This window comes from Pseudomonas sp. PvP089 (assembly GCF_017875165.1).
Classification (GTDB): Bacteria; Pseudomonadota; Gammaproteobacteria; order Pseudomonadales; family Pseudomonadaceae; genus Aquipseudomonas; species Aquipseudomonas fortuita.
The window spans coordinates 54,348-279,233 of record NZ_JAGGME010000002.1; the positions used below are offsets into that span (position 1 = coordinate 54,348).

The 224,886-nt window shown below is 57.0% G+C and carries 226 protein-coding genes and 10 pseudogenes (2 of these 236 running past the window's edge); 112 read left to right on the forward strand and 124 right to left on the reverse strand.

Going from position 1 to position 224,886, the window contains the following annotated elements:
• The 3 genes in view from J3A71_RS30030 to J3A71_RS30040 are tightly spaced (each overlapping or abutting the next) and all read left to right on the forward strand, a layout consistent with a single transcriptional unit that may run on beyond the window.
• Positions 1–229: the 3' portion of a GtrA family protein gene (locus J3A71_RS30030; protein ID WP_004576062.1), read on the forward strand. It extends 191 nt beyond the left edge of the window; only the last 229 of its 420 coding nucleotides appear in the window; its start codon lies off the left edge, out of view; its stop codon occupies positions 227–229.
• Positions 195–1,178, forward strand: coding sequence for a glycosyltransferase family 2 protein (locus tag J3A71_RS30035; protein ID WP_033726583.1), 984 nt, complete (start codon positions 195–197; stop codon positions 1,176–1,178). The genes J3A71_RS30030 and J3A71_RS30035 overlap by 35 nt, the downstream gene beginning before the upstream one ends.
• Positions 1,172–2,626, forward strand: coding sequence for a glycosyltransferase family 39 protein (locus J3A71_RS30040; RefSeq protein WP_004576064.1), 1,455 nt, complete (start codon positions 1,172–1,174; stop codon positions 2,624–2,626). The genes J3A71_RS30035 and J3A71_RS30040 overlap by 7 nt, the downstream gene beginning before the upstream one ends.
• An 82-nt stretch (positions 2,627–2,708) precedes the next feature.
• Here the strand turns inward: J3A71_RS30040 and J3A71_RS30045 are convergent, their stop codons facing one another.
• Positions 2,709–2,930, reverse strand: a complete 222-nt coding sequence (locus J3A71_RS30045) for a hypothetical protein (protein WP_003253450.1) — start codon at positions 2,928–2,930, stop codon at positions 2,709–2,711.
• Between the two features lie 266 nt (positions 2,931–3,196).
• Here J3A71_RS30045 and J3A71_RS30050 point away from each other — a divergent pair, with 266 nt between their 5' ends.
• Positions 3,197–3,784, forward strand: coding sequence for a hypothetical protein (locus J3A71_RS30050; protein ID WP_004576065.1), 588 nt, complete (start codon positions 3,197–3,199; stop codon positions 3,782–3,784).
• 58 nt (positions 3,785–3,842) lie between these two features.
• Here the strand turns inward: J3A71_RS30050 and J3A71_RS30055 are convergent, their stop codons facing one another.
• Both J3A71_RS30055 and J3A71_RS30060 read right to left on the reverse strand, forming a co-directional pair.
• On the reverse strand, positions 3,843–5,261 hold the full coding sequence (locus J3A71_RS30055) for a heavy metal sensor histidine kinase (RefSeq protein WP_004576066.1): 1,419 nt from the start codon (positions 5,259–5,261) through the stop codon (positions 3,843–3,845).
• Complete coding sequence (locus J3A71_RS30060; protein ID WP_016487025.1) at positions 5,258–5,932, reverse strand: heavy metal response regulator transcription factor; 675 nt, start codon at positions 5,930–5,932, stop codon at positions 5,258–5,260. The genes J3A71_RS30055 and J3A71_RS30060 overlap by 4 nt, the downstream gene beginning before the upstream one ends.
• A gap of 679 nt (positions 5,933–6,611) precedes the next feature.
• On the opposite strand from J3A71_RS30060, the gene J3A71_RS30065 reads away from it, so the two are divergent.
• Positions 6,612–6,938: a DUF2790 domain-containing protein gene (locus tag J3A71_RS30065; protein WP_004577661.1), complete on the forward strand. Its 327-nt coding sequence runs from the start codon at positions 6,612–6,614 to the stop codon at positions 6,936–6,938.
• A 32-nt stretch (positions 6,939–6,970) separates the two neighbouring features.
• On the opposite strand, the gene J3A71_RS30070 is transcribed toward J3A71_RS30065, so the two are convergent.
• From J3A71_RS30070 to J3A71_RS30080, 3 genes are all read right to left on the reverse strand, one after another.
• The gene (locus J3A71_RS30070; protein ID WP_004577662.1) at positions 6,971–7,321 is read right to left on the reverse strand and encodes a DUF3147 family protein; all 351 of its coding nucleotides are present in this window, start codon (positions 7,319–7,321) and stop codon (positions 6,971–6,973) included.
• 158 nt (positions 7,322–7,479) lie between these two features.
• A complete protein-coding gene (locus J3A71_RS30075; RefSeq protein WP_004577663.1) occupies positions 7,480–8,385 on the reverse strand; it encodes a cation diffusion facilitator family transporter in 906 nt (301 codons plus the stop codon).
• Positions 8,386–8,439: 54 nt separating this feature from the next.
• Complete coding sequence (locus J3A71_RS30080) at positions 8,440–8,778, reverse strand: zinc ribbon domain-containing protein (RefSeq protein WP_080635014.1); 339 nt, start codon at positions 8,776–8,778, stop codon at positions 8,440–8,442.
• 490 nt (positions 8,779–9,268) lie between these two features.
• Between J3A71_RS30080 and J3A71_RS30085 the strand changes: the two genes are divergently transcribed.
• The 3 genes and pseudogenes from J3A71_RS30085 (at position 9,269) to J3A71_RS31600 (ending at position 11,706) form a co-directional block, all read left to right on the forward strand.
• Positions 9,269–10,966: a phosphoethanolamine--lipid A transferase gene (locus J3A71_RS30085; protein WP_004577664.1), complete on the forward strand. Its 1,698-nt coding sequence runs from the start codon at positions 9,269–9,271 to the stop codon at positions 10,964–10,966.
• A 122-nt stretch (positions 10,967–11,088) separates the two neighbouring features.
• On the forward strand, positions 11,089–11,217 hold the full coding sequence (locus J3A71_RS31725; RefSeq protein ID WP_003253468.1) for a hypothetical protein: 129 nt from the start codon (positions 11,089–11,091) through the stop codon (positions 11,215–11,217).
• Positions 11,218–11,442: 225 nt separating this feature from the next.
• Positions 11,443–11,706: pseudogene (locus J3A71_RS31600) on the forward strand (hypothetical protein).
• 272 nt (positions 11,707–11,978) lie between these two features.
• Here the strand turns inward: J3A71_RS31600 and J3A71_RS30090 are convergent.
• Entirely contained in the window at positions 11,979–12,323 is a 345-nt protein-coding gene (locus J3A71_RS30090) for a cupin domain-containing protein (RefSeq protein ID WP_004577665.1), read from the reverse strand.
• 282 nt (positions 12,324–12,605) lie between these two features.
• Between J3A71_RS30090 and J3A71_RS30095 the strand changes: the two genes are divergently transcribed.
• Positions 12,606–13,091, forward strand: a complete 486-nt coding sequence (locus tag J3A71_RS30095) for an integrase repeat-containing protein (protein WP_172901776.1) — start codon at positions 12,606–12,608, stop codon at positions 13,089–13,091.
• Here J3A71_RS30095 and J3A71_RS30100 read toward each other — a convergent pair.
• Positions 13,088–14,238 (reverse strand): IS3 family transposase gene (locus J3A71_RS30100; protein WP_209953692.1). Its coding sequence is split into 2 segments (ribosomal slippage): positions 13,088–14,004 and positions 14,004–14,238, totalling 1,152 coding nucleotides; the frame shifts between segments, so codons are not numbered across the junction. The two genes, J3A71_RS30095 and J3A71_RS30100, sit on opposite strands and share 4 nt — an antisense overlap.
• Before the next feature lie 68 nt (positions 14,239–14,306).
• Here J3A71_RS30100 and J3A71_RS30105 point away from each other — a divergent pair.
• Both J3A71_RS30105 and J3A71_RS31605 read left to right on the forward strand, forming a co-directional pair.
• The gene (locus tag J3A71_RS30105; RefSeq protein WP_004577229.1) at positions 14,307–14,789 is read left to right on the forward strand and encodes a hypothetical protein; all 483 of its coding nucleotides are present in this window, start codon (positions 14,307–14,309) and stop codon (positions 14,787–14,789) included.
• A 699-nt stretch (positions 14,790–15,488) separates the two neighbouring features.
• Positions 15,489–16,085 (forward strand): HNH endonuclease signature motif containing protein, encoded by a 597-nt coding sequence (locus tag J3A71_RS31605; RefSeq protein WP_231995368.1) that lies wholly within the window; start codon positions 15,489–15,491, stop codon positions 16,083–16,085.
• Positions 16,086–16,426: 341 nt separating this feature from the next.
• Here J3A71_RS31605 and J3A71_RS30115 read toward each other — a convergent pair whose 3' ends face one another.
• Positions 16,427–16,852, reverse strand: a complete 426-nt coding sequence (locus tag J3A71_RS30115) for a hypothetical protein (protein ID WP_016487029.1) — start codon at positions 16,850–16,852, stop codon at positions 16,427–16,429.
• Positions 16,853–17,063: 211 nt separating this feature from the next.
• Here J3A71_RS30115 and J3A71_RS30120 point away from each other — a divergent pair, with 211 nt between their 5' ends.
• From J3A71_RS30120 to J3A71_RS30130, 3 genes are all read left to right on the forward strand, one after another.
• Positions 17,064–17,396, forward strand: a complete 333-nt coding sequence (locus tag J3A71_RS30120) for a transposase (RefSeq protein WP_009684096.1) — start codon at positions 17,064–17,066, stop codon at positions 17,394–17,396.
• Entirely contained in the window at positions 17,393–17,728 is a 336-nt protein-coding gene (tnpB, locus tag J3A71_RS31610) for an IS66 family insertion sequence element accessory protein TnpB (protein WP_009684097.1), read from the forward strand. Before J3A71_RS30120 ends, tnpB begins: the two co-directional genes overlap by 4 nt.
• A 61-nt stretch (positions 17,729–17,789) precedes the next feature.
• Positions 17,790–19,325: an IS66 family transposase gene (locus J3A71_RS30130; RefSeq protein WP_009684098.1), complete on the forward strand. Its 1,536-nt coding sequence runs from the start codon at positions 17,790–17,792 to the stop codon at positions 19,323–19,325.
• Positions 19,326–19,358: 33 nt separating this feature from the next.
• Here the strand turns inward: J3A71_RS30130 and J3A71_RS30135 are convergent, their stop codons facing one another.
• The 4 genes from J3A71_RS30135 to J3A71_RS30150 form a co-directional block, all read right to left on the reverse strand.
• Complete coding sequence (locus tag J3A71_RS30135) at positions 19,359–19,892, reverse strand: NUDIX domain-containing protein (protein ID WP_024947944.1); 534 nt, start codon at positions 19,890–19,892, stop codon at positions 19,359–19,361.
• 91 nt (positions 19,893–19,983) lie between these two features.
• Positions 19,984–20,835, reverse strand: coding sequence for a universal stress protein (locus J3A71_RS30140; protein WP_024947943.1), 852 nt, complete (start codon positions 20,833–20,835; stop codon positions 19,984–19,986).
• 11 nt (positions 20,836–20,846) lie between these two features.
• Positions 20,847–22,334 carry a SulP family inorganic anion transporter gene (locus J3A71_RS30145; RefSeq protein ID WP_053870531.1) on the reverse strand — a complete coding sequence of 496 codons (1,488 nt, stop codon included), beginning with the start codon at positions 22,332–22,334 and terminating at the stop codon, positions 20,847–20,849.
• A 549-nt stretch (positions 22,335–22,883) separates the two neighbouring features.
• Positions 22,884–23,213 carry a DUF6388 family protein gene (locus J3A71_RS30150; RefSeq protein WP_004577226.1) on the reverse strand — a complete coding sequence of 110 codons (330 nt, stop codon included), beginning with the start codon at positions 23,211–23,213 and terminating at the stop codon, positions 22,884–22,886.
• 278 nt (positions 23,214–23,491) lie between these two features.
• On the opposite strand from J3A71_RS30150, the gene J3A71_RS30155 reads away from it, so the two are divergent.
• The 4 genes from J3A71_RS30155 to J3A71_RS30170 all read left to right on the forward strand — a co-directional run bounded on the left by J3A71_RS30155 (position 23,492) and on the right by J3A71_RS30170 (position 25,854).
• Positions 23,492–23,722: a hypothetical protein gene (locus J3A71_RS30155; protein WP_004577225.1), complete on the forward strand. Its 231-nt coding sequence runs from the start codon at positions 23,492–23,494 to the stop codon at positions 23,720–23,722.
• Positions 23,723–23,812: 90 nt separating this feature from the next.
• Positions 23,813–24,085: a hypothetical protein gene (locus tag J3A71_RS30160; RefSeq protein WP_144063236.1), complete on the forward strand. Its 273-nt coding sequence runs from the start codon at positions 23,813–23,815 to the stop codon at positions 24,083–24,085.
• A 12-nt stretch (positions 24,086–24,097) separates the two neighbouring features.
• Complete coding sequence (locus tag J3A71_RS30165) at positions 24,098–25,078, forward strand: IS5-like element ISPa41 family transposase (RefSeq protein WP_014003920.1); 981 nt, start codon at positions 24,098–24,100, stop codon at positions 25,076–25,078.
• Between the two features lie 500 nt (positions 25,079–25,578).
• Positions 25,579–25,854: a hypothetical protein gene (locus J3A71_RS30170; protein WP_004577596.1), complete on the forward strand. Its 276-nt coding sequence runs from the start codon at positions 25,579–25,581 to the stop codon at positions 25,852–25,854.
• Positions 25,855–25,964: 110 nt separating this feature from the next.
• On the opposite strand, the gene J3A71_RS30175 is transcribed toward J3A71_RS30170, so the two are convergent.
• The gene (locus tag J3A71_RS30175; RefSeq protein ID WP_004577595.1) at positions 25,965–26,246 is read right to left on the reverse strand and encodes a hypothetical protein; all 282 of its coding nucleotides are present in this window, start codon (positions 26,244–26,246) and stop codon (positions 25,965–25,967) included.
• A gap of 296 nt (positions 26,247–26,542) precedes the next feature.
• Here J3A71_RS30175 and J3A71_RS30180 point away from each other — a divergent pair, with 296 nt between their 5' ends.
• On the forward strand, positions 26,543–26,827 hold the full coding sequence (locus J3A71_RS30180) for a hypothetical protein (RefSeq protein WP_004577594.1): 285 nt from the start codon (positions 26,543–26,545) through the stop codon (positions 26,825–26,827).
• A 194-nt stretch (positions 26,828–27,021) separates the two neighbouring features.
• Here the strand turns inward: J3A71_RS30180 and J3A71_RS30185 are convergent, their stop codons facing one another.
• The 3 genes from J3A71_RS30185 to J3A71_RS30195 all read right to left on the reverse strand — a co-directional run bounded on the left by J3A71_RS30185 (position 27,022) and on the right by J3A71_RS30195 (position 28,201).
• Entirely contained in the window at positions 27,022–27,204 is a 183-nt protein-coding gene (locus J3A71_RS30185) for a hypothetical protein (RefSeq protein WP_004577593.1), read from the reverse strand.
• 38 nt (positions 27,205–27,242) lie between these two features.
• The gene (locus J3A71_RS30190; protein ID WP_004577592.1) at positions 27,243–27,428 is read right to left on the reverse strand and encodes a hypothetical protein; all 186 of its coding nucleotides are present in this window, start codon (positions 27,426–27,428) and stop codon (positions 27,243–27,245) included.
• 128 nt (positions 27,429–27,556) lie between these two features.
• Positions 27,557–28,201 carry a hypothetical protein gene (locus J3A71_RS30195; protein WP_004577591.1) on the reverse strand — a complete coding sequence of 215 codons (645 nt, stop codon included), beginning with the start codon at positions 28,199–28,201 and terminating at the stop codon, positions 27,557–27,559.
• 140 nt (positions 28,202–28,341) lie between these two features.
• On the opposite strand from J3A71_RS30195, the gene J3A71_RS30200 reads away from it, so the two are divergent.
• The 3 genes from J3A71_RS30200 to J3A71_RS31615 all read left to right on the forward strand — a co-directional run bounded on the left by J3A71_RS30200 (position 28,342) and on the right by J3A71_RS31615 (position 29,921).
• Positions 28,342–28,614: a hypothetical protein gene (locus J3A71_RS30200; RefSeq protein ID WP_004577590.1), complete on the forward strand. Its 273-nt coding sequence runs from the start codon at positions 28,342–28,344 to the stop codon at positions 28,612–28,614.
• 261 nt (positions 28,615–28,875) lie between these two features.
• Positions 28,876–29,175: a hypothetical protein gene (locus tag J3A71_RS30205; protein ID WP_004577589.1), complete on the forward strand. Its 300-nt coding sequence runs from the start codon at positions 28,876–28,878 to the stop codon at positions 29,173–29,175.
• Positions 29,176–29,516: 341 nt separating this feature from the next.
• The gene (locus tag J3A71_RS31615; protein WP_004577588.1) at positions 29,517–29,921 is read left to right on the forward strand and encodes a hypothetical protein; all 405 of its coding nucleotides are present in this window, start codon (positions 29,517–29,519) and stop codon (positions 29,919–29,921) included.
• 924 nt (positions 29,922–30,845) lie between these two features.
• On the opposite strand, the gene istB (J3A71_RS30215) is transcribed toward J3A71_RS31615, so the two are convergent.
• Positions 30,846–31,601 (reverse strand): IS21-like element ISPpu7 family helper ATPase IstB, encoded by a 756-nt coding sequence (gene istB / locus J3A71_RS30215; RefSeq protein ID WP_019437637.1) that lies wholly within the window; start codon positions 31,599–31,601, stop codon positions 30,846–30,848.
• Between the two features lie 17 nt (positions 31,602–31,618).
• Complete coding sequence (gene istA, locus J3A71_RS30220) at positions 31,619–33,133, reverse strand: IS21-like element ISPpu7 family transposase (protein ID WP_019437638.1); 1,515 nt, start codon at positions 33,131–33,133, stop codon at positions 31,619–31,621.
• A 202-nt stretch (positions 33,134–33,335) separates the two neighbouring features.
• Here istA (J3A71_RS30220) and J3A71_RS30225 point away from each other — a divergent pair, with 202 nt between their 5' ends.
• From J3A71_RS30225 to J3A71_RS30260, 8 genes are all read left to right on the forward strand, one after another.
• On the forward strand, positions 33,336–34,013 hold the full coding sequence (locus J3A71_RS30225) for a SprT-like domain-containing protein (protein ID WP_209953695.1): 678 nt from the start codon (positions 33,336–33,338) through the stop codon (positions 34,011–34,013).
• A gap of 59 nt (positions 34,014–34,072) precedes the next feature.
• Entirely contained in the window at positions 34,073–34,573 is a 501-nt protein-coding gene (locus J3A71_RS30230) for a hypothetical protein (protein ID WP_004577585.1), read from the forward strand.
• Positions 34,574–34,686: 113 nt separating this feature from the next.
• Positions 34,687–35,193: a hypothetical protein gene (locus J3A71_RS30235; RefSeq protein ID WP_004577584.1), complete on the forward strand. Its 507-nt coding sequence runs from the start codon at positions 34,687–34,689 to the stop codon at positions 35,191–35,193.
• Positions 35,194–35,443: 250 nt separating this feature from the next.
• Positions 35,444–35,848 (forward strand): TraR/DksA family transcriptional regulator, encoded by a 405-nt coding sequence (locus J3A71_RS30240; RefSeq protein WP_004577583.1) that lies wholly within the window; start codon positions 35,444–35,446, stop codon positions 35,846–35,848.
• A gap of 50 nt (positions 35,849–35,898) precedes the next feature.
• Positions 35,899–36,219, forward strand: coding sequence for an Arc family DNA-binding protein (locus tag J3A71_RS30245; RefSeq protein WP_024717873.1), 321 nt, complete (start codon positions 35,899–35,901; stop codon positions 36,217–36,219).
• A 12-nt stretch (positions 36,220–36,231) separates the two neighbouring features.
• Positions 36,232–37,020, forward strand: a complete 789-nt coding sequence (locus J3A71_RS30250; RefSeq protein ID WP_004577581.1) for a hypothetical protein — start codon at positions 36,232–36,234, stop codon at positions 37,018–37,020.
• A 113-nt stretch (positions 37,021–37,133) separates the two neighbouring features.
• Positions 37,134–38,054: a recombination-associated protein RdgC gene (gene rdgC / locus J3A71_RS30255; RefSeq protein WP_004577580.1), complete on the forward strand. Its 921-nt coding sequence runs from the start codon at positions 37,134–37,136 to the stop codon at positions 38,052–38,054.
• 168 nt (positions 38,055–38,222) lie between these two features.
• Positions 38,223–39,698, forward strand: a complete 1,476-nt coding sequence (locus tag J3A71_RS30260) for a DNA cytosine methyltransferase (RefSeq protein WP_004577579.1) — start codon at positions 38,223–38,225, stop codon at positions 39,696–39,698.
• Between the two features lie 1,077 nt (positions 39,699–40,775).
• On the opposite strand, the gene J3A71_RS30265 is transcribed toward J3A71_RS30260, so the two are convergent.
• The 3 genes from J3A71_RS30265 to J3A71_RS30275 all read right to left on the reverse strand — a co-directional run bounded on the left by J3A71_RS30265 (position 40,776) and on the right by J3A71_RS30275 (position 42,896).
• On the reverse strand, positions 40,776–41,255 hold the full coding sequence (locus J3A71_RS30265; RefSeq protein ID WP_004577578.1) for a hypothetical protein: 480 nt from the start codon (positions 41,253–41,255) through the stop codon (positions 40,776–40,778).
• On the reverse strand, positions 41,236–41,880 hold the full coding sequence (locus tag J3A71_RS30270; protein WP_004577577.1) for a DUF6036 family nucleotidyltransferase: 645 nt from the start codon (positions 41,878–41,880) through the stop codon (positions 41,236–41,238). The genes J3A71_RS30265 and J3A71_RS30270 overlap by 20 nt, the downstream gene beginning before the upstream one ends.
• A 134-nt stretch (positions 41,881–42,014) precedes the next feature.
• Complete coding sequence (locus tag J3A71_RS30275; protein ID WP_004577576.1) at positions 42,015–42,896, reverse strand: DNA-binding protein; 882 nt, start codon at positions 42,894–42,896, stop codon at positions 42,015–42,017.
• Between the two features lie 181 nt (positions 42,897–43,077).
• Here J3A71_RS30275 and J3A71_RS30280 point away from each other — a divergent pair, with 181 nt between their 5' ends.
• A complete protein-coding gene (locus tag J3A71_RS30280) occupies positions 43,078–44,037 on the forward strand; it encodes a site-specific integrase (protein ID WP_004577575.1) in 960 nt (319 codons plus the stop codon).
• A 28-nt stretch (positions 44,038–44,065) separates the two neighbouring features.
• Here the strand turns inward: J3A71_RS30280 and J3A71_RS30285 are convergent, their stop codons facing one another.
• The gene (locus J3A71_RS30285; protein WP_016487034.1) at positions 44,066–44,353 is read right to left on the reverse strand and encodes a hypothetical protein; all 288 of its coding nucleotides are present in this window, start codon (positions 44,351–44,353) and stop codon (positions 44,066–44,068) included.
• Between the two features lie 315 nt (positions 44,354–44,668).
• Here J3A71_RS30285 and J3A71_RS30290 point away from each other — a divergent pair, with 315 nt between their 5' ends.
• Positions 44,669–45,283 carry a DUF6088 family protein gene (locus J3A71_RS30290; protein ID WP_004374692.1) on the forward strand — a complete coding sequence of 205 codons (615 nt, stop codon included), beginning with the start codon at positions 44,669–44,671 and terminating at the stop codon, positions 45,281–45,283.
• 36 nt (positions 45,284–45,319) lie between these two features.
• Here J3A71_RS30290 and J3A71_RS30295 read toward each other — a convergent pair whose 3' ends face one another.
• Together J3A71_RS30295 and J3A71_RS30300 are read right to left on the reverse strand one after the other, a co-directional pair.
• Positions 45,320–46,696: a heavy metal sensor histidine kinase gene (locus J3A71_RS30295; RefSeq protein WP_016487036.1), complete on the reverse strand. Its 1,377-nt coding sequence runs from the start codon at positions 46,694–46,696 to the stop codon at positions 45,320–45,322.
• 2 nt (positions 46,697–46,698) lie between these two features.
• Positions 46,699–47,376 carry a heavy metal response regulator transcription factor gene (locus J3A71_RS30300; protein ID WP_004577572.1) on the reverse strand — a complete coding sequence of 226 codons (678 nt, stop codon included), beginning with the start codon at positions 47,374–47,376 and terminating at the stop codon, positions 46,699–46,701.
• A 207-nt stretch (positions 47,377–47,583) separates the two neighbouring features.
• Here J3A71_RS30300 and J3A71_RS30305 point away from each other — a divergent pair, with 207 nt between their 5' ends.
• The 10 genes from J3A71_RS30305 to istB (J3A71_RS30350) all read left to right on the forward strand — a co-directional run bounded on the left by J3A71_RS30305 (position 47,584) and on the right by istB (J3A71_RS30350) (position 58,158).
• The gene (locus tag J3A71_RS30305; RefSeq protein ID WP_016487037.1) at positions 47,584–47,943 is read left to right on the forward strand and encodes a co-regulatory protein PtrA N-terminal domain-containing protein; all 360 of its coding nucleotides are present in this window, start codon (positions 47,584–47,586) and stop codon (positions 47,941–47,943) included.
• A gap of 167 nt (positions 47,944–48,110) precedes the next feature.
• Positions 48,111–48,668 (forward strand): plastocyanin/azurin family copper-binding protein, encoded by a 558-nt coding sequence (locus J3A71_RS30310; protein WP_004577570.1) that lies wholly within the window; start codon positions 48,111–48,113, stop codon positions 48,666–48,668.
• 147 nt (positions 48,669–48,815) lie between these two features.
• The gene (locus J3A71_RS30315; protein ID WP_004577569.1) at positions 48,816–49,349 is read left to right on the forward strand and encodes a cupredoxin family protein; all 534 of its coding nucleotides are present in this window, start codon (positions 48,816–48,818) and stop codon (positions 49,347–49,349) included.
• 79 nt (positions 49,350–49,428) lie between these two features.
• Positions 49,429–49,677 (forward strand): DUF2933 domain-containing protein, encoded by a 249-nt coding sequence (locus J3A71_RS30320; RefSeq protein WP_003246761.1) that lies wholly within the window; start codon positions 49,429–49,431, stop codon positions 49,675–49,677.
• A 5-nt stretch (positions 49,678–49,682) separates the two neighbouring features.
• The gene (locus J3A71_RS30325; protein ID WP_023662984.1) at positions 49,683–52,043 is read left to right on the forward strand and encodes a heavy metal translocating P-type ATPase; all 2,361 of its coding nucleotides are present in this window, start codon (positions 49,683–49,685) and stop codon (positions 52,041–52,043) included.
• Between the two features lie 173 nt (positions 52,044–52,216).
• Complete coding sequence (locus J3A71_RS30330) at positions 52,217–53,944, forward strand: ATP-binding protein (protein WP_004577567.1); 1,728 nt, start codon at positions 52,217–52,219, stop codon at positions 53,942–53,944.
• Positions 53,934–55,361, forward strand: a complete 1,428-nt coding sequence (locus tag J3A71_RS30335) for a UvrD-helicase domain-containing protein (RefSeq protein ID WP_004577566.1) — start codon at positions 53,934–53,936, stop codon at positions 55,359–55,361. Before J3A71_RS30330 ends, J3A71_RS30335 begins: the two co-directional genes overlap by 11 nt.
• Positions 55,362–55,459: 98 nt before the next feature.
• Positions 55,460–55,660: a heavy-metal-associated domain-containing protein gene (locus J3A71_RS30340; RefSeq protein WP_003139539.1), complete on the forward strand. Its 201-nt coding sequence runs from the start codon at positions 55,460–55,462 to the stop codon at positions 55,658–55,660.
• Positions 55,661–55,870: 210 nt separating this feature from the next.
• Entirely contained in the window at positions 55,871–57,385 is a 1,515-nt protein-coding gene (gene istA, locus J3A71_RS30345) for an IS21-like element ISPpu7 family transposase (RefSeq protein WP_019437638.1), read from the forward strand.
• A gap of 17 nt (positions 57,386–57,402) precedes the next feature.
• On the forward strand, positions 57,403–58,158 hold the full coding sequence (gene istB / locus J3A71_RS30350) for an IS21-like element ISPpu7 family helper ATPase IstB (protein WP_019437637.1): 756 nt from the start codon (positions 57,403–57,405) through the stop codon (positions 58,156–58,158).
• Between the two features lie 123 nt (positions 58,159–58,281).
• Here istB (J3A71_RS30350) and J3A71_RS30355 read toward each other — a convergent pair whose 3' ends face one another.
• The 5 genes from J3A71_RS30355 to J3A71_RS30375 all read right to left on the reverse strand — a co-directional run bounded on the left by J3A71_RS30355 (position 58,282) and on the right by J3A71_RS30375 (position 61,900).
• Complete coding sequence (locus J3A71_RS30355; protein WP_003139538.1) at positions 58,282–58,596, reverse strand: hypothetical protein; 315 nt, start codon at positions 58,594–58,596, stop codon at positions 58,282–58,284.
• A gap of 51 nt (positions 58,597–58,647) precedes the next feature.
• Positions 58,648–59,439: a DNA-binding domain-containing protein gene (locus J3A71_RS30360; protein ID WP_004577565.1), complete on the reverse strand. Its 792-nt coding sequence runs from the start codon at positions 59,437–59,439 to the stop codon at positions 58,648–58,650.
• A complete protein-coding gene (locus J3A71_RS30365) occupies positions 59,436–60,272 on the reverse strand; it encodes a DUF692 domain-containing protein (protein WP_003139536.1) in 837 nt (278 codons plus the stop codon). The genes J3A71_RS30360 and J3A71_RS30365 overlap by 4 nt, the downstream gene beginning before the upstream one ends.
• 44 nt (positions 60,273–60,316) lie before the next feature.
• Positions 60,317–60,577, reverse strand: coding sequence for a membrane protein (locus J3A71_RS30370; RefSeq protein ID WP_004577564.1), 261 nt, complete (start codon positions 60,575–60,577; stop codon positions 60,317–60,319).
• 342 nt (positions 60,578–60,919) lie between these two features.
• The gene (locus tag J3A71_RS30375) at positions 60,920–61,900 is read right to left on the reverse strand and encodes an IS5-like element ISPa41 family transposase (RefSeq protein ID WP_023662985.1); all 981 of its coding nucleotides are present in this window, start codon (positions 61,898–61,900) and stop codon (positions 60,920–60,922) included.
• Positions 61,901–62,039: 139 nt separating this feature from the next.
• Between J3A71_RS30375 and J3A71_RS30380 the strand changes: the two genes are divergently transcribed.
• The 6 genes from J3A71_RS30380 (at position 62,040) to J3A71_RS30405 (ending at position 66,962) form a co-directional block, all read left to right on the forward strand.
• Complete coding sequence (locus tag J3A71_RS30380) at positions 62,040–62,246, forward strand: co-regulatory protein PtrA N-terminal domain-containing protein (RefSeq protein ID WP_003139535.1); 207 nt, start codon at positions 62,040–62,042, stop codon at positions 62,244–62,246.
• A 193-nt stretch (positions 62,247–62,439) separates the two neighbouring features.
• Positions 62,440–64,272 carry a copper resistance system multicopper oxidase gene (locus J3A71_RS30385; RefSeq protein ID WP_004574334.1) on the forward strand — a complete coding sequence of 611 codons (1,833 nt, stop codon included), beginning with the start codon at positions 62,440–62,442 and terminating at the stop codon, positions 64,270–64,272.
• Positions 64,273–64,284: 12 nt separating this feature from the next.
• On the forward strand, positions 64,285–64,596 hold the full coding sequence (locus J3A71_RS30390) for a hypothetical protein (protein WP_003246749.1): 312 nt from the start codon (positions 64,285–64,287) through the stop codon (positions 64,594–64,596).
• Positions 64,586–65,677: a copper resistance protein B gene (locus J3A71_RS30395; protein ID WP_023662987.1), complete on the forward strand. Its 1,092-nt coding sequence runs from the start codon at positions 64,586–64,588 to the stop codon at positions 65,675–65,677. Before J3A71_RS30390 ends, J3A71_RS30395 begins: the two co-directional genes overlap by 11 nt.
• Positions 65,678–65,686: 9 nt before the next feature.
• Positions 65,687–66,529, forward strand: a complete 843-nt coding sequence (locus tag J3A71_RS30400) for a cytochrome c (RefSeq protein WP_023662988.1) — start codon at positions 65,687–65,689, stop codon at positions 66,527–66,529.
• Positions 66,519–66,962 carry a DUF411 domain-containing protein gene (locus J3A71_RS30405; protein WP_004574337.1) on the forward strand — a complete coding sequence of 148 codons (444 nt, stop codon included), beginning with the start codon at positions 66,519–66,521 and terminating at the stop codon, positions 66,960–66,962. The genes J3A71_RS30400 and J3A71_RS30405 overlap by 11 nt, the downstream gene beginning before the upstream one ends.
• Before the next feature lie 177 nt (positions 66,963–67,139).
• Here the strand turns inward: J3A71_RS30405 and J3A71_RS30410 are convergent.
• The 5 genes and pseudogenes from J3A71_RS30410 to J3A71_RS30430 form a co-directional block, all read right to left on the reverse strand.
• Positions 67,140–68,465: pseudogene (locus J3A71_RS30410) on the reverse strand (OprD family porin).
• A 157-nt stretch (positions 68,466–68,622) separates the two neighbouring features.
• Positions 68,623–68,955 (reverse strand): DUF2790 domain-containing protein, encoded by a 333-nt coding sequence (locus J3A71_RS30415; RefSeq protein WP_004574339.1) that lies wholly within the window; start codon positions 68,953–68,955, stop codon positions 68,623–68,625.
• A gap of 145 nt (positions 68,956–69,100) precedes the next feature.
• Entirely contained in the window at positions 69,101–72,250 is a 3,150-nt protein-coding gene (locus J3A71_RS30420) for an efflux RND transporter permease subunit (RefSeq protein WP_004374632.1), read from the reverse strand.
• Positions 72,247–73,707, reverse strand: a complete 1,461-nt coding sequence (locus J3A71_RS30425) for an efflux RND transporter periplasmic adaptor subunit (protein ID WP_004374629.1) — start codon at positions 73,705–73,707, stop codon at positions 72,247–72,249. The genes J3A71_RS30420 and J3A71_RS30425 overlap by 4 nt, the downstream gene beginning before the upstream one ends.
• The gene (locus J3A71_RS30430; RefSeq protein ID WP_004574340.1) at positions 73,704–74,966 is read right to left on the reverse strand and encodes a TolC family protein; all 1,263 of its coding nucleotides are present in this window, start codon (positions 74,964–74,966) and stop codon (positions 73,704–73,706) included. The genes J3A71_RS30425 and J3A71_RS30430 overlap by 4 nt, the downstream gene beginning before the upstream one ends.
• A 705-nt stretch (positions 74,967–75,671) precedes the next feature.
• On the opposite strand from J3A71_RS30430, the gene J3A71_RS30435 reads away from it, so the two are divergent.
• Positions 75,672–76,406, forward strand: a complete 735-nt coding sequence (locus J3A71_RS30435) for a helix-turn-helix domain-containing protein (protein ID WP_004574341.1) — start codon at positions 75,672–75,674, stop codon at positions 76,404–76,406.
• A gap of 73 nt (positions 76,407–76,479) precedes the next feature.
• Positions 76,480–77,334: a sterol desaturase family protein gene (locus J3A71_RS30440; RefSeq protein WP_004574342.1), complete on the forward strand. Its 855-nt coding sequence runs from the start codon at positions 76,480–76,482 to the stop codon at positions 77,332–77,334.
• 29 nt (positions 77,335–77,363) lie between these two features.
• On the opposite strand, the gene tnpC is transcribed toward J3A71_RS30440, so the two are convergent.
• The 3 genes and pseudogenes from tnpC to J3A71_RS30455 form a co-directional block, all read right to left on the reverse strand.
• Positions 77,364–77,726: a Tn3 family transposase post-transcriptional regulator TnpC gene (tnpC, locus tag J3A71_RS30445; protein WP_004374622.1), complete on the reverse strand. Its 363-nt coding sequence runs from the start codon at positions 77,724–77,726 to the stop codon at positions 77,364–77,366.
• Positions 77,726–79,084, reverse strand: a pseudogene (locus J3A71_RS30450) (transposase); the annotation flags it as partial. The gene tnpC and the pseudogene J3A71_RS30450, both read right to left, overlap by 1 nt.
• A complete protein-coding gene (locus tag J3A71_RS30455; RefSeq protein ID WP_004574516.1) occupies positions 79,032–79,958 on the reverse strand; it encodes a recombinase family protein in 927 nt (308 codons plus the stop codon). The pseudogene J3A71_RS30450 and the gene J3A71_RS30455, both read right to left, overlap by 53 nt.
• Positions 79,959–80,159: 201 nt before the next feature.
• Here J3A71_RS30455 and J3A71_RS30460 point away from each other — a divergent pair, with 201 nt between their 5' ends.
• Genes J3A71_RS30460 through J3A71_RS30470 form a run of 3 tightly spaced genes read left to right on the forward strand, consistent with a single transcriptional unit; the run spans position 80,160 to position 83,809 of the window.
• Positions 80,160–80,399, forward strand: coding sequence for a ribbon-helix-helix domain-containing protein (locus J3A71_RS30460; RefSeq protein WP_004574517.1), 240 nt, complete (start codon positions 80,160–80,162; stop codon positions 80,397–80,399).
• Positions 80,399–80,809, forward strand: coding sequence for a putative toxin-antitoxin system toxin component, PIN family (locus J3A71_RS30465; RefSeq protein WP_004574518.1), 411 nt, complete (start codon positions 80,399–80,401; stop codon positions 80,807–80,809). Before J3A71_RS30460 ends, J3A71_RS30465 begins: the two co-directional genes overlap by 1 nt.
• A gap of 3 nt (positions 80,810–80,812) precedes the next feature.
• A complete protein-coding gene (locus J3A71_RS30470) occupies positions 80,813–83,809 on the forward strand; it encodes a Tn3 family transposase (protein WP_004574519.1) in 2,997 nt (998 codons plus the stop codon).
• Between the two features lie 137 nt (positions 83,810–83,946).
• Here the strand turns inward: J3A71_RS30470 and J3A71_RS30475 are convergent.
• The 8 genes and pseudogenes from J3A71_RS30475 to merT all read right to left on the reverse strand — a co-directional run.
• Positions 83,947–84,159 (reverse strand): annotated as a pseudogene (locus tag J3A71_RS30475) (DUF3330 domain-containing protein); the annotation flags it as partial.
• A gap of 123 nt (positions 84,160–84,282) precedes the next feature.
• Positions 84,283–84,519 carry a broad-spectrum mercury transporter MerE gene (merE, locus tag J3A71_RS30480; RefSeq protein WP_004574521.1) on the reverse strand — a complete coding sequence of 79 codons (237 nt, stop codon included), beginning with the start codon at positions 84,517–84,519 and terminating at the stop codon, positions 84,283–84,285.
• The gene (merD, locus tag J3A71_RS30485) at positions 84,512–84,874 is read right to left on the reverse strand and encodes a mercuric resistance transcriptional repressor MerD (protein WP_004574522.1); all 363 of its coding nucleotides are present in this window, start codon (positions 84,872–84,874) and stop codon (positions 84,512–84,514) included. The genes merE and merD overlap by 8 nt, the downstream gene beginning before the upstream one ends.
• Positions 84,874–85,290: a hypothetical protein gene (locus J3A71_RS30490; RefSeq protein WP_004574523.1), complete on the reverse strand. Its 417-nt coding sequence runs from the start codon at positions 85,288–85,290 to the stop codon at positions 84,874–84,876. Before J3A71_RS30490 ends, merD begins: the two co-directional genes overlap by 1 nt.
• A 20-nt stretch (positions 85,291–85,310) precedes the next feature.
• Entirely contained in the window at positions 85,311–86,993 is a 1,683-nt protein-coding gene (gene merA, locus J3A71_RS30495; RefSeq protein WP_209953672.1) for a mercury(II) reductase, read from the reverse strand.
• A gap of 12 nt (positions 86,994–87,005) precedes the next feature.
• Positions 87,006–87,437, reverse strand: coding sequence for an organomercurial transporter MerC (gene merC / locus J3A71_RS30500; RefSeq protein WP_004574525.1), 432 nt, complete (start codon positions 87,435–87,437; stop codon positions 87,006–87,008).
• Positions 87,438–87,449: 12 nt separating this feature from the next.
• Positions 87,450–87,728, reverse strand: coding sequence for a mercury resistance system periplasmic binding protein MerP (merP, locus tag J3A71_RS30505; RefSeq protein WP_004574526.1), 279 nt, complete (start codon positions 87,726–87,728; stop codon positions 87,450–87,452).
• Between the two features lie 13 nt (positions 87,729–87,741).
• The gene (gene merT / locus J3A71_RS30510; RefSeq protein WP_004574527.1) at positions 87,742–88,092 is read right to left on the reverse strand and encodes a mercuric ion transporter MerT; all 351 of its coding nucleotides are present in this window, start codon (positions 88,090–88,092) and stop codon (positions 87,742–87,744) included.
• A 71-nt stretch (positions 88,093–88,163) separates the two neighbouring features.
• Here merT and merR point away from each other — a divergent pair, with 71 nt between their 5' ends.
• Positions 88,164–88,583, forward strand: coding sequence for an Hg(II)-responsive transcriptional regulator (gene merR, locus J3A71_RS30515; protein WP_004574528.1), 420 nt, complete (start codon positions 88,164–88,166; stop codon positions 88,581–88,583).
• 152 nt (positions 88,584–88,735) lie between these two features.
• Here merR and J3A71_RS30520 read toward each other — a convergent pair whose 3' ends face one another.
• The 16 genes and pseudogenes from J3A71_RS30520 to J3A71_RS30595 all read right to left on the reverse strand — a co-directional run bounded on the left by J3A71_RS30520 (position 88,736) and on the right by J3A71_RS30595 (position 103,229).
• Positions 88,736–88,954, reverse strand: a complete 219-nt coding sequence (locus J3A71_RS30520) for a co-regulatory protein PtrA N-terminal domain-containing protein (protein ID WP_004574529.1) — start codon at positions 88,952–88,954, stop codon at positions 88,736–88,738.
• 279 nt (positions 88,955–89,233) lie between these two features.
• A pseudogene (locus J3A71_RS30525) lies at positions 89,234–89,562 on the reverse strand (DUF4158 domain-containing protein); the annotation flags it as partial.
• A 3-nt stretch (positions 89,563–89,565) separates the two neighbouring features.
• Entirely contained in the window at positions 89,566–90,126 is a 561-nt protein-coding gene (locus J3A71_RS30530; RefSeq protein ID WP_009681541.1) for a recombinase family protein, read from the reverse strand.
• 294 nt (positions 90,127–90,420) lie between these two features.
• Positions 90,421–90,987 carry an OsmC family protein gene (locus J3A71_RS30535; protein WP_004574805.1) on the reverse strand — a complete coding sequence of 189 codons (567 nt, stop codon included), beginning with the start codon at positions 90,985–90,987 and terminating at the stop codon, positions 90,421–90,423.
• A gap of 14 nt (positions 90,988–91,001) precedes the next feature.
• On the reverse strand, positions 91,002–91,778 hold the full coding sequence (locus J3A71_RS30540; RefSeq protein WP_004574804.1) for an SDR family oxidoreductase: 777 nt from the start codon (positions 91,776–91,778) through the stop codon (positions 91,002–91,004).
• A 59-nt stretch (positions 91,779–91,837) separates the two neighbouring features.
• Positions 91,838–92,422, reverse strand: coding sequence for a TetR/AcrR family transcriptional regulator (locus J3A71_RS30545; RefSeq protein WP_004574803.1), 585 nt, complete (start codon positions 92,420–92,422; stop codon positions 91,838–91,840).
• Complete coding sequence (locus J3A71_RS30550; protein WP_004574802.1) at positions 92,419–93,099, reverse strand: cupin domain-containing protein; 681 nt, start codon at positions 93,097–93,099, stop codon at positions 92,419–92,421. Before J3A71_RS30550 ends, J3A71_RS30545 begins: the two co-directional genes overlap by 4 nt.
• A gap of 177 nt (positions 93,100–93,276) precedes the next feature.
• Positions 93,277–93,816: an enolase C-terminal domain-like protein gene (locus J3A71_RS30555; RefSeq protein ID WP_198528928.1), complete on the reverse strand. Its 540-nt coding sequence runs from the start codon at positions 93,814–93,816 to the stop codon at positions 93,277–93,279.
• 4 nt (positions 93,817–93,820) lie between these two features.
• Positions 93,821–94,033 (reverse strand): annotated as a pseudogene (locus J3A71_RS31620) (GntR family transcriptional regulator); the annotation flags it as partial.
• Positions 94,034–94,154: 121 nt separating this feature from the next.
• Positions 94,155–95,732 carry an aldehyde dehydrogenase (NADP(+)) gene (locus J3A71_RS30565; protein ID WP_049696799.1) on the reverse strand — a complete coding sequence of 526 codons (1,578 nt, stop codon included), beginning with the start codon at positions 95,730–95,732 and terminating at the stop codon, positions 94,155–94,157.
• A gap of 17 nt (positions 95,733–95,749) precedes the next feature.
• On the reverse strand, positions 95,750–96,772 hold the full coding sequence (locus J3A71_RS30570) for an Ldh family oxidoreductase (RefSeq protein ID WP_110676717.1): 1,023 nt from the start codon (positions 96,770–96,772) through the stop codon (positions 95,750–95,752).
• A 45-nt stretch (positions 96,773–96,817) separates the two neighbouring features.
• On the reverse strand, positions 96,818–98,500 hold the full coding sequence (locus J3A71_RS30575) for a choline dehydrogenase (protein ID WP_016715857.1): 1,683 nt from the start codon (positions 98,498–98,500) through the stop codon (positions 96,818–96,820).
• A gap of 13 nt (positions 98,501–98,513) precedes the next feature.
• Positions 98,514–100,013: an aldehyde dehydrogenase gene (locus J3A71_RS30580; protein WP_049696798.1), complete on the reverse strand. Its 1,500-nt coding sequence runs from the start codon at positions 100,011–100,013 to the stop codon at positions 98,514–98,516.
• A gap of 54 nt (positions 100,014–100,067) precedes the next feature.
• Entirely contained in the window at positions 100,068–101,549 is a 1,482-nt protein-coding gene (locus tag J3A71_RS30585) for an APC family permease (RefSeq protein WP_209953674.1), read from the reverse strand.
• A 158-nt stretch (positions 101,550–101,707) separates the two neighbouring features.
• Positions 101,708–101,941 (reverse strand): annotated as a pseudogene (locus tag J3A71_RS30590) (amino acid ABC transporter substrate-binding protein); the annotation flags it as partial.
• A gap of 388 nt (positions 101,942–102,329) precedes the next feature.
• On the reverse strand, positions 102,330–103,229 hold the full coding sequence (locus J3A71_RS30595) for a LysR family transcriptional regulator (protein WP_029380371.1): 900 nt from the start codon (positions 103,227–103,229) through the stop codon (positions 102,330–102,332).
• A gap of 133 nt (positions 103,230–103,362) precedes the next feature.
• Between J3A71_RS30595 and glyA the strand changes: the two genes are divergently transcribed.
• The 7 genes from glyA (at position 103,363) to pabB (ending at position 111,548) form a co-directional block, all read left to right on the forward strand.
• Positions 103,363–104,634 (forward strand): serine hydroxymethyltransferase, encoded by a 1,272-nt coding sequence (glyA, locus tag J3A71_RS30600; RefSeq protein ID WP_209953678.1) that lies wholly within the window; start codon positions 103,363–103,365, stop codon positions 104,632–104,634.
• 58 nt (positions 104,635–104,692) lie between these two features.
• Positions 104,693–106,018: a D-serine ammonia-lyase gene (locus J3A71_RS30605; protein WP_009683819.1), complete on the forward strand. Its 1,326-nt coding sequence runs from the start codon at positions 104,693–104,695 to the stop codon at positions 106,016–106,018.
• A 101-nt stretch (positions 106,019–106,119) separates the two neighbouring features.
• Positions 106,120–107,022 carry a bifunctional methylenetetrahydrofolate dehydrogenase/methenyltetrahydrofolate cyclohydrolase FolD gene (folD, locus tag J3A71_RS30610; protein ID WP_029380372.1) on the forward strand — a complete coding sequence of 301 codons (903 nt, stop codon included), beginning with the start codon at positions 106,120–106,122 and terminating at the stop codon, positions 107,020–107,022.
• Positions 107,023–107,033: 11 nt separating this feature from the next.
• On the forward strand, positions 107,034–107,930 hold the full coding sequence (gene purU / locus J3A71_RS30615; protein ID WP_009683817.1) for a formyltetrahydrofolate deformylase: 897 nt from the start codon (positions 107,034–107,036) through the stop codon (positions 107,928–107,930).
• A gap of 225 nt (positions 107,931–108,155) precedes the next feature.
• Entirely contained in the window at positions 108,156–109,502 is a 1,347-nt protein-coding gene (locus tag J3A71_RS30620; protein ID WP_016715860.1) for a gluconate:H+ symporter, read from the forward strand.
• A 95-nt stretch (positions 109,503–109,597) separates the two neighbouring features.
• Positions 109,598–110,161, forward strand: a complete 564-nt coding sequence (gene folK, locus J3A71_RS30625) for a 2-amino-4-hydroxy-6-hydroxymethyldihydropteridine diphosphokinase (RefSeq protein ID WP_009683814.1) — start codon at positions 109,598–109,600, stop codon at positions 110,159–110,161.
• A 43-nt stretch (positions 110,162–110,204) separates the two neighbouring features.
• Positions 110,205–111,548, forward strand: a complete 1,344-nt coding sequence (gene pabB, locus J3A71_RS30630; RefSeq protein WP_009683813.1) for an aminodeoxychorismate synthase component I — start codon at positions 110,205–110,207, stop codon at positions 111,546–111,548.
• 5 nt (positions 111,549–111,553) lie between these two features.
• Here pabB and J3A71_RS30635 read toward each other — a convergent pair whose 3' ends face one another.
• The 3 genes from J3A71_RS30635 to istA (J3A71_RS30645) all read right to left on the reverse strand — a co-directional run bounded on the left by J3A71_RS30635 (position 111,554) and on the right by istA (J3A71_RS30645) (position 114,908).
• The gene (locus J3A71_RS30635) at positions 111,554–112,237 is read right to left on the reverse strand and encodes a serine acetyltransferase (protein WP_009683812.1); all 684 of its coding nucleotides are present in this window, start codon (positions 112,235–112,237) and stop codon (positions 111,554–111,556) included.
• A 375-nt stretch (positions 112,238–112,612) separates the two neighbouring features.
• Positions 112,613–113,416, reverse strand: a complete 804-nt coding sequence (gene istB / locus J3A71_RS30640) for an IS21-like element ISPst3 family helper ATPase IstB (protein WP_009686136.1) — start codon at positions 113,414–113,416, stop codon at positions 112,613–112,615.
• The gene (gene istA / locus J3A71_RS30645) at positions 113,409–114,908 is read right to left on the reverse strand and encodes an IS21 family transposase (RefSeq protein WP_110676733.1); all 1,500 of its coding nucleotides are present in this window, start codon (positions 114,906–114,908) and stop codon (positions 113,409–113,411) included. The genes istB (J3A71_RS30640) and istA (J3A71_RS30645) overlap by 8 nt, the downstream gene beginning before the upstream one ends.
• 266 nt (positions 114,909–115,174) lie before the next feature.
• Here istA (J3A71_RS30645) and J3A71_RS30650 point away from each other — a divergent pair, with 266 nt between their 5' ends.
• On the forward strand, positions 115,175–115,834 hold the full coding sequence (locus tag J3A71_RS30650) for a hypothetical protein (protein WP_016486929.1): 660 nt from the start codon (positions 115,175–115,177) through the stop codon (positions 115,832–115,834).
• A gap of 96 nt (positions 115,835–115,930) precedes the next feature.
• Here the strand turns inward: J3A71_RS30650 and J3A71_RS30655 are convergent, their stop codons facing one another.
• A complete protein-coding gene (locus tag J3A71_RS30655; RefSeq protein WP_024717773.1) occupies positions 115,931–116,791 on the reverse strand; it encodes a hypothetical protein in 861 nt (286 codons plus the stop codon).
• A gap of 253 nt (positions 116,792–117,044) precedes the next feature.
• On the opposite strand from J3A71_RS30655, the gene J3A71_RS30660 reads away from it, so the two are divergent.
• Positions 117,045–118,103, forward strand: coding sequence for a tyrosine-type recombinase/integrase (locus tag J3A71_RS30660; RefSeq protein WP_016486931.1), 1,059 nt, complete (start codon positions 117,045–117,047; stop codon positions 118,101–118,103).
• A gap of 50 nt (positions 118,104–118,153) precedes the next feature.
• Here the strand turns inward: J3A71_RS30660 and J3A71_RS30665 are convergent, their stop codons facing one another.
• Positions 118,154–118,645, reverse strand: a complete 492-nt coding sequence (locus tag J3A71_RS30665; RefSeq protein ID WP_169739406.1) for a hypothetical protein — start codon at positions 118,643–118,645, stop codon at positions 118,154–118,156.
• A gap of 508 nt (positions 118,646–119,153) precedes the next feature.
• On the opposite strand from J3A71_RS30665, the gene J3A71_RS30670 reads away from it, so the two are divergent.
• The 3 genes from J3A71_RS30670 to J3A71_RS30680 all read left to right on the forward strand — a co-directional run bounded on the left by J3A71_RS30670 (position 119,154) and on the right by J3A71_RS30680 (position 120,856).
• A complete protein-coding gene (locus J3A71_RS30670; RefSeq protein WP_016486933.1) occupies positions 119,154–119,345 on the forward strand; it encodes a hypothetical protein in 192 nt (63 codons plus the stop codon).
• 414 nt (positions 119,346–119,759) lie between these two features.
• Positions 119,760–120,554, forward strand: a complete 795-nt coding sequence (locus J3A71_RS30675) for a hypothetical protein (RefSeq protein WP_033734847.1) — start codon at positions 119,760–119,762, stop codon at positions 120,552–120,554.
• Positions 120,551–120,856 carry a hypothetical protein gene (locus tag J3A71_RS30680; protein WP_016486936.1) on the forward strand — a complete coding sequence of 102 codons (306 nt, stop codon included), beginning with the start codon at positions 120,551–120,553 and terminating at the stop codon, positions 120,854–120,856. The genes J3A71_RS30675 and J3A71_RS30680 overlap by 4 nt, the downstream gene beginning before the upstream one ends.
• Before the next feature lie 101 nt (positions 120,857–120,957).
• Here J3A71_RS30680 and J3A71_RS30685 read toward each other — a convergent pair whose 3' ends face one another.
• Positions 120,958–121,689 carry a hypothetical protein gene (locus J3A71_RS30685; RefSeq protein ID WP_016486937.1) on the reverse strand — a complete coding sequence of 244 codons (732 nt, stop codon included), beginning with the start codon at positions 121,687–121,689 and terminating at the stop codon, positions 120,958–120,960.
• A gap of 204 nt (positions 121,690–121,893) precedes the next feature.
• On the opposite strand from J3A71_RS30685, the gene J3A71_RS30690 reads away from it, so the two are divergent.
• The 4 genes from J3A71_RS30690 (at position 121,894) to J3A71_RS30705 (ending at position 123,076) form a co-directional block, all read left to right on the forward strand.
• On the forward strand, positions 121,894–122,157 hold the full coding sequence (locus tag J3A71_RS30690) for a hypothetical protein (RefSeq protein WP_016486938.1): 264 nt from the start codon (positions 121,894–121,896) through the stop codon (positions 122,155–122,157).
• 11 nt (positions 122,158–122,168) lie between these two features.
• Positions 122,169–122,417, forward strand: coding sequence for a hypothetical protein (locus J3A71_RS30695; RefSeq protein WP_031325018.1), 249 nt, complete (start codon positions 122,169–122,171; stop codon positions 122,415–122,417).
• 136 nt (positions 122,418–122,553) lie between these two features.
• A complete protein-coding gene (locus tag J3A71_RS30700; RefSeq protein ID WP_016486940.1) occupies positions 122,554–122,778 on the forward strand; it encodes a hypothetical protein in 225 nt (74 codons plus the stop codon).
• A gap of 34 nt (positions 122,779–122,812) precedes the next feature.
• Entirely contained in the window at positions 122,813–123,076 is a 264-nt protein-coding gene (locus J3A71_RS30705; RefSeq protein WP_016486941.1) for a hypothetical protein, read from the forward strand.
• A 78-nt stretch (positions 123,077–123,154) separates the two neighbouring features.
• Here J3A71_RS30705 and J3A71_RS30710 read toward each other — a convergent pair whose 3' ends face one another.
• Positions 123,155–123,871 carry a hypothetical protein gene (locus J3A71_RS30710; protein ID WP_016486942.1) on the reverse strand — a complete coding sequence of 239 codons (717 nt, stop codon included), beginning with the start codon at positions 123,869–123,871 and terminating at the stop codon, positions 123,155–123,157.
• A gap of 109 nt (positions 123,872–123,980) precedes the next feature.
• On the opposite strand from J3A71_RS30710, the gene J3A71_RS30715 reads away from it, so the two are divergent.
• Genes J3A71_RS30715 through J3A71_RS30735 form a run of 5 tightly spaced genes read left to right on the forward strand, consistent with a single transcriptional unit; the run spans position 123,981 to position 127,662 of the window.
• Positions 123,981–124,778 carry a DsbC family protein gene (locus tag J3A71_RS30715; RefSeq protein WP_016486943.1) on the forward strand — a complete coding sequence of 266 codons (798 nt, stop codon included), beginning with the start codon at positions 123,981–123,983 and terminating at the stop codon, positions 124,776–124,778.
• A 35-nt stretch (positions 124,779–124,813) separates the two neighbouring features.
• Complete coding sequence (traW, locus tag J3A71_RS30720) at positions 124,814–125,512, forward strand: type-F conjugative transfer system protein TraW (RefSeq protein WP_016486944.1); 699 nt, start codon at positions 124,814–124,816, stop codon at positions 125,510–125,512.
• Positions 125,509–126,546 (forward strand): TraU family protein, encoded by a 1,038-nt coding sequence (locus J3A71_RS30725; protein ID WP_016486945.1) that lies wholly within the window; start codon positions 125,509–125,511, stop codon positions 126,544–126,546. Before traW ends, J3A71_RS30725 begins: the two co-directional genes overlap by 4 nt.
• A complete protein-coding gene (trbC, locus tag J3A71_RS30730; protein ID WP_233425966.1) occupies positions 126,494–127,225 on the forward strand; it encodes a type-F conjugative transfer system pilin assembly protein TrbC in 732 nt (243 codons plus the stop codon). The genes J3A71_RS30725 and trbC overlap by 53 nt, the downstream gene beginning before the upstream one ends.
• Positions 127,226–127,266: 41 nt before the next feature.
• A complete protein-coding gene (locus J3A71_RS30735; protein WP_016486947.1) occupies positions 127,267–127,662 on the forward strand; it encodes a hypothetical protein in 396 nt (131 codons plus the stop codon).
• A gap of 41 nt (positions 127,663–127,703) precedes the next feature.
• Here the strand turns inward: J3A71_RS30735 and J3A71_RS30740 are convergent, their stop codons facing one another.
• Positions 127,704–128,084: a hypothetical protein gene (locus J3A71_RS30740; RefSeq protein ID WP_016486948.1), complete on the reverse strand. Its 381-nt coding sequence runs from the start codon at positions 128,082–128,084 to the stop codon at positions 127,704–127,706.
• A 106-nt stretch (positions 128,085–128,190) separates the two neighbouring features.
• Between J3A71_RS30740 and J3A71_RS30745 the strand changes: the two genes are divergently transcribed.
• Positions 128,191–129,171 carry an IS5-like element ISPa41 family transposase gene (locus tag J3A71_RS30745; protein WP_023662985.1) on the forward strand — a complete coding sequence of 327 codons (981 nt, stop codon included), beginning with the start codon at positions 128,191–128,193 and terminating at the stop codon, positions 129,169–129,171.
• 89 nt (positions 129,172–129,260) lie between these two features.
• Complete coding sequence (locus tag J3A71_RS30750; protein WP_245353530.1) at positions 129,261–132,995, forward strand: conjugal transfer protein TraG N-terminal domain-containing protein; 3,735 nt, start codon at positions 129,261–129,263, stop codon at positions 132,993–132,995.
• Between the two features lie 444 nt (positions 132,996–133,439).
• On the opposite strand, the gene J3A71_RS30755 is transcribed toward J3A71_RS30750, so the two are convergent.
• The 3 genes from J3A71_RS30755 to J3A71_RS30765 form a co-directional block, all read right to left on the reverse strand.
• Positions 133,440–134,060 carry a thiol:disulfide interchange protein DsbA/DsbL gene (locus tag J3A71_RS30755; RefSeq protein WP_231995372.1) on the reverse strand — a complete coding sequence of 207 codons (621 nt, stop codon included), beginning with the start codon at positions 134,058–134,060 and terminating at the stop codon, positions 133,440–133,442.
• Entirely contained in the window at positions 133,966–135,600 is a 1,635-nt protein-coding gene (locus J3A71_RS30760) for a GspE/PulE family protein (protein WP_016486970.1), read from the reverse strand. The genes J3A71_RS30755 and J3A71_RS30760 overlap by 95 nt, the downstream gene beginning before the upstream one ends.
• A 288-nt stretch (positions 135,601–135,888) precedes the next feature.
• On the reverse strand, positions 135,889–136,320 hold the full coding sequence (locus J3A71_RS30765) for a lytic transglycosylase domain-containing protein (protein WP_016486971.1): 432 nt from the start codon (positions 136,318–136,320) through the stop codon (positions 135,889–135,891).
• Positions 136,321–136,368: 48 nt separating this feature from the next.
• On the opposite strand from J3A71_RS30765, the gene J3A71_RS30770 reads away from it, so the two are divergent.
• From J3A71_RS30770 to J3A71_RS30785, 4 genes are all read left to right on the forward strand, one after another.
• A complete protein-coding gene (locus J3A71_RS30770) occupies positions 136,369–137,328 on the forward strand; it encodes a tetratricopeptide repeat protein (RefSeq protein ID WP_016486972.1) in 960 nt (319 codons plus the stop codon).
• A gap of 659 nt (positions 137,329–137,987) precedes the next feature.
• Positions 137,988–138,404 carry a hypothetical protein gene (locus J3A71_RS30775; protein ID WP_016486975.1) on the forward strand — a complete coding sequence of 139 codons (417 nt, stop codon included), beginning with the start codon at positions 137,988–137,990 and terminating at the stop codon, positions 138,402–138,404.
• A complete protein-coding gene (locus J3A71_RS30780) occupies positions 138,401–139,555 on the forward strand; it encodes a hypothetical protein (protein ID WP_016486976.1) in 1,155 nt (384 codons plus the stop codon). Before J3A71_RS30775 ends, J3A71_RS30780 begins: the two co-directional genes overlap by 4 nt.
• A gap of 15 nt (positions 139,556–139,570) precedes the next feature.
• On the forward strand, positions 139,571–141,196 hold the full coding sequence (locus tag J3A71_RS30785; RefSeq protein ID WP_080641047.1) for a conjugal transfer protein TraN: 1,626 nt from the start codon (positions 139,571–139,573) through the stop codon (positions 141,194–141,196).
• A gap of 95 nt (positions 141,197–141,291) precedes the next feature.
• Here the strand turns inward: J3A71_RS30785 and J3A71_RS30790 are convergent.
• A protein-coding gene (locus J3A71_RS30790) for an IS3 family transposase (RefSeq protein ID WP_085983004.1) occupies positions 141,292–142,442 on the reverse strand; the annotation gives its coding sequence in 2 pieces (ribosomal slippage) (positions 141,292–142,208 and positions 142,208–142,442; 1,152 coding nt in all).
• A 248-nt stretch (positions 142,443–142,690) separates the two neighbouring features.
• Between J3A71_RS30790 and J3A71_RS30795 the strand changes: the two genes are divergently transcribed.
• From J3A71_RS30795 to J3A71_RS30820, 7 genes are all read left to right on the forward strand, one after another.
• A complete protein-coding gene (locus tag J3A71_RS30795; RefSeq protein ID WP_016486979.1) occupies positions 142,691–143,158 on the forward strand; it encodes a membrane protein in 468 nt (155 codons plus the stop codon).
• 267 nt (positions 143,159–143,425) lie between these two features.
• Complete coding sequence (locus J3A71_RS31625) at positions 143,426–144,688, forward strand: DEAD/DEAH box helicase (RefSeq protein ID WP_231995373.1); 1,263 nt, start codon at positions 143,426–143,428, stop codon at positions 144,686–144,688.
• Complete coding sequence (locus J3A71_RS31630) at positions 144,618–145,220, forward strand: helicase-related protein (protein ID WP_080641048.1); 603 nt, start codon at positions 144,618–144,620, stop codon at positions 145,218–145,220. The genes J3A71_RS31625 and J3A71_RS31630 overlap by 71 nt, the downstream gene beginning before the upstream one ends.
• A 101-nt stretch (positions 145,221–145,321) precedes the next feature.
• A complete protein-coding gene (locus J3A71_RS30805; RefSeq protein ID WP_169739403.1) occupies positions 145,322–145,876 on the forward strand; it encodes a hypothetical protein in 555 nt (184 codons plus the stop codon).
• Between the two features lie 80 nt (positions 145,877–145,956).
• On the forward strand, positions 145,957–147,684 hold the full coding sequence (locus tag J3A71_RS30810; protein WP_016486983.1) for a VWA domain-containing protein: 1,728 nt from the start codon (positions 145,957–145,959) through the stop codon (positions 147,682–147,684).
• Between the two features lie 124 nt (positions 147,685–147,808).
• Positions 147,809–148,873, forward strand: coding sequence for an AAA family ATPase (locus tag J3A71_RS30815; protein WP_016486984.1), 1,065 nt, complete (start codon positions 147,809–147,811; stop codon positions 148,871–148,873).
• Positions 148,874–148,988: 115 nt separating this feature from the next.
• Positions 148,989–150,110 (forward strand): DUF3150 domain-containing protein, encoded by a 1,122-nt coding sequence (locus J3A71_RS30820; RefSeq protein ID WP_016486985.1) that lies wholly within the window; start codon positions 148,989–148,991, stop codon positions 150,108–150,110.
• Between the two features lie 55 nt (positions 150,111–150,165).
• On the opposite strand, the gene J3A71_RS30825 is transcribed toward J3A71_RS30820, so the two are convergent.
• On the reverse strand, positions 150,166–150,867 hold the full coding sequence (locus tag J3A71_RS30825; protein ID WP_231995374.1) for an XRE family transcriptional regulator: 702 nt from the start codon (positions 150,865–150,867) through the stop codon (positions 150,166–150,168).
• A 286-nt stretch (positions 150,868–151,153) separates the two neighbouring features.
• Here J3A71_RS30825 and J3A71_RS30830 point away from each other — a divergent pair, with 286 nt between their 5' ends.
• The 3 genes from J3A71_RS30830 (at position 151,154) to J3A71_RS30840 (ending at position 157,306) form a co-directional block, all read left to right on the forward strand.
• Entirely contained in the window at positions 151,154–152,146 is a 993-nt protein-coding gene (locus J3A71_RS30830) for a hypothetical protein (protein WP_028699877.1), read from the forward strand.
• A gap of 136 nt (positions 152,147–152,282) precedes the next feature.
• Positions 152,283–154,817 carry a DNA topoisomerase gene (locus J3A71_RS30835; RefSeq protein ID WP_016486988.1) on the forward strand — a complete coding sequence of 845 codons (2,535 nt, stop codon included), beginning with the start codon at positions 152,283–152,285 and terminating at the stop codon, positions 154,815–154,817.
• Entirely contained in the window at positions 154,814–157,306 is a 2,493-nt protein-coding gene (locus J3A71_RS30840) for a hypothetical protein (protein WP_060546687.1), read from the forward strand. The genes J3A71_RS30835 and J3A71_RS30840 overlap by 4 nt, the downstream gene beginning before the upstream one ends.
• A gap of 49 nt (positions 157,307–157,355) precedes the next feature.
• On the opposite strand, the gene J3A71_RS30845 is transcribed toward J3A71_RS30840, so the two are convergent.
• Complete coding sequence (locus J3A71_RS30845) at positions 157,356–157,817, reverse strand: hypothetical protein (RefSeq protein WP_016486990.1); 462 nt, start codon at positions 157,815–157,817, stop codon at positions 157,356–157,358.
• A gap of 112 nt (positions 157,818–157,929) precedes the next feature.
• Positions 157,930–158,955 (reverse strand): DNA-binding protein, encoded by a 1,026-nt coding sequence (locus tag J3A71_RS30850; RefSeq protein WP_016486991.1) that lies wholly within the window; start codon positions 158,953–158,955, stop codon positions 157,930–157,932.
• Between the two features lie 969 nt (positions 158,956–159,924).
• Between J3A71_RS30850 and J3A71_RS30855 the strand changes: the two genes are divergently transcribed.
• The 7 genes from J3A71_RS30855 (at position 159,925) to J3A71_RS30885 (ending at position 172,028) form a co-directional block, all read left to right on the forward strand.
• Positions 159,925–160,596 carry a hypothetical protein gene (locus J3A71_RS30855; RefSeq protein ID WP_169739404.1) on the forward strand — a complete coding sequence of 224 codons (672 nt, stop codon included), beginning with the start codon at positions 159,925–159,927 and terminating at the stop codon, positions 160,594–160,596.
• On the forward strand, positions 160,593–161,744 hold the full coding sequence (locus J3A71_RS30860; RefSeq protein ID WP_004574781.1) for a tyrosine-type recombinase/integrase: 1,152 nt from the start codon (positions 160,593–160,595) through the stop codon (positions 161,742–161,744). Before J3A71_RS30855 ends, J3A71_RS30860 begins: the two co-directional genes overlap by 4 nt.
• A gap of 436 nt (positions 161,745–162,180) precedes the next feature.
• Positions 162,181–163,302, forward strand: a complete 1,122-nt coding sequence (locus tag J3A71_RS30865) for a ParA family protein (RefSeq protein WP_004574780.1) — start codon at positions 162,181–162,183, stop codon at positions 163,300–163,302.
• 110 nt (positions 163,303–163,412) lie between these two features.
• A complete protein-coding gene (locus J3A71_RS30870; RefSeq protein ID WP_169739405.1) occupies positions 163,413–164,336 on the forward strand; it encodes a ParB/RepB/Spo0J family partition protein in 924 nt (307 codons plus the stop codon).
• A gap of 2,305 nt (positions 164,337–166,641) precedes the next feature.
• Positions 166,642–167,109, forward strand: a complete 468-nt coding sequence (locus J3A71_RS30875) for a hypothetical protein (protein WP_004574778.1) — start codon at positions 166,642–166,644, stop codon at positions 167,107–167,109.
• Between the two features lie 863 nt (positions 167,110–167,972).
• Positions 167,973–168,950, forward strand: coding sequence for a group II intron reverse transcriptase/maturase (ltrA, locus tag J3A71_RS30880; protein ID WP_256250398.1), 978 nt, complete (start codon positions 167,973–167,975; stop codon positions 168,948–168,950).
• Positions 168,951–170,744: 1,794 nt separating this feature from the next.
• Positions 170,745–172,028: a RepB family plasmid replication initiator protein gene (locus J3A71_RS30885; protein ID WP_004577638.1), complete on the forward strand. Its 1,284-nt coding sequence runs from the start codon at positions 170,745–170,747 to the stop codon at positions 172,026–172,028.
• Positions 172,029–172,035: 7 nt separating this feature from the next.
• On the opposite strand, the gene J3A71_RS30890 is transcribed toward J3A71_RS30885, so the two are convergent.
• From J3A71_RS30890 to J3A71_RS30900, 3 genes are all read right to left on the reverse strand, one after another.
• On the reverse strand, positions 172,036–172,965 hold the full coding sequence (locus tag J3A71_RS30890) for a hypothetical protein (RefSeq protein ID WP_004577637.1): 930 nt from the start codon (positions 172,963–172,965) through the stop codon (positions 172,036–172,038).
• A 111-nt stretch (positions 172,966–173,076) separates the two neighbouring features.
• Entirely contained in the window at positions 173,077–173,733 is a 657-nt protein-coding gene (locus tag J3A71_RS30895) for a hypothetical protein (protein ID WP_004577636.1), read from the reverse strand.
• Positions 173,734–173,749: 16 nt separating this feature from the next.
• Positions 173,750–174,358 (reverse strand): HDOD domain-containing protein, encoded by a 609-nt coding sequence (locus J3A71_RS30900; protein WP_209953680.1) that lies wholly within the window; start codon positions 174,356–174,358, stop codon positions 173,750–173,752.
• 173 nt (positions 174,359–174,531) lie between these two features.
• Here J3A71_RS30900 and istA (J3A71_RS30905) point away from each other — a divergent pair, with 173 nt between their 5' ends.
• On the forward strand, positions 174,532–176,046 hold the full coding sequence (istA, locus tag J3A71_RS30905; protein WP_019437638.1) for an IS21-like element ISPpu7 family transposase: 1,515 nt from the start codon (positions 174,532–174,534) through the stop codon (positions 176,044–176,046).
• 17 nt (positions 176,047–176,063) lie between these two features.
• Positions 176,064–176,819, forward strand: coding sequence for an IS21-like element ISPpu7 family helper ATPase IstB (gene istB, locus J3A71_RS30910; protein WP_019437637.1), 756 nt, complete (start codon positions 176,064–176,066; stop codon positions 176,817–176,819).
• On the opposite strand, the gene J3A71_RS31635 is transcribed toward istB (J3A71_RS30910), so the two are convergent.
• Both J3A71_RS31635 and J3A71_RS30920 read right to left on the reverse strand, forming a co-directional pair.
• Positions 176,752–177,471, reverse strand: a complete 720-nt coding sequence (locus J3A71_RS31635) for a hypothetical protein (protein WP_245353529.1) — start codon at positions 177,469–177,471, stop codon at positions 176,752–176,754. The genes istB (J3A71_RS30910) and J3A71_RS31635 overlap by 68 nt on opposite strands.
• A gap of 51 nt (positions 177,472–177,522) precedes the next feature.
• Complete coding sequence (locus J3A71_RS30920) at positions 177,523–177,720, reverse strand: hypothetical protein (protein WP_004575510.1); 198 nt, start codon at positions 177,718–177,720, stop codon at positions 177,523–177,525.
• A gap of 589 nt (positions 177,721–178,309) precedes the next feature.
• On the opposite strand from J3A71_RS30920, the gene J3A71_RS30925 reads away from it, so the two are divergent.
• Complete coding sequence (locus tag J3A71_RS30925; protein WP_154670346.1) at positions 178,310–178,495, forward strand: AbrB/MazE/SpoVT family DNA-binding domain-containing protein; 186 nt, start codon at positions 178,310–178,312, stop codon at positions 178,493–178,495.
• 629 nt (positions 178,496–179,124) lie between these two features.
• On the opposite strand, the gene J3A71_RS30930 is transcribed toward J3A71_RS30925, so the two are convergent.
• Positions 179,125–179,526, reverse strand: coding sequence for an antitoxin Xre-like helix-turn-helix domain-containing protein (locus J3A71_RS30930; RefSeq protein ID WP_004575506.1), 402 nt, complete (start codon positions 179,524–179,526; stop codon positions 179,125–179,127).
• 104 nt (positions 179,527–179,630) lie between these two features.
• Positions 179,631–181,301, reverse strand: coding sequence for a TnsD family Tn7-like transposition protein (locus J3A71_RS30935; RefSeq protein ID WP_080634930.1), 1,671 nt, complete (start codon positions 181,299–181,301; stop codon positions 179,631–179,633).
• A 628-nt stretch (positions 181,302–181,929) separates the two neighbouring features.
• On the opposite strand from J3A71_RS30935, the gene J3A71_RS30940 reads away from it, so the two are divergent.
• Positions 181,930–182,262 (forward strand): DUF2790 domain-containing protein, encoded by a 333-nt coding sequence (locus tag J3A71_RS30940; protein WP_004575503.1) that lies wholly within the window; start codon positions 181,930–181,932, stop codon positions 182,260–182,262.
• On the opposite strand, the gene J3A71_RS30945 is transcribed toward J3A71_RS30940, so the two are convergent.
• A complete protein-coding gene (locus tag J3A71_RS30945; RefSeq protein WP_080634929.1) occupies positions 182,240–182,479 on the reverse strand; it encodes a co-regulatory protein PtrA N-terminal domain-containing protein in 240 nt (79 codons plus the stop codon). The genes J3A71_RS30940 and J3A71_RS30945 overlap by 23 nt on opposite strands.
• A 386-nt stretch (positions 182,480–182,865) precedes the next feature.
• Here J3A71_RS30945 and flgB point away from each other — a divergent pair, with 386 nt between their 5' ends.
• Entirely contained in the window at positions 182,866–183,279 is a 414-nt protein-coding gene (gene flgB, locus J3A71_RS30950) for a flagellar basal body rod protein FlgB (RefSeq protein WP_004575502.1), read from the forward strand.
• 30 nt (positions 183,280–183,309) lie between these two features.
• On the opposite strand, the gene J3A71_RS30955 is transcribed toward flgB, so the two are convergent.
• Together J3A71_RS30955 and J3A71_RS30960 are read right to left on the reverse strand one after the other, a co-directional pair.
• Complete coding sequence (locus tag J3A71_RS30955; RefSeq protein WP_004575501.1) at positions 183,310–183,510, reverse strand: heavy metal-associated domain-containing protein; 201 nt, start codon at positions 183,508–183,510, stop codon at positions 183,310–183,312.
• Positions 183,511–183,621: 111 nt separating this feature from the next.
• A pseudogene (locus J3A71_RS30960) lies at positions 183,622–184,872 on the reverse strand (heavy metal translocating P-type ATPase); the annotation flags it as partial.
• 59 nt (positions 184,873–184,931) lie between these two features.
• Here J3A71_RS30960 and J3A71_RS30965 point away from each other — a divergent pair.
• Positions 184,932–185,396, forward strand: a pseudogene (locus J3A71_RS30965) (IS5-like element ISPa41 family transposase); the annotation flags it as partial.
• A gap of 59 nt (positions 185,397–185,455) precedes the next feature.
• On the opposite strand, the gene J3A71_RS30970 reads toward J3A71_RS30965, so the two are convergent.
• From J3A71_RS30970 to J3A71_RS30980, 3 genes are read right to left on the reverse strand one after another with little or no spacing between them, the layout of a single operon-like run.
• Positions 185,456–186,745: an ISL3-like element ISPpu12 family transposase gene (locus J3A71_RS30970; RefSeq protein WP_004574636.1), complete on the reverse strand. Its 1,290-nt coding sequence runs from the start codon at positions 186,743–186,745 to the stop codon at positions 185,456–185,458.
• A 21-nt stretch (positions 186,746–186,766) separates the two neighbouring features.
• On the reverse strand, positions 186,767–187,279 hold the full coding sequence (gene lspA, locus J3A71_RS30975) for a signal peptidase II (protein ID WP_004574638.1): 513 nt from the start codon (positions 187,277–187,279) through the stop codon (positions 186,767–186,769).
• A gap of 3 nt (positions 187,280–187,282) precedes the next feature.
• Positions 187,283–188,179: a cation transporter gene (locus J3A71_RS30980; RefSeq protein WP_004574643.1), complete on the reverse strand. Its 897-nt coding sequence runs from the start codon at positions 188,177–188,179 to the stop codon at positions 187,283–187,285.
• A gap of 95 nt (positions 188,180–188,274) precedes the next feature.
• Here J3A71_RS30980 and cadR point away from each other — a divergent pair, with 95 nt between their 5' ends.
• Positions 188,275–188,682: a Cd(II)/Pb(II)-responsive transcriptional regulator gene (cadR, locus tag J3A71_RS30985; RefSeq protein ID WP_004364961.1), complete on the forward strand. Its 408-nt coding sequence runs from the start codon at positions 188,275–188,277 to the stop codon at positions 188,680–188,682.
• A 124-nt stretch (positions 188,683–188,806) separates the two neighbouring features.
• Here the strand turns inward: cadR and J3A71_RS30990 are convergent, their stop codons facing one another.
• The 10 genes from J3A71_RS30990 to J3A71_RS31035 all read right to left on the reverse strand — a co-directional run bounded on the left by J3A71_RS30990 (position 188,807) and on the right by J3A71_RS31035 (position 199,067).
• Entirely contained in the window at positions 188,807–190,693 is a 1,887-nt protein-coding gene (locus J3A71_RS30990) for a phosphoadenosine phosphosulfate reductase family protein (protein ID WP_209953682.1), read from the reverse strand.
• Positions 190,694–190,994: 301 nt separating this feature from the next.
• A complete protein-coding gene (locus J3A71_RS30995) occupies positions 190,995–191,879 on the reverse strand; it encodes a hypothetical protein (protein WP_016487012.1) in 885 nt (294 codons plus the stop codon).
• 142 nt (positions 191,880–192,021) lie between these two features.
• A complete protein-coding gene (locus J3A71_RS31000) occupies positions 192,022–192,549 on the reverse strand; it encodes a hypothetical protein (RefSeq protein WP_016487011.1) in 528 nt (175 codons plus the stop codon).
• 451 nt (positions 192,550–193,000) lie between these two features.
• Positions 193,001–193,255: a hypothetical protein gene (locus J3A71_RS31005; protein ID WP_016487010.1), complete on the reverse strand. Its 255-nt coding sequence runs from the start codon at positions 193,253–193,255 to the stop codon at positions 193,001–193,003.
• A 121-nt stretch (positions 193,256–193,376) separates the two neighbouring features.
• Positions 193,377–194,774, reverse strand: a complete 1,398-nt coding sequence (dnaB, locus tag J3A71_RS31010) for a replicative DNA helicase (protein ID WP_004575970.1) — start codon at positions 194,772–194,774, stop codon at positions 193,377–193,379.
• Between the two features lie 58 nt (positions 194,775–194,832).
• Complete coding sequence (gene dnaB / locus J3A71_RS31015) at positions 194,833–196,362, reverse strand: replicative DNA helicase (RefSeq protein ID WP_004575971.1); 1,530 nt, start codon at positions 196,360–196,362, stop codon at positions 194,833–194,835.
• A gap of 163 nt (positions 196,363–196,525) precedes the next feature.
• The gene (locus J3A71_RS31020; protein ID WP_004575972.1) at positions 196,526–196,780 is read right to left on the reverse strand and encodes a hypothetical protein; all 255 of its coding nucleotides are present in this window, start codon (positions 196,778–196,780) and stop codon (positions 196,526–196,528) included.
• A 228-nt stretch (positions 196,781–197,008) separates the two neighbouring features.
• Entirely contained in the window at positions 197,009–197,539 is a 531-nt protein-coding gene (locus tag J3A71_RS31025) for a GIY-YIG nuclease family protein (protein WP_004575973.1), read from the reverse strand.
• Positions 197,540–197,572: 33 nt separating this feature from the next.
• The gene (locus tag J3A71_RS31030; protein ID WP_004575974.1) at positions 197,573–197,956 is read right to left on the reverse strand and encodes a hypothetical protein; all 384 of its coding nucleotides are present in this window, start codon (positions 197,954–197,956) and stop codon (positions 197,573–197,575) included.
• Between the two features lie 811 nt (positions 197,957–198,767).
• Positions 198,768–199,067, reverse strand: coding sequence for a hypothetical protein (locus tag J3A71_RS31035; protein WP_177336439.1), 300 nt, complete (start codon positions 199,065–199,067; stop codon positions 198,768–198,770).
• 145 nt (positions 199,068–199,212) lie between these two features.
• Between J3A71_RS31035 and J3A71_RS31040 the strand changes: the two genes are divergently transcribed.
• Positions 199,213–199,614 carry a hypothetical protein gene (locus J3A71_RS31040; RefSeq protein WP_016487006.1) on the forward strand — a complete coding sequence of 134 codons (402 nt, stop codon included), beginning with the start codon at positions 199,213–199,215 and terminating at the stop codon, positions 199,612–199,614.
• 148 nt (positions 199,615–199,762) lie between these two features.
• Here the strand turns inward: J3A71_RS31040 and J3A71_RS31045 are convergent, their stop codons facing one another.
• Positions 199,763–200,530, reverse strand: coding sequence for a hypothetical protein (locus J3A71_RS31045; protein WP_016487005.1), 768 nt, complete (start codon positions 200,528–200,530; stop codon positions 199,763–199,765).
• Positions 200,531–200,889: 359 nt separating this feature from the next.
• Between J3A71_RS31045 and J3A71_RS31050 the strand changes: the two genes are divergently transcribed.
• Positions 200,890–202,269: a hypothetical protein gene (locus J3A71_RS31050; RefSeq protein WP_004575976.1), complete on the forward strand. Its 1,380-nt coding sequence runs from the start codon at positions 200,890–200,892 to the stop codon at positions 202,267–202,269.
• Between the two features lie 299 nt (positions 202,270–202,568).
• The gene (locus tag J3A71_RS31055) at positions 202,569–203,828 is read left to right on the forward strand and encodes a hypothetical protein (protein WP_004575977.1); all 1,260 of its coding nucleotides are present in this window, start codon (positions 202,569–202,571) and stop codon (positions 203,826–203,828) included.
• Positions 203,829–203,884: 56 nt separating this feature from the next.
• On the opposite strand, the gene J3A71_RS31060 is transcribed toward J3A71_RS31055, so the two are convergent.
• Positions 203,885–204,127 carry a hypothetical protein gene (locus J3A71_RS31060; protein ID WP_004575978.1) on the reverse strand — a complete coding sequence of 81 codons (243 nt, stop codon included), beginning with the start codon at positions 204,125–204,127 and terminating at the stop codon, positions 203,885–203,887.
• A gap of 346 nt (positions 204,128–204,473) precedes the next feature.
• Between J3A71_RS31060 and J3A71_RS31065 the strand changes: the two genes are divergently transcribed.
• On the forward strand, positions 204,474–204,860 hold the full coding sequence (locus J3A71_RS31065; RefSeq protein ID WP_231995378.1) for a hypothetical protein: 387 nt from the start codon (positions 204,474–204,476) through the stop codon (positions 204,858–204,860).
• Between the two features lie 84 nt (positions 204,861–204,944).
• Here J3A71_RS31065 and J3A71_RS31070 read toward each other — a convergent pair whose 3' ends face one another.
• The 7 genes from J3A71_RS31070 to J3A71_RS31640 all read right to left on the reverse strand — a co-directional run bounded on the left by J3A71_RS31070 (position 204,945) and on the right by J3A71_RS31640 (position 208,881).
• Positions 204,945–205,370 (reverse strand): hypothetical protein, encoded by a 426-nt coding sequence (locus J3A71_RS31070; RefSeq protein ID WP_004575979.1) that lies wholly within the window; start codon positions 205,368–205,370, stop codon positions 204,945–204,947.
• A 216-nt stretch (positions 205,371–205,586) separates the two neighbouring features.
• Positions 205,587–206,567 carry an IS5-like element ISPa16 family transposase gene (locus J3A71_RS31075; protein WP_012315195.1) on the reverse strand — a complete coding sequence of 327 codons (981 nt, stop codon included), beginning with the start codon at positions 206,565–206,567 and terminating at the stop codon, positions 205,587–205,589.
• Positions 206,568–206,632: 65 nt separating this feature from the next.
• Complete coding sequence (locus tag J3A71_RS31080; protein ID WP_138985814.1) at positions 206,633–206,890, reverse strand: hypothetical protein; 258 nt, start codon at positions 206,888–206,890, stop codon at positions 206,633–206,635.
• Between the two features lie 6 nt (positions 206,891–206,896).
• Positions 206,897–207,349 (reverse strand): hypothetical protein, encoded by a 453-nt coding sequence (locus J3A71_RS31085; protein WP_016487001.1) that lies wholly within the window; start codon positions 207,347–207,349, stop codon positions 206,897–206,899.
• An 18-nt stretch (positions 207,350–207,367) separates the two neighbouring features.
• Positions 207,368–207,883 carry a hypothetical protein gene (locus J3A71_RS31090; protein WP_004577598.1) on the reverse strand — a complete coding sequence of 172 codons (516 nt, stop codon included), beginning with the start codon at positions 207,881–207,883 and terminating at the stop codon, positions 207,368–207,370.
• 12 nt (positions 207,884–207,895) lie between these two features.
• Entirely contained in the window at positions 207,896–208,138 is a 243-nt protein-coding gene (locus tag J3A71_RS31095; protein ID WP_004577599.1) for a hypothetical protein, read from the reverse strand.
• 11 nt (positions 208,139–208,149) lie between these two features.
• Positions 208,150–208,881, reverse strand: coding sequence for a hypothetical protein (locus J3A71_RS31640; protein ID WP_004577600.1), 732 nt, complete (start codon positions 208,879–208,881; stop codon positions 208,150–208,152).
• Between the two features lie 1,087 nt (positions 208,882–209,968).
• Here J3A71_RS31640 and J3A71_RS31105 point away from each other — a divergent pair.
• The 3 genes from J3A71_RS31105 to J3A71_RS31115 are packed head-to-tail and all read left to right on the forward strand — an operon-like array spanning position 209,969 to position 212,134.
• Positions 209,969–210,763: a hypothetical protein gene (locus tag J3A71_RS31105; RefSeq protein ID WP_024717476.1), complete on the forward strand. Its 795-nt coding sequence runs from the start codon at positions 209,969–209,971 to the stop codon at positions 210,761–210,763.
• Between the two features lies 1 nt (position 210,764).
• Positions 210,765–211,466, forward strand: a complete 702-nt coding sequence (locus tag J3A71_RS31110; protein ID WP_004577602.1) for a hypothetical protein — start codon at positions 210,765–210,767, stop codon at positions 211,464–211,466.
• On the forward strand, positions 211,463–212,134 hold the full coding sequence (locus J3A71_RS31115) for a protein phosphatase 2C domain-containing protein (RefSeq protein WP_004577603.1): 672 nt from the start codon (positions 211,463–211,465) through the stop codon (positions 212,132–212,134). Before J3A71_RS31110 ends, J3A71_RS31115 begins: the two co-directional genes overlap by 4 nt.
• Positions 212,135–212,310: 176 nt before the next feature.
• Here the strand turns inward: J3A71_RS31115 and J3A71_RS31120 are convergent, their stop codons facing one another.
• The 15 genes and pseudogenes from J3A71_RS31120 to J3A71_RS31195 all read right to left on the reverse strand — a co-directional run.
• Complete coding sequence (locus J3A71_RS31120; RefSeq protein ID WP_004577604.1) at positions 212,311–213,159, reverse strand: hypothetical protein; 849 nt, start codon at positions 213,157–213,159, stop codon at positions 212,311–212,313.
• 479 nt (positions 213,160–213,638) lie between these two features.
• Complete coding sequence (locus J3A71_RS31125; RefSeq protein WP_231995376.1) at positions 213,639–214,460, reverse strand: hypothetical protein; 822 nt, start codon at positions 214,458–214,460, stop codon at positions 213,639–213,641.
• Between the two features lie 160 nt (positions 214,461–214,620).
• Positions 214,621–214,854: a hypothetical protein gene (locus tag J3A71_RS31130; RefSeq protein WP_004577606.1), complete on the reverse strand. Its 234-nt coding sequence runs from the start codon at positions 214,852–214,854 to the stop codon at positions 214,621–214,623.
• A 95-nt stretch (positions 214,855–214,949) separates the two neighbouring features.
• Entirely contained in the window at positions 214,950–215,594 is a 645-nt protein-coding gene (locus J3A71_RS31135) for a hypothetical protein (protein ID WP_004577607.1), read from the reverse strand.
• A 106-nt stretch (positions 215,595–215,700) separates the two neighbouring features.
• Positions 215,701–215,886 (reverse strand): hypothetical protein, encoded by a 186-nt coding sequence (locus tag J3A71_RS31140; protein ID WP_004577608.1) that lies wholly within the window; start codon positions 215,884–215,886, stop codon positions 215,701–215,703.
• Positions 215,887–215,897: 11 nt separating this feature from the next.
• A complete protein-coding gene (locus tag J3A71_RS31145) occupies positions 215,898–216,239 on the reverse strand; it encodes a hypothetical protein (RefSeq protein WP_004577609.1) in 342 nt (113 codons plus the stop codon).
• Between the two features lie 198 nt (positions 216,240–216,437).
• The gene (locus tag J3A71_RS31150) at positions 216,438–216,779 is read right to left on the reverse strand and encodes a hypothetical protein (protein ID WP_004577610.1); all 342 of its coding nucleotides are present in this window, start codon (positions 216,777–216,779) and stop codon (positions 216,438–216,440) included.
• A 174-nt stretch (positions 216,780–216,953) separates the two neighbouring features.
• Positions 216,954–218,516: pseudogene (locus J3A71_RS31155) on the reverse strand (DNA cytosine methyltransferase).
• Positions 218,517–218,769: 253 nt separating this feature from the next.
• A complete protein-coding gene (locus J3A71_RS31160; protein WP_004577611.1) occupies positions 218,770–219,087 on the reverse strand; it encodes a hypothetical protein in 318 nt (105 codons plus the stop codon).
• A 201-nt stretch (positions 219,088–219,288) separates the two neighbouring features.
• Positions 219,289–219,507: a hypothetical protein gene (locus J3A71_RS31165; protein ID WP_016486995.1), complete on the reverse strand. Its 219-nt coding sequence runs from the start codon at positions 219,505–219,507 to the stop codon at positions 219,289–219,291.
• Positions 219,508–219,761: 254 nt separating this feature from the next.
• Positions 219,762–220,652: a hypothetical protein gene (locus J3A71_RS31170; protein ID WP_169739407.1), complete on the reverse strand. Its 891-nt coding sequence runs from the start codon at positions 220,650–220,652 to the stop codon at positions 219,762–219,764.
• Positions 220,653–222,463: 1,811 nt separating this feature from the next.
• Positions 222,464–222,826, reverse strand: a complete 363-nt coding sequence (locus tag J3A71_RS31180) for a hypothetical protein (protein ID WP_004577615.1) — start codon at positions 222,824–222,826, stop codon at positions 222,464–222,466.
• Positions 222,827–222,915: 89 nt separating this feature from the next.
• The gene (locus tag J3A71_RS31645) at positions 222,916–223,320 is read right to left on the reverse strand and encodes a hypothetical protein (protein ID WP_231995375.1); all 405 of its coding nucleotides are present in this window, start codon (positions 223,318–223,320) and stop codon (positions 222,916–222,918) included.
• 82 nt (positions 223,321–223,402) lie between these two features.
• A complete protein-coding gene (locus J3A71_RS31190) occupies positions 223,403–224,383 on the reverse strand; it encodes an IS5-like element ISPa41 family transposase (protein ID WP_023662985.1) in 981 nt (326 codons plus the stop codon).
• Between the two features lie 154 nt (positions 224,384–224,537).
• Positions 224,538–224,886, reverse strand: the 3' portion of a protein-coding gene (locus J3A71_RS31195) for a hypothetical protein (RefSeq protein WP_004577617.1). It continues 257 nt past the right edge of the window; only the last 349 of its 606 coding nucleotides appear in the window; its start codon lies off the right edge, out of view; its stop codon occupies positions 224,538–224,540.

Below are 224,886 nucleotides of genomic sequence, written 5' to 3' on the forward strand. Positions count from 1 at the left end.
TTTTGTGGCAGATGGCTCTCGTAAGTTTCAGCCTGTCAGGTTTGCACTGGTCGCGTTAGCCACAAACTTCGGCAATGGCGTGGGTATGTGGTTCCTCATCAAGTCGAATCTGTCACCGCTTATCTCCCAAGTCCTAGTGACCTTAAGCCTCACTGCACTTGGATTCATTGCACATCGTTTTTGGACATTCAATCATGCAGACATTACATCGCTTTCCCGAGCGCCCTGATCCCTTGTTAACCATCGTGGTCCCTTGCTTCCAGGAAGAGGAAACCATCCCCGAGTTCCACCAGCGAATCACCCGCGTGGTTAAGCGCTTACCCGTCTCCTGCGAAATCCTCTATGTCGACGACGGCAGTAGTGACCGGACAGCCGACATTCTTCGCCACTATCAGGATGGGTCATCTGTACGTTGCCTGTCCCTGAGTCGCAACTTCGGTAAAGAGGCTGCACTGAGTGCCGGGATAGATCATGCCCGTGGCAGTGCGCTGATTTTCATTGATGTCGACCTGCAGGATCCACCAGAGCTCATCGCGGCCATGGTGGACTACTGGCAACGCGGCTACGACGTAGTGAACATGCAGCGCAACTTGAGAATCGGTGATTCGTGGTTCAAGCGCATGAGTGCCCGGGCTTACTACTGGGTCATGCAGCGCCTGGTGGAGAAGGTGGACATGCCGGCCGATGTCAGCGATTTCCGATTGATTGGGCCTGCGCCGCTGGCAGCACTGCGGGCGCTGGACGAACGCTCCAGGATTCTCAAAGGCATGATCGGCTGGGTAGGCTTTCGTACTATCGAACTGCCCTACAATCGCACTGTTCGCCATGCCGGGAGCACCAAGTGGAATGCATCTGGCCTGTTCAATCTGGCCATCGAGAGCATCGTCAGCTTCTCTCGCAAACCGCTGCGCATTTTCAGCCTCATCAGTTTCGGACTATTCGTCTCCAGCATCTGCTACATGCTCGCGTCGCTTGTGGCAGGCAGTTTCGACATCCATCACCTGATCGTCGGAATGGCTTCATTCATGTGCGTCGGTGTCGCCATGGTGGGAGAGTACCTGGGCGTGACACTCGCGGAAGTGAAGCGCCGGCCTCTTTATTTCCTGAAGCACAGCAACAAGGTAGATCCCGTGTCACTCCACCCTTCGATGGCTTCGATCGAGGGTAAGAAATGCTGAATCTGAAGAACGAGAGGACGCTGTGGTTGATCCTGGGTTCGATTTTGCTATTGCGCTTGGTGGGGCTGGGCATCTACCCGCTGATGGACACATCTGAGGCCCGCTACGCTGAAATGGCTCGCAAGATGGTCGAGTTGAATGACTGGATCACGCCCATGTTCGACTACGGGGTACCATTCTGGGGCAAGCCTCCGTTGTCCTTCTGGACTCAGGCCGCGAGCATGACGGTCTTCGGCGTTAACGAGTTCGCTGCGCGTTTCCCAGCGTGGCTACTACACCTGGCAAGCTGTTTCATCATCATCAAACTCGGTACGCAGCAGATTTCTCGTAACGCCGGCATCTGGGCTGCCATTATTTTTTCCAGCACCACACTTGGCCTGGTCTCCAGCGGTGTTGTGCTGACTGACCCTGTTTTGTCGTTCTCGATTCTGCTGGCCAGCTACGGTTTCTGGCGTTGGATGAAGTGCGCCAGCAAGGCGGATGCCTACCTGATGTTCGCAGGTCTCGGGCTGGGCTTGCTTGCCAAAGGGCCGCTGACCCTTGTGCTTATGGGGGCGCCGGCATTCGCCTGGTTCGTTATCTACAAGGAATGGGGACGGGTACTGAGGCTTCCCTGGATTAGCGGCCTTGTGCTCATGTTCGGTATATCCGTGCCGTGGTATGTCGCGGCCGAAATGAAAACGCCCGGCTTCATGGAGTACTTCTTCGTTGGTGAGCACTGGAGCCGCTACGTCGTCAGTAACTGGGCAGGGGACCTCTATGGTAGTGCTCATGCCAAGCCGTACGGCAGCATCTGGATCCAGCTCGGATTGTCGCTACTGCCATGGGCCTTGTTCCTACCACTGTTGATCCGCAAGCGTGGATCGATGCAGCGCTTCGAAGCCTACCTCTGGCTGTGGGCCTTGGCGACACCGGTCTTCTTCACATTTGCAGGCAACATTCTGTGGACCTACCTGCTACCCGCGCTGCCAGCGTGGGCCTTGCTGCTGTCTGCACGGGTCAGCGAAGTTGGCCCGAAGACCACCTGGGCTGCCGCTGCGAGCGCATTGGTGTTGCCAATCATCGGTGCGGGCATCATCTACGCCGGGGTACTAGAGGAGCGACCTCAGAATCAGCGAGATGTGGTTCAAGCCTGGCTCAATGTGCAGTCTGCTCATTCCGCTCCCCTGATCTATCCTGGCCGCCGCTCATACTCGTCGGAGTTTTACAGCAGCGGGAAGTCCGAGAACATCAAGGATCCTGCCAAGTGGCCGCAGGATGGCTCGTTCTATCTGTCCAGGCGCTTGCGAGACAGCAAGGATGGTCTGCCCGCTGATCTAGCTTGCACATCGATTACCGAAGCGAACGCCAGCCAGCTCCTGCTGTGCCATTGGAAGCGTACCGCACAAGGTGCCGAGGGTCTGGCCGGAGAAAGCAATGCGGAAACGCCTCGCAAGAACGAAGGCTAAATTCTAAGCACAAAAAAGCCAGGTTTTACCCTGGCTTTTTTGTCGATTACTTTCGTCATTTGAAGTCCTATTTAACCGCCGATTAATTGTCGGCTTGTTCCTTACCATCCTTGCTTTCTTTCTTTTGCTCTTGAGCGACTTGTTGTTTGTTCTGGTCCGAAGAGTCATCGCTCCATAGGCGAGCCTGTTCGGTTCGGAAGTTCTCGTTGAACTGTTTCGCTCGCTCGAAGCCGCCTTCAGCGTAAGCGGTACCCATGAGACCCAGCAGCAGGCTGCCAATAGCGATAGACTTGACAAATTTCATTGTGAACCTCGGTTCATACTAGGCCTACCTGATTAGCGGCCTTTGTTGGTTTGTAGTTTAGGAACGCGAAGCTAACGACAAGGTGAGTCAATAATTACAATTCCGTAATTTTGGCTGCAGATAGGATGCGTTAAATCGTCAAATCTGGAAGGATCATGTCTATCTCGGCACTGTCGAGGGCGACTTCGAATTTTGTCTTAAATTACAATTTTGATATCTAGCGCGTTAATTCAGCGCGGCGTTGTTGGCCGCCCTAGGAGATAGCCATGAATGACATAGAGCCCTGGGCAGTTGCTATCGGTGACTTTCGCCGCTGCACTGAAAAACTCACTGTCCAACTCGACGAGCTGACCTCGCAGACGCGCACCTCCAGCGCTGTTCTGGAGAGGTCGAACGAACTGGTGGAACAGGTGGACGCTGTCGGCCGGCAGATTCAGGAGGAGGTGCGAAAGGCGGAGAAGGCTTGGTCGAATGCGGAAGAAGTTGCCTTGCGCGCCGCTGCATCAGCATATTCAGCTGCATGCCGCGGAGTCGAAACCGCCATCCAGCCACTGATTTCGGAGCTTACAGCAGCGACAAAGGCCGCGGACGCCTCTATCCAGGAGCTCAAGCGTGCACCGGTGCTGGCCAAGCGTTATGTGATGGTGGTTGCCACGGCGTTCTTCATTCTGGCGCTGATCTGTGTCTACTCGACAATGCGCCTGATCGATGCCGCCGGCAGCGTAAGTGCTCAAGAGAAAGTGAATGCTCAGTACTTCTCCCACCTGTGGAAGAATGCCAATCCTGACGAGCAGAAGATCATCAAGTCGGTGATTCTGCGGTCGCCCATGGACCCTGTGGTCCTCCGGCACTGATGCATTGAGGCAAACAAAAAGGCCCGTCGATTGACGGGCCTAATCGTGTCTGCGCAATTTAAGCGGCGGTCATTGCCGGCTGCATTTGCTGGGCTGCGGGAAAGTGAAGGTGGAACCACGTGAAGTTTTCTTCGGTCACCTCCACGCTCGCCGACCCTTGGTGCAGGCTCATGATCGACTGCACAATGGCCAAGCCAAGACCGGTACCGCCTTCGCTCCGTGCTCGGCTCTTGTCCACACGGTAGAACCGCTCAAACAAGTGCGCATGGTGTTCCTTGGCAATACCGCGGCCGGGGTTGCCGACACTCAACGTCGTACCGCTCGCACTATGCTGCACCTTCACGTAGACCGTGCGGCCGCGAGGGCAGTAACGGATCGCGTTCGAGACCAGATTCGAGACGGCACGTTGAACCATCAGGCGGTTCCCGCGCACCACGTCATCACTGCCAGAGATCTGCAGCTGGATCTCGCCTTCTTCTGCCGAAATGCTGAAGAGATCGCACACTCGCTGAACCTCGTCCACCAAGGAAACGGGTTCGAACTCCACCATGGATGCTGGATGACTGACCTGGGCCAAGAACAGCATGTCGGAAACCATGCGGCTCATGCGGTCCAGCTCTTCTGTGCACGACTCTAGAACCTCCCGGTACTCGGAAAGCGATCGTTCTCTGGTCAAGGCAACCTGGGCCTTGCCCATTAGGTTGGAGAGCGGTGCCCGAAGTTCGTGAGCAAGGTCGTCAGCAAACTGCGAGAGCTGCTGAACCCCATCATCCAGGCGAGCCAGCATGATGTTGATACCGTCGGCGAGCTTCTTGAGTTCTGCAGGCATCCCATCAGTTGGAAGGCGATGGTCGAGGCTCTCGGTTGAGATCTTCGACGCGATCTTGAGGAACTTGGTCAGTGGCAGCAGGCCTCTGCGCACGGTCCACCAACCAATGGCCAGGATCAACGCGAGGATGACAGGGGACATCATTAGGCCCCAGGTTAACAACGCATCGAGTAGGGCTTCATTGGATGACTGATCAGCAGTCATGTAGACGCCGACCTCCGTACCATCGCCCAGAGTCATGGCCTGAGAAGCACTGAGCAGGGGGCGTCCGTTATAGTCGCTCCACTCATATTCCGTGGTCTGCGCCGCAGCCTGGAACCTATGAACCTCTCGATTGATCTGTTTGGAACCGATGGTGAGTAAAGGATCTTCACTCTCTGCGGACCTGTAGATGCTTACGTAGAGGTTGTTCTGGCCTGTGACCAAATCCACCAGCTTGTGCGAATCTGAACTGACATCGGCAATATCAGTGATTTCGGAAAGGCTGTGCGCCATTGCCTCCATTTTGACGCCGAGATCGATGCGAGCATTTCTATCCAGTGCTTGCCCAACCATCATGTAACCGAAGGTAGCGAACATCAGCAGCAGCGCTGCGCTCATCAATCCAACTTTTAGTCCCAGCTTTGCAGCCAGGCTGAATGGCCTCATGCGCGTTCCTCAAAAACGTACCCAACGCCACGAAGCGTGTGAATGAGCTTGGTTTCAAACGGGTCATCGATCTTCGAGCGCAAGCGCCGGATGGCTACATCGATGACATTGGTGTCGCAGTCGAAATTCATATCCCAGACCAACGAGATGATCTGAGAGCGAGTCAGCGCTTCGCCCGTTCGGCTCATGAGCAGGTGCAAAAGCGCAAATTCCTTGGTGGTGAGATCGATTCGTGTGCCACCGCGGAAAACGCGATGGCGGACGGAGTCGAGTTCTAGGTCGGCAATTTTCAGCGAGCTCTTCTCTACTAACTCATCACCACGGCGTTGCAGCGAACGGATGCGTGCAAGCAGCTCAGGGAATTCGAATGGCTTAACAAGGTAGTCATCCGCGCCGCCGTCCAAGCCCTTGAGCTTGTCATTGATGCGTCCGCGGGCGGTCAGCATGATGATGCGGACCCGGCTGCTCTTGCGGATGGTTTCCAGCAGATCCCAGCCGTCGATACCTGGGAGGTTCACGTCCAGCAGGACCAACGAATAGACATGAGTGTTGAACAAGTGCAGGGCATCTACACCGTTGTGCACGATATCTACGACATACCCGCTTTCGGATAGGCCCTGCTGAAGATATTCGGCAGTTTTAATTTCGTCTTCCACAACTAGAACGCGCATAACTTATCTCAAGGTGTGAGGAAGGAGTTGGCCTAATCCGCCATGGTTGCAGGCTGTTCGAAAGTTTGGCTGGGGTATGGCATGTGGTAGTCGCTACCTCTGTCCATACGCCGGGTCACCTGAGGACGCTTGAATCTTAACGCGAAGAAGCTGGCCGCGGCGAAATCCTACAAATTTGTAATGTAGCCGCAAGATTTCTGACAGTCATGCAGGCTCCACCCTTGAGCTTAGCGGATTCTGGGGCCTGCAACGGTGTACGACAGCTTCGCCTGACGGGTGGAATCGGCCAGGACAGGCAGCATTTCTGCCGCTAGCTGGCGGGACTGGTACTGGCCTTGGATCGAGTGCCATGCAGGCAGTCCCCATGGACGGCCCCAAACCCCTGCGCCTTTCTGTGAATTAGTTCACGCGAGGGCTCAGTATTCTCTCGAATAATTATCTTACAATCTATTACATGTCCAAATTGTAATTGCGCGATCATCTTGGTGTTAGCCTCCTTTGCTAGTTTAACGGCAGCGTAAGAGGCATTGCTGCTTTGGAAATTGTCTCATTTCAAAGCAGCTTGGCAAGAGCGACGGGCAGTTGTTCACGCCAGTGCATTCACCTGTAAACCATACGCTCCTTTGGTAGGTGAATTTTAGCGCCCCCCTACGGGCGCTTTTTTATTAAGGGACTTCTTATGAACACTACTGTATCAGCGATCGCCGTGTTTATGCTCTTTACATCACTAACAGCCAATGCCCAAAGCGGTATGGAGATCAATCAACGCATTGAGCGATCTGCTAGAGAGGCTACTGCGGATTATGCTCAGCGCGTAAAAAAGCCGATGCCTCAGCTTGAAGACTACGCCTATGGCATGGACCTTGACGTTAGTAAGTTGGTGTATGTATCGCCCAGCGTGCGGTACTGCGGTAACGTGAGAAGCATGATGACCTACGAAGACTCAAAGGGCGAACTACATATGGTTCGCTACCTGGTCAAAGGTGAGTGCATCAATAGTCGTTGAACGGCCCCTGAATTGCAGTCCTGGCTCGTGACTTATAACAGCTCAATGCCAAATCGACGGAGCAGCAGGGCAAAGCCCCCAAAGCTCACCATGGTGATGACGATACTGCTGATAAGCGTTGGCCAGAATCCCAGTTTGGGCAGCAGCACTGGAAAAGCGATGAACATCGGCAGGGTCGGCAGCACGTACCAGAAGGTGTACCAAGCATGATTGGAGATCTTCTCCATGCTCTGGTTCTCCAGGTAAAGCCAGACCAGCGTCAAGACCGTGACCAGCAGCAGGGCGGCGACCAGCCCGCCCAGCTTGTCACTGCGCTTTGCCAGCTCCGATACGAGAATCACTAATCCGGCAGTGAGTAGATACTTCGTGATGATCCAAGCCATCGCTGAACCTTCTGGAGGTTATGGTCGGGGGCAGGCGAAGCCATTCACCAACCCCTCTCGAAGTGCTCCTGCCGTTTACGCCATCCTTCACCGCATGTCTTCTACGACATCACCCTCAGCCAAGAGGGTGATGTGTTTGTTTGGTTTTTACCGATCGATCAGTGTGAGGGCGACGGAACGCTTTCGTGGAAAGCTGCCCGCTCGATCTGGATGGTGCAGTGATGGATTTCGAATGCATCGCTGACAGCATCCACGACGGCCGCCAGCACAGCATCCCCATCTGCAGAATCCCGTATCACTACGTGCGACGTCATCACGTTGCTGCCACTGCTGACGGCCCAGACGTGCAAGTCATGAACGTCCGTAACGCCATCTACGCCGAGGATGGTAGCCTCGATTGCCGTCACGTCGAGCCCCCTCGGCACACCCTCCATGAGGATTCCCAGGCTTTCGCGAAGCAACTGCCACGTCCGCGGCAGAACCCAGAGGCCGATTGCCACAGCGACAATCGTGTCGACCCAAGTCCAGCCGGTGAAGCGGATGATGAGTGCCGCGATGATTACGCCTAGCGAGCCGAGCATGTCGCTCCAAACTTCGAGGTAGGCTCCTTTGACGTTGAGGCTCTCGTTGCTCGCAGATGCCAGAAGGCGCATCGAAATTAGGTTGATGATCAGGCCGGCGATTGCGATCCACATCATCGCTCCGGTAGCGATCTCCGCCGGCATGAAGAAGCGCTGGTAGGCCTCATACAAGATGTACATCGCCACCAGGAAGAGCAGCACGGCGTTGAACGTCGAAGCCAGAATTTCCAGGCGCGCATAGCCGAAGGTTCTTTTCTGATCTGCCGGCCGCTTGGCTATCTGAAGTGCAATCAGTGAGATCGCCAAGGCGGCAGTATCTGTGAACATGTGAGATGCGTCCGACAGCAGCGCCAGGCTGCCGGTAATCCACGCGCCGATCACTTCTGCAATCATGAAGCTGCCAGTCAAGGCGAGCGCCATGATTAGCTTCTTCTGATGCCCCTCGCGTACTGCAGCGCTGCCATGGTCGTGATTTGAACCCACGTATTTCTCCTTGCGCAGGGTTGTGGTCTCGTTGGCCTTCCTGTCTAGCTAGCCTTAGAGCGTCGCTTGGCCACACTGACTGCAAAATCTTGCTCCTGCACTCAGCAGCGAGCCGCAGGCGGTGCAACCACTCGATAGCGGTGTTCCGCAGTTTAGACAAAAGCGTGCTGACGGATCGTTGGCCGTCCGGCACTGCCTGCAGCCCTGCAGATCTTTGATGGGGGCTGGAGTGGCAGGGCGCCCGCCGTCATACACCTGATTGCCGCCGTCGCAGCCCTGCTGCCGGCCATGGCGATCATATTGCTCGGCCCCATGTCCCCCGCTGTGGTGCTTGCCTCCACCGTGGTTTTCACGACCATGGTGCCCGCCCAGGATGTTTTTGAAAAAGCTCATGGTATTCGCCCCTCATTGATGGGTGACATATTAACGAGCAAAAGTTGAAAATAATGTTCTGCTCGCGAGAAAGACTTGTAAGTTGAATTGAAAGTTCAAAATTAGCCTACGACAAAACGAAACCGTTTTGTTCGTGAAATTAAATTTATCTAGCTGAGCGGCGCATTGTTTTTGGTGGGTGGTATTCCCCTAATTTTGATCATAGCGTGATCATTGACAATCAAAGCAGCAGTTATTGGATTTCTGTCAGCATTGTAATCCCGAGGTCATCGTGTCGTTATCAGGTCCCGGAAATAATGCGCTCAGCGAGATTCATTTCTCTTTTTATCCCTATGCCTCACACATACTAAGCGTCCCCAACGCGTAGGGGCCCAAGGCCTCTGGCGCTCCGCACATTGCGCAATCGCTCAGCATCTGTCGACGGCTTGCCTTGTAGCTCCCGCTAACTCCATAGCTACCGCCATGGATAAGCAGCTTCCAGAGTTTGATAATGACACCTTCCAAATCCATTGTTCACACCCTGTTAAGCAAATGGATCTTTGCTATTCGCAATGCGCGGCAGAAAGGCATCAGTACTAATTTGCTAATCGGCCTGGTGACTTTTTGGTTGCTGCTATTCGCGAACGCTGAGCTCTGGAACGTGCTCTGGACGCTGGTATTCAAAACCGATGAAGTGAACTGGCTGCTAGCTGCTAGCCTCCCAGTCATAGTATTCGCATGGGTGTTTACCGTTCTGAGCTTGCTGTCATGGGGGCGGCTGGCCAAACCCTTGCTGTGTCTGGTACTGATCAGCGCGTCTTTCGCGAGTTACTTCATGAATGCCTACGGCATCGTGGTCGATTACACAATGTTCACCAACGTTGTGGAGACCGACGTCGCTGAGGCAACCGAGCTGCTGAATTGGAAGCTCGGTCTTTGGGTCGCAATGGTTGGGGTGTTGCCCGTCTACCTGATTGCCCGGGTTCCCCTCCGGCGTAAGCCTTGGGCCAAAGCTTTGGTCAGCAGGTTCATTGCTCTGTCGCTCGCTCTGTTGACCTTATCTGGCATCGCGTTGAGTCAGTACCAGTCGTATGCCTCCTTGCTGCGCAACAATCGGGAGATCCGGCTGATTCTGGTACCTACCAACTTGTTTGCGGCTGGCCATGGGTACCTGAAGCGTCAGCTGGCCTCACCTAAAACGCTGACGGCCATTGGTACTGATGCGGTAGTTAATCGACAGGGTGCGGCTCGTAAACCCAGGCTGCTGGTACTGGCAGTAGGAGAGACCGCTCGCTCCGCCAACTTCTCCCTCAACGGCTACTCCCGTGAAACGAATCCGGAACTAGAAAAGCGAAATGTCATTAGCTTCACGAACGTGAGCTCCTGCGGTACCGCCACCGCGGTCTCGCTGCCATGCATGTTCCTGGACGTGGGTAAGGCCCAGTACAAAGATGGCTTGGCCAAGAGCCGAGAAGGGCTGCTCGACGTGCTTCAACGCGCTGGCATCAGTGTCATGTGGACTGACAACAACTCGGGGTGCAAAGGGGTCTGCGACAGGATTCCCAACCACAAGGCTGCCTCTCACGCGGATTCCCAACTGTGCACCAGCGAGGAGTGTAAGGACGGGGTGCTGCTCACGGAGATGCAAGACTTCATCAAGCGCCAGGAAGGCGATGCTGTCCTGGTGCTCCACTACAAAGGCAGTCACGGCCCGGCCTACTACAAGCGCTACCCCTCGCAATTCAAGAAATTCGCACCGGTGTGCGAGACCAACGAGCTCGACAAATGTAAGCAGGAGGAGGTGGTCAATGCCTACGACAACTCAATCCTCTACACCGATTATGTGACTGCAAATCTCATCGATATCCTGACGGCCAACACCAAGTTCGACACTGCGCTAATGTACGTTTCGGACCACGGCGAATCGCTGGGGGAGGGTGGGCTCTATCTGCACGGGCTGCCTTACGCGATGGCTCCTGACGAGCAAACAAAGGTGCCGTTGGTACTTTGGATGTCTGACTCGCTCGCGAAGAGCGAAAAGGTCAACGTGGGTTGTTTGAAAGCTCAAACCACGTCACCGCTGAGCCACGACAACCTGTTCCACACCGTGCTCGGCATGATGAACGTCCAGACGTCCTCGTATCGCTCAGCGCTGGATTTCACAGCCCCTTGCAAGCCCTTGGCCGGAGGCTCTTATTCAGGCCTTTAAATGTTCGATATGGCCCGGATCATCGGCCAGGCGGCTCTGCACAAGCCTGCTTTGACAGCTGAGAGAAGCTGGACTAATTACATAGCTGCATCCAACAACCCAAGCGGAAAAGGAAGTTTTGCATGAGCATCAAGCCAGGCCCTAAGCGCACCAATGAAGATGGCACTCCGGACAAAAGGCAGCGAGTCACCCCTGAGAAGCAGAAGGACCATCCGGACCTGAAACCTCACAAGCACAAAAAGGGGGAGTAAGAGAAAAGCAGCTCTCGGGAGCTGCTTTTTTGTTTAGGCTGCGTGCAAACCTTCCTGACTGTAGTCGTGAGTCTTCTGCTTTGCGTGATCGGTTGGGGTTGTTTTAAGTCACTACAAGGTGGTCACTTGTCGGGCGCGACTCACAAAAAGCTTAGATCGGCTTGATTACCGCCTCGCTTTGGCTAGCTTGGAATCCATCGCTATCCATCGATTGCAGGGGGCTGCATGCGTTTGCGCGGAGATGTTTATTGAAGCTGGGCAGATCCTACGCTTCATCACCGGACCCACGAAGAGATCCTGAATGACGGATTTTATCTCGACGTGCAGGTAAAGCTTTCGCGGAAAGCCGCAACGCAGCTGTTTATCGGTGTGTACGCGCCGTCGGGAACCGCGCTTTATGAGGAAGCGTTCGACACCCGGCCGAACGAATCAATGACGAGCGCGTTGGCCTGGGGAGTCGCCAGAGCGCGTGTCGTAGCTACGTTGTAAACCACTTTTTTTCACTGTAAGCCACTGTGGTTTACAGTGAAAAAAGTGGTTTACAGCAGGCCTCCTCAGGCTTGAGTCAGCTCCAGCAGATCGCCCAGCTCCTCCCGGGCCATCTTCACTCAACACTGAGCCAGTCGTGAGGTTGCACCGCACAAAGTCTTCCGCATCTATGTCCCGCTTGGCAGAATTCGAAGGCGTGATGTCTGTACCTCCTTCAAATCCGCGATCATGGTCATGCGCCGACGCGATGGCGCGGCACTGCCATTTGACATTTAAGAGAATACGAAATATTTGCGTACGGTCTCTACTACTTCCCAAGTTCCGGAAAAGCCAGGCTCTATAATAAATTTGTCGCCTGCTTTGAGGTGAATTGGCTGCTTACCATCGGGGGTAATCACGCAATAACCTTCTTGGAAGTCGCAGTACTCCCATTTGGTATAGGCCACGCGCCATTTACCGGGCGTGCATATCCATGTACCCATAATCTTCGACCCATCTTCCGAGGTGTACGAGTTCAGATTGACAGTGTGAGGCTCGCCCGACAGCCGTTCCCAGGTGCATGCGTCAAGAACTGGTAAAGGGGAGGTGTCGCGCAGTACAACGATTAGGTCTTTCATAGAATGTGTTCGTGTGGTGATGATGTTTTGTAGCATCACAAAGTATGTCAGAAGAGAGATGTCTGTACCCGACACTAATATGCCCGTTTGCGAATTTCTGTCTAGGCTAACTCCATATGAAGGTGAGCGTTAGTGTTTTTTATATCTGATTATCAGCTCAAATGGTCGATGTTTCTATCCGGCCATTCAAAAACGATCTGAGGGTGGCGGTGGAAGGTGGTGATGTATTGAACTACGCTATACATGCGTCGCTGCAATAAACTAAATTGCATGAGAATAAAAATGCCAGAAGAATCTTATTGTAGCTATGATGAAGCTCGCCAGATAATTGCCGCGCTTAATATATGCACTGCCGGTCAATATAGGAGTCGATACAAAGAGCATGCGGGATTACCATCAAATCCCCCAATTTTCTTTGCGGGAAAAGGATGGGATTGTTGGTATGTGTTTCTGAGCAAGGCAAAGCCAGACTTATACGAATCGTTGTCGCAAGCACAGATTGCAGCAAGGTTTCTAGGTATTTCAACTCAGCTAGAATACGTGGCTCGTTATAAGGAAGACTCACGTCTGCCTTCCGATCCCGTACGGTTTTACGATGAATGCAAATCTTGGAGGCATTTCTTCCAAGAGGATTATGAGAAAGCTTATCCAACCTATGAAGAAGCAAAAAGCGCAGCGAGAAGGCTAGGTGTACACACCGCGAAAGAATATAAAAACCGTTACTTAGCCGATAAAAAACTGAGGAGTGAATCGCCCCTGCTTTCCTAGACACTCTCCAAGCTCAGGAAATAGCGTTTCTCATACTCTACTGGAGACAGCTGCATAGCACTGCTGTGTCGACGCTTAGGGTTATAGAACATCTCGATGTAATCGAAAATATCACTTCGGGCTTCGTCACGCGTTGCGTAGATCTTTCGTCGGATTCGCTCCCGCTTCAAAAGCTGGAAAAAGCTCTCCGCTACGGCATTGTCGTGGCAGTTTCCCCGTCGGCTCATGCTGCTGATCACATTATTGGCCTTCAGGAAGCTTTGCCAATCTGAGCTACTGAACGGACTGCCTTGGTCTGAGTGAATCATCACTTGCTGCTGTGGCTTGCGTCGCCACACGGCCATCAGCATGGCGTCGATGGCCAGGTCGCTGCTCATTCTGGGCTTCATTGACCAACCAATGACTTGGCGGGAGAACAGATCCAGCACTACCGCCAGGTACAGCCACCCTTCATAGGTGCGGATGTAGGTGATATCGGTCACCCAGACTTTATTCGGCTCACTGACCTTGAACTGCCGGGCCAGATGGTTGGGGGATGCCACTGTTGGTTTTCCGCCATAAAACCCAGTACGACGGCGATAGCCCGTTTGCGAACGCAGCCCCTCTGCCTGCATCAAGCGACCGACTCGATTTCGCCCACAGATCTCTCCTAGCTCTCGCAGGTCATCGTGAATCTTGCGATAGCCATACACGCCGCCGCTTTCTAACCAGGCCTGCTTGATCAAGCCAAGCAGGCGCTGATCTTCTTTGGCTCGGGCAGATTGAGGTTCGGCCAACCAAGCGTAGTAGCCGCTGGGATGCACCTTGAGGGTTTGGCAAAGGCGCCGCACCGGGTAATGCGTCGAGTGCTTTTTGATGAAGGCGTACTTCAGTTGCACTCCTTGGCAAAGTACGCGGCGGCCTTTTTTAAGATGTCTCGCTCTTCAGTCACGCGCTTGAGTTCTGCGCGAAGCTTGCGCAGTTCGGCTTGCTGCTCATCGTCTTGCTGACGCTGCTCTTGGGGTTTGCTGTAGAGCTTGATCCAGGCGTAGAGGCTGTGAACAGACATGCCCAGGCGCTGGGCAACATCGGCGACAGGATTGCCTTTCTCGGTCACTTGCTTGACCGCTTCGATCTTGAATTCTTCGGGGTAACGCTGACGACTCATGGCACCTCCTATTTGGGCCTCATTATGAGGCTTGGAGGTGTCTACGAAACCAGGGGCGATTCACTTTGATGGTTGGAAGTGATCTTACCCGCGACCATCAAAATGCATCGAACTTCCTCAAGGAGATCTGGCCAGTCAAGGTGACGTTCCGTGAGAAGAAGTTCTTTGTATCTGCCGAGGATCCGTACAACTCCATAGTGCAGCTCGATATTGAGTTCATTAGACTGATCCGTAACCGGGCCGGCATGCCCACGGCTAGGCCCTGGAATGCCTATCACCCACACTGGACCTTCACTCCGGAAATCCAGGCTTGGGAAAATGAGATTGTCCGGATGGCTGGGTGCCTGGCTGAAATGCCTATTTTCGGCTTCATGAGCGAACGAGATTTCGATTTCTACCATCACGTGGAGGAGGGGAATCTGGTTTTCCATGATGAATCTACAGAGGCCCTTCACATTTTTGTTCAAATGCTTGAGCGTTTCGACGATTTCCTGACGCACTACAAGGGGCCCCAGCAGAGCGCCTATGGCTCATCGCACTACAGGTTCTAGCAAGGATGATTGAGCTGAGGAGGAATGACTCTAGGGCCTTCCTCCCTGCCCGTTCGTGTCCTCAGTGTGCATCTCCCGGTGGAGCAACGGCAAAAGTCTTGGGATCTGCCATAACCTTGGATGCGGGAGCTAACTTTGCCGATGATCGTGGTAGATGACAGAAATCTGCAGTGAGGAATCAACGCCAACCAGTGAGAGGTAAGCCCCGGTCTCCCGGGGCTTTTCCATTAGAAGGACCGAGCAGGCCGGTGAGCTATGAGCCAGACTGGACTGCGTCCATGCACTTGAGCAGCCATGATCAGTTGTGAGCTCGAAGGGAGAGTTCCGGTGTCCAAGTCATCACCCCGACAGTTTCGAGGCACTGACAGTCTCGCCGCGGAGCAGCGCTCACGCGATGCAGTCAGTCCATTCCTGGAGGCCTGCGGCTTCAGAGTAATTGCAGACCAGCGAATCCCCACTGGCTCAGCATCCCAGCAGCTTGTCACGTTCCTCAACAATGATGGTGAGGAGGTCAAAGCCCGGGTTCGCCTATGCTGGCGCCGAGATGGTCGCAACTTGAATGAGCAGAGATATTCAGCTGCTCAGCTGACGGCCCACCTTCGGCCTGGAGGCTGGGATGCCACATTGGAGCATGTGGTGGGGAGAGACCTAGCCCTTGGCGTCAGTCACAACCTCCTGTTTCAGCGTGAAGGTGAGGTCGTGGTCTATGCCGCCCTGATCCCTACAGATGCGTTGCACCAGATCTGGAATCGGCAGCGGGAGGTGAGCGATGAGCTCTTGCGCCTGGGGCTGAAAGGTCGCATCAGGAAGAACCATGCCCAAAACGGAACAAGCCCAACGCTGTGGCTTCAAGATGATCGGTTGCCAGATACCCACCAGGTAGCCGATGTATTGTGGGAATGGCCAGGGGTTGTTGATCTCGCGAAGCTCGCTGTGGCGGGTCAGTTACCGCCAGGCCTTGACGACACATTAGACGATTGCCCAATGCCGGATTATTCGGCTCTAGGGCGTGACCTTGGGGAGAGGGTGAGCACTATCCGGTCACACGTGAAGCGAGATCCTAAGGTGCGACTTGCGGTGCTGGAGCGGGCTCAGTACCGATGTGAAAGATGCGCCGAGAGTCGGACATTCCCCGGCTTCCTGGACGTGCACCACGTGCTGGGTGCGGACGTGTCGGATCGCTTCTACAACTGCGTGGCGCTATGCCCGAACTGCCATCGAGAAGCTCACTATGGCGAGAACCGAGATGAACTGAACGCGCAGCTTTTGGAGTACGCCCTTCAGTTCCGAGCGTGAGCTCACTCTGCCGATGGTCGTGACGCCATTCTAGGACCTCCAATATCAAGCAGGTCCAATCATGAGAGCAGCACCAGAAGCAATTTTTCGGCAGGTGGATGAGGAGCAAGTCGTGTTCTGGGTCGCAGTTGACGGGCGTTCCTATCGAGCGTGGGGTACGTTCAGGGGGCGGCATATCGACGCCCGGGAACGTTCCCGGTCTGCGGCGGTAGAGGGGTGGCTTCGAAAGGCTAATTTCGCTGCAGATAGGTGAGGGCTGGGCAGAGGGGCGCCGGGTGGACGTTATCCGGCGGCCTCATCCCCGATTGCGCACTCAGGGGCGCGACGTGGGGCGGCGCAGTTTAATCGGAGGTGGGTAGCCCAGCGTGCTCGATGAACCTTTCCAGCACCACTCGTTCGTCACTAGATGTGGGGGTGCCACCGTGTGACGCCTTGCCACGCAGATCGATTTCCCAGCCGGCGTACCAAGCGTCCTCTGGCCCCACATACACCGCCGGACTTCCGTCAGGGAACTGGTCTGCAGTTAGGTCAACGATCAGCGAATTCACCACGAGCCACATGTGAGGCTTGCCGTCTCGCATAGCGCTAACGGTTTCCGCTTCCGGGCCCCCAGGTATGCTGTTGAGGTAGTCGCCGAGCAGTTCGGATGTCACCGCGCAGCAGGCATGAGGAAAACCTGCCATGTGCCCCGGGAGAATGCCCAAGGCTTTCTGTTCCTCGATCGATGCGCGAAAGTCATGCGCGATCTTGTGTACGTCAATCACCATGTTGTGAACCATAGTCATGATAGGAGAGAGGTCGCCGCTTCTGAGGCGCCCACAAAAAAGCCCCGGAAAAATCCGAGGCTCTTCACTTTCCTAGCCGTAACGCCATGAGTAACCGTCCGGCCAACTCACCTTCCTGACCCCGACGCCAAAGGCGATGGTGTCCACCTAATTTAAGTGGACACCATTTCTAGCCTTTTAAGCGGGTCTTTCCATGCAGTCACAACGCCGTTCCTATTCAAAATCCTTCAAGGCCCAAGTTGTCCAAGAGTGCGCCCAGCCCGGCGCATCGATTGCCAGCGTCGCGCAGAAGCACAGCCTTAACGCGAACCTCGTACATAAATGGATTAGGGTACTCACGAACAAAACCATGGCGCTGCAACCTGCTTTCATTCCAGTGCCCTTGCCGCTAGCCGGAGGACATTCGCAGGCAGCTTCATCAAGTATCTGCATTGAAATCCAGCACCCGCGTGGCACCGTCAAAGTGAACTGGCCGACCGAAAGCGCTGTCGCCTGTGCCACCTTTCTGCGAGACCTGTTGGAATGATTCGGATCGATGCCATCTGGCTTGCCACCGAGCCTATGGACATGCGCGCCGGTACCGAGACCGCGCTGGCCAGGGTGATCGCGGTGTTCGGTGTGGCGAAGCCGCACTGCGCATACCTCTTCGCTAATCGCCGTGCCAACCGAATGAAAGTCTTGGTGCATGACGGTGTGGGCATTTGGCTGGCAGCGCGACGATTGAACCAAGGCAAGTTTCATTGGCCCGGCATCCGTCACGGATCGGAAGTCGAACTCGATAACGAGCAACTTCAAGCCTTGGTACTGGGTTTGCCGTGGCAGCGGGTCGGCGCAGGCAGCGCGATCACAGTGCTTTAGCCCCTGCCATTAGCCCATCGGTTTATCGCTGTTGACGACCTACTCTGACACAATCAGCGGCATGACTTCCTCGCCCAATCTCGACCAGATGACACCGGAACAGCTGCGCGGCTTGGCCGAACAGGCTATGCAGTTGCTGTCCCAGGTCGACTCCATGAGCCAGAAAATCCAACGCCTCGAAACGGTCAACGAGCAACTGGCTCATGAAATCGCCATCCTCAAGCGACACAAGTTCGCCAAGCGCAGCGAGCAACTGAGCCCCGACCAAGGCAGTCTGCTTGATGATCTGCTCGATACCGATATCGCAGCTATCGAAGCCGAGCTGAAGGCAGCCAATCCGCCGGCCGCACCGGCCGAGCCACGTCATAAGCCCAAGCGTGCACCACTGCCGCCGCAGTTTCCGCGAACCGTGATCCGTCACGAACCAGAGAATACTCAGTGCGTGTGCGGCTGCCAGCTTCAGCGAATCGGCGAAGACGTCAGCGAGAAGCTCGATTACACTCCGGGCGTGTTCACAGTTGAGCGGCATGTGCGTGGAAAATGGACGTGTCGTCAGTGTGAAACACTGATCCAGGCGCCTGTACCGGCCCAAGTGATCGACAAGGGCATCCCGACCGCAGGCCTGTTGGCCCACGTGATGGTGGCGAAGTTCGCCGACCATTTACCGCTGTACCGGCAGGAGAAGATTTTTGGTCGGGCCGGACTGCCCATCGCCCGTTCGACACTGGCGCAATGGATCGGACAGACCGGTGTGCAGCTCCAGCCTCTGGTCGATGCGCTGCGTGAGCATGTGTTGGCCCAGGGCGTGATCCACGCCGATGAGACCCCGGTTCAGATGCTCGCACCAGGCGAAAAGAAAACCCACCGCGCTTACGTGTGGGCCTATAGCACCACGCCTTTCTCGGCCCTAAAGGCCGTGGTCTACGACTTCAGCCCCAGCCGTGCCGGCGAACATGCGCGTAACTTCCTGGGCACGTGGAACGGTAAGCTGGTCTGCGATGACTTCGCCGGCTACAAGGCCAGCTTCGAGCTGGGCATCACCGAAATCGGCTGCATGGCCCATGCACGCCGCAAATTCTTCGACCTGCATGCAGCCAATAAAAGCCAGTTGGCGGAGCAGGCGCTTCACTCGATTGGCGGGTTGTATGAAGTCGAGCGACACGCCAAGGAAATGAGCGACGAAGCCCGCTGGCGATTACGTCAGGAAACAGCGGTGCCCATCGCTGAAAAACTGCATGAGTGGATGTTGGCCCAACGCGAACTTGTGCCCGAGGGTTCGGCCACGGCCAAGGCCCTGGATTACAGCCTTAAACGCTGGGTAGCGCTGACGCGCTACCTGGAAGATGGTGCTGTGCCCATCGACAATAACCAGATCGAGAATTTGATCCGGCCGTGGGCGCTTGGGCGCTCGAACTGGTTATTTGCCGGGTCGCTGCGCAGTGGAAAAAGGGCGGCGGCAATCATGAGCCTGATCCAGTCGGCGCGTATGAATGGGCACGATCCGTATGCCTATCTCAAGGATGTACTGATGCGGCTTCCGACACAGCGGGCGAGCGAAATCACGCAATTACTCCCGCAGCATTGGATGCTTGCCTGAGGCAGGCTAAGTGGACTTCGCCAAATAGTCAGCTCAAAGGCTGATTGGCATCAACAATTCGGAAGCGACTTTTCTCAGCATGTAGGTTTCGCGCAGAATTGATTGCCCCATCGAAGACTCGTGCCGCTGCATAACGGCTTCATTGTGCGTGATTGCTTCATGCAGGTTGATCCAGACAGGCCGCATACCATTAGCGATTTCGTGGCTTTCCATTCTCACGGGCTCTAGCTGGGGCGCTACTTCGCATTGATAAAAATGCGAGGTCATGTGCATCAGATCGTACTGTGGCTTCCAGTAGGACCGGTACTCCTCGATGTAACCGTAGTGCTGGAGCACCTGTATTTCACGGGCACCAGTCTCTTCCTCCAGCTCACGCTTCAGGCCTGTGACAATGTCCTCGTCAACATCAAGGCCGCCTCCAGGAAAGCTGAAGTCGTTATAGCGCTCGGTGAACAGCAACAGGATCTGCTCACCCCGCATCACGATGCCGCGTGCTGCATGTCGACGGAATACTCTGCCCTGCTTGGATTTCAGCTCGGGGTGAACAATTTCAGTTATGAGTTGCATGGGGCTCGTTACGGCAAGATCAGTTAGTCATCGTCCAGGGTGGCCACGGCATTTCCGCAGTTCTGGAAATACTGTGGCCAGTGGAACTGGCTCAGCGAAGCAGCAATACGGGTAAAGTGGATGTTCGCAGCATCGTCGTGGTCGTGCTACCTATCAGAAACTGCCTGATGCGTGAGTGCCCGTACGCCCCCATGACCAAGAGGTCAATGCCGTGCTCTGCCTGATACGCATGCAGTGTGGACTCTACTTCGCCTGGGCGGATCTCGGTATGCACCAGCGAGCCGGAAGAGGCAAGCGTGGTTCGTGCCTTCTCCAGCGCGTTCTGGTTGTCTTCAGAATCCGCTCCAACCATGACGATATGAATTGGCAGGCCTTCACACAGCGGGCTTGAAGCAAGCATCTGTACGGTCTTGTGGCATGTAGCACTGCCGTCAAATGCCACCATGACCGTTTCAGGTTTCCTGAAATGGCTGGTTGTAATCAGGATGGGGCGGTGGATAGTTCGGACTACCGCTTCAATCTGGCTGCCAAGACTTTGGGCACTGCGCGTGCTGTCCTCACCGACTCTTCCAATCACCAGTAACCGAATATCGTCTTGGAGATCGCTCAGGCTCTCGACGAGATGGCCATGGCGCTGCTTCATATCGGGTGACATGGCGCCAGAGTGGACTGTTCGCTCGCGAGCTTTTTCAAGCATGTGCTGCCCATGCTCCAAGGCCAGTTTTGCCCGCTGCGCATCCAGCGTGGCCAACTCTTCCAGTAGATGTTCTCTGCTACCGAGACCGATATTGCCGCTAAGATCAGCGGATGCAGGATACTTCTCCTTATCCAGCACATGAAGCAAGGTCAGGGGAGCGCTGAGTCGTTGCGAGGCCCATGCTGCGTAATCGCAGACCGCCAATGAGGATTGTGAGTTATCAATGCATGCCATTACGTGGGTCATTGTCGTTCTCCTTAGTGGCTCATGAGCTTGTCGATGGCGCCGGGCTTGTCATGCACGCCGAAGCGGTCAACGATTGTTGCGCTGGCTTCATTGAGACCGAGCACTTCAACCTCAGCTCCTTCGCGTCGGAACTTGATTACGACCTTATCCAGCGCTGCGACGGCGGTGATATCCCAGAAATGCGCCTGTGTGAGATCGATGGTGACCTTGTTGAGCGCCTCCTTGAAGTCAAAAACCTCAGTGAACTTGTCCGCAGAGCTAAAGAACACCTGGCCCACGACGCGGTAAGTCCGATGCGATTTCGTCTCTTCAAGAGTGCTCTTGATATCCAGGTAGTGCCCGACCTTGTTTGCGAAGAACAGGGAGGCCAGCAGCACACCTACCAGTACGCCGTAAGCCAGATTGTGAGTGGCCACGACGACCACGACGGTCGCCACCATGACGAGGTTGGTCGACAGCGGATGCTCTTTCAGATTACGCAAGGAATCCCAGCTAAAGGTGCCGATGGACACCATGATCATTACAGCCACGAGTGCGGCCATAGGGATTTTGGAGAGCCATTCGCCAAGAAATACCACCATCAGCAGCAGGAAAACGCCGGCACACAATGTCGAGAGACGGGTGCGGCCGCCAGATTTCACGTTGATGATCGACTGGCCGATCATGGCGCAACCTGCCATACCGCCAAGCATGCCGGCAGCGATGTTGGCCACACCCTGGCCTTTGCACTCGCGGTTTTTGTTGCTGGTGGTATCCGTCAGGTCGTCGACGATGGTCGCGGTCATCATCGACTCCAGTAGGCCTACAACTGCCAGCGCTGCGGAGTAAGGAAAGATGATCCGCAGGGTTTCAAAGTTCAGCGGCACTTCAGGCCACAGAAAAATCGGCAGCGTGTCCGGCAGTTGGCCCATGTCACCGACGGTGCGGATATCCAAACCGAGGTAAATGGCGATGGCAGTCAGCGTCAGAATGCACACCAACGGAGAGGGAATCAGCTTGCCGATTTTCGGTACATACGGGAACAGGTAGATGATTCCCAGGCCCGCAGCGGTCATGGCATAGACATGCCAGGTGACATTGGTCAGCTCAGGCAATTGCGCCATAAAAATCAGAATCGCCAATGCGTTTACGAAGCCGGTGACTACCGAACGTGAAACAAAGCGCATCAACGAGCCAAGCTTCAGGTAGCCGGCAAGGATTTGAAGTACGCCACATAGTAGAGTCGCGGCCAGCAGGTACTGGAGTCCATGCTCTTTTACCAGCGTAACCATCAGCAGTGCCATGGCGCCTGTCGCCGCCGAGATCATTCCGGGGCGCCCGCCGACAAAGGCGATGACAGCACAGATACAGAAGGAGGCGTAGAGACCGACTTTGGGATCTACCCCGGCGATGATGGAAAAGGCGATGGCTTCCGGGATCAGCGCGAGTGCGACCACCAGCCCCGCGAGCACGTCGGCACGGACGTTGGAAAACCACGTTTGTCTAAGTTTTTGCAGCATATAAATATCCAAGGCAAAGCATCGCGCACGCCAAGGGAGTGGCGAGCGAATCGATACAAATTCAAATTTTGAGGATTTTTTGCTGTGTGCTTAAGGTGTAAAACCAGGCGTACAGCAGTGAGCACCCGCGAGCGAGGCTAGCGGAAGCAGGTTGTTGCGAGGGGGCGTAGCGCTAAGGCGGCGTAGGCTGCCAGTAGATCGTTTGGAGTACAGTCATGCTGATGTTCCTGTAGCTCAAGGGGTATGCGGAGCCGAAGTATACAATGAAGCCATCGTCGATTGCGACCCGCTGGCAGGCTCTGCATGACCTACGTCAGATACAGGCTTATTCAATGGGTATACCTGCGGGCAAGGCTTTGTTTTCCACCCGTTCTTGTCCGAGCTGGTCTGTGTGCTGAGGGGTGAGTTGGCCAGACGGTTACCGCCATGAAAGGAGCAGCTGAGGTGAAACCACGAAGCGGCTGTTACGAACCGCAACCTGGAATCCCCCGCGCATCGAGCGCCAACTTACCTCACCAGAGAATCCGTTTCAACGAAATATCGTTTGGACTACTCAGTAATTCGGTTGAGGTCCTTGTACTCTTCCCAGGATGACCCAAGCACTTCCGCCATTTTGCGATGGCGCTCGATCCGCCATTCTTGAGCTTGCTGAGGAGATTGGGCGACCAGATGAATGACAAACTCATCCAGCTCAATGCCCCGCTTCTTGGCCGCCTCGGCGAATACCTGCAACCGTTGCTGGCTACGATATTCCTCTACCGTCATCCCACTGCCCTCAATCTCCTCTGCGCTGACCGCCTCAATCTCTCTCATTGCCTGCGGGTTCTCAGCAAAGAACTTGTCGCGAGCTGCGGTGTACCGGTCTTCGAGGGTCAGCATGCCTCTCTCCCTGTTTTGTGAGTTATGCGCTGCGAGCCAGCGGATGGCGCAGGTGCGTAATTGGAGCGTAAGTTTACCGTGAAATGGCGTCATGGGTGACGGCCGCCCGGTGTCACCGGGGGCTAAAAAAGAAAGGGTACCAGGCCTCATTCCGCCAACATGGATTGCCCGCTATTGGCTGTGGGAAATCCGTTGTGGCCAGTTACACTTCATACTGAACCACAACCTAACCAGGTCGAAGATAGGCGTGAGGTACGCGCCAACAACGGGAGAACGAGATGAGCGGAGACGAGCAGTACAGCCAGCTTGATCAGGATCTGGATGCTTTTGGCGATAAATGGTCAGTCGAGAACTCGATCATTTGGTGCCAAGAGTGTCAGTCCAGTCAGGCTGTAGATCAAGCAGCTGATGCATTCGTCCATAGGGCGGGATGTTTGAACGAGACGGAAAGCGCTCAGCATCCCTGGCATGAGCTCAAAGCCCTGCTGCGAGATCTGCCCCATCTTTGAAAACAAGACAGGTAGGCAACTTCGACCTCTGTGCCGGCCAGATGCTGGGGTCGAAGGCATCTAAAGTGATTTTGGTGTGTGAAGGATTTCATGAAAGCAATTGTCCTCGCAGCTATGGCTGCACTAGCGGTTAATGCCTCGGCGGCAGAGTCAATCGTCATTAGTACTGAGCTTACTCGCAATGGCGATATTGTTGATGCTTATAGCGTGACAACTCAAAGTGGTGTCCGAAAGGGTTACAGAAATATTGAGCACAAGAAGTACAGGGAGCTAATCAATCCGAATAAGGCGCGACTTGCTAATCTGGAGCTAGGGAATCTCCGAACAAGCCTTCAGTTATGCGAGAATCCCCGCAACACCTGATCCGAGCCGCCCATGAGCCAGATGAGCTTTTCCGACTTTGAGTACGCCGGCAAGCGCAAGCAAACCCGCCGAGAGCGCTTCCTCGCCGAAATGGATCAGGTGGTGCCCTGGGCAGGCCTGCTGGAGCTGATCGAACCGTTCTACCCCAAGGCCGGCGGCGGTAGAAAACCCTATCCTCTGGAAACCATGCTGCGCATCCATCTGTTGCAGAACTGGTTCTCCCTGAGCGACCCGGCCATGGAAGAAGCGCTCTACGAAATCACGCCCATGCGCCAGTTCGCACGCCTGACGCTGAGCGCGCCAATCCCCGAAGACACCACGATCATGAACTTCCGGCACTTGCTGGAGAAGCATCAGCTCGCACCGGCAATCCTTGCGGTCATCAATGGTTATCTGCAGGAAAAAGGCCTGTCGCTGCGCCAAGGCACCATCGTCGATGCCACCATTATTCATGCCCCCAGCTCGACCAAAAATAAAGAAGGCAAGCGTGATCCCGAGATGCACCAGACCAAGAAAGGCGGTCAGTATTTCTTCGGGATGAAGGCGCACATCGGTGCCGATGTCGAGTCCGGCCTGGTGCATCACGTCCATGGCACCGCTGCCAATGTGGCCGATGTCACGCAGGTGGCTGAACTGCTGCATGGCGAAGAAAACGCCGTGTATGCAGATGCCGGTTACACCGGTGTCGAAAGGCGCGAAGAGCATGAAAATCGGGGGGTGATCTGGCAGATTGCAGCGCGTCGCAGCACCTATTCCAAGCTGAACCAGCGCAGCGTACTGTACAAAGCCAAGCGCAAGATCGAGTTCTGCAAGGCTCAGACACGGGCCAAGGTCGAGCATCCGTTTCGCGTGATCAAGCGGCAGTTTGGTTACGTGAAAGTACGTTTTCGTGGGCTGATGAAAAACACGGCTCAGTTGACCACGCTGTTCGCCCTGGCAAACCTGTGGAGGGTTCGAAAACAGCTCATGGGTATGGGTGAGGTTCGCGTTTAACACGGAGAGCTGTAGGTGCCTGGAAAATTGCAACTTGCCGCGGCTGCACGACAAGTTGATCGGAGCATCCCTAGGCTCCACCGCTTATTTCACGCCTTATGTTGCTAGTGATGGAACTGTACGCTTAACAATGGACGTTAACTACGTGCACTTGGCGGATATGGGGACCGACAAAGCTGGTGGCCTTGTTGTTGACTATCCTCGGACTGATGGTTACAGGCTTTCTATAACTGATGTGATTCCTAGTGGTGGTAAAGCGCGAATATAAAGACAGCGATAATGGTGATGAATATATATACACCGTTTCAGTTAATAAACAATGAGTCCGTGCACTACCCGCACACATGCTAAGTAAGCTCCATCGTCTGGCTGCTGACCTCCCTGCTACAGGAAGCTCACTGACGAGGATGGGAGGCCGCCGTGTGGGTGGCGCTGAGCCAGGGATTGGCTGGAGCTCCAAGTCATCGCATACTGTTCGCATATCCAGTGTGGGAGGCAGCATGTTGTGGGATGACGAACCTTTGCCGGAGGTTCCTGCCGATATTCTAGCCCGGGTTGGTCAAGGCACCGACTCGGGTGATATCGGCGACTGCGAGCGTTCTGCACTGCAGCGGGTAATCGCTATCAACCAGCGGCTTTACCGCCGAGCCTGGGAGCTTGAGCGAAAGGTAGAGGAGCTGGAGGCACATGGGCAGGCCATGAGGGAGCAAATTGTGGGGCTGGTACAGCTTACGCGACGGCTGGGGTATGAGCCTTCGACCAAGCAGCCGCGTTAAGTAGCCTATCCCTGTTGTGAGCGTGGTCGCTCAACGCGCCATGCCTAGCGCACGCAAAAAAATACCCTGGCCAGAGGCTAGGGTATGGTGGAGCGTTTTCCTCAAAGTGCTCAGCTCAGCATGTCACTCTGGATGATGTAGATCTCAGGAAGATCATCCGCGTTTGGGGCGTCGTTCTGCAACACTTCACAGTCTCGAAGCTCCCTTTTGAAGGTCTCCTGAGCTATGGCCTCATCATCTGCCAGTACCAGATAGGCAGTGTCGTCGTCATCACCACAAACTCGACCTGTTATGAGCCAGGCATTCCGACCAGTTCCGATGAAGTGTTTTCGCTCAACCGCAACATGGGTTGTGCTGGTCAGATTTGGCGCTGGTGCTTGCTCAGTTGTCATGATGGATTCCTCATGGGTATGCATGGTCCTGAGTAATGCGTCACAGCAGTTGCTACGCCTTGCAGCCTGATCAAGTCATCATCAGCACTCGTACCGGCGGCGGTTTTAGGTATTGGCGCTAGCCGGCTATGGTCCGAATCTGGCCCGGCCCACTGGCTATCACCGAAATTGAGCTTGAGGTGGTTTCGAGGGCCGTGGCTGAAGTTCCGCTCGATCTGGTGTTTCCTTAATAGGCACAAGTGCCTAGAATGCGGCTAATAGGCACATGTGCCTATTCTCAACCGTTTGGAGGTAAGATGGACGACGAAGGGCGGGAAGCCAACCGGCAAGCGTTTCTGGCGCTGCTGAAAAAGTATGACGTTAAACAACGCGAGAGCGCGATGCTCATCAACGCCGTCACCAAGCGGCCCTGCTCCGATCGCGCTGTTCGATCCTGGCTCAACGATCCGACCAAGAAATCTTCCCGGCCTTGCCCAACCTGGGCGGTGAATGCGCTTCGAGACGGGATCGTGTACATGCAGCAGTTGATGGAGCGTCGAAAGCAGGCTGCAAAGCTCGACACTGAAGAGGCGCAGGCCTAGATAGGCACGTGTGCCTATTTTCATGCCAGTAGGCACATGTGCCTACCTTTGCTTGGCGGCCGTATAACGCCGCACAGTAAGCTTCCCTAAGCCCGAAGATTTGGGCGACCCGGCTCAGTCTGTAGGAAGCATAACGAAAAAAGCCCCCAGCAAGCCGGGGGCGGTGGTGCATGCTCAAACCTCATAGCTGAGGCTCAGTCATACGGGGTTTTCGCCGTGGGAGGCAGGCCACGCTCTGAGCGGAATTCCTTGGCCATTTCAGCACGACGCATGTCGGAGAGAATGTCGAACTCGCGCTCGTATTCCGGATTGACGCTGCCTGTAACTGCGTAGGCAGCTTCGACCTTCTGTGCTTGTGCTTCGATTGCGTTGGTCATGGTGTTCTTCCCATAGGTTAGATAGATGAGGTGAGGGATCAGTCTGCTTCAGGCAATCGTTCATTCAGTTCCTTGAGCGTCTGGTCATACTGCTCAACCAGGTCGCCGTATTCCTTCGACTCCCAGGGTTCAAGGCCGCCGGCGGATAGGACTTGCAAGCAATAGTCTTTCTGTCCTTGGACGGACCGGATCTGGTCCGCGATCAGGTGTTGATAGTGGTTCATGGTGACTCCACGGAGCTTGGTTGGCGGTGTACCTGGTGATGGCGCACATGAACTACGAAACTGGGTAATAAAAACCCCGGGCGAGCCCGGGGTGTGGTGGTGCGTTTGCCTAAGTGAGCCTGAGAGTGTTATGCGCCATCAGCGGCTTGGTCTCGATGGCGAAGCAGGCGTACCGCATAGGTGTCGCTGATTACGTCGTCAACTTCGGCCGCGAATCGGCTGGCGCCCGATTCAACAACTTCGGGCGACCAGTCAGGAGTGAATCGCGCAGTTGTTGTGCTCAGCACGTTATTGCCCTTGCTGTAGTACTGAGCGATCAGGCGTCTGGCACCTTCATCTCCGGCTTCGAGAAAGGCGATCGCCTCCTTGATGCCAACCGCAGTTCGGTACTCTTTTTTGGCCACTGCTGATGTGCAGTTAAAGCTCAGCCCATCAACGATCAGCCAGCCCATAGCACCCAACCGATCAGCGATGAGTGTTTTCAGTGCATCGGTTTCAACACCTGTAGCCCCAGTCGCGGCCGGCTCACTTGGTAGGTGTTTTGCGTCGATCCGCTTCGCCAGGTCCTCGGTCACGATGAAATGCGTGTCGCCAAGGGTACGCACAATTCCTCGCCCCCGAATTGGTGATGCCAGGCGATCGAGGAGGGGCCTGGTGTCGCGGATTTCTACGCCCTCTCCAGTTTCTGCGATGCGTACGACGCACGCCATTTCGACGACGGTTCGTGCCAGCTCTGGGGTTAAGCAGGTCGATACTTTCACGAGTGTTGCCATGGGTTTTCTCCTGAGGAATTAAACATCGTCCTCAGGGATGAATTACATGGTGGAACAAGGTCGCTGGCACCCATTACACGCGTGCGTGAACCATCCCCATGGGCAAGTTCAACCAGATTTCCCTTCTGAGGAGTGCCCCCATGAGCAGCACCAAAACAGTCCCTGTCGCCGATTACCGTCGCGCTTTCGATCGTCTTTTTCGTAAGGTGAATGACTACCATGCCTGCTGCAGCGCCGATGAGGTAACCAATTGGAAAGAGGTTGCCCAGCGAGTGCTGGCCGAGGTGTCGAACATCTCGTGCTCACGTGCAAAGCCCGATGATCTTGAAAACATGGCCAAAGCGATTGGGAAGATTCAGGGCTACCTGGCGGCCGCGGACGCGCGTATTGAGGCTTATATCCGCGAGGCGTGATTCTTTCCAGCGGCCATCGCATGGCCTGCACCGGGTCTGGCACCTAACGCTACACCACCCCGTACTGCTCAAGCAGTCCGGGGTTTTTTACGCCTACGCTCACGCTCAATTAGGCTGCCAGAACTGATTGAGGGCCTTATTGCAGCGGCGGTTCATTGTGCTGGCGCCGAGCCCGGGGCCGCTTGCCGCTTAGAACCGCTTATCAGGTGTTGTTGGCCATCTCCCAGGACACGGTCAACCTGATACTTGAGGAGCAATCCAATGCAAACCATGCCCGAGACTATCGCTTTGCTACGCAACAGAGCGCCAATTTCTGTAGGTGCCAGCCAGTTCAACGGAAAGCCAGTTTTCAAAGCCTACTCGAAGAGCGAGGACCGCTACTATGAGCTGAGGGGAGACGCTTCAACTGGCGATCACTACGCCGCATTGGTTGCTGAGTATGGCGACGTGATCAGCAAGCCCGCCGAAGATCATGATGTCGAGCAATGCATCCGCTGCTTCGCCGATCTTGAGGTTTTCCAGGTAGGTCTTTGCGACGATTGCCAGGCCTTAGCCCTTTGAACCGAAAACGCTAGACCCACCCGGCCATAGGCCGGGTTTTTTTTGTCTTGAGAATGGTGACGGGGAGCCTCAGGTTGATAAGTGTTGTCCTATAGTTTAAAAATGGAGTCTTCCATTGTGCTTGCGTGGATGAGGGGGGGCCAAAGAGTTGACCCGCGGTCGCAGCGATGTGCGCTGGTGCAGCCGCCTAGCTGATGAAGAACAATTCACCCTCGGTCGCTATGCGATTTGCCTTTGCGACTAGTGCAGCAGCACCTGCAGATTGGGATTTGTCCAAGGCCATCATAATTGACTGACTCTGCCAGCATGCCGTCTACCCATACATTTTCGGGTGCAAGAATTTGGACAACGAAGTTCAACTGCAACAACCGCTTTTGAGCCCGAACGATTTCAAGGCCGCGTACAAGGCAGGCGGCTGGAATGGTCGTATGCTCGCCATTCGCTGGAAAAAAACCGCTTTCTCGATCAGCAGGTTGGTCAACGACCTAGACCGTAGTCCGCACTGGGATGACGCGGTCCGCGGCTTGCCCGAAGTTCAGCTGCAACAACCGCTGTTGACCCCTGATGAATTCAAGGGTGCGTACAAGGCCCGCGGCTGGAATGGCCGCAAGCTTGCAATTCGCTGGAAAAAAACCGCTGTGTGGATCAGCAAAATTGCCAGCGATCCAGATCGTGACCTGCACTGGGATGATGCGGTCCGCGGCTTGCCAGTAATTGTGATTCCGAAGAAATCCAAGGCTAAGTAGGCGGGACCTTGCCAGGGGTCCCGCAGCGTTCTGGGGTGTTTGCGTTGTTCTCCTGGGAGCTACGTGGACTGAGACGTATGTAGCGTTGTTCCACATCTCCCTAGGTCATGCAACGCAAGCCTCAGGAGATTGCAAATGGGAACACTCAACTCGACCCCTACTGGTCCGGAAATGCCTCTCAATCTGTGGGCGGGAATTCAAGGGCAGAGGCTGCGCCGTGCTCAAGCACGGCATGAGCGAATGGTGGCGAAAGCGATCAAGGACAACGTTTCTAGCCGCCGTCTCAAACAATTGGTCATGCGCTATGACCGGATCCTTCTCGCTGCCGTAAAGCTCGTGCCTAGGTAGCCCTGAAGTATCACTCTCACCAGAAGCCTCAGCCATGCTGAGGTTTTTTTTTACCCGCAGCCCGCGCCGGCAGCCTGAGCAAAAGCCTTTCGCTAATGCATGGAGATGGCGGAGCGGGCTATCATTCTGGTTTGTTGGTTTACGATACATAACGCGTACGTGTAATATTTTCTGTCTCTACCCAGGATCCCGGCCATGCCTACACCTTTCTCTGCTAACGACACCCAGCTGAGCTTTCAGGTGCTGCGAGTGGCTGAAATCTGATGCGCCCTGTCGACGAGTTGAAGGCTGTTAGGAGTCGAGTCACCGAGTGCCTTGGGCTTGCGTCTTCACACTTCGGTCGTGTGTTTCCTGAAATACCTGTGAGATTTGATCTCACGGGTAAAACGGGGGGGCATGTACCGATACAGGATCGACAGGCACACTGGAAAGCTAAAGGACCAGGAATTTCGGTTCAACCGACTGCTGGCGTGCGGATTCCACGCCATTCGGACACTCAGCCCACGCTGATCCGGACACCTGTTCCACGCTCATTCGGACAGGCAGTCGGAGCGCAGCGACGCAGGGGTGGCATTGTTAGTCCGGGTTGGCTGGCGTCGTCAATTTCTGCGTCCGTTTGCGCATTGATTCACCCTTCAGATTGATCCGATAAGCGTTGTGCACCAGGCGGTCGAGGATGGCATCGGCCAGGGTCGGATCGCCGATCAGTTCGTGCCAGTTGTCCACCGGCATCTGGCTGGTGACGATGGTCGAGCGCTGGCCGTAACGGTCGTCCAGTAGCTCCAGCATGTCGCGCCGTTGCTCGCCGGTGAACGGGGCCAGGCCCCAGTCGTCGAGGATCAGCAGGTCGGTCTTGGCGTAGCTGCTCATCAGCTTGGCGAAGCGGCCGTCGCCATGGGCCAGACCCAGTTCTTCCAGCAAACGTGGCAGGCGCAGGTAGCGCACGCTGTAGCCCTCCCGGCAGGCCTGGTGGGCCAGGGCGCAGGCCAGCCAGGTTTTACCGACACCGGTGGGGCCGCCGATGATCAGGTTGAGGCCGTCGCGCAGCCACTGACCACTGCTCAGTTGCAGGATCAGCGCCTTATCCAGTCCGCGCGGGCTGCGGTAGTCGATGTCTTCGAGGCAGGCGTTGTGCTTGAGCCGGGCCTGGCGCAGGCGGCTGCTCAGGCGCTTGTCATCGCGTTCGGTCAGCTCGCGGTCGACCAGCAGGCCGAGGCGTTCTTCGAAGCTCAGGCTGTCGATGTCCGGGGTTTTCAGTTGTTCATTCAGCGCCTTGAGCATGCCGTGCAGGCGCAGGGTTTGCAGCTTGTCCAGGGTCGGATGGGGCAGCATGGTGGGATTCCTTGGGGTCAGTGGTAGTAGGCGGATCCGCGCAGGTTGGCGTGGTCGTCCGGTAGTAGCGGCAGGTTGGTTTGAGCTAGCGGCAGGTTTTCCAGCCCCTGGCGCAGGATCGATTCGAGGCTCTTGTAGCTGCACGTGCCGAGGCTGATGGCGCGACGGCAGGCCAACTCCAGACGCGCCTCACCGTGGGTTTTACCCAGGCGCAGGATGCCCAGGCAGGCCCGGTAGCCCTGCTGCGGATGGATGCGCCGTTCGAGGATGTGCCGGATCACGCCGGCGGTGTTCGGCCCGGTCTGCTCGGCCCAGCGGATCAGCCGTTGCGGCGTCCACTCGGCATGCTCGCGATGGCTCTTGGGCATGTGCTCGGCCTGCGTGCTGTGCCTGCCCTTGTGCATTGAGCGCAGGTGGCTGGCCACTCGCTGGTTGGCGTGGAAAAACTCGACGGTGCGCGCCGTCAGGCGCACCTCCAGCTGCTTCTTCACCAGTTGATACGGCACCGAGTAGTAATGCCCATCGACCTCGACGTGGTAGTCGATGTGCACCCGCGCCTTCTTCCACTCGGCGTAGACGTAGGGTTGCTCCGGCAGGGGGCGCAGCGCCGGACGATCCAGGCTGTCGAAGGCCGACTGCCGGGAGCCCGGCAGCTTCTTGAACGGGCGTTGGTTGAGCCGCTCCAGCAGCCCGGCGATGGCCGTGTTGAGTTCATCCAGGGAGAAGAACTGCCGATTCCTCAGTGCGGCGAGGATCCAACGCTCGACCACCTGCACGCCGACTTCGGCCTTGGCCTTGTCGCGCGGTTTGCGTGCCCGCGCCGGCACCACCGCCACGCCATAGTGCTCGGCCAGATCGCGGTAGCTCGGGTTGATGTCCGGCTCGTAGCGGTGACTCTTGCTCACCGCGCTGCGCAGGTTGTCCGGCACCACGATCTCCGGCACGCCGCCGAGGAAGGCGAAGCAGCGGGCATGGGAGCCTAGCCAGTCCGGCAGCTGCTGCGACCAGGTGGCTTCGGCGAAGGTGTAGCTGGACGCGCCGAGCACCGCGACGAACACCTGCGCCTGGCGGATCTCGCCGCTGTGGCGATCGATAACCGGCACCGTCTGGCCGGCATAGTCGACGAACAGCTTCTCGCCGACGCGGTGCTCCTGACGCATCACCACGTCCAACTTGCCCTGCCAGGCTCGGTAGTGCTCACAGAACCAGCTGTACTGAAAGCCCTGAGGCTGGCTCAGGCGGTACTCCTGCCAGAGCAGCGCCAGGGTCACCCCGGGGCGGCGCAGTTCGGCATGCACCCATGCCCAATCGGGTAAAGGCCGCTTCTCACTGGCAACCGCCGGGGCCGGCGGGAACAGTTGCTGCTCCAACTCGGCATCGGACAACGAACAGGGCCAGGTGAGGCCGCTGGCGGCAAAACGGCAGAGGTAATCACCGGCACTGCTGTGGCCAATGCCCAGGCTGCGGGCGATCTTGCGCACGGACAGGCCGCAGTCGAACTTGAGGCGTAACACCTCTCGGATTTTACGCATGGATAAACGCTCCACAACGACCTCTCTGCTTCGAAAAAGAGATCGATGGTAGTGAATAAATCCTGCGTGGCTGCCTGCCAGAAAAGTGTCCGGATGACCGTGGAGTCGGTGTCCGGATGCTCGTGGAATGAGTGTCCGGATCAGCGTGGAATCACTGTCCGGATGCGCGTGGAATGGGTGTCCGAGTCAGCGTGGAATCCGCATGCTGGCGAAAGAAAATCTACATGAATACCTGGATCAAATTTGCGCTCACGAGGTTGCGCATTACATCACGCGCAATGTTTGGGGAACCAAGCCCTCGCCCCATGGCGCAGAGTGGCAGGGCGTAATGCGAGACGTGTTCAAGCTTGACCCCGACAGGTGTCACAGCATGGACACGTCGAAGTCAGTCAAAAAGGGTTTTGTCTACAGGTGCGGGTGTAAGGGCAATGACCACATGCTCAGTACCAAAACGCACAATCGGGTGGCGCGTAAGATAGCCATACTCCGCTGCAAAACGTGTGGTGAGCTCCTGGAGTTCGTACAGCAGGCAGAGAAAGTGCCTGCGCCGATCATCTCGAAACTCTTCATCAGCACCTCAGGTCCGACGATCGACAGCGATCAAGCGGACCGAATAGTCAAACTCATCATTGACCACCAGGTGAAGCAGGTCGTCCTTGACTGCTTGATCACGGGTGAGCGGCATCGTGAGCTATTGAGCAAGAAGCTGAAGGTCCCGTCGAGCTCGGTGCTCAGGCATTTGAGCCCAGACACCCTGCCAGGTGGAGTGACCCACGCCATTGTCTTCAGCGATGGCAAAGATGAGCGTCAAGTACGCGTAGCCAGGGCTTTCGAGCAACGAGGGGTGAAAGTGCGAATGGTGCGAGCGGGTGTTGGCTGACGTCATCCGCCTTCGAGACCCTCCAATTACCACCCAGTGAATTTGCGTAGAGCCCCAACATGCAACAAGTCGAGCAAACCAATCAACGCCCCGCAGTCGCGGAGACTTTCCGCTTGAAAGCATTCCGAGTGGTCACCGGCGAACTGTTCGCTGCGGCCACCGCGCAGCATGCGCTCGACATGGCCAAGTCAGAGCTCTCTCGACCCCAGCTCAGCCTGAAGGATGTCGTCGCGGTGAGTCACAGCGATCGGGTGGTAGCGGAAGTGAATGGAGCCGAGCTCGCAACTGGCGCTTCAGTGCTCCTCGCACGAGCAACCGCTCCGGGCTTGCTGGGACGTTGCCGAACTGACCATACCTACCAGACGGTGTTTGTCGAGGCGCTGAGCGGACCAAGCTTGGAGTGGGCCGTGCGCGAGGCGAGCTTCAAGGCTTTTGGATTCATGATGAGCGCTGAGCCTGGGTGCCCTGAAGATACCCTGCGGAATGCAGTGCGGCGATGGCTTGGGGATGTCGTAAGTGTCCCTGCAGATCTTCATATCCTGGACACACAAGCGGCCTGAGTTGTTTGCCCGCCGGCGCCGGGCATCCCATTGGGTGAGAGGGCCGCGAGGTCGTACATACCCGTGTGCGCCATAACCACCCACAAACCTAACGCACATGAGGTGCCGCGATCATGACCAATCCAACCCACGCTGTAGCAGTCTCCACTGAAGGCCGTGTGCCTGCTGATTGGACGGCTCCTGATTTCTATCAGCCGCTGGACCTTCTGCGCGCCAAGCTGGCGTTCCAGTTCGGCGATTTCGCTCATCTCATGCTCAGTGGGTATGAGAAAGCGAAGAAAGCCTACCTTGACCGCGACTTCTCGCAAGTACAGTTCCCACGAGCTGGCGAAGAGGCGATGGTCGAGCTTGAGGTTCGAGCTCAGACCATGCTGTGGGTCGTTGAGATGGCTGGCCTGACAGGCAAGGCTGCAGACTACGCAGCCAATCGCTATCACGAGGACACCGCATTTTTGCTGGTCTACTCGGTGCCAAACGAAGATTCGCTTCAGACGTTCCGTTGTGGTGGTGGTAGCCCGGGCGCCGCCCTTGCTCAATTCGCGCAGCAGAATCCAGACCGGGTTCATCTCGTACAACAGATCTACGTAGATAAACGGAGCCTTCAGCCGGCAGCTGCATAACGATTCACCCAAACCCCACCGCTCAGCGCTGGGGTTTTTTCTTGCCCAGCGGAAAGCCAGGGCGGTCGAGATGAATATTTTTCTGTCGCATGCATAACACGTATGTGTAATTTATGTGTTGTGCGTTTCAGATACTGGACGTAATATCGATGCGTGTGAAAATGACAGCATGGTGCCATCAACCTGTCGTATCGATACCCGAGACGCTGGCGCGAGGCACATTGCCCCAACTAATCACGAGGCCCAACTGATGACCCCTGAGGAACTGTTGCAACAGCCCGAAGACCAGTACATGAACCCTGACCAGGTAGCGTTCTTCAAAAGCCTGTTGGTGGGTGAAAGTGCTACCGCAATGGGGCGCATCGATCAGCTGCGAGTCGACCTGACGGGTTTGGAAAAAGCCCCAGACGAAGTTGACGCAGCGCTGATCGAGCAAGAGCGTCAATCAATTCTGGGCAGCATCGAGCGCGAGAACCAAAGTCTGCGCGACATCAAACTGGCGATGTCGGCAATTGCCGACGGCAGTTACGGCTATTGCATTGATACCGGTGAGCCAATCGGCTTGCGACGCCTGCTCTCTAATCCCCGGTCTCTTCTCACGGTGGAAGCCAAGGAGAGCCGCGAGAACAAGTCCCGGCACCTTCGCGCCGCATAATCACATTTCACCTGAAGCACCGACAGCCGGTCATTCCTGAGGTTATCCCCATGCCTAAGTCCCAGCCTCGCACTAACTCCCGCACAGCTGACAAGTTTGTTGTCCGCCTGCCGGATGGCATGCGAGAGAAGATCGCAGAAATTTCGAAAGAAAATCACCGCAGCATGAACTCTGAAATCATCGACCGCCTGGCTTTGAGCATTGAGCGGGATGAGCAGGGTGATCTGACGGTTCGTGCACTGGCTCAGGTTACCCGGCGCTGTGAGGAGCTGGAGCAAGAGCTGGCGGAACTCAAGGCAGCTCAGGCCAACGAAACCTCGAAGCCTGCTCTGCAGCAGGCACCAAGACTGTCGATCGCAAGCGCCCAGTGAGAGACGGACACCATGGGGAATTTGCTTGATGTAGGCCCCGGCGCTACCAGCGCCGGCACTGCTGACATTGCAGCTGTGCTCTTGAAGGCCGCCCAGCGGTATTTCTACTTGCGTGGTCCAGCCCTGCGGACTGGGAAAGCCAATGCCCCAATGGTGCGTATCGGCATCGACGCTCTTCTGGGCGGTGAGTCTCTCGATATGGCGCTCGACCAAGCAATGATCGAGGCGCATGTAACGGGGCTCAGTGTTCCGTCGGGAGCCATCGGCCATGTCGGCAGTCACCAGTTCTCCGCCGCTGAAGCGGTGTTTCTGCGAAAGCTGCTCACAGCGCCACAACCATCACAGGCTGCTCAGCTCTTGAAGTACGCGACGGCCGTGGGGGTGCGTGACACGGCCAATCTCTTCGCCAACTACATCGCGTACATGAACTCGCCAATGCCCTGGCTCCAACAGGTGGGTACTGAAGGGCTACTCACGCCCTGCAGTGGGTCGCCTACGTGCCCGGTGGAGATCGTGCATGAAGACCGGCCGCAGGATTCTGAAGGCCGTGCACGCCGGATTTGGTCTCAAGTGGCCCCCGAAAGTGCAGGCCGTTACTGGAACTGGAGCGGTAAGGACGGAATTGAGGCCTCCCTGCTGGCGGTCACCTGGTCGTCGGACGTAGGCAAGTTCTGCGTAGAGGTGGCGCCCGGCACATCGCGGCCAGTCAGCTGTGAGGAGTGGGGAGGATGGTGGGCAGAGCTCGATCGGCCAAACCCCCGCGAAGAGATCGCTTGCCTTCGCTACACGGCAGCCAGCTGATCGGCATAGCACCTAGCAGTATCCCGAAGCACGTAGAAGCTTCAACCTCAAGCATCCAAGACAGTGCTCATGAGGGCACTGTCATCACCCAAATCACCTAACAAGGCATGACCATGTGGTTTAAGAACCTGACTGTTTATCGTCTGACTCAAGATATTGAATTTGCGGCGGAGGCGCTGCAGTCCGCCCTGGCGTCGAAGCCCGCCCGTGCGTGCGGTTCGCAAGAGCTGGTCACCTTCGGCTTTGTCGCGCCTCTGGGCAAGGGAGAGGAGGCTCCGCTCGTTCACCAGAGCGGTAATTTCTTCCTGATCAGTGCTCGGAAGGAAGAGCGCATCCTGCCAGCAAGCGTGGTGAATGATGCTGTGAAGGAAAAGGTCGAGGAGATCGAGAAAGAGCAGCAGCGCAAGGTGTATAAGAAAGAGCGCGACCAGATCAAGGACGAGACAATCCAGGCCATGTTGCCGAAGGCGTTTATCCGCCGCGGCGTGATCACGGCAGCCATCGCGCCAAAGCTCGGGCTGATTATCGTCAATAACGCGAGTGCCAAACGAGCCGAGGATCTGCTCTCCACGCTTCGTGAAGTGCTCGGTTCGCTGCCGGTGCGGCCAGTGACGGTCAAGATTGCTCCGACTGCAACCCTCACTGACTGGCTCAAGAACGAGCAAGCGGGCGAGGGCTTCCACGTCCTGGACGAATGTGAACTGCAGGACACCAGTGACGAGGGTGGGTCGGTGCGCTGCAAGCGACAGGATCTCACCAGTGGCGAGATCAAGAATCATCTTGCAACCGGCAAGCTTGTGACCAAGCTGGCGCTGGCCTGGCAGGACAAATTGTCGTTCATGTTGGACGACAAGCTGGTTATCCGGCGCCTCAAATTCGAGGACCTGCTCCAGACCCAGGCTGAGCAGGATGGGGGCGATGACGCCTTAGCGCAGGCAGATGCGACGTTCGCGCTGATGATGATGACCTTGGCCGAGTTTCTCCCGGCGCTTTACCAGGTGCTGGGTGGCGAGGATGTGCCAGCGTCGATCTGAGCCATGCAGGGTACCCAAGCCTCCGCGTTGACGGGGGCTTTTTGTTGCCCGAGAAAAATATCGGTCTCTGTTACGCATTCCAGGAAGTACAGACAACCAGTTTGTCATTTCCCCCAATCGGGCTCAGTCCCCGCCTGGGGAGCTGTGTCGACTACTTGGAGCACCACAATGACCACCATCATCAACGCAAAAATCGGCGAATCGAAGGGTGTTTCACGTGTCTTTATGGAAGGCCGTCACCTCCTGACAGCCGGTATTCAGATTGGCAAGAAGTACTCGATTAAGTCAGACAAGATTGCACGACGTCTCGAACTAATTGAGGTTCCAACTGGCTTTTCCGGGAAGTGCATCAGCGTATCTAAGCGTGAGCGTAATGGGGTTGTACATCCAGTAATCGACTTGCGCTCTGAGCAAATCCGTGAAGTCTTTGAAGATGACCATAAGGTCCGAGTTGCGATTCGTCGTGGCCGGATTGTGATTACTGCTTTGCAGATTCAGACAAAGATCCGCGAGCGCCTCAAGCGCATGAAGGAAAAGTTGGAGCGAGGACAAAAGCTTGCTGTATGCAGCCTCTTCCACGGCGGCGGGGTCCTAGACGCCGCAGTGCACTCTGGCCTAATGCAATCCGGTGTAGGCTCATTCGTTCAGGTCGGTGTTGAGTTGGAGAGCGAGTATCTCGACTGCTCAATGCGAAACAATAATGAGATTTGGACAGAAGAGTCGATTGCTATAAACTCAGACGTACGAGACGTGTACCTCAGTGAACATACCCCGCAATGTGAGCTTTTGACAGGGGGAATACCTTGTGTTGGGGCATCACGTAGCGGAAAGGTGAAGAATAAGCTCGATTTTGCAGAGGATCATGCTGATGCAGGTGCGCTTTTCGTGGATTATCTCAACTGGCTCCGTCATGTCAACCCCTGTGTTGCGCTGATTGAAAATGTTGGGGAGTACGCAAATACAGCTTCCATGGCAGCTATCCGAAGCGTGTTTATTCACCTCGGATACAAAGTGCATGAAGCTGTTCTTGATGGATGGGACTACGGGACGCTGGAGCACCGGAAACGCCTGGTTGTGGTGGCAATAACGCATGGTTTAGGGGACTCTTTCTCGTTTGAAAATCTGAAGGTGAACAAGGTCAGAGAGACATGCATCAATGCGATACTCGATGATATACCTCTCGACGATGAATCTTGGAAATCCTATGAATACTTAGCAACTAAGGAGAAAAGAGACAAGTCTGAAGGCAAGGGATTCTCCAGGCAGTTGCTAACTGGAAATGAATCAGGTTGTGGCACGTTAGGGACGGGCTACAAAAAAGGAAGAAGTACCGAACCGTTCATATTGCATCCTGAAAAAACAGGCCTCAGCAGGCTCTTCACTAAAGCCGAACACGAAAGGCTCAAAGGGATTCCTGCAGGTTTAACTGATGGAGTTTCTGAAACTATTGGTCATGAAATTTGCGGCCAGAGTGTCTGCTTTCCAAAGTTTGTTTCTGTGGGTGAGGAGATAGGGCGGGCGCTCATGGCATCCCGCAATAATGTGGTTAACTTTCCGATTCGTTCTGCCCATCCTGAGATGGATGAGGTGACGGGCTCAGAGTCTGATAAATTCCAAACTGGCACATTGGCCTTGTTGATCTGACGGGTGGTCTTCCGTCCGAACGCTGCACCTGCCCGGTTCGCTTATGCGAATCGGGTTTTCTTTTGGCTGGCGAAATTGTTTCTCTCGCTTGAAGGTTCTCTCCCTATTTGCTATATGTAGGTCATTAGATACTTTCTCATGAGAGGGGCGAGCACATGAAAGCAACGACTTTCACTTCGGAATTCCTGAGTGCTGCCAAACAGGCGCCTCGGATTTACTTTGCGCCTGTGATTGGCGCCTACAAAGCCATCAAGGCAGAAATTGCGAAGGCTTCAGGCAGCAAAGGCGCTCCCAGCGCCAAGCACTAAGGCTTACAGAAACCCGCCGATCGAGCGGGTTTTTTTGTGCCTGGAATTTACTGGTTTCTGTGAAGCATCCCCATGGAGCAAGTCAACTTTCAGGGGGCCATCATGCTTCTCGCAATCAACGATCCAGCTGTGCAATCCGCTTTGATAAATGCTTTCGCTGCTGTAACCAGCACTGTCCTGGCTGCGGCGTCAGCTGCAGGGGTCATGCCGAGATAAAGGAAAATTAGGACATACGCGCTGCAACTGATTGTATTTAAATATTTTTCTAGCGTCGCTGAGCTGCTCAGGGTGGGCTTTATAGGCTTTTATAGTCAATTATAGAAACGGCTCTGAACGCCTGATTGAGGTTATGCCGAGGCAAGGGGGAAATTCACTCATTTGTCCTGTAACTCATTGTTATTAATGAGTTTATTTCGACAAGAGGGCGTGCCGAGATAAGGCAAAAATTAGGGCATTCGCTCTGTAACTTGCCGCACTTAAACGAACAGATTGGAAATCCTGCTCAAGCGAAGGCGCGCTTAGCGTAATGGCTTCAGCCAGATACCGCTGAGGATCAGTTCGGCCTGCTGCGAATTAAGTAGGCCGATCTGGAGTTGGCAAAGGTACTGGGGTGTCGGTATCAAGGCTCTGAGCCCAAGTCTCGACCAATGCGTGATCGATCACCAAACCCTCGCTCACGTCGGCCAATGCCTCGCGTGTTAGATCAGCGAGTCGTTGGTCGTGATTTATTGAATTGGCCATTCCCCGTCCATTTTGCCGTGCTCTGCTGCTAGCTGACGGGCGTTGGCTCTGAATAGCCCGTCTTCACGCCCTGGGTGGCCGCGTAATGGCGGGTTTGGAAAGCCAGGACATCCTGCATCTGCTTGCTGACGTCCTCTTCAAGCCCCCATTCATAGGCCAGCTTGTCGAGTTGGTAGCGAGAGACAAGCTGGGTCGCACGCGGTGAGCGCTCTGCTGGTTTCAGGTTTGACCAACTGCTGACAAAGCCTTTTAGGCGCGCGGCTTTGTCCGTTGATACACAGGGAAAGCGACGCAGCAGGTCGACGAGATAGAGGGCACGCAGCTTCTGTTCAGGCTGGCGCAGCTTGCCTGCCACTTCACGCTGCAGTACTGGCACGAGGTCGCGCTCTTCGTACCACAACTGCTTGGCGAGCTCCACAAGAGCATCGGACGCAACTTGGCTAAGACGCTGCTGGGTGACAGTCTCCAGAAGCGTGCCAAAGCTTTGTTTACGATCCAGACGTGGCATCTCGCCCATCCTCCAGGTACTTCGCTGTGACCAGTTTCAGGCAGCCTAGCATTGCACTTCGGTTGCCCACGGCATAATCGATTGCCTCTGTTGCTAGTGTAACAAACTGGCCGACATCGACACGGCCACATTCGATGAGCTGTTCGATATCAGATTGATCGTTTTCCGTAAAGCGGCCGAGCTTGGAGATGGCCAGATCCACGCCGGCGGCAACGAAGATATGTAGCGGCTGCTCACCCTCGAAACCCTCCATGGGGATGGCGCGCTCGCGGTAATCCTCGTGCAGTGGCCCGAGGGCATTGGTGTAGTTCTGGTCCAGGTACACCTGCAAGTCGCGGCCGTCGCCGTCCTCATATCCCTCTGGCGGTGTGTAGACGGCCATGATCTCGTCCTTACGCAGCACACGGGCCGCCTCGATCTCCGCATCGATGTCCGCACTACCACGCGCATGGGTGAGCAGGTGCACCGCGCAGCCGCCGAAGACGAAGACCTTGAGTGAGCCTGGCGGATTGCCATCCAGTAGCGGCAAGGCCCGGGCGAACAGATTACCAATGGCCTGGCCCAGCGGCGTAGTCAGCCGGACAGGTTCCGCAGCCCCCTCATCGGCAGTCTCAAGTAGTGTCATCTCCACCTCCGCTCAGTGCATAGGCTCAGTGTGCCGGTTCATGTGCTACGTGCGCCATCGCTGTTCACAAGCGGCACCCCGAGTAGCTTTAGCTGTGTAGTGGCTTCGACCAAGCGCTCCTGCAGGCCCTGCGTCTACTGCACCTGAAGCGCGGATGCTTCGCTCAGCCGGGACACCTCCTCCTGCAATGTGCGACAACGCTGTTCAAGGGCTTCATTCGAGCGTTCGGAGCCGGCCAGCGTGCTCTGCAGAGCCTCCAGGGCCTGAGTTTTCTGCGCCACTAGCTGTTGCTGTGCATGTCGCTCTTTTTGCAACTGCCGCGCCTCGGTGAGCAAGCGTGCATTGTCGCGGTTCAGTTGCGTCAGTTCGTCCTGCTTGATTATCAAGGTCTGCTGCAGTTGCCGCAGTTCTAGTTGCAATTGTTGTATCTGCGACTCGTGTCGGCGTTGTTCCTGCTCACGCTGTTCCTTGCTGGCCTGCCGGTAGTGCTCCAGGGTGTCGCGCGCATGTCGGTGTTTTTCCTCCAGCGAGTGGATCTGTGCGTCGCGATCCTTGTGCCGCTCCTCCAGGTCGCGATTAGCCTGCTGTAGGCGGGCGTTCTCGATCTCGGCCTGCTGCAACTCGTGATGAGTGGTCTGAAGTCGTTCCGCGTCGAGCGCGGTCTGGCCTTCCAGTTGTTGGATGCGGTTTTCGGCCTGTCGAAACCGATGCTGGTAATCGAGCCGTTCGCGGGCCAGTTGTTCGCGCTCCTGGGCCACGGCGGCCTGCGCCTCCTCCTCTAGCTGATCTGCCAGTTGGCTGACCAGATTGGCCAACTGTTCGCTGAGCGGGATCAAGGCCGCATCCCGGCCGCGCTCGGCGTCTTCAAGCTCTTTCAGGTAGCGGTGAATGGTGGTCTTTGAACCGGTATTGCCCAGCTCGATGCGCACCGCATCAATACTGGGGTGGATATCGCGGGCGAGTAGAGAATTCCGGGCTTTCTGCACGATTGCTTTGTTGATGCCACCGCGGGCCATAAGTGGAACTCCTGACGATTTCGTTCTGTGGTATGTACTATGTAAATACATAGCATATTATCAAGAACTTCGTTTTTTTCCGCTCGTATTCTAGAATTGGATAATCATGAATTATCCAAGGTGATGCGGTGTTTTTGTCGTTTGGCAGTCGCTCACCGGTACACCAAGGGGATGCGCTCAGATGAGCCAGGAGATCGAGCGGTACCTGCAGGCCGGCACTCGTGCCAACACCCGGCGGAGCTATCAGCAGGCGCTTGAGCACTTCGAGGTGACGTGGGGTGGCTTTCTGCCGGCGACTAGCGATACAGTCGTGCGCTATCTGGTCGATCACGCCGCCACCCTGTCCAGCAATACCTTGAAGTTGCGCCTCGCGGCGTTGGCGCAGTGGCATGTCAGCCAAGGCTTCCCGGATCCGACCAAGACTCCGCTGGTCCGCCAGATCCTCAAGGGCATTCGTACTTTGCACCCACGCCAAGAGAAGCAGGCCGAACCTTTGCAGCTGCGCCAGTTCGAACAGTGCGTGTTGTGGCTGGAACAAGCTTTGGAGCAGGCCCGCGCGGAAGACGACTTGCCACGGCTACTGCGCTGTTGCCGCGATCGCGCTCTGATACTGATCGGCTTCTGGCGGGCCTTTCGCAGTGATGAGCTATGTCGCCTACAGGTCGAGCACATCCAGGTGCGGACCGGGGAGGGCATGCAACTGTTCCTGCCCTGGAGCAAAGGTGATCGGGACAACCAAGGCCAGACCTTCAACGCGCCGGCGCTGGCCAGGCTGTGCCCAGTACAAGCCTACGTCGACTGGATCAGTCTTGCGGGTATCGCACGCGGGCCGGTATTCCGTGGAATTGATCGCTGGGGGCACTTAGGTGAGCAGGGCTTGCACCCAAATAGCGTTGTCCCACTCATGCGCGCCGTACTGCAGGCAGCAGGGCTGCCTTCGGAGCTGTACAGTAGCCACTCGCTGCGCCGCGGGTTTGCCACCTGGGCCACCCGCAGCGGCTGGGATATCAAAGCGCTGATGCAGTACGTAGGCTGGAGCGATGGGCAATCCGCATTGCGCTATGTCGAGAGCACAGGAGTGTTCCCTGGGCAACTGAGTGCGCTACAACACATCTCAAACTGGCCCGAGGGACTGCCATAAGACCGCCTTCCGCGGCCCCGATCTGCACCTAGCTGCGCACTGGGAACACCAGCTCGTCATGTGCGGTGCAAATGAGTCGATGATCCAGCACATGGAAAATTGCAGGGTTCTTGGCATCCTGGGCACCCACAAAGAAGAGGTAACTGCGGGATGCCTGCTTGTCTTTTTTGGCTTTTATGTTCTCTTGCCGGGCTATTTCCAGCTCATTTTTCAGTCGCCCGCGGGCAGCTGCTGACCACTCGCTCCAAAGGACGACCACCTGGTAAGGCGTTAGTTTTTTCTCTTCCCATTCGCCCGCGTTGAGTGAAATGGTCAAGTGTTCATGCTACAAAGACGCGCTGAGGGAACGCTGGTCGAGGCAGTCCAGGTTGTACTGCCTGCGAGGCTGAATGGATCCAATGACTGGACGATGGAGAAGCTGACCGAGCTGATAAGGGTCTATGACCGGGACGAACGAGTCTTGGGCTACGACTTCCAAACGGCATCAGGCCAGACCTACTCGCACAGAGATTGCCTGTACTCACAGGACGGAGCCAAGCACCAGGTCTATTGTTCGATGATGTGTCCCGCATGAGATGGTCGCCACCTCTGGTGGTTCTTGGCAGGGCCACTCACGAGGTTTGACAGGACAATGAAGGCTCTTCCCGAGAAAATCCTGGACATCATTCAACAGCTTCCAGAAGGTGAGGTTCTGACACCTAGCAGATTCCTGCATCATGGTTCTCGCCATGCTGTGCAGCGAGGACTCTCTCGCCTGGTCGAAGGTGGAAAGCTGTTTCGCGTTGCTCGGGGCATTTATGTTGCCGCAGTCGAAACTCGGTTCGGCGTGCGCCCGCCGGCACCGGAGAAGGTTGTCCACTCGCTGGCTAATGCGCTGGGTGAAGTGCTGGTCGACCACGGGGCTCGTGCCGCGAATAAATTAGGGCTGAGCACACAGGTTCCAGTTCGCTATGTCTTTCTAACCGACGGACGCTCTAGGGAGCTTCAGGTAGGCAAGACCACCGTGTCGATTCGGTATGCGCCTCGATGGTTGATGGCTCTAGGCGCTACTGGAGCGGGGGAAGCCATTCGAGCATTGGATTGGATTGGCGAGGCAAGCGTGGGGTATGCCGTTTTCAAACTTCATAAACTACTACCCGAGAGCGAATGGGGTGATCTGGTGTCAGCTCACCGCTCGTTACCTATCTGGATGGCGAATGCAATCTGCGCTCAGTCGAGTTGCACCCACCCTGTCAAGTTGGGCTAGCGGTTTAGCTGTAGCCTACTTACCGCCAGATCGGCATCATCTGGAATGGGGCAATTCGATGTGAAAGCCCGTGAGGCCGGCGGCTGAGGTGCACCAGATGCGGCCTTTGTGAGCCTCAATGATGGATCGGGTGATGGCAAGTCCGAGCCCGGCGTTGCTCGGGCTTCCCTCCCGCCGAGCGGGGTCGACCCGGTAAAAGCGGTCGAAGAGCTTCTCTAAATGCTCTGAGCTAATTGTGTCCCCTGGGTTCTCGATGCTGAAGGTTGTGGAGTCCGCTGTCTCGCGGATCAAAACCGAAATTGTATGTCCCACCGGCGTGTAGCGCAGTGCATTGGACAGCAAGTTGGAAAGTGCACGATCAAGCATCAGCCGATCTCCCAGCACTTGGCCTGTGCCTGTGAGCGATAGTTCAATGCCATGTTCTTCGGCCAGAAGGTGGTAGTAGTCAAACAGCTTGAAGACTACGTCAGCCAGTTCGATCCTGGCCTGCTCGGGGATGATCAGGCCATTATCAGCCTTGGCCAAGAAAAGCATGTCATCAATCATCCGAGACATGCGCTTCAAGTCCTCCAGGTTGGAGTAGAGATTCTCTTCATAGGCATTGATATCGCGTTTCTTGCTCAGCACGACCTCGGTGTGGGTCATCAGGTTGCTAACGGGCGTGCGTAGCTCGTGGGCAATGTCGGCCGAAAAATTGGAGAGCCTAACGAAGGCATCCTCTAGCCGAGCCAACATCGCATTGAAGGATAGAACCAGTTGCTGAAGTTCCCGCGGCACTGGTTCGAGAGGGATTCGTTCCTGTAACGAGCGAGCGGACATCCCGGAGGCCACATGAGTGACTTGCCGCAGAGGCCTAAGGCCGCTGCGAGCAACCACCCAGCCGAGCGCGGCACTGAACAGGGCACTGATGACCAATCCAATCCAGAACCATCGTTGCAGCGTGTCGAAAAAGTGTGTGTGATTGGTGACGTCAAGAATCAGCAAAGCTGTGAGCGGCTCAGCCTGATCGGCTACCGAGATTTGCGCCGTCATGCCGCGGTACATGTGTTGGCCGTTCTGCCACTCCCACATGCTCTGCTCATTTTCACGTCTGAAACGCTCTGGTACTTCGACTGCTCTGGGGTCGGAGAACAGTACAGAACCGTCACTGGCCAGGATAGTGGCCGCCAGATCCTGATGGGCTCCCAGCAAGGCTCGCAACTGCGGTAATTCTTCCGAAAGGCTCGCTTCACCGCGAGCATTGTTGAGGATATGTTTGGCGGATTCGAGTTTCTCCACCAGGGCCTGCCGATCCAGCATCTTGAAGTGGTGCTGGCTGAGCATATTGAAACTCAGCCCTGCTACCGTCAGGACTGCAATTACCGCGGACATGAACATCAGGCTCATGCGTGCTGTCAGCGAAAGGTGCTTCATATTCACTCCGGCGCATCCATCATGTATCCCATGCCGCGGGCGGTATGAATCAGCTTGAGATCGAAATCGTCATCGATTTTTGCGCGTAGCCGGCGTACCGCAACCTCAATGACATTGGTGTCGCTGTCGAAATTCATGTCCCAAACCTGAGAGGCAATCAGCGACTTCGGGAGCACCTCGCCGCGCCGGCGCAGTAGCAGTTCCAGCAGTGAAAACTCCTTCGCGGTCAGGTCAATTCTTTTCCCGCCACGGATCGCACGCCGCTTCATCAGATCGACTTCCAGATCGGCAATTTTCATCGTTGTTTGCGTGGGTGAGCCATTGCCTCTACGCAGCAGCGTTCTGACCCTGGCCAGAAGTTCTGAAAAAGCAAATGGCTTGATTAGGTAGTCGTCCGCACCTAGCTCCAACCCTTTAACGCGGTCCTCCACACCATCGCGTGCCGTCAAGAACAATACGGGAACGTCTTTTCCTGCGGCGCGCACCATGCGCAGCACTTCCCACCCGTCCAGCCCAGGCATCATCACATCCAGGATCAGGAGGTCATAGGACTCACTCAGCGCGTGCTGTAGAGCATCTGTACCGGTCATAACCCGATCGACATTGAAGCCCGCTTCACTCAGGCCTTGCTGCAGGTATGCACCGGTTTTGGGTTCATCTTCAGCTACCAGTAGTTTCATGCGAGCAGACTCCAAAAATCGGGTGGCCTGAGTTTGCAGGCAAACCGCGGCCCCAACCAGAAGCTTACGAAAATGTAATTCTGACTTCAGGTCTCTGACAGGGTGGCTTGTCTAGGGTGCTAGCATGAGCATTAGGTTGTGCTCTCGGCCCTCGACAGACCAAAAGCAGAGGTGCCGGCCATAGTTTGCACTGATGGAGACTGCCCTATGAAATCGCTGAAACCTTTGCTTCTGGTTGGTTCGCTACTGCTGTCTTCTATGGCTTGGGCCGAAGGGGGCAGCGACCGTGTATTCGAGCGCATCCAGCAGATGCGCGACAAAGCAGAAGCCGTGCTGATCCAGGCGGAGAAGGCCCCGGTCGGCGAGCGGCATGTGCACATGAAGGAGCATATGAACATGCTCGAAGAGATCATGAGCCAGCTGCACAACGAACATCCCGCGCCAGACATGTCAGCCGAAGAGCATCTAGCCTGGATGGAAAAGCATGACAAGCTGGTAGACGACGTGCTGGGTCAAATGATTCGAGAGCACAAGCTGATGATGGCCGACAAGGAATGCCATCAGTAAAGATTTCCCCCATCTTCCAGGCCTTTCGTGATTGCTCCTTTGGCCTAGCGGCGCCTTTATGGCGCCGTGCTTTTTCCCAGCTGACGCAATTGTAGTTTTGGGGTCAGCGGCCTGGCAGCAAGCGGGGAATAGCATGAGATTTCCAGCATCCATCGCGAGGTCTCACCATGAAACGCATACCCCTTAAGCTGCTGATCAGCACTCTGTTCATCAGCACCACTTTTCCGGCATTTGCCGAGGCCGGCGGCAGTAGCAATGGCATTGGGCAGCAGGCCCAGGCGACGCCAGCGACTCGTACCATCTTGGTAAAGATGGACGACATCAACTACAGCCAGAAAACGATCGATGTGAAGCCAGGTGAAACCGTGCGCTTCGTTCTGAAGAACGAGGGCGCGTTGATGCACGAGTTCAACATCGGGCAGGCAGCGTCCCAGCTGGAGCACCAGCGCAAGATGGCGTCCTTGTTCAAGGACGGCACACTGACCCCGACCGGCATGGCCGAGCGCATTGTCTGGCATGAGCGTTATGGCACGGGAGACTCCAACCCTCCAGGCTATCCGAAAGTCATCAAAGCCAAGCATGACGACCCGAACGCGGTTCTCGTCGAGCCCGGCACAACCAAAGAGTTCGTGTGGACCTTCCCTAAGGCGGGCAGTTTGAGCTTCGCCTGTACATTGCCTGGGCATTACCAGGCGGGGATGGTCGGTGAGTTTGCTCTGCGTTAGTCCGGCACCGGTGCTACCCGTTGGCCGCGAGCTGGGTAGCACCGATTTGACGAACCTTACTGCGATGTAGTTTTCACGTCAGCGTACCGCCAGCTGCACCTCATTAGCATCGGGACTCATCCCTCCTCAACACCTCAGAGGCACACCATGAAACTCAGACCCGCTTTCATAATCACCACCCTTGGCTTGCTGCTCAGTGCTGCCAATGCGCTGGCCAGCCCGGGCCACAAGAAAGACAGTATTGGGCAACCGGGAGACGGTCAGGCAGTAGATCGCACCATCGAAGTCCGGATGGGGGACATCTTCTTCGAACCCAAAGCAATGGAGATCAAAGCAGGCGAGACAGTTCGCTTCGTCCTGAAAAATGACGGTGCACTGCTACACGAATTCAATCTTGGCAAAGCGGCATCCCATGCCGCGCACCAGAAAGAGATGGCCGCGATGTTTCAGAACGGCACGCTGTCCCCTACAGGTGTGCATGACATGAGCAATATGGGCCATGCCATGGGCGGCATGAAGATGGTCGGTATGGAACACGATGACCCCAACAGTGTTCTTGTCGGACCTGGAGCAAGCGAAGAGTTGATCTGGACCTTCTCCGCCGCCACCGAACTGGAGTTCGCCTGCAATATTCCAGGACATTATCAGTCGGGAATGGTCGGTAAGGTGACCGTACGCTGACGTTTATTGATACTCGCCAACTCCGTCCAGTCTGAGACACCTATACTGATCCGGCCGCCATTGAAACGAGGCTATTGTCGTGGACCATACCCATCACACCAGTACCACTGAGCCGCCTTTTTGGAAGAGCAAGATTGGCATTGCGCTGATCATGCTGGCCGTAATCGGCATCTTCTATGTAGCGCGTGAGCATTACGGTCATCTTTCGCAGGCCCTGCCGTACCTCATCCTGCTGCTATGCCCGCTGATGCATCTGTTTGGCCACAATCACGGCGGGCACTCCCACTCCAGCAGCACCGCTGTTTCCAAGGACGAAGAAAGGACATAGATCGCATGCAAAAGACCTCCTGCCATCATGACCAGGATCATTCACATAACTCGCACGCCCACTCCGAGAGCCAGCGCGACCCGGTGTGTGGCATGGAGGTGAAATCTGATAGCCCATACCGCGAGAGCGTTGAAGGGAAGACCTATCGCTTCTGCAGTGCCAAATGCCTGCAGAAGTTTCAAATTGATCCCCACTCGTACATGGGCCACTCGTCTCATGAAGCACATCAGCATACGAGTCACCCTACGATATCGGCACCAGAAGGAGCCGCATATACCTGTCCGATGCATCCAGAGATTCGCCAACCGACCCCTGGCAACTGCCCGATCTGTGGCATGACGCTGGAGCCTGTCATCCCGGAGCTGGAAGAGGAGGAAAACCCGGAGCTGAAGGACTTCTCTCGGCGATTCTGGTGGACCCTACCGCTGACCGTCATCGTGACCGTGCTGGCGATGGCTGGCCATTCCTTGCAACTGTTTCATGGCACGACCCAGAACTGGGTCGAGCTGGCTCTGGCGACGCCCGTGACGCTATGGGGTGGCTGGGTGTTCTTCGCCCGCGGCATTGACTCCATCCGGCACCGCAGCCCCAACATGTGGACGCTGATCGGATTGGGAACTGCAGCTGCCTACCTCTACAGCGTGGCCGCTACCTTGGTTCCGCAGTCGTTTCCGGCGGCCTTTGTCCAGGACGGACGTATCGGCGTCTATTTTGAAGCAGCCGCGGTGATTATCTCACTCACGCTGTTGGGCCAAATGCTCGAACTAAAGGCCCGCTCGCAGACGTCCGCAGCTATCAAATCGCTGCTGGGACTGGCACCAAAGACAGCGCGGCGCATCATGCCCGATGGAGTAGAAGAGGACATTCCTCTAACCCATGTCCATCAGGGCGATCATCTGCGTGTCCGGCCAGGCGAGAAGGTTCCTGTAGATGGCACTGTGCTGGAGGGTGAGAGCGCAGTCGACGAATCGATGCTTACTGGAGAACCGTTACCCGTGACCAAACGGGCAGGGGATGCCCTTATCGGTGCCACCCTAAACACCCACGGCAGCCTAGTTATGGAGGCGCAGAAAGTCGGTGCCGAAACCATGCTGTCGCAGATCGTGCTGATGGTGGCCAAGGCCCAGCGCTCTAAGGCACCCATGCAGCGTATGGCCGATGCCGTTGCGGGGTATTTCGTGGTCGGGGTGATCCTGATCGCGATTCTGACCTTCTTCGGCTGGGGGCTGTTCGGGCCGGAATCTGGCTGGGTATTTGGCCTGATCAATGCGGTGGCGGTGCTGATCATTGCGTGTCCCTGCGCCCTGGGTCTGGCAACCCCGATGTCCGTCATGGTTGCGACTGGCAAGGCCGCTAGCAGCGGTGTGTTGTTCCGCGATGCCAGCGCCATCGAAAATCTATGCAAGATCGACACGCTCATCGTCGACAAGACCGGAACCCTGACTGAGGGGTGCCCCGTATTCCATAGTGCGGAAGGGACAGGCGGTTACGACTCCAATGAAGTGCTGCGCCTGGCTGCCAGTCTCGACCAGGGTAGTGAGCACCCGCTGGCTCATGCCATCGTCGATCATGCGCGGGGTCAAGGCATTGCACTGGTCAAGCCGGACACTTTCGAGTCGGGCTCGGGTATTGGCGTGCGCGGTCAGGTCGATGGCCATCAGCTGCAGCTCGGCAACACCGCACTGATGGACGAGGCGGGCGTCGATATTACCCCGCTGCGCAATCGCGCCGAGCAACTGCGTCTGGAAGGCATCAGCATCATCTATTTGGCCGTTGATGGTCGCCTGGCGGGACTCCTGGCCGTTTCCGATCCGATCAAGCCTACTTCTCAACAGGCTGTCTCCAAGCTTCAAAGCGAAGACGTAAAGGTCATCATGGCCACTGGTGATGGCCTCACCACAGCAAGAGCCGTGGCGAAGCAGCTCGGAATCGAGGAAGTGCATGGTGAGGTCAAACCGCAGGATAAGGAGAAACTGGTCGCCGATTTGCAGGGCTATGGCCGTCGTGTCGCCATGGCGGGTGACGGCATCAACGATGCGCCCGCCCTGGCCAGGTCTGACGTAGGTATCGCCATGGGCACCGGTACCGATGTGGCGATGAACAGCGCCCAAGTGACGCTGGTCAAGGGAGATCTGATGGGCATCCTGCGAGCGCGCACCCTGTCAGTGGCAACCGTGAAAAACATGAGGCAGAACCTCGCCTTTGCGTTCCTCTACAACGCGATGGGAATCCCGCTAGCAGCGGGGCTGCTGTACCCGCTGACGGGGCATCTTCTGTCGCCCTTGATTGCTGCGCTGGCGATGAGTGTCAGCTCGGCGTCGGTGGTCTTCAATGCTCTGAGGTTGAAATCAACGGACATCGGATAGGCTTCCATACCACCGACCAGGTGATTATTCAGAAGCGCATCTGACCGGAAAATGCCGTACGGTAGTTTCCGGTCCGACCTATCTGTCGCAACACATAGTGACGAGGTGACGTTCGATGGACTGTTGCCGCTGCGGGTAGGAGACTGGTCGTCGTTAACCCATGAGGACTCTCGGTGGCCCGCATTCGCAGACTGATTATCAGCAACTTCCGATCTATCCAGGCGCTCGACTGGGTGCCGGCCCCAGGAATTAACTGCCTCATAGGTCCTGGCGATAGTGGAAAGTCCAGCATTCTAGATGCGATTGACCTTTGCGTCGGTGCCCGCCGGGGCGGCACGTTCGGCGACATGGACTTCTTCGCTCTGAACGTCGAAACACCCATCACCATCAGTGTGACGCTTGGCGATTTGCAGGTATCGCTGATGGATATCGATGTTTACGGCGAGTTCTTGCGTGGATTCAATCCAGGAACGGGAGAAGTCGAAGACGAACCGCGAGCGGGGCTGGAGACCGTTATCACCTTGCTTCTGCAAGTTGGTGCCGATTTGGAACCTACCTGGACACTTTTTTCTGAGCGTGCGGAGCAGCAGCAACTCGAACGCACTCTTCCCTGGAAGGAACGAGCGGCACTAGCACCCGCCCGTATCGGCAGCTTTGCGAGTTCGAACTTGTCGTGGAGTCGTGGCTCAGTGCTCAATCGACTTACTGACGAGCGTGCAGAGCTAGGTGCCGAACTTGCGCGCGCCGCGAGGCAAGCAAGAGCGAACTTTGGCAATCAAGCCGTCGGACATCTAACTCAGACGCTTGAGGTGGTGCAACGCACGGCTCAGCATCTTGGGGTTTCGGTTGGAGCGATGCCACAAGCACTCCTTGACGCACATTCTGTGTCGATTGGCGAGGGTGCGATCGCGCTGCACAGCGACACAGGCATTCCCCTTCGCTCCCTTGGCACGGGCTCGTCGCGATTGCTAGTGGCAGGGTTGCAAAGAGCTGCAGCTAGCGCCGCGCCAATTGCTCTTGTCGATGAGGTGGAATATGGGCTTGAACCTCATCGGCTCATGCGATTCCTGGACTCCCTGGGCGCAAAGGACGCTGCCGCTCCGCTGCAGGTCTTCATGACGACTCACTCACCGGTCGCGCTGCGCGAATTGTCCGGCAGCCAGTTATTCGTTGTTCGGTCTGGGCCTCAACGCCACAGCGTTATGGCGGCAGGGGAGGCCAACGAAGTACAAAGTACCCTTCGGAAGGACCCAGAGGCATTCCTCGCCAAATCCATTATCGTTTGCGAGGGTGCCAGCGAGGTTGGCTTCGCGCGTGGCCTTGACCAATGGTGGGGCAGCCTTGGCGCTACCTCATTCCTGGCTCATGGTGGCGCTTATGTGGACGCCGGCGGGGGAAGTCCCGATAACAGTCTTATCCGCGGAACGGCACTTCAGAACCTAGGCTATCGCGTGATGGTTTTTGTAGACGCCGACAAACCTTCGACCGCAGGGCTACCTGAAGCATTCTTGGCCGCAGGCGGACAAATTCTGACATGGCGACCAGGTCTCACTCTGGAGGACGAGATCTTCCGCCATCTCAGTGACCAAGCACTCGATGCACTTCTGGCGAAAGCCGAAACAATAGTGGGTGCAGAGCTGATGAATGCGCACATCCAGACGAAGTCCCAAGGACGTATGACACTACATGACATCAAAGCTGAAAGACTTATTCAGGGCTACTTGCCCGCGACGCGAGAGCTTTTGGGAGCTGCATCTCGTATCCGCAACAGCGGGTGGTTCAAGTCGTTGACAACCTATCAGGAGGTTGCAAGGGACATCGTCGGCCCGTCTCTACAGAACGCCGACCAGGGCTTCATGGCAGTCACGAATCAGCTCTGGACGTTTACAAGTGCCCCTTGAGATCGATCTTTTCGCTATCGAGCGTGGCTCCATAACAGCCCCCGCAGGTTGTGGAAAAACGCAATTGATTGCCGAGACGCTCATCGCGCATAGGCAGAGCAAACCCATACTCGTACTAACGCACACGAACGCAGGCGTTGCGGCCTTACGGGCACGCCTGAGACGAGCCGGCGTTCCTAACTCCGCATATCGAGTCTCCACCATTGATGGATTCTCGATGCGCCTCATCGCTAAGTTCCCAGCGCGAAGCGGCCATAACCCACAGATCTTACAGCTCCACCAGCCCAACACCGACTACCCTGCAATTCGGCACGCCGCCATGCTGTTACTGCAGGCAGGCCACCTTGCTCAGCCTCTCCGTGCCACTTACGCGCGCTTGCTTGTCGACGAATACCAGGACTGCAACGTCGTCCAGCACGCCATCGTGTCAGGTTTGGCCCGGGTGCTACCGACCTGCGTGCTCGGTGACCCAATGCAAGCCATCTTCGACTTTCGTGGCAATCGACTGGTGCATTGGGCGAATGAGGTGCAGCCCCTGTTCCCCGCGGCAGGAGAGCTGAGGATACCCTGGCGCTGGCGGCTGGCCGGAGCTGAGAACCTTGGGCAGTGGCTACTCGCCATACGGCAGCAACTTCAAGTTGGCCAGCCGGTGGATCTGCGCACGGCTCCGGCAGAAGTGCGCTGGGTGCAGCTCAACGCCGGGACCGAAGTCCAGCAGCGGCTGGTGGCCGCTAGAACCGAGTCACCCAACGCTCGGGGCAGCGTCCTCATCATCGGGGACTCCATCAACGTGCAAGGTCGCCATCAGCTCACGAGCCAGACACCCGGCGCCATGGCCGTCGAAGCCGTCGACCTAAGGGACCTCGTCAACTTCGCCAGGAACTTTAACCTGCAGGGTGCCAATGCTCTGGCACAACTTGCGGAATTTGCTTCAAGCGTGATGACGGGGGTAGGTGCAGCAAACCTGCGAACGCGTGTGGAGTCTCTGCGCACAGGACGTGCCCGAACGCCACCGACCCCAGCCGAGGCCGAGGCCGTCGCATTCGTCGGGGAGCCAACACCGCAGCGAGCACTCCTTGTGCTCAACGCCCTCGCCGAACAGCCGGGGGCACGGGTGTACCGACCGGAAGTTCTGCACTGCTGCCGGTCCGCTATGCAAGCTGTGGCGGGAGGTACAGCCGACTTTCTGAGTGCAGCCATTCAAGCGCGAGAACGCAATCGACACCTTGCCCGCCCCATCGCAAGACGCTCGGTAGGCAGCACATTACTTCTCAAGGGGCTCGAGGCGGATGTCTCGGTTGTTCTGCATCCTGAACTTATGACCGCTCAGAATCTGTATGTCGCCCTTACGAGGGGCGCAAGGCACGTAGTGGTGTGTTCATCGAACCCCATCCTGATGCCTGTGAACAACGGCTGAGCCTTACTGTTGCGTTTGCGCACTTGACCTTGCCATCGTGTCAAGGTCGATGCTGTCTGTGCGGTAACTTGAGCCGCGGACGAAATGAGGTGAGAGAGATGTTCAGCCTGAATGTTTCGGGTATGGGTTGTGGCAGTTGTGTCAGCAAAATCACGAAGGCCATCCAGACGCTGGATCAGGACGCACGCGTAGAGGTGGATCGGGCAGCCGGCAAGGTCACTGTAGAGAGCACAGAAAGTGCCGAATCGATCCGCGAGCTGATCCAGGAGCTTGGTTATGCGGCCCAGGTCAGCGCTTGAGCGCTGGTGCGGATTCCACGCTGACTCGGACACCCATTCCACGCGCATCCGGACAGTGATTCCACGCTGATCCGGACACTCATTCCACGAGCATCCGGACACCGACTCCACGGTCATCCGGACACTTTTCTGGCAGGCAGCCACGCAGGATTTATTCACTACCATCGATCTCTTTTTCGAAGCAGAGAGGTCGTTGTGGAGCGTTTATCCATGCGTAAAATCCGAGAGGTGTTACGCCTCAAGTTCGACTGCGGCCTGTCCGTGCGCAAGATCGCCCGCAGCCTGGGCATTGGCCACAGCAGTGCCGGTGATTACCTCTGCCGTTTTGCCGCCAGCGGCCTCACCTGGCCCTGTTCGTTGTCCGATGCCGAGTTGGAGCAGCAACTGTTCCCGCCGGCCCCGGCGGTTGCCAGTGAGAAGCGGCCTTTACCCGATTGGGCATGGGTGCATGCCGAACTGCGCCGCCCCGGGGTGACCCTGGCGCTGCTCTGGCAGGAGTACCGCCTGAGCCAGCCTCAGGGCTTTCAGTACAGCTGGTTCTGTGAGCACTACCGAGCCTGGCAGGGCAAGTTGGACGTGGTGATGCGTCAGGAGCACCGCGTCGGCGAGAAGCTGTTCGTCGACTATGCCGGCCAGACGGTGCCGGTTATCGATCGCCACAGCGGCGAGATCCGCCAGGCGCAGGTGTTCGTCGCGGTGCTCGGCGCGTCCAGCTACACCTTCGCCGAAGCCACCTGGTCGCAGCAGCTGCCGGACTGGCTAGGCTCCCATGCCCGCTGCTTCGCCTTCCTCGGCGGCGTGCCGGAGATCGTGGTGCCGGACAACCTGCGCAGCGCGGTGAGCAAGAGTCACCGCTACGAGCCGGACATCAACCCGAGCTACCGCGATCTGGCCGAGCACTATGGCGTGGCGGTGGTGCCGGCGCGGGCACGCAAACCGCGCGACAAGGCCAAGGCCGAAGTCGGCGTGCAGGTGGTCGAGCGTTGGATCCTCGCCGCACTGAGGAATCGGCAGTTCTTCTCCCTGGATGAACTCAACACGGCCATCGCCGGGCTGCTGGAGCGGCTCAACCAACGCCCGTTCAAGAAGCTGCCGGGCTCCCGGCAGTCGGCCTTCGACAGCCTGGATCGTCCGGCGCTGCGCCCCCTGCCGGAGCAACCCTACGTCTACGCCGAGTGGAAGAAGGCGCGGGTGCACATCGACTACCACGTCGAGGTCGATGGGCATTACTACTCGGTGCCGTATCAACTGGTGAAGAAGCAGCTGGAGGTGCGCCTGACGGCGCGCACCGTCGAGTTTTTCCACGCCAACCAGCGAGTGGCCAGCCACCTGCGCTCAATGCACAAGGGCAGGCACAGCACGCAGGCCGAGCACATGCCCAAGAGCCATCGCGAGCATGCCGAGTGGACGCCGCAACGGCTGATCCGCTGGGCCGAGCAGACCGGGCCGAACACCGCCGGCGTGATCCGGCACATCCTCGAACGGCGCATCCATCCGCAGCAGGGCTACCGGGCCTGCCTGGGCATCCTGCGCCTGGGTAAAACCCACGGTGAGGCGCGTCTGGAGTTGGCCTGCCGTCGCGCCATCAGCCTCGGCACGTGCAGCTACAAGAGCCTCGAATCGATCCTGCGCCAGGGGCTGGAAAACCTGCCGCTAGCTCAAACCAACCTGCCGCTACTACCGGACGACCACGCCAACCTGCGCGGATCCGCCTACTACCACTGACCCCAAGGAATCCCACCATGCTGCCCCATCCGACCCTGGACAAGCTGCAAACCCTGCGCCTGCACGGCATGCTCAAGGCGCTGAATGAACAACTGAAAACCCCGGACATCGACAGCCTGAGCTTCGAAGAACGCCTCGGCCTGCTGGTCGACCGCGAGCTGACCGAACGCGATGACAAGCGCCTGAGCAGCCGCCTGCGCCAGGCCCGGCTCAAGCACAACGCCTGCCTCGAAGACATCGACTACCGCAGCCCGCGCGGACTGGATAAGGCGCTGATCCTGCAACTGAGCAGTGGTCAGTGGCTGCGCGACGGCCTCAACCTGATCATCGGCGGCCCCACCGGTGTCGGTAAAACCTGGCTGGCCTGCGCCCTGGCCCACCAGGCCTGCCGGGAGGGCTACAGCGTGCGCTACCTGCGCCTGCCACGTTTGCTGGAAGAACTGGGTCTGGCCCATGGCGACGGCCGCTTCGCCAAGCTGATGAGCAGCTACGCCAAGACCGACCTGCTGATCCTCGACGACTGGGGCCTGGCCCCGTTCACCGGCGAGCAACGGCGCGACATGCTGGAGCTACTGGACGACCGTTACGGCCAGCGCTCGACCATCGTCACCAGCCAGATGCCGGTGGACAACTGGCACGAACTGATCGGCGATCCGACCCTGGCCGATGCCATCCTCGACCGCCTGGTGCACAACGCTTATCGGATCAATCTGAAGGGTGAATCAATGCGCAAACGGACGCAGAAATTGACGACGCCAGCCAACCCGGACTAACAATGCCACCCCTGCGTCGCTGCGCTCCGACTGCCTGTCCGAATGAGCGTGGAACAGGTGTCCGGATCAGCGTGGGCTGAGTGTCCGAATGGCGTGGAATCCGCACGCTGGCCTGCCGACCGACTAAATCTCCAGTTCTGAGAGCTCTTTCAGCCCGTGAATACTGGTGACCTCGTTAGTAATACCTTCATCCCCATCTCGGCCGCGAAGCCAGTTTGAGTGATCGCCTGGCTCGCGCATTTCCAGCGTGTCATAGGAGTAGCGCTTTCGCTTGAACAGGCTTTTCAATGCGGCGAACTCGTGGCTTTTCTCGTCTTCTATTCCGACGACTTTTCCTACAAGCGCCTCCCAATGACCGACGCCGTCGGCCAGCATCGCCTGGTAAGTCTCTGGGTCCAGCAAGGCTTGCTGTTTGAAATGAATGATGCGGTGTGTCATAGACGCGCTCGGGAGTGGCCAAAGAGAAGCCGCTAGCCTATAGGTTCCGGGTCATTCGTGAATAGTTGCCCTGAGCTTTAGCAAACCTTCGTTGACCCACAATTTCAACCAAGTTGCGGCCTGCAGGGGGGCTTGCTCTCCATGTGTTGCGCTCAATGACTCGCAGAGTTCGGCGAACGATCCACCCTCGACGAAAAACCGCAATGCTGACGCCTCTTCTGGCTCCAGGCTTCGGTAATGGCATACGAGGTTATGACGCCAGACCAGACAGTCTCGATTCCCGGCTGGTTGGGTGGCAACGGGAAGCAGATCCCCAGACTTGGCAGCCTTCCACAGCGCCAGGGTGTTGTACTGCAATCGCAGCCATCTGGCAGATGGAGTCAGGGAAACCCTGAATGAAACCCAGTCTTCAGCCGAAAACTCACTGATGGCCTGCAGTGAAAGCGCTTCGACATCCTGAGCATCGAAAGCCAGTGTAAAAGCCCACTCCAGCTCCGCGAGTTCGCGCATCGGTGAAAGTTGAGGTTCCGCAATGTAGCTGCGAATGAACTCGGGCAGCTTTTCACCCAGCCAGCGAATGCTGAAATGCCGCGGTGGCCAGGCGGCGATATAGGCCAGTGCGAGTTGCTCGAACGACTGTTCTCCCAGCCATTGCTGCAGCGCCGGGAAATCCTCGCGCAGCACCGCCAGCAGGCGCGAGCGATAGGCGTTATGGTAGATCCGCAGGCCTTCGAGGGCACTCAGCGCAGTGCAACCCCGGACTTGCTCCAAAAGCTCGTTGGAGGGCAGGGCACCATCTGTCAGGTAAGTTTCAAATGCAGTCTGTAAGGCGCTTAGGCTCAAAGGGTTGCCCTCGATATCACGCCATTGGCGATAGCTCGGGCATGCTCCAACTCGGATAACAGATCCTCGAACGGTGGAAAATGATCATCCCGCTCGATCAACGTCGACGTTGGACCCAAGTAGCTCAAAGTCTTGCTGTAGAGCGCCCAAACCGGGTCAGCGATGGGCTGGTCGTGGGTGTCGATGAGGTATTGCCCGTAATCGCTATGCCCGGCCAGGTGAATTTGACGAATCCGCTCGTGCGGCAATTCCAAGATGAACTGCCATGGGTCGAAATCCTGATTTCGTGCGCTGACGTAGACGTTGTTCACGTCAAGGAGCAATTCGCAACCGGTCAGGAAACTCAGTTCCGAGAGAAACTGCGATTCGCTCATGCTGGACGTCTTCCACTGCACGTAAGAAGAAACGTTCTCCAGCACAATGGGACGTTCCAGAACATCCTGCACTAGACGCACCCGCGCGGCGACATGCAGCAGGCTTTCTTGGGTAAACGGCAGCGGCAGCAGGTCGTGGAGTTGATGGGCGTTGCCGCGACTCCAGCACAAGTGGTCGGAAACCCACTGGGGCTGTACCCGGTCCGCCAGTTGCTTGAGCTGTCGTAGGTAGCCCATGTCCAGGTTATGCGAACCGCCGATCGACAGCGATACTCCGTGCATCACCAACGGGTATTGCTCGCCAATCGCATCGAGAAAGTAGAGGGCCTTGCCACCGCCCACCAGGTAATTCTCGGAAATGATCTCAAACCAGTCGACCGCAGGTCGCTGTTCAAGAATCTGCTGGTAATACTCACTGCGAAGGCCAAGACCGAAACCCAGTGTTTTGCGCTTACTCATTCAAGACTCCAGCAGGGGAGTGGCAGGCACTCCCCGCAACGGCATTATTCGCTGGTCTTGCCACCGGCCTCATCGCACTTGGCCTGAGTCATCAGCTTGAAACCCTGGCCTTTACATTCTCCCTGGCCTTTGCAGGCATTTTTGGCGGTCATGCAGTCGTTCTGGCCCTTGCAACCGTTGACGCCGAAGCACTTCACTTCAGCTGCTTTGGTGTCCTGGGCGGCCTGGACAGGCAGGGTAGCAAACAGGCTGGCGGCCACGAGAGCCAGAGCGGCACCGGTAGCGACGTTGGATTTATTCGACATAGTGACAATCTCTCTTAATTGTTGGTGGTCTTATCCGCGGGTGCGAATGACCCTGAGTAGCTTAGGCATCGCTGCCGAGCATGCCCTCTCAAGAAATTCGCAAGGCTTTATGAGGGCATGAAAGACAGTACCGAGCCTTCTGGATGGGCTACAAGAAAGAAATAGCAACCTGACAGAACTGTAATGTTCGGCTCAGGTTGCTGACAGGCCCTCTTAGGGATGCTCCGATCAACTTGTCGTGCAGCCGCGGCAAGTTGCAATTTTCCAGGCACCTACAGCGTCATTGGACGAAAAGTGACCGAAAAATCATGTACGGAGAGCTTTTTCGACCGGTTCTCCGTGTTAAACGCGAACCTCACCCATACCCATGAGCTGTTTTCGAACCCTCCACAGGTTTGCCAGGGCGAACAGCGTGGTCAACTGAGCCGTGTTTTTCATCAGCCCACGAAAACGTACTTTCACGTAACCAAACTGCCGCTTGATCACGCGAAACGGATGCTCGACCTTGGCCCGTGTCTGAGCCTTGCAGAACTCGATCTTGCGCTTGGCTTTGTACAGTACGCTGCGCTGGTTCAGCTTGGAATAGGTGCTGCGACGCGCTGCAATCTGCCAGATCACCCCCCGATTTTCATGCTCTTCGCGCCTTTCGACACCGGTGTAACCGGCATCTGCATACACGGCGTTTTCTTCGCCATGCAGCAGTTCAGCCACCTGCGTGACATCGGCCACATTGGCAGCGGTGCCATGGACGTGATGCACCAGGCCGGACTCGACATCGGCACCGATGTGCGCCTTCATCCCGAAGAAATACTGACCGCCTTTCTTGGTCTGGTGCATCTCGGGATCACGCTTGCCTTCTTTATTTTTGGTCGAGCTGGGGGCATGAATAATGGTGGCATCGACGATGGTGCCTTGGCGCAGCGACAGGCCTTTTTCCTGCAGATAACCATTGATGACCGCAAGGATTGCCGGTGCGAGCTGATGCTTCTCCAGCAAGTGCCGGAAGTTCATGATCGTGGTGTCTTCGGGGATTGGCGCGCTCAGCGTCAGGAGTGCGAACTGGCGCATGGGCGTGATTTCGTAGAGCGCTTCTTCCATGGCCGGGTCGCTCAGGGAGAACCAGTTCTGCAACAGATGGATGCGCAGCATGGTTTCCAGAGGATAGGGTTTGCTACCGCCGCCGGCCTTGGGGTAGAACGGTTCGATCAGCTCCAGCAGGCCTGCCCAGGGCACCACCTGATCCATTTCGGCGAGGAAGCGCTCTCGGCGGGTTTGCTTGCGCTTGCCGGCGTACTCAAAGTCGGAAAAGCTCATCTGGCTCATGGGCGGCTCGGATCAGGTGTTGCGGGGATTCTCGCATAACTGAAGGCTTGTTCGGAGATTCCTTAGTTAACGTGACATCGAGCCTAAAGCTCGGCCTCTGCAGTTGCAGGGACCACTTAACTTACGAGGAATACCCAAAATGAAATCGATCAAAGCTCTGCTTGTAGTTACTGCTCTGAGCATCTCCAGCTTGGCAATGGCTGAAGGTGGTGCTGACCGAACCTTCGCGCGCATGGAGCAGGCACGCCAGACGTCTCTGGAGGCCTACCGGGTGGCCCAGCAGCAGAAAGTTGAGGCTCCTGTAGCCAGCAGTCCAACCGAGCAAGCAGAGCACACCAACTGCTGAAGTCATCTACCTTACAGAAATGTAATCACCCGGATGGTTGGGATATGGCAGTTTCATACTGCTCATCGTCGGTAAGGCTTGTGCAATGCACCGACGTGGAAAGTTGAGGGGTAAATACCCGACATTGAAGCAGCCATGAACCCGAGACCGGGCACACCATCACCGGCTCATTTGACGGATTGGACAAAACGGCATGCAAAGCAAAACCACAAGGCGCACCTTCGTCAAAGGCCTGGCAGCCACCGGTATTATCGGCGGACTTGGCCTGTGGCGCACGCCGGTCTGGGCGGTGAACAGCCCCGGCCAGCCCAACGTACTGACTGGTAACGAATTCGACCTATTCATCGGTGAAACCCCGGTGAACATCACCGGCGCAGCGCGCACGGCCATGACCATCAACGGCTCGCTCCCTGGGCCGATTCTTCGTTGGCGCGAAGGCGATACCGTCACATTGCGCGTGCGCAACCGCCTCAAGGAGGACACCTCCATCCATTGGCACGGCATCATCCTGCCGGCGAACATGGATGGCGTTCCTGGCCTGAGCTTCCATGGCATCGCCCCTGATGGCATGTATGAGTACAAGTTCAAGGTCAACCAGAACGGCACCTACTGGTATCACAGCCATTCTGGGCTCCAGGAGCAGGTCGGCGTATACGGTGCGCTGGTCATCGATGCCAAGGAGCCCGAGCCCTTCAGTTACGACCGTGATTACGTCGTGTTGCTGAGCGACTGGACGGATGAAAATCCAACGCGGGTACTGGCCAAGCTCAAGAAACAGTCGGACTACTACAACCAGCACAAACGCACCGTTGGTGACTTCATCGATGACGTAAGCGAGATGGGTTGGTCCGCCGCCGTAGCCGACCGTAAGATGTGGGCCGAAATGAAGATGAGCCCGACTGATCTCGCCGACGTCAGTGGCTACACCTACACCTACCTGATGAACGGCCAGGCACCTGATGGCAACTGGACCGGCATATTCAAACCGGGCGAGAAGATTCGTCTGCGTTTTATCAATGCCTCGGCCATGACGTACTTCGATGTGCGTATCCCCGGCCTGAAGATGACGGTAGTCGCGGCCGATGGCCAGCACGTCAAACCAGTCAGCGTCGATGAGTTCCGTGTCGCCGTAGCCGAGACCTACGACGTGATAGTCGAGCCCGATAGCGAGCAAGCCTACACCGTCTTTGCTCAATCCATGGATCGCACTGGCTATGCGCGCGGCACCCTTGCGGTACAGGAAGGGTTGAGTGCACCGGTACCAAGCCCTGACCCGCGCCCACTGATTGCCATGGGTGACATGGGCATGGACCACGGCAGCATGGGCGGCATGGATCATGGGAGCATGGCCGGGATGGATCAGGGCAATATGGCGGGAATGGATCATGGCAGCATGCAGGGTGGCATGGCTGGTATGGATCACAGCCAGATGGCCGGAATGGATCATTCAAACATGGCTGGCATGGCTGGCATGGCTGGCATGGCTGGCATGGCTGGCAACATGCAGGCACACCCGGCCTCAGAGACCAACAATCCTTTGGTCGACATGCAGACCATGACGCCGACGCACAAGCTGGACGACCCAGGTATCGGCCTGCGTGATAACGGCCGGCGCGTCCTGACTTACTCTGACCTGCGCAGCACCTTCCCTGATCCGGACGGGCGTGAGCCAAGTCGCACCATCGAGCTGCACCTCACCGGGCATATGGAGAAATTCTCCTGGTCCTTCGATGGAATCAAGTTCTCTGACGCCGAGCCTCTGCGCCTCAAGTACGGCGAGCGTGTTCGCATCACGCTGGTCAACGACACCATGATGACTCACCCGATCCATCTTCATGGCATGTGGAGTGATCTGGAGGATGCGAACGGCAATTTCCTGGTGCGTAAACACACCATCGACATGCCGCCAGGTTCCAAGCGCAGCTATCGGGTGACCGCCGATGCGTTGGGGCGTTGGGCCTATCACTGCCACCTGTTGCTCCACATGGAAATGGGCATGTTCCGTGAAGTCCGTGTGGATGAGTAAAGGAGATTTCTGATGAGTACTTTTATGAAGCGTAATGCCCTGTTTGGCAGCGCAGCGATGTTCAGTCTTTTGGCTGTTCTGCACGCGCCGACGTCATTGGCAGGTGAGGGGCACAGCGAGCACGAACAACATGCTGCCGAGTCGGCTGCGCCCGACGCCAGTGACAAGCCTGCAGATCAATCGAAAGGCAAGGCCGCTGGCCATCAGATGGATCATGGCGCCATGGATCATGAGGGTATGAACCATGACGATATGGGGCACGAGAAGATGATGGATAAGCATGGCGGCACCGAAGCCGAAGCAGGTTCGAACCATGACCACTAGGTTTTCACGCCCGTCCCTCATAGCGCTGGCCGTGTCGCTGAGTGCACTCAGCGGCGGCGTTACCCAGGCTGCGGAAGAAATGGATCATTCGGCAATGGGGCACGGCTCCATGTCGATGGACCACAGCCAGATGGGCCACGGTTCCGCCAAAGCGCCGATGGTGGGCATGGATCACAGCAAGATGGATCATGGTGCCATGCAGAGCGAATCGGGCAGCATGGACCATAGCCAGATGGGCCACAGCCAGAGCCAAGAGAAGGCCCCAGCCATGGACCACAGCAAGATGGGACACGGCACCATGCAGGGACAGATGGAGGGCATGGATCATTCGAAGATGAACCATGGCTCCGCTGAAGCCCCGAGAACTACCAGTCGTACGCCGATTCCCGTTCTGACGGATGCTGATCGCCAAGCGGCTTTCCCGCCACTGCCTGGCCACAAGGTGCATGACAGCGCCATCAACAGCTTTTTCCTGCTCGATCAGCTCGAATACCAAGACGCAGATGAGGGCAGCACCCTGGCCTGGGATGCGTCGGGTTGGGTAGGCGGTGATATCAACCGGGTCTGGTTCCGCTCCGAAGGCGAGCGTACCAACGGCGTTACCGAGGACGCTGAATTACAGCTGCTGTACGGCCGCTCGATCGGCCCTTGGTGGGATGTCGTCGCGGGCGTTCGCCAGGACTTTAAACCGGAGTCGCCGCAGACTTGGGCTGCCTTCGGTATCCAGGGCATGGCGCTTTACGCCTTTGAGGCCGAAGCCACGGCCTTCGTCGGCGAGAATGGCCAAACTGCTGCCCGACTGGAGGGCGAGTACGACATTCTGCTGACCAACCGGCTGATTCTCCAGCCAACTGCCGAAATGAACTTCTACGGCAAGAACGATCCTGAGCGAGGTGTGGGGTCTGGGTTGGCAAATACCGAGCTCGGCTTGCGTCTGCGTTACGAGATTGTCAGACAGTTTGCTCCCTATGTCGGGGTTTCCTGGAGCCGCTCCTATGGCAACACGGCAGACATGGTGCGCGACGAGGGCGGTGATGTAGACGAGGCGCGTTTTGTCGCCGGTATCCGGATGTGGTTTTGAGAACCTGACATGAAAAGAACAATTAAAACTTTGGTGGCGGCCGGCGTGGTCGGTAGCACAGCTGTCCTGGCCGGCGCCTACTTTGGCGTGGTCAACGTGGGGGCCGATGATCCCCATTTTCCTGCAGTGCATGCGTTTCTCACGATGGCCCGCGACCGCTCTATCGAAGTCCGTTCGCAGGACATCGAGGTTCCCAACCTGGATGATCAAGCTCTTATTCGCGCCGGTGCGGGCAACTACAACTCCATGTGTATCGGCTGTCATTTGGCGCCAGGTGTGGCGGAGACCGAGCTAAGCCAATCGCTTTACCCTGCGCCTCCCAACCTCGCCAAGATCGGTGTCGATGGCAATCCGTCAGCAGCGTTCTGGGTGATCAAGCATGGCATCAAGGCAACGGGTATGCCTGCGTGGGGCAAGAGCATGGGCGATGAGTACATCTGGGGCATGGTTGCCTTCATTGACCAATTGCCGACGATGGATGCCAAGCAATACCAAGCACTCGTCGCATCCAGTGGCGGCCATCAGCATGGTGGTGGGGAAACGCAAATGCACAATCATGAAGGTCAGCACGGCGACAACAAGCCTGGCCATCATGGCAATAGCGGCGGTGGCGAAGACCATCATGGAACAGGTGATGCCGGAGAGCCTGGCCATCACGATGCCGCGGCTACTGATAGCGAGGGTGGCTCCGCACCTGAGGCAGGTCACCATTCGGACATGAGTGGCGATGATCACCATGCCGGGGATGAGGCCGCCCCAAGCGGCGGAGACCATCATTCCGAGCAAACTCCGAATGCCTCGCCCAAGACCCACACCCACGCCGATGGCAAAGAGCACGTGCATGAAAGCTAAATATCTGGCCTTGCTGGCCGCTCTCTCCGTCACAACTGGAGTTCAAGCCGCTGATGCCCTGACGATTGATGTCCATCGTGATGCTAATTGCGGATGTTGCAAGAAGTGGATCTCACACCTCGAAGCGAATGGCTTCAAAGTCGTCGACCATGTCGAAAGCAACATGTCGGCAGTGAAGCAAAGTCTGGGCGTTGCGCCGCGGTTGGCGTCTTGTCACACCGCGGTGATTGACGGCAAGTTCGTCGAAGGTCATGTGCCGGCGGCTCAGGTCATCGAGCTCACCAAGCGCGATGATCTCGTGGGCATCGCTGTTCCCGGGATGCCGGCGGGCTCCCCCGGTATGGAAGTCGATGGCGTACAGCATGCCTACCAGGTCATTGGCTTGACCAAGGCGGGGTCTGATCAGGTCGTTGCAGAATATCCCGCTCAGTAGTACTGCCTGCCAGCACGGCCGCTTGTGTGTAGTGGCCGACTCTTTTTCATACGCCATTTAACCTAAGTAAAAAAGGCGCCCGAGGGCGCCAAGGGCTGTCTCCAAACCAAAGGAGCACTACGAGGGGACAGCAGGACCAAGGCGCGAGCGGGCAATCAACCCGCCCGCTTGCCAGGGTTAGAGAACTTCCAGCGGGTACTCGACAATCAGGCGGACTTCATCCAGATCCGACTCGTAATCGGTCGCGCGAGTGGTCATTTGGCGAACACGGAAAGACATATCCTTCAGTGATCCAGTCTGCACAACGTACTTGGCCTCGATGTCCCGCTCCCAGCGCTTCTGGTTGGTCAACGGATCGCCGTTGTCATCACGGCGCATATAGACTTCGTTGGCCTTGCTGTAGTCGGCATCCCAGCCCTGGGCATATCGAGTCATGAAGCTCAACCCAGGCACACCGAAAGACTCCATATCCAGGTCGTAGCGCACTTGCCATGACTTCTCCTTCGGCGAGTTGAAGTCGCTGTACTGGATGGAGTTGTCGAGGTAGATGGAGTCCGATTGGCGCAAGTAATCGAAGTCATCATCGCCATTGTTGCGCTGGAGACCCACCAGTACTGTGTGAGCGCCGAATTGGATGCCGACCTTGCCGCTCCAGATGTTGTTATCGAAGCTCCCGAGGAGCTGCTTCCCTTCATCGACCGCCTTGTAGTAGTTCAGCCCGCCGATCAAGGCGACATCGTCCGCAAGCGGGTAGCTCAGCGTGGTGCCCGCGTAATATTGATTCCAGGCATCCTTGAGGCGGCTGGTGTAGAGACTAAAGCCGACGTTGTCATTAAGCGTGTAATCACCACCGAAATAGGCGATCCATGGCGAGTCCACTTCGCCTGCGTAGAAGGTAGCGAAGCCGTCGCGCATGCTGCTGGTATTGGGTTGGCTCATCGAGTGGAGGCGACCGCCTTGAAGCGACAGTCCTTCCACGCTGCTGTTGAGCACGGTGATACCTCGGAAACTCTCCGGTAAAAGCCGCGCATCACCGTATTGGACGACAGGGCTGACAGGAAAGACGTCGCCTACCTTGATCTCGGTATCCATGAACCGAGTTTTCACCGCGCCCCCCAGTTTTGAGTAGTTGTCCTCAGCCTGCCCGAGGCTGTTGTAAGGCATCACGTCGACTGAGCCGCCTGCTCCAGAACGGCCGTCGCCGGTGTCAAGCTTGAGCCCTAGCATGGCAAAGGCATCGACACCAAAGCCTATGGTGCCCTCGGTGAAACCAGACTCGAATCTGCCTATCACGCCATGCGCCCACTCTTCCGAATAGCCATTACCCGAGCTGCTGGACTGGCCTTTACGGAAATCGCGGTTGAAGTAGAGATTTCGATTGAGAATGGTCAGGCTGCTGCCTTCGATAAATCCCTAGCCTTTCTCGCCGGCGGCCATCGCAGCTTGCCCGGTACTGACGCTCAGAGTGAGCAGAGAAAGTCCTAACAGGGTTCTGTTATTCATAAATGCTCCTGATGTTATTGGCAGTTGTCATTGTGTGGTCGCATATATGTGCCAAGCGCGCCGGGCATAGCCAGGCACGCCTTGGTCATATTTCCACATGCCAAATAACGTCAGGGTGACTTGGAAATTACATTTCAGTCAGCGCGATGTCATTTATCTAGTTTTGATTACGGCAACCTGTCCCGGCTGCCCGGTATTCAAGAATATTCAGATCGCCATTGGAGTCCTCGTAGGTCATCTGGGCCGGCATCACACCGCAGCTAGAGTCCGTCGGGGTAGTGGCCACGACCCTGGCGATATCGAGTTTCATGCCGTAGCGGTAATGAATAACTTCAGGCGGATTCTTTCCGTTAGCGGCAGCATACTCTTGCATGGCCTGCTCATTGGCCTGAATCATCCGACCATAAACACGATCAGCGCCGCCTTCTGCCAGAGTGGCAGAGGAAACAACCATAGCGGCAAGGGCTGCAATAACTTTGAGGCTTTTCATGTTTAATCACTCCTTCAAAGTGGTGATTAAAATATATCCGCTCAACCTGTCATAAAAATGAAGTCAAAGTTACATCGCCGTAATGCTTCCTGCCGCGTTACCCGGGCGAGTCAGCTTGGCGCGTGGCTTGCCCGGGTTTGTAAAGCTATAGCTCCTGCGGTGCGCGAACCTTCTGTGTACGCTGCCTTCGCATCAGCCAGTACGCGGCCGGCAAAACCAACATGGACATCAGCGGCGCGGTAATCATGCCGCCGACCATGGGCGCGGCGATGCGCTTCATCACTTCAGATCCGGCACCTCCGCCCCAGAGGATTGGCAACAGGCCGGCGATGATCACGGCCACCGTCATCACCTTGGGCCGCACGCGCAGCACTGCGCCTTCACGAATTGCCTCCAGTAGTGCCGGGTCACCGCTGCGCCCGGCATCCATACGTGCATGCCAGGCATTCTTCAGGTACAGCAGCATGATCACCCCAAATTCCGCCGAGACGCCGGCCAAGGCGATAAAGCCGACCCCAGTGGCAACCGACAGGTTGAAGCCGAACCAGTAGAGCAGCCAGATGCCGCCCGATAGGGCGAAGGGCAGGGTTGCCATGATCAGTAGGGCCTCACCGAAGCGGCTGAAGGTCAGGTAAAGCAGCACGAAGATGATCAACAAGGTCGCCGGTACCACCCAGGCCAGCCGTGCATTGGCGCGCTCCAGGAACTCGAACTGACCGGAGTAGGAGACGGTCATGCCAGCATCGAGTTGTACCTGCTCAGCTACGCGTTGCTGCAACTCGCGCACGGTCGATGCCAGGTCGCGCCCACGGACATCGACATAGACCCAACCGGACAGACGCCCGTTCTCGCTGCGCAGCATTGGCGGCCCTTCGGTCAGACTAACCTGGGCGACGGTGCCCAAGGTGATCTGCTGGCCGGCTTGCGTGAGGATCGGCATACGCCGTAGTGCCTGCGGACTGTCTCGCCACTCCTTGGGATAGCGCAGGTTGATCGGGAAGCGGGCCAGTCCTTCAACCGTCTCACCAATATTGCTGCCGCCGATGGCGCCCGATACCACCGCCTGCACATCGGCGATGCTCAGGCCATAGCGCGCCGCGGCCAGTCGATCGATCTGGATGTCCACGTAACGGCCGCCAGTAAGGCGTTCTGCCAAGGCCGAACTCACCCCAGGCACCTCTTTGGCCACGGCCTCGATATCGCGCGTTATGCGCTCGATGTCGACCAAGGAGGTTCCGGACACTTTCACCCCAATGGGGCTCTTGATCCCCGTCGCCAGCATGTCGATGCGGTTGCGGATGGGCGGCACCCAGATATTGGACAGCCCCGGAACTTTTACCGCGCGATCCAGTTCCTCGATCAGCTTTTCGGGTGTCATCCCCGCGCGCCATTGATCGCGTGGTTTGAACTGCACCGTGGTCTCGAACATTTCCAGCGGTGCTGGATCGGTGGCGGTCTCTGCTCGCCCGGCCTTGCCGAATACCCGTGCCACTTCGGGCACCGTGAGGATCATCCGGTTGGTTTGCTGCAGCAGCTGGGTGGCCTTGCTGGCCGGCAAGCCGGGCAGGGCTGATGGCATGTACAACAGGTCGCCCTCGTCCATCGGCGGTAGAAACTCTCCTCCGAGTCTGCTGAGGGGCCAGAGACTGGACAAAAACACTAGCAAGGCCAGCGCTAGGGTCACCTTAGGCCAAGCCAGCACCCACTCCAGCACCGGCCGGTATGCACCGATCAGCCAACGATTCAAGGGGTTCTGTTGTTCGCTGGGGATATGCCCACGAATCCAATAGCCCATCAGCACCGGTACCAAGGTGATCGAGAGGCCAGCAGCGGCAGCCATGGCATAGGTCTTGGTGAATGCCAGCGGGCCAAACAGGCGACCCTCCTGGGCCTCCAGGGTGAAGACCGGGAGGAAAGACAGGGTGATGATCAAAAGGCTGAAGAACAGCGCCGGCCCGACCTCGGCCGCAGCTTCGCCGATCACCCGCCAGTGCGCCTCGCCCTGAAGCGGTTCACCGGGGTGTCGAGCCTTCCAGGCCTCGATGTGCTTGTGCGCGTTCTCGATCATCACCACGGCGGCATCGACCATGGCGCCGATGGCGATTGCGATCCCGCCGAGCGACATGATGTTGGCATTGACGCCCTGGTAGCGCATGACGATGAAGGCCATCAGGATGCCCAGGGGCAGGGTGATGATCGCGACCAGCGACGAGCGCAGGTGCCAGAGGAAGATCAGGCAAACCAGGGCAACCACCGCGAACTCTTCCAGCAGCTTGTAGCTGAGGTTATCGATGGCGCGGTCGATCAATTGCGAACGGTCATAGGTGGTGACCACCTCGACGCCGGCCGGCAAGCTGCCCTTCAGGCTGTCCAGCTTGGTCTTCACCGCGGCGATGGTATCGCGGGCATTCTTTCCGGAGCGCAAGATGACCACGCCACCTACAACTTCACCCTGGCCATCCAGCTCGGCAATGCCACGACGCATCTCTGGCCCCAGCTGAATGGTGGCCACCTGACCCAGCAGCACCGGAACTCCGCTGGCCGAAGCCCGCAGCGGCACATTGCGGAAATCCGCCAGGCTCTCTAGATAGCCTGAAGCCCGGACCATGTACTCGCGCTCTGCCAGCTCCAGGATGGCGCCGCCGGTTTCCTGATTGGCGCTCTTCAGCGCCGCTTCGACCTCCTGCTGAGTTACCCCATAAGCCACCAGCTTCTGGGGATCGAGCAGCACTTGGTATTGCTTGACCATGCCGCCGAGGGTGGCCACTTCGGCTACGTTGGGCAGGCCCTTGAGTTCGTACTTAAGGAACCAGTCCTGCAGTGCCCGCAGCTGGGCAAGATCATGCTGGCCGCTGCGGTCGACCAAGGCGTACTGGTAGATCCAGCCCACGCCGGTGGCATCCGGCCCAAGGGTGGTGGTAACACCCTCGGGCAGGCGTTCCTGCGCCTGGTTGAGGTACTCCAGCACCCGCGAGCGTGCCCAGTAGAGGTCGGTATCGTCCTCGAACAGCACATAAACGAAGGAGTCGCCGAAGAACGAGTAGCCGCGCACTGTCTTCGCCCCCGGCACCGAGAGCATGGTGGTGGCCAGCGGGTAGGTCACCTGGTTCTCGACAATCTGCGGTGCCTGCCCGGGGAAGCTTGTGCGGATGATGACCTGGGTGTCGGACAGATCCGGCAGTGCATCCAACGGCGTGTTGCGCAGCGACCAGATGCCCAGGGCGGTGATGAACAGGGTCGCCAGCAGCACCAGAAAGCGATTGCCGATAGACCAGTGGATCAGGCGTGCGATCATGGCTGGTCTCCTTCCTTGCTGAGCTGCTCGATCATCAGGCCGGAGTTTTTCTGGCGGGCGCCGATACGTACGTGATCTCCTGGCTTAAGTCCCACAGCTACTTCTGAGCTGACCAATGGAAAAGCCATGGTCATACCTGGCATATTCAGGCTCTCGAAGGGCCCGTGCTCCAGGGTGACTGACTCCGCGTCCAGAGCACGAATCACACCATGGGCCTCATGTAGTTCCTTCTTATTGTCCTGCTCGGCATGGCTGGCCATGACACCCTGTAGGCTGGCCTCCGAATCGATGAGGAACTGGCCGGAGGTAACGACCGCCTGACCCTCCTCAAGACCGGACAACACCTCCAGACGCCCATCAGCCTCGCGGCCCAAGGTTATTTCCAGGGGGCGGTAGCGCCCATCGCCTTCTACCAGCATCACCAACGCACGCTTCCCGGTGCGAATCACGGCTTCACTCGGCACAAGAAGCGTGGATTGTTCGACGGCACTGTTCAGGCGTACGGCGGCGAACATGCCGGGGCGCAACTTACCGGCAGGGTTGGGTAGCTCGCTGCGTACCGTGAGCGTGCGTGTTTGCGGATCGGCACTCGGCAGCAAGGCTATGACGCGGCCCAGCAGCGGTCGATCAGGAAAGGCCGTCAGGTTGGCGCGGATCTCGTCCCCGACCTGGATACTTCCGGCCATGGCCTCGGGTATCGCCGCATCGAGCCAGACACTGGATAGCCCGTTAATCAACGCCAGATCCTGCCCGGCTTCGACGGTCATCCCGGCGCGTACCTGCAAGGCTTGGAGCTCGCCGCTGATAGGTGTGGTGAGGGTTTGCACCGCCCGTGGTCTGCCGCTGCGGCGGACCTGCTCGATCAACGTTTGAGGCATGCCAAGCAGGCGCAGGCGCTCTTGGGCCGCACTTATCAAGCGAGTGTCAGCGGTACGCAGTACCGCCAGGAACTCCAACTGCGCGGCGGACCATTCGGGAATCAGCAGGTCGACCAGGGGGGCTCCGGCAGGCAGCACATCGCCCGGGGCGCGACCGTAAACCCGCTCGACGAATCCGCCGGCGCGGGCCTGGAGGTTCGCCACTTCTCGCTGGTTATAGGCCAGGGAACCCACCGCCTCGATATCCGAGGGCAGTACACCTCGGATCACCATCGAGGTTCGCATTCCGAGGTTCTGCACGGCTTGAGCGGGGATGCTCAGAACAGACGGATCCTGCTCGGATCCTGCGTATTTAGGGACAAGTTCCATATCCATGAAAGGTGACTTGCCCGGCTTATCGAAGCGCTGCTCAGGCTGCATCGGGTCGTACCAATAGAGCACCTTGCGCTCGTCCGTCGGTGCGGAGCTAGGCAGGATCTCGTGTTTGGCTTGCCGCTGGGCCAGCCAGTAGCCACCGCCCGCCGCGCCAATGCCCACGGCCAGCAAGGCGACCGCAAAACCAAATGCCGATATCTTCATTTCAGTCCCTCCACATAGGCGTAGTACAGGCTTGCGGAGAGCTGGCTCAGCTTGCGCTGCTGTTCAATCTGCCGTAGCTGAGCCTCGATCAGGTCGCGCTGGGCGGTGAGGACGGATGTCAGCTGGCTGTTGCCGGCCTGGTAAGCGGCAAGTTCGAGATCGGCACGTTTGCTTGCAAGCGGGATCAAGGTTTTTTCGGTGCGTGACAAGGTCCTGCGCAGTTGCTCAAGCTCGGCAATACCGCCTTCCAGCTCAGCCTGATGGGCGCGCAGTAATGCTTCCTGCTCGGCTTCCATCTGCGACACGCTTTGTTGTCTGGCGTTGATCTTGGGCCCCTGACGTGTGCCTACGAACAACGGCAGGTCGAAGGTAAATTGCACCATCACCATATCGCCGAATTGGTTGTCGCGATTGTTGTAGGCAAACTCAACACCCCAGTCGGGGGTCTTCTCGGCGATGGCCTCGTTCAGCTCGGCGCTAGCCTCGCCGACTCGGGCGGAGGCAGCGCGCAACTCAGGGTGTGAGGCAATGCGTTGCTGCAGGTGCGGTACCACCAGGTTCAGATTGGGAACACCTCCTTGCAAAGGCTGGTCAGCCTCGTTGCCTATCCAGCGGCGCAGCTTGGCACGAGCTACTGCCACATCGCGATTCAGTTCATCTCGCCGATCTTGTAACGCCAAAGCTTCCTGGTCGGCCTGCAACAGCTCGCCAGGCTGAGCACTACCGCCGGCAATCAGCGATTGCACGGTCGAGCGGAGCATCTCGATCTGACGGTCCAGTTGATCGAAGAGGCCAACACTGCGTTCGGCGTAGTACACGTCCAGCCAGCTCACTGCTGTCTGGCGCTTGATCTCCAACTGCATGGCACGCTGCTCGGCCTCGGCTCGGACAACTGAAGCCTCGGCCACCTGGCGCCGAGCCTGACGCTTGTCACTGTTGGGGACTTCCTGCATGAGCCCAATGCGGCGCATGGTCATGGAGTCACGATTAAGTGTGTAACGGTCAGGGCCTTCGATCGGCAGGTTGTCGATGCCTAGAATCAGCTTGGGATCGGGCAGGGCGTCTGCGGGCCCTACAGCCTGTTGTGCCGAAGCCACCTGCGCCTGGCGCGCGAGGTTCTCAGGGGCACTCTGCTCGGCCAGAGCTTGGGCTCGTTCGAAGGTTAGGGGCTGCGCCTGCGCGGCAAGCCAGGGAGCTGCCCAGAATGCGGCAGCCAACACACCGAGATAGCCACGGCGTGGAAAAAGGAAAGCGGACATGCTTTCGCCTCCAATGCGATTGATCGAGGTCGCAGCTACGAAACGTGGCCGCGACGATGCGCCTGACTGTAAGGCGCGGGATGATCACTGCATTAGACGAAACGAGGAGGGCGCCAGAGTCCTGCTGGCTCTCGCTTAATCACCGACTGTGTCAGCAATATTTCGGAGCGTGAGGGAAGAGGGGATATGCTCTTGATCACATTGGTCTGGAGAAGTCCTCCGGTCTTGCATTCCTGGCCGGATTTGCAGGGAGACTTATTGGCCACCCCATCAGACGTGTCCATTTGCTCGCAGCACGGAGCATCGGCCGTTGCATGGCCCTGATGATCGGCGCTCTGCATCGGGCAAGGTTGTGCCGGCATGCTGAAAGCCATACCGCCGAAGGTCGGCAGCACGAGGCTAGCAATCATTACCAGGATCAATCCAATCCGACGCACAGCAATTCACCAAGCGGGGCTATAGGGCGACTATAGCAGATTGCCTCGAGGCATGAGCGCTCCTTTTGACGATAACAGCACTTCGTTGATTTGGATCAAATAGAGTGTCTAATCTCAAAGGGGGAGCTGATTTTGTAGCGGGTGAGATTTCAATCGAGCAAGCGATAGAGTTCAGGCCAAAGAGGATTCTATAATCACTCTATAATTAGCTATAAAGCTCATTAGTGCACAAAATGCAGCTGGATGTGGAACCCTGAGGTGCCGCTGAATGAACGCAACGCAGGGTATCGGCTGGCATGGCAGAGCCTGGATTTCACCCGGGCTGGGCATTTTTCTGGGGCAGGCGGGTAGCCAAGATTGGCATGGCCACATGGCGCATCAAATTACCGTCAGCTTGAACGGCCGCTTGACGGTGAAGTGTACATCCTCGTCGGTGACGGCAAGGGCCATCTGCATCAGGGCAGGGGTGGCCCATCAGATCGAAGCTGACGAAGTGTTGTCGATCTACCTCGACGCGCTGTCCGATGAGGCGCGAGCACTTCCCGATAACATCGGGGAGGGCATCACTCCGATTCAGATGGGCGATACAGCATCGCTGCGAAAATTGCTGAGCAGCTCCGATCCGTCAGCCCAGCAAATTCGGGAAATGGTGCGCCTTGCTCTCAACCTTACGACTCCGCCGGCCTCCGATCCGCGACTGCAATCGGTCCTCGCTGCGTTAAAAGAGCCGATTAGTGGCAGGCAGGCGTTGGCAAAGCGCGTTCATCTGTCGCCTACCCGATTCTCACATTGGTTCGTCGAACAGACCGGCCTGCCGCTGCGCAGCTACCGGAAATGGAATCGCCTGGTCATAGCGCTCCAGCATATCGCCAGCGGCGCCAACCTGACTGCGGCCGCCCACGCTGCCGGATTCGCCGATGCGGCCCACTTTTCCCGCACCTTCCGCGAACTGTTTGGCCTCGACCCGTCGTCTGCCTTGGGTCATGTCAGTCTGAAAGGCTGAATTCAGCTTTTTCGTTCAAGCGCCAGCACAGGTAATTGGCACAAAGTGGAGTCATCTTAGGGAGGGCTTCACGATGGGCAATTCACTCAGGTTCATGATCCGCTGGCTCAGCTACCCAGCAATCTTTGGCGGGGCCGCAGCCTGGATGATCTGGTTGCTCTACACGGGTATTCCGTATTGGCCCAGCACGCCGATCATTGCCGCCCTAGGGATTCTGCTGGTGGCGTTGCTGGAACGCGTGCAGCCTTTCCGGGGCGACTGGTTGGAGGACCACCAGGATACCCTTACCGATATCATCCATATGGTCGTGAACCTGTCTGTGATCCAGTTTACGGCGACCGTGCTGGCCCGGCTGGGCGATTGGGTGTCCGCAGAGTTCCGTGTCTTCCCAACAGATTTACCGCTGTGGGCTCAGCTAGTCATTGTCGCCGCCGTGCTGGACCTTAGTTTGTACGCCATGCACCGCTTCAGCCATCAGGTTCCATGGCTGTGGCGTTTGCATGAGCCACATCACAGCGCTGAGCGGCTCTACTGGATGAACGGCGAGCGCCGGCACCCGTTGCATGCCGCTATCATGGCAGGGCCTGGGCTGCTCGTGCTCTTTTCGATGGGCACTCCTTCTGCACTCGTGGCCACCTGGTTCGGCATCCTGACGGTACATTTGGCCTTTCAACACTCAAATCTGGACTACTCGTTGGGCTGGCTACGGCGCGTCATCGGTGTTGCAGAAACACACCGCTGGCATCACAACCGCGACTTCGAGGATGCTCAGGTCAATTTCGGTGAGTTCTTGCTGGTGTGGGATCAGTTGCTTGGAACCTTCTATGACAGCGCAAGCAAGCCCGGCAGCGCCGAAGTAGGACTGCGTGACCGGAACTATCCGACAGGCTATGTGGGTCAACTTGTTGAGCCGTTCAGAAGCCAGTAGCTTGCTCGGTGTTGCTGGCGACTAGTTGGTTAATGAGGATCGGCCGGCATGAGTTCAATCAAAGGCCTCAGTTGAGCTCTGACGCTGGCCAGCCAATTGCCCAGTTCCACCAGATCCTCATCAAGCGACTCGGCTTCCTCCCAGATACTGCCGCCTTCCGTCACAGACACCGATAGTGCCGCACCATCGAGCACCGTTTTCGCCATGGCATGTACCCGCAGGAGGCCATCCCTGAGGCCGCCGATGTTGTTCATATCCTTAAGCAGCAGATCCAGCCCATCGACTAGACACAGCAACTGGGTGGTGTCGTAGACGTCATGCAAACGCTCCAGCGCCTCGGCATCTACCTCGCCGTAGGGCGTGACGCGAAATGACGCAGGAGGAATGTTCATCAGGTCATCTCCTCGGTTTCCGCAGTACCGAGCTTGCCAGTGCGGATGGACCCGGCTGCCTGCTGGAACACCGAGTCTTTGATCCAGGGCTCCGGCGGCCGGTTGAGCTTGAGGTTGAACTCGCCGAAACGCTTGACGTTGCTGGTCAGGTAGGGGCTGAGGAAGGACACATCCTCATCGGAGAACTGCCAGCCCTCGCGAGCCAATTTCTGCAGGATCCGCATCATGTCCACAGTGTTCTGCAGGATCACCGACGAGGCCACCATGTCGTTGTAGCGCAGTCGCTTCTGTTGCTCGTCCGGATCGTTCTCGGCGATCACGTCGCCGCCGAAGGACAACCACTTGGAGAATCCGTTGTAGGACTCGATCTTGTTGGTGTTCGCGGTAACCTCCTGGCGCAACTCGCGACTGCCGATCCAGTTGAGCAGGAAGATCGTACGGATCACGCTGCCCAGTGCCTGTGCCGCGTGGTAGAGCTTGTTACGCCGGCTGTAGGAACCGAGTTTTCGCAGCAACATAGGCGAGGAGATTTTGCCCGCCTGGATCGATAGCGCGACCTGCATCAAATCCTGCCAATGGGTTTCAATCAGGTGCCAGTCGGCGGTGTCGGTGAACAGGCGGTTGATATGCTTATACGCAGCGCCGCGATCCGGCCGGCACATCACCAGGTCGCGCCAATTGCGGATGCGTGGCATGAGGTTGATGCCAAGCAGATGAGTGAAGGCGAACACCGTGGCCGACTGGCCCTGGGTATCGGAATACACCGTATCAGCTTCGACGCTGAGATCGGCCTTGAGCAGCCCCTCGATTACATAAATTGCCTCCCAGATGCCCGGGGGGATGAAGTGCTGGAATACAGCGATGTAGTTGTTGGCCACATGCCGATAGGCCACGGCTCCCATCTTGCGGTAGCGGAAGTGGTAGCCGGCCAGCAGGTTGTCGTCATAGAAGTCGAACTGGGTGCCGTCCGCAGCCACCGCCTTGCCATCGCCCCAGAGTTTGGGCAGATCGAGCTGCAGGTAGAGTTCCACCAGCTCGCGGTTAGCCTTGTCCAGTTTCTCCAGCGAGAGGTGACGGCGATTGGTATAGGAAAGCATGTGCGGGGTGACATTACCGGCCAGATGCCGCGCGGCCTGGCTGGGGCCGAGGTTGCAACCCATGGCGAAGATCGTCATCAGGTAGCGCTCGGCAGGTTCTTTGAGCTTTGGCTCGTTGCCGGACATCGGCCCGAAATGTCGAGTGAACTGAATCCAGTGCTCGATGTTGGGGTTTGGGGAGCAATGGAACAGAAAGTGCACTTAAGCCCTACCAGCGCCGTTCAGAGCCTTCTTCCCAGGCATCGGCTTCGATAAAGCAGTTGCGCATGTCGGCTTCCTGGCTGATCTCGGTCAGCAAGTCATGCACGGTCTTGTCCAGCTCATCGTCGCTCCGATACGGAATGGCCAGTTCGTAGTTGCCCGACTCCAGCCGTTTCATACTGTAGGGCTCCAAGCAGTAGCGCTCGATATTTTCCTTGGCCCGTTTCCGGCCGCGAACGAACTTGCTGTTGTTCACCACCGCCAGGCGCAGCGTGACGGTGGCCACCTGCTCGGCGGCGGGCTCTGCCGGCGACGCGACATTGCGTTGCTGACCTCGCGGCTGGGCGCTCTTCTGGTGTGCGCCGATCTCAACACCACGATGGCGCAGGTAGCTGTACAGCGTGCTCTTGGAGATGTGTAACTTCTCGCCGATGGCGCTGACGCTCAGGCGGCCCTCGCGGTACAGCGTCTCGGCCGCCATGGAGGTGGCCTCGGCCTTGGCTGGGAGGCCCTTGGGACGGCCACCGATCCGGCCCCGCGCCCGCGCGGCCGACAAACCCGCCTGAGTCCGCTCGCGGATCAGCTCGCGCTCGAACTCGGCCAGCGAGGCAAACAGGTTGAACACCAAGCGACCTTGGGCGTGGGTGGTGTCGATTGGGTCATTCAGGCTCTGCAAGCCGACCTTGCGCTCTGCCAGCTCGCCGACCAGCTCGACCAGGTGTTTGAGGGAGCGCCCGAGGCGATCCAGCTTCCAGATCACCACGGTGTCGCCCGCTCGAACATGGGCTAGCAACTTGTCCAACTCCGGCCGGGCGCTTTTCGCGCCGCTGGCGATGTCTTGATAGATGCGTTCGCACCCGGCCTGTTTCAGGGCATCGACCTGGAGGTCGGCGTTCTGATCCCGAGTGCTCACCCGCGCATAACCGATCTTCATCAAAAGTACCGTTTACTCGACTACGTTAGTAATAGTTGAACTTTGATTAAGCGTACCAGTTATTTGAACCGTAGCGCAGGTAGGTTAACCAGCCGATTCCTGTCCACTTAAAGTTCGGCAAAACGAAGGTTTTTTTGAACCATTGCATAGCCCTTTGTGATTGGCGTATAAACACACAAACACCTACTAGCGGGGAACGCCATGAATACGATTCGCTGGAATGTCGCCGTCTCGGCCGACACCGACCAGTCGCTTCGGATGTTTCTGGCCAGCCAGGGCGGTGGCCGGAAAGGCGACCTGTCGCGCTTCATTGAAGAGGCGGTGCGGGCCCACATCCTGGAACTGACGGCCGAACAGGCCAAGGCCGCTAATGCCCATCTGAGCGAGGCAGAGCTGACCGAAGCGGTTGACGAAGCGCTCGACTGGGCACGTAAGCGCTGATGCGGGTCGTGTTGGATACCAACATCCTGTTCAGCGCACTGATCTCGCCGCATGGCGCGCCCGATGCGATCTACCGTGCCTGGCGGGCGGCGCGTTTCGAGGTAGTGACCTCGCGGATGCAGCTCGATGAAATCCGCCGAGCCAGCCGCTACCCCAAGCTCCAGGCCATCCTTCAGCCCGCCAAAGTGGGAGCCATGATCAATAACCTGCAACGGGCTGTGGTACTGGAGCGTCTGACCATCGAGGTCGAAGCCGATGATCCGGATGACTCGTTTCTGCTGGCCATGGCCCTGGCAGGCGATGCGGACTACCTGGTGACCGGTGATCGCCGCGCCGGCCTGCTGCAACGCGGGCACATCGAACGCACGCGGATTGTCACGCCCGCCGTGTTCTGCGCCGAGGTGCTGTGATCGATGCCGGTCGGTTTTCTGACCCAGGAGCAACGCGACGGTTTTGGCCGCTATGTCGATGCCCCCAGTCGTGAGGAGCTGGAACGCTACTTCCACCTGAGCGACGACGACCACAAAATCCTCCTACCGCTGCGCGGCGAGCACAACCGCCTTGGCTACGCCACCCAACTGACCAGCATCCGCTACCTGGGCACTTTTCCCGACGACTTTTCAGCCGTCCCCCAAGAGGTGCTGCAAGCGCTCAGTCGCCAGTTAGGCATTACCGATCCAACTTGTATCCTGGCCTATGCCGAAACCCGCCAACGTCAACGTCATGCCGCCGAGATTCAGGAGCGTTACGGCTATCGGGTGTTTGCTGATTCCAGCGTCGGCTTTCGACTTGCCCGCTGGCTGTATGCGCTCTGTTGGACAGGGACAGATCGTCCTGGCGAGTTGTTCAATCGGGCGACGACCTGGTTGCTGACGCACAAGGTTTTACTGCCCGGCGTCACCGTTCTGGAACGGTTCATCGCCCAACTGCGCAGCCGGGTCGAAGAACGCCTCTGGCTAACCCTTGGCCGCAGTGTGAGCGAGGCGCAACGGCAGCAGCTACAGGACTTGCTGCTGGTCGCCGAAGGCAACCGCAGTTCCCGGCTGGATCAACTGCGCTCCGGCCCGGTGATGGTCAGTGGCCCCGCACTGATTCGGGCGCTGCGCCGGCTTGATGACGTGCGCGGCATCGGCATCGCCTTGCCAGCGGCGGCGCACATCCCGCCCAGCCGTATCGCGGCCCTGGCTCGCTTCGCCAACACCGCCAAGGTCACGGCGATCAACCGGCTGCCGGCGTCGCGGCGGATGGCGACACTGGTGGCGTTCGCCCTGTGCCTGGAGGCCACCGCGCACGACGACGCCCTGGAGGTCCTGGAAGCGCTGTTACGCGACCTGTTCAGCAACGCGGAGAAGGCCGACAAGAAAGCCCGCATGCGCAGCCTGAAAGACCTGGATCGCTCGGCGGCGACGCTCGCCGCCGCGTGCAAGGTCGTGCTGGACAGCTCAATCAGCGATGACAACGTGCGCGCCCGGCTGTTCAACGACCTGCCGAGGGCCTCGCTGGAGAAAGCCCTGGAAGATGTCAATGCGCTGATCCGCCCGGTTGACGATGTGTATTTTCTCGCCCTGGAGGCGCGCTACCGCAGTGTGCGCCGTTTCCTGCCCGACCTGCTCAAGCACATCCGCTTCGGCTTCAGCCCGGCCGGCAAAGGCGTGGTCGCCGGCCTGGATTGGTTGCAGCTGAACCTGCCCCGCCGGAAACCGGAGGATGACGCGCCGCAGGAGATCGTGGCCAAGGCTTGGCAGAAGCACATTACCCGCGAGGATGGCTCCCTCGACATGGGCGCCTATGTGTTCTGCACGCTCGATGCGCTGCGCACGGCCCTGCGCCGGCGCGACGTGTTCGTCTCGCCCAGTTGGCGCTATGCCGACCCGCGTCTCGGCCTGCTCGACGGTGCCGAATGGCTGGCGGCGCGGCCGATCATCTGCCGCTCGCTGGGCCTGACCATTGACGCCGGCACCACCTTGGATGCGCTGAGCGCCGAGTTGGATGCGACCTGGCAGGCGGTCGCGGCCCGCCTACCCGACAACCCCGCGATCCAGCTGAGCGAGAACGCCGAGGGCAAGACCGAGCTCTCGCTCGGCACACTGGACAAGCTGGAGGAGCCGAACTCGCTGCTGCAACTGCGAGCAGCCGTGGCTGATCTGATGCCGCGTGTCGATCTGCCGGAAATCCTCTTGGAAATCGCCGCTCGCACCGGCTTCGCCGAGGCCTTCACCCATGTGTCCGAGCGCAATGCGCGGGCCGACAACCTGGTCACCAGCCTCTGCGCGGTGCTGCTGGGTGGGGCCTGCAACACCGGCCTGGAGCCGCTGATCCGCACCGACAATCAGGCGCTACGCCGCGACCGGCTGTCCTGGGTCAGCCAGAACTATATCCGTGACGACACGCTGTCAGTGGCAAACGCCATTCTGGTGGGGGCGCAGAGCCAACTGGAGCTGGCCCAGGTCTGGGGCGGCGGCGAGGTCGCCTCCGCCGATGGCATGCGCTTCGTGGTACCGGTGCGCACCGTGCATGCTGGCCCCAACCCGAAGTATTTCGGCACCGGCCGGGGCGTCACCTGGTACAACTTGATTTCCGATCAGTTCTCCGGCCTCAACGCCATCACCGTGCCCGGCACCCTGCGCGACAGCCTGGTGCTGCTGGCCGTGGTGCTGGAACAGCAGACCGAGTTGCAGCCGACGCAGATCATGACCGACACCGGGGCCTACAGCGATGTGGTGTTTGGGCTGTTCCGCCTGCTCGGCTACCACTTCAGCCCGCGCCTGGCCGACGTCGGCGGTACCCGTTTCTGGCGCACGCGCCCGGAGGCGGATTACGGCAAACTCAACGGCCTGGCCCGGCAGTCGGTCAAGCTCGATCTGATCGCCGAGCACTGGGACGACCTGCTACGCCTGGCCGGCTCGCTCAAGCTCGGCCGAGTGCCGGCCACCGGCATCATGCGCACCCTGCAAACAGGGGATCGTCCCACCCGCCTGGCCCAGGCGCTGGCTGAGTTCGGTCGCATCGAGAAGACCTTGCACACCCTGACCTACATCGACGACGAGTCCAAGCGCCGCGCCACCCTGACCCAGCTGAACCGGGGCGAAGGCCGCCACAGCCTGGCCCGCGCCGTGTTCCACGGCAAACGCGGCGAGCTGCGCCAGCGCTACCGCGAAGGCCAGGAGGACCAGCTCGGCGCCCTCGGCCTGGTGGTGAACATCATCGTGCTGTGGAACACCCTCTACATGACGGCGGCCGTAGAACGGCTCAGGCAGCACGGCTACCCGGTGCTGGAGGAGGATGTCGCGCGGCTCTCGCCACTGATCCACGAGCACATCAACATGCTGGGCCGTTACTCCTTCGCGGTGCCGGAAGAGGTTACCCGCGGCGAACTGCGGCCGCTGCGCAATCCGGACGACGACCAGTAGGTGTAACGGCCTGGGTTCGAAATCGGCCGGGCACCGCACTCGATGCCACTTCCAGCTCAGACGGATTGCGACTGACGGAGTCCTCGGGCTCACGCTTTCTGCGACCAGCAAGAGCCACTTTTCCGGTGCAGCGCGAATTAGCCGTCCTGACGGGTACTGACCTTTTGTGTGCAGGGGTGATCAGGCTCGGATGCCGCCCTCTTATCTGCTCGCGACATGAAACGCTGATAGCACTCCAGGCCACAGAAGTGCACGACATACTCGGAACCTTCCGGCGTCAGTGCGGCGTCAAGGGGAATGTCCTTGCAGCATTCGCAGCAGCTGATGGTGGAGGTGTTGTTTGTGTTCATGATGGGGGTTCCTCCATCGTCCAAGAAAACCTAGCAACGCTTTCCCCCCGTGACTGAGCGCCGATCGACCTGCAGCCTCCCTGCCCAACTCGGCAGTGGTGGTCGCGCCGTGCTCCGAGCGGGTCACGGTCGCTTCCGAAAGGCCTGCAATGCCGCTCGCAGGAAGAGGATGAAGAAAACCGCCAGCACGAGCGTCGCGAGGCTCCACTGCTCGCTGACGAACGCGCCGGCCGCTGTCCCCGAAAGCAGCAATGCCAGCACCGGCAGATGGCAAGGGCAGGTGAGCGCGGCGAGCACGCCCCAGGTGTAAGCACGCCAGCGGAAGACCTTGCTTGACTCAACGTGATCGGCGTTACGCATAGGCAGAACCTTCGCCGGCGCAATGAGTCAGCCCGGCCAGCTGGGTTGCCACTGCGGCTAAGGCCGCCTGCCGTGCCGTGACTAGCCGGAGCAGGCACTCGACGCAGCCGATCAAGTCGGCGCCATCGTCCGCATCGAGCGCCCGGCAGAGCCGTGCCAATTCGTCGAGCCCGATACCAGACTCGAAGGCGGCGCGCACGAAGCGCAGACGCGCCAGGGACCGCTCATCGAAAATGCCGTAACCGCTCTCCGTGCGCCGCGCGGGGTGCAGCAAGCCACGCAGCACATAGTCGCGCACCACATGCACGCTGACGCCCGCGTCCTCGGCCAGTCTGGATATGGTGTAGGCATTCATCACCGACACTCCCGGTCTTCCCCGCAAACTAGGGCGCTCAGATATTTCCTTCCGGCTAGGCGTTCAGGTAGCCAGATGAGCAATGGCGTAACCCCTAGTGCCAGGAGCAACCACAGCCGGGAGTGATACTCGCCGTTTGGGGCAAACCCATAAGCCAGCAGCGCACCCAGCGCGAGCATCAGGAAATACGGCCCGGTGATGTAGCAGTGAAGGCGGCGACAGCGCGCGGCGTTGACCAGGCAGGCGCCGCCCATCACGAGTAGCGCGGCGCTCGCTGCCAGGAACAACGCAGGGCGTCGATCCGCCAGAACAAGCGCTATGGTCGCCACGACGGCAGGCAGCCCCCATAAGCTGATTACCTGCCAGGTCTTGCGCAGGCTGTCGCGACTGCCGAGATCGCTTGCCGTGTCGTTCATGCTTCAACCTCGCGCGCTCATTACCCGGCGCAGCAGGACAGCTGCTTGACGTCCTTGGCGAAGGTTTGCGCCGCGAGCTTCAGCCCCTCGACCATCGTCAGGTAGGGGAACAACTGGTCGGCCAGTTCCTGCACCGTCATCCGCGCCCGGATGGCGATGGCGGCGGTCTGGATCAGTTCGCCCGCCTCCGGGGCCACCGCCTGCACGCCGATGAGCCGTCCGCTACCTTCCTCGATGACCAGCTTGATGAAACCCCGCGTGTCGAAGTTGGCCAGTGCGCGTGGCACGTTATCCAGGGTCAAGGTGCGGCTGTCGGTCTCGATGTCGGCGTGGTGCGCCTCCGCTTCGCTGTAGCCCACGGTGGCCACCTGCGGATCGGTGAACACCACGGCCGGCATGGCGTCGAGATTGAGCTTCGCCTCGCCGCCGGTCATGTTGAGCGCCGCACGGGTGCCTGCGGCCGCCGCCACGTAGACGAACTGCGGCTGGTCGGTACAGTCGCCGGCCGCATAGATATCCGGGGCACTGGTGCGCATGCCCGAGTCGATCTGGATGGCACCGCGTTCGTCCAGCTTCACGCCGGCGCCTTGCAGATTCATGCCTTGGGTGTTGGGCGTGCGGCCGGTGGCGACGAGTAGTCGGTCGGCATGCAGCTCGCCATGATTGGTGCTCAGGATGAACTCGCCGTCGACGTGGGACACCTGGCTGGCTTGCGTGTGTTCCAGCACTTCGATGCCCTCCATACGGAAGGCTGCCGTCAGCGCTTCACCGATGGCCGGATCTTCGCGGAAGAACAACGTGCTGCGTGCCAGGACCGTGACCTTGCTGCCCAGCCGGGCAAAGGCCTGCGCCAGTTCCACCGCCACCACCGAGGAGCCGATCACGGCGAGCCGCTTAGGAATGGTGTCGCTCGCCAGCGCCTCGTCCGAGGTCCAGTACGGGGTGTCCTTGAGTCCGGGAATCGGTAGAACGGCCGGGCTCGCGCCGGTGGCGATCAGGCAGCGGTCGAAGGCGACGATGCGCTCGCCGCCCTCGGCCAGTTCCACGCTGAGCGTGCGGCCGTCCTGGAAACGGGCGGTGCCGCGTACCAGGGTGATCGCCGGCGTGCTCTCCAGAATGCCTTCGTACTTGGCGTGGCGCAGTTCGTCGACACGACCCTGTTGCTGGGCGAGCAACCGCTCGCGCAGGACGGTCAGGCTCGTGGTGGACAGTCCGGCGTCGAACGGGCTCTCGCGCCGCAGATGGGCCACATGCGCGGCGCGAATCATGATCTTGGAGGGCACGCAGCCAACGTTGACGCAGGTGCCGCCGATGATGCCGCGCTCGATCAGGGTGACGCGCGCACCGCCTTCCACCGCCTTGAGCGCGGCCGCCATGGCGGCGCCACCGCTGCCGATGACCGCCACGTGGAGCCTGTCGCCATCTTTCCCGGCGCCAATGCTGCCGCTCAACCAGCCCCGCGCCTTGTCGAGCAGGCCTGAGCGGGTAGGTGCCGTGGCGTCTTCGAACGCCGCTCGATACCCCAGGGCCTCGACGGCGGCCTGCATCTGTTCACGGCTTACGCCCTCGTCGACCTTCAGTTCGGCCTTCCCGCTGGCGTAGGAAACATCCGCCCGATGCACGCCGGGGATCTTCTCCAAGGCCTCTTTCACATGCTCGACACAGGAGGCGCAGGTCATGCCGACGATTTGTAGTTTGGTCATAGTGTTATTCCTTCATTTTGGCGGAGTCGGACAGGACGTCGGGGAGCAACGGCGGTGGGCGGGCGACACGAGATCCCAGATGGACACCCCAAACATGAGGGCCAGGCCGATATAGAGCAGCCAGCCGCTCCGCCAGCCGTGAGCCAGCATCAAATACACCGCTATCAGCACCAGGGCCGGGCCGATCAGGCCAGGCGCAGCGCGTCGCCACTGCCGGTGACTGAACCCGCCGAGGGCATTGACGAGCAGGGCCAGCCCGGCAAATAACGGCAGCAGCGTGGTGATGAACAGGCCTTCCCACTGGCTCAGAAAGCCCAGACCGATCGCGGCCCCCAGACCGGCAAGGGCGGGGAAACACGAGGCACAGCCTATGGCAGAAATCAGCACGCCAACGGACCCGGCTTTGTCACCGATCCGCGTGAACAAATTGAAAGGGTTTGCCATCGGAATGCCCGCCTACTGCTTGACGCTGGACGGGTAGCCGGCGTCCTCGGTCGCCTTAGTCAGCGCCTGGACATTGGTCTTGGCATCATCGAAGGTGACGATGGCCTCGCGGTTCTCATAGCTCACCTCGGCCTTGGTCACGCCCTCGACCTTGGTCAGCGCCTTCTTCACCGTGATCGGGCAAGCGGCGCAGGTCATGCCCGGCACCGCCAGAGTGACGGTCTGCGTGGCCGCCCAGGCAGGTGCGGCGACTAGGGTGGCGAGGGCGAAGGATGCAAGCAGTTTTTTCATGGCGGACTCCTGATCAGTAGAACAAGGGAAGGATGTAGGGGAAGCCGAGCGCGACCAGCACCAAGGCCGTTACCAGCCCGAACAGCAGCTTGTAGGTGGTGCGTACCTGGGGCACGGCGCAGACCTCACCCGGTTTGCAGACTTGAGCCGGGCGGAAAATGCGTCGCCAGGCGAAGAACAGCGCGACTAACGCCGCACCGATGAAGAGCGGGCGGTAAGGTTCCAGCACGGTCAGGTTGCCGATCCAGGCCCCGCTGAATCCCAGTGCGATCAGAACCAGCGGCCCAAGACAGCAAGTCGAGGCGAGAATCGCCGCAAGCCCCCCGGCGACAAGAGGGGCGCGCCCGTTTGATGGTTCAGACATGCATTTCTCCTTTCGAGCATGTGAGCGATGGTTTAAGGTTACTTCCGTAGTCAAGTACGGAGTCAAGCAGTATGGAAAACACTGTGGAAAGCCTGACCATCGGCGCCTTCGCCAAGGCGGCCGGGGTCAACGTGGAAACCATCCGGTTCTATCAACGCAAGGGGCTGTTGCCCGAACCGGACAAGCCCTACGGCAGCATTCGCCGCTACGGCGAGGCGGACGTGGCCCGGGTGAAATTCGTCAAATCCGCGCAACGACTGGGCTTCAGCCTCGATGAGGTGGCCGGGCTGTTGCGATTGGATGACGGCGCTCACTGCGACGAAGCGCGCGTGCTCGCCGAGCAGAAGCTCGAGGATGTGCGGGGAAAACTCGCGGATCTGCGGCGGATCGAGTCGGTGTTGGCGCGGCTGGTTCACGATTGTTGTGCGAGCCACGGGACGGTTTCCTGTCCGCTGATCGTTTCGCTGCAGGGGGAAAAGGAACTGCGCTGACTCCGCGCGTTAACCGAGGATTTCCCGATGCGTGAGGCACCTCCGGGGTCGGCTTGCGCTTGGCAAAACAGCGGCGCTCATTGAGCGCCGCTGAATGGCCAAAGGAGCACTTGCATAGGCCACAGGTTAGTACTGCATCAGCAGCTCATGTTCTACTTTGCAGGCGGACAGCCGGGCTGCGCCTCGACCCGGCCAGCCGCCGTGGCCCCCAGTTGCTCAATCTTCTTGGCGGTTTCCGCCACCAAGGCCGCCTCAGCCTTGTCGCGCATAGCGGCGATTCGCTCGATTGAACGGTCGCTCCCGCTCTCGGCCCATACGGTGGATGACAGCAGAGTCGCACCAACTATCAGCAGTAGTCTTAGGTATTTCATAACAGCCTCCTCTCGGGTTTTCTACCCACGAGCCGACTCTATCTCCGTAGTTAAGTACGGAATCAAGGAGAGATGGAGATGAAGGTCCTGGATTATGGCGCTGAGAGGAAATGGCAGGGCTTAAGTGCACTTTCTGTTCCGTTGCTCCCCAAACCCCAGCATCAGCGAGGCGGTGACGGTGCCCTGCTTGATCGAGCTGGCCTAGCGCAGGATGTCATCCCAGTGGGCGCGGACGTGCTTAATGTTCAGGGTGCCGCCGATCAGCGGGCGCAGCGTCGGGTAGGTGCGCAGTTCCTGGGCGTGCTCGCGGCGAGTCACGTCTCGCTCGCCGTACTTCGGCCAACTCGCCGGGTCGGCCTGAACTTGCTTGGCCACCCATAAGATGACCGGCTCGGGCGGCTCGCTGTCGGTGCCCAACGCATAGCCGGGGTAGCGCAGCAGGCTGAGCTGCACCGCGAAGCCAAGGCGGTTGGCGTCGCGCGTCGCTGGCGGATCAGCGACAGGTCGGAGTCGTTGAAGGTGTAGTAGCGGATCAGGTCATCCTGGCTTTCCGGTAGCGCAAGCAAGGTGTCGCGCTCGGTGGCCGAGAGGATCGAGCGACGCGGCATAAATCAGTCGTCCGTGCGGAGGTACTGGTAGAGGGTTTCACGGCTGATGCCGAACTCGCGGGCGAGCTGCGCCTTCGGCTCGCCGGCAGCGGCCCGCTTCCGCAACGTGATGGCTTGCTCGTCGGAGAGAGCTTTCTTGCGGCCACGGTACGCGCCGCGCTGCTTGGCCAGGGCGATGCCCTCGCGCTGCCGCTCGCGGATCAGGGCGCGCTCGAACTCGGCGAAGGCCCCCATCACCGACAGCATCAGGTTGGCCATCGGCGAGTCCTCGCCGGTGAAGACCAGCCCCTCCTTCAAGAACTCGATCCGCACGCCACGCTGGGTCAGCTTCTGCACCAGGCGGCGCAGGTCATCGAGGTTGCGGGCCAGGCGATCCATGCTGTGCACTACCACGGTGTCCCCTTCGCGGACGAAGCTCAGCAGCGCTTCGAGCTGGGGGCGCTGGGTGTCCTTGCCCGAGGCCTTGTCGGTGAACACCTTGCTCACCTCGGTCTGCTCCAGCTGGCGTTCCGGGTTCTGGTCGAAGCTGCTGACCCGGACGTAACCGATGCGTTGTCCCTGCAAGATGCCTCCATGGGCTGGATGGGCGGCAGGGCTTACGTTGGTTTTTGGTTCCATTGCACCCGAAGCCTTGAATTTATCAGGCTGAAATCTAAGACCTTGGCAAGCATGTGTCAAAGAATGTGAAAGCGGACTCTATTCTGACGGCGCGGCACGGGCATGCCTGACATCCGGTTAGGGTATACCTCAAATTGACACTGCGTATTCCAGAGAACGTGATGACGGAAGGTTGAACCTTCCGTCATAGCGCATCTGGTTTGGCCTCCCGTCAGCCAACCACGGGAAACACTGACTCGATCATTGGAGAATGGTCAGCTTGGCCTTGAGATCAATGGCTCTCGCGAAGTTGTGGTAATTCGGCGATGTTCGCTGCACCTGCGCGTGCAATGCTTTCAGCGCCGCCGAATCCGCCGACGACTCCATTTCGACCTCATACTCGACCTGGTCGTACCCTGGATTGATCCCAGGATCGATTCCAAGAAAACCTCTCAGATCGAGGCTTCCCTTCGTGCGGATAGTCAGCGATTGCAACTCGATGTTCATTGCCGCCGCATTTGCCGCGTAGGTTGCAGTCATGCATGCGTTCAACGCAGCCAGGATCAATTCTTGTGGATTAGCGGCCGTGTCGGTACCGAGCAATTCTGCCGGTTCGTCCGCGTCGATGACAAAGCCGCGCGCCAAGGCCGTGTCACCTAGTACGAGCGGCATGGTTCGCGCACGCGTCCGGGTGCCACCCTCCCAGGTTGTCACGACGCCGAACGTCGCGATGCCTGCGGCGGGCTTTGCTGCGACCTGATCTGCAAACTCACGCAATGCGCCGACGTTGATCCCGTTGCCGGGAGTTCCTTTAATGTTTGTGTTCATTTCTCGTTCCCCCATTATGTGTTACGCCCGGCCATCACGCCGCCGTCAACGTCCCAGATTGCGCCCGTCACCCATGCTGCCTTGTCCGACAACAGGAAGAGGATGACCTCGGCGACGTCTTGTGGCGTCCCAACCCTGCCGATTGGGTGGAAGCTGTTGAATCCCTGTAAGGCGCCATGAACCTCGGCCTTGGGTATGAATCCCTCGTAAATCGGCGTTTCGACAACCGCCGGAGAAACGGCATTGACCCTGATTTGTTTGGATGCCAGCTCCATCGCAAGGTGCTGGGTCAGCGAATGCAAACCTGCTTTTGCCATCGAATACGCGGACGACGGCGTAGCCGCAATCGCCTGCTTGCCCCACATCGAGCCGATGTTCACAATGGCGCCGGGACGCTCGCTGGCCACGAGATTGGCCACGACTTTTTGTGTGATGAAGAAGAACGCTTTATTCAACGTCAAATATTGTTCGTAATCACTTTCCGTGTGCTCAAGAAACGCCTTCGGGAAGAACACCCCAGCCGCGTTGACCAGAAGATTGATGTCCTTGTGGTGTTCATCGATGGTATGCAGGAGTCGCTTCACATCTTCGGCTCGCGAGAGATCGGCAGTCAGGGCGGTCACGGTGCCCAACGACGACAGCGCCTTGCGGGCCTCTTCGGCCTTGTCTTCACGGTGACCGACGATGACGACGCTTCCGCCTTGCTCAAGAACCATGCGGGCAGTTTGCAGTCCCATCCCGCTAGTGCCGCCGATGACCAACAACTTCTTGCCATTAAATTCAGTACTCATAATAATCTCCTTAACTACCAACTAAATGGTAGGGTTGTGTTGCAAAAAAAGTGCCGACCTCAGGTCAACACGGTGGAAAGAAAAGTGTTTCCAACTTCGGCCGGTCCGCGTGACGACCGCATGCCACGGCCCACCATCATCGAGCCTTCCAACGCGCACAAGAATGCCTCTGCGAGAGCCTCTGGGGTGGAATTCGAGGTGATCAGCGCGGCACGCTGACCATCGGCAACGACAAGAGTCAACCAGTCGAGATTGACTTTAAAGAATCGCTCGACCTCGCTCACAACGGCGTCCGGCAGCGAGTCCGACTCGGCACCCAACATGCCGCAGACACAAAGGCGCCGGTCCTTGGCGAAGGTGCGTTCGAAAAGTGCCGCATACGCAGTTAGCCTGTCAGGCGCTTTCGCATGCTGCCCTTCGATGCTCAGCAACTCCTCACGAAACCGGTGCGTGTAGCGCTGTGCGACCACGGCCACGAGTTCACCCTTCTTGGGAAAGTGGTGGTGGATACTTGGTTTTTTGATGCCTACCAACTGGGCCACGTCGTCGTATGAGAAGCCGTTGTAGCCGTGCTGCTGTACCAACCCTTCAGCGGCATCGACCACCCGCTCGGCGGTCGGCGAGATTTCGGAGAAATGCTTCATGCAAGCGCCTCATTTGATTCGGCGACTGGCAGGTGGCCTGTCTTGACCAGGATGGTGCAGCCTGTATTGCTGAAGGGACGGTGAGCACTCAAATGCGGACTGCGCATCCATGTGCCGGTAGGGTAGCTTCCGAACTCATCCTCAAAGACGCCTTCCAACACATAGATTTCTTCACCGCCGTAGTGACGATGCGAATTGAATCGTGTCCCCGGGGCCCAGCGCACCAAAGCCGTATGTTGTGTGTCGAACTCAGAAAGTGGCATCACCGACAGACCCGGCACGAGGCCTGGAAACCAGGGGCCGTTACGGGTGTCGACCACGGTGCGTTGGCTGTCGGCTAGATCAAGATGGCGCAGCTTGACGAACAACGTGCAACCCGTCGCGGAGCTCGGTGCATGCGAAGAACCTGGTGGATTCTTGATGTAAGTCCCAGGCCCGAAGGTCCCGGATTCGTCGCTGAATTCGCCGTCCAGGACCAGAATCTCCTCGCCCAAGTCGTGCTTATGATTTTCAAAAGCGGAGCCCGGCGCGTATCGCACGATCGAGGTGGCACGCGCCACTTCGTCGCCATCACGCTCCAGTAACTGGCGTTGAATCCCGGTCGCTGGCGAATCGACCCACTGTAAGCTTGAAGGCTCGACGACAACACGCTGCGAAAGATCTGAATTGAGTTTCATGGCTTTATTTCATCTACCGACTACTTGGTAGGTAAGTTATAAGATCCCGATTTGTTTGTCAAATAGCTTTCGCCATTTTCTTTCATCCATTGAAAAAACAATGAATTGGTTACAAGAACTCGCGAAGCTTAGCGTACGATTTTTTCCGAATTCTCTATCGTCCCCAACAAGAACCGTTTATTCGACGCTGAACAGCGGCGCCCCCAGCCGGCCGACATCCACTTCGATGCCCAGCCCCGGCCCCGTCGGCGCGCTGCCGAAGCCGCCCTGCGAACGCGGCTGGTAGTGGGCCAGGTGGCCGTCGGTCCAGTCGTTGAAGAACGGTGTCATCAGCAGGCTTTCAGGGCGGGTGGTGGCTGCTACGTGGCTGGTGGCAGCGGTGATGATGTCGCCGCCCCACATGTCCTCCACCGACACCGCCATGTTCAGATCCTGCAGCAGGTCGCGGGCGCGCACCAGGTTGGTCAGGCCGCCGAGCTTGCCGAACTTGATGTTCACCGACACCGCGTTGGCCTCGTACTTGGCGCGGAACACTTCGTCGGCGCTGACGATGGATTCGTCCAGCACCAGCGGCAGGCTCGAGCCGCGGGCAGCGAGGATGCAGTCAATGGTGCTGCGGCACGGCTGCTCGACATACACCGGCAAGCCGGCCATGCCCTGGATCGCCAGCTTGGCGCTGGCCAGCGACCAGCCGCCGTTGGAGTCGGCGACGATCACCGTCGCGGTTGCGGTGGAATTCCACCAGCCCTTCCGACTCCAGGCGCTTGAGCGCCTCGCGCACCGGGATCTTGCTGACGTTGAACGACTTGGCCAGTTCGTCTTGGCGGATCGGTTCGTCTTCCGGCAACTCGCCCTTGATAATCGCGTCCCGCAGGTGCTTCAGGATGATCTCCGAGCTGGAAGGGGCAATGCCCAGGTTGGGGACGTTTTTCAAGAAAAGAGACACGGTGGTTTTTCTCCAGGGCGGACTTCGAATATTTTATACGAAATTTTTCAGCCCGCACCATAGCCCGATCCGCGCCTGCCCCGGTAGCCCGGAGCAGGTACAGGATATGTCAGGCCGCCGCCGTGCTCGCCCGGCCATTGACCAGGCGCGTGATGCCCAGCGGGTTGTCGCGCTTGAGAGCATCGGGCAGCGCGCTGTCCGGGAAGTTCTGGTAGCACACCGGGCGCAGCCAGCGCTCGATCGCCAGGCTGCCGACCGAAGTGCCGCGCGCATCCGAAGTGGCCGGGTAAGGCCCGCCGTGAACCATGCCGTCGGCCACCTCGACCCCGGTCGGGTAGCCGTTGACCAGCAGGCGCCCGGCCTTGTCCTCCAGCAGCGGGATCAGTTCGGCGAAGGCCTCCAGGTCTTCGTCATCGCCGATCAGGGTCACCGTCAGCTGACCTTGCATGGCCTCCAGGCCACGCAGCAGTGCGGCCTTGTCATCGAGGGCAATCAGCACCGATGCCGGGCCGAACACCTCTTCCTGAAGCACTTCATCGCCTTCAAGCAGCAGGCGCTGATCGGCGCCGAACAGGCGGGCCGGCGCCTGCCCGTCGGCCGCGCCCTCCGCCAGCAGGCGAATTCCGTCAGTGTCCTGCAGATGCTGCGAACCGCACTGGTAGCTGCGTAGGGTGCCGGCATTGAGCATGGTCTGCGCCGGCTTGCCTTGCAGGGCGCTGCCGAGCACCTCGCCGAAGGCGCTGAAGGCCGGCGAGCGCAGGCCGAGCACCAGCCCCGGATTGGTACAGAACTGGCCGCAGCCGAGCACGATCGAGTCCGCCAGTTGCCCGGCGATGACCACGCCACGCCGCTCGGCGGCACGGGGCAGGACGATCACCGGGTTGATGCTGGACATCTCGGCGAACACCGGGATCGGCTCCTTGCGCGCGGCGGCCATGTCGCACAGGGCACGGCCGCCCTTGAGCGAGCCGGTAAAGCCCACGGCCTTGATCCGCGGGTGCTTGACCAATTGCTCGCCGACCCCGCTCCCGTAGATCATGCTGAACACCCCCGCCGGCAGGCCGCAGCGCTCGACCGCCCGGGTGATGGCGCCAGCCACCAGTTCCGAGGTCGCCATATGCCCGCTATGGGCCTTGAACACCACCGGGCAACCGGCGGCGAAGGCCGAGGCGGTATCACCGCCCGCAGTGGAAAAGGCCAGGGGGAAGTTGCTCGCGCCAAACACCGCCACCGGGCCAATGCCGATCTTGTATTGGCGCAAATCCGGCCGCGGCAGCGGCAGGCGCTCCGGCAATGCGCTGTCGATCCGCGCGCCGAGGAAATCACCACGGCGCAGCACTTCGGCGAACAGGCGCAACTGGCCCGTGGTGCGCTTCTGCTCACCCTGGATCCGGGCACTCGGCAGTGCGGTTTCGCGGCAGACGATGGCCACGAAATCCTCACCCAGGGCATCGATCTCGGCGGCCACGGCGTCGAGGAAATCGGCTCGCTGCCCGGGGCTGGTGCTGCGGAATCGAGCCGCCGCCGCAGCGGCGGCATCGCACGCCTGGTCCACTTCCTCCGCGCTGGCTTGCCAGAAGGTCCAGGGCAGTGCCTCGCCGGTGCTGGCATCGACACTGCGATGGGGGGTGGTGCCGTTGGCGCAACGCGCACCGGCGATGAAGTTCTTGCCTGATATAGCCGTCATCACATGTTCTCCAGGCGCTACCGATGCAGTAGCGCGTTCAGTTCGTCCAGCAGTTCATCGTTGATCTCGACGCCCTGCGCCAGGCTGCGCCGACGCGCCTCGTAGCGCCGGGCGGAAGGCAGGCGGGCACCCTGCTGCTCGATGCTGTCGAACAGGGTTTCCGCGCTGTGCAGGTAATGCTCGTAGCGCTCGCCAAGAAAGCGCCTGGGGTCGAAGGCCAGGATCAGCTCGCCATGGAACGGCGAGGCTCCCGCACCAGCGTCGTGGGCCAGCGACTGGGCGCTGGTCAGGTCGCCGATCAGCGGCCCCGCCAGCAGTTCGATCATCGCCGCCAGGGCCGAGCCCTTGTGCCCGCCGAAGGTGAGCATGGCGCCCTGCAGCACGGCCTCGGCCGACGTGGTCGGCTCGCCGTCGGCAGATACGCCCCAGCCCAGCGGCACCGGTTTGCCGGCACGCCGGTGCAACTCGATATCGCCACGGGCAATGGCGCTGGTGGCCATGTCGAAGACAAACGGATCCTTGCCCGGGCGCGGCCAGCCGAAGGCGATCGGATTGGTCCCGAACACCGGCCCGCGCCCGCCCGCCGGAGCGACCCAGGCATGGCTCGGGTTGCAGGCCAGGGTCACCAGGCCGAGGTCGGTCAGGGTCTCGATCTCGACCCACAGCGCCGAGAAGTGCACGCAGCGGTTGATCACCAGGGCCGCCACGCCGTTGTCCACCGCCTTGCGCCGCAGCAGCGGTACACCGCGGTCGAAAGCCAGCTGGGAAAAGCCACCGGCGGCATCCACCCGCACACTGCCCGGCGCATGGTCATGCACCTGCGGCTCGGCGCGCGGGTCGACCTTGCCGGCCTTCAGCGTGGCGATGCACACCAGCAGGCGGTAGACGCCGTGGGAAGCGCACTCATCCCGTTGTCCGCAGACCATGGTCCGCGCCACGGCAAGCGCCTGTTCGCGACTGAAACCGTGCAGTTCGAGCACCGCGCGGGCGAGGCTGTCCACCTCGCTCAAAGCAAGACGCGCCAAAAGTCGTTTCTCCATCAGGATGTCCGGCGGCGAACGGGTCGCCGCCGGACCGGGGCAGGGTCAGTGGGGCATGCCGGCAGGCAGTCCGGGTTTGTCCAGGGCCGGCGCCAGCGCTTCGCGCCAGGCCGACACTTCCATCGGCGCAGCGACCTGGCCGAGGATGTGGTCGGACAGTTTTTCCGCCAGCATGATGGTCGGGGCGTTGGTGTTGCCGGTGGTCAGCGCCGGGAACACCGAGGCGTCGACGATGCGCAGCCGGTCGATGCCATGGACGCGGCCGTCATGGTCGACCACCGCCATCTCGTCCACCCCCATGCGGCAGGTGGAACAGGCGTGGAAAGTGGTGCCGGCGTTGTCGCGGATCCAGGCTTCCAGCTCGGCATCGCTCTGCAGGTGCTTGCCGGGGCTGAGCTCCTCGCCGCGCAGTTCGTCCCAGGAGCGCTGGGCGATCATTTCCCGGGTCTTGCGCAGGCCTTCGCGCAGTTGCTCCAGGTCGCCCGGCGCGGTGAGGAAGTTCAGGCGGATCAGCGGATCGGCCTTGGGATCCTTCGAGGCCAGGGTGACGCTGCCACGACTGGCCGGGCGCATGACGCTGGTGAAGTACTGGAAGCCCGGGGTGATGCGCGCCTTGCCGCGGTAGAACTCGCCCACCATGGGGAGAAATTCGTGCTCCAGGTTGGCGTACTCGACCTGGTCGTTGCCACGGAAGAACGCCCCCACCTCGAAGTAGTTGGACGCCCCCAGGCCACTGCGCGCGGCCATCCAGCGCGCCCCGACGAACAGCCGCCCGAGCGGCGACAGCGCGCGGGTCGGCGACACACCCTGCTTGGGCGTCGAATACTGGATCGCCACGGCCACGTGGTCCTGCAGGTTCTTGCCGACCCCGGGCAAGTGGTGGCGCAGCTCGATGCCGAGGGCCTTGAGCTCGTCCTGATCACCGATGCCGGCGAGCAGCAGCAACTGCGGCGAACCGAAGGCACCGGCACTGAGGATCACTTCCTTGGCGGCATGGCTGATCTGCTCGACGCCATCGATCTCGTACTTCACCCCGACCGCGGCCTTGCCGGAGAACACCAGGCCGGTGACGAAGGCGCGGCTTTTCACCACCAGGTTGTCGCGCCCGGCGGCCGAGTCCAGGTAGCCACGCGCGGTGCTCCAGCGCTCGCCCTTGTAGGTCGAGGCCTGGGCCACGTTGACTCCTTCCTGGCGCTCGCCGTTCTGGTCCGGGTTCAGGCGCAGGCCGTAGTCCTGGCCGGCGCCGAGGAAGGCCTGGTACAGCGGGTTGTCGGCCTTGCAGCGGTGCACGTGTAGCGGCCCGGAACCACCACGGAAGTTGTCCGTGCCACCGTCGAAGGTCTCCATCTTCTTGAAGTACGGCAGGCAGTGGCTGTACGACCAGTCGGGCAGCGCGGCCGCCGCCCAGCCGTCGAAGTCCAGCGGGTTGCCGCGGACGAAGACCATGCCGTTGATCGACGACGAACCGCCAAGCACCCGGCCACGGTGCTGGTCGCTGCGGTTGCCGTTCAGGCCCGGCTCGGGCTCGCTCTTGAAGCCCCAGTTGAAACGCTTGCTTTCCAGGGGCAGGCCCAGGGCGGCGGGCATCTTCAGGATCACGCTATCGTGGCGCGGCCCGGCCTCCAGCAGCAGGACCCGGGTGGTGCGTTCGGCGCTGAGGCGGTTGGCCACCACGCACCCCGCCGACCCGGCACCGACCACGATGTAATCGAACTCGTTCTTGCTCATTTGCCGCGCCTCATTATTTCAGTTGGATCCAGATCGTCTTCACTTCGGAATACTGGTCATGGGCCAGGAACGACTTTTCGCGACCGCCGAAGCCGGACTGCTTGAAGCCACCGAACGGCACCGACTGGTCGCCTTCGGAGAAGCAGTTGACCGACACGGTGCCGGCACGGATGGCGCGGGACACCTTGTGCGCGGTGTGCAGGTTGTTGGTGTAGAGCGATGCGGCCAGGCCATAGGGGGTGTCGTTGGCAATGGCGATGGCCTCCTCGACGCTGGAGAAGGTGATCACCGAAAGCACCGGGCCGAAGATCTCTTCGCGGGCGATGGTCATCTGGTTGCTGACGTCGTCGAAGATGGTCGGCTCGATGTAGTAGCCGCCGGTCTCCTGGCGAATGCGCTGACCGCCGAGGATGATCCGCCCACCCTCCTCCACGCCCGCCTTGATGTAGCCGAGGATGTTGTTCATGTGCTTCTCGTCGATCAGCGCACCGATGCGCGTGCCTTCGACCAGCGGATCGCCGACGGTCCAGGTCTTGAAGTGCTCGACCAGCGCTTCCAGCAGCCGGCCCTTGACCTTCTCATGGACCAGCAGGCGCGAACCGGCGCTGCAGTTTTCGCCCTGGCTGAAGAGAATGCCGATGGCCAGTTGCTCGACGATCGGCTGCAGGTCATCGACATCGTCCATGACGATGGCCGGGCTCTTGCCGCCCAGTTCGAGGATGACCTTCTTCAGGTTGGACTCGGCGGCGTACTTGAGGAAGTAGCGGCCGACTTCGGTGGAGCCGGTGAAGCTCAGGCAATCCACGTCCGGGTGGCGACCGAGGGCCTGGCCGACGGTCTCGCCGAAACCGGTGACGATGTTGAATACGCCGGCCGGGATCCCGGCCTCGGCCACCAGTTCGGCGAAGCGCAGGGCGCTGAGGGTGGTCTGCTCGGCGGGCTTGACGATCAGCGAGTTGCCGCCGGCCAGGGCCGGGGCGGTTTTCATCGCCAGGATGACCAGCGGGAAGTTCCACGGGATCACCGCGCCGACCACGCCGACCGGCTCACGCACCACCAGCGAAACCAGGTCGCCGGGCGTCGGCGAGCTCTGGTCGTAGAGCTTGTCGATGGCCTCGGCGTGCCAGCGCAGGGTCTCGATGGCGTCCGGCAGGTCAGCGGCCAGGGCGTCGTCTACCGGCTTGCCGTTGTCCAGGCTTTCGATCAGGGCCAGCTCTTGGGCGTGCTGCTCGACCAGGTCGGCCAGGCGCAACAGCGCACGCTTGCGCTCCTTCGGCGCCAGGCCGGCCCAGCGCCGGTCCTCGAACGCCGCCTTGGCGGCCGCTACCGCCACCTCGACATCCGCCGCGTCGCACTCGGCGATGCGGGTGAGGACTTCACCGTTGGCCGGGTTGACGGTAGTGAAGGTCTTTCCGTCCAGGGCATCGACGAAGCGTCCATCGATAAAGGCCCTGGTCTGGAAGCGCTGGGCCTTGGCCCGCTCGGCGAAGTTGGGGCGAAGAGTGTTGGTCATGCTGTTTCCTCATTGCTGGATAGGTGACTGCCGCACGGGCATGGCTGGACCGGGTTACTCGCAGAGCACCGACTTGATCCGTTCGTACTTGGCTGGATGGCATCGCTTGACGTAGAAGCCGTAGGCCCAGCCGGCGGCGAACACGATGAACACAAGCGCCGCCAGCAGGTTAGCCCAGGTGCCGCTGAGGCCCAGGAGCAGCTCCACGCTGCTGAGCGCGTAGTAAAGGAAGACGCACAGGCCGGCGACGGCGATCAGCGGGGCCAGGAAGGCATTCCAGAAGCGCTGGTCGCAGCGGGTGCGGCGGAAGAACACGAAGATGGCGATGCTAGCGATGGTCTGCGCCAGGACGAGGCCGATCGCGCCCATGCCGGTCATGCTGGCGTACAGCACGTTGTACGGGTCCAGGCCCATCACCGCGAAGAAGCCGACGCAGATCACGGCACTGACGGTCTGCACGATCGAGGCGACGTAGGGGGTCTGCGCCTTGCGTCCGGTGTAGCCGAGCGGCGACCAGACCAGATGCTGGCGGCCCAGGGAGTACAGGTAGCGGGCGATGTTGTTGTGGATGGTCACCATGGCCGCGAAGATCGCCGTGACGATGAAGATATTGAAGAAGCTGGTGGCCCAGCCGCCCAGGACCATGTCGCTGACCCGGAACACCAGTTTGCCCGACTCCTTGGTGGCGATCTCCACGGCGTGATCGGTGCCCAGGGTGCAGATGATCAGCCAGGTGACGCCGCTGTAGATGGCGGCCATGAAGAACACCGAAAAGTAGGTGGCGCGGGGAATGGTGCGTTTCGGGTCGCGGGCTTCCTCGCTGTAGATCGCGCTGCCCTCGATGCCGCTGAAGGTGACGCAGGCGAACATCAGGGCCACGCCCAGGCCGGGGCTGAGCAACGCCGACGGTGCGAAGGGCGCCAGGCTGAACGAGGTTTCGGCTGGGCTGTTCAGCAGCATGCCGCCGGCCAGGACGAACAGCAGCAGGCATTCGAAGCTCATCAGGAAGCCCAGCACCCGCGCGCCGGAATGCACGCCACTGACGCCGAGGTACAGGCAGGCGGCCGCCGCCACCGCTGCGCACAGCCACCAGGGCACGGCCACGCCGGTGGCCTGGAGGATCAGCTCGGCCGCATAGAAGCCAAAGCCGCCATAGAGGCCGACCTGGATCGCCGTATAGGAAAAGATGGTCAGGGCCGCCGTGCCCAGGCCGGTCAACTGGCCCATGCCCAGGGTCACGTAGGCATAGAGCGCACCGGCATTGCTGACATGCCGGGCCATGGCCACGTAGCCCACGGCGAACAGCATCAGGATCGACGCAGCAAGAATGAAGGCCGCCGGCGAACCGACGCCGCTGCCGATGCTGAGCATGATCGGCACGACGGCGACCACGCTGGTCATCGGCGAGGCCGCCGCGATGATGAAGCAGGCGATGGACGTAACGCCGAGGGTGTTGCGTTTCAGACCGTGGTTGCTACCGCCGCCGAGCGCTGGGGCATCGGCGGAGCGCACCTCGGGTTGCTGGGTATGATTCATCGTTTCAGCTTCCTGTAGTTATTTTTGGCAGCTAAACAAAGGGGAAGGCCCATTATTTTATATTGTATACGATTGTTTCCAATCTGCACCCTGCGCCGTTTCCGGATTGCTCCGGTACGCGCCGTGAAATCCGTTTTCCTTCTCGCCGGTCAAGCGGGAAAGACGGCTGCAGCAACAGCCCTGCAAACATCTACATCGAATCCGTGAAAATTACCCTTGGGGTCGGTATAAGAGAAGCCTGGCAGGCCATCACTGATACCACATTGAACAAATCCCTTCTTCTTGACATTGTCGAGCGTCGTACCGGCCATGGCACCCATTGACATCATCGAACTCAGCGTCAGTGCTGCGACTGTCAGGCCAACTTTGAAGATCTTGTTTTCATTTTTCATGTTATTGCTCTCATGGATTGCAGCAGAGACATTCCGCCCAAGCGATGACGCTCTAGCAGGTACTCAACCAACTCTCAGAGGCAGAAAACATCAGACAGGCCACTACGGCCCAGAGAAACAATCAGAAGATTTTTTAAGTGGCATAGGCTGCCCTCTTTTTATTTTTAAAAAGCCCCGTTTCCGGGGCGAAATATGAAGCACCGTCAGACCTACCGAATTACTGAATGTCAGGATCAGCAATTGAGTGTGCCCAACCGAGAGTCTCCTCCCGGTTGAGATCAACCTAGCGCCTATAGAAAAAGAGAAAAAGCGAATAATTTTACAATATTACGTAAGCTAAGCTTACGAATGCGGCTACACGCCACTATGATGTTGATTTTTAGGGGGGTCACCGAATCTCAGCCGCGTGTTGCTCTAGGCATTGTACGAACACCTGAAGCGCCGGGCTCCTCTTCTCACCCTTGCGAAATGCAATGGATATGCGGCGCCGAATCTCTGGTTCCAGTCGACAAATTCGTGTGCCCTGTAAATCTTTACGAGCCCTAAGTCCAGGGAGTATGGCAATCGCGCACCCCTCGCTAACTAACGCTCTGGTAACCTCGAATCCCTTGCAACGCGCGATGATGTTGGGCGTGTACCCTGATTTCTGGCAAGCATCGGTCAACATCCTGGTGTAAGTGGAGGAGGCTGTATCCATCACCCAGTTTTCATGCTCAAGATCCTGCCACGTGACAGTCTCCATCACTGCTAAGCGATGATCAGGCGACATCATCACGTTGAACACGTCTTCGATGAGTGGTGTGATTTCGATACTGGGGTCAAGCAGGCCGGGTGGTACGTTCAAGTCATCGATCAGCGCAATATCTGTCTGCCAACTGCGCAGAGCATTCATCCCTTCCTCAGGCTCCATTTCCTCAAACAGCACCTCCAGGCGAGGATGAGTGGCATGGAGTGTTTGAATTGTCTTGGGCATCAACGCTGCTGCAACTGAGGGAAATGCAGCAATCCTCAGGTCTCCAGCCACGACCTTTTTCAACTCGGCCATATCGGCCCTAGCGGATTCGAGCTCTTCAAAGATCCTATTGGCTCGCTCAACGAGCTTTCTGCCAGCGATGGTCAGATCTACGCCTCTCCCGCGCCGTTCTACCAGATCGATCCCCACCTCCTGCTCCAACAGCGAAATCTGCTGGGAGACAGCGGATGGCGATACGTGCATCGCTTCAGCAACGGCTGCCATGGTCTTACGTACCGCAAGCTCTCTCAAGGCACGCAACTTACTGATATCCATCAAGTTTCCCCTAAAAAGCGACATCTCAGAAAATCATTAAGTATTGCTTACGTATTATTGAAATATTATTCGCTTTTTTTGATCTGGGACAGGGTATAGGTTTGAAAAAAACCCCAACAAAGGTAACGCCGTAATGACCCACTCCTACTTCAACGACAATCTTGCTGAGCGCGACCCGCTGATCTTCAAAGCTCTCCAAGACGAGAAAAAACGTCAGCAAGGCCAGATCGAACTGATCGCCTCTGAGAACTCGGTGAGCTTCGCCTCTCTGGAGGCCATCGGTTCGGTCATCACCAACAAGACCGTTGAAGGCTACCCAGGCAAGCGTTTCCACGGCGGCGCTGATTTCGCCGACGTTGTCGAGCAAGCTGCCATTGACCGCGCAAAAGAACTTTTCGGCTGCGGCTTCGTGAACGTGCAACCACACTCCGGCACCCAGGCCAACCAAGCTGTGTTCTTTGCACTTCTGCAACCAGGCGACACAGTATTGAGCCTGGATCTGGCTTCGGGTGGGCACCTGAGCCACGGCGCAAAGCCGAACCAGTCGGGCCGTTGGTTCAGCATCGTTTCGTATGGCGTAGATCGCGAAACTGGCCGAATCGACTACGACAGCGTCGAAGCTCTGGCCTTGGAGCACAAGCCGAAGCTCATCATCTCGGGTGGCTCGTCTTACCCACGTGAAATCGACTTCCCGCGTATGCGAGAGATTGCCGATAAGGTTGGCGCAACTTACCTGGTGGACATGGCCCACTTTGCCGGACTTGTCGCTGCTGGAGTGCACCCTTCGCCGATTCCACACGCAGACATCGTGACCTGCACCACCACCAAGACCCTCCGTGGTGCTCGCGGCGGCTTGGTCATGACCAACCGCGAAGACCTCTTCAAGAAGCTTCAACCGGCTGTTTTCCCAGGCGTACAAGGCAGCGCACACCTGGCAACCATCGCCGGTAAAGCAGTGTGCCTCGGTGAAGCTCTGACCGATGAATTCAAGACCTATGGTGCAAACGTCAAAGCGAACGCTCGCCTGCTTGCAGAAGTTCTGCAGAAGCGTGGTGTACGCATCGTCAGTGGCGGCACTGATACTCATGTTGTTCTGGTAGATGTTTCGTCCAAGGATCTGACCGGTCAGCAGTCGCAGGACGCGTTGTCGGAAATCAACATCACCTCGAACAAAAACCCGATTCCGTTCGACAGCGCCAAGCCATCAGAGTGGAAAGGCCTGCGCCTGGGTTCGTCAGCGGGTACTACTCGAGGTTTTGGTGCCAAAGAGTTCGAAGTCATCGGCAACCTGATCGCAGATATCTTCGATGCACAAGTTGCTGACGAAACTACCCGTGCCGCCGTCATCGCGAAGAGCCGCGCAGTAGTTGCCAAACTGGTTGCCGACTTCCCAATCTATGCCTAAGGGGTACATGGCGGATGCCTAGACCATCCGCCTCACTCCACGCTGTAGGAAAATAAAAATGAGCGTTCAACTTCCCAATGATCCAGCGCGTGACGATGTCCTGGCTGGCCGACCTGCGCTTTGGCTAAACCCGAACCTGAAAGCCAACGGCATTGCTGACCAATCGCTGCCGATCCGGGCTGCTCAAGTTAAAGAGGCCGAAGAAAACTGGCAGCTGCTGGCGCCAGTGCTGGAGACGTGCTTCCCCGAACTCAAGGCATCGAAGGGCCGGATCCAGTCCAAGCTGATCGAAGCCGAAGATCTGCGTGGTGCTCTCGGGTATGGCACTTCGGAATACGGTCGTGTCTTCGTCAAGGCAGACGGGGACTTGCCCGTCGCGGGTTCGATCAAAGCACGTGGTGGCGTTTATGAAGTCTTTATGCACGCCAAGAAGATGGCTGAAAAGCGCGGCATCCTGACTCCTGGTGGCGATATTACCGTCCTGGTGGGAGAGCAGGCCCGCGCTCTTTTTGCCCAGCACACCATTGCCGTGGGCAGCACAGGTAATCTGGGGCTGAGCGTTGGTATTGCCGCTCGCGCTCTGGGCTTCCGAGCAGTGGTGCACATGTCGTCGGACGCCAAACAATGGAAAGTTGATCGGCTCACACGCCTGGGCGTGGAGGTCGTGCAGCACAAGGCCGACTATACCACTGCAGTCGAACACGCTCGCATTGATGCAGAGGGCGATCCAAGCATCTACTTCGTGGATGATGAGCGCTCGGAAATGCTGTTCTTCGGTTACAGCGCTGCTGCCAGCGAGCTGGCAGTGCAGCTCAAAGAGCAGGGGGTCACCATCGATGAAGACCATCCATTGTTCATCTACCTGCCATGCGGTATTGGCGGTGCACCCGGTGGCGCGGCATACGGACTGAAAGCTATTTTCGGCGATGCCGCTCACGCTTTCTTTGTTGAGCCGGTTCAGTCTCCATGTGCCATGGTTCACATGATGAGCGGTTCTAAAGAGCTGATTTCGGTGTATGACGTTGGCCTGACTAACCGAACTGAAGCAGACGGTATGGCGGTTGCCCGTATGTCGGAGTTCGTAGCGGATGTCATGAAGCCAATGCTGTCCGGCGTTTTCACTGTCGACGACGACGACTTGTTCCGCTGGCTCTGGAAGGCGCAAACCACTCAAGCAATTCGCCTTGAGCCATCAGCTACTGCAGGCTTTGCCGGCCCAGAGTTCATCGTGAACAGCAATCAAGGTCGTGCTTATCAAGAAGCTCACGGACTGAGCAATAAACTCGCTCAGGCAACACACGTCATTTGGACAACTGGTGGCGCTTTCGTTCCTGAAGAGCAATTCAAGGAATTCATGGCGCGCGGAGCTTTACTGGTCAAATAAGACCAGAGCTCTAAAGGGGGTGGCAAACAACACCCCCACTCCTCAAATTTGCGCCAATGAAAACCAATCACGCCAGTCAATGACGTTGAGGTGTTAGTTTCATGAACAATCAATTCTTGGCCGACCGTATCGACGGGAAAGGCTTTGCAGCCAATCTCGTGGACAAACTTACGGAAGAAGTAACCGAGATTAAAGAGCAAACAGGACTCATTCCTGGCCTGGCTGTTGTACTTGTTGGCGAGGATCCAGCAAGTGGCGTTTATGTAAGTGCCAAACACCGCCAGACATTGGCCATCGGTATGCAGTCGTTCGTTCATAGGCTGCCCGCTGATACAACCCAAGCTGAGCTAATGGGTCTCTTGGACGAGCTGAATGCCGCTCCGGAAGTTAATGGCATTCTCGTGCAACTACCTCTTCCTGCACACCTTGATACCAACGCGGTTATCAATGCCATTGATGCAGACAAAGATGTGGATGGTTTTCACATCCTGAACGCTGGCCGTTTGGCCACAGGCCAAGACGCCTTGGTTCCCTGCACCCCGCTGGGCTGCTTGATGATGCTGAAAGACCGTTTGGGCAGCTTGGCCGGAATGAATGCTGTAGTTGTCGGCAAATCAAACATTGTTGGTAAGCCAATGGCCCAGCTGCTGATGGCCGAGAACTGCACCGTGACCGTCGCGCACTCCAAAACGCGAGATGTCCCTGCGTTGTGCCGAACTGCCGACATTTTGGTGGTAGCGGTAGGGCGGCCTGAGATGGTGAAAGGCGATTGGATCAAGCCAGGCGCTGTCGTTATCGACGTAGGTATCAACCGCATTGAACGTGATGGCCGGTCGCGCATCGTCGGCGATGTTGCATATGACGAAGCAGGGCATGCATCGGCGATTACACCAGTACCAGGCGGTGTTGGCCCGATGACCATTGCGTGCCTGCTGGCCAACACTGTGACCGCGTTCAAGCGTCAGCACAAAATCGTAACCAAAAAAGAAGCTGTTGCTGTTTAAGGTGATCCCAAATGACCAAGACTAAAAATAATTATGTACTGCGAGTAACTTGCCCTTCGATCCGTGGCGTCACAGCTGACATCACCAGCTTCTTGTCTTCTCGCGGCTGCAACATCCGCGACAGCGCACAGTTCGACGATGAGAGCACCAACCACTACTTCATGCGTATTACCTTCCGTTCGGAAGAAGGCCAGTCGCTTGAAGATCTGAGAAAAGAGTTCCAACCCCTTGTTGATAAATACAAGATGGAGTTCGAATTCTTCGATGAGCGCGCCAAGCGCAAAGTCATTCTGATGGTTTCCCGTTTCGGCCATTGCCTGAACGACCTGCTGTATCGCTGGGGCATCGGCGCCCTGCCAATCGATATTGTCGGTGTGATCTCCAACCACCTGGATTTCCAAAAGGTGGTCGAAGGGCATGGTATTCCCTACCACCATATTAAGGTGACCAAGGAGAACAAGGCTGAAGCTGAAGCAGCACAGATGCGCATCGTCCGCGAGGCGGGTGCAGAGCTGATCGTACTCGCCCGTTACATGCAGATTCTGTCTGACGAAATGTGCCAGCAGATGTCGGGGCGGATCATCAACATCCATCACTCGTTCCTCCCGTCGTTCAAAGGCGGCAGCCCCTACAAGCAAGCCTTCGAGCGAGGCGTGAAGTTGATCGGTGCAACCTCTCACTTCGTCACCGCCGACCTGGATGAAGGCCCCATCATCGAGCAAGACATTGTTCGAATCACCCATGCGCAAAGCCCAGAAGACTATGTCTCCTTGGGTCGAGACGTAGAAAGCCAGGTGCTGGCACGGGCCATTCATGCCTACGTGCACGGGCGTGTGTTCATGAACGAGAACAAGACGATTGTGTTCCCGCCGTCGCCTGATTCGTACTCCTCTGAGTCTATCGGTTGAGATGAGCGCGTCCCGCGCTCGTTTCGCCATAGTACCTAAGTGTTTGATCAAAAATTGGTGTAGGTGACTTGTACCCTCTTGGACGTCAACCCAAGGGGGTATTCCTACTCGTAAAAATTGAAATTGCAAGTTGAAGTAAGCCATGCCTAATCAATAAAGCTTCGGCACTTTACCTATCTCATTTATAGCTGCCCAAATAAAGAAAACAAGGTGCGAGGCATAGAAATGCAAGATACAACTTGGCTGTTAGGAGTTCTGTTTTCCTCCATTGCACTGATCATCTTCTTGATCATGAAAGTACGACTTCACGCTTTCTTGGCGTTGATAATCGCGTGCTTTGTCGTCGGCTTCGGCTCCGGCATGCCGGCAACTCAAATCGTCAAATCACTGGAGTCGGGAATAGGCGGAACCCTTGGGTTCCTGATCGCCATCATCGGGCTCGGCGGCATCTTGGGCAAAATGCTTGAGGAGTCAGGCGGGGCCGAGCGGCTGGCCAAGACTCTTCTCGACAACTTGGGATCAACACGGGCCCACTGGGTCATGGCTATCGTCGGCGCTATCGCTGGCATTCCTGTGTTCTTCGAGGTTGGATTCGTACTTCTCATACCTTTGGTGTATGTGGTGGCCCGCGAAACCAAGATCAACTTGATGTTTCTTGGGATCCCACTGGCCATCTCTCTGATGACCATCCACTGCATCCTCCCCCCCCACCCGGCTGCCATGGCCATCACTGGTATGCTACATGCCGATGTAGGTACCGTGATTCTTTACGGCCTTATGGTCGGCATTCCGACCATGATCATTGCCGGGCCCATCTGGGTGAGTCTGTTCTGCGGAAAAGCAGCGAGCGAAAAGCAGCAAAGCTTCTTGGAGTCGCACGGAAAGCACTTGCCTGCTGAACGGGCACTCCCAGGCATCGGCATTACGCTGATGACCATCGCCTTGCCACTGATCCTGATGGTCTTCAAAACCGCTGCTGCTGGCCTACCGGCTGACTCTCTGGTACAGCATGTCGCGCAGTTTGTGGGCAACCCACTGACCGCCCTGATGATCTCCGTCGCCTTTGCCTACTGGTCTCTTGGCTTGCGCCAAGGCCGCACCATGCAGCAACTGCTAGAGATTACCCAACGCGGTTTCCCAGCGCTTGCAAACATCATCTTCGTGATCGGCGCCGGCGGGGCTTTCAACGCCGTCCTTATCGAGAGCGGCGTTGGTAAAGCGATTTCGAACATGCTGGCCGGCACTGATATCAACCTGATCATCCTGGCATGGTTCATCGCATGGCTGATGCACTTCGCCGTGGGCTCGGCAACTGTGGCCATGGTAAGCGCTGCGAGCATGATCAACCCAATGCTGGCCGCTGACCCTCACCTGAAACCGGAAATCTTGGTCGTCGCTATTGGCGCCGGCTCCATAGGCTGGGCACACGTCACCGACTCGGCATTCTGGGTCGTGAAGGAGTATTTGAATGTCTCGCTGTCGGAGGCACTCAAGAAGTTTACCGGAGGAACCGTTGTTGCCTCCCTCGTTGCACTCCTGGCCACCCTGATACTGAATTACTTCCTAGGTTGACTTTAGCCATTTGCCATTGACGGCCTCCTTTCCCAACCTATTTGACGCCAAGCGGAATGGACGTCAAATAGGTAAGCACCTGGTGAATTGAAACTATGCCAACACATTATGTTTATCTCGGCCTTGGCAGCAATGTAGAGCGGGAAATCCACATTGATATGGCCCTGTCGATGCTTGAAGAACACATCGACCCTCTGCGCCGTTCGCCTATCTATGAAAGCGCCTCGATAGACCCTCGACAATCCCCGTTTTACAACCTGGTCGTAGGGGGCAGTACCGACCTCAGCCTGGCCGAACTCAACGCGTGGATCAAAGACATCGAACTCCTTCATGGGCGAACCAGCAGCACTCAACGCTTCATTCCCCTTGATATCGATATCTTGCTGTTTGATGACCTCGCGGGCCTCCATGAGGGGATAGAGCTCCCCAGAGCAGAAATTCTCGACCGGGCGTTCGTGCTCTATCCGTTGCAGCAACTGGCCCCACACCTCAAGCACCCAGGCCTCGGCATTTCATTCGCCGAGTTGTGGCGTCAGTTGCAGCCAGGGCCTCAGCTGTCATCTGTACGTTATCCCTTCGGTGTCAGCTCGTTTGCTCTTACAGTGCAAGCCGGGAGATTTCCGCTACCGGGTGATCCCTGCCAGCTCGCAGCGATATAGCCCGATCAACGATCCACACGTCTTGAACTCGCTGGAGCCTTGTATGCAGCCTTTTCACGTGCATCCTCTCCCTTACTTGGCAGACCCCACCGTCTTTTTCGCAGTTATCCGTAATGCCCCTGGGGCTGTTCTCTTTGACTCTGGTCGCCCAACGTCCCAACGAGGCCGCTACGATCTGATGAGCGCCTGGCCGATCAGAAGCTTTCAACCGTATGAAGGTGAGTCTTCAGCAGCATTCGCAGAGCGTTTACGGGCTGCGCTCAAGAGCCTCGGGCATAGGCGCCCAGATGAAGAGTTGCCATTCACGGGCGGCCTCATGGGGTATCTCAGCTATGACTTTGGCCGAGCAGTGATTGGTCTCAAGCCGTCGGAGAGGGTGCAGATCCCAACTGCCCTTATCGGTCTATACACCTGGGCCCTAGTATCAGACCATCAAACGCGCCAATCACGACTGATCTTCAATCCGGCTGTAAATAACCAGGAACGCAAAAGCATCATTTCGCTGTTTCAATCGGGCACGACAAGGAAAACAGACGAGCCTTTCACATTGGGCGCCAAGTTTACTCCGACCGTTACCTACAACGCTTACGAAAATGCCATCTCCAGCATCCATGACTACATCGCAGCGGGTGACTGCTACCAAGTGAATTTCACACAGAAGTTCTTTACCAGCTATTCGGGCAATCCATGGCGCGCCTATGAAATCCTCCGAAACCATTGCGCAACCCCTTTCGGTGGCTACATCAACCTGGGTCAGCATGACGCCATAATGAGTTTTTCACCCGAGCGCTTCATTCAGAGCATCAATGGGCGGGTTGAAACTCGACCTATCAAGGGCACGATGCCTAGGGGCCGGACAAGCGCTGAAGACCAACACTACGCAGAAAAACTGGCAGCCAGCGAAAAAGATAGGTCTGAAAACCTGATGATCGTTGACCTGCTTCGTAACGACATCGGGAAGAACTGCAGATCCGGCTCAGTCAGCGTCCCTGAGCTGTTCAGCATCGAGTCATACCCAAACGTTCATCACCTGGTCAGCACTATCCAGGGCGAGCTAGCCGAGGGCAGAGATCCGATAAACCTGCTGTTCGATGCGTTCCCCGGTGGATCGATCACGGGTGCACCGAAGAAGCGCGCCATGCAAATCATCGATGAGCTGGAAGCGACTGAGCGCAGCATCTACTGCGGCTCTATGTTCTATCTCGACACAGCCGGCCATATGGACAGCTCGATCACCATCCGGACACTGCTCGCCAACAGTGGGACGATCAGTTGCTGGGGTGGTGGAGGGATAGTGGCCGAGTCGACCGCCCAGGGTGAGTATCTAGAGTCCGTGACGAAGATCCGAAACCTCCTGAAGTGCCTGGAGAGCTACTTTCTACCGTAATCAACCTAGTTCACGACATCAGCAACAGATTCAGTGAACAGGGTGCACTCCGGCAACGTGACGCCCTTCTTGACGATCACGCCTCCACACAACACTGACTGAGCGTGAACAGTGACGCCCCGCTTCAACACCGGGCTTTTGCATGCCCCTACAGGGCTGCGAAGGACGCTAACCGCATTCCAAAGCGTGACATCGTCTTCGATCACCACACCGTCATCAATCACCAAGCCTTGGCCATGGCGGACAACTACACCTTTGCCGATCTCCGCGCCAGGATGAATATCGATTCCCCACACCTGAGCAGCCCAGTTCTTCAACATCATGGCGTTGTGGTGTTCGAGATTGAGCCAGAGCATATGACTGATGCGATAGAGCTGCAGAGCCTGGAAGCCTGCACAGGAGGACAGCGCGACATAGTGATCGACACAGGACGGATCATCTTTTACGAAACGCTCGAGATCAGCTGCAGACTGCACAGCGATTGCCGGCTCAGAGCGGAGCAGCGCCGTCAGCCAGGCCTGCAGCTTGTCTCCGCCCAGGTGCCTCAAGCTGAACCCGAGATTGGCGCCCAGAGCTGCCTCGAAGCAGTCATGTTCGAGAACGCGGTACTCCACATTCCATCGCATAACGGGGTTCCAGCCCGCAAACTGCTCAGCTTGTTGCCTGAGCGAACGCCATACCTTGCTCATGTGGCCTCATGAATTTCAGAATCAAGGAGATGATGAGTTAATGTGGCACGTAGTTCCACAACAGTATAGCTTAAGGTTCCTTAAGCATTAGGTAAGAATAGCTTACCAAAAGGAGGAACCTACCCAAGCCTTACGCTGATGAGTAATTTTGAAGCATTAAGGATGTGAGGTGCCGCAGCGCTGTTGGCGCTGATGGAAAATTGACCCACCCTGCCGATTGAAATTTGACCCAGGGCGGATTGCTGATTTTGTTACCAGCAACTGTGGATAAGTCTACCAGCGCAGCTGCTGTTGCCCCCACTCCTTCGCTAGCCCAGTTCAGTTGTTTAAGACCTGCCACACGCAGCCATGTAGCAGGCCGTCGTCGCCATGAAATCAGAACGGCTCATCGTCCTCCGGTTCTTGGCCGCCCTTACGCTTTCGCTCCCGTGATTTGATCTTGGCCTGGGCCGCCAAGCTACTGTGTTGCAGGCGATAGGACTCGTTACCGGTTTCGACGATGTGGCAGTGGTGGGTCAGCCGATCCAGCAGGGCGGTGGTCATCTTGGCGTCGCCGAACACGCTCGACCATTCGGCGAAGCTCAGGTTGGTGGTGATCACCACGCTGGTGTGTTCGTACAGCTTGGACAGCAGGTGAAACAGCAACGCACCGCCAGCCTGGCTGAACGGCAGATAACCCAGTTCGTCGAGGATGACCAGATCCATGCGCAGCAGTGCCTGGGCGATCCGCCCGGCTTTGCCGTCGTGTTTTTCGCGCTCCAGCAGATTGACCAGATCGACCGTGGAGTAGAAGCGCACGCGCTTACCGTGCCGGGTGATGCCGGACACGGCCAGCGCGGTGGCTAGGTGGGTTTTACCGGTACCTGGCCCACCGATCAGCACCACGTTCTGCGCGGTGTCGGTAAAGCTCAGATTGGCCAGCTCGCTGATCAAGCGAGCGTCGGCGCTGGAGGCGCTGAAGTCGAAGCCGGCCAGATCGCGGTGCATCGGCAGCTTGGCCATGTTCATCTGGTGGCTCACCGAGCGCATGGCGCGATCTGTGTGCTCTTGTTTCAGCAGGTGTTCGAGCAGCCACTTGGACGAGGCTGTGTTCGACTCACCCTGTGCAGTTAACTCCGCCCAGGCCGTGGCCATGCCGTGCAGGCGCAGCTCCTTGAGTTCCGCCATCAAATCACGCATGACCGACCTCCTCGGCCTGGCCACGCAGGCGGTCGTAGCGCGCCGTGTTAGCGACGGGGGCTTCCTTGAGCGACAAGTGGGTTTCGACGCTGGGTGGTGGTTCGGATGCTGTCAGCCGTGCCACGACATTGAGGATGTGTTCGGCGCTCAGGCTGCCGCTCTCCAGTGCCAGCTCAACGGCTACCAGCACGGCATCGAGTCCGGCGACCGGTACGGCAGCCAGGACTTGCGCCATGATCCGGTCACCGCCGGCATGACGCCCCAGACCGTGCTTAAGCTGACGCAGCGGCGCTGGCAGATCAGCAAAGGGCGCTCCGTTGCGCAGCGCACCGGGCTTGCGTTCGATCAGCGGGAGGTAGTGCTGCCAGTCATAGCTGACCTGGTCGCGATCCAGCAAGCGGACATGGCTGGCAATCAGCGCATCATCGGCCACCACCTCGATTCGCGTCGGATACAAACGGCTGCTGACCCACTTACCCGCGTACTCACATGGCACCGAGTAGCGGTTGCGCCCGACGCTGACCAGGCAGGTGCTGGAGACCCTCGCAGGCCGCTCGACGTAACCGTCGAATGGCGCTGGCACAGGCATCAGTTCAGCGCGCTCCAACTCCAGCACTTCGGCCACACTCAGCCCGCTGTATTGAGGGTGCGTCAGCTCGTTCCAAAGCGCGCGGCAGCGCTGGCCCAGCCAGGCATTGAGTTCCTCGAAGGAGTGAAAATGACAGTCCTGGGCGTCTAGCCAGATGCGCCTACGGCTGTCTTGCACGTTCTTTTCAACGATGCCCTTTTCCCAACCAGCGGCGACGTTGCAGAAGTCCGGATCGAACAGGTAATGCGCGCACATCACCGCAAAGCGCGCATTCACCGTCCGGCCTTTGCCCTTATTGACCTTGTCGACGGCCGTCTTCATGTTGTCGTAGATGCCCCGGCGCGGCACGCCGCCCAAGGAGCCGAACGAGCGTGTATGGGCGTCAAATAACATCTCATGGCCCTGGCTCGGATACGCCACAAGCCAGAACGCACGGCTGGCACACAGCTTCAGATGTGCCACCTGCATACGCCGGTAAATGCCGCCGACCAGCAAGCCTTCCTCGCTCCAGTCAAACTGAAACGCCTCGCCAAGAGCAAAGGTCAGCGGCACAAAGGCCTGCGACGCCTTGCCCTGTCCCCCTCGCCAGGCACGGATAAACGCGGTGAGCTGGCTGTAGCCACCGTCATAACCTTCGGCTTTGATTTGCGCCAACAGCGCCTTGGCACTGCGCCGCTGTTGCTTGGGCCGCAGCGAATCGGCTTTTAGCGCCTGCTCCAGCGTGGCGTGAAAAGGGCTGAGTTTGTTGAAGATCGCGCGGCGTTGGTAGACCGGCGGCTTGGCCTCAGGTGCTCTGACCCACTTGCGAATCGTGTTGCGCGCCAACCCGGTGCGCTTGGCTATCTCATGCAGCGACAGCTTGTCGCGGAAATACATCCGGCGGATTTTGCCCATCATTTCCATACTGATCACCCTGTGTTCTCCTGCTCAAAAATTGAGCAGAAGCAGTTGAGCACCTGGGTCAGTTTTCAGTCGGCAGAACAGTCTCTACTGGGTCAGTTTTCGGTCAGCGGCAACAGGCTTATCAAGGCGGCATGGGTAACCCTGCGGCAAACGCCATTGTGGTCCGGGTTGGGGAAGCCCAGGCCCATTACCCTCAATGCGCCTGCCTCAGGTTTACTGCCCTGTGTTGCACATCTCCGGTCATACAGCCAACAGGAGATTCCCCCATGCAACATTTCCAAAAAGCAGCAGTTGACCGCACCGATCGGCAAGCGATGATCAGCTTCTTGGCTGGCCACTATCGCTACGACACCATGAACCACTGGAATCGCTCCACAAGCTACGCTCACTGCGTGAAGATCCATGCCCTTGGCCTGGATCCAGAGCAGACTGAGAAGGCCTTTGAGCTACTCTGCGTCGATTACTGGGACGATCTGCAGTTGGTGATCGAGGACTTTGTCGCCGAAATGGACGGTGAGTTCACAATCGGCAGCAACGGTCGATCGAGTGGTTACCTTGTGCTCGCAAAAAGCAGCTGGGAATACACGGGTTATCAGTCTTACTGCCGAAGCTGCTCTCAGCGTAACTACCAAGCCTGCACCGAGGGTGATAATCGCTGTGGCCGCTGTGGCGCTGAAGGAGAATCCGGTCGGCGCAACTTCCAGCATCCACCTAAAACCCTTCGTGTAACTGGCCAAGCGATTGACCAGGACGAGGATTTCCAGGAATGGTCCCTGGACCAGCTTGCGAGCCGTGTTGAGGTTGTCGAGGCATTTGATCGTGCCTGTGACGACATTCGAGCGACCTTCATCAGCCTGCTGAGCCTGAACGTCGTCGAAGAGACCGTGCTTATCCCGCAGAAACGCTATGTGTTGCAATCGGCATAGCCCCACTCAACGCTCCACCCACCGCTGGCCTACGGGCTGGCGGTTTTCTTTTTCCCAAAGAAAAGCCCCGACACGTGGTCGGGGCAGGGTGGAGCGTTAAGCCCCCTTGGCAGCAGCCTCAGGGTCTGCGATCAGTCGCAGCAAGTCGTCAATCGGCAACGGGCACAGCTCCCGCATGTCGTCGTTAGTGTTCTCCAGTCGCCGGCGTAGCCCCTGGAGCAGCTCATGGAGCTGTTTTTTCTCCAGCAGGTTGACCGCCAAGACCAGGACTCGCCACACAAGCTCAGATTCGTCGTCAAGGTTATCTGTGCGTTTCCGGAGATCCGAGAAGTAATCCAGGATCTCACCGCTATCAAGGTTGTCGTATAGGTTATCCGGGCTCCAAGTGACCTCGGTACCGTAATCGGCCGCGAGTGCAGCTGTTACTTGATTACGCAGTTGCGGCATCAAGTCCCAGTCCCACCCCCCCTGTATGATCGCATTGAGGATAACGTCCTGGAGATGGGAGAGCGTTTCCAGCATCTGCGGGAACAACAACCGCCGCACCGAACTTGCACCTTCCCAGACAGCGACCTGCAGCGCATTGCGCATGGGCGTGCCTTCCGACTTTTGTCGGCTGAGGCCTTCGACCAGCACATCGCGCAACAAGCGGTCGAGCTCGCTGGACGTAGCGGCCGCGGGCTTGAGCGTTGTCATTGCCAGCATCTGCAGTTTCACAGGCCGACCGTAGTTATCGGAGCAGTTGAACGTATCACCGTCCCATTGACCGGCCGCGATTACGGCTGGCGACAACAGGGTCTCGCAGTTCTGTCCCCACAGCAGGCGAACCTGAGTGATGCTTGAATCAGTTTCTTCAATCTCCGCAGTGGAAAGCGTGGTGAGCCCAGGCAGCATCAGCTGCACGTGGGAGGCAGTTTTCAGCAAATCAATGAAGCCGGAGAGCAGCGCGTTGGTCATGGTGGATCCCTGAAAGTAGTTGAACTTGCCATCAGGGATGTGAAACACACACGAATACCCCCTCCCTTGTTCTGTGCGCTTTAAGCCGCCCGTCAATCTCTGCCCGCGCTCCCGGCGCCAGCGCTTGACCCCATTCTGACAGTGAAAAAACCAGACGAGTACAAATGTTCTCCACTACACTCCACGGACATGCAATTAACAGTCAAAGCAGGCCGACCTAGCTCCCGTCCATCCTGTACCAGCGGAGTCGCCCATGAGCGCTACTGAAGACCTCTTCAAACCTGACAATCCTTCTTGGAATGAACGGCCCAAGGAGACATTTGACCACTGGATCAGCCAGCAGGCGGGCAGGGGCACCTCTGCCCGCATCCGAGTGTCATCCGCGGAGGTGTACCGAGCGCAATGGGGCCGATTCGTCGACTGGATTGAGCAAAAAAGCATCAAATTAGACGAAGTGGATGCAAGCGATGTTTCAGACTTCCTCGATAGCCTAACCCCGGAGATCGAGAAGAACGAAAAGCGAGTGAACAATAGGCCACAACGCGACCGGTACCGTAAGCTCATCCAGCGCGTATTGGCCGACCTCTTCAAGGAAAGGGAAGCGCCAGGCTTCCTGAACCCCGCGGCGCAGGCATTGAGGGCTGAAGGGGTCAAATGGAAGGATGTTGACGGCAACCTCCCTACGAGCTTTCTGCGGCCCCAGGAGGCTGAGTTGCTTGCCAAGCACCTGGTGGCGCCGTTGACGGCGCAAAACGATCGGGGCCGCTGGCGCGAGGCGCGGGACCGGGCCATGGTGGGCCTATGTGTAGGGGCTGGTCTCAAGGTGCAGGACATTGTTGGCCTGACTGTTAATTGCATCACCCCACAGGCCGCCCCGTGGATCACCCTTTCCTATGCGGATTCGAAGTTTGAACACCGGACCAAGCCATTCGACTATGCCGCCCGGGCCCTGGCCACCTGGCTGCACATCCGCCTGCAGGCCGGTACCGAAGGTGACCTGGTGTTTCCCAGCGACATCACGCCAGTGATCAAGAACGGTCGGACAATCACCGCGATCAACCCGTCGACGGTGAACCGCATCACCGAGGCCGTGATCGTCGAGTCCGGGGTGAAGGCCATTCGCGATCCTGAGCATCGAGCGAGCCCGCAGACCCTGCGTAATACCTTTGCGGCTGAGCTGTTCGAAAGAGGGGAAACGCCGGCCCTGGTGGCGGAGTGGATGGGCTTTGCACAGCCCGTGTCGGCCGAGAGGCTTTATGAGTCCTGGAAGCTGTGGCGGCAGACCACCAAAGGCACAGAACAGGGGGAGTAAGTGGGGCTAGGCAGAGGCGTGATCACCTCCGCCCAAAGGGCAGCAGACGCTTACGCGGACTGAGGGGCCTCGGCCTCCACGTCGCACACGCTGAGGCACACGTGGCCAACGGCTGACGCATTCAAGGCGATGCGGACTTCGCGGCAAATATCCTCATGGTAGGCATCCCGCACTTCACGGAAGGCCGAGACCAATGCGACGAGGCCGATCAGGGGAGCAAGCACGTACCGCGCCAGCTCAATGATTCTGGTCAGCGCCGCGGTGATGTCGGCAGGGCTAGCAGTCTGCAATGCTGCGAGGGTACTGGTGAATGCTTCGGGCTCCAACAAGACCGCAAGCAGCACCACGCCCATAACGGCCGCTGGCAGGGCTGCAACAGCTCCCCGCAGAGTTCGAGTCAAAGCGCTCATCACAACGATCAGGGCTTTGACGTACGTCCGAGGATCTCGCCGCACGCGGTTTCGCATCTCTTGGTACTTCTCCATCGAGAGAGAACCCACCCCGACACCGTTGACCTCCGCCCTGACTTGCTTCTCGCTCATGCTCATATCCTGTGCTCCTAAAGGGGACTAATGGTCGGCCGCATGACCAACCCGCACAGGATATCATTTACAATACAAGCGACGTATGTGTTCGCGTTATAACACTCAGGCCCGGCGGGAGAGACGCGCCCGATACACGAACGCCAGAAACCACAAGGCCCACTACGAAGTAGCGGGCCTTGTGGTCGCAAGTTCAACCTTTCGGTTGATTTTCCCAGCCTTTCAGGAGATTGGGTCGGTTGAGGCTTGATCGCCTACATGAGGCCTATTAAACACAGAACATCGCGCCATTGCAACACGAAACTATAAATTTCTCCGGCGCAGCGTTCAGTGGGTAGCAAGCCCGACATTTCGGGAGATTCCCACCACAATGCTCACCGGATACGCACCCATCATGGCCCGCAGGATACTGACAGTATCGGAATAGACAAACTCAAACCGAGCATTCAAAATCATTCGACGTATAGATACGCGTTATTGGGTGAGTCAGTATGACCTGACCTCACCGATGGCCATCAATCGTTGTTTCTCCAGCAAGGGTCAAATCATGAAGCTGTTTTACTCCGATCAGATCTCCGAGCCTCAGGGTGGGCACCCGTACACGGCACTCGCGGCATTCATTGCCGGTTATCACCTCATCAGCACCGTGTTGGGTATGTTGGTCGGCGGCCCCGCCGGCGCAGCTCTAATGAGCGACTGAGGAACCGCAGCCTTCTTCCTCGCATTTTTCTGTACCAGAGGGTTCCGAATCCGGATAGGCAAGTTAAAAACAATCCTGGTGCTGCTGGTGGCCATTGCAGCTCTGGTGTTGGCTGAGTGGTTTACCCAACAGATATGGCCGCCTGCGCCGGAGCAAGCCAAAAGTTGGGCTGGTGTTGCGTGTAGCGTAGCCATGCTCGCACTGGCCAAGGCGCTTCAAGTCTTGGTGTGCCGGTACATCTGGCCAGGCTTCCGAGCAACGCTCGCTGATTGAGCTCACCAGGCTCTCATAACCACCGAATTCGCAATCCGGACCTTGCAGGTGGCCAACACCTGCATCCATCCAAGAGGGACAATGATGGCCACCATACTCTCCCAGCAACAGCAGCAGCGTCGGGAGCATGCCGAGCTCAGCATGCAGCCCATCAGCCGGGAAAAGCCTCCAACCATCAGCAAAGAGTCGACGCTCTGCGAGGTGTTCATCAAAGAGTTCAACCAGATCCCGGGGTGGACGTGTTACCCCGAAGCGGCGGGATTCGATGTGCTGGTGGTGCACGACGATGGCCGACAAATTGGCGTCGAGGCGAAGCTTTCGCTGAATGCCAAAGTCGCCGACCAGATACTGCCCAATCACGGGGACGACTTTTGGGAAAGCCCGGGCCCAGATCATCGCCTGGTCATCGTCAGCAAAATTACCGATGCCAGTGCCGGCATAGCCAAAATGCTCCGTCGGCTTGGTGTCAAAGTACTCTGCCCTTATGAATCATGGACAGCGCAAGGCTATGTGCACACGTTCGGACTTGATCATCGGCTCTTCTACGCAGAACGCAGTGCTGTCTCTGATGAACGCATGTTCGACTGGTCGCCTGCAGAGCGCTGCCGAGTACCCTCCATTGTTACAAACCTGCCAGCAGGGGTTCCATCACCTTTGCGGCTCACGCCCTGGAAAGAGTCGGCACTGAAAGTAGTGGTCCTCATGCGCAAGCAAGGGTTCATTACCGCCAAACAAATCGCGTCATTCGGCATTGGCGTCAGCGCGTGGACCCAGCCGTCAGGTAGTAAGAGACCGTGGCTCGCTAAAGGCGAGGTCCGCGGTCAGTGGGTTGAAACCGAGCATATGCCGGCCTTCGACAAACAGCATCCTGATATGTACGCCAAGACGCTTACCGAATTCGAAGCCGAGGCAGGGCAGAGCAAGGTGTCACCATGACCAGTTCAACATATTCGCGTGCGCGAAAGACGGCCGGCGAAGTCGGATTTTGGGCAGTGCTAGTCTGCAGCATCTTCGTGTACCCGACAGAGCTCAATGAGCTGCTGGGTATTTCGTCCCTGCTGGCGCCTGGTGAACTCTTGAATGGGCCCAACGACTGGACACTGTTGGTGCGAGCTAGCCTTGGTCTCGTGGTTGGCGTGGCAGTAACAATCATAGTGTGGAAGCTGCTGGCGGTACTGCTCCCAATGACGGTACAGCATCAGCCTGCTGAAGACGGCGGCTCCGGTCAAGGTGAGTGAAATGGCGCTCCTGCACTCATAGACGCTGATGGAGCAGCCCATAATCTGATTCGTAAATCTGTCGAGCCGTTTGCCAATGATCAGCGCCAGGCATTAGCAAGCTATGACCGCACTTTGCTCAATACATCCTCGATCCAGCCTGGCTCACCATATGCCGGCCGGGCGAACGGCTTCCAGTTTTCAGCCTCCTCGATCGCGACAGCCAAGCCCGCAGCGGAGATTTTGAAGCTGAGTTTTCGCCTATCAGCTACCAGAAGCCCCTTGTTCGCTAGTCCACGGGCGATGCCAAGCACGACCAGGGGAGGGGGATAGTAGCTTCGCCCGATCCATGGTTCGAACGGATCGAGGTACTCAGTGGGCTGCTGTTGTCCCTGGTGCAGAATGCGCAGGCCAGTAAGCGACATCGGCTTGCTGGCCGCGTCAATTTTAGGCTTCTGCATTGGCAGGCCTTTGAGCACCCTGGCTACCCTCCTGCCGTCAGTTGTGAGCCTGACAAATAGAGAGAGCAAGTCGCCCATGCCTATCGGCCGGTGATCTGTGCTCAACAATCCTCGGTTTTCTAGGGAGTGCCACGTTGAGCCGGCGCCATGACCGACCAGCTTCATTTCAGCGAGTGCGTATCGTAACGGGCCATCGTACGTCATCTTTCGAACCCGTCCGTCAGGACCATACTCCAGCCACCGCCATTGACTTGCCGGGGCGGAGCCTGGCCCGGAGTTCACTTCCTCGGCTCGCTGGTCTTCGTCATACGCCACAATGAGGTAGGCACGCTGGCGCTCGTTGAGTGATTCAGCGATCTCGGATATTCGGGTGATCAGCTTTTCTTTAGCCATGGTCCTGTTTCGATTCTTGGCACCTACTTAACTTAAGCACTGACGCTTGCCTTTGCCCCGCGGGCCGATCGCCGGCCTAGTCGAGATCACGGTCTCCACCGCTCTCACCCGCTGCCACTCATACCTCCCTCCACTTTATTGCTCGATGCTCAACATCTCCATGGACCAGGTCATCGCAAGACCTGCTTTATCCAGGAGATCAGCATGTCCCAGAAAATCCAAGCCACTCAAACTGCAGTTCTGATCGGTGACCGTGAGCAAGGTACGATGCTCGCCGCACTTCGCCACTACCAGGAGTTTCTCCGGAGTGGTGCGTCTGCAGTTCCCGGCCTGCTTGATATCGCAAGCAACGCCGGTCAGCTCCCCCCCCTGTCAACCCAAGAGATCGAAGTGCTGTGCGAGAAGGTTAATTTCGGGTCGACCGTCAAGGAGCTCGAATCGTTCGTCGCCAACGCAAAAGCTAAGTGACGGGTGGCGGCATGCATCCCATCATCGAAGCCTCGCGATTGATGAAAGGCGCCCAGATCACCCGCAAAGCAGCAGTTCATGCCAATGGGGGCACCATCTTCCTCTGGGAGCTATCAACCGGAGACACGCTGGAAACCATTCGTTCGACGCATGGCTTCTGTTCAACCGCGTTGAAGGCCATCCCCTTTATCGAACGCGTCAATTACTACAGCGCCATGCGCGGCACCAAGGTAACGGGTAGCTACCAGCTACACGCTTAAAAACGCTCCATCCAACCCGGCCAAGCGCCGGGTTTTTTCTTGTGGATTTACGCGGGCATGAAACGCATCTCCCTAGGCAAGTTCAACGCCTGATGGCGGCACGGTGCCCCGGCACCTCACATGTATGGAGCAGGCGATGGCCACTCTCACCGCAGTTCAAGCACGCAACAAGATTCAGGATCACCTGTTGAAGGGGGCGGGTATCTACGCCTACCACCCGCAGCTGGGTGAGCGCTACTTCAAAGCCCGTGTGTGTGACGGGAAGTTAGAGGTTTTCAACGGCTACAGCTGGTTCGAGGTGCCTCGCGGTACGAAGTTCAACAACGGCAATGGTTCGGCGGGTGACTTGTTCACTTATTGATCTGCCAGCAAAAAACGCCTTTCAGGAGATACACATGAGCACCCGCACCCCTGTCGCAAAACTGGGCAAGACCATCAACGCCGCTTCAGTCGAATTCAAGGTAGGCCGCACCGTTTACCAGGTTGACGTACCTGCCGGCACCAAATGCTGTTACCTCGCAGGGGGGAGCAATGGTGGTCGCTGGGTCGTAGATGATCTGTCGTTCCTCAACCCCAACTCGACGCTGTATCACGATGCCGAGCACTACGGCATTCCAGTTCCGGCAGACAACGTAACGGAGGCACCTCGGCGCACGTAGTCGGCCGAGTTCTTGCGACTCACCAGCACAGCTTAACTGCTACACCGACACCCTCGAACCAATGGTTCGAGGGTTTTTTTATGCCGCCGACTGGGTCCGGGAACCGGGTGCAGGATGTAGCAGTCCACCCGTCGAGGGCGTTTCGCTTTCGAGGCCCCCTCCAGAGGCGAGTTCTGGCGCTAGAGGCAGCTGGCAATCACCACACACCAGGTTGTACTGGTCACCACCAAGGACAGATTTTTTGCAGCCCGCGCACGTGTATTTCGTTCGTGCCCAGGCTTGTTTTCTCGCACCTCGGCGCCCGCCGCCCGGACCGACCGCTGCAGCGAGTGTGATGTCCAGACCTTGATCGAGCAGCTCACGAATGAGGAGACTCATTCCCCCGTTCTCAACCAGGTAGTGCGACACCTTTTGCCCGGTCATTCGACCACCCGGCAGACCGGTACTGGACGGTTGCAGGCCGATTTCAACCATCTTATCGGCCCAGACCTGGTCGTGATATGCCCGCCGCGGGGGCTGCCCGGCATGCTGGCGATACTGATGACAGGCTTGATGCGCCAGCGATTCGATCATCTTGCTGCTCGATAGGTGCGCCCCAATAGCGATCAGGTCGAGGGCCGGACAGAGCTCACCACTCGGAAGAGCGCCAGGCCGATAGTGGCCATCGGATCCTAGCCGTGTCGAAAATCTGATTTCACAGCCAGGCAATGCCCCAGAAAAGAAGCGCTCGTTGATGACGCGATAGGCCTGGTGCAGTTGCTGCAACGGGTGAGATGGCGGCTGCACGGTTTCCATAACTCTCATTTAATACTGGCTGCGTATAGTCACGCGTTGTCGGTATTGTTAGTATATGTTCACACGTACACATAATCTATCTGCATCATTTCCAATTCTGAGGTTGACGATGAAAAAGCTCGCTGTTGCTATCGCTCTCGCCAGTTGCTCGCTGGCTGCATTCGCCCAGGCCCCTGCGCCCGCAGCAGAGGCGGCTCAGGCCCCTGCAGCAGCCGCTCCAGCAGCCGTTGCAGCGCCAGCAGCTGCCGCTGACATCGAGATCATGACCGTGATCAACACGCTCAAGAGCAAATACCCCTCCACCAACTTCACCAACGTGGAGCGAGCGCCGATCGACGGCATCTACGAGATCACCATGGGCAAGAACATTGCCTACACCGATTCCTCCGGTCGCTACCTGATGTTCGGCAGCATCTACGACATGCAGACCCGCAAGGACCTGACGGCGCCCAAGCGTGCTGCCGCCGAAAAAATCGACGTCTCGAAGTTTCCGCTGGCCGATGCGTTCACCCGCGTGAAGGGCGATGGCTCCCGGAAGCTCTACCTGTTCTCCGACCCGGATTGCCCGTACTGCAAGAAGCTGGAAACCGAGGTCCTCAGCAAGTTGGACAACGTGACCATTTACACCTTCATGTATCCGCTGGAGTCGCTGCACCCGCAGGCTCGTGCCAAAGCTGAGTCGGTCTGGTGCCTGCCTGAAGCTGGCCGTGCTGCTGCATGGGAAGCGTTGGCGCAAGGGACCCAGCCGCCAGCGAAGAATTGCGACAACCCAATCGAGCGCAACATCGCGCTGGCCGAAAGCATCGGCTTCCAGGGCACCCCTGCGATGGTGAGCGAAGACGGGCGGAAAATGCCGGGCCTGGTATCGGCCGAACGTCTGGAAGCCTGGCTCAACGGCGGCTCCTGATCCCCTCCGACAGTCTTCTCCACGTGGCCATTTCGATGGCCACGTTGGTTTTTGATCTCCCGATCATCAAGAGCCCCGGGCTGGGCATTCTCATTGGAGTTGTGATGAAGCTACGCCGCTTATGCGTATCCGCTTTCTTTACCGCCCTCTACCTCGCGTCATCCACCCTTCATGCCGAAGAGCTCGGCAAGTACGGAAACACCTGGGAGATCCAGGAGCAGGATGCAATCGACATGATCCAAGGTCGGTTGAGAGCGATGGACAAGAAAGGCGAACTCGACAAGTTCTGGAACGACTACCGCGACAAGCAGTTGGCCGGAGCCGAAAACCCCAAGCCATTACCCGGCATTGGCCCCGTCGTTGAGCCACAGATCAGGATGTACGACCCGACCTACACGTACCCTGAAACCGTCAAAGACCATTTGGGCAACATCCTGGTGCCGGCGGGCACTCGCATCAATCCGCTGGACCACATCACCCTGAGCAAAGCGATCATCTTCATCGACGCCCGCGATCCCAAGCAGCTGCAGTACGCCAAGAAGCGAACCGACGAGCACCCCCGGGACAAAGTTGTACTGGTCGCAGGTTCGTTCCTGAAGCTCGATCGGGAGTGGGGGCGCCCGGTCTACTTCGACCAGATGGGCATTCTCACGAAGAAATTCGGGATCGAGCGCGTTCCCGCGGTCCTGACCCAAAAGGGTAGGGAACTCCAGATCGAGGAGTTGAAGCTATGAAAAAACTGCTTATGGCCCTGGGCTTTGTCGCAACGACCCTGCTCAGTACGGTCAGCTCTGCTGAAGAAGGCGTGTGCACCGGTAAATTCCCGAACCTGATCTCGGACGTCTGCTGGTCCTGCATGTTCCCGATCAAGCTTTTCGGTTCGACGGAGCTCATCTCCGATGGCCAGGAAGACTTCGACAGTGGCAACAAAAGCGCATTCTGCACGTGCGACAACCCGCCCAAGGTCGGCATTCCCACCTCGTTCTGGGAGTTCGACATGATGACCGACGTTACCACGGTACCGGGATGCTTCCCCTTGCTTGGTGGGGTGAAGGTCAACGTAGGCGTGAACGCAGATGCCTTCGGCTACATCTCTGACGATCAGAGCAGCGGCATCGGCAGCACCCGCGACTCGTTCATGCAGGTCAACTTCTATATCAACCCGGCCATGTATGTGATGGGCGCCATCCTGGATGACACGTGCATGGACAACCGCGGTATCGACGTGCCCTGGATGTCGTTCGCGGACCCCACCCACAACGATGACGAGCTCGCCGGCATCCTGACCCCCTACGCGTTCCCCTTCGGGAGCATGCTGGCGATCGGGGCCATGTCCGCCGATGCCGTTGCAGCGTCTGCAGGCTTCCCGCTGTCGACGATCTTCTGGGCCGCCGGCTCGTACGGCCACATGTACCCGTTGACCGGCCGTAACGAGGCCCACCTGAGCATGGAGCAAACCGCCAGGCTGCAAACCACGCGCATCCTCGCAAAACTGCACGCTGCTGGCACCCAGTGGGCAGCAATGGGGGGTGACGCCATGTGCGGCTACTACCCGCAGATCATCATGGACAAGCGGCAGTACAAGCTGACTCGCCTCTACCCCAAGCCTGAGACCGCAAAAATCGCAGGCAAGTGCTGCTCTCCTATCGGGCGGTCGACCATTTTGACCGAATCGAACACTGAGTTCCCTCTCCCAGGATACAAGGACTTTGGCTATGGCATTTTCCGTAAACGCGACTGCTGCGGCGGCGCTACTCTTAGCAACTAGCTTCTTCGCCGGGCCTGCCGTGTCCCAGCAGCTGGAAATGCCTTCCAACGAAGCTATCCAGAAGATCATGCAGGAGCAGGCGGCATCTCGTAGTGCCGCTCTGAACGGGAAGATTGACCCAGTGAAGGCGGGCACGTTCAAGGCCACTGTACCGGTCATCGACGCGCCACCTCCCACCAAAACCGAGTCGCTCGACGACGTCATTGCGCGATTCAACGCTGCCAAGGACGGGAACAAGGGTGGCCATGGCGCGAACGACTTCATCATCTTCGTGTCGTTCTCGATGCCCAAGGACAAGCTTGAGCGACTGGCGCAACAAGCCCGCGAAACCGGTGCCGTCATGGTCGTGAGAGGGTTCAAGAACGGCTCCCAGATGCAGACCAAACAGGCTGCGCTGGAAGTGAATAAGGCCGGCGTGCCGTGGGAGATCAACCCCAATCTGTTCAAGGCCTTCAAAGTCGAATCGGTACCTACGTTCGTTGTGGCTTCTGCAGAAGCAGAGTCCGTTCTGGACGATGGCTGCTCACCAGATGCCACCTTCACGTCGATCACCGGCGACATCAGCGCCATGCTGGCCCTGGATACCATCCGCCTCCGTGCGCAGCCTGAGATCGCGAAGCTTGCCGAGGCCAGGTTGCAGAAGATCTACAAACAACAAGCCCCTGGCACCGTCCACTGACATGATCGAGCCCGGCATCGCGCCGGGCTTCGGGAGAAACTATGAAAACCGAACTGACCACCATTGCTTGGGAGCCAGGCTTCAAACTCAACCTGAGCTCCTGGGCTGATTTGGAGATTGCGAAGCGTCGGGGAGAAGGCCTGGGCGAACTATCAGCTTGCGCGTTGAATTCCTGCATCTACTTCCAGGGGCGCTATGTCATGACCCGGGACCTGGTCGAGCACATCGAAAAGGGCATCACCTGGAACGCACAGGTTTATGAGGCGTGGAACTATGGCCGGTGCGAAGAAATTCACAGAATCTGCCGAGGGCTTTCACCGTCAGACGCCGACGCTCTGCTGCATGCCAGCGGGTATGCGGACGTCAGCCTGGATGAGCTCAGAGACGCCTCGGACGAAGCAGTCCAAGAGGCGTGGGACGCGCTGTACGGCGAGTAATAAAAAACCCGGCCTCAGGTGAGGCCGGGTGCTGTAAAACGTTAATCAGCTTGAGCCAAGCGCCCAGAACCGAATGCCACACGGCGGGCCACTGCATCCCATTCCTGCACAGTAACCAGCATGCTGGTGCGAGCCTTCTCGTGACCGTTTACCGTCTGGCGATAGTGCAAACGCACATGGCCAGGCGTGACGCTGGGATACCCTTCGAGCTCGAACACGTTACGGAAGCCGTCTACATCGATGTTGCTGGTGGTGTAGATCTGCGAAAAGAACATCCTGAAATAACCGGCCTTAGCCAGCATCACAGCAATCTCAACGATCAGTTTCAAGCGATTGCAGCACGCGCTGATGAACAGAGCGAGCTCAAGCGACAGAGCTTGAACTTTGCGTTTGCAAACATCGGTATCGATAATCAGTTTCATGGTCATTCTCCCGGGGTGAGTGGCTAAGCCTTGCGTTCGCCTAGGGAATCTCCGAACAAGCCTTCAGTTATGCGAGAATCCCCGCAACACCTGATCCGAGCCGCCCATGAGCCAGATGAGCTTTTCCGACTTTGAGTACGCCGGCAAGCGCAAGCAAACCCGCCGAGAGCGCTTCCTCGCCGAAATGGATCAGGTGGTGCCCTGGGCAGGCCTGCTGGAGCTGATCGAACCGTTCTACCCCAAGGCCGGCGGCGGTAGCAAACCCTATCCTCTGGAAACCATGCTGCGCATCCATCTGTTGCAGAACTGGTTCTCCCTGAGCGACCCGGCCATGGAAGAAGCGCTCTACGAAATCACGCCCATGCGCCAGTTCGCACTCCTGACGCTGAGCGCGCCAATCCCCGAAGACACCACGATCATGAACTTCCGGCACTTGCTGGAGAAGCATCAGCTCGCACCGGCAATCCTTGCGGTCATCAATGGTTATCTGCAGGAAAAAGGCCTGTCGCTGCGCCAAGGCACCATCGTCGATGCCACCATTATTCATGCCCCCAGCTCGACCAAAAATAAAGAAGGCAAGCGTGATCCCGAGATGCACCAGACCAAGAAAGGCGGTCAGTATTTCTTCGGGATGAAGGCGCACATCGGTGCCGATGTCGAGTCCGGCCTGGTGCATCACGTCCATGGCACCGCTGCCAATGTGGCCGATGTCACGCAGGTGGCTGAACTGCTGCATGGCGAAGAAAACGCCGTGTATGCAGATGCCGGTTACACCGGTGTCGAAAGGCGCGAAGAGCATGAAAATCGGGGGGTGATCTGGCAGATTGCAGCGCGTCGCAGCACCTATTCCAAGCTGAACCAGCGCAGCGTACTGTACAAAGCCAAGCGCAAGATCGAGTTCTGCAAGGCTCAGACACGGGCCAAGGTCGAGCATCCGTTTCGCGTGATCAAGCGGCAGTTTGGTTACGTGAAAGTACGTTTTCGTGGGCTGATGAAAAACACGGCTCAGTTGACCACGCTGTTCGCCCTGGCAAACCTGTGGAGGGTTCGAAAACAGCTCATGGGTATGGGTGAGGTTCGCGTTTAACACGGAGAACCGGTCGAAAAAGCTCTCCGTACATGATTTTTCGGTCACTTTTCGTCCAATGACGCTGTAGGTGCCTGGAAAATTGCAACTTGCCGCGGCTGCACGACAAGTTGATCGGAGCATCCCTAAACAGCGTAGCGATGGTATTCAACGCCAAAGGCTTCATGACTGGCGTATACTTGGTAGGCGGCTTCATTGCATTAATCTCTGGGATTATGTTCGTAATCCAGAAGGGTGCCTCGGAACAGTTCATACCGGCAAACGGTCCTGTTGGGGGGCTCTTTGGTTTTGCCATGATGGTTGCTTGCTGCACCATCACAGCCGATGTGAAAATTGAAGACATTTACACTGGAACGGTTAACAAAGTTGACAATGTTCCGCTAGTAATAGCGGCACCAGCCAGCCTATTCACAACAACCATGTATGGCCTATTTGAGAAGATCAACACGGCTTATCAAAGCACTTCCGGAAGTTATATGGCTGTTACTCAAAACGGCTTTGTGACCCCGTTGAAATTGCTGCTCACGTTGCGTAAAGGTGTGGAAAATGTGGATCCGTATCTTGTGGCCAGTCTGAAACAATATGTGATTGACTGCGTTCCAGGATCGACGACTTTCAGCATCGAGAACTTTCAACAGTCCACGAATATTGTTTCTTACGTGCTAGACAACTCCCGAGGCTCGGGTCTAACCACCTACTGGGATAATGTGAACATTGGTGGCAAAGCGCTTTCTTGCCCGGAAGCGCAAACAATACTATCAGCAAAGGTTGACGCGTTCCCATCTTCGGCAAACGCGAAGAAAATGATCAATGCTGGCATGAAGGATAAGAGCCCGTCTGGCAGCAAGTACACACCTGACGATGTAATGGCCGCGATTACCAACCTAGTGCCTTCGCTCTGGTCATCAGCCCAAAGCGCTGATGATTTCATGGTGAACGCACTGTTCTTCAACTCTATCGTGGGCACATATAACTGCCTGGACAGTATTTCCGATCAAAACAGTTTCAACCTCTGTATGACTTCCTTGACTCAGCAAGACGAGCAGTTCCGTTCTGATGCTGCGGCATCTGGCAGTTTCTTTGCCAAAATTATGATGCCAACAATGGTTTTTCTTCAGATCCTTTTCTTCGGCTTCGCCCCCATCGTAATTATTTACAGCCTGTTCAAAGGGGCTGGGTCATTGATGATGTATGTGAAGTTTCTCGGTTTCGGTATCTGGACCACGTCCTGGCTGCCATTTTCCGCAGTGATTCAGATGTACATCCAGAACGATGTCGCTGAAAAGCTGAATGAATTCACAGAGCAAGGGCTGGTACCAAGTAACTTGAAGGCCGTCTATTACGACGTCCTTGCAACTAGGCTTGGCATAGCTTCGGACATGCTGGCTGCGACACCGCTAATCTCAGCAGCAATGCTAGGCCTGACGGCCTATGGCATGGTGAGCCTGGCCAGTCGCTGGTCCGGCCGAGACCACAATGACGAAAAACTGCAATCTCCTGATATTCTGAAGAACGGCGCCCACGTCGATGTTGCAAGCCGTAACCAATACCAGTCTGAGCACTCGGGCAGCGTCAAAAACGGCCTCGGTGCGACTGGAGCTTATTGGAATACTGCAGGCGTGAAGAACGAGCTCAGCACCGCCTTGCAAAGTGCTTTCGGCTCGGATCATTCAAAACGAAGCGAAAGTTCTTCAGCTGTCGAAGCCTCGCTCCGCCAGATGTCTTCGTATAAATCGGGTGACAGCTGGACCGACCAGCGTATGCAGTCACTTGATCGAGCCCATACAAACATTACCCAGCAGGCACTGAAGACTGGCGATAGCATTGCTGATTCGCTGGGCTTCACAGGCCAGCAGAAGGATGCATTCAGACAAGAATTTGCAGCCAATGTTGGCTTTAGTGGTCTCTTTGGAGGTGTAAAAGCTGGTATCGCAAACGCAACCGGCAAGGAAATGACAAAAGACCAGGCAACCAAGGTCGCCTCACAATTTGGTGCCGAGATCTCCAAGAACGAAAGCGACATGTCCGGTTGGAAGGCTTCAGTGGCTGACGCGTTTTCTCACAGCACTGGTAGAGAAGCTGCTACAGAGAATGCTCTTGGCCGGCGTCTGAGCTCAACCACAGCGGATACCCAGTCCTCGTTCAATAGATTCCAGCAAGCAACCTCTGCTGTAGCTGGAGTTTCGGCAAACGCCTTAATCAGCGAGGAGACAACGGGAGGTAATCTCAGCCGTTCCCCCCAGGGTCTGCAAGCACTGAATAGTGCCATCGCAGGCTTGTCTGACTCGCAGCGAGCAGCGTTCAACCAGAAGTTCCCAGAACTGGAAACCCGTTATAACCAACAATCCGTAGGTATGGTTGGGGCGCGGGAAGCAGCTCAGATGTGGGCTCTCAAAGCAATCGGTGCCGACACTGAATTTGCCAATGTCGTATCTGCTATGACCGGAAATGTTGTTGGTGGGCCTGCCGAAGGAAATGCTGCCAAATTCGCAGGTGTAGGCGGCAGAGCTAATCAAGTCGCTGATAACCCTGGAGGCCCGATATCCGGGGCAAATATCGGCACCCCTTCTTTGAATGTTGCCGGGGTGAATCCTAACCAGGTTGGTCCAACGGGAGCCCCTCAACCTCAGGAACTCAAAGAGGCAGCATCTGGCATGGACCCTTATCGCTCCTATGAGGACCGAGAAACGTTTATCGGCTCGCAGCTCCCAAGCAGCTACTCAAAAGGGCAGGAACAAATTCGGGCTGCCAAAACCGCTGCCCAGAATGCAGATACCACAATTGCACCAGAACAGATCCGCGACACTATGTCGATAGACCCCATCAAGAACACACTGGTGGGCGCTGGCCAGGCAGAGCAACAGTGGGAGCAAGAGAACCCTAAAACGGCGATGGCCGTGACGGCTGCTACGATGTTTGTTCCCGGCGCAGGGTGGGGAGGCGCAGTCTTCAAAGGCGCGCAAGCGGGAAGGGCTGCTATGGCAGCGCGTGGGGCCGCAACTGCTCTCAAGACCGCTGAGGCTGGTACCGAGGTTGCGCAGGCAGCACGCGTTGTCAACGCCGCAGGCCACGAAGTACCCGCTTTGCTCCGTGGCCAAGGTCAAGCTTCGCGTGTTGTGCACGCCGAACATGTAGCAGAGGCGGCAAAAACCGCAAAAGACGCCACGGCGGCTGCGAGCACGGCGGGTCGTGAATTTGCCGGCGCTACTAAGCTTGCTGGAAACGTATCAGTGGTTCCGGGCATGATGATTGCCGCCGACAAAATGGCTGATAGCTACAACGCTGATGTCGCCTCCAACGGCAAGCCCGAACGTTATGAGCCTGGTTCAAGCGTGCGCTCAGCGCTTCAGAGCGAAGCCGCTCCGGCACAGAGTGGTCAGCCTCTTGTAGCTCCAATGCCGGCGCCAGCTGATGCTCTCGCACCCTTAGGTGGTCATGCAGGCAACTTGATGGCTGCTCCCGGCGAGAATGCGCAAGCCCCAGCGCTAGGTCAGCCCCTTGTCACACCGATGAACACGAACGCTGAAGCTGGTGACCTGATGACAGGGTCTGGAGGGGGGTTAATGACCGCCGGTGGTCAATCGGCGACTAGCGCCGGTCTTTCAGCAGGGGAGCCACAACCAGCAGTCTCAGAAAATGGGCAAGGTAGCCCATATGGCGAGGGCATGATGGGGGCAGCGGATGCGTACCAATCCCCGTTCTCCGGAGGGGAGAAACCAGCGCCAGCTACGCGAGTGATGACCTTGCAGAACACTGTTGTGGGCCCGGATGACAAGGGTGACGGGGACACCACGCCGCCTACAACCAGAGGAGGCAGTCACTAACCATAGGTACCTGAATAGAGCCCGACATAGTCGGGCTTTTTCGTAGTGCGTCAGGCATGGCGCGTTGCGCGCAAGCGTAACCCGCTTGGCTGCGGTGGCCGAGGTCCATGGCGAAATTCCGGAGCGCCGCATATGAATCAGGCGCTGCCGAAGAAACTATGGGATCAACCTGAACAGCCGTGTTCCGAACCGTACGCACAGTGGTGTGAGAGGACGAAGGGAGCGTACCTGCCTCCTACTCAATCTCCATGACGGCCGCCCCAAGCATCTCCTTCGGCTCAACCTGGCATCTCGGTTAATCTTTGACGAGGGCCGCAGGGTGCCTGGAGCGGATAGCATGGAGGTCTAACCAGGCCCGCAGCTTGCTCTACAAAAGCAAAACCCCCGACGGTACGGGGGTTAGGCGTATTCACAAGCTTTATCGGACAGACCAAACAACCAGTATTAACGCTCTTGCATCACCTTAGAGATCATACCGTTGGCCAGGTTCATATAGAGTGCACTATCGCCTGAGACATCGTCAGGCGTGATCACATATTTACCGCTGATCACCATGGACGGTGTGGCGTCGACGCCATACGTGAGGAGCTTGGCAAATGCTCTCTCCAGCCTTTGTTGCGTGACGTTATGCCAGGCCTCATTGAAACCCTGGACGTTTGCCATCGCTACCGCTCTCGACCACGTGCCGGGGTCCTCCATTGTCATGCCGTTTTGCTGGATCAGCGTATAGGCCGCTGACATGAATGCAGCAACTCGGTTCGGATCTGCATCCTGGACAGCGAAGAATGCACGAGCAGCCAAGTAATTCCCTTTGTCGGGAACCGCCACAGGAATGAATTCAGCTGACCAGCCGGGCGGCAGCGTTTTGGCCCAGCGTGAGAAGGTCTGGTCGTATGAAGCGCAGACTGGGCACGCAAACGAGAAGAACACAACTACTTTGTGACTGTCTTCAGCCTGAGCCGAAACCTCCCTATACGGCAGCGATGGCTGCAACTCCTGCGCTATTGAGAGAACTGGTGTGGCCAGTACGGCTGCCATAGCCATCTGCACTATAAACTTCTTCATATAACCGTTCCTTGCTGATCAGGTTCTGCTCGATGAGCATGTCGAAAATCGATTCTTGATTACGCTCGGTACGCCACAGTTCAACAGTTTCCTTCAGTGCCCTGAAGTTAATTTCTCGGGCGGCGGCCAGGTCGTTCAAAAACTCGACAGCACCCTCGGTGAAGCCAAGCGCATATACCACGTCATCTTGGGAGACTAACTTCAGATCGATGAGGGCTTGCCCGAATTTTTTCACCTTTCCTTCAATAGTGCAGCGGAGTTGCAGCTCGGCTGCCTGATTCGCTTGTGTAAAGGTGATTTTGCCTTGCGCAATCAGAACATCGCCGATGCGTCTGACTGTCGGCTTAACTGAGTCGTCTTTAATCAGGGTCCGTATCCGTGCCATAGTGGTTACGCCATCAGTCACCATCCGCACTGCAGATTGGCCTAACGTGTCGAATTGGTTTTGTCGCGCAGCAGCATTAAGAACTGTCATCTCGCTACCGCCACTGACTATGGCGGCGCGTACTTGCTTATCCGATCTAATAAGTTCAATGATTGGACATTTACCAGAGAATGCATCTTTCGATGTCGCAAGTGGTACGTCTCCAGTCACTGCTGGTAGCCCATTTTTCTTCAACCACATACGCTCAACATCATTTATGGGCGTCCACTCATGCTCTATATCTGCCCGCAGAGTAGGGACCAGTCTTTGCGCAATCACGCCAATTAGAACGGAAGCGAGTGTCTGGGCGTCGACACCCAGATCAATGATCCGCGGGACAGCTTGAGCGGCACTGTTGGAGTGCAAGGTGGCGAATACCAGGTGGCCGGTGTTCGCAGCCTGAATGGCAATTTGCGCGGTTTCCTGGTCACGAATCTCACCGATCAGAATGACGTCTGGATCCTGACGCAACAGGGCCCGAAGACCCAAGGCGAAACTGAGCTGGGGTGTAACGTTGATTTGGACAAAACCCTTGACCACGTACTCAACAGGATGCTCGATCGTACAGATGTTGAGCGTTCCATCATTGATTGCGTTGAGTGCAGCGTAGAGGGTGGTGGTTTTTCCTGAGCCGGTTGGACCTGTGACGAGGATCAACCCTTGAGGCTCGTTGATCATCTCGCGGAAAGCATGCTCAACCAGCATTGGCATCCTGATGCGTTCTAGGTCCATAGACGCGTTTTCTTGATCGAGCAACCGGCATACGATTTTTTGCCCGTTGTGGCTTGGAACCAAGCTCACTCGAACTTCTAGCTCAATACCCGGATATCTCAACCCGATGCGCCCGTCGATGGGAATCTGATGCTGAGAGAGGTCCATGGTGGCTCGCGATCGAATTTTCGTATCGATCATTTTGCCCATCACCGGCTCTACGGTATCAAAGTGCCTGAGCTTACCGTCTTCACGCAATTGGATATGCACTTGCCCTTGAACCCACTGAAAATGAATATCCGGAATTCTATTCTGAGCAGCCTTCAGGAATAAATCATTCAAGTACGTGGCCGCAGGCTTATCCGATTGCGAGTTGAAAATAAAGAGATCTGGTTCTTTTGCCACAGTCAGCTCCTATTTAGCCTGGCCGCTAGAGCAAGTGAGTTCTGGGCCATAGAACAAACGCGAGATGAAATTTTGCACGGATTTATCGGCTGCAATGCTCCAAAGCAGCAAATCAATCCGTGAGTCAGTACTGAGATAGTTTGTGCCAGCCCAACGAACCGCATCAAAAACTACTCGTATCGGTAAAGCCCCTCGATCTACTCGCTCACAGGGCTCTTCAGGCGATACCGTGTACAGTATCCACCCGAATAACAGGACAGCAAAACAACTGCTGAATATCTGTTTCATTTATAGACCACCATAGTTGCTCATGACTTTCTGAATATATATTCGCTGACTTTTCTCGTTGGGACTGTTGTATGCGCCAACAGCTTTCCAGACGTGGCCGTGAGAGGCGATGTTGCTTGCTAGGATCCACGCCCCAACATTTGCACTGACACAGCGATCTAAAAGCTCTTTCTCACCGATGCCGTATTTCGACAGCGCAGGGAGCCAAGATGAGTTGATCTGCATCAGCCCAATGTCCCAGCTGCCATCGCTGTTCTTAGGGCTCACTGCGTCAGCTTTACCCGGGCGATTTTCGGTGACCTGGATGGCGCGGAGCAGCTTCTCGCTGACCCTATAGCGGGCAGCAGCGTCGGCGAAGCAGTCCGCGTGAGCAGCCGAGGACATCTCGGTCAGCACACCTGCCAGAAGCAAAAGGAGGGATAGTTTTTTCATGCGCTTAAGAATACATTACGCGTATCAATAAACAAGGTGTATCAGAACATGGCTTTATCGAATCGACTGCCGGCCTTGTTGGCGCTGCCCCTAGCGCTCGCCAGCGTCACCTGTGCAGCTGACAGCTCCGTAAACACTTCCGCCGCTGCGTACTTCAGTAGCCAAGCCGCTGGGGACTCCGGCCTTCCAGATATCTCCTCTGCCATGAAGGGGCTGCTCTCTAGCGCCCGAGAGGGAGGCGACGTGCTTCGGACGTGGGCAGCCTACAAGGCCGGAGATAAGGCCGCACTGCCGAAGCTTTTTGAACTCGCCCAGGGCGGGAATAGCCGAGCACAGAACGTGGTGGGCTATCTGCTGGATCACGGCGAAGGCGTCAAGAAGGACAGCGCTGCCGCTGCCGCATATTTCTCAGCCGCCAGCACTGACTACCCCCTTGCTAGGTACAATCTGGCCGTCCTTACCTTACTTGGCCGTGGTGTTGCGAAGGATGAGGCCAAGGCGATGGAGATGTTCGAGTCTTCTGTGAAGGACGCATCCGTCGACCTCGCCGCTGTACGCCTGTCACTCTACTACCTCAACAAAGGCGACCGTGACAGGGCCTGGACATGGGCAAACGAAGGCGCCAATCGCGGTAACGTGACTGCCTACTACCTCCTTGGGCGCATGCTCTACGAGCGGGGAGAGTATCAGGAAGCGTACAACTGGCTGACGAAGGCGGCGCAAGCCAGCGAGCCCAACGCACCGGCTATCCTCTCGGCCATGTACAAAAATGGCCATAGCATGAATCAGAACAAGAAGATGGCTGCTTCCTGGTGGATGATCTACGTCGGCCTTAACAAGGGAAAACCGGGGATGAATTCGGGTGGCATATCGTCCTTCGGGCTCAGCTCAAAAGAGCAGAACGACGCGACCAGCTTCGCAACCAACTGGCTTGCGACGCATAAGCACATGAAGCGCCCTGACTACGACGCCACACTGCTCCAGGCCAACAGGAACGACAAATCTTGACTCCAGACGTACAGCGCCGCGGCTAGCAAAGCCAAGCCAAGAATGGGCCACGAGATGAGGGCCAATCGCCAGTCTGTCCTCGATGGCCAGCAGTGCAGGATTATCGGCCCTGCCAGAATCCAACAGCTCAGATCCACCAAAGTCAGTCCCCCCGAATGATTCGAGGTTCGCCAAAAGGCGAGCGCATAAAGGCCTGGCAAGGCAAATAGGGGCGCAAGAGCAGTTATCCAGGCATTCGCCCAGGTCAGGCGCTCGAACTCTACTGACCCTAGGATAATTTGATTCCCTTCGCGGCGGGGTATGAGCGACATTCCGACTGGCTTCGCCTTCGTGAAATACCCCACCAGGAGGTGGGCTATTTCATGGGACAGAACCCCAGCGCTCCTAAGTAGAGACGTTGCTAGCCACCGGGGTGGCAACGCTCTGACGACAACTGCCATTGCGAGCATCGGCACCACGTAACCACGAGGGCTTGCGAACGCAAACTCCATCGTGGCGCGATAGAACTCATCCACCGTGTCGACCTCGCACAATTGTCCTTCAGCATTGGTTACCGGGCGGCGATCGGCACGGCCTCATACAAATCTATCAGATTGCTTTCGATGCCTGAACTGACTTACAGTTACGTGTAAAATACTGTCAGTATCTGGAAAGCAAAAATGCGATTCAAGACCAACCTTTTGGCCCTGTGCACCTCCCTCATCGTCCTTGGCGCAGCATCCTTCACAGCGCACGCCGACACCTCGAAAGAAATTCTGATCGAAGCCGTGAAAACCGGCCACGCATCCGCCGAATTAACCGGGGACCAAGCTGACGTCTGGAAAGCCAAAACCCACTCACGCGAACCAGTCATGGTGGAGGCCAAGGTCGTTGAGCAACTCCAGCAGCCCGGCTGCGCCCGCGTAGCAATCCAGTTCACGCAGCAAGAGGTACCCAAGGTCAACGGCGGCTCCGGCCCACTCGAAGTTGGCTGGGGGATGAACGTCTGTGAAGACGGCTCCCCACCGGCAGACCCAAGCCTGTTCACTCAAGACCCGCACTCGCCAACCAAGGTTAACAAGGTTCAATCCCAATGAAATTCAGCACGCAAAGCTTACTGACCTTGGCCGCGGCTCTGGTGCTATCTAGCACTGCTGGGGCTGACCCACACTCTGAGGGAACGGAGCTTGGCAAGTCTAACCTCAGTAAACTGTCCTCCAATGTGACTTCCTCCAATGCCAAGGCGATGCCGTTCTATACGGACACTCCGTCGCAATCCTCTCAGTTTGGTAGTACCTCTCTCTTCAACGTCGGAACCGCACGGATCAATAGTTGCAAAACAGAACCCGATGGCACCGACCAGATAGCGAACCAAGAGTGTGATGCTGTCAACTTCCTGGCCAAGAATCCATATGAGCGTGTCAAAGTCGATGTGGACGAGAATGATCCGATCATCAGTGGTATTGGAGAGATCATCAACAACGCTAAGCCTGGTGACATTACCGAGAATTGCGGAACAAAAACAACAACAACACCTGATATCTACTCCACTGAGGTTTGCAACATCTACAATCTAAGTGAAGAGAAGTACTGCTCCATGGGCCAGGTAGTTGATGTTGACGCCAAAGCCAACTTTCAGTGCAATGTAACGCACAACGCCGTGGAACGAGTCGCTTGCGACAAGTACTTAACCATGGTTTGCGAACCCCCAATTGTTGGCTGTGACAACGGCGGAATTGTTCCAGGTTCTACTCAAGCAGACATGTATACGTCATGGACCTTGGCAAATTCAAATGGCACATACGCCCTGCAATTTGGTTCGATTGGTGATAACTACTGGAAAGCTGGAATGTATGATCGATCCCTTGAGTTCAAAGTCAAGGATCCAAATCAACTTTCAGAATTCGTCCTCGCCTCAATATCGTTCGACGACTACATAATAATTAAGTTAAATGGAAATTTTATCTACAGCGGCCCGGTTGGTGGGACTAGTTTGGAAATTGTCAATGGGAAGGTGGATGTTGGCGATGGCGTACTTAGAAGACTTGACCTTGAGCGCAACAACACTGTCAAACCCAATATAAACCTAGTCCCCTACCTAGTATCAGGAACAAACAGACTAGAAACAAGAACCGCCGTCGGCGGAACAGGCGAAACATATATAACAATCAACGCCAGGATGCTCTGCAATGGACCGTGCACCGAAACATGGACAGATCAATGCAGTGCGCTAAACGCTCGCCTCTAAACCTGGGATGTAGACATGAGCTGTATAAAAAAATCACACGAAGGCGAAGTAATCAGTTTTAGTTTTATTTTACTGATTATTCTAATGGCGTTTCCGTTCAGTGGTTCTGCACTTGCTGGTGACTGTCGAATCACAGGACAGACATGTGTAGAGGGTCCTGAAACGAGAAACATAGCCGGCAATATGATTTACAAGGCGTGCTGGAGGTACAGATCTACTTATGAGTGTATCAAGCCAGACTCGGTAGACTACTGTGCGGCCATATCAAAAGTTGCGGGTTGTTATCAGACATCCACGTCCTGCATCTCAACCGCATGGAACGGAACCTGTTTGGTGGAGCAGCGCACCTACCGCTGCGACAACCCGGCAACAACGAAACCGTCGAACACAGTCCAACTGGACAACACCTATACCATCGTTCGCGATGAACTGGACACCAGCCAATGTAACCCACTGGCTACCAACCCACTGTGCTACATCGCTTCGCACACGTGTATTGAAGGCCCGGAAACCCGCGTAATAAACGGATTACCAGTCTATAAGGCATGCTGGAAATACCAGGACGACTACTCTTGTATCAATCCGGAAAAAGAAAGCGATTGTCAGCAATACGAGGATAAAGGCTGCTCAAAAATCGACGAAACCTGTATCGAGAGCACTGATCCAATTGGCTGCGTCATGGCCCAGGTCACATATAGCTGCATTACAAAAAAAGGTGAGACAACTACAACCGAGGACTGCAGCACGAAGGTTTCCTGCTATGAGGGTGTTTGCTGGGATACAAGTTACCCTTCGGATACTGATTTCGCCAAAGCTGTTGCAGCCAAAGAGGCCGCACGTGAAGCCGGCGTTTATGGTTCAGATGGTGAGCTGTTCGGAGGGGAAGATGAGTCATGCCGTAAGGGGTATGGTGGCATCAAAAACTGCTGTGGAAAAAGTGGTGGAGCTGAAACTAATTTTTCAATTATGGGCCAGGTAGCCACCACAGTAGGGGGTGGCTTAGCGAGCTATGGCTCGAAGTACATGTATGACTTTGCATACAATAACGTCGAGTGGGTGAAGCAAGGTGCCTCTGCGCTGGGAGCCGCGGCTCCCTCCGCTCCAACCCTTAGCTTCAGTGTCTACGGGCTGAGCTATGCAGTGGGTGGTGCAGCAGCTGTTCCCGCAACGGGACTATTAGGCGGGCCTGTTTATGCTCTGGGAAATGGTTTTTACTTCGACCCATACAGCTTTGCGATTGCGGTTGCAATTCAAGTGGTGATGGAGCTCAAGTCGTGCGAGCCTGAAGAGCAGCAACTGGGGATGCACCGCGGTGCAAATCTCTGCCACTTCGTCGGCAGCTACTGCTCCAAGAAAGTGTTTGGTGCCTGCCTGGAGACAACTGAAGCCTACTGCTGCTACAACTCGATCTTGGCGAAGATCATCAACGAGCAGGGCAAGCCGCAGATCGGGAAGGGCTGGGGAACGCCCGAGAGTCCTAGTTGTGGAGGATTTACGGTTGAAGAGTTCCAGCAAATCGACTTCTCAGCGCTCGACCTGTCTGAGTTTGTAGATGACATCATGAATGCGACCGTTCTTCCAGAGGTAGAAGACATTCAGAGTGACATCTCGCAGAAAGCCAGCGAGAACACATACAACTAAATCAAACCTACTGTGCGGCCCCGCGGATAAGCGGGGCTTTTTTTTGCGGATTTTCTAGCCCGCCCCGCGCAAATATGTGAATCGCCCCTGCTTTCCTAGACACTCTCCAAGCTCAGGAAATAGCGTTTCTCATACTCTACTGGAGACAGCTGCATAGCACTGCTGTGTCGACGCTTAGGGTTATAGAACATCTCGATGTAATCGAAAATATCACTTCGGGCTTCGTCACGCGTTGCGTAGATCTTTCGTCGGATTCGCTCCCGCTTCAAAAGCTGGAAAAAGCTCTCCGCTACGGCATTGTCGTGGCAGTTTCCCCGTCGGCTCATGCTGCTGATCACATTATTGGCCTTCAGGAAGCTTTGCCAATCTGAGCTACTGAACTGACTGCCTTGGTCTGAGTGAATCATCACTTGCTGCTGTGGCTTGCGTCGCCACACGGCCATCAGCATGGCGTCGATGGCCAGGTCGCTGCTCATTCTGGGCTTCATTGACCAACCAATGACTTGGCGGGAGAACAGATCCAGCACTACCGCCAGGTACAGCCACCCTTCATAGGTGCGGATGTAGGTGATATCGGTCACCCAGACTTTATTCGGCTCACTGACCTTGAACTGCCGGGCCAGATGGTTGGGGGATGCCACTGTTGGTTTTCCGCCATAAAACCCAGTACGACGGCGATAGCCCGTTTGCGAACGCAGCCCCTCTGCCTGCATCAAGCGACCGACTCGATTTCGCCCACAGATCTCTCCTAGCTCTCGCAGGTCATCGTGAATCTTGCGATAGCCATACACGCCGCCGCTTTCTAACCAGGCCTGCTTGATCAAGCCAAGCAGGCGCTGATCTTCTTTGGCTCGGGCAGATTGAGGTTCGGCCAACCAAGCGTAGTAGCCGCTGGGATGCACCTTGAGGGTTTGGCAAAGGCGCCGCACCGGGTAATGCGTCGAGTGCTTTTTGATGAAGGCGTACTTCAGTTGCACTCCTTGGCAAAGTACGCGGCGGCCTTTTTTAAGATGTCTCGCTCTTCAGTCACGCGCTTGAGTTCTGCGCGAAGCTTGCGCAGTTCGGCTTGCTGCTCATCGTCTTGCTGACGCTGCTCTTGGGGTTTGCTGTAGAGCTTGATCCAGGCGTAGAGGCTGTGAACAGACATGCCCAGGCGCTGGGCAACATCGGCGACAGGATTGCCTTTCTCGGTCACTTGCTTGACCGCTTCGATCTTGAATTCTTCGGGGTAACGCTGACGACTCATGGCACCTCCTATTTGGGCCTCATTATGAGGCTTGGAGGTGTCTACGAAACCAGGGGCGATTCAATGCGCCAGACCACGGGCTGATTAATGTGAGGCCTAAGAGATGAGTTACACGAGCACATAACGGCTCCTGATTTTTTTTTGCTGCGATTTACAAGCGCGTGTTGCACATACCGTCAATGTGAAGCTAACCAAAGATCCTCAAATCCGCGCTCTCAAAGCAAACCTCTAATTCAAGGATGCATATTATGAAAAAGCTCATCGCTACTCTGCTGATCATCACCACGGCTACTGTCATGTCTGGCTGCGCTTCGAATATGACCAGCCGGGACTACTCCCAAGCAACTGCTATGCAGAAAATGAAGGTTGAGCTCGGCGTTGTCTACTCAGTCCGTGACGTGAAAATCAACGGGAAGCCTTCACCGATCGGCGGTATGGCTGGTGGTGCCCTCGGAGCGATCGCCGGCAGCAATGGCGGTGGTGGTTTGGGACAACTGGCCGTAATGGTTGTCGCTGGCGCGGTCGGCGCAGCGATTGGTGCAGCAGTCGACAAGAAAGCCCATGATGCTGACGGGATCGAAATCACTGTGAAAATGAGCAGCGACGGCAGCTTGCAGGCCGTCACCCAGGCCAAAGATCCAGCAGAGACCTTTGCCCCTGGTGATTCGGTTCGTTTGATCACAGGCCAAACAGGCGACTCTCGGGTCAGCCACTAAAAAGTTGCACCCCAAAGCCCTAGACGACATACATCGTCTAGGGCTTTTTTGCGCCAAGCACTTTTGATTCTCATGGGTTATAGTTACGCGTGACTATCCATCCTCGATCACCAGCCACGAAATCTGATTATGCATGACATAGGGCGACTTACTCGCTTGGGGTTCACAACGCTGCCCGAGTGCCTTTTGACGGTACCAAAGGAATACAGGGACTTTCACGAGCCCATTGAGGTGCTTCCCTTGCCAGATATCGGGCAGGCCTCATACATGGCTCTGACCTTGATTGAGCGAGCGATCTTTGATCGTAGCGGCGTTGCACTGCAAGAAGTCAAAGGAGCGTTCCGCGGATACGTCAAGGTGGTTGACGGGCGAGGGCAGCGCTTGCACATCAACTTGATAGGTAAGCCTTCGATCGAACCGTGGATGGGGTACGACTTTGGCGCAACTGTGCACACTTACGGTGAGGTGGTCACCTTCGAAGGGCGGCCTACCATGTCGAATCCGATGGTCATACCTCCGGCGATGATTGGACGTGTGATGCCTGTCTACCAGGGCAAGCAGAATCAGGTGAGCGCCGAAGTTCTTGGCGAAGCCGTCACCGCGGCTATGGCGCACATCAATGAGGCCACCTGCCTGTTGCTGGAACAGGCCCTGATGCACGAGGATGACTTTCGAAAGTTCACAGGCCTCAACGACCCTGCTGACTTGCTACGCAACCTGCATTCACCCCTTTCAGTCCGGGAGGGAGAGGAGGCGGTGAGAATTGCCAAGGCCGTCTGCATACAGGCGTTGGTTAATCGCGTCGAAGCGCATCGGAACCGCCCGGCAGTGAAGGGGGCTCTCCTGCGAATCGACCGGGACCAGGTGGCTGACCTGATCAAGCGAGCACCTTTCAAGCCTTCTGCTGACCAGCTCCAAGCAATCGATGAGATCGTGTCAGACCTAAGGTCACCCTATCCAATGCAGCGCATATTGTCGGGCGATGTCAGTACCGGCAAGTCATTCACGTTCATGATTCCAGCCGCCGCGAGCTATCTCGCTGGGGCCAGGGTCGCCATTATCGCGCCTGGCCAGATCCTCGCGCAGCAACTGGCGGCTGAGCTGAGCAGCCTCTTTTACGAGATTCCAGTTGTCACCGTTGTAGGCCCTGCTGGGAAAGCCAAGATCGACCTGTCATCTGGAATCGTGGTGGGCACCACAGCAGTTATTTCTGCAGCAAGCAAAGAAGGGATCGTCTTTGACCTGGTCATCGCTGACGAGCAGCAACGATTCTCTGTAGCTCAGCGAAAGAAGCTCATCGCGCCTCATACCAACTTCCTTGAATCAACAGCAACCGCGATCCCGCGAACAGTGGCGCTGGTCCAACTGGGCGGGCTACCGATCTCAATCCTGAGGTCCACCCCGGTACCGCGGGATATCGTCACAAGGATCATCACCCACAACGCCAGGCAGAAACTGCATGATCTGGTTATGCAGATCATCAAACAGGGCGGACAGGCTGCGTTCGTCTATCCCCGTGGTGAATGGTGAGGCAGACACTCGGAATGCTGTGGAGGCAGCCTACGAACGTTTCCGGAGGCTTCTGGGAGACGATGTAGGTTACATTCACGGCAGCCTTCCCGAGTCGGCCAAAACTGAAACCATAGAGAAGATGAAATCTGGCCAAATCAAGCTGTTAGTCGCCTCAACTGTGATCGAGGTTGGGGTAACCTTCCCGGGTTTGACACTGATGGTTGCAGTGAGTCCAGAACACTTCGGCGTAGCTCAGTTGCACCAGCTCCGTGGCCGAGTAGCTCGGAAAGGAGGCCGCGGATTCTTCATCATGTATCTACCCAGTCCAATCAAACAGTCAGCGTCCTCACGCTTGAGGCTGCTGACCGCTTGCAATGACGGGTTTGTACTGGCCGAAAAGGATGCGGAGAGTCGCGGCTATGGCGATCTTAGCCTAGAGGGCGAGAGACAATCTGGTGCCACGCGACCTCTATTTTTTGGCCTGAGCCTCACTCGTGGTGAAATAGAGGCCGGGGCTGTACAAGCGGGCCTCATTCCGGCTCAGCAATAGATAGGGAGGTCAAATTGGCCGCAAAATCAACACCGCTCGCAGTCAAGGTAGCGATTTACCAGCGGCTACTCGCAGGGGACATAGCCCGGGATGTCGGCCGCATGTATGTCATCAGCCTGCCTACCATCTGGAAGTATGCGAATGACGCCGTCGCTGAGCTGCGCCTGCTTGAGGCAGTTGAGAGTTCGCCAATACTCATAGGCTTCTTGAGTCGAACCGTCAAAATCCAATGCTTCCAGTATGTGGACGACGAGGTCGTGCGTGATCTGATGGCACCGATCTTGGAGCCATACCTTAGCCAGGCAGAGAAAATAAACTTCGCTGGTCGCGAGAGCGCTGATCAACCGCTGTCGACCAGGGTAAGTCGGACAACCGAAGAGGACTTTCAAGCGATCGTCGCAGAGATGTCGCAGTCATCCCATCCAGGCCTCACACCCTCTGCACTCCTGCGCGACATTGTCGAGGACTATATCGCCCGTTACAAAGCCAACGGGCGGGCGCTACTGCCACCCCTAGACCATCAATCACTGTCGCCGGCCCCAGTACAGCCTCCAGCGCCTTCACTTGACGGCGAAGCACTGATGAAGGACCTCCATGGTGCTCTTCGCGACCAGTTGATGAAGCATGGCATCGAGCTGCCATTGACTGACCAGTGATCTTCTAATCACGTGTCAAGCATCCCCCTTTGTAAGGCGTAGGCATAGCCGATGCCGTCATTCAACAACAGGGGATATCCATGGATCTCGCTCAAGCGCAGCTTCCTGCAAAGTCCAACGTCTCGATGCGTCACATTTACCTTTACACCCATCTGCTGATCGCGGAAGCGAACAAGGCGGGTCGACGGGTGCGCATCATCTGGGGGAATATCAAAACGGCTTCGATTGGCCCTGATCACCAGGAGTCTGGCGGGTTGCTACTGACCTTGCCACAGACTGCTGCTATGGGTACTGATGAAGATCTCGAACTGATTAATGGTCTACTCGACCATGAAATCCTCTGCCATGGCCTTCACACGGATTTCTCCGTCGTGATGAAACCAGATATCTCCGGAACATTGCTGAACGTTCTTGAGGATCCGCGTGGTGAGCTTTTGGCAAAGCCACGCTTTCGTGGAGCCAACACCAATATCCACAACGCCCTAAAGATCCTGAAGAAAAGAGGGATTTTTCACGGGCCTATCGCTGGCCAAGAAACCCCTCAGTCAATCTTGGTCGCCTGGCTGGTCACTGAGCTTCGTAGCGAGCTCCTTGAACAAACCTGCCTGCAGGAGTTCTCTGTCGCTTATCGTGCTCTTGCTGTCGAAACTTTTGGTTCGGCGCTGGTTGATCAAGTCAAGGCTATTGCTGTGAAAGGCTGCAATGCACCAGATACTCTGGGAGCAAACAAAGCTGCTAATGAAATTGTCGATCTGCTGAAACTTGCCAAGGACCAACAAACAGCTGCGCCCAAGCAAGGCCCTGGTAGCCCGTCCGAGACGCAAGGCGAGCCCGGTTCTCCGGGTCAGACTGAAGGGAAAGGTCAACCAGGAGATATCTCAGACGCTCTCAACCAAGTCCTTAGCGCAAGCCAGAGTGACTGCGGAAGTTACGCAAAAGGACTGGAAGATATAATTTGCTCTAGCCTGCCTGGGATCAATCAGAATCGGGCTGGCGGATATCAACCAGACTTATCAAACGAGATGCAGGAAATGAGTCTGTCGAAGTCTGGTGGGTCATTTGAAAATCGACGCCTTCTTCGGGCTGGTGCTCAGAAAACGGCAGCAATGCTATCTGCAACCTTCGAGCAGTTTATTGAAGCTATTACTCAAAATGAAGTTTTGACAACAAATGAGGGAAGACTCAACACCAGAAAACTTTGGCGGTACGCAGTAGGCGACGATCAGATCTTCACCAAAAGAAAGCAAGCGGAGGAAATCGACACCTGCTTTTATTTGTTGGGTGATGAAAGTTTGTCCATGAAAAGTCGACTTGGACCCGAACCTGAAAAAGATAAGGACGACAACAGGATCACAGCGCAAGAAGCTTGTAACCGTGTTTCGGTCGCAGTGGGTGAGGTGCTGAATAATACGTCCATACCTGTCGGAATTGCCACTTACAACACAGTGGTTCGGGAATGGCACGCATTTGAAGATAGCTTGGCTAGCACGCTGCAACGGTATATGCCTACTCCCAAGGGACAAACGAAAACTCACCTTGCTGTGGTATGGGCGCTGAAGAAACTCATTGACCGGCCAGAGGCGCGCAGGATCCTGATTGTGATCACCGATGGCGACCCAGGTAACAGCGACATGCTGAGGTCGGCCGTTGACGAGGCAGCGCTCATGGGAATCGAAGTACGCTTCGTCCTGATCGGTGATGAACACTACAACCTATTCCAGGATGCTGGGATGGCCTGTGGTGTAGCTAAGACTGACAACGACCTGGCTACAGCCGTATTTGCGGCGCTTAAGCAGGGTTTCGTATAGACCACAACGTAAGACCAGCCGGACTCCTTGGGGTCCGGTTTTTTTATTCTTCTACACGCGTGTTAGGCATCCCCTTGTACCAGGCCTTCGCAAGAGGCCATCCATTGCCTACAGGGAATCGATCATGACCGCTTTTCAGTCCATCAATGAGCCACAACTCGACGCCGTAATCGACACACTCAACCCAATCGCTGTTCGTCTTGCACCAGAAGTTTTTGGTACCGACGCGCCATTTTTTGTTGGCTTGCAGACCAAAATCTTCAAGGAAACCCGGTTCACCCCAAAAATTGTTCCGTACAGTTTTGATCCGGATTTACTAACTCGCTTGATCGTTTGGGCAGCCTCAGCTGGACTTGCACAGGACTTTTTCAAGGCCTCCATCAAGAAAGCGACCTACATTTACGGCCCCTCTGGCGCCGGCAAAACAACCCTGGTAGAGGCCTTCGCGTCACGGACGGGCAGATCGGTGTTTACAGTCCAGTGCTCAGAGGAGTCTACGCTTTCCGACCTGTTCGGTAGCTGGAAACTCTGCGGTCCTGACGGGATGCAGTGGATCTACGGGAAGGTGTGTCAGTGGGCTAAAACCCCTAACTCCATTCTTCTCCTGGACGAGTTCGATCAGTTACCACCTCAGATCCAAATGGGCCTCAACGGGATCCTCGATGGTAAGCCAATCTTCCTTGATCAGACTGGCGAGTTGATTCACATCGCGCCAGGTTGTTTGATCGCAGCTACCGGCAACACGAATGGTAGCGGTTCAGCTGGCGGTAAAGGAGGTAGTGCTGCGGGTTACAGGGGCACGAAGAAAATGAACATCGCCACGATTGACCGTTTCAACGTCATGTACTGCACCTACATGGAGGAAGGCCGGGAGGCCAGCCTCATTGTTGAGCAGACCGGCACCCCCGTGGTCATCGCGCAAGCGATGGCAACCCTGGCTGCCAAGATCAGAGCCAATTTCATTGCTCTGACTGAGGACGCAGGGGCTGGTGGCATGGCCCTTAACTTCACAATCACCACCCGGAACGTGCTGAACTGGGCGATGAACTACAGGCTGCTCATGCAGATGGGGAAAACGACCGAGGAAAGCCAAAAACTAGCTCTCCAAATGACGGTTCTGGATTTTGCTCGACACGATGAAGCCACGTCGATCTTGAAGACTTGGTCGACCATCGTCGGTACCGTTTAACGCCTCACCATACCCCGGTTCGCCGGGGTTTTTTCGTTTATGGGCGCCTGTGAGACATCTCCTGACACTGGGTCTTTCGCAAGGGATCCGTTCTTTCAATTTCAGGAGAGCCATCATGAGCACAACCAATCAAACCGATGACCTGGGTATCAGCATCCTTCAGGATGTGGTGCTTTTTGACTACATCATTGGTGGCAGCACCGGTGAGAAGACTGTTGATGGCGACGACTTCATCCGTGAGGTTGGCCGCATGCTGCCTTCAGGCTCGTTTGCCTGGGTCAACAAGTACCGGTCGGAAGCAAAGCGGGAGATTCTCAAGGTAGGGGTATCTCGCAAGGTGAACAATCGTATCCGAGGGTACTTCGTTCCTACTCAACACGCCAAAGAGCTTGCAAAAGTACTTAATGCGATTAAAGAGAAGTACCTAGAGGAGAAAGCTACATTCCTCAGCGGTCTTCCAAAAATGGTAGAGGACTGGGCTAGTTCGGCTACTAACGCAGGTGTAACACAGGGTGGTAAGTCTCGTGCAGACTTGATCCGCCAGCATGCTCCTCAGGTTTCAGTACTTGAAAGGATGCTGACATTCGACACTTCGGCGATTCGTATCAACGACACCAGCTACTTTGGTGAAGATGATGCGCTTCAAAAGGAGGTCAAAGGCCTAGTCGGGCAAGCTGCATTAGAGATTGCGGAGGACGTTAATCGCTCCTGGACTCGCAAAGGCAACGGGAAAACCACATCAAGGATCTTGGGCTTGATTCGTCGCGTTCAGGACAAAGCTGAAGCGATGAGCGTTCTCTCAAGCAAGTTTTCTAACCTGGAAAAGATGTGTGCTTCGGTATTAGCGGCTGTCCCTAGCGGACCGAGCATTGAAGGACTTGCTTACATTCAAGTATCAAGCTTGCTGTCATTCTGCATGGATCCTGAAAAGATTCTTGGAGATCATGCGACTGAGTTTGATCCGTTGAGTGTAGAAGCGTCAGATCCGGCCTCAGTAGTCGATCAAGACAACGCTTTCTTCAGTAATTCGGCGCCTTCCTCTGTTCAGCCACAAGTTGAACACGATGAGGTGACTATTGTCCCTGAAGTCTCTGTGATCCCACCACTTCCAACTGGTCGTAAGTCAGAAGATAATGTCTTCTTTGGAACAGCAGCTGATCAACCCGTAATCGAGCCTGAGAAGGCGGCAGCATCGGATACGAACTCGCAGGCATCAACAACTGCGTTCATTTTCTAACCCACAAAAAACCCCGGTCAATGGCCGGGGTTTCTTTTTTCTCTATGGATATGGATTAAGCAGTCGGCGAGCCTTTCAGATGAGGCAGCTCGATTTCCGCCTTAGCCAACAGCTGGCGCCCAGAGAGCTGCTCATACAGCAACACCATGGTCATGCGAACGGCAAGAGGAGTTTGATCCCATTCTTCCTGTTTCGGGATATAGCCAACCCAGGTGGGATCGCTGCCCATCTTCTCAATCGACAGCCAGAGTTGCTCATCAAGATCTTTTTTGTAGACAAAATCTTCTGGCGTGAAGAAATCAGCCAGGTTGTAAACTTGGATGAGCGGAAGACCAAGGAAGTCGGCCACCAACGACAGCTTTTCTTTGCCAAGCGACCGAATCTGGCGATTCCCGTTAGCCAGGGAGTTCCAGTAGATGACTGTGATACCCATGACATCGGCGATTGCACGGTCGGGCAGCCCTCGATCGACGATCACCTTCTTAATCAGCTTGACGAGGCGGGAGCCAGGCATGGTGTTTCGAGTGCTTTTTGCTGCAGGTGAAGTTTCTTTTGGCGCTGCTTTGGCCTTGGCTGAGGCACGAGGTCTCTTAGGCGTGGCGGCAGCCTGAGGAGCCTGTGCCTCGGCCTCAGCAACACGTTTTCGAGCTACTGGCTTTGCAGCAGCTTTTGCAGGTGCTTTTGCAGGTGCTTTGGCAGGCGCTTGAGACTGCCGTCCTGTCGATTCACTTGCGGTCTTGTCGCTAGCTTTGGGCATTGTGCGGCTCCGGTTTGGTCGCGGCGTCTAACATGATTCGGGACGCTCTCTAAACAAATAAAGCAGAGAAATCCAGTATTAAATGGAAAAGATTCTACACAGTTAACAACAAGATTCAAATCTCTTGTTCCGGTGGAAAAAGAGACTTTTTTGACCTGGTGTGTCCCTGTGCCGGTAGCTCTGCGGGCGCTTCACGCGAGACAAGGCGATTTTGATTCGTCTTGTATTATTGGTACGTGTTGCGTATTCTTTGGTAAACCACGCCATTCACGTATCGAGGTACTCAATGCTGCCCCAGGACGCAAAGCGGAAGCCTGATTCCTATTCGTATCCAAACGGGATGCTCAACTCTGGCTACATCGCCGGCGTCCTGCGGTTCAATGATCCGGTCGAAGGTCTCTGTTTCATCCAGCAGACCCGTTCGGAAAACCACATGCTTCCCATCCACTACGACCCCAAAAAGTCGCCGATTCCTCGGGAGATCAAGGAGTGGGACCTCATCATGGCGTTCGTTCACACCGATGGCGCCATGCAGGGTGAAAACCGTATTGCACGGCTCAAGAGCATCCGTTTCGAGGCGCCGAACCTTATGCACCTGGGCGGCCGCTTCCGGGATGACTTTATGCGGAAGTGGGATGCTGTCGTACATGCCGCCGCAAAAGACTCTGGCACTCCGGCCTCGGTTGCAGCGCTGGAGCAGCAGCCCGGCGCAGGTACTGAAGACCGTCTCGACTCCTTCGACTGGAAGGCGATGGATCTCAACAAAAACGCCTCGAACCAGATTCGCATTGCAGGCTTCATCCAAGCCAAGAATCTGGAACGCAACCGGCGACACCCCGTGGACGGTACGCCAATCAACGACCGCCTGGTGGTGCTGATTCGACAGTCGAAAGACACCGATGCCTGCATCCCTGTTCGGTGGTATGGGCGTAACCTGCAGCCGCTGTCCGAAAAACTTGCCCGCGGCATGCCCATCATCGTCAACGGTGAGTTCCGTATGGACGTCAAGGCCATCTCCCTGCCTGACGAGAAAACAGGGATCGCTGAGGTGTCCAAGATCCCATACATCCAGGCCAAAGACATGCCGGCTCCTGTGACCCCCGATTCAGGTCATATCAAGATCGTGCCGGGCTGGGCCGCTGAACTGTTCAAGAGCCACGGCACTCAAGCTTCGCAACCGAAAGAAGGCGGTGCAGAACGCAGCGCTTTGTTCGCTTCGGCCTTTGGTTCTGAGTCGGCAAGCAAGCCTGCAACCCCAGGTGAGCAACAAGACGCTTAAGCGAGGCTGCCTCAACTCGTTTCGTGAAGCCATCGAGATCCAGCATTGGAGTCGGTGGCTTTTTTGTTTCTCAGCCATCAGTCACAGCCGGCAGCTGAGGAAGAAATCAAATTCTGTATTGGAAGACTAAGCCGCAATGGGCAAGACACTGATCATCACTGAAAAAGCAACCGTAGCGGTCTCTATCGCGCAAGCGGTCGGGGGCTTCAGTAAGGTGGAAACATGGCTTGAGAGCGAGAACGCAATTCTTGCCCCCGCGGCCGGCCACCTGGTTGAAATCCACTCCGAGGAAATGGCCAAGGCCGGGCGGGACATCGGCAATTTGCCAGTGATCCCTGATCAATTCGACCTGAGGGTCATCGAGCCCAAGGCCAAGTTCTACAACGTGCTTCAACGCCTTATGCGGCGCCCGGATGTCACTGCTGTAGCGAACGCGTGTGACGCCGGCCGCGAGGGTGAACTGATTTTTCGGCTCATTTACAAGATGGCTGGGTGCACAAAGCCGATGCTTCGGATGTGGATGAGATCCATGGTCGATGACGCCATCCGACAGGCATACAAGAATATGCAGCCCGGCGCTGACTTCGACAACCTTGCAATGGCGGCAGAGATACGAGGCGAGGGCGACTACATCGTAGGCATTAACGCAAGTCGGGGGATTTCCCGCCTCTACGAGCGTGAGACAGCCAAAGCTGAAATCTTCCCGCTCGGCCGCGTGCAGACCCCAACGCTGTCCCTGGTTTGTGCTTTGGAGCTGGCCATTCTAACCTTCCGACCGGTTCCCTATTGGGAAGTGCACGGCAGTTTTGGGGTGGCCGCTGGTAAATACACCGGCAAGTGGGTGGCACCACAGCCCTCCGAGGCGAGGGGCGGATCCCAGCACCGGATCATGGATCGAGCAAAAGCGGATGCTCTGATCAGCAAGTGCTCTGGAGTAGCACCGAGCAGTGTGGTGGATGAAGTCAAGCCTGCCCAGACAGGCCCTGGCAAGCTATACGACCTCACCTCACTGCAGCGCGAGGCGAACCGCAAGCTTGGATTTTCTGCAGCTTACACGCTGGAGATTGCGCAGAAGCTCTACCTGGAGCTCAGCCTCACCACTTACCCACGAACAGACTCGGCTTACCTCCCTGATGACGCAATCAATGACACGAAGAAGGTCATGGGGATGTTTGGAGGAACCCCCTATGCAGAGCACGCGCAACGCGTGCTAGATGAAGGCTGGGTGCGACCCAACAAGAAGATTTTCGACTCGACGAAGGTGTCGGACCACTTCGCAATCATTCCGACCGGAAAGCGAGCAGGGGACCTAGAGCCGGACGTTCAGAAAATCTATGACATGATCGTCAAGCGCTTCATAGCCGTTTTCCATCCAGCGGCTGAGTATTCGGTGACTGTCCGGCTTACGACGGTGGCTGACGAACTCTTCAGGTCGACTGGCCGTGTGCTTGTCTCCCCAGGTTGGATGGTGGTTTACGGAGCCGGGATCGTCGAAGACGCAACCGATCGAGATGGTGACTCCGACGACAAGAAAGAGCTCGCACGGTACGTCAAGGGAGAGTCAGTCACTCCGCAGGGCATCGAGCTGAAGATGCTCAAAACCAAGCCTCCAGAACGGTACACCGAGGACACGTTGCTGGGCGCGATGGAGACGGCAGGGCGCCTGGTAGAGGATGAGGACCTTCGTGAGGCGATGAAAGAGCGGGGGCTGGGTACACCGGTCACGCGCTCTGCAATGATCGAATCGCTCCAATCCACCAAGGACGGTGCCGGCCGAAAGAAAGAGCCCTATCTCATCCAGCAGAAGAAGTACTTTGCTCCCAGTGCAAAGGGGATGACTGTCTACCGTTTCCTGGTCGACAACGGCATCGATGCCCTTACGTCGCCAGTTCTCACCGGGGAATGGGAGCACAAGCTCCGTCAGATGGAAAAGGGGGCGTACAAGCGGGACGCTTTTAAGTCCGAGCTTGCAGAGTTGACGACGGAAATCCTCGACACCATCAAGAACAAATACGCAGGTGTCCAGGTCAAGAAGCTTGGCGCTCTTTGCCCCACCTGTGGTGGCGCAGTTGAGATCCAGGCCCGAACGTTCATGTGCGAGCGGCAGTGCGGATTTTCGATATGGCGGGAGATTGCCGGCCGCATGTTGAAGGTATCAGAAGCAGAAACATTGCTTCGCGACAAGGTGGTGCTTGGGCTCAAGGGCTTTGTGAACCCGAAGAAATCCACCAAGTTCGAGGCCGGTCTTAAGCTGCTCGACACCGGAAAGGTTGAGTTCTACTTCGACCCGACGGCGAATACCAAGGACTCCAAAGGGAATTTCGTTTCCTGTCCGAAATGTCAGGGAGGCATGCGCAGAATCAAAGTGGCCAAAGGGCACTTCTGGGCTTGCGTCGATCGAGAGCAGTGCAACCACACGATGAATGATCGCGACGGCGATCCAGTGGAGCGGCCAAAGTCATTTCCATGTGACCTCTGCGGCAAACCTATGTACCTGCGGAACGCTGAAAAGTCTCCTTTCTGGGGTTGCAGTGGCTTTGTGAAGGGGGGCGGTGGGTGCTCTAACACCTTGAAAGACAACAACGGGACTCCGGTACCGAAGGAACAACCAGCCAGTTCTGACGGGGCGCCGTCTCCAACGATCCAGACAGACAGCGGAGCTTTTCTGTGAACACCAACAACAAGGTCATACGCGCAACGACCATCGTGTTCGGTTTCTGGTGGCTTTTGCTCACTGCCCGGGCCTTCGGCGGCTCTCCTATGGAGTTTTTAGATAGCTGGCCTCTGGTGGGCTACAACGTCTCACACTGGATCCTGGGTGTTGTTTCCGGCCTGTTCATCGGTGTCTGGTTCATCTGGTTCACCAGGTTGTCTGCACTGAACAAGCTGTACGCCGGCAAGAAAGGAAACATCCTCAACGGCGCCCGCTCGACGCTCGGCAAAGTTCCTATGCCCACTTTGGCTTTACCTCGCGTCGAGGCTGCGTCAAAGCGACTACCTATCGCAAGCAAAAAAGTGCTCGCCTGGGTTGCCGCCAATGAGAAGAAGTGGCCAGCCCATGTAGCGTTCTTCTGGGCCATCTGGGATACCTATTCTGCACATGCTCACTTCCCCGCATCGCATCGCAAAGGGGGGCACGGAAATCGTCGGCTTTGGGAGCATTGTCTGGCCGTGGCAGACACCGCGCTGGAGGACGCTGGCACTTACGTATTCGACGGGGTTTACATAAAGGCCCGTGGAAAGCCCAAGTTCAAAATCATCGACCTGAAGAACAAGGAATATCGATTTGACGCTACTGATCCACTGATCCCGATTCTGGGCCTGGCGCACGATATCGGGAAGCTCGAAGCCTACGTCCTCCTACCCGACGGTAGCGTGAAAACCCAAGAGGAGGGCGGAGCGCTCACCCCTCAAGATGACAACCGCATCTCCCACGACGCCCTGGGTGCGCGAATTCTTGCTCGCTTCCCAGAATACTGGGCCCTCCCTGCGCGCGATCGACAAGCCGTGAACCTGGTCATCGCACATTACCACCACCCAAGTGATTTCCCGGTTGACCGCAATGGCCTTAGCCTGGATGACCGCATGACAGCCCTCATGGAGTTCTTGATCCTGGCAGACAAGAAGACCGGCATGGCCGAGTCGAGCATCACAGAGACACTGAGTGATCACGAGATTTCTGAGGACGAGTCCAACGCCATTTATCACTGCTTCGTCGAAATCATCACGGAGTACGGCAGGGTAAACGGCACCGGTGACCAGGCCAAAGACTCCACACTCAAAATTGCTCAGAAGCATGACGGACTGATCGTCATCAGGGAAAAGGACCTACGGTCTCTCATCTTGGCCAAAATGGGCTGGTCGTTGGAGGAGGGTGAGGGTCGTTACCGCATGACCCTCAACCTGATGACAACACTCCAAGAAAAAGGGCTGCTGTACTCGCGGCACAATCATGCCGACATGAGCCGGTTCTTGCCGATGTACTCGGTGTCATTGCGCAACGCGCAAACAGGTGCACATCTGACTACCTGGGAGCCTTGCATCATCGTACTGCCAGTTGCCACGACCCCCGAGCTTGCCGGCCTCAGTGGTTTGCCAAACATGGGTACCAAACTGGACATCGAGCGCCCATTGTTCACACACAACCTGGGTATCACTGAAGCTGATGCGCTTCGTGCGATTGTTGCTCGCGGATTCAGCGCTGAGATTGCAGCGAAGGTGAACATCGCCGGCAAGCAGGAAGAGAAGCCAGCACCAGCACCAGCACCAGCACCAGCACCAGCACCACAAGCTCAGCCTGATGTGGAGCAGGGTCAACCTGCAACTGCTGTCACCAGTGGAGCGAAACCAGGTGCTATGACGACCGATGCAAACGAACATCAAAGCTCCTCGCCAGCCCGCACCACGGCTAACGAGGCCAGCGACGAGCACGACGCTCCAACTGGTATGTCAGCTGAAGCGCAAGCGGCACTGGATGATGACGACCCGATCGTGAGCGGCGGTGATGATGACGACCTACTAGACGACGATCTACAGAGCTTGTCGCTCAGCTCGTTTGGGCCGGGGCCAGAGGCAGAACCAGAGGATGACTTCCTAAATCTGGAATCTGGGCAGCCTGGTAACGATGACGTCGATGATGTTGATGATGTGTTCGGCGCGTTCGCGGTCAGTGAGCCCCTGCTGGCGGATACAACCGAGCAAAGTGGGTCTTCAGCGCCAGAACAAGAGGGTACTGCCCCTGCCACTGTACCGAACAATGACGCCCCAGACGTTTCCGTTCCTGTAGCGGTAGCTATCCCTGATCCAGACGCTGTGCCAACGCGGAGGGTAAGCCCGGCTGCCGAGGCTGCGGCACTCAAGGCACTTGCAGAGGCGGGCGCCAACTTCACTGCATTCGTTGCACCTAGGAAGAAAAAAACCAGCTCAGCTGAGCAGCTGCAAGGTATCCGCGCAGCAGTGAAAGCGGCAGAAATTCCGATCTGTGGGACAAGGGATGGATTTGATTACGTGCTGGAGGCCGACCTGATGATCTACGACCCTAAACTGAAATTGAGCACGCTGATTCGAACCGAGAAGTTGCCCACTGTAGAGGCTGCACCTGGAGTGGTGATGGTGGGCATTCCGGTTGCACCGATGCAACTGGTACCTATGAGCTACTGACCCTGACCATGACTCCCTGGCTGTCACGTAGAAAGCCAGGGAGGCATGATCAGTAGTTCATTTCAGCGAGCTGCTTTTCGGTCACTCGACTCAGCAGCCTGAAATAATCCGCTCGCGAATCTTGGTCAAACACCTTGGTTTGGACTGAAAGCATCATAGCAAGAGCGTCCTCCTCCGTTTTACCAGCAGTGAACGGCAGCGGTGCTGGCGCATAGTGGACGCTCCCGTTGCTAACCGCTACGGCTGCATCCAGCAAGCTCTTCACCTCCATGTAGCGCGGGTACCGTTTTGCGGTCAGGAACAATCCATCGTAAATATCATAATTGCCTTGAAGGGTCTGAACCAAGGCCGCCATCAATGGCCAGTTCGTGTCTGGACCATCATGATCTGATCCACCGACGGTAGGACTTGCGAAAAAGATGACTGTTTGGAAGTTGTTTTGGGCGAACACATCCAGAAGTGCTTTCAGGTTGGTGTCGGTGTCCGATGAAGTCTTGCGGTTGATTTCCATGTGATTTCCTCATTTATGTTGGTGCACCAAATGATGCATCACAAAGATACCACCATCCATCGGAAATAATCAACAAACACTTGACAAATTGACAAAATGTCAATATAGCAAACTATTCGTCTGCCGCTAGCGATCCCGCCTTAGCATCCCTCAAGCCTTCCAGCAGGGCAGTCTGCAGGGTGGTGTTCAACTCTCTCAGCTCCTTGTTCTGGGCCTCTAGGGCGCGCAGCCCCTGCTGGGTAGCCTCTAACCGACCACGCATCTCAGCCGCTTCGTCAGTGGCTTTCGATCGCTGAATCCTTAACTGGTCAACCAGCGTCAACGATTGCTGCAACTCCTTGCTGACCCTCTCTGTTTTGGCTCTCTCATCGTCCCGAACCCTTGCGGTCTCCATCATCAAGTGGTTCTCGGTTTTCTCAAGGTGCTGCTCTGCGGCAACCCGGGCGGTCTCGGCCTTCGCTTGGGCAGTCTCTGTCGCCGTGTTGGCTGCTTTGAGCTGCTCCTGAAGGCGCTCAAGCTCTCCACGATGCATCTCCTGGGTGCGCTCGATTGCACCGTGGTGCACTTCCTGAAGGCGCTTGATTTCCTCGCTATGCGACTGGCTTGAGGTAACGAGCTTTGCATTGAGATCTGCGAGCTCTGCTTGGAGCTGTCGAACATCAGCGCTCACCTGATCCAATTGGACAGTCAGCCGCTCCTTGTCCGCCATGAGTCCGGCCAGCTCTCGGCGCTGGGCCTCAAGGCTCGCTGAAGCAGTCCGTTCATTCTCCTGCGCCACCTTTGCCGCAACTACGGCGGCTGCGGCCTCCGCCTCAAGGGCTTTACGCTCAACCGCATGGGAGTCAGCTGCCGCTCTCAGGGCCACATCCCAGACCTCATCGAGCTTTTCGCACACCGCGTCAGGAACACCAGGTCTTCGCAGCCTGGCACTCAGGACAGGGCCTATCTCGCTCCAGAATTTCTTGATCTCCTCGTACACCAGGTTGGGCGAGGCCTTTATGTCGTGGTTGACGTAAATGCACTCACGAATATCCGCCTGGCGCACTTCGCGCCCCGCATCAAGTAGCTTCCTCGCGTAGACATGCACAAGATCCCGCGTACTTAGCCTTTTGTCAGATGAAATTCCGGTGCTGGTCATTAGGCGTAACCTGATAGGTAGATAGGTAAAGTCAGAAGGCTGGGCGTCGACGATCTCGACGAGAGGCTGGCTTGCGCCTAGGTCGCGCCATCAGACGGGGTGGCGCGGCCCAGGGGGGAGCTTACCCCCACGCCCCCAAAACTGCAAAAATGTACTGTGTATCATACGATCCCTATCGATGCGAGCCGAAACTCGTGAATATCTCCGATTATCACGAATTTTTCAGATGGCAAAAAAACGCCCCTCTAAAAGCCCATCGCTATCAGTAGCTGGCTTTACAGAGAGGCGTTTTTGATTTCTCGCTAAACCCTTATGGACAAGGGGTTCTGGAAATTTTGCTTGCGCTGGAGATCAAGTGTCTACGTCAGCTAAAAATGCGAAACCACAGTCATATATGCGAAAAATGCACAACCACAGTTAAACATGCTAAAGCAAAGCGGCATGGCATCCGCGGAGCACCATCGTCGAATCGATCCATGCTCATCCTCCAAAGCTTAGCACGGAGCGACCGCTGCCCGGCCAAGGTCCGACCAGTTGCAGAAAACCTGCAGAAGCCCTCTATGTCGAGCAGACGGACGCCGGCGGCAATCCACACGATCCGAGGCATGACAGCCAACGGCCGGAAGTAATTCGTGGACTTGGAGGAAAAACGCCATGGTCTGGGAATTAGTTCCGCAAGCATCCTAAGAATTACTTCCGAGGACATAGTAAAAGCACAGCTTCACCTTGCTCATGAGCCGCAGCGCCGTCCAGGGTTTGTTTGAACCGCCCTCGAATGCCGCTCCTACGTCGATTCTGATCAACTCGCAGGGGCTAACGTCGTCAGATTTCACACAGGAGCGCGTGAGGATCCGGTTATTTGGGCTCATTTCAGGGCTTACCGGACATAGTCCACCTAGCTCATCCAGCCACTTGATTTCACCATGAAAGGCCCTAAAATCAGGGCTTTCACCACAAAAGACTTGCGCTGTGGATCAAGCCAAAAATGCAAAGATTTCTCGTGGGCTGCTGCTCTTGCGCCCGGGGAAACTGTCCCGAGATGACTTCAAGCAACTGATCGTTCAGAAGGGATGGCGCATGGCAGATGTGGCTTGCCGATGGTCAATTCGCCCTGAGCACATGAGTCGCATCGCAGCAGACGACGACCGAGACTGTAAATGGGACGATCTGGCGCGAGCTCTACCTACACTGAGCCCTAACGAACAGGCCGCCGTTAAGGCAGCTCGACTAGTGCTGGCGCCACCAACAAAACGGCCGCGCAAGACAAATGCAGTCCATGAAGCATCGCCTGAAATGCCTCAAGCGATAGCGCCCCCTGCTGCGACACCCAAGCCTTTCAATTGGGATCATGATGATGATGACGATGATGACGACGATTTCGCCGGTGCCTATACCGACGGCTATCGTTGGAGACGGTACCTAACCCGCGGCGCCGAGCTTGTCGTCGACAGGGAGATCGACAACTTTGCAGCGTATGGGGCCATCCTGGTGGTGATCGCCACACGGGAAGGCGTCGATTCGGCTGGAGGTGCACAGGAAGAGTACCAGTGCGAAGCACCATCAGGGGCGCAGCGCTGGTTCGAGCCCGATGAGATTGACGACTGCCTTGTCTACAACGGCAAAACGCGAGACATACGATGAGCACGAACTCTCCAGCCGTACACGGAATTCCTTACCTCCAGGCCAAGTCAGAAGTTGCTCTGCTCGATCGCGAGTCAGCTGACGACTTTGATCAGGTCGATGTAATCCAAGCGGATAGCGACATCGAAGCAGCCTGGATGTGGCTCCATGCCAAAGGAAAAAATCCGAAGACCAGGCGCGTTATGCAAAAGGAAGTGGAGAGGTTCATTCTCTGGGCAATGCACACCCTGGGTAAGCAGCTCTCACAGATCACGGTGATGGACATCAACCAGTACATCGACTTTATGGATAACCCCCAGCCGACTGAGGTTTGGGTATCGCCTACAAAGCACAAGCGCTCGAACCCAGACTGGAGACCATTTGCAGGACCTCTTAGCAAAGCATCCCAGCAGTATGCCTTGATCCAGATTGGCAGCATGTACAAATGGATGATCAAGGGTGGACGCCTGAAAGCGAACCCCGTATCGCTCGTGGCAAAGCCACAGGTCGAAGTGGACTTAACAATCAAGCGACTGCTGCCCGAGGCTGCCATCGCCTTGGCATTCGAGGCTATTGCAGCGACCAAAAGCCCACGCAAACGGGCCCGTGACCATTTCATGCTGAGCCTGTTTTACATGACCGGTGTGCGGACGTTCGAAGCGACTGGGGCAACCATGGGCAAGATCAGGCGCTCTGCTAGCGGGGTTCTGTGGTTGGAGGTCCTGGGCAAGCGGAACAAAATTCGAGATGTACCGATATCCGATGATCTCTATGAGGACCTACTGCAGTATCGCGAAGCGTTCGGTTTGCCACGTGAGGTTCCAGTTAAGGACACAACCCCCCTCCTCCTAGCCTCGAACTCAAAGCTCAAACGCGCCCATAACGACACCATCCTGAAATCGATCAAAGACATCATGCATCGCGCTGCAGCCCTCGCTGTTGAGCGCAGCTTATTTGATTTAGCCGACCGGCTTGAAGAGGCCTCAACACACTGGCTCCGCCACTCGTGCTTTAGCCACCTGGCTAAAGCTACCGGCGACCTGGTGATGATCAAGGCGCTGGCTGGTCACAGCAAAATCGAAACAACCAGCCGATATCTGCACACAGAAGACGACGCTTTGCATGCAGGGGTCGTCCAAACACTAAGCACACCGCGACTACACCGGTAGTGTTGCCGCAGGCCAAAGGCCGCCGGCATCGAGGTCGAGCGGCTGGCCGCTGCCGCAGAATGAGGTCGCGCCAAGCGCTGCACAGGTCTGCTGAGCCCTGAGCTCCGACACACCTATGAGCTCCGTGACCTACTTCACCTCGCTCGATGCCCGGCCAACCGCGGGGCTCGCTCTAGGCCCCCTGCCTAGTTGTCCTTTGTTTTGTGCCTCTCCCTTACCTAATCCTGAGCGCCCTACCCTCGACATTTCATGCCGCAAAACGGTCTAACTATCAATTCAGTCATGCGGTTGACAGCTGGTTCTTCGAGATATGACCTAATGACAAACTTCGGTTTATGGTCTATCTCTATCTGGTAGAAACGCATTTATGCTTGTCTGACCGTATGGATTCGTATGAGAATGCGGTCATCCTACCTACTTGGCACTGGTAAATCACATGACTGCAGCTGCTACTCCCCTCGATCAGTACACTTTCACTGATTTCACTCAGTTAACCTTCACCCCACAATTTGTGGCTGAACGCTTGATGATAAGCACTCAGACCCTCAAGGCCATAGAGAAGGAAAACGACCTCAACATCGCTCGTGTAGCTCGTGGATCCGTTGAGGTTCGTAGCTACACGCTCGCTGACATGTTTTTGATCGCCTCGATTCGTCGCGGGAATGGAAACACTAAAGGCTTTTCCCGCCCCATCACCTGCTCTACGTACGTACAGAAGGGTGGCACCGCGAAAACCACCACGACCTGCAACATCGGCATCGAGTTCGCTTTGGCGGGATTCAAAACCCTGATCATCGACAACGATCCTCAAGCCGACGTGTCCAGCATGCTGGGCTATGATCCTGACCAAACAACCGAAGAGCTTGTAGAGCTTGGCCTCCCTGCTGATAGAGCTGTTGAGGGTCATCTCGGCAACTTGATCCGCCTCGGTAACTTCACAGAGATGACGCTTGACCAGGTAATCAAGAAACCTTTCGGCGAGCATGGCCCTCACCTCATCCCAGCGTTTGATTCTCTGGACGACATGGACGTTGTGCTACGGAATGCCCAGGGCGCCGACTTCCGGTATTCACTCTTCATCGAGCGAGCCCGCAAAGGCCTTCTGCCGCACTGCGACCTGTCGAGCTATGATGTGATCATCATGGATAACGCACCCTCTGGAACTATGCTTTCCCGTAACAGCCTTGCCGCTGCTGATTTCCTGCTGTGTCCTATCCGTATGGACAAATTCTCCTTCCGTGCACTTTCCCGTCTGGCGCACAAGATCAATGAAATGAGCTCCGATTTCGGCCGGGCCCCAGAGATCGTTGCAATTCCCACCATGTACATGCGCAACCGCCCACGTCTACAAGCTAACCTCGCTCGCTTGTCCAGCTTGTTCCCCGGCAAGGTTACCGAGCAACAGTTGTTCCACTCCGAGGACTACTCGAAAAGCTTGGAAGACGGTGTTCCTCTCTCACTTTGGAAGCAAGGTAGCGAAAACTCTCTGGGGGCGTTCCGCAGCGTATTTGAGGAAATGGTTGGCAGAATCAAAACGGTTTTGGAGAAGGGTAAATGAGGAGTTCTAGCCCAATTGGCAAACCAACCGTAATCCCGACGGCTGAGGGTACGAGCAGCATTCAAGGTGTTCACGTACCTAAAGTGATTCCGGAGGCCAACCTCCGGCCGATGAGCGATGTGCTGAGTGAGATGGACCTTGATGCGGAAACCAGCAGCTCAAAAGAGCCGCTTGAGCGTGCACCAGTTGCTCAGGCGGACCACGTACATGAGCCGAGCCTGGATGACATAGTCTTGAGCGGGGAGCGCTTGCCAGGCGAGGCGACGTTCTTGCCTTTGGCGCTCATACGCCGAGGCACGTATCAGCCACGCCGCAAGTTCGACCCTGAGAAGCTGGGTCTTCTCGCAAACACGATTGAAGATAAAGGCCTCAACAACGCGATTATCGTTCGCCCTCTCGCGGACGGTACTTACGAGCTGATTGCCGGTGAGCGCCGGTTCCTAGCCCATGAGCTGCTCCGCAAAGACCACATCTACGCGCTCATCCGTAATCTGTCGGATGCTGAAGCGGCTATCTTGTCGGTTACGGACAACGACGCCCGGGAAGACCTTACTGAATTCGAGCGAGGTGCGAGTTACAAGAAGCTTCTCGATGACAAGGTTGTGCAATCCCAGGCAGAGCTTTCCCGCCGTGTCGGCCGTAGCATGGCCACGATCAGCCGCTGCCTTGCTTATTTCAAGCTGCCTGAGGGTGTCATTTCACTGCTGGAAGAAGATCCTGACCTGATTGGTAATAGGGTTGTCTCGGAGATGGTTGCTCTAGCTGACAAGGGACATACTGAAACCGTACTGGCAGCCGCCAACCGAATTAAAGAAGGTGCGTCCCAGGACAGCGCAATCAACTGGGCCAAGGGCGAGGTCCGGCGCAAGACTTCTCCTCAAGCACCAATCCCTCCACGGCAGATCGACTATAAAGAGCGCACCCAATTGGATGCTCGTATTGATGGGCGCAAGTTGATCCTCACCCCTCCCAAAGGCATTGATCCAGCGGAGGTCCTCGCCTACATCGAGGAGATGCTCAAAGCTCGTAGCTAATTCGCTGCCACTCCGCCGCCGGGTCCTCCGGCGGCGTGGCGTCTACGCCCTCCCCCGGTTAATCCTCTGATATTTCTGGCTTTTCACGTTTTCACTGTGAAAATCTCATCCTGCGTTTTCTCCTTTTAGCTCCTATTTTTCACAGTGAAATTCTAGGTTCCGTTGGCTAGTTTTCACTGTGAAAATCAGATCGCTCGCATCTTTTCTCAGTGAAAATTTCACTCATCATCGAGGGTGTCGCGACCAGGCGTCTGACTTAACAGTCGGCATTAGCCTGGTGAGAAGATCTTGCTGCTCAAACCAACACGCACAACGCACCATTCACTGCATACTGCACAGTGATAACTGCACACTGCACAGTTACCACTGTGCACATCGTCCTACCTGCTTGGGCAGCAACGAAGATGCCCGCGTGGAGACCGTTTCACTGTGAAAAGGTCCATCGAGCTTGCCCCTCGCCCAGGCCGACTCCTCGCCTCCAGCCACTGCGCGTCGACTGGGGGAATTTGTAGCTCTCATACACACTTCCCAATGAGACTGGAGCCCCGTCCTGACTGCCGGCTACAGGCTGCGCTCCAGAACTGAGCTCTAAGATCAACGAGAGCGATATCACTGGCATCTCCCACAGGCTGATGTCGGTGCCGATCAGATCCGCTCACCCTTTCACAGTGAAAAGCACCTCAACATGAGCCGGCGAACGAACCAGCTGCTCAGACTGGTCTGGGCAGTCCTACACTCGGCCTGCCTGTCTTTTCACTGTGAATGACCACGCATCAACTGCAAGCACACCAACCCCATGGCGAGGGTTTTAATCACCACCCTTTCACAGTGAAATCATGAGCTTTCCTGGACGTCATCTGCGCTCGAACGATCCACATATAGTGGCAAGCATTGGGGATGACGAGGACAGGCCCCCACGCCCTCAAATAGGCTTAAGCCGCCCTTTCACAGTGAAAGGGAATACCCAAACGTCGACTCAATGGGACCTGATGCAGTCCAAGAGCTGCAGCCTTTCACTGGGTACAACCAGGTTCTTGGTCGTGAGGCGAGCCGGTTATCACGGGCAGGCTGATACGCATCCCGCTGGGCTTTTCACTGTGAAAAGATCTCTCCCTGATCTTGAGCAACTGGCCAAGGGCGCAAGCACGCGACCTGCCTGATTTTTTCACTGTGAAAATCGCGCCTCATTTTCCGATCCAGGCTGTGTGACTCAAACCATCTACCGGCCATGGGATGCAGTTGCACCTTAAGAGCTGTCTTGCCGGAGGGGGCCTTGCATTTCACAGTGAAAAGGAACAGTCCCGAGCTGCTGGGCTGATGCTACCCAGCGCCTTAGCCCTTGTTTGGGTAACGCTAGTACGGTCGCTCCGCCCCCACCTGATGCACACCGGCAGGTCGACCCTCATCATGGATAGCTTTTCACAGTGAAAAGGCATCCCCGGCTTAGAGCCACTGGCCGAGAGCAGCTAGAACGAGACATGCCAGGTTTTCACTGTGAAAACCTGGTCACCAGATTCTAAGTTCCAAGTACCACGACTCTCAGCTTTTGCTGTTAACGCATGTACCTACTTTCCAGTAGATGACTCCACTTGAGTGGCTCCAACCATTTCACCGTGAAAAGGTAGACCTGAGCTGCCCCAAGGGGGAACAGCTTGATGCTTCCCAAGCGACTCAATCATTCGGAGCATCAACGAAGCGTCGCCTGACCAGACCTGATTTACACGAGCAGGCCGATCAACATCTCGCGGGCTTTTCACAGTGAAAAGGTTTCCCAGGTACAGAGCCACATGCCAAGGCTTGAAACACGAGAAGGTTGAGACTTTTCACTGTGAAAACTAGGGCGCCTCGATCGCTGTTCCAGGGCGTGTGTCTCTGCCTGGTTGGTCCCTGTCATTTCACAGTGAAAAGGGATGTCTCATGCTAGGCCATAGATCCTGGTTTGATGCTGCCCAAGCGACTCAACCTTTAGCGGCAAAACCCAACGGTCAGCTCTGGTTGTGGAAAGCCGACAGGCATCATCCGGGCTGACTAGGGAGCGAGCACGGCTGACTCGATTAGCGGATATAGGCCAGTACCCATTCCCACGGTTTGTGCTAGCAGGTCCTAGGTAGGTCCTGTACCACCACAATGGAGTACCGTCCTATCCTTCGCGTGCTTTAGGTTCACGGAGCCAAACCACAACCTGCTATCATTCGATTCATATAGCGTACGTTTACGTGTTACATAGCGGATACACAACCATGTGCTGCATATCAGCAGTACAACCTATGGCGTAAACGCCCCCAAATCAGATCTGGAGAAACGCATGTCTATTGCACTGGTATTGAGTGAAGGCTCTGGAACCATCTTTGAAAACAAGAACCGCACGTCTGACGCAGCACCTGTGATGGTCGGCTACATGGAGTTCCCGCTGAACAAGGAGCGCAACCAGAAGCTCAAGCTTGAGGTAGCCGTCTGGGTCAAGCAGAAGCAGGGTACGAACGATAAGTTCTATTCGCTGTCGGTGGGTGGCATCAACGCGAGCCTCTTCAAGGAGGCCGACAAGAAGGAAAAGGGTCCCGACTACGCGGGGAGCTTCGGCTTCAACCACGAAATGCGGATCGCGGGATGGCGTAAGGAAGGCGTTGACGGTGGAGCACCATTCATCAGCCTCTCGGTTTCACCCAAAGTAAAGCCAGCTAGCCAGCAAATGCCATCAGCTGATGCTGCAACGCCAAACAGCCAAACGCCGAATGGTGCAGTGGATACAGGTGATCCAATGTTCCGATTCTGATAAACCCCACGACCCCGCCTTAGCGGGGTTTTTTTTTGGTGCGCCCGGCAGGGCGCGCTCACTCAGGGGTGGAAGTCCCCCGCACACCCGGCAAGGGGAAGTGCTAGCTAGAGGCAAGGGTTTCGCGGGCGACTGCGAGTCTGAAGGAAGCCCGAGGCAAATCGCTGGCCTGACGAACAGGAAGCGGATACGAGGCGGCATGGCGGGGTAAGCAGTCCGAAATCTGCAAAGCCCAATACTTGCACAGAACGCCATGACGTAGATCCGACAGGCATAAGCGTGAAAGCGGATGCGCAATACCCGGGGAGATCTGCGCGGTTGCCCGTCAGGGCTACCGGCACCGTGAGGTGCAGGAATGACCGTGCAGAAGTCAGCAGAGGGCATAGTAGGTCGCGAGACTGAAGGCCTGAACGATTGATACCGAGAGTAGGACAGCTGATCTCGACAACCCCCGATGACGCAAAAGCTCCCGGCACGGGAGGCCTGCCTGCCATGGCCGGACGGAATCCGGAAAGAAGCCCGCAAGGTGCTGAGGGGGTTGCGGTGACGGCTGGGCGAACGAAATCGGGGGGCTACCGGCTCATGGAGCGGGTGGTCGAACCCAGCAACATGCGACGAGCGTACAAGCGCGTCCTGAAGAACCGAGGCGCAGCGGGCGTTGATCGCCTGACGGTCGAGGAGCTGAAGGACTGGCTGTTGGTGCACTGGTCAAGCGTGAAGGCAGCACTGCTGGAAGGTCGGTACTTGCCACGGGCGGTTCGTCGAGTGGAAATTCCCAAGCCAAATGGCGGGGTTAGAACACTTGGCGTTCCTACGGTGGCGGATCGACTCATTCAGCAGGCGCTCCATCAAGTACTGCACCGATCTTCGAACCCACGTTCTCCGATGGCAGCTACGGCTTCCGTCCGCAGAGAAGTGCGCTCGATGCGGTCGTCAAGGCGAAAGAGTATGTGGCCGAAGGAAAGCACTGGGTAGTGGACATCGACCTGGAGAAATTCTTCGACCGGGTCAACCACGACGTGTTGATGGCTCGACTCGCCTATCGAGTGAGGGATGGTCGCGTACTCAAGCTGATCCGGCGCTTCTTAGAGGCGGGGATGATGGCTAATGGCGTGATTCAACCCCGCAGCGAGGGTACGCCTCAGGGTGGGCCGCTGTCCCCATTACTGTCGAATATCCTGCTGACCGATCTTGATCGAGAGCTGGAAAGGCGGCAGTTGAAGTTCTGCCGATATGCTGACGACTGCAATATCTACATCGGCAGTGAAGGCGCAGGGCAACGGGCGATGGCGAACATCAGAGCCTTCCTGGAGGGTCATCTGAAGCTACGTATCAACGAGCAGAAAAGCGCAGTAGCACGGCCTTGGAAGCGAAAGTTTCTGGGCTACGCGATTACGATCTATCGCCAAGAGACACGGGTGCGACCTGCCCCCGAAAGCCTGCGAAGACTGATGGATCGAGTTCGTGAGTTGCTGCGCAAGGGGCGAGGACGGTCCTTGTCTCACACTATAGAGATGCTAAATCCCGTGTTGCGGGGTTGGGCAAACTACTTTCGGCTTACCGCGAACATGCGGATGCTGGAGGAACTCGATTGGTGGCTGCGTCGAAAACTACGTTGCCTGCTCTGGCGACAGTGGAAAACCCCGAAGACCCGCGAACGACGACTCATCTTGCTTGGGCTTAGGCCTGAGCGGGCGTGGAAGTCGAGTGTAAACGGGCGAGGGCCTTGGTGGAACTCGGCATCCAAACACATGAATCAGGCAGTACCGACGTTGTACTTCGCCAAAATGGGGCTGGTCTCGCTGCGCAGCACTGTGCAGGGACTCCAGCGTATTAGTTGAACCGCCGTATGCGGAACCGCACGTACGGTGGTGTGAGAGGGCTGAGGGAAAAAAAAATCCCTCACCCTACTCGATCCTGTCGAATTGGCCAGGCACCACCCACGCTGACGTAAGGGCTCTAACAACAGCTTGGCAGGAAGCTACTGCAGTATGCGGAGTGACTGAGTGGCAGAGTGCTGTAGGAGGGCGGCTAACATGAGCGCCGGAGCGGTTGTCTAGCACCAGTCGGCCCCTTCGCAGCAAACTTGCTGCACACATCAAGCCAGAGAGCCGCTGCAGAGCAGGTCACCGGCCATGACTGACCCGATTCCGTTGCCAGTTGATCTACCGCTGAACGCACCACAACCTCGTTACCACTAACCGCAGTGATTTCGCCGGCAGAGATGATGGGATCTACGGTTAACGAGCAACGTGACCACCCAAGCCTGCCCCCTTGTTCGGTTTGCTCTGGTCGACTCGATCGCCCATCGCGGGTTAAGCCCCTGCCACATCCATCCGGCACCAGGGCTCCAGCACGCCCGCTCAACGGCAGATTGTTGACCTGCCATCGCTGTGCTCATTGGTTTTCACGTGAAAACCTGGCGCCGTCCAATTGTGCCATTGCTAGATGAACGCCCCCTCAACGGCCCGTCCCCCTGGATCCGCCGGCCGATATACGAGCTAAAGCAGCGAATTGTGCCATCGCTAGAGGATCGAGAGCGCCTAGATTGCCAAATGTGCCACGCCTAGAGCCTAAAGCAGGATCCGCCCACCAAATGTGCCATCGTTAGATGATGGTCCTGGAGATAGCGTCCACTCCAGATGTGCCACGCTTAGTGCAGTAGCTCATCTGGCTTATGCCACTTTTCACAGTGAAAACTATATCAACGATGCCGTTTACGAGCTCCGTTCAACTAGTACAAAGAGACGGAGGCAATGTGCGTCGAGTCTATCAGGTAAGAGAGGGGGTCCAAGGGGGGGCTTACTACCCTTGCCCCCTCAATTGTGCCATCGTCAGGGGCACTGGAGGCTCTGTAGGTGTCTGATAAGGCTCAAGAATCGAAATGTGCCATCGTTAGAGCATTGCTAAAGCAATTGCTGAGGATTAGCGCGTTTGGGTGCCGCGAATCTTGAGGAAGAGTGCCATCGTTAGGGCTGGTGCATATGCCCAGTTATGAGCCGCAGATAAGCTGGAGGCACCGTATTTATTGGGCTCCAGCAAATTGTGCCATGCCTGGGAAGCCAAATTCCTAGGGACGGCACAATTCAGGAGATCCTCTAGCAATGGCACAGGAAGGTACTAAACGTGGCACATAGCTCTAAGGATGGCACTGGCGACATCTAGCCCCGGCACATAAGCCTAGAAAGATGGCACTGTTGTCCCTGGGGATGGCACAGAAAAATGGCTGTAGCCCTTGTGGCGTAAGGGTTTGGGGTCTTCACTAACAAAGCTTTAAAAAAGCAGTGAAAACAGAAACAAGCTGTTGTAGGTTTTTTGCTTTCGCAATTTTGAGTCAAAAGCGAAGAGCAAAAAGCACCCTCTAGGCATGGCACAATTGACCACTGACGGTGGAACCGTAATTTCGTTGACCGGACGACAATTGATCGAGTAATGTGCCACCACAGTCACTGATGGCACAATTCACAATGGACTCAGAAACCCCCACACCGAGAGCTCCGCGAGCAAAGCGTACAACCGGAGCAACAACGGAAACTAGTCCAGCGAAACGCAAGAGAGCACCAAAGCTCCAGGTCGTTCGAGATGTCGAACCATCCAAAGCCGTTGAGCTGAGGAAGGCGACCGAAGCCCTGTCAATGCGAAACGTCTCCGCCACTAGTGACTTCACCTTCCTACAGCGAAAACTCTACAACACACTCCTGCAGTTCGCCCAGCAACGGCCACGGGAGGAGATGGTTCACGAGATCCCGATTCGAGACGTCGAAGACAACATTGGACATACCACGTCCAATAGCCGCGACTACCTCAAAAAGGTGCTCGTGAGCATGTCGCAGACGCAGGTTGAGTTTGACTACAAGGGTGAGAGCCCTGGCCGAAAAAGCGAGTGGGGTATCGCAAACCTAATTGCTGAAGCCTACATCCTTGAGGATGGGCAAACCCTGCGCTTCTCGTTCCCACCAGATCTGAAACGCCGGCTGCTCGACCCAGCGATCTTCAATTTGATCGATCTGCGGATGCAGTACCACTTTTCAAGCTTTTCAGCGCTTACGCTCCACGAGATCACGTCACGCTATTTTGGCTCACCCATGGGTGAGACCTACCGTGCGCACTGGTCTGAGTGGAGCGTTGTGTTGTCTGGATCAGCCACTCCGCACGCCGAGTTTCGCGATTTCAACAAGATGCTTGGTCGTGCTATCGACCAGGTCAACAGCATCGAGCGAAGATTCCGCATCACTCCGCACGTGACCAAGGCCAACCGGAAGATGGATAAGCTCTGGTTCAAATTGGAGACCTTGGTTCAACCAGGCTTAGACCTGGGACCATCCCCCGAGCTGGTTAGCCAGGACGTATCCAAGCGCCTGAAGGCACTGTCCTTGAGCAAAAAGGACATCGATGAGCTCGGGATGACTCATGATGAAGAATACCTCTTAGCTCAAGCTGACTACACAGAAGCGCAAATGCGCAAGGAGGGGGCCAACGTTGCAAGTCCCGCGGCATATTTCAAGGCTGCGGTCGCCAACAACTACGCCAAGGCGCCAACCCAGAAGAAGGGAGCGGAAGCTGCCAAATCCCAGAAGCCAGCGGCTAACGCTACTAAGCCAGCTGCGAAAGCAAAGCCAGCGCCGAAAGCAGCACCAACGAATCAAATGGCTGACCTTTTGGAGCAGTGGGGAGCTGCTCAACGCGAGACTATCCGTGGCGAGTTCCAGGGGTTGTCGGATGAAGAAAAGAACGAGCTGGCTGAGAAATATGACGCCGAGCTGAGGAAGGATGACTTCGCTTACGGGCAGTACCGGACCAAAGGATTGACTCCTATGGTGACCAATTGCTTGGTGGCAATCTTGTTCCAGGAACGCTTCCCTGAGACTCCGACCCCGGAAACGCTCCTTCAATTCTTGCTTAGTGGCGGCAAGATCTGACGCTTTGTTACGCGGGCTCAGCCATTTGCGCGGTCCGCTGCACAAGGTTCAATAGGGTATCGGCTGAAAGGTAAGGGGCATTCTTTAGCATTTGCTCAATGAGCAAGGTCACAACCCCGAAGCAGTCGCCTGGACCTATGGGTACCGATCTTGGTGCACGGCCTTTCGTGTTCACCGAGATGAACACTTTCCCTGGCTGATTCTCGATGGTGAACCATTTTTCGTTCTGCGCGCCGTGGCCTTTGCCATCGAATTTCGTCTGCATCTGCATGAAGGTGGCTAGTACACCAGGCAGCTCGCGGCCAGAAAGCTGAATACTGATCTTTTCGGCCCAGTTGAACGTCCGGGATGCGGTTGCTTCGGCAGCTTCGATCCGAATCGTATGCTCTCCGCTTCTGGTTGTATCAGATTGGAAGCACAAGGCCACCTTCGCCCCGTAAACATGCCGAGTGACGAAGGTCTTCTTGTCTGCAGACTCGCTCGATAGCTCAGAGGTTACTGGTTCTTCACTAGTCTGGATTTCGGCGGCCTCTATCAACACCTCTTGTTCCTCAAGGCAGGAGAACTGCTGATGTAAGCTTCTGTAGGTGTCACAGAGATACCTGCCAATATCTGAGTCCGCACACCCGCTATCCGACCACTGCTTGAGCTGCTGAGAAAATTTCGGCCCTTCGACCTTCCCGATGTTGATCAGCACAGACAGAGACGGTTGTGGCAGATTGGCTATGCGGATGCGTTCGACACACCCCGGGAGAATCGTGAAGAAAATCCCTTTGAGGTAGTGCAGGGCAGTGTGGTCGCCAGCTTGCGCCCTTTCGATCGCGTCACTAAGTGCATCTCCCTCTGATTGGTAAACCTCATCGAGCACATCGCTGGACGGTATTGGGATTCGCAAACTAGAGAGCTTGGCGGATGCAGACTGGGCATCAAAACGCATATAAGAAAACCCTTGGCTCAGAAAATACCGTTACTTGGCTAACGGATACTAGCAATACAGCCAATTCTTATCAATACGTGTTATATGTCCTATTGGTATATTCGGATTGCTCTATAGTATTTCTATGTCTAAGGCTTTGTTCAGCTCATCTTCTATGTCGACTGAGCAACCACCCAGCAAGAAATCAGATTTCTCCAGGACGCCCAGTGCCATCATGATCAGTGGGGTTCCGATATCAATATGCTTCGCCACGACCCTGATCGCTGAAAGATCACGCAGTGAGGGTTTTGGGCGCCCAGTGCGCCATGAGTTGAGCTTTTCAAAAGGGACATGAATTTTTTCGGCCGCCTCCTTTAGGTTCTCAGACCAGGTGGCTGCGATCAGTTCATCCAGGATGAAAGTTGGAGAAGAGGCGACGCCTGCCTTTGTGACGTCCTCGAAATAGGCTGCAGTCTCATGGCTCTCGCTGACTGCTTTCGCATTGAACATCGCGGACTGCTGGATAAGGCAGTAATCCGACCAGCGGAAAACGTCCGCCATCTGCAGGACTCGAAAACCAGAACAGTCAAGAAATGCAGCGATTAGGTCTATTCGTTTTCGATCCAGTTCGTCGTGGAGGGCACGCGGCTTGGCTTTTGACTCATCCCCAAAGCAACTCGCTAACGTGTCAGCGGTGAAACCACAAGCTTTGCTGGCTTCTTGGAAAGGGAGCGATAGCAGTTCAGATCTATCGATTATGGCCTGATAAAGGCGGAGCCCTGGGTTCACTACAAATCCTTCTCTCTTAACCGATCATCAGCACAGATTCAGACACACGTTGTCGGCAGGTATCCAACAAATCATGAGTGAGACCTAAGGAATTTATGATCTCGGTGTCCATCTGATCTGCGAGTGACGATCTATCCAACCCCATAACCACGCCGTAAGCATAGGTCGAGGATACTGATAGCAATTGGCCAAGGATATCGGGTAGCGGTGATCTATTGGAATACGTTTGCAACGCTTTTTGAATTGGGGCCGGGAATTTCCAGCGTTTCAGCAGCTCTGCACCAACCTCAGCATTGTCAAATCCTAGCTGAATCTGCTCTACGGGACGTCGGCCCGCGAAGTCGAATGGATCTACGGACTCTACTACGACACAAGCTTCTTCTGGGATTACGAGGTGAATGAGCAGGGCGCCAATGCCTTGCATCAAACCAGTCGTGAATGCGACATCTCGGTCAGCTCCGATGCTCTCGGCCAGAAAGGAAGCCATGAATGCGGTATGCAAACCCATCTTCCAGTAGGTCGGCATATCAATGCCTGGGGCGTCAGGCAGCGCCTTCAATAGGCCGGTGGTAATGATGGTGGTTCGGAAATTGTGTGCGGATTCCACGCTGACTCGGACACCCATTCCACGCGCATCCGGACAGTGATTCCACGCTGATCCGGACACTCATTCCACGAGCATCCGGACACCGACTCCACGGTCATCCGGACACTTTTCTGGCAGGCAGCCACGCAGGATTTATTCACTACCATCGATCTCTTTTTCGAAGCAGAGAGGTCGTTGTGGAGCGTTTATCCATGCGTAAAATCCGAGAGGTGTTACGCCTCAAGTTCGACTGCGGCCTGTCCGTGCGCAAGATCGCCCGCAGCCTGGGCATTGGCCACAGCAGTGCCGGTGATTACCTCTGCCGTTTTGCCGCCAGCGGCCTCACCTGGCCCTGTTCGTTGTCCGATGCCGAGTTGGAGCAGCAACTGTTCCCGCCGGCCCCGGCGGTTGCCAGTGAGAAGCGGCCTTTACCCGATTGGGCATGGGTGCATGCCGAACTGCGCCGCCCCGGGGTGACCCTGGCGCTGCTCTGGCAGGAGTACCGCCTGAGCCAGCCTCAGGGCTTTCAGTACAGCTGGTTCTGTGAGCACTACCGAGCCTGGCAGGGCAAGTTGGACGTGGTGATGCGTCAGGAGCACCGCGTCGGCGAGAAGCTGTTCGTCGACTATGCCGGCCAGACGGTGCCGGTTATCGATCGCCACAGCGGCGAGATCCGCCAGGCGCAGGTGTTCGTCGCGGTGCTCGGCGCGTCCAGCTACACCTTCGCCGAAGCCACCTGGTCGCAGCAGCTGCCGGACTGGCTAGGCTCCCATGCCCGCTGCTTCGCCTTCCTCGGCGGCGTGCCGGAGATCGTGGTGCCGGACAACCTGCGCAGCGCGGTGAGCAAGAGTCACCGCTACGAGCCGGACATCAACCCGAGCTACCGCGATCTGGCCGAGCACTATGGCGTGGCGGTGGTGCCGGCGCGGGCACGCAAACCGCGCGACAAGGCCAAGGCCGAAGTCGGCGTGCAGGTGGTCGAGCGTTGGATCCTCGCCGCACTGAGGAATCGGCAGTTCTTCTCCCTGGATGAACTCAACACGGCCATCGCCGGGCTGCTGGAGCGGCTCAACCAACGCCCGTTCAAGAAGCTGCCGGGCTCCCGGCAGTCGGCCTTCGACAGCCTGGATCGTCCGGCGCTGCGCCCCCTGCCGGAGCAACCCTACGTCTACGCCGAGTGGAAGAAGGCGCGGGTGCACATCGACTACCACGTCGAGGTCGATGGGCATTACTACTCGGTGCCGTATCAACTGGTGAAGAAGCAGCTGGAGGTGCGCCTGACGGCGCGCACCGTCGAGTTTTTCCACGCCAACCAGCGAGTGGCCAGCCACCTGCGCTCAATGCACAAGGGCAGGCACAGCACGCAGGCCGAGCACATGCCCAAGAGCCATCGCGAGCATGCCGAGTGGACGCCGCAACGGCTGATCCGCTGGGCCGAGCAGACCGGGCCGAACACCGCCGGCGTGATCCGGCACATCCTCGAACGGCGCATCCATCCGCAGCAGGGCTACCGGGCCTGCCTGGGCATCCTGCGCCTGGGTAAAACCCACGGTGAGGCGCGTCTGGAGTTGGCCTGCCGTCGCGCCATCAGCCTCGGCACGTGCAGCTACAAGAGCCTCGAATCGATCCTGCGCCAGGGGCTGGAAAACCTGCCGCTAGCTCAAACCAACCTGCCGCTACTACCGGACGACCACGCCAACCTGCGCGGATCCGCCTACTACCACTGACCCCAAGGAATCCCACCATGCTGCCCCATCCGACCCTGGACAAGCTGCAAACCCTGCGCCTGCACGGCATGCTCAAGGCGCTGAATGAACAACTGAAAACCCCGGACATCGACAGCCTGAGCTTCGAAGAACGCCTCGGCCTGCTGGTCGACCGCGAGCTGACCGAACGCGATGACAAGCGCCTGAGCAGCCGCCTGCGCCAGGCCCGGCTCAAGCACAACGCCTGCCTCGAAGACATCGACTACCGCAGCCCGCGCGGACTGGATAAGGCGCTGATCCTGCAACTGAGCAGTGGTCAGTGGCTGCGCGACGGCCTCAACCTGATCATCGGCGGCCCCACCGGTGTCGGTAAAACCTGGCTGGCCTGCGCCCTGGCCCACCAGGCCTGCCGGGAGGGCTACAGCGTGCGCTACCTGCGCCTGCCACGTTTGCTGGAAGAACTGGGTCTGGCCCATGGCGACGGCCGCTTCGCCAAGCTGATGAGCAGCTACGCCAAGACCGACCTGCTGATCCTCGACGACTGGGGCCTGGCCCCGTTCACCGGCGAGCAACGGCGCGACATGCTGGAGCTACTGGACGACCGTTACGGCCAGCGCTCGACCATCGTCACCAGCCAGATGCCGGTGGACAACTGGCACGAACTGATCGGCGATCCGACCCTGGCCGATGCCATCCTCGACCGCCTGGTGCACAACGCTTATCGGATCAATCTGAAGGGTGAATCAATGCGCAAACGGACGCAGAAATTGACGACGCCAGCCAACCCGGACTAACAATGCCACCCCTGCGTCGCTGCGCTCCGACTGCCTGTCCGAATGAGCGTGGAACAGGTGTCCGGATCAGCGTGGGCTGAGTGTCCGAATGGCGTGGAATCCGCAGGGTATCCGGCATCCGATCATCCTGAAGCCACAGAGTTGGACTTTTCCCGTTCTGGGCATGGTTCTTCGTGATGCTTCCTTTCAGCCCCCTGCGTAGGAGCTCATCGCTCACCTCTCGCTGCCGATTCCAGATCGGATGCAACGCACCTATCGGGATGAGGGCCGCATAAACCACGGTCTCGCCGTCACGCTGAAATAGCAAATTGTGGGTGATGCCCTGGGCGAGGTCTCTGTCCTTCACATATTCCAAGGTGGCGTCCCAGCCACCAGGCCGAAGACTTGCAGTCAACTGCGCCGCAGAATACTTCTGCTCATTCTGGTTGCGACCATCACGCCGCCAGCACAGGCGCACCCGAGCTTTAACGTCATCACCATCAGGGGTGTGGAAAGACACAATCTGCTGGAATGCTGCGCCAGTGGGGATCAGGCGAGCTTCGGTCACCACGAAGCCGCAGGCTTCCAGGAATGGCCGCACAGTTGCGCGGGAGCGCTGTTCAGCCGCGAGGCTTTCTGAGCCTCGGAACTGACGGGGTGATGACTTGGACAACGATACTCTCCAACAGACACCTTGATTGGCACTACTTCATGGTCCGACTTCCTAGCTGCTCGGGCCGTTGGTTGATACAAGCTGCTCCAGGGCAGACCGGGGCCCGCTGGCGAGCACCGACAAACGAAGCGTTGAGCTTGTGTGCGTCTCTTCCATGCCGCGCAGCTTCCCAAGGCGGTAGCCGCAGTTGAACACCATGCACGTCAGCAGCAGGCCACCTACCACATACAGAGTCGTCTCGATTGCCATACCGGTTTCCTATAATTCCAAGCTGCCAGCCAAAAGTGACAGCAGATTGTCTTTTTCGGCAATGTCGTTCGGCTGCGATTTGACGATTTTCTTCAGGACTGCGCGATGCTCGGGCGATCTGCTAACCACTTCTTAAGCATGTTTTCTCGTGTTGCTCAAAACAGCTTCACGCCGAAGCGCTTCACGGCCCCGCGCCCAGCAGGCAAGACGATGTGCCCAGTTCCGATAATGGGTCCTCACCAACGCCATTTTGTATGCAGCTACAGCGCTGCTAACCTCGCCTTCGACTGGATCGGTGGGGGCTCGCAATATAGTTTGACACAGAGCCCACTGAAATTCGCGGCCTCCAGCGATAAGGCCTACCGCTGCGATCGAATCATAGTTTGACACAAGCAGATGCCCCATCGAAAAAAGGCACCCCGTTGCGCGGAATATAGTTTGACACAACCAGCGACAAGCCCGCTCAAAGCGACCTCACCTGTGGCCATGTACCGCACGCCAAGTCGCCCCATCGCCGTTCGGTAGCGTGGTGATCATTGAATAGGCCTGTGGGTGTACGATGGCACAGGTGAACCCTTCGAGACCCCTCATGGCCCAATCAGCGCGCACGACGGTCAAATGTCAGGACCCTGGTGATGGCTCGGGGGATGTGATCGTGGAGTTACCCCCAGACATCCTGAAAGAGCTGAGCCTTGCCGTGGGCGACAAGCTCAGCATCGAGATTGTCGACAGCGTGATCGTGCTGAGGCCAATCCGTGATCCTAATCCAGGCTAACCGCTGACTGTGCCTGACCGGTCTCAGCCAAAGCAGTTTGTGCACGGTCTTCAACCATCTCGACCAATTCAAAGTGTTTGGGGACTCGCGCTTCAGCCAGTCACTCGGCACGAAATGGTGATTCAGGTGCACAATAGTGCTCTGACCATCACCAAATGCACAGAGCATCACGTTCATCTCAGTCTCGTCACCTGCCATCGCCGACGGCACGAACACCCCACCGCCGTCACTTACGCCGAAGGATCGTCGCCACTCGGAGAAACGCTTTCCATCTGAGACCAGTGAGCTCATCGGCCCGGAAAACCTCTCAGGGCTTGGTGTTCGAGCTGACCTTCCAAGAGGCAGACGATGGCGGTGCGTCGAACAAGGTCACCATGCGCTACAGCTATGACCTCAACCGACACCTGGTGCTTGTGGAACAAAAAGTCGCGGCCAAGCGATTCAGCGTTCAATGGGATCGTGCAATCGCCGTCCAAGAGCGGTTGGGCAAGCTTGAAGCACTGCTCTCTGAGCGACTGCCTCAGGAAAGGTCGCCGCGATCCTTTCAACCATGCCCCAAGACTACATGGCGCTCGCTCCTCGCCTGAAGTTAGTCGCCTAACCCGCCTCCCCCTCACTGCGGCTGCTCATCATCCAGCCATGATCTCGCCGCAGTGGATCTGCTCGATGCGCCGATAGGTCTCATACAGAGAGATCAGGTCTCCTTGGGCCATGATCTCCAGAGCAGTTCGCCCTTCAAAGAAAGGGTTGGCATTCCTGAAGCTTGGAAAGCCCCTCACGTTGTCCTGGTTGCTGAATGCAGCCCTCAAAGAACCGTGGATACCGATGACAAGCCCGATCCGCTGCTGCTGATCGAGGTCTAGCCTGCGCCCACACTCCCGTCCCTGCGCAGCGCGACGGAACGTCGACGGGGAAATCCGCAGGATTCTGCAGGCTTGCCCTGGAGTTGCTCGCCAGGATTTGATGATTCGAAGCGCGACCTTCAGACCGACCGAACACTGCTCCCCGGTAAGGCACTGACTGATGACCATGGCCTCAACTCCTACACTTTTTCTTAGCTTACTGCTGAACATGAACCCGATCAAAGTCACGGACTCATGTGCAGAATAGAAAGTGCTCAACTCACGATTTTTAGTTACGCCTTGTCTGGCTTATTGCGGTAGTACGCATTACCACCGAGGACCACATTAAAACCTGGAGGTCCCTGCCAGTCTCGAAATACACCCGTCGACTTGAGTAAGGCCTCAGGATCTACTCCATTCTTTTCGAAAGCATCTAAATCCCATTCAAATAAACTGACGATCGCTTGAAAAGCTGAAAAAGGGACGGTAGAGACAGCTCTAAGACTTCCGCCGCCTATTGGAAGCTTAAGTTTCGTCATATCGTCAATGGCACAAATTATCCTCCTGAGTCGAAAGTGCCAAACAGATTCAAGCAGCGATTCGGCCTGCTGAGCGGCAAGAGGAAATCTGCGCTTACGTATTAGTGCATCCCCCGGCAAGGAAACAGGAAGTAGTTTTTGCAGATTACTAAAATTGACGCGCTTCTGGCCCCTGGAAATTTGATACATGTCCTCCGCCCCCTTCAACAGGATGGCGACAAATGCGCTGTCTCGGGAATCAGTGGCATCCTCGGCCTCAGTGGGTGCTGGGGTTGGCGTGGTGAGCTTGCGCAGCAGCCAAGGTTTATCGTTCTCGTAAAGCCACTTGGTGGCCTTATAGGCGTTGCTCCAGAGGTACTCCAGGCTTGCATGCCCTCGAATTGCCAGCAGGGTTTCGACTTTCTGACGGAACTGCGCCTCTTTGCCGGGTTTTGGCTTTTCATCCAGAGCACGTAGCCTGACACCTGCCACACCCTGAAGAATATGCTCCTTCTTCAGCGCATGCTCAAACTCTTCAGCGCTACCAAACAGGTGCTGCGCAATGATCAAATGCCGAGAAAGGGGCATGTCCACCTGATCTTTGTGCTGAGTAAACCTTATCCACTGGTTGTATTTCCCTGCTGCATAGGCATTATCCATCTGCGAAAGGGATTCATCACCATATTTATCACGAATACTGTCGAACAGCTTCGCGGTGCCTGTAAACTTTCCATGTACGAACCCTCGTTTCTTGCACTGCCTAATATACGTCGAACAAAGAGTCTCACTGCTTTGCGGTGGGATATTGCGCTGGAGGAGTTCATGTGCAAACTCTGCAAATTTCCTTTCGTGATGAGCGCCCTTGCTCACAACCGCCGGACTGAGCACGCTCCAACCGCATACACAGGGCTCTGAGAGAACCGGCAGCAACCGAAGCTTTCGGAAGAACGGCAGGGAGCATTTCGGGCATGCATGCATCAGGGAATCGCCATGACGCCAGCAGACGTACACACCTGGCAAATGGTGTGACCGATGCCAATACGCATACCCCAACTCAAGAAAGTCCTGCTCTACGCACGAGCGGCAAAGCTTTGCCTTGCCATGGACCGTTATCTCTCGGCGAGGAACGCGGGCAACCCCAGAGAAACTGAGCCCTGGATTGCCGGCTTCCGCTCCTTGGCTTACGCCCAGAAACGGCCTATAGGCGGGAAAGGTAGTATTCGTGCTGACGAGATCATCCAGATTCCTCGCCGTTTCACCAGGCAATCTGGCAGCGAGCACGTCAATTTGCTTGGGTAACATGCCTACGTTGAAAGGCTCCGAGCCAAACAGATCGCGGAAAGTCTCCCTAGCGGTTCTGTTACCTGAAAGGAAGTGATAGCGCGTGATGCGGGAATGCAGCATCTCGTCCGGCATAGACATAGGAAAAAACAGAAGATCAGACATCAGTTACCGACTTACAAGGTAGGGCTCGGAAAGGACGCACATCCAGTGATCGGCCTACTTGTAACACACTCAATCCTGTATCAGGGTCAGGACTTTTGAAAATTTACACAAAGAATGACGGCATATAGCCACTACACTTTCACATTTCCTCAACAGATATCTCATCATATATCTATCCGATACTGATCACGTATACATCAGGTATTCCGGGGGCTGGAGGGTGATCCAGCACGTTAGAATACCCTCACACTTTCTCGCAAAAAGTACGCTTCCATAAACGTCCAATTTTCTCCATCTGGCCAGGTCAATTTCCGGCCGGTTTGACGAATGCGAGGGCGGTGGCCACGTCACTTGGTGACGGCCGCTGACGCGCAGCAGCGCCGCCGGCGTCTGGTCTCTCATCCTTCGGTGCCGGCCAACGTGTACCAAAGCCGCGTACCAGGTATCGGTTGGTGCGGTCGAACTCATACTCGCTGTGAAACTCACCTGGGCGGAACGAGACCAGCCGTATGTCATAGAGCCGCGTGACAGCATCACCGATCGGACTTACAAACATGTAATTCCCGGATCACGTGGATGACAGCTCCCAGTCGGTAAGCTTCACTCATGTCTTCATGGAGTAACAGAAATGAACACCGCTAAAAGCATTGCCGCCCTCATGCTCGTAATCGTCTCCTCATCCGCTTTAGCTGAAGGAGGATCTGATCGCTTACACGGAAAGATGATTCAGGCAAATGAGCAAGCAATGCGTGCCTACGCCGCTGCCAATGGAAAAAAACCACCTGAAGTGATCCATTATCGCTACGGAATGAAACTGGATGTGGCGAGAGTTATCAGTATGACTTCGCTCAAAGGTAGCTGCGACGTGATGCCGACACAGATGAATTACGAGGACTCAACAGGTGAGTTGAAAATCCTCGAATATCGCTCTGCTGGAATTAACTGTAGAGGTCAAAACTGACCGAAGGGACAGGGTAAGTCTTGGAGTCCATCGCCTTGGCTTTGCTTTCAGCGACGGGAGGTTGGGCATTTTGCGTTTGAGCTACTCGGTACGATTCCATCGAATTATTCCTGGCCACTTCCATGCGTGCGAAAGTCCGGTCACCACCGCCTTCAGCCATAGCCAAAGAAGAGACGGTCAGAGCCGCGATGACGAACAAGGTTTTGATAGGGTTCATTTGGGGGACCTCGGATGATTATTGGTAACCCCTGAATCCACATCAATCGTTGACTCTTGGGGGGTGAGCTTGAGGCTCAATAGGACTATAAGACTCATCCCCTGTCAGGAAGCTTAGGCCAATATTACAGTTGTGTCAGGTTGCGATATTTCTCTTGACATACAGAGTGATTAGTCCGTAAGGTCTAAGCTATCCAACGACACATAACCTCCATCCACCATCTAAAATTTACCTGTGCGGTGTTGTAAGTTTCCGGTCACTGCACGATGGCGTGGCGTTTTTTGAGTTTTCGCTGAAATCATACCTCGACTCGGACGCACTACGTTAAGCACTTGAGTGTTCGATAGGTGGGAATTAAATGGCAGCGTAACTATAGGTGGCCACCGGTGAGTATCAATTTTGAAAAAGCGCTTGGCTCCGCAGAAAGAGCATTACTTTTTCGCAGCCAACGAGCTGAGGTACTTAGCAATAATATCGCTAATGCCGACACTCCTAACTTTAAGGCCAGAGACTTGGACTTTTCTGCTGTACTGGCTAGCCAAACAAAAGGAGGTTTGGCTACTCCGTTCTCTTTAAAAACAACAAACCCAAAACATATTGCCGTAAACGAATTAGTAAGTGATATTCACGGCGGTGCTTTGCTTTACAGTACGCCGAACCAACCTTCCATTGATCAAAATACTGTGGATCAACAGGTCGAGGTCGCAAAGTATACGGAAAATGAAATTCATTTCGAAACCGCCTTTACTAGATTAAATGGAGCATTTAAGGGGCTACTTAAAGCTCTGCGAGGTGAATAATAAACTTTACCCAGCGAGGGAATCAGCGCCTCAGGCGCTGATTTGGGAAGGGAAACCGAGTGCTTCGACAGTTTTACGGACCTGCTCTGGTTTTTCGCTGCTTTCAACGCTTACCTTACCTGCCGCGCGATCCACGGAAATCATAGCCTCGCTGTCCAGTGACTGAATTGCTTTGGTGATTTTGCTGACGCAGCTACCGCAACCAATGCCTGATAAGTTTAAGACGAACATGGTTATTCCTCTTGTGCTGAGCGGTCTATTTTCACCGCAACAACAGGATCAACGTTGACACGACGGTAAGGTCAAGAGTTATGTATAGCGGGCTGCGAGCATCGGTTACGCTCAATCAATTCGGGTATTCCTCAGCCTCAAAGCATTGAAAACTACAGACGCAGAACTGACGCTCATGGCTAACGCAGCAATCATTGGAGACAGAAGGTGCCCCGTCAGTGGATAGAGCAGGCCTGCGGCGAGGGGAATACCCATTGAGTTGTAAAGGAAGGCGAACCCCAAGTTTTGCCGCATGTTTTTTACCGTTGCAACCGAAAGTGCCCGTGCCCGTAAAATCCCCATCAGGTCGCCTTTTACCAGCGTGAGCTGCGCGCTATTCATCGCGACGTCAGTCCCTGTACCCATGGCAATGCCCACATCTGCTCGCGCCAAGGCCGGTGCGTCGTTGATACCGTCGCCGGCCATGGCAACCTTTCGACCGGATTGCTGGAGGTCCGCCACCAGGCGCTCTTTGTCCTGAGGTTTCACTTCACCATGAACCTCTTCAATACCCATCTCCTTGGCGACAGCACGTGCGGTGGTGAGCCCGTCTCCCGTGGCCATGATGATTTTTACGTTATCAGCCTTAAGCTTGGTGACTGCTTCTTTAGAGGTCGGTTTTATCGGGTCTGAGACCGCCAGTAATCCTGCCAAGACCCCGTCAACTGCTAGATAGATGATGCTGATGCCTTCAAGGCGCAACAACTCTGCACGGTCTTGTAAGACCTTTGTGCTCACGCCGGCAGCTTCCATCAGTGCAGTGTTGCCCAGCTGTACTTTCTTGCCATCAACGAGGCCACTGACTCCGATCCCCGATCCGGACTCAAACGATTCAGGCTTGGTGAGCGCAACATTTTCAGTTCGGGCGTGATCGACGATGGCATGAGCTAAAGGATGTTCGCTGCCTTGATCAAGGCTAGCGGCCAGTTGAAGCACATCGTGTGAGTTGAAATCGGGTGTGGCCTCCACACTGTGAAATACCGGCCGTCCCTCTGTCAGGGTCCCCGTTTTATCGACAATCAGTGTGTCGATCTTGCAAAGGTTTTCAATGGCACTGGCATCCCTGAACAGCACACCCATACTGGCGGCTTTACCTGTCGAAACCATGATCGACATGGGCGTTGCGAGACCCAGTGCACAGGGGCAAGCGATGATAAGTACGGCAACAGCGTTTATCAGGCCGAAGACCCAGCTGGGTTCCGGACCGAATAGCCCCCAGCCTAAGAGTGTCAGCAACGCAATCGCGATAACCCCCATCACAAAGTAGCCGGCAATCGAGTCGGCCATTCGTTGCATTGGCGCCTTGGAGCGTTGGGCTAGGGAATCTCCGAACAAGCCTTCAGTTATGCGAGAATCCCCGCAACACCTGATCCGAGCCGCCCATGAGCCAGATGAGCTTTTCCGACTTTGAGTACGCCGGCAAGCGCAAGCAGACCCGCCGAGAGCGCTTCCTCGCCGAAATGGATCAGGTGGTGCCCTGGGCAGGCCTGCTGGAGCTGATCGAACCGTTCTACCCCAAGGCCGGCGGCGGTAGAAAACCCTATCCTCTGGAAACCATGCTGCGCATCCATCTGTTGCAGAACTGGTTCTCCCTGAGCGACCCGGCCATGGAAGAAGCGCTCTACGAAATCACGCCCATGCGCCAGTTCGCACTCCTGACGCTGAGCGCGCCAATCCCCGAAGACACCACGATCATGAACTTCCGGCACTTGCTGGAGAAGCATCAGCTCGCACCGGCAATCCTTGCGGTCATCAATGGTTATCTGCAGGAAAAAGGCCTGTCGCTGCGCCAAGGCACCATCGTCGATGCCACCATTATTCATGCCCCCAGCTCGACCAAAAATAAAGGGGTATACGGATTTAATGGTTGATGGGGCACCTTCACCCCATCAATCTGATACCACCCTCAGATGGTTGATAGATCGACTCCGTAGTTGAGTTCCTCTGCGAAGTCCGGCAGTCCGTAACCGATGGTTTTCTTGTAGAAAGGAGAGACCTTCGCAGTCGGTGCCTTCTTCTTGTGCTTCGTGGTGTAGAGCATTCGTGCCCGCATCACCTCGAAGGAGTAACCGCGCCCTTCACGGTTCTTGTCCTTGGCCAGTCGGTTGATGGACTCCGTGTAAGCGTTGGTGACGGGCATGTCCGTCTCGAAGTAGGTCATGGTCTCTTCGCGCCAGTTTCCCACTGCCCTGACCAGATCGCTCCAGACTTCCTTTTGGCCCTTCGGGATGGTGGCTATCCACTCGTCCAGGGCGGCTTCTGCCTGGAGCCGTGTGGTGGCGTCCCAGATGCCGTAGAAGCGCTCCTTGTGCTCGTAGGCGGCCAGCAGTTGCGGGAACGCGCCTGTCCAGGTCTCCATGATGAGGCGCTCCCGGTCTGAGACTTCGTGAGCGCGTTTCAGCAGGATTTTCCGGTCTCCCTTGAGAGTCCGGCTCTGGGACGGTTTCAGCTCCTTTCTGAGGCCCTTGCGCACTCTCTCTAGGGCATCGTTGGCCATGCGCACCACATGGAACTTATCGACCACGATACGGGCCTGGGGCAGCACAGCCTTGACCGCTGCCCGGTAGGGGTTCCACATGTCCATGCTGACGATCTCGACCTTCTGCCGGTCTTTCAGCTTCATCAGGTAGTTGGTCACCACGTCCTGGCGGCGGGTGGCCAGCAGGTCGAGCAGGGTTCGCTCCTCAATGTTGGTCAGAATGCAGCGGTAGCGCTTGTTCAGGTATAGCTCGTCAATGCCCAGGATGCGGGGCGTCTCGAAGCGGTGCCAGCGCCCCAGGAACTCGGCGCGGGCGTTGAAGATGTCGCGCACCGTCTTCTCGTCCAGGCCGGTCTGTGCCGCCACAAAGGTGTAGGGGTGGTTGAAGGATTCCTTCTCCACGTACTCATGCAGCCGCAGTGTCATACGGAATCCGTCCACCATCTCCGGTAGCTGGGGCCTGAATGTTGTCTTGCAGGCCCGGCAGGTGTATCGGCGGCGGACCACCCAGAGAGTGACCCGCTTGCCGTGGATGGGCAGATCACGATAGGGAACGTCACGCTTGCCGAACCGTACGAACTCACCCTGCACGCCGCATTCCTCGCAGGCGATGGGATCGGGCACGTCCACCTGGAAGTGCATTTCGTCGTCGGTTGATTTGCAGCCCAGTACTTGGTATTGCGGCAGGTGAAGGATGTTGTCGGGAAGTTCGGTCATGGTGTTGTATAGGCGTAGGTGTCAGTCAGATCCATCCGGCTCGGCATTGGTGTTTGCTTTTTTACCCAACAAGCTGCTGGAAACGAAAAGTAAGGCACCGAGGACAATTGCAATATCAGCCAGGTTGAAGGCCGGCCAATGCCAGTCTCGCCAATAGAAATCAAAGGAATCCACAACATAGCCGCGAAAGACCCGGTCAATCAGGTTGCCCATGGCGCCACCGAGGATAAGACTGTAAGCGATGGCTTCTCCTTTATGACGATTTTCAAGGATCAGCTTGATCAGAAAAATCGAGACCACTACCGCGATTCCGATAAAAAAGTAGCGCTGCCAGCATCCACCATTCGCAAAAAGACTGAATGCGGCACCGGTGTTCCATAGGTGCACCCAGTTAAAGAACGGGGTCACCGAAACATACTCGCCATAGGCCATTGATTGCTGCACCAGCCACTTTACAGCCTGATCAGACGCTGCCAGCAGGCCCGATATGGACAATAGGGCATACGGCGAGAGCTTTTTGCCAATAATGAGCATTATTTAACCCTTCAACGCCAAAATGCGTCTGGCACCGTTAAGTACAATGCCCCCCGCGATGGTGCCGATAATCAGATCCGGATAATTGGAACCGGTCCACGCGACCAGGGCGCCGGCGGTGATGACCCCCAGGTTGATCACCACGTCGTTGGCCGAGAATATCCAGCTTGCCTTCATGTGCGCCCCGCCTTCCCGATGTTTGGATATGAGCAGCAGACAACTGGTATTGGCAATCAATGCGACGAATGCGATAGCCATCATCACCAGCGATTCAGGCTCACTACCGAATACAAAGCGTCTCACCACCTCTACGAGCACGCCCACAGCCAAGATCAGTTGCAGTACACCAGCAAGATGCGCGGCACGTACCTGCATTTTCACGCTATGTCCAACCGCATAAAGGGCAAGCCCGTACACCGCCGCATCGGCAAAATTGTCCAGGGATTCTCCAATCAGGCCGGTGGACTGGGCGATCAGACCGGCAGTCATTTCCACCACGAACAGAAGTGCATTGATGCCGAGCAACCAGCGCAGGGTCCCGGATTCTTGCTTAGCAGAAGCTGCCGAAAACTCGGCGGCCTTGATGGTCTCCGGATTTGCAGCGACGGTTTCCTGAAGCGAGGCGCCTAGCCCCAAGGTCTTCAGTTTCGAGGTGACGGGCTCGACCTCGCCGTCATGCACGACCTTCAGCCGGCGGTTCGACAAGTCGAAGGACAGCGCCCGAATCTCCTCAAAGCCGTTCAGGGCTAGGCGAATCATTCGTTCTTCTGATGGACAGTCCATCTTCGGCACGGCATAAACACTGACCCATCTCCCTGGCGCCTCGGAGGAGGCCTGTATATCGGTATCCGCTGCGGACGTTGCATCACCGCCACAGGCGCCACCACAGGATTTGCTCATGATACGACTCCACTTGAACAATGTTGTGGTACCATTTAAAACTATAAAGCTACTATAAGGTCAATAGAGTAAAGAATCCGTTGGGGAGGAGGCTGATGCGCATTGGTCAGTTGGCGCAGTTGGTAGGGGTCGAAACACAGACGATCCGCTTCTATGAACAGCAGGGCTTGTTGCCGCCGCCTGATCGGCAGGACAACGGTTACCGTGTCTATACCGAGAAGCATGGTGAGGGGCTGGCTTTCATCCGTCGCTGCAGAATCCTGGGCCTGTCACTGGCTGAGATTCACGAACTACAGAGCTATCAGGACGACCCTCATCAGCCTTGTACCGCCGTCAACGCCTTGCTCGATGATCACATCTCTCATGTGCGGTCGCAGATAACCGCTCTGCAAGCGCTTGAGAAACAACTCGTTTCACTGAGAGCGAGTTGCAACGATGACCGGGAAGTTGAGGCGTGTGGGGTTCTTGCTGGAATTAGCGAAGGAAACATGCACCAGCAGTAGGTGAAGCATCAACCAGATAATCCGATGAGATGCCGGTCTGTCTCACTCTCATGCAAAGGTAAGATCAACCATTTAATCCGCTTACCCAAAAAAAGCTACCTCTTGAGAGGTAGCCTTTGATGAGTTAAGCAAATAGATCCGAGATCGCCAGATTTTGAACCGCAGAATCAACCTTCATCGACTCCAGGACCTGTTCGTGCTCGGCGTTACTGATCGAATGATGGCGTATGTAGGAACGCAGATCGGTACCCGCTAGATCGCGCGCCATGCGTTGCCAGAATTGCGCTCGGCGAGCCATTGCATCGTACTCAGCAGCCTTGCCCTTGGCCAATTTGACCATGCCGTTGTTCAGGTAGAACTTGGCACGATCAGTCGGAGCCAGGCTTTTTGCCAAGGTGTAGAACGCATCATCGAACTCGTCTACGAAACACATTGCATCTGCCGGGTCGATCTCCATCTCGGCGGCTTCTTCGTAGTAGACGATGTTGCGATCCTTACCCTCAAAGCGGTCACGGATCGTTCGCATTGCCGGACGTCCAGGGTAGCGGTGCTTGTTGGTGGCTTCGAGGTAGGCATCCTGCAAGCCCATCTCCTGCGCCGGACTCTGCCAGTCATCGAACTTGAACCAGCGCTGCTCTGGGATGATGCCCTTCTCTACGGGAGTGACATCGTCGATCAGGTAGCGCTTCCCCAAGACACGGATCTCATACCACTCCGACAAGGCCGGGAAGGCATGGTCGAAGCCGTAGCTCAGTGACCAGGCAAAGTCGATGGCCAGCAGATTCTTCGCCGTGATGAATTGGAAGGTGACTCCACGAAGGATCTCGTTGGATTCCGTCCTTTCCAGCTCGCCGCGGAACATCCGCGCATCGTGCTCCTCTGCCCGCTCCTCCTCCAACACATCCAGGGTCAGCAGGTACCGCAACAGTTCACGGCGCATTTCTGCGTTGTAAGCTGTTCCTGTGACGTTGATGTAGCCGGCGTCCGAGTGTGTTCGCCCGATCCAGTCTCGACGCCCCATATCCCAGCGGGTGTTGATGAGATGGTTCCGGAAGCGATTTATCCCGGACATGTGCCCGTGTTTCTCGGGCGCAGACGCAATCATTGCCTCCATGGACTTGTCACGCTCACCGGTGACCGTGCACCAGGCACAGCCAAAGCGAGATCCGCACGCCGCCTTGTTACCACCGTCGCCGGTAATGATCGCGCACGTGCCTTCATTGGCTTCCTTGTAGAGCTCCAGGCACCAATCGAAGTTATCGACGAAGGTCCGATAAGGACCGCCACGCTTCGCCTCGCACGCCATGAGGAACTCCCACACCTCCTCCATCTCCCAGTCAGCGATGATCGAGCAGTTGTACGAGCCGTGCTCATTGAGCACCAGCCGGCCAGCCTCCTCCTCACCCCGTTCGCGCATATTGGCCGCACGGGTTGCCGACTCTGACAAACGGGTGCCCACGAAGGTCACTAGCTCACCTGGAGACTGCAGCGTCGAAAGCAGCTGCTTGAGGGCCTTCTGCTGCGGGCGCAGCTTCCAGTCGATCGAGCAGCTTCGAGAGGCGCCAGCAAAGACCGGCAGTTTTCCACGGCCAAGGGTGGCGTAGGCAAACGTCGAGGTCATCGAGGGCTGCACTTTGACCACTGTGATTGGCAATCTCTGCTTGGTGCAATACATCTCCAGCTCAGTGATCATCGCCTCGGCATAGATGTCCATGCCTGGGTTTTCAGTGCCGGTGTTGGCGTTTGTGACAAAAGCCGCCGGCACGTACAACCCGGCCTCGACACGGCGCCGGATAGCCTCCAGCATCAGTACCAGCACAACCGTGCTGTCCTTACCGAACGAGGTAGCAGAGCTGCAGGTGAATCCTTGATCGATGATCTGGTCGATGCGCGCAATGCAGGCTTCCGCTCGCGCAACGATCCGGGCAAAGCGACCAGCACTGTCCAGGGCTGGAATAGCGTGGGTGTAGTCGTTTAAGGCGATCAGTTCGGGTACAAGCATCTGATTCATGTTGGCATCTCCAGAAGGAAGTAGGCTTCGTATCGTGGGGATGCTCAACAGCGAGCATGAATCTTCTGAACTTGACGACATCGGCTGTCCAATCAATCCGGCTCAGGCTATCGCCATTAACTACTCTTCATCGTCGAAGCAGCACATGCCAGGCGCCTGGTTATCTGAGTCATCAGGTAGCACCTGGCGACCTCTCATAATGCCTTCACATACAAGCACCCACGCGATGTCGAACGTTGGGGACGTGATGGGCGAGAGGCATGGGGAAGGCGCAGACTGGCCAGGTCCTGCGCCAACCAGGTCAGAGCGTTTCGATCATGAGTTGTAGCGGCGCAGCGCTGGCGCCGAGTAGAGCTAGGTGCTGTAGGTTTGATGCGCTGAAAAACGCATTTCCCGCTGCCACAACTGCCTGAGCTCTGGCTAGGTGCATTGGCACCTCGCCAACCCACTTGGCGGTGGCGCCCAATGCCCGCGGCTTCATCGTGAGCACGTCCGCCGGCGAAGTTGTGGCCAAGTTGCGGATCGGAGTGATCAGGTTGCTGATCATCAAAGTCTTCGTGTCACCCTTGAAGAAGTCGAGTCCATCGATCCTGGCGAGTACCACGGTGTTCGTGGGCCATCCAAGGCCGTCATCTGGCCTGCGATTGCTCGTCGCGAAGAACGCCTCTGCTTCTCGCTCGGTCATGGGCACTTCCTTCTCGATCGCCGCATAACCGCGCTCCGCTCTGCCTTTAAGGCGCTGGTAGGTCACGGTACCGATAGCGCCCATGAGGCGCTGCTTCAGTTGGACCAAGGCCTGATAGTCACGGTCCAGCTGCTCGATGAGGGGCATCATTGCGCCAAGGCCTTCAATCATCGCAGTGATGGTGTCGATCCGCCGGCGCCGATCAATGAGTGCATCAATGCGTTTTCGTTCCCGATTGAACGAGACCCCAAAGTGAGTCCTGCCACAGTCACCGCCGATCGCCGTCTCTTTCCCGTCGCTGGTAGAAATCAGGTACCCAGTGAGGTGCGGTTGGCGGCAGCTGGCAATCCCGCAACTGACTCTATCCTGAAAGCGGTATGGAGCCAGGACAGCGCCAAAACGCCGCTGGTCGTGAGGGAAGAATGCCAAAGCCTCTTCAAAATCCGGCCTGGCCCGCAGATCGTCGTAGCTTGAAATGAGCTCCGGTTCTTCAGTCAACAACTGGTCAATCTCCAAGTCAATTGGTGATGGCAGGGTGCTAACTGTATTTAATCACAGTGTCAGGCTGTGTGGTGATCAACGGGCGCTGGATCTGTCACCAGCGGTTAACTGGGCGCGCAGGAGAAACCCCTGAGGTATGAGATCAGTCTGCCTCAGAGGGGCGCGGACCGGCGGCAGCCGCCCATTGTTCCAGCATGTCTCCATGCTTCGCCCAAAACTCCTCGTGCTTGGCGTCCTGCTCAGCGAGCGCCTCGAACACCCGCGTCGGCCAACCCATGAAGGTGACATTCCTCATTTCGTTGTTGAATGCGTAGATGCTGGCGCAGGTCGCTCGGTTGGCGCCGCCTGGATACAGCGAGTAGCGGAAGCGGTCACGGATCTCGATCACCTCCATAACCCGGACCTGCGCTATGATCGCGAGGACTATCAGAACAGCCTGGGTCATTTCACCTGCATTCTTGCCGACCTTGCGCAAGTAGGCTGGACGTTGACTTACAGGTTTGGCTAACAGCTCCCGGATGAAGCCTTCTGATTCCGTTTCGAACACGTGGAGTTGATCAACTGAAAGGGCATCGAAGGTCTCTTTTACCTGTACCAGGTCGAAGGACTGCTTCAACCAAGTCGCCAACGCCAGTGCATCCTGCCAGGCAAATTGCTCGTAGCTAGCCATATGCGCATCACGCGGATCTGCTTTTTGCCGCCTCATACCCCAGAATCCCCACATTCAAGCTGATTAATTTGTCTCATCACATGCACGTCAACTGCAGATTACGGGCGGGGCAGAGCCTAATAGGCTGGCGGGGCAGCCACAAGGGTGGAGGGGATGCCACTAGATCGGTAAGGCACTTGACTGCTAACGCCCGCAGCCGGCCGATACGCGTAGTACCTTGGGCGAGTATACGAATCAAACAGATTTGCCGGGCCAGTGGTGAGACCTGATGGACCGCCAAACGGTAAAACCCCCAGCCTTGGCCGGGGTGTGTAAAGCGTTTACTGAAAGCTGACCACGCAGCAAGCGCACTCGTCAGAGCTGCGTGCGGTGATGGCTAACCGGAAAAGACCCTGAATATCAGTCAGCCGGGGTTTTCCTTTGATCAAGACCAGGACCAGCAGCCGCGGCCTCACTGGCGAGAGGCCAGTTCAGCAGCCCGGGCGGCGGGCGATGGAGTTTCTTTGATTAGGCGGGCAAGGAAGGCGGTGTAACTGGCCTGCTCGTTGATGTGCATGATGCAGGCGAGGAAGTCTTTGCGCTTGCGCTCAAGCCAATGCTCGGCCTTGGCGGAGCCCTCAATGGGCAGGCGTTGGGTAAAAAGGGTGTAGTCGTTTAGGGCGACCTGTTGTGGCCAGGTGAGTTCGGATACGAGCAGCTGATTCATATTGGCATCTCCAGGAGGATGTAGGCTTCGTATCCTGGAGATGCTCAACACCGAGCATGAAATCTGCTCGGCAAAACGACATCGACAGCCCAGTCCTACCGGCGCAGGCTATCGCTACTCACTACTCATCATCGTCGAAGTTGTACATGCCCGGCGCGAGGTTCTCGAAGCGGGTGTACTTGCCGATGAACGCCAGGCGCACAAAACCGATGGGGCCGTTACGCTGCTTGCCGATGATGATTTCAGCCACACCCTTGTGCTCGGTCTCGGGGTGGTACACCTCGTCGCGGTACACGAACATGATCACGTCGGCGTCCTGCTCGATCGCACCGGATTCACGCAAGTCGGAGTTCACCGGGCGCTTGTTCGGCCGCTGCTCCAGGGAACGGTTCAGCTGCGACAGGGCGATTACCGGGCAGTTGAACTCCTTGGCCAGGGCCTTGAGGGAACGAGAGATCTCGGAAATCTCATTGGTCCGGTTGTCGCCGGCGGAGCCCGGGATCTGCATCAACTGCAGGTAGTCAACCATGATCATGCCAATCTCGCCGTGCTCGCGGGCGAGCCGCCGGGTCCGTGCACGCATCTCCGAGGGACTGATACCGGCGGTGTCGTCGATGAACAGTTTGCGGTTGTTGAGCAGATTCACCGCCGAGGTCAATCGCGGCCAGTCATCGTCATCCAGCTGGCCGGAACGCACCTTGGTTTGGTCGATGCGGCCGAGCGATGACAGCATACGCATGATCAGCGACTCACCTGGCATTTCGAGCGAGAACACGAGCACCGCTTTCTCGGACCGCAGCACAGCGTTTTCCACCAGGTTCATGGCGAAGGTCGTCTTACCCATCGACGGCCGGCCGGCCACAATGATGAGGTCGGCCGCCTGCAGGCCGCTGGTCTTCTCGTCCAGGTCGGTGAAGCCGGTCGAAACGCCAGTGATGTCGCTGTCAGAGTTGAATAACGTGTCGATGCGATCGATGGCCATCGTCAGGAGATCTTTGACACCCACCGGCCCGCCGGTTTTGGGCCGGGCTTCAGCAATCTGGAAAATCTGCCGTTCGGCCTCGTCGAGGATCTCCGAAGCGTTCCGGCCTTCAGGGTTGAAGGCACTGTCTGCGATGTCCGTGCTGATGCTGATCAGCTGGCGCAGGGTCGCCCGCTCCCTGATGATCGCAGCATAGGCTTTGATGTTGGCCACCGAAGGGGTGTTCTTGGCCAGCTCTGCCAGATATGCCAGCCCGCCAACCTGGCTGCTCAGCCCTTCCTTGTCCAGGCGCTCATGCAGCGTGACGATATCGAATGGCTCGTTCAGGTCCGCCAGCTTGTGAATGGCGCGGAAAATAAGCCGGTGATCGTGCCGGTAGAAATCGCCGTCGGAGACCTGATCGAGCACGCGCTCCCAGGCATTGTTATCGAGCATGAGACCACCGAGCACGGATTGCTCTGCCTCGATAGAGTGCGGTGGCACCTTCAGCGAGGAAGTCTGTAGGTCGAGCTGCTCTGAAGCGTAGTCTTCGTTCATGTGGGCATCTTGTTCAGTAAGTTGAGGGCGCTTGCGAGTGGAGAGGCGTCAACGGGCTTTATGGCGGCTTTCTCGCGCCTTTTCGGCGCCGCCCCCTACCCTTGCTCTCGACTTTGTTCGCCGCCCCTTCTGCGAGCTTCTGGACGGGCATGCGGCCAAGGCGTGGGTTAGGGTCAATCCTCTCTACCCCCATCTCTTGTTCAGTGAAGTCGTGCGTACCCGGCTCCAAATTAACGAAGCGTGTGTATCGACCCTCGAAACCAAGCCGGACGAAACCGGTCGGGCCTTCTCGCTGCTTGCCGATGATGATCTCTGCGGTACCAGCAAAACGGGAGTCGGGGTTGTACACCTCATCTCGATACACAAACATGATCACGTCTGCGTCTTGCTCGATAGCACCGGACTCGCGCAGGTCGGAATTCACAGGTCGCTTGTCCTTGCGCTGCTCCACCGAGCGATTGAGCTGCGAGAGAGCAATCACGGGGCAATTGAACTCCTTCGCCAAAGCCTTGAGCGACCTGGAGATAGCCGATATCTCGTTGGTCCGATTCAGGCCGCCGTACCCGGGGATCTGCATCAGCTGCAGGTAGTCCACCATGATCAAGCCAATCTCGCCGTGCACGCGCCGAAGCCTACGTGTGCGGCTGCGCATATCCGAGGGACTCAAGGCCGGGGTGTCATCAATGAAGAAGCGCTCATTCTTGTTGAGCGCGTTGGCAGCCTTGGTCAGCTTGGTCCAGTCCTCATTCAAGAGCTTCCCTGAGCGGACCCGCGACTGGTCAATGCTTCCCATTGAGGAGAGCATGCGAGTCAGCAGGGCATCGCCCGGCATCTCCATGGAGTAGACCACGACCACTTTTTCCGATCGCAGAACGGCCTCTTCCACGATGTTCATGGCAAACGTGGTTTTGCCCATGGATGGCCGGCCGGCCACAATCACGAGGTCGGCCGGGCGCAACAGGCTCAGCTTGCTGTCGAGGTCGGTGAAGCCCGTCGATTGGCCAAGCGACTCAAGGCCAGACTCATGGGCGGTCTCAATCTTCTCGACGGCTTTTCTGAGCAGAGCCTCGATACCTACCGGCCCGCCCTCTTTCGGCCGTTGACCGGCCACGGACAGCATCTTTGCTTCGGCATCATGCACAAGATCTTCCGCGGTACGGCCGTCCGGGGCGCTGGCGCTTTGCTCGATCTCCGTGCAAACGCCGATGATCTTCCGGAACTGAGACCGCTCGCTGACGACGCGTGCAAAAGACGCGATGTTGGCGACAGACGGGGTGTTATCGGAAAGCTCTTTCAGATAGGCCAAGCCACCTGCATTCGAGAGCTCACCCGTTCTTTCCAGCGCCTCTTGCGCTGTGACGACATCAAGCGCATTCCCCTCTTCAAGCAGCTTGGCAATAGCCTTGAAAATGAGCCTGTGGTCTGCGCGGAAAAAATCAGATTCGACGACCAGGTCAGAGACTCGCACCCACGCCCGTGGGTCGTTCAGCAACCCGCCTAGAATGGCCTGTTCGGCTTCAACAGAATGCGGCAGCTCCCGGCTCGGGGTCTGTTCGTATTCAGCCGCTAGATGGATATGGTCGTTCAAACCTCAGGCCTTACTCATGGAAATGCTGGGGGTGGATCGGGCCGAAAGCTGCGAGCAGTACCTTATTGAGGCCCTGGTGCGAGCTGACAGCTGGGTTTCGGGCACGATGTTCCTTGTTTGGGTGCCTTGAACGCAACTACCTTGCGCTGGGTGGCCATCCTGGTTAGAACTTGACCTCAATCAACGCAGCCCGCCCACTGCGGGTTTGAAAGTCGCAAAGGCCCAACTGAACCACCCGTGGCTGCCGGTGAGCTATGCAGGTAGCGACCTGGGCGCGGAATGCTTTGAGTTCAAGTGGCAGCACTGAACGGCCAGTAGCGGCCTGGATCTTGTCGCTGAACTCCTGCAACGCGGCCTTCAGACCAGCATCATCGAAGGTCTGGTCTGCGGGTTCGGCATTCGTTGTTGGGTTCAACATTGAAAATCTCCAGAGAGGGACTCGGGGCGACTGCGGCTGAACTCACATCCTTAGCGGCGGGATACAGCCAAAAAATCGTAACACGTACCTATAATCCTGAAAGCCGTATCGAATGTCAATCAAATGCCCAAGGCACGAAAACGACACATAACTAACTGAAATTTCTATTATTCCTGCGGAACCATGAGGTGGGTCGGAAACGCTGGAATACAGAACAAGGGGTAAGCACTAAAGCTCTTCCGCCAGCTCAGTATCGAACTCTTCCGCCGGATTGCTTTGCAGCGCCTGGATGGCAGTTGTACCGCCGGCTTCATTCTCGGAGGTGGATGCTGCAGGAACAACCCAATTGTATTGGTGCCCAACGAGCAGCCGTGATGTCACCTTATTCCACAGACTAGAGCGCCAGCGCAAGATCAGGTACTCCTCGACTTCCTTGCGACCTAATGGAATTGCGCAGAAGGACAGTTCGTAGTTACTCGAATACACTTTGACTAGACCCTCTTTGTCGCTGGCATCAATACCGAAGCGATCACAGGTGCCCTTCGCAAATGAGTGGTTTTTAACGGAGGTAAGGTCACGCATTCGGGCGCGTAATGCCGATGTCTCACCGACGTATCGTGCAACACCGGCTTCCCAGATCACGTAAACGCCAGCGTCACGTGTGATGTCCTTTTTCCAGTCATGTTTACCGGCCAAAATTCGCCGCGGGGCCGCTTTGAGTGCAGCTTCGTAGTGACGCAATTTTTCCTGGACGTTCATGTAGCCTAAATTCCTCGGTGATGCTTAATGGAGCTATCGGTCCCTTGATTTCACTGACTGGGCATTACTATTTAAATCATACTCAGCGAATATCGTAACACGCCTTCTATCCTGGGATGCAATGCACGCTTTCCTGTATGCGCCCTGAGCTTGAATGCTCACGACATCGCCCTTAGCCCCCGAGACTGCCCCTTCAAGCTGATACCAGCCGTCCGTTGTTTCCAGGGTCGTAATGGTCGAGAAAGCAGAGTCATGCAGCACAAGAGACTTCACCTCTCCAGCAGGCCGCGTAACTTTATCCGGAGAGTAATGGTAGTCACCCAATATAACCAAGGCCACCAACATTAGCGCTATAGGTACGGCGATAAGATAATCTCTAACTGTCGGATCAATGGCTTTCCATTTTTTGACAAGCATAAGAAATGTTCCTTATTCCTAAAATTGAGTTCGATTTATGAGCAGCCCAAGAAATCAGCTCATTTTAATTTCATTGCGACTCCGCCGCTGCCGCCACTTCCGAAAGGCAGTGAATGAATCACACACCAGTCCATGCCAAATCAGGCCCATAATTGTCAGTACAAAATAGTCTCGCGGCCCATCCAGGACCGCACGACTTTGAGCGTCCAATAGCTCAAGAGGAGTGAATAATTTTCCAACCAAGGAGACTAGCAGGGCAACCAGTACTAAAACCGCTGCTGAGCGCAATAAGCTCAGAATCGTGAATACAACGATCATTGCGAGCGCTTTGAGTGTGTGGATTGTGAAAAACCGAGGTCGCTCACAAACTCCGAGCCAGTTTGTCTTCCAGCCAGAATCACCATTCTTGAATTTTCGTTTCATCTCGATTCGACCTGTACTGATTACTGGGACTGGACGGACGGTGAACGCGAGATTGCCGGCCCGGTATGCGGAGCACCGTCAGCTTGCTCCTGGGAAGCCTCCTCACCCTCGCGTTGAGCATCACAGCGCTCGTGGACATCTACGCAAGCGCCGCCGCAAGGTGCTGCCCGTTTCTTCTTGAAGCCGAACCCATGCCCTGTAGCCAGGTGTACAAACGGCAGTGCCGCCCAGTACCCAACCACAAAGGAAGCGGCCTTAGCGGTAAGGCCTGGCAATTGATATGCGAACGACGAAGCGAGAAACGCGAGAAGGCAGACGGCGCCCACCACATATTTGCGCCGAATCTGAATTTTGGAGGTCCGCCGGCAGGCCGCGGTTTTGGAGCTACTCATTGTGCCGTTCCCTCGAACGCCGCTGCCTGGCGCTCAACTAATGCACAGCGCTCCTTGACCCAATCCAGATCCCTGACCCGGATGTCTTGCGCACTCCGATTGGCATCCACCAGGAGCCGAGTCGCGCATTTGGAATCACGGGCCGCCGCCTGAATTTCCTCGCTCGTCGCCGAGGAAAAACTGGTCCTCAGATTGTTCAACCCAAGGCCCTTATAAGCCAACGGCCCGCCGACCAGGGCCAGCAAAGCTACCCCCCAATAAACCGCACGTCTGCGGGTGTGTTTTGCTGAAGTCACCATTGATCTCCCGACATGGTTTGCATGGCGAGAAAATAACACATAACGCGTACAGATAATTCATGTAGTATCGAAATCGAGCATCAAGGCCCATTGCCTTACATTTCTACAGCCCTCAGGCCCCTGCATAAGGACACTAAACAGAATGAAATGGGACGATTTGGACAAGCGACAGCAATGGTGGGTTACAGGCTTTATGGCCTTAAAGCTGTGGAATCAGTGGCTCCTTGTGGCTATCTGCGCACTGGTCACGTCAGCTGTGTTCTTTTACCCGATGCTTCAGATCCGTGAGCTGTACGGGAAGACCGCGTCAGCCATTTTCTACGCCGCAACCTATTTCCTCAGCGCCAAGCACATTGGCTTTTGGATCATCAATCCTATCTGCGGGCTCGTCAGCCTCAACAAAATCCAGCGATCGTATGGCCCCCTCACCCGCCGGCAGGTCCAGGAATGGTTCGTCGAGTGGTGTTACACGCCGATCGACCTCTACGATGGGTCGGCACTGGACATTGCGCAGTTCGCCCGGGCAAACGGCGAAGGTAAGTAAAACCGTATCATCTGCTCGGCCTAGTCCCAGCCTGTAAGTCGAGGCCGAGCGTCATTGAAGCCATTGCCCCTCAAGTAGCTGCCAGGCCTAGCCTAGGCCCTAGACCTCAACTTCACGGCGCAACCGCCCTGAGTCGAAGGTGACGGGCTCAATCATCGTCCTTGGCAAGGCCGTACTCACTAAGTGCAGGCCCAGGCCCACCACCAATGTCGTAGAGCTCCTCCGGCGTATAGAGGCTGTCATTGCCCTCAAACAGCTCATCACCACCACGATTTCCAGCTCCAGCGCCCGACTTCGATCTGCGGCACCACACTGCGACATCTCGAATGAAGAAGCCCGCGGAGATGACTGCGAAAGCAAAGAATGTGAGCAGGACGCCCTTCGTCACGAGGATCAAGGCACCGGCTCCAAGGAACGCCAGCAACCCCTTCTGAATAGAGTGATCTGGGTCGCGGAGATGGCTCAGGCTGCAGCCGAAAGACAGCATCACCAGGGCCGCAGCAATCGCCACGCCTACATCCGCTTCTGCACTACTATCGATGGTTCCCCAGATACCCGCTGCCACAGGCCCTACAATCGCGGCCAGATGGCGCACCACGGCCAGCGGGGTGCGACGAATCCAATCCTCAATAGCCCAGAGGGTACGAGTTGAAGGCTTCATTTGAGGTGCCCGAACCAGGTCGGCCAATCGGTCCACTGCGGTCACCATGTTGCGTGTCGCAGATTGACTCACCACCGGCATGGCAGCGAGATCCTGGATGACCTGCACACAACGCTTGAACTCTGGAGTTACCCGCTTGAGTGAGGCTGCGTTGAAGTAGGCCAGGTCAATGCTGCCTGCGTACAAACCAAGGTAACCAGCAATCAGAGCCTCGGCTCGCGCTAGTTCTCGCTCAACAATTTTATACTGATTCATCGCTCATCCTTTCGAGTGCCGTCACTTCCTAGTACTACAACCATTCAGGGGATTCCTACGCCGCTTTGTGCTCTGGGGGAGCCACCGCCATCCAGCAATCAATCCCAAAGCGGTTCACATACCCCTCTCGGAGAAGTGCGAAGGCGACGCCCGCAGGGGAATACTACTAACTATCAAGTATAGATACGCCAGTGGAATCTATAAAATCAAAATATTAAAACACGCCCGTGAGTGGATAGGCATAGCTCAGTGACCGGTTCTTAGCGAAGTGGCAGAATTCAATTATTGGTGTAACATAAACCGTAATCCATGAGCTGAAACTTTACAGCTCAAGCCGGAAATATTTAAGTGCCATCCAGATGGCTGACATGCTCACTCATCATTTCACCATAGTTCAGCATAAATATCTTTTCGTGAGCGAAGAGCGTGAAGCGTTCTGGGTAAGTGAAGGCCTAAACCCTTCAGAAGCTGAAGACCTTGCATTGATTCCCGTAATTGCACTGACATTGAATGTTCCGGGCCTCGACCTCTATCACCAGAGGTTCTTCAAACGCAATGATAAAATCTCGATAGCTAATTTTCTATACGAAGCTTGGGCATCAAACCCATTCCTCAAAGGCATCCCAGACCAATTATGCATTGACGAAGAGCTACTGAGTATCGTCCCCCTGAAGGGAATCCTTCAGCTAATTGATCCTGATGGCCAGCTCAAGGAAATTGTGACCGATGCTGGCGCCACTTTCGGCGCTAGCAAGGCTCAGGCGCACGAGCAATCCGTAATTTACTGGGAAGATTTCGAACTATTGAGAAAGCCAGCGTCAGTAGACTCCCTACTGAACCTTATAGGCAAGAAGGTTTCTGAACGCCAAAGCATCTTTGTAGAATCCTCCCGTCATGACAAAAGAAAAGATCATCTACTTGAACAACACCGGGCAATATCACCCTCATTACCATCAATCTCTTTAAGACCAGACGAATATTTTCGTCTTGATACCGACTGGGTAACCAAAGAAAGCTCGCAAGTACCTATGCCGGCCACAGGCAAAGCATACTGCTATAGCGAGGAAAATGACGATCATCGCTGGATACATTGGCTGTTCCTCCAGGACGAAGATGAGGAGCCAAATGGCGATGGCGATGGCGAGGCGGGTGATCAATATAAACTTATTGACGAAACCAGACATTATTGGTCACCAGAAGCCAAGGGCTTAATTGCCACGCTAAACGCCTTGGCGTACCCCATCGCAGAGTATTTGCCTGAGCACATTTCAAGTCAGGCACTCAGGTCATTCATGAAGGGGCGGGTACCACTATCGATAACCATGACCAAAGACCTCCTGCGCTTAGTTAAAACACTACCAATTGTCATTTATCCAAAAACAATTGAGGAGTGCACAGCCGCCTTCGGACATATAACTCGCCATGGGCACTGCAAGTATATGTTCGAGCTAACAGGAGGTGAACACGCAAGCCATGAATTCCGTTTTTTTGCCGGCAACGCACCTACTTCAGGACCTTTTTTTATAGTTATCCAGGTTGGCAGCATGGCTGATGACCCAATGCTGAAGAGCGCGCTTTTCTGTAAAGAGGATGACCTTGACATTGGTCACGCGGGTTTTGCAGCACTGTCTTATTGGGTTGAGAAACTGCCTGAGTTCAACATAAAAGGTATCTGCACCCTAGTTTTAGATATGGTTGAAAAAATGCTGCACGCCTCGATGAAGGGCCGTAAGAACTGACTCTAATAGCTACATAAACTAGCAGGTGAGTGGCGGGCGCGGATCTCGGCGTGGAAGCGTCACCCCAATGACCCGCCTCGCGTACGTGCCCCAGCAAAAAGTGCGCCAGTGGAATGCCGGGGTGTGCCTATGCGTGGCGTCCCCGGTTACGTCTCTCAGCTCGCCGTAGGCCCACCGTCGTGGCCCATTGCTCTTCACTCTCCAAGCGCTTCCTCTTAAAGTGGTCGCTCAACTGCGTTATGGGGCAGGTGCCACGGTGCGCATCGGTTGTACGCAGAACTCCATCATTTGGAAACGCAATGGGTCAGAACCCCTACAGTGCGCAGTACGAAGCTGCTGTCGCCGCCCTTGCTGCGGCTGAAGTGGGCTTGCAGGAGCAATACGAACTCTACGGCCACCTGCATCGCTTTGATGAAGGCCATGCCAAGTTGGCGCTCAAAAATGCCGAGATGAAACTAGAGGAGCTCGAACGAGAGCGTTCCCAACTGGGTGGATTAACCCTGATCGATCGTGCAACAGTCCACGATGCCGTCTATCGACTGAACCGCTCGTTGCTCGGGCAAGCATTCGATGCTTTGACCGGACGGGTTCCTAAACCCCCCAAAATGTCCGAGGCAGAGGAAGCCAAGTTAGCCGAAAAAGCTGCACGGTTGGATGCATTGACTTGCGAGAATGGAGAGATAGCCACCCAGCAGCATCTGGTGCAGAGGCTTCGATACGATCTTCAGTTCCACTCTACCCTGGACTGGCTCGAAACCGATTCCGACTACGCCACCTACAGTTCGCAAATCGCAAGACTGCAGCCAGCCGTTGAAAGTCTTTCAGCCAAAATTTCTAGGTTTGAAGAGCATATTCGTGTGCCGCAGGCACAGTGCCTCAAATATCGCGAGCGTCTGGTTGTGGCCAAGGAGAAGCTGGCCCAAGCGGTCGATTTCCGAGATCGCCACCGAAACGCACCACCACGTTCAGTGGAGGCCGCGAAAGTTAAGGGGGCTTGCAGTAACTACTTCGGAACAGATGACATTGCCCAAGTCGTCAGGCACAAAACCAGTGATGTTGAAGACCTTGAACGTGAGCTCGCAAAATGGGAGCAGCAAATGGCGTCGCTCCGGCAGCGCGATAGTCGAGTAATCGAGCGGCTGATCATTGACGGGAACAACCTATGCAATCGTGGCCGGGGCAAGAATCAACAGTTCATCGGACTGAACGCTTTGAGTGCACTCGTTCCGGCACTGCTTTCAAACTGGCCTGGCAGTGAGATCATTCTGGTCTTTGATCCAGGCATCACGAGAAAGCTTCAGGTTTCGTGGGAGGACATTCAACGCACCTTCCCAGCGTCAGTAGAGACGTACCGCGTCGACAAAGGCCGCAGCGCCGATGAAATGATCATCGAATTGGCATATTCCCCGAACGCTTACATCATCAGCAACGATCGTTTCGGAGAGTTCAGCTACCGACCTGCCATCAAGGAAAACAGAGTCTTTCGCCATGACATTACCAGGGCAAACATCTTGGTGAATGAGCTGTGGATCTCGGTGGAATATTGCTCTCCAGGCTGAGGCGGGTAGGCCTCCCCGCCCTCCATGCCACCCTATGAGCCGGGCAGCACGGAGCCCTAGAAGCCCCGACAGTTCGACATGCTGGAGTGTTCGACCAAAAGCCTGTCAACCGCCGTGGCCAGGTCGAATTCAGCTCGCTGTAGCGCCAGAAACAATTCTGCGCTGGTAACCGTCTCATCGTGCGCATACTTCAAGTGCTCCGCACGTGCGGCCCTGAAGCGCTCGATCGCGTCAAGGGTGTTCTGATCCAGGTGCAAGCTGAGAGGCAGCTTCAGATCGCTGGTGGTTGGTATAGCCATTTTCCTGTCCATTGCTCGGTAAAAACCAGACCTTCCCCTGCTGAGTCATGGGTGTCGATCAGATGGTTCCGTTACGGCTGTAGGAAAAGTCAGCAGGCCAAGCCATGGCGGCTGAAACGCCCAGTATGCGCTTCACACTGTGCAGTGCGCAGCGCATACTGAGATGCGCGCTGCATCGGTTGCAGAGAGGCGGCGAGCGTCCTGAACCCATTTTCTATCGGTTCCAAAAGCCTACAGATCCCTCCTACCCCGTGATGATCGAGCTATTCTCGCGGGCGCCGGAAGGCCTGGAGCACGAAGAAAACGCAACGCTGACCCCATCCCAACAGACGAATCGGTTTCGAGCTTGAGCGCCATTTTGCTGAACGAGGACTATTACCAGTTCCTACTGTCCGGCCGCCAGCAGGGTGAGGAGCTGACTTATATCGGCGCCGATCGCCTTATCCCCTTCAAGGCTAAAGCCTGGCTCGACTTGTCTCAGCGCAAAGAAAACGGTGAAGGCGGGGCAGACAGTAAGGACATCAGAAAGCACCGGAACGATGTCCTGGCCCTGACCAGTCTGCTGACCGGCGAAGTGATCGAGCTGCCCGAAAGCATCACCGCGGACATGCAGCTGTTCCTGGACCGCCTGGCTACCGAGGATCTCGACTTCAAAGCACTCAAGATCCAGGGTGACCTCCCGACCATTGTCGGCCGTATTGCAGAGTCCTTCGGCCTTCAGATGACCGCTTAAAGCGAATCGCCCCGCACCATTCGCGCCCGACGTTCAAGTCGGGCGCCGTCGCCCTCCCCTAGTTCGATCAATCCGTGATCGTCATTACTTCACGGAAACGGATTCGGTCACCACGAACGAGACCACACCGCCCAACGCAACGCCGTCCAGGCCTTCCTTCCCATCTTTGTCGACCACATAGCCTTTCAGCTCTCGCTGCTCAACTCCGTCACACGACAGTGTGGCGGTCGCAGCCACATGCTTCTTCATGCTGTTGTTCCATTCGAGGGGGATGCCCAGAGCGCAGTCGCCGCCGGCCAGGACCTGAGAAAAATCATAATCCACCTTGCCAGCCCCACCTGCCCGGTACTCGGTCGGCAGAACAGTGCCAAGCGCAGGATCACCGAGGTGATAGAGTTTTGCGTAGAGGACAGCGCCCATTGGGATGGTCACGTTGATTTTTTTGTCATTGCACCCTGCCAGCGACAGAGCGATACAACCGAACACGGCAAGATTTCGAAGTGGTGACATGCTTTTTCCAGTTTGAGAATGGGTGTCAAAAGTCAGCAGTGCTAAGCCAGCGGCCATGCGATTCCGCTAAGGAAGGTCTGAAGTAACCCTGTATTTCCGGTCGACTTCAGCCCTCGCTGCTTTTGAAAGCGGGCCGTCGATCAAAATCGACCAGGTAACCCGCTCAGTTCTCCGTTTTTGGCCGCCGCGAGCACCTCGCAGCAGCCATTTTCCGCATTACAGGTGCACCTTTCCTGCGGTAGTCAGCAAATGTCGGCGCGCCATCCATAGGTTCGACAGCGCGAACAGCGTCACCAGCTGAGCGGTGTTCTTGGCCAGGCCACGGAAGCGCACCTTCACGTAACCGAACTGGCGCTTGATCACTCGAAACGGGTGCTCGACCTTCGCTCGCACTTGTGACTTGGCCTTCTCGATCTTGCGCTTGGCTTTGTACAGGGCGCTGCGTTTATCGAGCTTCTTGTAGGTGCTGCGGCGTGCTGCGACCTGCCAGATCACTTCGCGGCCAGCATGTTCGGGGCGCTTTTCGACGCCGGTGTAGCCGGCATCGGCGCAGACGACGTTCTCGTCACCGTGCAGCAGTTTGTCGACCTGGGTGATATCCGCCACGTTGGCTGCCGTGCCTACCACGCTGTGTACCAGCCCCGACTCATCATCTACGCCGATGTGCGCCTTCATGCCAAAGTAATACTGGTTCCCTTTCTTGCTCTGGTGCATTTCCGGGTCGCGCTTGCCGTCCTGGTTCTTGGTCGAGCTGGGCGCGTGGATCAGTGTGGCATCGACGATAGTGCCCTGGCGCAGCGACAGGCCGCGATCCCCCAGGTAGCCATTGATTACGCCGAGGATGCCGGCTGCCAGTTCATGTTTCTCCAGCAAGCGACGGAAGTTGAGGATGGTGGTTTCGTCGGGAATGCGCTCCAGGCTCAACCCGGCGAACTGGCGCAGGATGGTCGTCTCGTACAGCGCTTCCTCCATTGCCGGATCACTGTAGCCAAACCAGTTCTGCATCAGGTGAATACGCAGCATGGCCAGCAGAGGATAGGCGGGCCGACCACCTTCGCCCTTGGGGTAATGCGGCTCGATCAAGGCAATCAATCCTTTCCACGGCACCACCTGATCCATCTCGATCAGGAACAGCTCTTTACGGGTCTGCTTGCGCTTGCCGGCGTACTCGGCGTCGGCGAAGGTCATCTGCTTCATGGAAAAACTCGGCTGGCGGGATCGGCGTATTTCACCAGATTCGGGAAGTCTTTTTCAGACCTTCCCTAACAGTTCAGTTGCCAGCGGCCCATGGGCCAGGTCTTGTCGACGTGGGCCATGGCAGCTTCCTTGGTTTTGAAGCGCCGGCGCATCACCTGATCGGGATGGCCTGGGTCACTTCGATCACCTGTTATGTACGGCGCCCAAGCCAGCCAATAAGCCGCCTCGGGCTGGTCGTCTGCGCCGTGCGGTTGCGAGACACCGGCCAGGTCACTGCGAGTCCAACTACTTGGGCGAAACTCGCGCCATTGGGGCTCGGTCACGGGCATTTAATCCGGCTCGGCCGGGTGCGGATCTGGTTGGAACTGGGCGACGTAGCCAAGCACGGCCGCGACCCGCCGGCCGGTCGCGCTCCCTTTGTCGGTGCACTCGCGGTAGGCTTGGCCGCTCTGGACAATTTCCTCAAGCAGCTCGGCGGCCTTGTCCAGGTGCTGCTCGGTTTCGTTGGTGTGCTCGATAAGCTGTTGGTAAGCCTTTTGCGACTCACCATGGCGCCGGTCCATGGCCTGGACGATTTCGAGCAAGCGGTCTGTGCCGATTTCGTCGGTATCACCCAAGCAGAGCCGGTCGCCCTCATCCTGGGTGCATTGGCAATCGTCGGTCAGCACTTCCGAACTCCCGACCCAACCGCAAAGCTTGCACTCGACGGTGTAGTAGTTTCCCACCAGTGGTTCCTGGCCGATGCAGACCGGCATGCGTACCATCTTCTCAACGGTTCTCATCGTGACCTTCCTTGAATCTCACACCGGTTTCAGGTGAGGCGTTTTTGAGTCGGCAATCTGCACTTGCATCGCCGGTTGCATGGTCATCACATCGAAGCCCATTGACTCAAACCACTCGCGATTCATCAGCGAACGGGCTTCGGTTGGTACGTCGAAGAAACCGTTGTCCTCTGACCAGAAGCGGCAACTGACCGGGTGCAACAGATCGAGGTCGAATGAGCCGCCTGGATAGATGCACACGATCAGCTCCCAAGACGCATCAGGTGGCGTTGGCCACTGATACCCTGCTGGCGCTTTGCGTTCACGTTGCCCGCCTTCAAAGCGCCCTGAAAGGCCGTATACGAACGCACGCACCTGCCACATCGCCACCACGCGGCCTTGTGCTTTCTGATCGGCACAGACGCGCTGGAAAGCCTGACGCACCAATGGCTTTGGTAGGCCCCATACAAAGCAGGAAATGCCTTGCTGGTAGAAGGCCTCAAACCCCATTACCGGATACCCCGCTTCGTCGGTCGCTCGATCCAGATAGTTCATGGCTCATTTTCCCTAGTACGCGACCTGGGCGGCTTTGGCCAGGTCATTAAGTTGCTTGGACAGCGCCTCGCCGGCTGCCGTCAGGTCGTAGTCACCGTGCGAGAATGACACCAGCCCTCGCTTTCGCAGCGCTTCGCAGGTACGCACCCGCGCAGCGTAGGACAATGGGCCATGCACGCCGAAGTCATCCCAGCCCCAGCCGGTCCCCAGCTTCATCAGTACGGTTTTCATCGGCTCACTGAGCTTGGTGGTCATGATCGATATCCCTACCAGAATGGGGTCATAGGAACCCGCTCGGTCATGAGCTTGTCATTGCCATGCTCAGCACTGAATGCCTCGTATTTGGCGATATTTGCCTTGCAGAACGCTTCCAGCCCATCGGCTGCTAGGCGTGGCGAATAGGCATGGACAGGTTCCGCCGAATCATCCAAAAACTGCTCTGTGCCATCCGCATGGATCACTACGGGTACGCCCCCCAGCAGCACTTCAACATCGGTGATGAAGGGCGCAGTCTCGGCGCCACGGGGATCAAAAATCACCTGCCCCCCGGCCTTCATAGCTTCAAGCAGCAAATTGCGCCGGCCTTTGGATCGCTCGTATTCGATCACAATCACGCGACCATCGGCGTACACCTCAAAATCATTGCCGCATGCGTCGCAGGTGTCTGGCCTGCTAGGCCCATCCATCTGCCGGACCACAGCAATCTGGGTCGTGACCGTGTGCTGGCAGGCCGGACACGCAACGTCGAGCGTGCGGCCCGCTGGCCAAGGGTTTACCGCCGCAGTGAGCTTGAAACGGAAATCAGTGCGGCAGCCTGCACAGGTCACGCCGTAGGCGCGAATCGGCGCCAACGAAAAATGCCCCTGTGGGTCTTGCTGTCGCCAGGTCGAGGCATGGAACTCTTCGGTGGTATGGCAGTGCGGACAGGTCACATCAACGCTTGTCGCGTCGGGGTTGATTGGCTGGTGCACTTCGAGCAAATCGGACTCAGATGGCATGGTAGCTCATTTCCTTAGTACCACTAGATATTGTGTTGTGAGCAGCTGAAGAGGACACAAGATGTAGTGTCACAGCGTCATTTCCTTCATCGGATCAGAGGGAATGGAGTAGTTCACAGTCCAGCGACAAACGTGACTACTGATCAGACGCAGTGCCCCCTGCCGATCGTTTTGACCTGGGGCCGGCGCGAGCCCTGCTTCTTCAGTGGCGAAGTACGAAGCATGCGCAGCCGAATTACATTTTGGGCAGGGGATGTCACCGCCATGGCGCAAGGCGCCACCTGGTTCGTCGCAACTGTCCTCATCCCAAAGAAACCCATCAACACACTGCGCGTCGGGATAGGACGCACCGAAATGCCGACCTTGGTAATCGCAACCCAGAGCTATGCCAGTGATCACACACCCTCCTTAGCAATACCAAGCAAACCGATACATAACACGTATGCGTAATAAGATGATACCACATGTCGAGTGCTGGGGCAGACCAGGAAAGAGGGGGCAGATCATTTCAGGCCGGCAGTGCAGGCGTTGTAGCTTCACAGAAAAGCTGGCTTCACAAATAGTTGACCGGCCGGGCTCCAAACTAGGTCCCAGCGGTCACCATCAAGCCCGCCTCCGCGGGCTTTTTTTTGACTGGAACTCCTGCAGAAGCGCCCTCCTCCGCTAAGTAGGAAAAGGGCCGCCAATGGAGAGGCGTGGAGGATGGGGGCGGTGATGCGCTCCTGCGCACCTCATTCTTCGCTCATGCACTCAACCTAGCGCCACCGATAGGCGGCCTCTGCAGGGCTCACGCATGGGCCCCAGGCCCCTTTGTCGCTGACCCCAGCAGCAGCACCAAGCGACAGGGTATAGTTGACAAGACGAAATCTTATAAAAAACAAACGTCCACGATTCATGGAATGTGGACGAATGACATTTATTTTATTCCGGCACGTCAATATTTTTTTGACCATTTCTGATCGGCGGAGGAAATTTCTCAACCAGAATGCATTGAGCCCTTCCACGGATGCCGGCCTCTAGCCTGGCAACGAAGAATTTTCTTGACTATTTAATTAGTGCCAAGAGAATGTTGTCCACGATTCATGGAATGTGGACACGCGGAGAAAAGCCAGTTATGAAGAGTCAAGACATTTTGTTGCTTTTCAAAATGACTAGCCTGCACGCTCAAGAGGAAAACCTGTTTGGCCGTATGGAATTGGAATCTACCTCTGAGCATGTGAGAAACATTCTCAACCCAGAGCCCCGTTGGTTGGCGTCAGTTAGCGGCCCGGTAGGTGAGGTGCTGTCTCAGTTGCTGCCGAATGACGAAGACACGGTATTTCGGCCACAAGAACTCGATTCACCGATGGGCGATTCTGACCGATGGGAGGGCTGGTCGGATGTGGTGCCGTCGACCCCAGTAACGAGCTGGAGCGAAAACTATTCCTTGCGGGCGCTCTCTGCGTCGCTTGGCCTCAGTAAAAGTGAAGTCTCCAACGCCATGGCGCGTTGTCGCAATGCCGGCCTTCTTACCAGCGATTTCGACACCGGTCTTCCAAAGGTGAATCGACGTGAGTTGCTGAAGGTTGCCGAGCACGCTCTGAAGTACTTTTTTCCAGTAAAGCCAGGTGCAATCGTCCGTGGCATCCCTACCGGCTTTGCTGCGCCAGCCCTTTCGAAAAGCCTAAAAAGTGCTGGCGGACTGATACCTGTCTGGCCCGACCCACTGGGCAGCGAGCGAGGCCAGTCAATCGAGCCCCTCTACAAGACGGTGCCCGAAGCGGTAAAAATAGATAGGACCCTTTATCATTACCTCGCGCTTGTAGACGCGATCCGCGTTGGCGGCCCAAGGGAGTGTGGCGTGGCTGTCAACATACTGAAAGCAGGGATGGGGGTGAAGTAATATGGCATCGAATGCGGACCACAACTACGAGCTTATCTCGTTTGTGGCTGATGGTTTGGGCGACGAGTTTTTGGCTGAGTGTGCCTTTGTCGGTGGATGCACAACCGCTATGTTGGTCACCGATAGCGCAGTGCTGGACGACATCCGATTCACCGACGATGTCGACCTGGTGATCGAGCTAGCAGGCATTTCTGCCTGGGAAAAGCTTACAGTGCGTCTTGCAGCGAAAGGCTTCAAGATCACTGGGGAAGATGATGTGAACTGCCGGTTCAGGTTCAATGATGTCATCGTCGATGTGATGCCAAGCGACGCGTCTATTCTCGGCTACGCTAACCGCTGGTATGTAGAGGGACTGGCTCAAGCGGTACCATTTGAGCTACCTAGCGGTCGGGCAATTCGAATCTTCAAACCAGCATTCTTCTTGGCAACTAAGCTCGAAGCCTTCAGTGGTCGGGGTAACGGCGATCCGTACCATAAGGACGTCGAGGATATCATCATCCTCCTAGACGGACGCCCAGAGCTATTGGCAGAGGTCCGTGAAGCCGGCGAAGAGCTCAGGCAATACGTTGCCGAGTGTATTGGCGCTCTGGCAAAACTTAACGGCATCGATTATGCAGTTGAGAGCTCAGGCTCTGTTCGAGCCAACCCTGGGCGTGCCAAGCTCATTCATCAACGAATGAAAGACCTGAGCGCGCTCGCATGAGATATCAAACTAGGTCCGTAAAAGGGCATGACCGAGCAGCGAACCACGACTTTGCAGCCGCCGAGATCCATGGGGCACGAGGCCTTTTTGTCATTATGGATGGCACCTCGAAACCAGGCAGCGGTCAGCTTGCGCAAGGCTTGGCACAAGGCGTGATTAGAGCCTATCTGAGCAATGTAGCTCAGGGCGCAGATGACTCCAGCCCAGAACAAGTTCAACAATTGCTCAACGGTATCTTGGTGGATATGCACCGTCAGCTATTCACAAACCAGACTGGCACCACCAGCTATCTGATCGGTGTCGCATCCCAGGGCCTACTCACCGTTGCTTATGAGGGTGATTGCGCCTGTGGGATGGCTGGAAACGACGGCAATATCGAATGGTTTACTCCTCCACACTGCCAAGCAAACTGGAAGCGCGACAGATCGCACCGCGAATTGGCGTTGGATCCTGCACGCAATCTGGTTACCCGCAGCCTCAGAGCAACACGCGCTCCGAATCCTGATTTTTTACGCCAGCCGGCACCGGCGGGAACTCGTTTTGTCTTCGCCACAGATGGGTTCTGGGCCGAGCTCACTGAATCGCAGCAAGCTGCTGCGATCAATGAGCCAGCTGGGGACATTGCTGTCGTGAGTGATGATGTCACTTGGATTGACGTGAGAATGTGAGTCCTGCCGAGCCAACTATTGGGTGGATCAGATAGGCCTTTCTCATCTGATCTTTGAAAACTGATGGGGGCTATCGCCAAAGAATGACCTTGAGGCAGCTTTTGCTGAGCCTGCAGAGTCACCATTTTCGTGGCTCTACAGGCGTGCCTCCCCTGCCCTTTGCTTCAAGCCCCTGGTTAAATGCCTTGCGAGTTACGAAACGCACGGAATCGCTCGCAGGCTTCCTGCGACGAATCACCCAGGTGCCACAGCGTGCCTTCTGACGCTAGATAGGCCGAAGTCTCCTCTTCCCATAGCACGGCAAAGGCAGTCGTCGAGATGAGAAATCCATCGCATTTGCCGTCCATGACAGCATTCTGCAGCACGTTTCTGTGACTCTCAATAAACTCTGAATTGAACGCGCTCAGTACGCCTCTCGCATCAGCTTTGTTAGGACCACTCACGACTTTCCCGACAGGGACCAAATCGTCCAAATTGAGGGCAATGATTCCGCCATTGTTGAACGGTGCCAGCTGCCTAGCAGCATGGCTGACACGCTTCTCAACCCCGAGCGTTGACCAGATCTTCTTGCATGCGATCGGGTAATCGCCCATGCCGAAGTCAACCAGGATATCTGGCTCTGCAGCTTTGGCCGTAAGCCCACGGTTCTTCAAGTCGGAAAGCAGCACCAGCTCCCACAGAGCGTCTTTCCCTTGGTGAGAGTTGCTCCGATCGTGAGGCTGCATTACTCCGCCGGCCATGCGCTTGAGCGCCTCTTGAATCCCTGGTTCATCTGGCAAATTGGTGACTGCATCAGCGAGACGATTCACGTACGCCGCTTCCCACACCACCCGGTCATCCGGCTTCACCTGGTCAGCCCATGCCCGGCTCAGCTTGTCGGCCTGACTGAGCAACTGACAAAGCGCGCTCCCGGACCGAAGCCTGATGTTGCGCTGCACCAGCAAGGCCCTGACTTGCTGGGCTTTAGCAGCAATCTCTTCGTAGGTGTCTACCCAAGCCTTGCTCATAAGATCGACGGGCTTCACTTCACAGCTCCTTTGGAGATGGCTCATGGATTCACTGGAACAATGGCGGTGATAACTGATTCGAGCGCTGCTTTCACCAGTGGCAGAATGAGCTTTCGCCCATCAGCACTGTGCCAGACCGGTTGCCAACTCGCACCTTCAATGGAAGGGAGAACGAATTTGCCCGGCCTGCGCTAGCCGAGTACCTGTCGGTGCAGGCCGGCGGATGGCCTCAGGGCAGCTGGAGCGCCCCATTACCTGCATGGCTGGGCTGGATGTCTTTGAACCCGGGATGCTCCAGGTCGACAGTCAAGCTGCTCTCAGCGAAATCCTTTCCCACATACTTCTGTGCCCAGGACCGGCGCTGATCCGGCGTTCTGCATGCACACGCACGCTCGTGGCGGCTGAGCCAGGCCTTGCAGAGCCTCTGCATGTCGCGCTTGAAATCGGAGACCAGTCGATACTCAGCCCCACAGTACGAGCACTGAGCAGTTCCAGTGTTATGTGCCATAAATCATTTCCGAGTGACGGGCGCCCGAAGGCCCGCCCTGCTTCTGGTGATATGCATCTTGGCGCAGGACCGCCCGTACTGCACGAGTTCGCGAGGACTCAAACGGGTTGTCCGGTGGCGCTTGCCGCAAGTCCTTTGCAGCCAGGCTGATTTGCCTGATGCGGGATCGCAGCCAGTTGGCATCTGCCGTGTAAATGGCATCGGGATTGTTGGCCAACAGGGCGCGCAGTTTATCGCCTAATTCGGCGTTGATCACCACTCGTCCCAGCAGGTGAAAGTCGTGATGGTGCAGGGTTGCACAATCCTCAGCACTCATGGCCGCTAGATTGGATGGAATCCCCGCGCAGAACTGATCTGTTTGAAAGATACGCTTGGCATGCGCCAGCATCACACCCGCGGAGAGCTCCCCACACTGCAAGGGAATAATCACACGAGCGCCGGCCGTGATCCACGTGCGCACTCGCTCTGCATGCACAGCCCACAAGTCGAGGGTTGCCGATTGGTCACCAATGATGTCCGGCGCCACGATGCTAAGAGACCCCGGGAAGTCTGTCCGCGCCAGCACGCATTCGTACGTGAAAAACACTTTCCCCCAGCTCACGAGCTCGCCCTTCTGGAAGGCTGAAAAGGCTCCGGAGTCGATGAACACGGCACCTCCTGCATTCAGGTGCCGGGGAAGCGTGCCAAAGATTTTCAGGCTATCCAGCAACGTTGCAACTACCCCTACCGGGACACCCTCATCAACCGCAGCTCGCAGGTCCTGAGAACTGGACATTCCAGAATGAAAGGCAACGCTCCAGGTCAATGGCATGATCTTGCTTCCCCCTGCTGCGCACGCGAACCCCGCGGCGCTTACACGGCATCGACCCAGCTCGATGGCTGGGGATGCGTGGTTCAGGGAGATCTAGATGTGCACCGCAGTTTGATCGTTCGTGATGCGGACCTGGCCTGCTACAGAACAAGGTGGATGATCAATCCAGCCCCCGTAGGCTGCTAAGTCCATAGTCATCGCGCAAGATCCGCAGCTGCTCCTTGTCCATTTCGTCCAGGGCCGAGCAATTTGCGTCGGCTAGGCCCTGCCGCCGCAGCAGATCAGCTGCATCACCTCTGTCATAGATGTAGCGCGACAGGTCCGCGGCGGCGAGGAGAATACCGACCTGCAGCTGAGTCGGTTTGTTGCGAGGCTTGCGCTTGGCGACAGCCATGAGGATGTCCTCGATCGTGGTGTGAGCCGGTCAGGCCCTGGGTGGATGTACCGGACAAGGCCGGCGCGGGCCGTACTGAGGCGGGCAAGTGCAGCTCATGCCTTCGCGAGCGCCTCGACCAGAAGCGCATCGAACTCGTCCACCGCCAGCGGCACCCAGCGATCTTCGATCAGCTGGTCGTGGTACCACTTGAGACCCACGTAGGACACCCGCACACAAACGCCGCCCAGTATTACCAGTGGCACCTGGCGTACAGACGCTGGCAGGATTACCGGGGGAATGTCAGCAGCAGAGGCCTTCACAGCGAGGTTTTCCATCGCCTCACGCAGGGCGACGGCGCTGACCTTCTGGGCCTGAGAGTTGCCAGATAGGGCAGTACGCAGAGTCTCGACGGCGGAGCAGGACCCGCGGTCATCGCCATTGCACCGCGCCACAAAGTCGTCAAGCCACAGCAGCGCCTCTTCAACATCGCCAGCACAGGCCGCCGTTTGAGTGTCATCACCAGGCTGGCTCTGAGCGGACTGCGACGCCCCTTGCTCGGTGAGCCATGCCGCTACGTGGTCGGCGCTCATTACTGCCAAGGTTTCCGAACAATTATCACAGCCCAGAACCAGCTGGCAGCGAATGTCGCTGGTGCGCAGTCGCCCGTGCTGCGCATCACTGATGTTCTGGTTGTATGTCTGCCAGCTCAGGGCCTTGCTTCCGCACTCGCGGCATTCGGTAATCTTAGTGATGCTCATGCTGTGCCTCCTGCAGGCGTTCGACATCTGGCAGCAACTGCGCCAGCGGGTCAGTGATGAAACTGTCTTATCGCGGGTACCGGACCGGCGAACCGGGTCGATGTGATTAGGCTGGGCCGCGTGGCACTTCGTAGTACGAGCTGCGCAGCCGGTTCACGGTATAGCCGCGGCGGCGCAGCGCCTCGACAACCGAAGGGCCGTTGCCGGTGTTGCGGCCAGTTGCAAAGCGCAGAGTGACCCCATGTGCCTTGCAGTGCTTGAACTCTTCAATCAGGCGCTCAGTGTTGGTCATGATTCGTCCTCCTACGCCGCCGCCAGGCAGTCGTTCCAAAGTTGTGGGTCCGCGTACATGAAGTAACCGGGCTTGTCCGGATTGGCCACGCAACGCCCACCCTTCTGCCGGTACGTTTGGTAAGCCCGGGCAACGCGAGACTTCTGCACCTGATCTAGCCGGCGTATCTCCGCCTTAATCTCCAGGTCGAGCGTGAAGCCCTTCGCTGGCGCCATGGCGCAGGTTGTGCCGAAGTGACGTATCTCGTTGGTTTCGCAGTCCTCGATCCAAACCACACGCTTGAGGCCTTGCTTGCCGCAACATTCGCAGTGCGATTTGTCGTCGTTGATCCCGAGAAATTTGAAGCGGCTCATGGCGTGCCCTGATGAGTGACTGAGCCAAAAAGTTAAACTATAGGGCAACAAATAGCAATAAAGATTAAACTATATGGCAACCTTTTTCTTCCACGCGAAGCCTTGCTCAAATCGCCGGTTTCACATCAGTCCGTGAGAAAAGCTCAACATTTCACAGTGAAAAGCCCTGAACGCAGTCCAGGGCCTCAAACGGCTGCCTTACCGGCCAAACACACGGTCAAGCACAGGCCTTGACTCGATGATCGCGGTACCCAGCTCATCGACGGTCGTAGCGCCCGTCAGGCGGTTCTCGACTGCGGACAGGTCGGTAAGCAGCTCGTCGTTGCCACCCTCCTTGTAGAGCGTGCTCTGCACAGCTTCGAAGGTCCGCAGCAGATCGCGGTGGGTGTCCTGGAAGTTGCTTTCACTGCCAGAGACGGTTGCCTGGGCCCAGCTGGTGAGCGGGTGGTGGCGAGCCTCCACCTTACCGGGGCCGAACATGCGGTCGTAGGAGCCCTGCACCAGGCCTTCAATCAAAAGGCCGTTGTTTCTGTCATCCATTCGTATGCTTCTCATCGTGATGACGTGATCGTCACGTCGTGGTGATGATGCCAGGCGCACCCGGCATCGGTTTCGCCGATCAGCGGCAGCTCTGTATCGGCGGTCTCTAAAGGGTCTTCAGCATGGGGCACCGGCTGAGCTGGCGCCCAAGCCGTAGGCCTAGGTCGATCAGCCTCATTCTGTCGCCAGCTGCGACACGCTCAGGCCTACCGCGACGGGCCGTACCCAGACGGGCATGCTGCTGAGCATGAAGGTTTCCCCTTGGGCTGCCAGCAGCAATGTCGTGCCCATGACATGCCCAATCGCCTCCGCCGCCGCCGGCGGAACGGCGTTGCCAATCCGCTCGCGCCAGGCCTGATCGCTCAAACCGTCCAACTCCAACTGCTCCTCGGGCTCGACAAGGCTTTGCAGCGCTGCCAGTTCCAGAGTCGTGAAGGGGCGGTGCCAGGTCCCGTCGAGCGACTCGATAATGCAAGTGAGCCTGTCGTTGGCCTCTGGGAGCCGGGGATCGGCTACGCTCCAACGGCCGTTGTCATGCTTGGCGCTTGCAGAGACGGCTCCCGCTGAGCCCTGCCACGGCACCACGCCGTAATGCCCGCCAGTCAGGTAAGCGTCGCCCTTTGTGCGTTTCATGGCCGGTCGGGGATCGGCGACGCTGAATGTGCCTTGTCCTGGGCTTTTAACTCCAATGACGGCACCGCTGGTGTCCTGCCATCGGCGAACACCATACTGCTGGTACTGCAGGGCGCCAGCTTTGGCTCGCGGATCTGCAACCGAGAACGCTCCGTTTGTTGGGTTCGATCGGCCAGCCACCGTGCCCATGCTGTCATTCCAGCCATGTACTCCCATGTATCCCGATCGGTACCCTGGAACAATGATCAAGTCGCGCAGGTAACCATCCTGGATCGCGAGATCATTCAGGCTGCGCCAGTCTTTTCCGGCTTCGACCAAGGCCAGGCGGACCCAAGTTTTCCATTGCAGAGCCGGCACCCGGTGCATAGGGCCAGCCTGCTCGATATCGCCGGCCAGAGGCATGCGACCGAGGATGTCACCTACAGCACGAAGGCTCTTCTTCTCTGGCTCATACAGGAACGACGGCACCTTCTCGACGTGGCGAGCCACCAGCAGGAATCGCTTGCGGCTTTGAGCCAATCCGCCGATGACCCCACAGTCATGGGTGGTTTCGGCGACGGCATATCCATAGTGGCTTAGCAGAGCGCCGATCTGGTCCAGCAGATGGCGGCCACGATTGGCCAGGCGTGGGACATTCTCGAATACCAGCATTGGTACAGGGTCATCCCGCCACGCCTCCGCCATCAGCCAGATACAGCGCAGAGTCAGCTCGTTCAAGGCCTGGTACTTCGGGGTCAGGCTCATCTTCTCCGACAACAACCCGCTGGCGCCCTTGCATGGGGAGCTGATGAAAACGGTGTCGGGCCGGCGGTTCTGGGCCGCACGGCGGATGTCCTCTGGGAGTGCCTCCCGCCATCCGGCTGGCGGCTCCTTTCCGTGGAAGCGGATCTACTGATCACGTGTGAAGAGATCCAACAGCGTGCCTTCAACACCGGACAATCGCTTGAAATCGGCGAGGCCGGCCGGGTCAACGTCAACGCCTCCCAAGCACTCCCATTCAGCTTGCACGTTACCGACGATGGGCTTTGCCCGGTTGAAGCCCTTGGCGCCCCCCCCCAAGCCGCAGCAGAAGTGGAAATGGGTGAGGATTTTTTTGATCAGCATGCAATGTCCTACGAGAGTTGAGTGGCGCCCGCCAGGTAGACTGGCTCCCCTGGTTTACCTACGGACCGGACCAAAAAATTAAACTATAGGGCAACCTTTATCAATATTTATTAAACTATATGGCAACTTTTATCTTCGTCCAAAACGATCTCCGTGGGTTATGCTCTCCCCTGGAGGCCAAAAAAAATCCGGCCAGTAATGGCCGGATTGGGTGTAGCGTTCGTGAGCTCAGCGCGGTGCAACGAAGCGCAGGCTAAAAGGGCGGGTTCCTAAGATAGTCGCAGTATTGCGCGTCCAGCAGAGCCGCTGGTGAAGGCTCGATCGCAATCAAGGTCCATTTACCATCGATACACCGGCCTACCTCCCCATAATTGAGACCGGGCAAGTCGTAGCTTCGCTCGATCGTTGCCCAGTCCTCGGGGTACTGTGCTTTGAAGGCCTTCCGGAAAGACTCGTTGCCGTAACTGCCCATGATGGTTACGACAGCAGAGAACTTCTCATCTCGATCGCTGATCAGCTCTATTGAGCTGGCCATCAGTTTGGGTGCCGCCTGTTCGTTGGGTGTGCGCATGCCATGATCTCCATTGGCAAATATCTGCCAAAAGCAGCCTTGTATCGGTGCGATGTCGACAGCCCCATCGCATTCTCTGGTCAACTCGAAATGGGCAACACCAGCCGATAACGAAACCTGGCGCCACAGTGCACACTGAACAAGAAGGGGTCGGCACCTATCGCGAGCTCCGATCCTTGGCCGTTGGGCCTCTGCAGTTCCCTATTCCTCCCGGTCGAGCTCAGGCGTTCTGTACGTTTTCCACTGCAGCAGCGTGTACCGCCCGAGCTTCACCTTCGTCTCGGTTACCACCTGGCCAAAGGCGTAGTTACCGACCTCGGTCACCCAGACCGAGATCAAGTTCTGCCCCAGGCCGGCCCCGAATAGCCGCTGCAGCAGTGTGCGCCGGGTAGGCGCTTCTGCGAGTGGGGTATTGCTCATAGTCCACCTCAGTAAGCCGTTGTCCCGATGACGCCGAAATGTGCCATCGCTAGTGTCAGTTGCCAGCCCCGTATCCCTCCCGCGGAAACGCTGGGCTGGCGCACATTCGAAATGTGCCATCGTTAGTTTCTGGTGGTTCGTATGGCACATTTGGTCAAGTCAGTAGCAGAAGGGCCCGCCAAACTGCCACGTGCACGACTAGAGTACATTTGTTCTCCTAGCGCCAGCAGCTGATCCTTCAGCCGCCCGATCGTTCAAAGGAAGACAGTGGGAGCATGCGCCTTGGCCTTCCCCCTTCTTGGCCGCGGGGAGCTCTTATTCTGTTCGGTCTTGCGCCCGTTCCCAGAGCTGCTCAAGTTCACGCCGTAGAGCTCACACAAGCTCGCGAGCTGCTCGGCCGGTATCAACCGGTGCATCTTGCTGAGCCGCAGCAAGATGGCCTTCGGGGTGCGCTTGTGTGCGGTGGCAAGCGTGTCGATCGCTTCGCCATTCCGGTATCCCGCAATGAGCCGCTGGTCTTCGTCATCGGTCCACTTGCTGCCCTGGGCCGTCGACTCGGTGCTCCCACTGGCAGTGCGGCTTGCTTTTGCCGGCTGCTGCACAGGCTCGGCTTCCCGTGCTGGCGCCTGCGCCAGCTGCACTGGAGCGGCAGGAAGTTCTGAATCAAGTACCGTCGACAGCATGGCCAACCACCTGGTGCGATCGGTGTCCCGTGAGTGGTGGAAGCCAACGCTGCCGATCACCACCATGGGGTTCACGTTCAGCGCTGCAGCGATCTGCCACGCGTGATAGTTGTCCAAGAGATCCTTGCCGGTGCGCCAGCGGGAGAACTGGGTCTGGCTGACACCGAGAAACTCTGCAGCCGAGACATCGCCATGAAACCCTTTGACCACCTTCAGCTGGTCGAGCCAGTTAGCAGCGGTCTTGACCAACTTCACATGTGGACTATTCGTCTGGTTCGAGAATGGCGTCGACCGCTTGGCTCGCTGCGACAACGCTGCGGCTCCCGCAGCTGCGGCCAGGCGTAAGTTTGCAGTGATCGGTACACGCTCATCACCGCACTCAATCCCGGCTTCGTCCAAGCCGGCCGACAGGTTGATCAGGATCGCGATGGATCGATTCGTCATCTCATCTTGTTTGGCCATGCCCCCTCCCCTGGATCCGCTGAGGATCGCTACATGCTGCCCCGGGATACCGAGGGCCGCCGCCTGAAAATGAATCATAACGGCAAAAATGATTCTTCACACGTACCTATATGCTAACAGATGCAAATCAATCTCATCAGAGATTGTCAGATCCGCGTGTGGAGGGGCGGATCGCGGTGACGATCTGCAAGTGACTCACTAGCCCATCTGATCCGTTCATGTGTTTGGTCTAGTCAAAGACTCAATACGCAGCTTAGAATCTGCTGTGGCGCCCAGCAGACGCCCGCTACCCGTCCTCGCGAAGCTGCACGAGCAGCACTGCCAACTAATCAAACTTCGGACCATGACTTTGGCCCTGGTGCATAGCGGTGGACGGGTGACGCTGCAACAAGTAGGGCCGGAGAGAACTCGTGGCCACCGAAAACACTCGACCTACCACCCTTGCGGGTATCAAGCGCGTAGCCAAACTCATCAAGTAAAAGGAGAGCATCCCGCATCATGCTGCTCTTGATGAAGCGGCGCATAAAGCTGGATTTCACAACCTGCGACATGCCCAGTCAGTTCTAGGCAGACCCGCCCAGCTACACCAAGCTTTTGTCACTTTCTACTGGAAAGAGCACGGCAAAAGTCCAGAGCCCTTTCAGGATGGCCCAGTCCTGCGATCAGGGCGGACCACCCTTTCATTCCGGCTGCCCTCCCCGTTGAGGGAACTCCTGCCCCGACGGTCAATTGAAAGGACAACCTACTTGTCCAGTTTTCGGTTGGAGGCGGACGACCATCTCGAACGTAGAATGGATTCAGTGGACTGGTACGAGGGCCTGAAGATGGCACAACGGGCCGCACGCGCACTTAATTTCATGGCTGTGACAGGGCTACGAGCCCCTTCTGCTAACGAGATGGCAGGACCAAGCCTGGTTCTCTCCGAGTATGCAGACCACCGCTCTCACTGGTACGACGATGAGTCAAAGTGCATTGTCATTCTGGATGAGCCGTACCCGCACTTGCTCCAAGATGAAATCGACTGGGCAGAAGAGCACGGGTTTCATACGGTAGGTGTACGTTGGAGGGGCGTCTATTCCGCCAGCAACACACCACGCCTACATTCGGTATCGAAAACTCTGATCTCACGCTTGGCCAAGAAGCTCAAAGCCTTGGAGACCAGGTTAAAGGTTGAGGAATGGACACACGAGACCCAGCCATACGAAAGCTCATTCATCAGCCCGGCTAGAACTCTCAGCGGAAAGCGGAAGCTACCAAGGATGATGCCAGCCCCTGAAGGTGTAGAGCGGGCCGGAGCTGTGCCATGTGGCCCCGGTGAGCCAGGTTATCGCTCACGTTGGCGACCTGCTCGTCGCATGGACCTAGATAAGCACTTACAGATTGGCCCTATCCTGGAGAGACTCACGTTATCAACGGGCTTGGGCTTAGAGTCTGGACTAACCCGTATCCGCCTGACCCTGAACAAATGGTTTGAGGAGGAGTACAAGGATGCAGACCTTCCCGACAAGCAGATGCGACAGGACTACTACTCACCTGCCCCTACCGCCATCAAAGGAGCTGCAGATGCCCTGGCAGAGCTCGCGGTGGTCAGACAGATCGTTGTAGTAGGGTACCAAGACTGCAAACCCAAGAGAGATCTCTTGGACCGCATTGGTAGGTGCGAACAGCAAGTCCAGCGGTCCGATTCCCGTAGAAACCCGTAGCCTCCTGCTTCACAGCCGGCCTCCAACAACGAAGCCCGCCAAGGCGGGCTTTGCGAGCTATGTGAGGCATCAATGATGCCGGGGCTTGGGTGTACCTGGTACGAATTTTTAGACCTTTGGGGCAAAGCCGCCTAGTTCGAGCACATGCCCGGCCTTCGACACATCAACACTTTCGGTGCGCCCGTCTTGGAATCGAAAATCAACGTGCTGCGGTGGGACTTGAGCATCGTCGGCCAGCTCAATGTCGAAAATGGCCTTGGCTGGTTCATCCCAAACCAGCGCGAAGGCTTCGATGATCTTCTGCCGGAACGCTTCAAGCACTGCCTGGCGATTTTCAGGTGCCAGGGCATCGAGGTCGATTAAGAAATCGCCCGCCGCATGGATTTCTGCACCTTCGCCATCGAGGCCGACTGAACGGTCCCCTTCAGTCGAAACGAGCACGGACGCGACCTTGCCACCTAAAATACCCATTGCCTATCTCCATGAATGAGCCGCAAAACGCGCCCTCTGGTACTGCCGAAGCCCGCTCTCGGCGGGCTGGCGGGGCAGGTAGCTTCCCCTTACCTCGTGGCTTCCACATAGGTTCCAATAGTGGCCTCGTTCTTCCATTTTTGCACCATCTGAGCCGAGTCCCCCCAGAGCCACATAACCCCCACTGCCATCGGGAGAAGTAAGGTTGCATTTAGCTTCTTATGAAAAAGGATGAGGTCAAGCATCAGACCGAGGGCGACGGCGAATGCGGCAATAGCCCAAACGCGGTCAACGAAGAAATCTATTACTGCCATTCCAATGCCTCTCTCCACTTGCCCGTGTTTCGCGAGCGCTATAATCGGTTCTTCTTCTGCGTTCTCGGCCCCGGTTTTAGGCCAGAGCTTGGATGCAGCTGAGCGTTTACATGTCTCGTCTTCATGCCTGATGCTAAGGATGCTCCGATCAACTTGTCGTGCAGCCGCGGCAAGTTGCAATTTTCCAGGCACCTACAGCGTCATTGGACGAAAAGTGACCGAAAAATCATGTACGGAGAGCTTTTTCGACCGGTTCTCCGTGTTAAACGCGAACCTCACCCATACCCATGAGCTGTTTTCGAACCCTCCACAGGTTTGCCAGGGCGAACAGCGTGGTCAACTGAGCCGTGTTTTTCATCAGCCCACGAAAACGTACTTTCACGTAACCAAACTGCCGCTTGATCACGCGAAACGGATGCTCGACCTTGGCCCGTGTCTGAGCCTTGCAGAACTCGATCTTGCGCTTGGCTTTGTACAGTACGCTGCGCTGGTTCAGCTTGGAATAGGTGCTGCGACGCGCTGCAATCTGCCAGATCACCCCCCGATTTTCATGCTCTTCGCGCCTTTCGACACCGGTGTAACCGGCATCTGCATACACGGCGTTTTCTTCGCCATGCAGCAGTTCAGCCACCTGCGTGACATCGGCCACATTGGCAGCGGTGCCATGGACGTGATGCACCAGGCCGGACTCGACATCGGCACCGATGTGCGCCTTCATCCCGAAGAAATACTGACCGCCTTTCTTGGTCTGGTGCATCTCGGGATCACGCTTGCCTTCTTTATTTTTGGTCGAGCTGGGGGCATGAATAATGGTGGCATCGACGATGGTGCCTTGGCGCAGCGACAGGCCTTTTTCCTGCAGATAACCATTGATGACCGCAAGGATTGCCGGTGCGAGCTGATGCTTCTCCAGCAAGTGCCGGAAGTTCATGATCGTGGTGTCTTCGGGGATTGGCGCGCTCAGCGTCAGGAGTGCGAACTGGCGCATGGGCGTGATTTCGTAGAGCGCTTCTTCCATGGCCGGGTCGCTCAGGGAGAACCAGTTCTGCAACAGATGGATGCGCAGCATGGTTTCCAGAGGATAGGGTTTGCTACCGCCGCCGGCCTTGGGGTAGAACGGTTCGATCAGCTCCAGCAGGCCTGCCCAGGGCACCACCTGATCCATTTCGGCGAGGAAGCGCTCTCGGCGGGTTTGCTTGCGCTTGCCGGCGTACTCAAAGTCGGAAAAGCTCATCTGGCTCATGGGCGGCTCGGATCAGGTGTTGCGGGGATTCTCGCATAACTGAAGGCTTGTTCGGAGATTCCCTAAGCGCATCCTGTAAGTGCTATCAGAGCCCCCCTGTTCGGTGAGGCCCGTGGCTGGTCCTTGTTGGCCGGAGCCGGCCAACCTATCGGTACTACTCGGCGTAGGCGTCTAGTTGCTTCTTCATCTCAAGACGTTGCGCATCGAGCATCTGATTGAGCTGATCCGCTTTGAACACATCGAAGGGAGCTCGTACGAAGGCCAGCACCTCGATCGGCGCCGAGGACTGGCGCACGACCTTGCTCGACTGACCGGAGCTCGCGCTGTCTGGCAGCCCCAGCATCTCGGTACAGGCCCGGCTGGTGTAGTCGTAACACCCCACCTTCGCCTCACCTGCCAAAACAGCGCTCCGGAAAGAGACGCTCGGGAAGATGGTGGTACCACTCACAACCCCAGCCATGATCAGTACCAGGCCGAAGGCACTGCCCGCAAATGCGCGAAAT

What these genes read in the sequence shown, in the direction of transcription:
- J3A71_RS30400 (WP_023662988.1), top strand. Translation starts at nt 65,687, where the DNA reads ATGAAAAGAACAATTAAAACTTTGGTGGCGGCCGGCGTGGTCGGTAGC.
- J3A71_RS30440 (WP_004574342.1), top strand. Translation starts at nt 76,480, where the DNA reads ATGGGCAATTCACTCAGGTTCATGATCCGCTGGCTCAGCTACCCAGCA.
- J3A71_RS30850 (WP_016486991.1), bottom strand. Translation starts at nt 158,955, where the DNA reads ATGACCAGCACCGGAATTTCATCTGACAAAAGGCTAAGTACGCGGGAT.
- J3A71_RS30090 (WP_004577665.1), bottom strand. Translation starts at nt 12,323, where the DNA reads ATGAAAGACCTAATCGTTGTACTGCGCGACACCTCCCCTTTACCAGTT.
- J3A71_RS30135 (WP_024947944.1), bottom strand. Translation starts at nt 19,892, where the DNA reads ATGCAACTCATAACTGAAATTGTTCACCCCGAGCTGAAATCCAAGCAG.
- J3A71_RS31625 (WP_231995373.1), top strand. Translation starts at nt 143,426, where the DNA reads ATGGCTCTGACCTTGATTGAGCGAGCGATCTTTGATCGTAGCGGCGTT.
- J3A71_RS30795 (WP_016486979.1), top strand. Translation starts at nt 142,691, where the DNA reads ATGAAAAAGCTCATCGCTACTCTGCTGATCATCACCACGGCTACTGTC.
- J3A71_RS30340 (WP_003139539.1), top strand. Translation starts at nt 55,460, where the DNA reads ATGTTCAGCCTGAATGTTTCGGGTATGGGTTGTGGCAGTTGTGTCAGC.
- J3A71_RS30545 (WP_004574803.1), bottom strand. Translation starts at nt 92,422, where the DNA reads ATGAAGCATTTCTCCGAAATCTCGCCGACCGCCGAGCGGGTGGTCGAT.
- istA (WP_110676733.1), bottom strand. Translation starts at nt 114,908, where the DNA reads ATGGAAATGATGGGCAAAATCCGCCGGATGTATTTCCGCGACAAGCTG.
- J3A71_RS30935 (WP_080634930.1), bottom strand. Translation starts at nt 181,301, where the DNA reads ATGTCTGATCTTCTGTTTTTTCCTATGTCTATGCCGGACGAGATGCTG.
- J3A71_RS30070 (WP_004577662.1), bottom strand. Translation starts at nt 7,321, where the DNA reads ATGGCTTGGATCATCACGAAGTATCTACTCACTGCCGGATTAGTGATT.
- merE (WP_004574521.1), bottom strand. Translation starts at nt 84,519, where the DNA reads ATGCGTAACGCCGATCACGTTGAGTCAAGCAAGGTCTTCCGCTGGCGT.
- J3A71_RS31070 (WP_004575979.1), bottom strand. Translation starts at nt 205,370, where the DNA reads ATGTCACCACTTCGAAATCTTGCCGTGTTCGGTTGTATCGCTCTGTCG.
- J3A71_RS30240 (WP_004577583.1), top strand. Translation starts at nt 35,444, where the DNA reads ATGACCCCTGAGGAACTGTTGCAACAGCCCGAAGACCAGTACATGAAC.
- J3A71_RS30655 (WP_024717773.1), bottom strand. Translation starts at nt 116,791, where the DNA reads ATGACCAACGCGCTGCTCTCCGGCTTCATTGATTTGCTGAAAACTGCC.
- J3A71_RS30520 (WP_004574529.1), bottom strand. Translation starts at nt 88,954, where the DNA reads ATGAAATACCTAAGACTACTGCTGATAGTTGGTGCGACTCTGCTGTCA.
- J3A71_RS30315 (WP_004577569.1), top strand. Translation starts at nt 48,816, where the DNA reads ATGAAACTCAGACCCGCTTTCATAATCACCACCCTTGGCTTGCTGCTC.
- J3A71_RS30190 (WP_004577592.1), bottom strand. Translation starts at nt 27,428, where the DNA reads ATGAACCACTATCAACACCTGATCGCGGACCAGATCCGGTCCGTCCAA.
- J3A71_RS30430 (WP_004574340.1), bottom strand. Translation starts at nt 74,966, where the DNA reads ATGTCCGCTTTCCTTTTTCCACGCCGTGGCTATCTCGGTGTGTTGGCT.
- J3A71_RS31725 (WP_003253468.1), top strand. Translation starts at nt 11,089, where the DNA reads ATGAGCATCAAGCCAGGCCCTAAGCGCACCAATGAAGATGGCACTCCG.
- J3A71_RS31095 (WP_004577599.1), bottom strand. Translation starts at nt 208,138, where the DNA reads ATGACCACCAAGCTCAGTGAGCCGATGAAAACCGTACTGATGAAGCTG.
- J3A71_RS31160 (WP_004577611.1), bottom strand. Translation starts at nt 219,087, where the DNA reads ATGCGCACACCCAACGAACAGGCGGCACCCAAACTGATGGCCAGCTCA.
- J3A71_RS30050 (WP_004576065.1), top strand. Translation starts at nt 3,197, where the DNA reads ATGAATGACATAGAGCCCTGGGCAGTTGCTATCGGTGACTTTCGCCGC.
- J3A71_RS30835 (WP_016486988.1), top strand. Translation starts at nt 152,283, where the DNA reads ATGGGCAAGACACTGATCATCACTGAAAAAGCAACCGTAGCGGTCTCT.
- J3A71_RS30065 (WP_004577661.1), top strand. Translation starts at nt 6,612, where the DNA reads ATGAACACTACTGTATCAGCGATCGCCGTGTTTATGCTCTTTACATCA.
- J3A71_RS30940 (WP_004575503.1), top strand. Translation starts at nt 181,930, where the DNA reads ATGAACACCGCTAAAAGCATTGCCGCCCTCATGCTCGTAATCGTCTCC.
- J3A71_RS31630 (WP_080641048.1), top strand. Translation starts at nt 144,618, where the DNA reads ATGATCTGGTTATGCAGATCATCAAACAGGGCGGACAGGCTGCGTTCG.
- J3A71_RS30325 (WP_023662984.1), top strand. Translation starts at nt 49,683, where the DNA reads ATGCAAAAGACCTCCTGCCATCATGACCAGGATCATTCACATAACTCG.
- J3A71_RS31090 (WP_004577598.1), bottom strand. Translation starts at nt 207,883, where the DNA reads ATGAACTATCTGGATCGAGCGACCGACGAAGCGGGGTATCCGGTAATG.
- J3A71_RS30185 (WP_004577593.1), bottom strand. Translation starts at nt 27,204, where the DNA reads ATGACCAACGCAATCGAAGCACAAGCACAGAAGGTCGAAGCTGCCTAC.
- J3A71_RS30365 (WP_003139536.1), bottom strand. Translation starts at nt 60,272, where the DNA reads ATGAGTAAGCGCAAAACACTGGGTTTCGGTCTTGGCCTTCGCAGTGAG.
- J3A71_RS30260 (WP_004577579.1), top strand. Translation starts at nt 38,223, where the DNA reads ATGACCACCATCATCAACGCAAAAATCGGCGAATCGAAGGGTGTTTCA.
- J3A71_RS30290 (WP_004374692.1), top strand. Translation starts at nt 44,669, where the DNA reads ATGAAGGCTCTTCCCGAGAAAATCCTGGACATCATTCAACAGCTTCCA.
- J3A71_RS30275 (WP_004577576.1), bottom strand. Translation starts at nt 42,896, where the DNA reads ATGGCCCGCGGTGGCATCAACAAAGCAATCGTGCAGAAAGCCCGGAAT.
- merR (WP_004574528.1), top strand. Translation starts at nt 88,164, where the DNA reads ATGGAAAACACTGTGGAAAGCCTGACCATCGGCGCCTTCGCCAAGGCG.
- J3A71_RS30890 (WP_004577637.1), bottom strand. Translation starts at nt 172,965, where the DNA reads ATGCGTTTTGATGCCCAGTCTGCATCCGCCAAGCTCTCTAGTTTGCGA.
- glyA (WP_209953678.1), top strand. Translation starts at nt 103,363, where the DNA reads ATGACCCACTCCTACTTCAACGACAATCTTGCTGAGCGCGACCCGCTG.
- J3A71_RS30620 (WP_016715860.1), top strand. Translation starts at nt 108,156, where the DNA reads ATGCAAGATACAACTTGGCTGTTAGGAGTTCTGTTTTCCTCCATTGCA.
- J3A71_RS30685 (WP_016486937.1), bottom strand. Translation starts at nt 121,689, where the DNA reads ATGGCTAAAGAAAAGCTGATCACCCGAATATCCGAGATCGCTGAATCA.
- J3A71_RS30140 (WP_024947943.1), bottom strand. Translation starts at nt 20,835, where the DNA reads ATGACCCACGTAATGGCATGCATTGATAACTCACAATCCTCATTGGCG.
- J3A71_RS31180 (WP_004577615.1), bottom strand. Translation starts at nt 222,826, where the DNA reads ATGGGTATTTTAGGTGGCAAGGTCGCGTCCGTGCTCGTTTCGACTGAA.
- J3A71_RS30160 (WP_144063236.1), top strand. Translation starts at nt 23,813, where the DNA reads ATGAAAGCAATTGTCCTCGCAGCTATGGCTGCACTAGCGGTTAATGCC.
- J3A71_RS30310 (WP_004577570.1), top strand. Translation starts at nt 48,111, where the DNA reads ATGAAACGCATACCCCTTAAGCTGCTGATCAGCACTCTGTTCATCAGC.
- J3A71_RS30575 (WP_016715857.1), bottom strand. Translation starts at nt 98,500, where the DNA reads ATGAGCAAGAACGAGTTCGATTACATCGTGGTCGGTGCCGGGTCGGCG.
- J3A71_RS30735 (WP_016486947.1), top strand. Translation starts at nt 127,267, where the DNA reads ATGAAAACCGAACTGACCACCATTGCTTGGGAGCCAGGCTTCAAACTC.
- J3A71_RS30715 (WP_016486943.1), top strand. Translation starts at nt 123,981, where the DNA reads ATGAAAAAGCTCGCTGTTGCTATCGCTCTCGCCAGTTGCTCGCTGGCT.
- J3A71_RS31125 (WP_231995376.1), bottom strand. Translation starts at nt 214,460, where the DNA reads ATGCCATTGACCTGGAGCGTTGCCTTTCATTCTGGAATGTCCAGTTCT.
- J3A71_RS30650 (WP_016486929.1), top strand. Translation starts at nt 115,175, where the DNA reads ATGCAACATTTCCAAAAAGCAGCAGTTGACCGCACCGATCGGCAAGCG.
- J3A71_RS30540 (WP_004574804.1), bottom strand. Translation starts at nt 91,778, where the DNA reads ATGAGTACTGAATTTAATGGCAAGAAGTTGTTGGTCATCGGCGGCACT.
- tnpC (WP_004374622.1), bottom strand. Translation starts at nt 77,726, where the DNA reads ATGAACATTCCTCCTGCGTCATTTCGCGTCACGCCCTACGGCGAGGTA.
- J3A71_RS30570 (WP_110676717.1), bottom strand. Translation starts at nt 96,772, where the DNA reads ATGGAGAAACGACTTTTGGCGCGTCTTGCTTTGAGCGAGGTGGACAGC.
- purU (WP_009683817.1), top strand. Translation starts at nt 107,034, where the DNA reads ATGACCAAGACTAAAAATAATTATGTACTGCGAGTAACTTGCCCTTCG.
- J3A71_RS30765 (WP_016486971.1), bottom strand. Translation starts at nt 136,320, where the DNA reads ATGAAAAAACTATCCCTCCTTTTGCTTCTGGCAGGTGTGCTGACCGAG.
- J3A71_RS31005 (WP_016487010.1), bottom strand. Translation starts at nt 193,255, where the DNA reads ATGAATCAGCTGCTCGTATCCGAACTCACCTGGCCACAACAGGTCGCC.
- J3A71_RS30860 (WP_004574781.1), top strand. Translation starts at nt 160,593, where the DNA reads ATGAGCACGAACTCTCCAGCCGTACACGGAATTCCTTACCTCCAGGCC.
- J3A71_RS30205 (WP_004577589.1), top strand. Translation starts at nt 28,876, where the DNA reads ATGCAAACCATGCCCGAGACTATCGCTTTGCTACGCAACAGAGCGCCA.
- J3A71_RS30415 (WP_004574339.1), bottom strand. Translation starts at nt 68,955, where the DNA reads ATGAAAAGCCTCAAAGTTATTGCAGCCCTTGCCGCTATGGTTGTTTCC.
- istA (WP_019437638.1), top strand. Translation starts at nt 55,871, where the DNA reads ATGCGTAAAATCCGAGAGGTGTTACGCCTCAAGTTCGACTGCGGCCTG.
- J3A71_RS30295 (WP_016487036.1), bottom strand. Translation starts at nt 46,696, where the DNA reads ATGAAGCACCTTTCGCTGACAGCACGCATGAGCCTGATGTTCATGTCC.
- merD (WP_004574522.1), bottom strand. Translation starts at nt 84,874, where the DNA reads ATGAATGCCTACACCATATCCAGACTGGCCGAGGACGCGGGCGTCAGC.
- J3A71_RS30690 (WP_016486938.1), top strand. Translation starts at nt 121,894, where the DNA reads ATGTCCCAGAAAATCCAAGCCACTCAAACTGCAGTTCTGATCGGTGAC.
- J3A71_RS31025 (WP_004575973.1), bottom strand. Translation starts at nt 197,539, where the DNA reads ATGAACGTCCAGGAAAAATTGCGTCACTACGAAGCTGCACTCAAAGCG.
- istB (WP_019437637.1), top strand. Translation starts at nt 57,403, where the DNA reads ATGCTGCCCCATCCGACCCTGGACAAGCTGCAAACCCTGCGCCTGCAC.
- J3A71_RS30040 (WP_004576064.1), top strand. Translation starts at nt 1,172, where the DNA reads ATGCTGAATCTGAAGAACGAGAGGACGCTGTGGTTGATCCTGGGTTCG.
- J3A71_RS30130 (WP_009684098.1), top strand. Translation starts at nt 17,790, where the DNA reads ATGACTTCCTCGCCCAATCTCGACCAGATGACACCGGAACAGCTGCGC.
- J3A71_RS30970 (WP_004574636.1), bottom strand. Translation starts at nt 186,745, where the DNA reads ATGACCGAACTTCCCGACAACATCCTTCACCTGCCGCAATACCAAGTA.
- J3A71_RS30660 (WP_016486931.1), top strand. Translation starts at nt 117,045, where the DNA reads ATGAGCGCTACTGAAGACCTCTTCAAACCTGACAATCCTTCTTGGAAT.
- J3A71_RS30195 (WP_004577591.1), bottom strand. Translation starts at nt 28,201, where the DNA reads ATGGCAACACTCGTGAAAGTATCGACCTGCTTAACCCCAGAGCTGGCA.
- J3A71_RS30925 (WP_154670346.1), top strand. Translation starts at nt 178,310, where the DNA reads ATGGCCCAATCAGCGCGCACGACGGTCAAATGTCAGGACCCTGGTGAT.
- J3A71_RS30585 (WP_209953674.1), bottom strand. Translation starts at nt 101,549, where the DNA reads ATGAATCATACCCAGCAACCCGAGGTGCGCTCCGCCGATGCCCCAGCG.
- J3A71_RS30875 (WP_004574778.1), top strand. Translation starts at nt 166,642, where the DNA reads ATGTCTATTGCACTGGTATTGAGTGAAGGCTCTGGAACCATCTTTGAA.
- J3A71_RS31170 (WP_169739407.1), bottom strand. Translation starts at nt 220,652, where the DNA reads ATGGCCAAACAAGATGAGATGACGAATCGATCCATCGCGATCCTGATC.
- J3A71_RS30990 (WP_209953682.1), bottom strand. Translation starts at nt 190,693, where the DNA reads ATGAATCAGATGCTTGTACCCGAACTGATCGCCTTAAACGACTACACC.
- J3A71_RS30420 (WP_004374632.1), bottom strand. Translation starts at nt 72,250, where the DNA reads ATGATCGCACGCCTGATCCACTGGTCTATCGGCAATCGCTTTCTGGTG.
- J3A71_RS30095 (WP_172901776.1), top strand. Translation starts at nt 12,606, where the DNA reads ATGCCAGAAGAATCTTATTGTAGCTATGATGAAGCTCGCCAGATAATT.
- J3A71_RS30375 (WP_023662985.1), bottom strand. Translation starts at nt 61,900, where the DNA reads ATGAGCCAGATGAGCTTTTCCGACTTTGAGTACGCCGGCAAGCGCAAG.
- J3A71_RS30980 (WP_004574643.1), bottom strand. Translation starts at nt 188,179, where the DNA reads ATGAGCAAATCCTGTGGTGGCGCCTGTGGCGGTGATGCAACGTCCGCA.
- J3A71_RS30885 (WP_004577638.1), top strand. Translation starts at nt 170,745, where the DNA reads ATGCGAAACGTCTCCGCCACTAGTGACTTCACCTTCCTACAGCGAAAA.
- J3A71_RS30535 (WP_004574805.1), bottom strand. Translation starts at nt 90,987, where the DNA reads ATGAACACAAACATTAAAGGAACTCCCGGCAACGGGATCAACGTCGGC.
- cadR (WP_004364961.1), top strand. Translation starts at nt 188,275, where the DNA reads ATGCGCATTGGTCAGTTGGCGCAGTTGGTAGGGGTCGAAACACAGACG.
- J3A71_RS30165 (WP_014003920.1), top strand. Translation starts at nt 24,098, where the DNA reads ATGAGCCAGATGAGCTTTTCCGACTTTGAGTACGCCGGCAAGCGCAAG.
- J3A71_RS30305 (WP_016487037.1), top strand. Translation starts at nt 47,584, where the DNA reads ATGAAATCGCTGAAACCTTTGCTTCTGGTTGGTTCGCTACTGCTGTCT.
- J3A71_RS30700 (WP_016486940.1), top strand. Translation starts at nt 122,554, where the DNA reads ATGGCCACTCTCACCGCAGTTCAAGCACGCAACAAGATTCAGGATCAC.
- J3A71_RS30695 (WP_031325018.1), top strand. Translation starts at nt 122,169, where the DNA reads ATGCATCCCATCATCGAAGCCTCGCGATTGATGAAAGGCGCCCAGATC.
- J3A71_RS30370 (WP_004577564.1), bottom strand. Translation starts at nt 60,577, where the DNA reads ATGTCGAATAAATCCAACGTCGCTACCGGTGCCGCTCTGGCTCTCGTG.
- J3A71_RS30155 (WP_004577225.1), top strand. Translation starts at nt 23,492, where the DNA reads ATGAGCGGAGACGAGCAGTACAGCCAGCTTGATCAGGATCTGGATGCT.
- trbC (WP_233425966.1), top strand. Translation starts at nt 126,494, where the DNA reads ATGGCATTTTCCGTAAACGCGACTGCTGCGGCGGCGCTACTCTTAGCA.
- J3A71_RS30235 (WP_004577584.1), top strand. Translation starts at nt 34,687, where the DNA reads ATGACCAATCCAACCCACGCTGTAGCAGTCTCCACTGAAGGCCGTGTG.
- J3A71_RS30225 (WP_209953695.1), top strand. Translation starts at nt 33,336, where the DNA reads ATGCTGGCGAAAGAAAATCTACATGAATACCTGGATCAAATTTGCGCT.
- J3A71_RS31115 (WP_004577603.1), top strand. Translation starts at nt 211,463, where the DNA reads ATGAGATATCAAACTAGGTCCGTAAAAGGGCATGACCGAGCAGCGAAC.
- J3A71_RS30865 (WP_004574780.1), top strand. Translation starts at nt 162,181, where the DNA reads ATGACTGCAGCTGCTACTCCCCTCGATCAGTACACTTTCACTGATTTC.
- J3A71_RS30815 (WP_016486984.1), top strand. Translation starts at nt 147,809, where the DNA reads ATGACCGCTTTTCAGTCCATCAATGAGCCACAACTCGACGCCGTAATC.
- J3A71_RS31105 (WP_024717476.1), top strand. Translation starts at nt 209,969, where the DNA reads ATGTGGACACGCGGAGAAAAGCCAGTTATGAAGAGTCAAGACATTTTG.
- J3A71_RS31075 (WP_012315195.1), bottom strand. Translation starts at nt 206,567, where the DNA reads ATGAAGCAGATGACCTTCGCCGACGCCGAGTACGCCGGCAAGCGCAAG.
- J3A71_RS30390 (WP_003246749.1), top strand. Translation starts at nt 64,285, where the DNA reads ATGAGTACTTTTATGAAGCGTAATGCCCTGTTTGGCAGCGCAGCGATG.
- J3A71_RS30755 (WP_231995372.1), bottom strand. Translation starts at nt 134,060, where the DNA reads ATGAAGAAGTTTATAGTGCAGATGGCTATGGCAGCCGTACTGGCCACA.
- J3A71_RS31135 (WP_004577607.1), bottom strand. Translation starts at nt 215,594, where the DNA reads ATGAGCATCACTAAGATTACCGAATGCCGCGAGTGCGGAAGCAAGGCC.
- J3A71_RS30825 (WP_231995374.1), bottom strand. Translation starts at nt 150,867, where the DNA reads ATGCCCAAAGCTAGCGACAAGACCGCAAGTGAATCGACAGGACGGCAG.
- pabB (WP_009683813.1), top strand. Translation starts at nt 110,205, where the DNA reads ATGCAGCCTTTTCACGTGCATCCTCTCCCTTACTTGGCAGACCCCACC.
- J3A71_RS30055 (WP_004576066.1), bottom strand. Translation starts at nt 5,261, where the DNA reads ATGAGGCCATTCAGCCTGGCTGCAAAGCTGGGACTAAAAGTTGGATTG.
- J3A71_RS30175 (WP_004577595.1), bottom strand. Translation starts at nt 26,246, where the DNA reads ATGACAACTGAGCAAGCACCAGCGCCAAATCTGACCAGCACAACCCAT.
- J3A71_RS30955 (WP_004575501.1), bottom strand. Translation starts at nt 183,510, where the DNA reads ATGTTCGTCTTAAACTTATCAGGCATTGGTTGCGGTAGCTGCGTCAGC.
- J3A71_RS30775 (WP_016486975.1), top strand. Translation starts at nt 137,988, where the DNA reads ATGCGATTCAAGACCAACCTTTTGGCCCTGTGCACCTCCCTCATCGTC.
- J3A71_RS31140 (WP_004577608.1), bottom strand. Translation starts at nt 215,886, where the DNA reads ATGACCAACACTGAGCGCCTGATTGAAGAGTTCAAGCACTGCAAGGCA.
- J3A71_RS30845 (WP_016486990.1), bottom strand. Translation starts at nt 157,817, where the DNA reads ATGGAAATCAACCGCAAGACTTCATCGGACACCGACACCAACCTGAAA.
- J3A71_RS31130 (WP_004577606.1), bottom strand. Translation starts at nt 214,854, where the DNA reads ATGGCTGTCGCCAAGCGCAAGCCTCGCAACAAACCGACTCAGCTGCAG.
- J3A71_RS30170 (WP_004577596.1), top strand. Translation starts at nt 25,579, where the DNA reads ATGTTGTGGGATGACGAACCTTTGCCGGAGGTTCCTGCCGATATTCTA.
- J3A71_RS31145 (WP_004577609.1), bottom strand. Translation starts at nt 216,239, where the DNA reads ATGAGCCGCTTCAAATTTCTCGGGATCAACGACGACAAATCGCACTGC.
- J3A71_RS30435 (WP_004574341.1), top strand. Translation starts at nt 75,672, where the DNA reads ATGAACGCAACGCAGGGTATCGGCTGGCATGGCAGAGCCTGGATTTCA.
- merT (WP_004574527.1), bottom strand. Translation starts at nt 88,092, where the DNA reads ATGTCTGAACCATCAAACGGGCGCGCCCCTCTTGTCGCCGGGGGGCTT.
- J3A71_RS30820 (WP_016486985.1), top strand. Translation starts at nt 148,989, where the DNA reads ATGAGCACAACCAATCAAACCGATGACCTGGGTATCAGCATCCTTCAG.
- J3A71_RS31050 (WP_004575976.1), top strand. Translation starts at nt 200,890, where the DNA reads ATGGCTGACATGCTCACTCATCATTTCACCATAGTTCAGCATAAATAT.
- J3A71_RS30580 (WP_049696798.1), bottom strand. Translation starts at nt 100,013, where the DNA reads ATGACCAACACTCTTCGCCCCAACTTCGCCGAGCGGGCCAAGGCCCAG.
- J3A71_RS30740 (WP_016486948.1), bottom strand. Translation starts at nt 128,084, where the DNA reads ATGAAACTGATTATCGATACCGATGTTTGCAAACGCAAAGTTCAAGCT.
- istB (WP_019437637.1), top strand. Translation starts at nt 176,064, where the DNA reads ATGCTGCCCCATCCGACCCTGGACAAGCTGCAAACCCTGCGCCTGCAC.
- dnaB (WP_004575970.1), bottom strand. Translation starts at nt 194,774, where the DNA reads ATGAACGAAGACTACGCTTCAGAGCAGCTCGACCTACAGACTTCCTCG.
- J3A71_RS30635 (WP_009683812.1), bottom strand. Translation starts at nt 112,237, where the DNA reads ATGAGCAAGGTATGGCGTTCGCTCAGGCAACAAGCTGAGCAGTTTGCG.
- istA (WP_019437638.1), bottom strand. Translation starts at nt 33,133, where the DNA reads ATGCGTAAAATCCGAGAGGTGTTACGCCTCAAGTTCGACTGCGGCCTG.
- J3A71_RS30115 (WP_016487029.1), bottom strand. Translation starts at nt 16,852, where the DNA reads ATGGTGATTGACGTACACAAGATCGCGCATGACTTTCGCGCATCGATC.
- J3A71_RS30085 (WP_004577664.1), top strand. Translation starts at nt 9,269, where the DNA reads ATGACACCTTCCAAATCCATTGTTCACACCCTGTTAAGCAAATGGATC.
- J3A71_RS31085 (WP_016487001.1), bottom strand. Translation starts at nt 207,349, where the DNA reads ATGAGAACCGTTGAGAAGATGGTACGCATGCCGGTCTGCATCGGCCAG.
- J3A71_RS30830 (WP_028699877.1), top strand. Translation starts at nt 151,154, where the DNA reads ATGCTGCCCCAGGACGCAAAGCGGAAGCCTGATTCCTATTCGTATCCA.
- folK (WP_009683814.1), top strand. Translation starts at nt 109,598, where the DNA reads ATGCCAACACATTATGTTTATCTCGGCCTTGGCAGCAATGTAGAGCGG.
- J3A71_RS30810 (WP_016486983.1), top strand. Translation starts at nt 145,957, where the DNA reads ATGGATCTCGCTCAAGCGCAGCTTCCTGCAAAGTCCAACGTCTCGATG.
- J3A71_RS30245 (WP_024717873.1), top strand. Translation starts at nt 35,899, where the DNA reads ATGCCTAAGTCCCAGCCTCGCACTAACTCCCGCACAGCTGACAAGTTT.
- merA (WP_209953672.1), bottom strand. Translation starts at nt 86,993, where the DNA reads ATGACCAAACTACAAATCGTCGGCATGACCTGCGCCTCCTGTGTCGAG.
- J3A71_RS30060 (WP_016487025.1), bottom strand. Translation starts at nt 5,932, where the DNA reads ATGCGCGTTCTAGTTGTGGAAGACGAAATTAAAACTGCCGAATATCTT.
- J3A71_RS31000 (WP_016487011.1), bottom strand. Translation starts at nt 192,549, where the DNA reads ATGGCTAGCTACGAGCAATTTGCCTGGCAGGATGCACTGGCGTTGGCG.
- J3A71_RS30805 (WP_169739403.1), top strand. Translation starts at nt 145,322, where the DNA reads ATGTATGTCATCAGCCTGCCTACCATCTGGAAGTATGCGAATGACGCC.
- merC (WP_004574525.1), bottom strand. Translation starts at nt 87,437, where the DNA reads ATGGCAAACCCTTTCAATTTGTTCACGCGGATCGGTGACAAAGCCGGG.
- J3A71_RS30280 (WP_004577575.1), top strand. Translation starts at nt 43,078, where the DNA reads ATGAGCCAGGAGATCGAGCGGTACCTGCAGGCCGGCACTCGTGCCAAC.
- rdgC (WP_004577580.1), top strand. Translation starts at nt 37,134, where the DNA reads ATGTGGTTTAAGAACCTGACTGTTTATCGTCTGACTCAAGATATTGAA.
- J3A71_RS30605 (WP_009683819.1), top strand. Translation starts at nt 104,693, where the DNA reads ATGAGCGTTCAACTTCCCAATGATCCAGCGCGTGACGATGTCCTGGCT.
- J3A71_RS30230 (WP_004577585.1), top strand. Translation starts at nt 34,073, where the DNA reads ATGCAACAAGTCGAGCAAACCAATCAACGCCCCGCAGTCGCGGAGACT.
- J3A71_RS30425 (WP_004374629.1), bottom strand. Translation starts at nt 73,707, where the DNA reads ATGAAGATATCGGCATTTGGTTTTGCGGTCGCCTTGCTGGCCGTGGGC.
- J3A71_RS30680 (WP_016486936.1), top strand. Translation starts at nt 120,551, where the DNA reads ATGACCAGTTCAACATATTCGCGTGCGCGAAAGACGGCCGGCGAAGTC.
- J3A71_RS31020 (WP_004575972.1), bottom strand. Translation starts at nt 196,780, where the DNA reads ATGTTGAACCCAACAACGAATGCCGAACCCGCAGACCAGACCTTCGAT.
- J3A71_RS30080 (WP_080635014.1), bottom strand. Translation starts at nt 8,778, where the DNA reads ATGAGCTTTTTCAAAAACATCCTGGGCGGGCACCATGGTCGTGAAAAC.
- J3A71_RS30270 (WP_004577577.1), bottom strand. Translation starts at nt 41,880, where the DNA reads ATGACACTACTTGAGACTGCCGATGAGGGGGCTGCGGAACCTGTCCGG.
- J3A71_RS30460 (WP_004574517.1), top strand. Translation starts at nt 80,160, where the DNA reads ATGAATACGATTCGCTGGAATGTCGCCGTCTCGGCCGACACCGACCAG.
- J3A71_RS30675 (WP_033734847.1), top strand. Translation starts at nt 119,760, where the DNA reads ATGCAGCCCATCAGCCGGGAAAAGCCTCCAACCATCAGCAAAGAGTCG.
- J3A71_RS31150 (WP_004577610.1), bottom strand. Translation starts at nt 216,779, where the DNA reads ATGGATGACAGAAACAACGGCCTTTTGATTGAAGGCCTGGTGCAGGGC.
- istA (WP_019437638.1), top strand. Translation starts at nt 174,532, where the DNA reads ATGCGTAAAATCCGAGAGGTGTTACGCCTCAAGTTCGACTGCGGCCTG.
- J3A71_RS31165 (WP_016486995.1), bottom strand. Translation starts at nt 219,507, where the DNA reads ATGAGCAATACCCCACTCGCAGAAGCGCCTACCCGGCGCACACTGCTG.
- J3A71_RS30045 (WP_003253450.1), bottom strand. Translation starts at nt 2,930, where the DNA reads ATGAAATTTGTCAAGTCTATCGCTATTGGCAGCCTGCTGCTGGGTCTC.
- J3A71_RS31110 (WP_004577602.1), top strand. Translation starts at nt 210,765, where the DNA reads ATGGCATCGAATGCGGACCACAACTACGAGCTTATCTCGTTTGTGGCT.
- J3A71_RS30455 (WP_004574516.1), bottom strand. Translation starts at nt 79,958, where the DNA reads ATGAAGATCGGTTATGCGCGGGTGAGCACTCGGGATCAGAACGCCGAC.
- J3A71_RS30550 (WP_004574802.1), bottom strand. Translation starts at nt 93,099, where the DNA reads ATGAAACTCAATTCAGATCTTTCGCAGCGTGTTGTCGTCGAGCCTTCA.
- J3A71_RS30785 (WP_080641047.1), top strand. Translation starts at nt 139,571, where the DNA reads ATGAGCTGTATAAAAAAATCACACGAAGGCGAAGTAATCAGTTTTAGT.
- traW (WP_016486944.1), top strand. Translation starts at nt 124,814, where the DNA reads ATGGCCACGTTGGTTTTTGATCTCCCGATCATCAAGAGCCCCGGGCTG.
- J3A71_RS30150 (WP_004577226.1), bottom strand. Translation starts at nt 23,213, where the DNA reads ATGCTGACCCTCGAAGACCGGTACACCGCAGCTCGCGACAAGTTCTTT.
- J3A71_RS30930 (WP_004575506.1), bottom strand. Translation starts at nt 179,526, where the DNA reads ATGGTCATCAGTCAGTGCCTTACCGGGGAGCAGTGTTCGGTCGGTCTG.
- J3A71_RS30900 (WP_209953680.1), bottom strand. Translation starts at nt 174,358, where the DNA reads ATGGGTGTCCGAGTCAGCGTGGAATCCGCACACAATTTCCGAACCACC.
- J3A71_RS30770 (WP_016486972.1), top strand. Translation starts at nt 136,369, where the DNA reads ATGGCTTTATCGAATCGACTGCCGGCCTTGTTGGCGCTGCCCCTAGCG.
- J3A71_RS30120 (WP_009684096.1), top strand. Translation starts at nt 17,064, where the DNA reads ATGCAGTCACAACGCCGTTCCTATTCAAAATCCTTCAAGGCCCAAGTT.
- J3A71_RS31030 (WP_004575974.1), bottom strand. Translation starts at nt 197,956, where the DNA reads ATGCTTGTCAAAAAATGGAAAGCCATTGATCCGACAGTTAGAGATTAT.
- J3A71_RS30920 (WP_004575510.1), bottom strand. Translation starts at nt 177,720, where the DNA reads ATGGCAATCGAGACGACTCTGTATGTGGTAGGTGGCCTGCTGCTGACG.
- J3A71_RS30665 (WP_169739406.1), bottom strand. Translation starts at nt 118,645, where the DNA reads ATGAGCGAGAAGCAAGTCAGGGCGGAGGTCAACGGTGTCGGGGTGGGT.
- J3A71_RS30565 (WP_049696799.1), bottom strand. Translation starts at nt 95,732, where the DNA reads ATGACGGCTATATCAGGCAAGAACTTCATCGCCGGTGCGCGTTGCGCC.
- J3A71_RS30945 (WP_080634929.1), bottom strand. Translation starts at nt 182,479, where the DNA reads ATGAACCCTATCAAAACCTTGTTCGTCATCGCGGCTCTGACCGTCTCT.
- J3A71_RS30780 (WP_016486976.1), top strand. Translation starts at nt 138,401, where the DNA reads ATGAAATTCAGCACGCAAAGCTTACTGACCTTGGCCGCGGCTCTGGTG.
- J3A71_RS30470 (WP_004574519.1), top strand. Translation starts at nt 80,813, where the DNA reads ATGCCGGTCGGTTTTCTGACCCAGGAGCAACGCGACGGTTTTGGCCGC.
- J3A71_RS30380 (WP_003139535.1), top strand. Translation starts at nt 62,040, where the DNA reads ATGAAATCGATCAAAGCTCTGCTTGTAGTTACTGCTCTGAGCATCTCC.
- J3A71_RS31040 (WP_016487006.1), top strand. Translation starts at nt 199,213, where the DNA reads ATGAAATGGGACGATTTGGACAAGCGACAGCAATGGTGGGTTACAGGC.
- J3A71_RS30705 (WP_016486941.1), top strand. Translation starts at nt 122,813, where the DNA reads ATGAGCACCCGCACCCCTGTCGCAAAACTGGGCAAGACCATCAACGCC.
- J3A71_RS31190 (WP_023662985.1), bottom strand. Translation starts at nt 224,383, where the DNA reads ATGAGCCAGATGAGCTTTTCCGACTTTGAGTACGCCGGCAAGCGCAAG.
- lspA (WP_004574638.1), bottom strand. Translation starts at nt 187,279, where the DNA reads ATGCTCATTATTGGCAAAAAGCTCTCGCCGTATGCCCTATTGTCCATA.
- J3A71_RS31060 (WP_004575978.1), bottom strand. Translation starts at nt 204,127, where the DNA reads ATGGCTATACCAACCACCAGCGATCTGAAGCTGCCTCTCAGCTTGCAC.
- J3A71_RS30710 (WP_016486942.1), bottom strand. Translation starts at nt 123,871, where the DNA reads ATGGAAACCGTGCAGCCGCCATCTCACCCGTTGCAGCAACTGCACCAG.
- J3A71_RS30250 (WP_004577581.1), top strand. Translation starts at nt 36,232, where the DNA reads ATGGGGAATTTGCTTGATGTAGGCCCCGGCGCTACCAGCGCCGGCACT.
- istB (WP_019437637.1), bottom strand. Translation starts at nt 31,601, where the DNA reads ATGCTGCCCCATCCGACCCTGGACAAGCTGCAAACCCTGCGCCTGCAC.
- J3A71_RS30105 (WP_004577229.1), top strand. Translation starts at nt 14,307, where the DNA reads ATGGTTGGAAGTGATCTTACCCGCGACCATCAAAATGCATCGAACTTC.
- J3A71_RS31055 (WP_004575977.1), top strand. Translation starts at nt 202,569, where the DNA reads ATGGGTCAGAACCCCTACAGTGCGCAGTACGAAGCTGCTGTCGCCGCC.
- J3A71_RS31045 (WP_016487005.1), bottom strand. Translation starts at nt 200,530, where the DNA reads ATGAATCAGTATAAAATTGTTGAGCGAGAACTAGCGCGAGCCGAGGCT.
- J3A71_RS30745 (WP_023662985.1), top strand. Translation starts at nt 128,191, where the DNA reads ATGAGCCAGATGAGCTTTTCCGACTTTGAGTACGCCGGCAAGCGCAAG.
- J3A71_RS30465 (WP_004574518.1), top strand. Translation starts at nt 80,399, where the DNA reads ATGCGGGTCGTGTTGGATACCAACATCCTGTTCAGCGCACTGATCTCG.
- J3A71_RS30395 (WP_023662987.1), top strand. Translation starts at nt 64,586, where the DNA reads ATGACCACTAGGTTTTCACGCCCGTCCCTCATAGCGCTGGCCGTGTCG.
- J3A71_RS30870 (WP_169739405.1), top strand. Translation starts at nt 163,413, where the DNA reads ATGAGCGATGTGCTGAGTGAGATGGACCTTGATGCGGAAACCAGCAGC.
- J3A71_RS30725 (WP_016486945.1), top strand. Translation starts at nt 125,509, where the DNA reads ATGAAAAAACTGCTTATGGCCCTGGGCTTTGTCGCAACGACCCTGCTC.
- folD (WP_029380372.1), top strand. Translation starts at nt 106,120, where the DNA reads ATGAACAATCAATTCTTGGCCGACCGTATCGACGGGAAAGGCTTTGCA.
- J3A71_RS30265 (WP_004577578.1), bottom strand. Translation starts at nt 41,255, where the DNA reads ATGCCACGTCTGGATCGTAAACAAAGCTTTGGCACGCTTCTGGAGACT.
- J3A71_RS30595 (WP_029380371.1), bottom strand. Translation starts at nt 103,229, where the DNA reads ATGGATATCAGTAAGTTGCGTGCCTTGAGAGAGCTTGCGGTACGTAAG.
- J3A71_RS30200 (WP_004577590.1), top strand. Translation starts at nt 28,342, where the DNA reads ATGAGCAGCACCAAAACAGTCCCTGTCGCCGATTACCGTCGCGCTTTC.
- merP (WP_004574526.1), bottom strand. Translation starts at nt 87,728, where the DNA reads ATGAAAAAACTGCTTGCATCCTTCGCCCTCGCCACCCTAGTCGCCGCA.
- J3A71_RS30670 (WP_016486933.1), top strand. Translation starts at nt 119,154, where the DNA reads ATGGCCATCAATCGTTGTTTCTCCAGCAAGGGTCAAATCATGAAGCTG.
- J3A71_RS30300 (WP_004577572.1), bottom strand. Translation starts at nt 47,376, where the DNA reads ATGAAACTACTGGTAGCTGAAGATGAACCCAAAACCGGTGCATACCTG.
- J3A71_RS30385 (WP_004574334.1), top strand. Translation starts at nt 62,440, where the DNA reads ATGCAAAGCAAAACCACAAGGCGCACCTTCGTCAAAGGCCTGGCAGCC.
- J3A71_RS31640 (WP_004577600.1), bottom strand. Translation starts at nt 208,881, where the DNA reads ATGCCATCTGAGTCCGATTTGCTCGAAGTGCACCAGCCAATCAACCCC.
- tnpB (WP_009684097.1), top strand. Translation starts at nt 17,393, where the DNA reads ATGATTCGGATCGATGCCATCTGGCTTGCCACCGAGCCTATGGACATG.
- J3A71_RS30035 (WP_033726583.1), top strand. Translation starts at nt 195, where the DNA reads ATGCAGACATTACATCGCTTTCCCGAGCGCCCTGATCCCTTGTTAACC.
- istB (WP_009686136.1), bottom strand. Translation starts at nt 113,416, where the DNA reads ATGCGTGATTTGATGGCGGAACTCAAGGAGCTGCGCCTGCACGGCATG.
- J3A71_RS30180 (WP_004577594.1), top strand. Translation starts at nt 26,543, where the DNA reads ATGGACGACGAAGGGCGGGAAGCCAACCGGCAAGCGTTTCTGGCGCTG.
- J3A71_RS30355 (WP_003139538.1), bottom strand. Translation starts at nt 58,596, where the DNA reads ATGACACACCGCATCATTCATTTCAAACAGCAAGCCTTGCTGGACCCA.
- J3A71_RS30490 (WP_004574523.1), bottom strand. Translation starts at nt 85,290, where the DNA reads ATGAACGACACGGCAAGCGATCTCGGCAGTCGCGACAGCCTGCGCAAG.
- J3A71_RS30405 (WP_004574337.1), top strand. Translation starts at nt 66,519, where the DNA reads ATGAAAGCTAAATATCTGGCCTTGCTGGCCGCTCTCTCCGTCACAACT.
- J3A71_RS30145 (WP_053870531.1), bottom strand. Translation starts at nt 22,334, where the DNA reads ATGCTGCAAAAACTTAGACAAACGTGGTTTTCCAACGTCCGTGCCGAC.